Source organism: Nonomuraea sp. CA-143628 (assembly GCF_050942315.1).
Lineage (GTDB): Bacteria > Actinomycetota > Actinomycetes > Streptosporangiales > Streptosporangiaceae > Nonomuraea.
On the sequence record NZ_CP192072.1, the window covers coordinates 8,002,295 to 8,231,973 of the forward strand.

Annotated in this window: 199 protein-coding genes, 1 pseudogene and 1 riboswitch (1 of these 201 cut by a window edge); of the genes and pseudogenes, 94 read left to right on the top strand and 106 right to left on the bottom strand. The window is 69.6% G+C overall.

Translation table 11 applies throughout. The annotated features are described in order from the left end of the window. Positions 1–1,138, top strand: the 3' portion of a protein-coding gene (locus tag ACQP2T_RS36495; protein ID WP_433509444.1) for a sulfatase family protein. It extends 218 nt beyond the left edge of the window; 1,138 of the gene's 1,356 nt are visible here — the last part of the coding sequence; the start codon falls outside the window, past its left edge; it ends in the stop codon at positions 1,136–1,138. A 143-nt stretch (positions 1,139–1,281) separates the two neighbouring features. Here ACQP2T_RS36495 and ACQP2T_RS36500 read toward each other — a convergent pair whose 3' ends face one another. The 3 genes from ACQP2T_RS36500 to ACQP2T_RS36510 form a co-directional block, all read right to left on the bottom strand. Then, complete coding sequence (locus ACQP2T_RS36500; protein WP_433509445.1) at positions 1,282–1,905, bottom strand: ABC transporter ATP-binding protein; 624 nt, start codon at positions 1,903–1,905, stop codon at positions 1,282–1,284. A 45-nt stretch (positions 1,906–1,950) separates the two neighbouring features. Next, positions 1,951–4,029: a hypothetical protein gene (locus ACQP2T_RS36505; RefSeq protein WP_433509446.1), complete on the bottom strand. Its 2,079-nt coding sequence runs from the start codon at positions 4,027–4,029 to the stop codon at positions 1,951–1,953. A gap of 775 nt (positions 4,030–4,804) precedes the next feature. Then, positions 4,805–5,104, bottom strand: a complete 300-nt coding sequence (locus ACQP2T_RS36510) for a lactococcin 972 family bacteriocin (protein ID WP_433509447.1) — start codon at positions 5,102–5,104, stop codon at positions 4,805–4,807. Positions 5,105–6,631: 1,527 nt separating this feature from the next. On the opposite strand from ACQP2T_RS36510, the gene ACQP2T_RS36515 reads away from it, so the two are divergent. From ACQP2T_RS36515 to ACQP2T_RS36530, 4 genes are all read left to right on the top strand, one after another. Beyond that, positions 6,632–7,138, top strand: coding sequence for a DUF6879 family protein (locus ACQP2T_RS36515; RefSeq protein WP_433509448.1), 507 nt, complete (start codon positions 6,632–6,634; stop codon positions 7,136–7,138). A 15-nt stretch (positions 7,139–7,153) separates the two neighbouring features. After that, on the top strand, positions 7,154–8,005 hold the full coding sequence (locus ACQP2T_RS36520) for a helix-turn-helix domain-containing protein (RefSeq protein ID WP_433509449.1): 852 nt from the start codon (positions 7,154–7,156) through the stop codon (positions 8,003–8,005). Between the two features lie 199 nt (positions 8,006–8,204). Further along, positions 8,205–8,456, top strand: a complete 252-nt coding sequence (locus tag ACQP2T_RS36525; RefSeq protein ID WP_433509450.1) for a hypothetical protein — start codon at positions 8,205–8,207, stop codon at positions 8,454–8,456. Further along, positions 8,444–9,073 (top strand): hypothetical protein, encoded by a 630-nt coding sequence (locus tag ACQP2T_RS36530; RefSeq protein ID WP_433509451.1) that lies wholly within the window; start codon positions 8,444–8,446, stop codon positions 9,071–9,073. The genes ACQP2T_RS36525 and ACQP2T_RS36530 overlap by 13 nt, the downstream gene beginning before the upstream one ends. Before the next feature lie 519 nt (positions 9,074–9,592). Here the strand turns inward: ACQP2T_RS36530 and ACQP2T_RS36535 are convergent. After that, positions 9,593–10,351 (bottom strand): IclR family transcriptional regulator, encoded by a 759-nt coding sequence (locus ACQP2T_RS36535; protein ID WP_433509452.1) that lies wholly within the window; start codon positions 10,349–10,351, stop codon positions 9,593–9,595. A 77-nt stretch (positions 10,352–10,428) separates the two neighbouring features. On the opposite strand from ACQP2T_RS36535, the gene ACQP2T_RS36540 reads away from it, so the two are divergent. Then, a complete protein-coding gene (locus ACQP2T_RS36540; RefSeq protein WP_433509453.1) occupies positions 10,429–11,226 on the top strand; it encodes a cyclase family protein in 798 nt (265 codons plus the stop codon). A gap of 58 nt (positions 11,227–11,284) precedes the next feature. Beyond that, on the top strand, positions 11,285–12,685 hold the full coding sequence (locus ACQP2T_RS36545; protein ID WP_433509454.1) for an MmgE/PrpD family protein: 1,401 nt from the start codon (positions 11,285–11,287) through the stop codon (positions 12,683–12,685). Positions 12,686–12,727: 42 nt separating this feature from the next. On the opposite strand, the gene ACQP2T_RS36550 is transcribed toward ACQP2T_RS36545, so the two are convergent. Further along, positions 12,728–13,909 carry a hypothetical protein gene (locus ACQP2T_RS36550; RefSeq protein ID WP_433509455.1) on the bottom strand — a complete coding sequence of 394 codons (1,182 nt, stop codon included), beginning with the start codon at positions 13,907–13,909 and terminating at the stop codon, positions 12,728–12,730. 89 nt (positions 13,910–13,998) lie between these two features. Here ACQP2T_RS36550 and ACQP2T_RS36555 point away from each other — a divergent pair, with 89 nt between their 5' ends. Continuing rightward, the gene (locus tag ACQP2T_RS36555) at positions 13,999–14,463 is read left to right on the top strand and encodes a hypothetical protein (protein WP_433509456.1); all 465 of its coding nucleotides are present in this window, start codon (positions 13,999–14,001) and stop codon (positions 14,461–14,463) included. 195 nt (positions 14,464–14,658) lie between these two features. Here ACQP2T_RS36555 and ACQP2T_RS36560 read toward each other — a convergent pair whose 3' ends face one another. Further along, the gene (locus ACQP2T_RS36560) at positions 14,659–15,927 is read right to left on the bottom strand and encodes a LuxR C-terminal-related transcriptional regulator (protein WP_433509457.1); all 1,269 of its coding nucleotides are present in this window, start codon (positions 15,925–15,927) and stop codon (positions 14,659–14,661) included. An 89-nt stretch (positions 15,928–16,016) separates the two neighbouring features. On the opposite strand from ACQP2T_RS36560, the pseudogene ACQP2T_RS36565 reads away from it, so the two are divergent. The 3 genes and pseudogenes from ACQP2T_RS36565 to ACQP2T_RS36575 all read left to right on the top strand — a co-directional run. Further along, positions 16,017–16,268, top strand: a pseudogene (locus ACQP2T_RS36565) (alcohol dehydrogenase catalytic domain-containing protein); the annotation flags it as partial. 184 nt (positions 16,269–16,452) lie between these two features. Then, positions 16,453–16,923, top strand: a complete 471-nt coding sequence (locus ACQP2T_RS36570; protein ID WP_433509458.1) for a zinc-binding dehydrogenase — start codon at positions 16,453–16,455, stop codon at positions 16,921–16,923. Between the two features lie 10 nt (positions 16,924–16,933). After that, positions 16,934–17,398, top strand: a complete 465-nt coding sequence (locus tag ACQP2T_RS36575; protein WP_433509459.1) for a luciferase family protein — start codon at positions 16,934–16,936, stop codon at positions 17,396–17,398. 40 nt (positions 17,399–17,438) lie between these two features. On the opposite strand, the gene ACQP2T_RS36580 is transcribed toward ACQP2T_RS36575, so the two are convergent. From ACQP2T_RS36580 to ACQP2T_RS36610, 7 genes are all read right to left on the bottom strand, one after another. After that, positions 17,439–19,178, bottom strand: coding sequence for a serine/threonine protein kinase (locus ACQP2T_RS36580; protein ID WP_433509460.1), 1,740 nt, complete (start codon positions 19,176–19,178; stop codon positions 17,439–17,441). A gap of 83 nt (positions 19,179–19,261) precedes the next feature. Then, positions 19,262–20,443, bottom strand: coding sequence for an acyltransferase family protein (locus tag ACQP2T_RS36585; RefSeq protein WP_433509461.1), 1,182 nt, complete (start codon positions 20,441–20,443; stop codon positions 19,262–19,264). A 59-nt stretch (positions 20,444–20,502) separates the two neighbouring features. Next, positions 20,503–21,405: a cation diffusion facilitator family transporter gene (locus tag ACQP2T_RS36590; RefSeq protein ID WP_433509462.1), complete on the bottom strand. Its 903-nt coding sequence runs from the start codon at positions 21,403–21,405 to the stop codon at positions 20,503–20,505. Between the two features lie 246 nt (positions 21,406–21,651). After that, entirely contained in the window at positions 21,652–22,815 is a 1,164-nt protein-coding gene (locus tag ACQP2T_RS36595) for an acyl-CoA dehydrogenase family protein (RefSeq protein WP_433509463.1), read from the bottom strand. A 75-nt stretch (positions 22,816–22,890) separates the two neighbouring features. Next, positions 22,891–24,318, bottom strand: a complete 1,428-nt coding sequence (locus ACQP2T_RS36600) for a hypothetical protein (RefSeq protein ID WP_433509464.1) — start codon at positions 24,316–24,318, stop codon at positions 22,891–22,893. Between the two features lie 30 nt (positions 24,319–24,348). Further along, a complete protein-coding gene (locus ACQP2T_RS36605; protein WP_433509465.1) occupies positions 24,349–24,963 on the bottom strand; it encodes an amino acid-binding protein in 615 nt (204 codons plus the stop codon). A gap of 179 nt (positions 24,964–25,142) precedes the next feature. Then, positions 25,143–28,256, bottom strand: coding sequence for a bifunctional cytochrome P450/NADPH--P450 reductase (locus tag ACQP2T_RS36610; RefSeq protein WP_433509466.1), 3,114 nt, complete (start codon positions 28,254–28,256; stop codon positions 25,143–25,145). 54 nt (positions 28,257–28,310) lie between these two features. On the opposite strand from ACQP2T_RS36610, the gene ACQP2T_RS36615 reads away from it, so the two are divergent. The 8 genes from ACQP2T_RS36615 (at position 28,311) to ACQP2T_RS36650 (ending at position 36,052) form a co-directional block, all read left to right on the top strand. Then, positions 28,311–28,871: a TetR/AcrR family transcriptional regulator gene (locus ACQP2T_RS36615; RefSeq protein WP_433509467.1), complete on the top strand. Its 561-nt coding sequence runs from the start codon at positions 28,311–28,313 to the stop codon at positions 28,869–28,871. 127 nt (positions 28,872–28,998) lie between these two features. Beyond that, a complete protein-coding gene (locus ACQP2T_RS36620; protein WP_433509468.1) occupies positions 28,999–30,126 on the top strand; it encodes a S1 family peptidase in 1,128 nt (375 codons plus the stop codon). 128 nt (positions 30,127–30,254) lie between these two features. Then, complete coding sequence (locus ACQP2T_RS36625; RefSeq protein WP_433509469.1) at positions 30,255–30,989, top strand: GntR family transcriptional regulator; 735 nt, start codon at positions 30,255–30,257, stop codon at positions 30,987–30,989. Between the two features lie 99 nt (positions 30,990–31,088). After that, positions 31,089–32,144, top strand: coding sequence for an ABC transporter substrate-binding protein (locus ACQP2T_RS36630; RefSeq protein WP_433509470.1), 1,056 nt, complete (start codon positions 31,089–31,091; stop codon positions 32,142–32,144). Continuing rightward, positions 32,141–33,238 (top strand): ABC transporter ATP-binding protein, encoded by a 1,098-nt coding sequence (locus ACQP2T_RS36635; protein WP_433509471.1) that lies wholly within the window; start codon positions 32,141–32,143, stop codon positions 33,236–33,238. The genes ACQP2T_RS36630 and ACQP2T_RS36635 overlap by 4 nt, the downstream gene beginning before the upstream one ends. Further along, on the top strand, positions 33,202–34,086 hold the full coding sequence (locus tag ACQP2T_RS36640; protein WP_433509472.1) for an ABC transporter permease: 885 nt from the start codon (positions 33,202–33,204) through the stop codon (positions 34,084–34,086). Before ACQP2T_RS36635 ends, ACQP2T_RS36640 begins: the two co-directional genes overlap by 37 nt. Further along, positions 34,083–34,883, top strand: a complete 801-nt coding sequence (locus tag ACQP2T_RS36645; RefSeq protein ID WP_433509473.1) for an ABC transporter permease — start codon at positions 34,083–34,085, stop codon at positions 34,881–34,883. The genes ACQP2T_RS36640 and ACQP2T_RS36645 overlap by 4 nt, the downstream gene beginning before the upstream one ends. Positions 34,884–34,906: 23 nt before the next feature. After that, on the top strand, positions 34,907–36,052 hold the full coding sequence (locus ACQP2T_RS36650; protein ID WP_433509474.1) for an NAD(P)/FAD-dependent oxidoreductase: 1,146 nt from the start codon (positions 34,907–34,909) through the stop codon (positions 36,050–36,052). Positions 36,053–36,187: 135 nt separating this feature from the next. On the opposite strand, the gene ACQP2T_RS36655 is transcribed toward ACQP2T_RS36650, so the two are convergent. Further along, complete coding sequence (locus tag ACQP2T_RS36655) at positions 36,188–37,165, bottom strand: aldo/keto reductase (protein WP_433509475.1); 978 nt, start codon at positions 37,163–37,165, stop codon at positions 36,188–36,190. Positions 37,166–37,233: 68 nt separating this feature from the next. Between ACQP2T_RS36655 and ACQP2T_RS36660 the strand changes: the two genes are divergently transcribed. Beyond that, the gene (locus ACQP2T_RS36660; protein ID WP_433509476.1) at positions 37,234–37,905 is read left to right on the top strand and encodes an O-methyltransferase; all 672 of its coding nucleotides are present in this window, start codon (positions 37,234–37,236) and stop codon (positions 37,903–37,905) included. A 32-nt stretch (positions 37,906–37,937) separates the two neighbouring features. Here ACQP2T_RS36660 and ACQP2T_RS36665 read toward each other — a convergent pair whose 3' ends face one another. After that, positions 37,938–38,714, bottom strand: coding sequence for a TetR/AcrR family transcriptional regulator (locus ACQP2T_RS36665; protein WP_433509477.1), 777 nt, complete (start codon positions 38,712–38,714; stop codon positions 37,938–37,940). Between the two features lie 97 nt (positions 38,715–38,811). Between ACQP2T_RS36665 and ACQP2T_RS36670 the strand changes: the two genes are divergently transcribed. After that, positions 38,812–39,336: a hypothetical protein gene (locus ACQP2T_RS36670; protein ID WP_433509478.1), complete on the top strand. Its 525-nt coding sequence runs from the start codon at positions 38,812–38,814 to the stop codon at positions 39,334–39,336. 155 nt (positions 39,337–39,491) lie between these two features. After that, complete coding sequence (locus ACQP2T_RS36675; RefSeq protein ID WP_433509479.1) at positions 39,492–40,505, top strand: LacI family DNA-binding transcriptional regulator; 1,014 nt, start codon at positions 39,492–39,494, stop codon at positions 40,503–40,505. 35 nt (positions 40,506–40,540) lie between these two features. Here the strand turns inward: ACQP2T_RS36675 and ACQP2T_RS36680 are convergent, their stop codons facing one another. From ACQP2T_RS36680 to ACQP2T_RS36690, 3 genes are all read right to left on the bottom strand, one after another. After that, a complete protein-coding gene (locus tag ACQP2T_RS36680) occupies positions 40,541–41,290 on the bottom strand; it encodes a helix-turn-helix transcriptional regulator (protein WP_433509480.1) in 750 nt (249 codons plus the stop codon). A 213-nt stretch (positions 41,291–41,503) separates the two neighbouring features. After that, positions 41,504–42,799: a MalY/PatB family protein gene (locus ACQP2T_RS36685; protein ID WP_433509481.1), complete on the bottom strand. Its 1,296-nt coding sequence runs from the start codon at positions 42,797–42,799 to the stop codon at positions 41,504–41,506. A gap of 239 nt (positions 42,800–43,038) precedes the next feature. Then, the gene (locus tag ACQP2T_RS36690; protein ID WP_433509482.1) at positions 43,039–44,673 is read right to left on the bottom strand and encodes a family 43 glycosylhydrolase; all 1,635 of its coding nucleotides are present in this window, start codon (positions 44,671–44,673) and stop codon (positions 43,039–43,041) included. A 145-nt stretch (positions 44,674–44,818) separates the two neighbouring features. On the opposite strand from ACQP2T_RS36690, the gene ACQP2T_RS36695 reads away from it, so the two are divergent. Both ACQP2T_RS36695 and ACQP2T_RS36700 read left to right on the top strand, forming a co-directional pair. Continuing rightward, a complete protein-coding gene (locus tag ACQP2T_RS36695; RefSeq protein WP_433509483.1) occupies positions 44,819–45,319 on the top strand; it encodes a SigE family RNA polymerase sigma factor in 501 nt (166 codons plus the stop codon). Next, on the top strand, positions 45,316–46,437 hold the full coding sequence (locus tag ACQP2T_RS36700) for a hypothetical protein (protein ID WP_433509484.1): 1,122 nt from the start codon (positions 45,316–45,318) through the stop codon (positions 46,435–46,437). The genes ACQP2T_RS36695 and ACQP2T_RS36700 overlap by 4 nt, the downstream gene beginning before the upstream one ends. 99 nt (positions 46,438–46,536) lie before the next feature. Here the strand turns inward: ACQP2T_RS36700 and ACQP2T_RS36705 are convergent, their stop codons facing one another. From ACQP2T_RS36705 to ACQP2T_RS36725, 5 genes are read right to left on the bottom strand one after another with little or no spacing between them, the layout of a single operon-like run. Continuing rightward, positions 46,537–47,781, bottom strand: coding sequence for a right-handed parallel beta-helix repeat-containing protein (locus ACQP2T_RS36705; RefSeq protein ID WP_433509485.1), 1,245 nt, complete (start codon positions 47,779–47,781; stop codon positions 46,537–46,539). A 60-nt stretch (positions 47,782–47,841) separates the two neighbouring features. Further along, entirely contained in the window at positions 47,842–49,617 is a 1,776-nt protein-coding gene (locus ACQP2T_RS36710; protein WP_433509486.1) for a glycoside hydrolase family 13 protein, read from the bottom strand. Between the two features lie 6 nt (positions 49,618–49,623). Next, complete coding sequence (locus ACQP2T_RS36715; RefSeq protein WP_433509487.1) at positions 49,624–50,463, bottom strand: sugar ABC transporter permease; 840 nt, start codon at positions 50,461–50,463, stop codon at positions 49,624–49,626. Next, positions 50,460–52,028, bottom strand: coding sequence for an ABC transporter permease subunit (locus ACQP2T_RS36720; protein ID WP_433509488.1), 1,569 nt, complete (start codon positions 52,026–52,028; stop codon positions 50,460–50,462). Before ACQP2T_RS36720 ends, ACQP2T_RS36715 begins: the two co-directional genes overlap by 4 nt. A gap of 4 nt (positions 52,029–52,032) precedes the next feature. Next, entirely contained in the window at positions 52,033–53,316 is a 1,284-nt protein-coding gene (locus ACQP2T_RS36725) for a sugar ABC transporter substrate-binding protein (protein WP_433509489.1), read from the bottom strand. Positions 53,317–53,584: 268 nt separating this feature from the next. On the opposite strand from ACQP2T_RS36725, the gene ACQP2T_RS36730 reads away from it, so the two are divergent. The 3 genes from ACQP2T_RS36730 (at position 53,585) to ACQP2T_RS36740 (ending at position 57,388) form a co-directional block, all read left to right on the top strand. Continuing rightward, the gene (locus ACQP2T_RS36730) at positions 53,585–55,072 is read left to right on the top strand and encodes a glycoside hydrolase family 13 protein (RefSeq protein WP_433509490.1); all 1,488 of its coding nucleotides are present in this window, start codon (positions 53,585–53,587) and stop codon (positions 55,070–55,072) included. Positions 55,073–55,151: 79 nt separating this feature from the next. Beyond that, on the top strand, positions 55,152–56,492 hold the full coding sequence (locus tag ACQP2T_RS36735; RefSeq protein WP_433509491.1) for a sensor histidine kinase: 1,341 nt from the start codon (positions 55,152–55,154) through the stop codon (positions 56,490–56,492). Positions 56,493–56,569: 77 nt separating this feature from the next. Then, on the top strand, positions 56,570–57,388 hold the full coding sequence (locus ACQP2T_RS36740) for an SAM-dependent methyltransferase (RefSeq protein ID WP_433509492.1): 819 nt from the start codon (positions 56,570–56,572) through the stop codon (positions 57,386–57,388). Between the two features lie 39 nt (positions 57,389–57,427). Here ACQP2T_RS36740 and ACQP2T_RS36745 read toward each other — a convergent pair whose 3' ends face one another. After that, a complete protein-coding gene (locus ACQP2T_RS36745; protein WP_433509493.1) occupies positions 57,428–58,768 on the bottom strand; it encodes a cation:dicarboxylate symporter family transporter in 1,341 nt (446 codons plus the stop codon). A 105-nt stretch (positions 58,769–58,873) separates the two neighbouring features. On the opposite strand from ACQP2T_RS36745, the gene ACQP2T_RS36750 reads away from it, so the two are divergent. The 5 genes from ACQP2T_RS36750 to ACQP2T_RS36770 all read left to right on the top strand — a co-directional run bounded on the left by ACQP2T_RS36750 (position 58,874) and on the right by ACQP2T_RS36770 (position 65,389). Next, positions 58,874–60,391, top strand: a complete 1,518-nt coding sequence (locus ACQP2T_RS36750) for an ATP-binding protein (RefSeq protein WP_433509494.1) — start codon at positions 58,874–58,876, stop codon at positions 60,389–60,391. Continuing rightward, positions 60,388–61,053, top strand: a complete 666-nt coding sequence (locus tag ACQP2T_RS36755; RefSeq protein WP_358432584.1) for a response regulator — start codon at positions 60,388–60,390, stop codon at positions 61,051–61,053. The genes ACQP2T_RS36750 and ACQP2T_RS36755 overlap by 4 nt, the downstream gene beginning before the upstream one ends. 72 nt (positions 61,054–61,125) lie before the next feature. Next, entirely contained in the window at positions 61,126–63,162 is a 2,037-nt protein-coding gene (locus tag ACQP2T_RS36760; RefSeq protein ID WP_433509495.1) for an N-acetylneuraminate synthase family protein, read from the top strand. An 11-nt stretch (positions 63,163–63,173) separates the two neighbouring features. Continuing rightward, positions 63,174–64,154 carry a glycosyltransferase family 2 protein gene (locus tag ACQP2T_RS36765; protein ID WP_433509496.1) on the top strand — a complete coding sequence of 327 codons (981 nt, stop codon included), beginning with the start codon at positions 63,174–63,176 and terminating at the stop codon, positions 64,152–64,154. Then, positions 64,151–65,389 (top strand): polysialyltransferase family glycosyltransferase, encoded by a 1,239-nt coding sequence (locus ACQP2T_RS36770; protein WP_433509497.1) that lies wholly within the window; start codon positions 64,151–64,153, stop codon positions 65,387–65,389. The genes ACQP2T_RS36765 and ACQP2T_RS36770 overlap by 4 nt, the downstream gene beginning before the upstream one ends. A 31-nt stretch (positions 65,390–65,420) precedes the next feature. Here ACQP2T_RS36770 and ACQP2T_RS36775 read toward each other — a convergent pair whose 3' ends face one another. Further along, the gene (locus ACQP2T_RS36775; RefSeq protein ID WP_433519874.1) at positions 65,421–66,581 is read right to left on the bottom strand and encodes a DUF6716 putative glycosyltransferase; all 1,161 of its coding nucleotides are present in this window, start codon (positions 66,579–66,581) and stop codon (positions 65,421–65,423) included. A 156-nt stretch (positions 66,582–66,737) separates the two neighbouring features. After that, the gene (locus ACQP2T_RS36780; RefSeq protein ID WP_393481897.1) at positions 66,738–67,658 is read right to left on the bottom strand and encodes a hypothetical protein; all 921 of its coding nucleotides are present in this window, start codon (positions 67,656–67,658) and stop codon (positions 66,738–66,740) included. Between the two features lie 120 nt (positions 67,659–67,778). Here ACQP2T_RS36780 and ACQP2T_RS36785 point away from each other — a divergent pair, with 120 nt between their 5' ends. The 13 genes from ACQP2T_RS36785 (at position 67,779) to ACQP2T_RS36845 (ending at position 81,116) form a co-directional block, all read left to right on the top strand. Beyond that, positions 67,779–68,606, top strand: coding sequence for an aldo/keto reductase (locus ACQP2T_RS36785; protein WP_433509498.1), 828 nt, complete (start codon positions 67,779–67,781; stop codon positions 68,604–68,606). A gap of 19 nt (positions 68,607–68,625) precedes the next feature. Next, complete coding sequence (locus ACQP2T_RS36790; protein ID WP_433509499.1) at positions 68,626–69,579, top strand: Gfo/Idh/MocA family protein; 954 nt, start codon at positions 68,626–68,628, stop codon at positions 69,577–69,579. Between the two features lie 118 nt (positions 69,580–69,697). Then, positions 69,698–69,836, top strand: a riboswitch (cyclic di-AMP (ydaO/yuaA leader). Positions 69,837–69,848: 12 nt separating this feature from the next. Beyond that, entirely contained in the window at positions 69,849–70,532 is a 684-nt protein-coding gene (locus ACQP2T_RS36795) for a CHAP domain-containing protein (protein ID WP_433509500.1), read from the top strand. Positions 70,533–70,781: 249 nt separating this feature from the next. Then, entirely contained in the window at positions 70,782–70,946 is a 165-nt protein-coding gene (locus tag ACQP2T_RS36800) for a hypothetical protein (protein ID WP_214641500.1), read from the top strand. 212 nt (positions 70,947–71,158) lie between these two features. Continuing rightward, positions 71,159–71,590, top strand: coding sequence for a YciI family protein (locus tag ACQP2T_RS36805; RefSeq protein WP_433519875.1), 432 nt, complete (start codon positions 71,159–71,161; stop codon positions 71,588–71,590). Positions 71,591–71,951: 361 nt separating this feature from the next. Beyond that, positions 71,952–73,196, top strand: a complete 1,245-nt coding sequence (locus ACQP2T_RS36810) for an RNA polymerase sigma factor (RefSeq protein ID WP_433509501.1) — start codon at positions 71,952–71,954, stop codon at positions 73,194–73,196. A 379-nt stretch (positions 73,197–73,575) separates the two neighbouring features. Continuing rightward, positions 73,576–74,916: an ABC transporter substrate-binding protein gene (locus ACQP2T_RS36815; RefSeq protein WP_433509502.1), complete on the top strand. Its 1,341-nt coding sequence runs from the start codon at positions 73,576–73,578 to the stop codon at positions 74,914–74,916. A gap of 57 nt (positions 74,917–74,973) precedes the next feature. Continuing rightward, positions 74,974–75,924, top strand: a complete 951-nt coding sequence (locus ACQP2T_RS36820; RefSeq protein WP_433509503.1) for a carbohydrate ABC transporter permease — start codon at positions 74,974–74,976, stop codon at positions 75,922–75,924. Then, on the top strand, positions 75,921–76,751 hold the full coding sequence (locus ACQP2T_RS36825) for a carbohydrate ABC transporter permease (RefSeq protein ID WP_433509504.1): 831 nt from the start codon (positions 75,921–75,923) through the stop codon (positions 76,749–76,751). The genes ACQP2T_RS36820 and ACQP2T_RS36825 overlap by 4 nt, the downstream gene beginning before the upstream one ends. Next, the gene (locus ACQP2T_RS36830; protein ID WP_433509505.1) at positions 76,748–78,157 is read left to right on the top strand and encodes a GH1 family beta-glucosidase; all 1,410 of its coding nucleotides are present in this window, start codon (positions 76,748–76,750) and stop codon (positions 78,155–78,157) included. The genes ACQP2T_RS36825 and ACQP2T_RS36830 overlap by 4 nt, the downstream gene beginning before the upstream one ends. Then, complete coding sequence (locus ACQP2T_RS36835) at positions 78,138–79,139, top strand: LacI family DNA-binding transcriptional regulator (protein WP_433509506.1); 1,002 nt, start codon at positions 78,138–78,140, stop codon at positions 79,137–79,139. The genes ACQP2T_RS36830 and ACQP2T_RS36835 overlap by 20 nt, the downstream gene beginning before the upstream one ends. A gap of 44 nt (positions 79,140–79,183) precedes the next feature. After that, a complete protein-coding gene (locus ACQP2T_RS36840) occupies positions 79,184–80,026 on the top strand; it encodes an aldose 1-epimerase family protein (RefSeq protein WP_433509507.1) in 843 nt (280 codons plus the stop codon). A 91-nt stretch (positions 80,027–80,117) separates the two neighbouring features. Next, the gene (locus ACQP2T_RS36845) at positions 80,118–81,116 is read left to right on the top strand and encodes a phosphotransferase family protein (RefSeq protein ID WP_433509508.1); all 999 of its coding nucleotides are present in this window, start codon (positions 80,118–80,120) and stop codon (positions 81,114–81,116) included. Here ACQP2T_RS36845 and ACQP2T_RS36850 read toward each other — a convergent pair. Continuing rightward, complete coding sequence (locus tag ACQP2T_RS36850; protein WP_433509509.1) at positions 81,060–83,306, bottom strand: M64 family metallopeptidase; 2,247 nt, start codon at positions 83,304–83,306, stop codon at positions 81,060–81,062. The genes ACQP2T_RS36845 and ACQP2T_RS36850 overlap by 57 nt on opposite strands. A 58-nt stretch (positions 83,307–83,364) precedes the next feature. Continuing rightward, positions 83,365–84,234 (bottom strand): anti-sigma factor, encoded by an 870-nt coding sequence (locus ACQP2T_RS36855; RefSeq protein WP_433509510.1) that lies wholly within the window; start codon positions 84,232–84,234, stop codon positions 83,365–83,367. Between the two features lie 120 nt (positions 84,235–84,354). Here ACQP2T_RS36855 and ACQP2T_RS36860 point away from each other — a divergent pair, with 120 nt between their 5' ends. The 3 genes from ACQP2T_RS36860 (at position 84,355) to ACQP2T_RS36870 (ending at position 87,876) form a co-directional block, all read left to right on the top strand. Further along, positions 84,355–85,554 (top strand): FAD-dependent oxidoreductase, encoded by a 1,200-nt coding sequence (locus tag ACQP2T_RS36860; protein WP_433519876.1) that lies wholly within the window; start codon positions 84,355–84,357, stop codon positions 85,552–85,554. A gap of 79 nt (positions 85,555–85,633) precedes the next feature. Next, on the top strand, positions 85,634–86,980 hold the full coding sequence (locus ACQP2T_RS36865) for a class II 3-deoxy-7-phosphoheptulonate synthase (protein ID WP_357952553.1): 1,347 nt from the start codon (positions 85,634–85,636) through the stop codon (positions 86,978–86,980). A 107-nt stretch (positions 86,981–87,087) separates the two neighbouring features. Next, complete coding sequence (locus ACQP2T_RS36870; RefSeq protein WP_433509511.1) at positions 87,088–87,876, top strand: SAM-dependent methyltransferase; 789 nt, start codon at positions 87,088–87,090, stop codon at positions 87,874–87,876. A 74-nt stretch (positions 87,877–87,950) separates the two neighbouring features. Here ACQP2T_RS36870 and trxA read toward each other — a convergent pair whose 3' ends face one another. Then, positions 87,951–88,325, bottom strand: coding sequence for a thioredoxin (trxA, locus tag ACQP2T_RS36875; RefSeq protein WP_357952551.1), 375 nt, complete (start codon positions 88,323–88,325; stop codon positions 87,951–87,953). A gap of 352 nt (positions 88,326–88,677) precedes the next feature. Between trxA and ACQP2T_RS36880 the strand changes: the two genes are divergently transcribed. Together ACQP2T_RS36880 and ACQP2T_RS36885 are read left to right on the top strand one after the other, a co-directional pair. After that, positions 88,678–89,712, top strand: a complete 1,035-nt coding sequence (locus ACQP2T_RS36880; RefSeq protein ID WP_433519877.1) for an iron-containing alcohol dehydrogenase family protein — start codon at positions 88,678–88,680, stop codon at positions 89,710–89,712. A 92-nt stretch (positions 89,713–89,804) separates the two neighbouring features. Further along, positions 89,805–90,179, top strand: a complete 375-nt coding sequence (locus ACQP2T_RS36885) for a hypothetical protein (protein WP_433509512.1) — start codon at positions 89,805–89,807, stop codon at positions 90,177–90,179. A gap of 304 nt (positions 90,180–90,483) precedes the next feature. On the opposite strand, the gene ACQP2T_RS36890 is transcribed toward ACQP2T_RS36885, so the two are convergent. Together ACQP2T_RS36890 and ACQP2T_RS36895 are read right to left on the bottom strand one after the other, a co-directional pair. Next, positions 90,484–92,094, bottom strand: coding sequence for a DUF6880 family protein (locus ACQP2T_RS36890; protein ID WP_433509513.1), 1,611 nt, complete (start codon positions 92,092–92,094; stop codon positions 90,484–90,486). A gap of 247 nt (positions 92,095–92,341) precedes the next feature. Continuing rightward, entirely contained in the window at positions 92,342–94,024 is a 1,683-nt protein-coding gene (locus tag ACQP2T_RS36895; RefSeq protein ID WP_433509514.1) for an ExeM/NucH family extracellular endonuclease, read from the bottom strand. 106 nt (positions 94,025–94,130) lie between these two features. On the opposite strand from ACQP2T_RS36895, the gene ACQP2T_RS36900 reads away from it, so the two are divergent. Next, entirely contained in the window at positions 94,131–95,564 is a 1,434-nt protein-coding gene (locus ACQP2T_RS36900; RefSeq protein ID WP_433509515.1) for a pentapeptide repeat-containing protein, read from the top strand. A 151-nt stretch (positions 95,565–95,715) separates the two neighbouring features. Here the strand turns inward: ACQP2T_RS36900 and ACQP2T_RS36905 are convergent, their stop codons facing one another. The 3 genes from ACQP2T_RS36905 to ACQP2T_RS36915 are packed head-to-tail and all read right to left on the bottom strand — an operon-like array spanning position 95,716 to position 96,819. Then, entirely contained in the window at positions 95,716–96,150 is a 435-nt protein-coding gene (locus tag ACQP2T_RS36905; protein WP_433509516.1) for an SRPBCC family protein, read from the bottom strand. Beyond that, on the bottom strand, positions 96,143–96,469 hold the full coding sequence (locus tag ACQP2T_RS36910; protein WP_433509517.1) for an ArsR/SmtB family transcription factor: 327 nt from the start codon (positions 96,467–96,469) through the stop codon (positions 96,143–96,145). Before ACQP2T_RS36910 ends, ACQP2T_RS36905 begins: the two co-directional genes overlap by 8 nt. Beyond that, entirely contained in the window at positions 96,466–96,819 is a 354-nt protein-coding gene (locus tag ACQP2T_RS36915; protein ID WP_433509518.1) for a VOC family protein, read from the bottom strand. Before ACQP2T_RS36915 ends, ACQP2T_RS36910 begins: the two co-directional genes overlap by 4 nt. 92 nt (positions 96,820–96,911) lie before the next feature. On the opposite strand from ACQP2T_RS36915, the gene ACQP2T_RS36920 reads away from it, so the two are divergent. Continuing rightward, a complete protein-coding gene (locus tag ACQP2T_RS36920; RefSeq protein ID WP_433509519.1) occupies positions 96,912–97,577 on the top strand; it encodes a permease prefix domain 1-containing protein in 666 nt (221 codons plus the stop codon). Here the strand turns inward: ACQP2T_RS36920 and ACQP2T_RS36925 are convergent. Further along, on the bottom strand, positions 97,561–97,896 hold the full coding sequence (locus ACQP2T_RS36925; protein ID WP_433509520.1) for a PadR family transcriptional regulator: 336 nt from the start codon (positions 97,894–97,896) through the stop codon (positions 97,561–97,563). The genes ACQP2T_RS36920 and ACQP2T_RS36925 overlap by 17 nt on opposite strands. Positions 97,897–98,001: 105 nt before the next feature. Between ACQP2T_RS36925 and ACQP2T_RS36930 the strand changes: the two genes are divergently transcribed. The 5 genes from ACQP2T_RS36930 (at position 98,002) to ACQP2T_RS36950 (ending at position 107,155) form a co-directional block, all read left to right on the top strand. After that, positions 98,002–99,153 (top strand): cytochrome ubiquinol oxidase subunit I, encoded by a 1,152-nt coding sequence (locus tag ACQP2T_RS36930; RefSeq protein WP_433509521.1) that lies wholly within the window; start codon positions 98,002–98,004, stop codon positions 99,151–99,153. Between the two features lie 10 nt (positions 99,154–99,163). Then, positions 99,164–99,928 (top strand): cytochrome d ubiquinol oxidase subunit II, encoded by a 765-nt coding sequence (locus ACQP2T_RS36935; RefSeq protein WP_433509522.1) that lies wholly within the window; start codon positions 99,164–99,166, stop codon positions 99,926–99,928. A 30-nt stretch (positions 99,929–99,958) separates the two neighbouring features. After that, positions 99,959–101,773, top strand: coding sequence for a thiol reductant ABC exporter subunit CydD (gene cydD, locus ACQP2T_RS36940; protein ID WP_433509523.1), 1,815 nt, complete (start codon positions 99,959–99,961; stop codon positions 101,771–101,773). Beyond that, positions 101,770–103,554, top strand: a complete 1,785-nt coding sequence (cydC, locus tag ACQP2T_RS36945) for a thiol reductant ABC exporter subunit CydC (RefSeq protein WP_433509524.1) — start codon at positions 101,770–101,772, stop codon at positions 103,552–103,554. Before cydD ends, cydC begins: the two co-directional genes overlap by 4 nt. Positions 103,555–103,942: 388 nt before the next feature. Beyond that, positions 103,943–107,155, top strand: a complete 3,213-nt coding sequence (locus tag ACQP2T_RS36950; protein WP_433509525.1) for a S8 family serine peptidase — start codon at positions 103,943–103,945, stop codon at positions 107,153–107,155. 145 nt (positions 107,156–107,300) lie between these two features. Here the strand turns inward: ACQP2T_RS36950 and ACQP2T_RS36955 are convergent, their stop codons facing one another. The 5 genes from ACQP2T_RS36955 to ACQP2T_RS36975 all read right to left on the bottom strand — a co-directional run bounded on the left by ACQP2T_RS36955 (position 107,301) and on the right by ACQP2T_RS36975 (position 114,068). Next, a complete protein-coding gene (locus tag ACQP2T_RS36955) occupies positions 107,301–108,236 on the bottom strand; it encodes a discoidin domain-containing protein (protein WP_433509526.1) in 936 nt (311 codons plus the stop codon). Positions 108,237–108,258: 22 nt separating this feature from the next. Continuing rightward, a complete protein-coding gene (locus ACQP2T_RS36960; RefSeq protein ID WP_433509527.1) occupies positions 108,259–109,827 on the bottom strand; it encodes an alkaline phosphatase D family protein in 1,569 nt (522 codons plus the stop codon). Positions 109,828–110,046: 219 nt separating this feature from the next. After that, positions 110,047–111,039: an aldo/keto reductase gene (locus tag ACQP2T_RS36965; protein WP_433509528.1), complete on the bottom strand. Its 993-nt coding sequence runs from the start codon at positions 111,037–111,039 to the stop codon at positions 110,047–110,049. Between the two features lie 134 nt (positions 111,040–111,173). Beyond that, positions 111,174–112,892, bottom strand: a complete 1,719-nt coding sequence (locus ACQP2T_RS36970) for a beta-galactosidase (protein WP_433509529.1) — start codon at positions 112,890–112,892, stop codon at positions 111,174–111,176. A 33-nt stretch (positions 112,893–112,925) separates the two neighbouring features. Next, on the bottom strand, positions 112,926–114,068 hold the full coding sequence (locus ACQP2T_RS36975; protein ID WP_433509530.1) for an ROK family protein: 1,143 nt from the start codon (positions 114,066–114,068) through the stop codon (positions 112,926–112,928). Between the two features lie 201 nt (positions 114,069–114,269). Between ACQP2T_RS36975 and ACQP2T_RS36980 the strand changes: the two genes are divergently transcribed. Genes ACQP2T_RS36980 through ACQP2T_RS36995 form a run of 4 tightly spaced genes read left to right on the top strand, consistent with a single transcriptional unit; the run spans position 114,270 to position 119,468 of the window. Next, entirely contained in the window at positions 114,270–115,580 is a 1,311-nt protein-coding gene (locus tag ACQP2T_RS36980; protein WP_433509531.1) for an ABC transporter substrate-binding protein, read from the top strand. Beyond that, complete coding sequence (locus tag ACQP2T_RS36985) at positions 115,577–116,491, top strand: carbohydrate ABC transporter permease (protein ID WP_433509532.1); 915 nt, start codon at positions 115,577–115,579, stop codon at positions 116,489–116,491. Before ACQP2T_RS36980 ends, ACQP2T_RS36985 begins: the two co-directional genes overlap by 4 nt. After that, on the top strand, positions 116,488–117,345 hold the full coding sequence (locus ACQP2T_RS36990) for a carbohydrate ABC transporter permease (RefSeq protein ID WP_433509533.1): 858 nt from the start codon (positions 116,488–116,490) through the stop codon (positions 117,343–117,345). Before ACQP2T_RS36985 ends, ACQP2T_RS36990 begins: the two co-directional genes overlap by 4 nt. A gap of 11 nt (positions 117,346–117,356) precedes the next feature. Further along, positions 117,357–119,468, top strand: a complete 2,112-nt coding sequence (locus tag ACQP2T_RS36995; protein ID WP_433509534.1) for an alpha-galactosidase — start codon at positions 117,357–117,359, stop codon at positions 119,466–119,468. 51 nt (positions 119,469–119,519) lie between these two features. Here the strand turns inward: ACQP2T_RS36995 and ACQP2T_RS37000 are convergent, their stop codons facing one another. The 3 genes from ACQP2T_RS37000 to ACQP2T_RS37010 form a co-directional block, all read right to left on the bottom strand. Beyond that, positions 119,520–120,185 carry an AIM24 family protein gene (locus ACQP2T_RS37000; protein ID WP_358550566.1) on the bottom strand — a complete coding sequence of 222 codons (666 nt, stop codon included), beginning with the start codon at positions 120,183–120,185 and terminating at the stop codon, positions 119,520–119,522. Positions 120,186–120,232: 47 nt separating this feature from the next. Further along, on the bottom strand, positions 120,233–121,468 hold the full coding sequence (locus ACQP2T_RS37005; protein ID WP_433509535.1) for a family 16 glycosylhydrolase: 1,236 nt from the start codon (positions 121,466–121,468) through the stop codon (positions 120,233–120,235). A 118-nt stretch (positions 121,469–121,586) separates the two neighbouring features. Beyond that, a complete protein-coding gene (locus tag ACQP2T_RS37010; RefSeq protein ID WP_433509536.1) occupies positions 121,587–122,618 on the bottom strand; it encodes a HEAT repeat domain-containing protein in 1,032 nt (343 codons plus the stop codon). A 105-nt stretch (positions 122,619–122,723) separates the two neighbouring features. Between ACQP2T_RS37010 and ACQP2T_RS37015 the strand changes: the two genes are divergently transcribed. Next, positions 122,724–122,990, top strand: coding sequence for a DUF1876 domain-containing protein (locus ACQP2T_RS37015; protein ID WP_393481977.1), 267 nt, complete (start codon positions 122,724–122,726; stop codon positions 122,988–122,990). Between the two features lie 94 nt (positions 122,991–123,084). Here ACQP2T_RS37015 and ACQP2T_RS37020 read toward each other — a convergent pair whose 3' ends face one another. Together ACQP2T_RS37020 and ACQP2T_RS37025 are read right to left on the bottom strand one after the other, a co-directional pair. Then, positions 123,085–124,488: a sensor histidine kinase gene (locus tag ACQP2T_RS37020; protein WP_433509537.1), complete on the bottom strand. Its 1,404-nt coding sequence runs from the start codon at positions 124,486–124,488 to the stop codon at positions 123,085–123,087. Beyond that, a complete protein-coding gene (locus tag ACQP2T_RS37025; protein WP_433509538.1) occupies positions 124,485–125,192 on the bottom strand; it encodes a response regulator transcription factor in 708 nt (235 codons plus the stop codon). The genes ACQP2T_RS37020 and ACQP2T_RS37025 overlap by 4 nt, the downstream gene beginning before the upstream one ends. A gap of 101 nt (positions 125,193–125,293) precedes the next feature. On the opposite strand from ACQP2T_RS37025, the gene ACQP2T_RS37030 reads away from it, so the two are divergent. From ACQP2T_RS37030 to ACQP2T_RS37060, 7 genes are all read left to right on the top strand, one after another. Beyond that, on the top strand, positions 125,294–126,637 hold the full coding sequence (locus ACQP2T_RS37030) for a ferredoxin reductase family protein (RefSeq protein WP_433509539.1): 1,344 nt from the start codon (positions 125,294–125,296) through the stop codon (positions 126,635–126,637). 11 nt (positions 126,638–126,648) lie between these two features. After that, positions 126,649–127,119 carry an FMN-binding protein gene (locus ACQP2T_RS37035; RefSeq protein ID WP_433509540.1) on the top strand — a complete coding sequence of 157 codons (471 nt, stop codon included), beginning with the start codon at positions 126,649–126,651 and terminating at the stop codon, positions 127,117–127,119. Next, positions 127,116–127,886: an FAD:protein FMN transferase gene (locus ACQP2T_RS37040; RefSeq protein WP_433509541.1), complete on the top strand. Its 771-nt coding sequence runs from the start codon at positions 127,116–127,118 to the stop codon at positions 127,884–127,886. Before ACQP2T_RS37035 ends, ACQP2T_RS37040 begins: the two co-directional genes overlap by 4 nt. Positions 127,887–127,967: 81 nt before the next feature. Beyond that, on the top strand, positions 127,968–128,597 hold the full coding sequence (locus ACQP2T_RS37045; RefSeq protein ID WP_433509542.1) for a hypothetical protein: 630 nt from the start codon (positions 127,968–127,970) through the stop codon (positions 128,595–128,597). Further along, positions 128,573–128,917: a winged helix-turn-helix domain-containing protein gene (locus tag ACQP2T_RS37050; RefSeq protein WP_433509543.1), complete on the top strand. Its 345-nt coding sequence runs from the start codon at positions 128,573–128,575 to the stop codon at positions 128,915–128,917. Before ACQP2T_RS37045 ends, ACQP2T_RS37050 begins: the two co-directional genes overlap by 25 nt. Then, on the top strand, positions 128,914–129,795 hold the full coding sequence (locus ACQP2T_RS37055) for an ABC transporter ATP-binding protein (protein WP_433509544.1): 882 nt from the start codon (positions 128,914–128,916) through the stop codon (positions 129,793–129,795). The genes ACQP2T_RS37050 and ACQP2T_RS37055 overlap by 4 nt, the downstream gene beginning before the upstream one ends. Continuing rightward, complete coding sequence (locus ACQP2T_RS37060; protein ID WP_433509545.1) at positions 129,788–130,528, top strand: ABC transporter permease; 741 nt, start codon at positions 129,788–129,790, stop codon at positions 130,526–130,528. Before ACQP2T_RS37055 ends, ACQP2T_RS37060 begins: the two co-directional genes overlap by 8 nt. An 80-nt stretch (positions 130,529–130,608) precedes the next feature. Here ACQP2T_RS37060 and ACQP2T_RS37065 read toward each other — a convergent pair whose 3' ends face one another. Together ACQP2T_RS37065 and ACQP2T_RS37070 are read right to left on the bottom strand one after the other, a co-directional pair. Continuing rightward, a complete protein-coding gene (locus tag ACQP2T_RS37065; RefSeq protein WP_433509546.1) occupies positions 130,609–131,853 on the bottom strand; it encodes a S1C family serine protease in 1,245 nt (414 codons plus the stop codon). 241 nt (positions 131,854–132,094) lie between these two features. Then, positions 132,095–133,711 carry a hypothetical protein gene (locus tag ACQP2T_RS37070; RefSeq protein WP_433509547.1) on the bottom strand — a complete coding sequence of 539 codons (1,617 nt, stop codon included), beginning with the start codon at positions 133,709–133,711 and terminating at the stop codon, positions 132,095–132,097. Positions 133,712–134,099: 388 nt separating this feature from the next. Between ACQP2T_RS37070 and ACQP2T_RS37075 the strand changes: the two genes are divergently transcribed. Genes ACQP2T_RS37075 through ACQP2T_RS37085 form a run of 3 tightly spaced genes read left to right on the top strand, consistent with a single transcriptional unit; the run spans position 134,100 to position 135,323 of the window. Continuing rightward, a complete protein-coding gene (locus ACQP2T_RS37075) occupies positions 134,100–134,426 on the top strand; it encodes a PadR family transcriptional regulator (RefSeq protein WP_433509548.1) in 327 nt (108 codons plus the stop codon). Positions 134,427–134,428: 2 nt separating this feature from the next. After that, positions 134,429–134,914: a hypothetical protein gene (locus ACQP2T_RS37080; RefSeq protein ID WP_433509549.1), complete on the top strand. Its 486-nt coding sequence runs from the start codon at positions 134,429–134,431 to the stop codon at positions 134,912–134,914. A gap of 49 nt (positions 134,915–134,963) precedes the next feature. Further along, complete coding sequence (locus ACQP2T_RS37085) at positions 134,964–135,323, top strand: hypothetical protein (protein ID WP_433509550.1); 360 nt, start codon at positions 134,964–134,966, stop codon at positions 135,321–135,323. Between the two features lie 23 nt (positions 135,324–135,346). Here ACQP2T_RS37085 and ACQP2T_RS37090 read toward each other — a convergent pair whose 3' ends face one another. Then, positions 135,347–135,571, bottom strand: a complete 225-nt coding sequence (locus ACQP2T_RS37090; protein ID WP_433509551.1) for a hypothetical protein — start codon at positions 135,569–135,571, stop codon at positions 135,347–135,349. Beyond that, the gene (locus ACQP2T_RS37095; RefSeq protein ID WP_433509552.1) at positions 135,568–135,924 is read right to left on the bottom strand and encodes a hypothetical protein; all 357 of its coding nucleotides are present in this window, start codon (positions 135,922–135,924) and stop codon (positions 135,568–135,570) included. The genes ACQP2T_RS37090 and ACQP2T_RS37095 overlap by 4 nt, the downstream gene beginning before the upstream one ends. A gap of 92 nt (positions 135,925–136,016) precedes the next feature. Between ACQP2T_RS37095 and ACQP2T_RS37100 the strand changes: the two genes are divergently transcribed. Next, positions 136,017–136,781 carry a GntR family transcriptional regulator gene (locus ACQP2T_RS37100; RefSeq protein ID WP_433509553.1) on the top strand — a complete coding sequence of 255 codons (765 nt, stop codon included), beginning with the start codon at positions 136,017–136,019 and terminating at the stop codon, positions 136,779–136,781. 26 nt (positions 136,782–136,807) lie between these two features. On the opposite strand, the gene ACQP2T_RS37105 is transcribed toward ACQP2T_RS37100, so the two are convergent. Then, entirely contained in the window at positions 136,808–137,221 is a 414-nt protein-coding gene (locus ACQP2T_RS37105; RefSeq protein WP_433509554.1) for a bleomycin resistance protein, read from the bottom strand. A gap of 215 nt (positions 137,222–137,436) precedes the next feature. On the opposite strand from ACQP2T_RS37105, the gene ACQP2T_RS37110 reads away from it, so the two are divergent. After that, a complete protein-coding gene (locus ACQP2T_RS37110) occupies positions 137,437–139,200 on the top strand; it encodes an alpha/beta fold hydrolase (RefSeq protein ID WP_433509555.1) in 1,764 nt (587 codons plus the stop codon). A gap of 304 nt (positions 139,201–139,504) precedes the next feature. Here the strand turns inward: ACQP2T_RS37110 and ACQP2T_RS37115 are convergent, their stop codons facing one another. The 6 genes from ACQP2T_RS37115 to ACQP2T_RS37140 form a co-directional block, all read right to left on the bottom strand. Further along, on the bottom strand, positions 139,505–140,407 hold the full coding sequence (locus ACQP2T_RS37115; protein ID WP_433509556.1) for an SDR family oxidoreductase: 903 nt from the start codon (positions 140,405–140,407) through the stop codon (positions 139,505–139,507). Positions 140,408–140,438: 31 nt separating this feature from the next. Continuing rightward, the gene (locus tag ACQP2T_RS37120; protein WP_433509557.1) at positions 140,439–141,587 is read right to left on the bottom strand and encodes a thiolase C-terminal domain-containing protein; all 1,149 of its coding nucleotides are present in this window, start codon (positions 141,585–141,587) and stop codon (positions 140,439–140,441) included. Further along, on the bottom strand, positions 141,584–141,970 hold the full coding sequence (locus ACQP2T_RS37125) for a Zn-ribbon domain-containing OB-fold protein (protein WP_433509558.1): 387 nt from the start codon (positions 141,968–141,970) through the stop codon (positions 141,584–141,586). The genes ACQP2T_RS37120 and ACQP2T_RS37125 overlap by 4 nt, the downstream gene beginning before the upstream one ends. Continuing rightward, positions 141,967–142,806, bottom strand: a complete 840-nt coding sequence (locus ACQP2T_RS37130) for a MaoC/PaaZ C-terminal domain-containing protein (protein ID WP_433509559.1) — start codon at positions 142,804–142,806, stop codon at positions 141,967–141,969. Before ACQP2T_RS37130 ends, ACQP2T_RS37125 begins: the two co-directional genes overlap by 4 nt. A gap of 89 nt (positions 142,807–142,895) precedes the next feature. Next, positions 142,896–143,549: a response regulator gene (locus tag ACQP2T_RS37135; protein WP_433509560.1), complete on the bottom strand. Its 654-nt coding sequence runs from the start codon at positions 143,547–143,549 to the stop codon at positions 142,896–142,898. Continuing rightward, a complete protein-coding gene (locus ACQP2T_RS37140) occupies positions 143,527–144,678 on the bottom strand; it encodes a sensor histidine kinase (RefSeq protein ID WP_433509561.1) in 1,152 nt (383 codons plus the stop codon). Before ACQP2T_RS37140 ends, ACQP2T_RS37135 begins: the two co-directional genes overlap by 23 nt. Positions 144,679–144,845: 167 nt before the next feature. Here ACQP2T_RS37140 and ACQP2T_RS37145 point away from each other — a divergent pair, with 167 nt between their 5' ends. Beyond that, the gene (locus tag ACQP2T_RS37145) at positions 144,846–146,690 is read left to right on the top strand and encodes a serine hydrolase domain-containing protein (RefSeq protein WP_433509562.1); all 1,845 of its coding nucleotides are present in this window, start codon (positions 144,846–144,848) and stop codon (positions 146,688–146,690) included. Between the two features lie 38 nt (positions 146,691–146,728). Here ACQP2T_RS37145 and ACQP2T_RS37150 read toward each other — a convergent pair whose 3' ends face one another. From ACQP2T_RS37150 to ACQP2T_RS37185, 8 genes are all read right to left on the bottom strand, one after another. Further along, entirely contained in the window at positions 146,729–148,084 is a 1,356-nt protein-coding gene (locus ACQP2T_RS37150) for an MFS transporter (protein WP_433509563.1), read from the bottom strand. 362 nt (positions 148,085–148,446) lie between these two features. After that, positions 148,447–149,982 carry an AMP-binding protein gene (locus tag ACQP2T_RS37155; RefSeq protein ID WP_433509564.1) on the bottom strand — a complete coding sequence of 512 codons (1,536 nt, stop codon included), beginning with the start codon at positions 149,980–149,982 and terminating at the stop codon, positions 148,447–148,449. Between the two features lie 111 nt (positions 149,983–150,093). After that, a complete protein-coding gene (locus ACQP2T_RS37160) occupies positions 150,094–150,690 on the bottom strand; it encodes a hypothetical protein (protein WP_433509565.1) in 597 nt (198 codons plus the stop codon). A 145-nt stretch (positions 150,691–150,835) separates the two neighbouring features. Further along, positions 150,836–151,660 (bottom strand): MetQ/NlpA family ABC transporter substrate-binding protein, encoded by an 825-nt coding sequence (locus ACQP2T_RS37165; RefSeq protein WP_433509566.1) that lies wholly within the window; start codon positions 151,658–151,660, stop codon positions 150,836–150,838. Positions 151,661–151,669: 9 nt separating this feature from the next. After that, positions 151,670–152,326, bottom strand: a complete 657-nt coding sequence (locus tag ACQP2T_RS37170; protein WP_358197364.1) for a methionine ABC transporter permease — start codon at positions 152,324–152,326, stop codon at positions 151,670–151,672. Between the two features lie 253 nt (positions 152,327–152,579). After that, on the bottom strand, positions 152,580–153,524 hold the full coding sequence (locus tag ACQP2T_RS37175; RefSeq protein WP_358197367.1) for a methionine ABC transporter ATP-binding protein: 945 nt from the start codon (positions 153,522–153,524) through the stop codon (positions 152,580–152,582). Between the two features lie 278 nt (positions 153,525–153,802). Beyond that, positions 153,803–155,098, bottom strand: a complete 1,296-nt coding sequence (locus tag ACQP2T_RS37180) for an alpha-amylase family glycosyl hydrolase (protein ID WP_433509567.1) — start codon at positions 155,096–155,098, stop codon at positions 153,803–153,805. Continuing rightward, on the bottom strand, positions 155,082–156,299 hold the full coding sequence (locus ACQP2T_RS37185) for an FUSC family protein (RefSeq protein ID WP_433509568.1): 1,218 nt from the start codon (positions 156,297–156,299) through the stop codon (positions 155,082–155,084). Before ACQP2T_RS37185 ends, ACQP2T_RS37180 begins: the two co-directional genes overlap by 17 nt. Positions 156,300–156,409: 110 nt before the next feature. Between ACQP2T_RS37185 and ACQP2T_RS37190 the strand changes: the two genes are divergently transcribed. Continuing rightward, the gene (locus tag ACQP2T_RS37190; protein ID WP_433509569.1) at positions 156,410–156,937 is read left to right on the top strand and encodes a MarR family winged helix-turn-helix transcriptional regulator; all 528 of its coding nucleotides are present in this window, start codon (positions 156,410–156,412) and stop codon (positions 156,935–156,937) included. Between the two features lie 293 nt (positions 156,938–157,230). Here ACQP2T_RS37190 and ACQP2T_RS37195 read toward each other — a convergent pair whose 3' ends face one another. Next, positions 157,231–158,106 (bottom strand): AraC family transcriptional regulator, encoded by an 876-nt coding sequence (locus ACQP2T_RS37195; RefSeq protein WP_433509570.1) that lies wholly within the window; start codon positions 158,104–158,106, stop codon positions 157,231–157,233. On the opposite strand from ACQP2T_RS37195, the gene ACQP2T_RS37200 reads away from it, so the two are divergent. After that, the gene (locus ACQP2T_RS37200; RefSeq protein ID WP_433509571.1) at positions 158,105–158,647 is read left to right on the top strand and encodes a TIGR03086 family metal-binding protein; all 543 of its coding nucleotides are present in this window, start codon (positions 158,105–158,107) and stop codon (positions 158,645–158,647) included. The two genes, ACQP2T_RS37195 and ACQP2T_RS37200, sit on opposite strands and share 2 nt — an antisense overlap. Positions 158,648–158,812: 165 nt before the next feature. On the opposite strand, the gene ACQP2T_RS37205 is transcribed toward ACQP2T_RS37200, so the two are convergent. Together ACQP2T_RS37205 and lon are read right to left on the bottom strand one after the other, a co-directional pair. Next, on the bottom strand, positions 158,813–159,961 hold the full coding sequence (locus tag ACQP2T_RS37205; RefSeq protein WP_433509572.1) for a Fic family protein: 1,149 nt from the start codon (positions 159,959–159,961) through the stop codon (positions 158,813–158,815). 108 nt (positions 159,962–160,069) lie between these two features. After that, a complete protein-coding gene (lon, locus tag ACQP2T_RS37210; RefSeq protein ID WP_433509573.1) occupies positions 160,070–162,430 on the bottom strand; it encodes an endopeptidase La in 2,361 nt (786 codons plus the stop codon). A 169-nt stretch (positions 162,431–162,599) separates the two neighbouring features. Between lon and ACQP2T_RS37215 the strand changes: the two genes are divergently transcribed. Both ACQP2T_RS37215 and ACQP2T_RS37220 read left to right on the top strand, forming a co-directional pair. Continuing rightward, complete coding sequence (locus ACQP2T_RS37215; protein WP_433509574.1) at positions 162,600–163,856, top strand: sensor histidine kinase; 1,257 nt, start codon at positions 162,600–162,602, stop codon at positions 163,854–163,856. After that, positions 163,853–164,509: a response regulator transcription factor gene (locus ACQP2T_RS37220; RefSeq protein WP_357946251.1), complete on the top strand. Its 657-nt coding sequence runs from the start codon at positions 163,853–163,855 to the stop codon at positions 164,507–164,509. Before ACQP2T_RS37215 ends, ACQP2T_RS37220 begins: the two co-directional genes overlap by 4 nt. Positions 164,510–164,743: 234 nt before the next feature. On the opposite strand, the gene ACQP2T_RS37225 is transcribed toward ACQP2T_RS37220, so the two are convergent. Further along, positions 164,744–165,313, bottom strand: coding sequence for a transposase (locus ACQP2T_RS37225; protein ID WP_433509575.1), 570 nt, complete (start codon positions 165,311–165,313; stop codon positions 164,744–164,746). Beyond that, positions 165,268–165,813, bottom strand: coding sequence for a winged helix-turn-helix domain-containing protein (locus ACQP2T_RS37230; protein WP_433509576.1), 546 nt, complete (start codon positions 165,811–165,813; stop codon positions 165,268–165,270). Before ACQP2T_RS37230 ends, ACQP2T_RS37225 begins: the two co-directional genes overlap by 46 nt. A 186-nt stretch (positions 165,814–165,999) precedes the next feature. Between ACQP2T_RS37230 and ACQP2T_RS37235 the strand changes: the two genes are divergently transcribed. From ACQP2T_RS37235 to ACQP2T_RS37245, 3 genes are all read left to right on the top strand, one after another. Further along, a complete protein-coding gene (locus ACQP2T_RS37235; RefSeq protein WP_433509577.1) occupies positions 166,000–166,275 on the top strand; it encodes a hypothetical protein in 276 nt (91 codons plus the stop codon). A gap of 199 nt (positions 166,276–166,474) precedes the next feature. After that, the gene (locus ACQP2T_RS37240; RefSeq protein ID WP_433509578.1) at positions 166,475–170,248 is read left to right on the top strand and encodes a hypothetical protein; all 3,774 of its coding nucleotides are present in this window, start codon (positions 166,475–166,477) and stop codon (positions 170,246–170,248) included. Positions 170,249–170,339: 91 nt separating this feature from the next. Beyond that, positions 170,340–171,701, top strand: a complete 1,362-nt coding sequence (locus tag ACQP2T_RS37245) for a phenylacetate--CoA ligase family protein (protein ID WP_433509579.1) — start codon at positions 170,340–170,342, stop codon at positions 171,699–171,701. Between the two features lie 39 nt (positions 171,702–171,740). Here the strand turns inward: ACQP2T_RS37245 and ACQP2T_RS37250 are convergent, their stop codons facing one another. The 5 genes from ACQP2T_RS37250 to ACQP2T_RS37270 form a co-directional block, all read right to left on the bottom strand. Beyond that, positions 171,741–172,010 (bottom strand): hypothetical protein, encoded by a 270-nt coding sequence (locus ACQP2T_RS37250; RefSeq protein ID WP_433520011.1) that lies wholly within the window; start codon positions 172,008–172,010, stop codon positions 171,741–171,743. Then, positions 171,902–172,450, bottom strand: a complete 549-nt coding sequence (locus tag ACQP2T_RS37255; protein WP_433509580.1) for an LLM class flavin-dependent oxidoreductase — start codon at positions 172,448–172,450, stop codon at positions 171,902–171,904. Before ACQP2T_RS37255 ends, ACQP2T_RS37250 begins: the two co-directional genes overlap by 109 nt. A 186-nt stretch (positions 172,451–172,636) precedes the next feature. Then, positions 172,637–173,473, bottom strand: coding sequence for a hypothetical protein (locus ACQP2T_RS37260; RefSeq protein ID WP_433509581.1), 837 nt, complete (start codon positions 173,471–173,473; stop codon positions 172,637–172,639). A 400-nt stretch (positions 173,474–173,873) separates the two neighbouring features. Further along, the gene (locus tag ACQP2T_RS37265) at positions 173,874–174,818 is read right to left on the bottom strand and encodes an acyltransferase domain-containing protein (protein ID WP_433509582.1); all 945 of its coding nucleotides are present in this window, start codon (positions 174,816–174,818) and stop codon (positions 173,874–173,876) included. Positions 174,819–175,179: 361 nt separating this feature from the next. Next, positions 175,180–176,034 carry an SDR family NAD(P)-dependent oxidoreductase gene (locus ACQP2T_RS37270; protein WP_433509583.1) on the bottom strand — a complete coding sequence of 285 codons (855 nt, stop codon included), beginning with the start codon at positions 176,032–176,034 and terminating at the stop codon, positions 175,180–175,182. Between the two features lie 672 nt (positions 176,035–176,706). Between ACQP2T_RS37270 and ACQP2T_RS37275 the strand changes: the two genes are divergently transcribed. Beyond that, complete coding sequence (locus tag ACQP2T_RS37275; RefSeq protein WP_433509584.1) at positions 176,707–177,858, top strand: alpha/beta hydrolase; 1,152 nt, start codon at positions 176,707–176,709, stop codon at positions 177,856–177,858. Between the two features lie 103 nt (positions 177,859–177,961). Beyond that, a complete protein-coding gene (locus ACQP2T_RS37280; RefSeq protein WP_433509585.1) occupies positions 177,962–178,603 on the top strand; it encodes a heme oxygenase (biliverdin-producing) in 642 nt (213 codons plus the stop codon). A 249-nt stretch (positions 178,604–178,852) separates the two neighbouring features. Here ACQP2T_RS37280 and ACQP2T_RS37285 read toward each other — a convergent pair whose 3' ends face one another. From ACQP2T_RS37285 to ACQP2T_RS37335, 11 genes are all read right to left on the bottom strand, one after another. Beyond that, positions 178,853–180,229, bottom strand: coding sequence for an L-serine ammonia-lyase (locus ACQP2T_RS37285; protein ID WP_433509586.1), 1,377 nt, complete (start codon positions 180,227–180,229; stop codon positions 178,853–178,855). Further along, on the bottom strand, positions 180,226–180,801 hold the full coding sequence (locus ACQP2T_RS37290) for a sarcosine oxidase subunit gamma (protein WP_433509587.1): 576 nt from the start codon (positions 180,799–180,801) through the stop codon (positions 180,226–180,228). Before ACQP2T_RS37290 ends, ACQP2T_RS37285 begins: the two co-directional genes overlap by 4 nt. Further along, positions 180,794–183,586, bottom strand: coding sequence for an FAD-dependent oxidoreductase (locus tag ACQP2T_RS37295; RefSeq protein WP_433519878.1), 2,793 nt, complete (start codon positions 183,584–183,586; stop codon positions 180,794–180,796). The genes ACQP2T_RS37290 and ACQP2T_RS37295 overlap by 8 nt, the downstream gene beginning before the upstream one ends. A 53-nt stretch (positions 183,587–183,639) precedes the next feature. Further along, positions 183,640–183,918, bottom strand: a complete 279-nt coding sequence (locus ACQP2T_RS37300) for a sarcosine oxidase subunit delta (RefSeq protein ID WP_433509588.1) — start codon at positions 183,916–183,918, stop codon at positions 183,640–183,642. A 9-nt stretch (positions 183,919–183,927) separates the two neighbouring features. Continuing rightward, on the bottom strand, positions 183,928–185,160 hold the full coding sequence (locus tag ACQP2T_RS37305; RefSeq protein ID WP_433509589.1) for a sarcosine oxidase subunit beta family protein: 1,233 nt from the start codon (positions 185,158–185,160) through the stop codon (positions 183,928–183,930). Further along, positions 185,157–186,413 (bottom strand): serine hydroxymethyltransferase, encoded by a 1,257-nt coding sequence (gene glyA / locus ACQP2T_RS37310; RefSeq protein ID WP_433509590.1) that lies wholly within the window; start codon positions 186,411–186,413, stop codon positions 185,157–185,159. The genes ACQP2T_RS37305 and glyA overlap by 4 nt, the downstream gene beginning before the upstream one ends. 13 nt (positions 186,414–186,426) lie before the next feature. Then, positions 186,427–188,829 carry a GcvT family protein gene (locus ACQP2T_RS37315; protein WP_433509591.1) on the bottom strand — a complete coding sequence of 801 codons (2,403 nt, stop codon included), beginning with the start codon at positions 188,827–188,829 and terminating at the stop codon, positions 186,427–186,429. Positions 188,830–189,034: 205 nt separating this feature from the next. After that, positions 189,035–190,018, bottom strand: a complete 984-nt coding sequence (locus ACQP2T_RS37320; protein WP_433509592.1) for an ABC transporter substrate-binding protein — start codon at positions 190,016–190,018, stop codon at positions 189,035–189,037. Between the two features lie 44 nt (positions 190,019–190,062). Continuing rightward, the gene (locus ACQP2T_RS37325; RefSeq protein WP_433509593.1) at positions 190,063–192,063 is read right to left on the bottom strand and encodes an ABC transporter permease subunit; all 2,001 of its coding nucleotides are present in this window, start codon (positions 192,061–192,063) and stop codon (positions 190,063–190,065) included. Next, complete coding sequence (locus ACQP2T_RS37330) at positions 192,060–193,121, bottom strand: quaternary amine ABC transporter ATP-binding protein (protein ID WP_433509594.1); 1,062 nt, start codon at positions 193,119–193,121, stop codon at positions 192,060–192,062. The genes ACQP2T_RS37325 and ACQP2T_RS37330 overlap by 4 nt, the downstream gene beginning before the upstream one ends. A 24-nt stretch (positions 193,122–193,145) precedes the next feature. Beyond that, positions 193,146–194,663 carry an aldehyde dehydrogenase family protein gene (locus ACQP2T_RS37335; RefSeq protein WP_433509595.1) on the bottom strand — a complete coding sequence of 506 codons (1,518 nt, stop codon included), beginning with the start codon at positions 194,661–194,663 and terminating at the stop codon, positions 193,146–193,148. Between the two features lie 171 nt (positions 194,664–194,834). On the opposite strand from ACQP2T_RS37335, the gene purU reads away from it, so the two are divergent. Then, positions 194,835–195,698, top strand: a complete 864-nt coding sequence (gene purU / locus ACQP2T_RS37340) for a formyltetrahydrofolate deformylase (protein ID WP_433509596.1) — start codon at positions 194,835–194,837, stop codon at positions 195,696–195,698. Positions 195,699–195,808: 110 nt separating this feature from the next. Here the strand turns inward: purU and betA are convergent, their stop codons facing one another. Next, positions 195,809–197,446, bottom strand: coding sequence for a choline dehydrogenase (gene betA / locus ACQP2T_RS37345; RefSeq protein ID WP_433509597.1), 1,638 nt, complete (start codon positions 197,444–197,446; stop codon positions 195,809–195,811). A gap of 127 nt (positions 197,447–197,573) precedes the next feature. Between betA and ACQP2T_RS37350 the strand changes: the two genes are divergently transcribed. Beyond that, positions 197,574–198,353 carry an IclR family transcriptional regulator gene (locus tag ACQP2T_RS37350; protein ID WP_433509598.1) on the top strand — a complete coding sequence of 260 codons (780 nt, stop codon included), beginning with the start codon at positions 197,574–197,576 and terminating at the stop codon, positions 198,351–198,353. Here the strand turns inward: ACQP2T_RS37350 and ACQP2T_RS37355 are convergent. From ACQP2T_RS37355 to ACQP2T_RS37380, 6 genes are read right to left on the bottom strand one after another with little or no spacing between them, the layout of a single operon-like run. Beyond that, positions 198,319–200,571 (bottom strand): FdhF/YdeP family oxidoreductase, encoded by a 2,253-nt coding sequence (locus tag ACQP2T_RS37355; RefSeq protein WP_433509599.1) that lies wholly within the window; start codon positions 200,569–200,571, stop codon positions 198,319–198,321. The two genes, ACQP2T_RS37350 and ACQP2T_RS37355, sit on opposite strands and share 35 nt — an antisense overlap. Beyond that, positions 200,571–201,686: an aromatic ring-hydroxylating oxygenase subunit alpha gene (locus tag ACQP2T_RS37360; RefSeq protein ID WP_433509600.1), complete on the bottom strand. Its 1,116-nt coding sequence runs from the start codon at positions 201,684–201,686 to the stop codon at positions 200,571–200,573. The genes ACQP2T_RS37355 and ACQP2T_RS37360 overlap by 1 nt, the downstream gene beginning before the upstream one ends. Positions 201,687–201,715: 29 nt before the next feature. Beyond that, positions 201,716–202,339 carry an MBL fold metallo-hydrolase gene (locus tag ACQP2T_RS37365; RefSeq protein WP_433509601.1) on the bottom strand — a complete coding sequence of 208 codons (624 nt, stop codon included), beginning with the start codon at positions 202,337–202,339 and terminating at the stop codon, positions 201,716–201,718. Then, entirely contained in the window at positions 202,339–203,424 is a 1,086-nt protein-coding gene (locus ACQP2T_RS37370; protein WP_433509602.1) for an S-(hydroxymethyl)mycothiol dehydrogenase, read from the bottom strand. Before ACQP2T_RS37370 ends, ACQP2T_RS37365 begins: the two co-directional genes overlap by 1 nt. Before the next feature lie 14 nt (positions 203,425–203,438). Then, positions 203,439–204,611: an NAD(P)/FAD-dependent oxidoreductase gene (locus ACQP2T_RS37375; RefSeq protein WP_433509603.1), complete on the bottom strand. Its 1,173-nt coding sequence runs from the start codon at positions 204,609–204,611 to the stop codon at positions 203,439–203,441. Next, a complete protein-coding gene (locus ACQP2T_RS37380; RefSeq protein WP_433509604.1) occupies positions 204,608–204,958 on the bottom strand; it encodes a bifunctional 3-phenylpropionate/cinnamic acid dioxygenase ferredoxin subunit in 351 nt (116 codons plus the stop codon). The genes ACQP2T_RS37375 and ACQP2T_RS37380 overlap by 4 nt, the downstream gene beginning before the upstream one ends. A gap of 254 nt (positions 204,959–205,212) precedes the next feature. Between ACQP2T_RS37380 and ACQP2T_RS37385 the strand changes: the two genes are divergently transcribed. Next, on the top strand, positions 205,213–205,824 hold the full coding sequence (locus ACQP2T_RS37385) for a TetR/AcrR family transcriptional regulator (RefSeq protein ID WP_433509605.1): 612 nt from the start codon (positions 205,213–205,215) through the stop codon (positions 205,822–205,824). Positions 205,825–205,910: 86 nt separating this feature from the next. Beyond that, positions 205,911–207,311, top strand: a complete 1,401-nt coding sequence (locus tag ACQP2T_RS37390; RefSeq protein ID WP_433509606.1) for an MFS transporter — start codon at positions 205,911–205,913, stop codon at positions 207,309–207,311. On the opposite strand, the gene ACQP2T_RS37395 is transcribed toward ACQP2T_RS37390, so the two are convergent. Next, a complete protein-coding gene (locus tag ACQP2T_RS37395; RefSeq protein WP_433509607.1) occupies positions 207,301–208,530 on the bottom strand; it encodes a cytochrome P450 in 1,230 nt (409 codons plus the stop codon). The two genes, ACQP2T_RS37390 and ACQP2T_RS37395, sit on opposite strands and share 11 nt — an antisense overlap. Before the next feature lie 67 nt (positions 208,531–208,597). On the opposite strand from ACQP2T_RS37395, the gene ACQP2T_RS37400 reads away from it, so the two are divergent. Further along, the gene (locus ACQP2T_RS37400) at positions 208,598–209,992 is read left to right on the top strand and encodes an FG-GAP and VCBS repeat-containing protein (RefSeq protein ID WP_433509608.1); all 1,395 of its coding nucleotides are present in this window, start codon (positions 208,598–208,600) and stop codon (positions 209,990–209,992) included. A 39-nt stretch (positions 209,993–210,031) separates the two neighbouring features. Here the strand turns inward: ACQP2T_RS37400 and ACQP2T_RS37405 are convergent, their stop codons facing one another. From ACQP2T_RS37405 to ACQP2T_RS37430, 6 genes are read right to left on the bottom strand one after another with little or no spacing between them, the layout of a single operon-like run. Then, complete coding sequence (locus ACQP2T_RS37405; RefSeq protein WP_433509609.1) at positions 210,032–210,856, bottom strand: SDR family NAD(P)-dependent oxidoreductase; 825 nt, start codon at positions 210,854–210,856, stop codon at positions 210,032–210,034. Then, entirely contained in the window at positions 210,853–211,734 is an 882-nt protein-coding gene (locus ACQP2T_RS37410) for an ATP-binding cassette domain-containing protein (protein WP_433509610.1), read from the bottom strand. Before ACQP2T_RS37410 ends, ACQP2T_RS37405 begins: the two co-directional genes overlap by 4 nt. Next, positions 211,727–212,776, bottom strand: coding sequence for an ABC transporter ATP-binding protein (locus ACQP2T_RS37415; RefSeq protein WP_433509611.1), 1,050 nt, complete (start codon positions 212,774–212,776; stop codon positions 211,727–211,729). The genes ACQP2T_RS37410 and ACQP2T_RS37415 overlap by 8 nt, the downstream gene beginning before the upstream one ends. After that, a complete protein-coding gene (locus tag ACQP2T_RS37420) occupies positions 212,773–213,651 on the bottom strand; it encodes an ABC transporter permease (RefSeq protein ID WP_433509612.1) in 879 nt (292 codons plus the stop codon). The genes ACQP2T_RS37415 and ACQP2T_RS37420 overlap by 4 nt, the downstream gene beginning before the upstream one ends. Beyond that, positions 213,648–214,598, bottom strand: coding sequence for an ABC transporter permease (locus tag ACQP2T_RS37425; protein WP_433509613.1), 951 nt, complete (start codon positions 214,596–214,598; stop codon positions 213,648–213,650). The genes ACQP2T_RS37420 and ACQP2T_RS37425 overlap by 4 nt, the downstream gene beginning before the upstream one ends. A gap of 16 nt (positions 214,599–214,614) precedes the next feature. Beyond that, entirely contained in the window at positions 214,615–216,279 is a 1,665-nt protein-coding gene (locus tag ACQP2T_RS37430; RefSeq protein WP_433509614.1) for an ABC transporter substrate-binding protein, read from the bottom strand. Between the two features lie 120 nt (positions 216,280–216,399). Between ACQP2T_RS37430 and ACQP2T_RS37435 the strand changes: the two genes are divergently transcribed. Both ACQP2T_RS37435 and ACQP2T_RS37440 read left to right on the top strand, forming a co-directional pair. Further along, complete coding sequence (locus ACQP2T_RS37435; protein WP_433509615.1) at positions 216,400–217,848, top strand: amidase; 1,449 nt, start codon at positions 216,400–216,402, stop codon at positions 217,846–217,848. Continuing rightward, a complete protein-coding gene (locus ACQP2T_RS37440; protein ID WP_433509616.1) occupies positions 217,845–218,609 on the top strand; it encodes a FadR/GntR family transcriptional regulator in 765 nt (254 codons plus the stop codon). The genes ACQP2T_RS37435 and ACQP2T_RS37440 overlap by 4 nt, the downstream gene beginning before the upstream one ends. Positions 218,610–218,633: 24 nt before the next feature. On the opposite strand, the gene ACQP2T_RS37445 is transcribed toward ACQP2T_RS37440, so the two are convergent. Further along, positions 218,634–219,095 carry an Lrp/AsnC family transcriptional regulator gene (locus tag ACQP2T_RS37445; protein ID WP_433509617.1) on the bottom strand — a complete coding sequence of 154 codons (462 nt, stop codon included), beginning with the start codon at positions 219,093–219,095 and terminating at the stop codon, positions 218,634–218,636. 130 nt (positions 219,096–219,225) lie between these two features. Here ACQP2T_RS37445 and ACQP2T_RS37450 point away from each other — a divergent pair, with 130 nt between their 5' ends. The 3 genes from ACQP2T_RS37450 to ACQP2T_RS37460 all read left to right on the top strand — a co-directional run bounded on the left by ACQP2T_RS37450 (position 219,226) and on the right by ACQP2T_RS37460 (position 223,754). After that, positions 219,226–220,323: a thiamine pyrophosphate-dependent enzyme gene (locus tag ACQP2T_RS37450; protein ID WP_433509618.1), complete on the top strand. Its 1,098-nt coding sequence runs from the start codon at positions 219,226–219,228 to the stop codon at positions 220,321–220,323. Positions 220,324–220,421: 98 nt separating this feature from the next. After that, positions 220,422–221,348 carry an alpha-ketoacid dehydrogenase subunit beta gene (locus ACQP2T_RS37455; RefSeq protein WP_433519879.1) on the top strand — a complete coding sequence of 309 codons (927 nt, stop codon included), beginning with the start codon at positions 220,422–220,424 and terminating at the stop codon, positions 221,346–221,348. 138 nt (positions 221,349–221,486) lie between these two features. Further along, the gene (locus ACQP2T_RS37460) at positions 221,487–223,754 is read left to right on the top strand and encodes an arylsulfatase (protein ID WP_433509619.1); all 2,268 of its coding nucleotides are present in this window, start codon (positions 221,487–221,489) and stop codon (positions 223,752–223,754) included. 7 nt (positions 223,755–223,761) lie between these two features. Here ACQP2T_RS37460 and ACQP2T_RS37465 read toward each other — a convergent pair whose 3' ends face one another. The 6 genes from ACQP2T_RS37465 to ACQP2T_RS37490 are packed head-to-tail and all read right to left on the bottom strand — an operon-like array spanning position 223,762 to position 229,651. Beyond that, on the bottom strand, positions 223,762–225,288 hold the full coding sequence (locus ACQP2T_RS37465) for a HAMP domain-containing sensor histidine kinase (protein ID WP_433509620.1): 1,527 nt from the start codon (positions 225,286–225,288) through the stop codon (positions 223,762–223,764). Between the two features lie 12 nt (positions 225,289–225,300). Beyond that, entirely contained in the window at positions 225,301–225,993 is a 693-nt protein-coding gene (locus tag ACQP2T_RS37470) for a response regulator transcription factor (protein ID WP_433509621.1), read from the bottom strand. Continuing rightward, a complete protein-coding gene (locus tag ACQP2T_RS37475; protein ID WP_433509622.1) occupies positions 225,990–226,520 on the bottom strand; it encodes a hypothetical protein in 531 nt (176 codons plus the stop codon). Before ACQP2T_RS37475 ends, ACQP2T_RS37470 begins: the two co-directional genes overlap by 4 nt. 22 nt (positions 226,521–226,542) lie before the next feature. Then, positions 226,543–227,814, bottom strand: a complete 1,272-nt coding sequence (locus ACQP2T_RS37480; protein ID WP_433509623.1) for an ABC transporter permease — start codon at positions 227,812–227,814, stop codon at positions 226,543–226,545. Next, positions 227,811–228,542 (bottom strand): ABC transporter ATP-binding protein, encoded by a 732-nt coding sequence (locus ACQP2T_RS37485; protein ID WP_357946184.1) that lies wholly within the window; start codon positions 228,540–228,542, stop codon positions 227,811–227,813. Before ACQP2T_RS37485 ends, ACQP2T_RS37480 begins: the two co-directional genes overlap by 4 nt. Continuing rightward, positions 228,539–229,651 (bottom strand): efflux RND transporter periplasmic adaptor subunit, encoded by a 1,113-nt coding sequence (locus tag ACQP2T_RS37490; protein ID WP_433509624.1) that lies wholly within the window; start codon positions 229,649–229,651, stop codon positions 228,539–228,541. The genes ACQP2T_RS37485 and ACQP2T_RS37490 overlap by 4 nt, the downstream gene beginning before the upstream one ends. Positions 229,652–229,679: the final 28 nt, after the last annotated feature.

Below are 229,679 nucleotides of genomic sequence, written 5' to 3' on the forward strand. Positions count from 1 at the left end.
GCCCATCGCCGACGGGGTGCCCGTGCTCACCCGGCTCCTGCGCGAGGCCGGGTACATGTCGGGCATTCTCGGCAAGGTCGAGCACCTGCAGCCGGTGGAGGCGTTCGGCTGGGACTTCACCCGCGGCATGCGCGAGCTGGGCATGGGGCGCGATCCGCGGGCCTACGGCGAGGCGGCCCGGCGGTTCATGACGGAGGCGGCCGAGCATGGCCGCCCCTGGTTCCTCATGGCCAACGCGCACGACCCGCACCGCCCCTACTCCGGCAGCCGGGACGAGCTGGAGCGGTTCCCGGCCGAGGAGCGGGCCACCTACCCGGCCCCGTCGAAGGTGTTCGGGCCGGCGGACGACGTCGGCGCCGTGCCGGGCTTCCTGCCCGAACTGCCGGAGGTGGCGCGGGAGTACCGCGAATACCTCAGCTCGTCGCGCCGTTGCGACGACGTGGCCGCCGAGGTGCTGCGCGCGCTGGAGGAGAGCGGGACGGCCGGCGACACGCTGGTGGTGTTCCTGTCCGACAACGGGATCGCCGTGCCCTTCGCCAAAGCCAACTGCTACCTGCAGAGCAGCCGGACGCCACTGATCGTCCGCTGGCCCGGCGTGACCCGCCCCGGGACGCGCGAGGACACCGCGTTCGTGTCGATGCTCGACCTGTTCCCGACGTTCTGCGCGGCCGCCGGCCTGGCGGAACCGGCGGGTCTGGACGGGCAGGGCATGCTCCCGCTGCTGCGCGGTGAGCCGCAGGACGGCCGGGACGCGGTGTTCACGGTGTTCCACGAGACCGCGGCCAAGGGCCGGTACGAGATGCGCTCCCGGCAGGACGCACGGTTCGGCTACATCTGGAATGAGTGGTCCGACGGCGCTCGCGCGTACCGGGCGGAGAACATGTTCGGCAGAACCTGGCCGGCGATGCTCGCCGACCCGCGCCTCGCCCCGCGCACCCGCTTCTACCTGCACCGCGCGCCCGAGGAGCTCTACGACCTCCACGCCGACCCGCACTCACTGACCGACCTGTCCGGCGACCCCGGACACCGTGAGGATCTGGCGGCCGCCCGGCGCGACCTGCTCGCGTGGATGACCGAGACCGGCGACCCGTTGCTCGGCACCTACCGCGCGTTCCTCACGGAGCGCGCCCCGGGCTGAAGACGGTCAGGGTACCCGCGGGCCCGGGGAACCCCGACGACCCGACGCGACAGCAGGGTCAGCGTGCTGGCCCCAGTACGCACCTGACTTTCGGCCGAACCGGTCAGCCGATCCCACCATGATCGCGAAAAGTCAAGGCCTGACTACAATTCAAGTTGTGTATCGCAAGACTTCGCGACCTGCTCATTGTGCGTCGCTATGAGCACCGCACACCCTGCATCCGCCATCACCCGAAGTATCTGAACGACCAATTCCGCGTTCCACGTGTCAAGCGATCCTGTGGGTTCATCGGCAAGCACGATCGAGGGGCGCTTGACCAGCAGTCTGGCCAACGCAACCCGCTGCTGCTCACCACCACTGAGAAGATAGATCTTGTCCTTGAGCCGCCCGCCCAGGCCAACCTGCTCCAAAGCGCTCTCGTACGACTTCCGAGCCGCCTTCTTGCTGCCGCTCACTACAGCAACATCGAGATTGTCGCGCACTGTGGCATTCTCGATAAGAGCGTAGCTCTGGAAGACGTAGCCGAGATATTCCCGGCGGAACCTACGGGCCTGACGCGCATTGTGGCCAGCCATATCATGACCATCGATAATAATTCGTCCTTCGTCTATTCGGTCAAGAAGTCCTATGCAGTTCAATAAAGTCGACTTTCCGCTTCCACTCAGGCCGGTCACGGCCACCATCCGGCCGGTGCCGATGTCAAAGCTAAGATCGCTCCAGAGCGTGCGCGCGCCTATCGACTTGGTGGCGCCTTCTACTGACAACATCAACATTTCCTTTGCATTTCGAACGATATCAAGGTAGCTGGAGGACTAATTCCCGATCGCCGCGCTTCGGCCTACACGTTTACCGAGAACACCGAGAACACCGAGACTGCCACAGATCCCCGCGCACATGAACAGCGCGGCCAGTACCGGCTCCCAGCCGCTCACCGACATAATCTCTCGAGCCACAGAAGGTAACATCATCCTGGGCGCCCCGTGTTCACGGAACCGCAACCGTTCGACGGTATCGATGGCAACGTACGCCACGAACAACAGTGTCGAGACGGCCTCGACCGCGAGGAGGCGACCATGAACTCTGACGGGCGACCAGCCAAACACGCTCTGCGCAAAGATGCGCTGCGCGTTCTGCTGAACGTAGAGATGGCTCATCCCGACGGCAGATACCATCACAACCGCCACGGCAATCACCAAATTGATCAGCATGAACCAAAATCCAACGGACATGTCTCTGTTTTCGTAAGCGGCTCGTAGTGCGATTGGTTCGACACCATTGATGTACGTTTCAAGCGCACTACCGCGAATGGCGTTTCTTACGAAGTCCGAATCTGTGAAGACGACCGATGCCTGTGTAGCATAGGCCGCATAATCGTCATTCGAAAGAATATTAGACGCGGGAATGATGACGACAACGGGATCCACGATTATCGGATTGCCAACCTCGGCCGAGCCGGATCCATAGGTAAAGAGTCGCTGTCCGGCCAACGCCAGCGATACCTCCATAGACGGCGCGGAAACACCATTTCTTTTGCTGAGATAATTGACCCATTGGGTCATCGCCCGAGTGATGCGCTCTCTGTCAGGCGCCAGATTCGGCGGGATCAGGACCCGCACCCGATTCGCTTTAGTATCTTCAAGGACTCTCTCCTTGAATTGTGTCTGCACCTCTTGCCGAGCCAGATAGGCGCCGTTCACCATCAGCGCCTCACCATAAGGTGCGTACTCTGAGAAGAATTCGGCGAGCCTGCCCCGATGAGAGAAGATCGCATGGCCGTTCCGATCCGCCTCGCGTATCCAGGCGCCCACTTCACGGAACTGCCGGTCGCTCTCCTTCTCAAGCGCTCCATTAAGCGAGATCCAGACCGCGGAACCGGCAGCGCGGAACCGTTCCTGGCTTTCCTGCTTGCCGTCCAGGGTCTGCCAGGTGATTACCAGTGTAGACGCTATGGTTAGGGCGATGCCGACTGAGAGTATCCGGATACCGAACATGCCGATAATGGCGTACTTGGCCGGAACTTCGCCCTTTATAGCAGATGGGATACGCACTCTAAAGGCAAGTATCAGCGCAAGCACATGAGCCATAAGAGCAAGTGCGATCAGTAACCCGAGAATGCCAAGCCATATCCAGAGGTAAAAGGAAAATCTATGCAGCCGGTTATAAGCAAACAGCGACAGCCCCGCCGCTAGCATACATGCACATAGACAAGTCATCCCAAACGTGGCGATTATCCTAAGGTCGCGTCCTGCGATGTTCGCAAAGCTGCGCCCTTGCAGTCGTTGGATCCCGTATGCCTTGGAGCTGAAGACGACACCCAGAAACACTAGGCAGATAATGGCTCCACAGACGGCGAGGAAGCATTGAAGTGGCGCTCCGTAGGCGAAGATGGCATATGCCGTCATCACGGTCAGCGGCGGTGCCACCGTTGCGGCAAGCCCAAAAGAATCCATCTCGTCTTGAAAGGATCTGACGATGCCGGCATCAACTTGATCACCGAAGAGGAAGTAGTAACCACGCGGGTCGATGTCCGCAGCTGCCGTTATCGGAAGAATCGAGATGTCCGCATCGGTGTTGAAGGCCGGATATCCCGAACGAAGCCAGCCGGCCGAATCATCGTTCTGGTCACCGATGGCGAGGTAGAGCACTCGCTTTCTCAAGTCACTAGGATCGAGAGTCATTCGACCGACATTGATTGTTTTGTTCTGCGCAAACTTTTCCAGCCGCTCAGTTGCCGAGACTCTAGTAAGAGTCTGCTTTGCATCGGCGACCCGTATCACTTCCCGTGCGCCGATGATGATATCCCCGTCAATCCTATGCACAAGACTAAAAGCCATCACCGCCGAGAAGGTGATTGCCAGCACGTATGCAAGCTTGATGCCGCGAGGCAGCAAGACCGTCTCCCTGTGTTTGTTATATATTGATATTTGTTCAGAATGATCTGATGGTATGGGTCGGTGGTTGCCGCCAGAAGGCGCTTTATGGTGCAACGCAGTGAACTGACCAATAAAAGCCTGGCATCAAAGCAAGACCCTGTTGGGCATGTCGGACAGTAGGGAAAATCCTGGCGAGACCATCGCGAAGCCGCCCACGGTATCTTACGGTAGCTGCAGACCAGGGTCCTGTCGCGATTCTCCCGAAGGCGAGAGCCCTCTGGAAAACGGTGATGGCCAAGCTCCGGCTGCGCCGGACCCTGGCCACCCCCGCCTTCATTTCTGCTTTGACGAAAAGGGCTATTCCTCATGCAATACCCCTGCGCCACCGCCCAACCAGGCAGCCACTTACAAACGCAGGGAGCAGGGCTCCTGCTGAAAGCGTGAAGGATAGGATAGCCGACAAGAACGGCCACCTGCCTTCAATGCCACCCTTTAACGGGCAAGGCTACGGCAAGCTTGGATTTTGTCCGCTTCAAGACTCACCGACCATGACCCCGAACACTGGTCAGATTCCGCTATTAAGCAACTCGATCAGGCCTCTGGTACAAACAAAGGAGAACTTTCCCAGACCCATTGTCTATCAGTGCCATATCCAGATCGAGCGATGCTCCACCAAACTCAAATAATGGCGCACCGCTGCAGCCGCTTCGGCAAACTTGCCGATCTCTACCCCGCAGGCATGACACTCGCGCTAGTCACTCTGGCTTTGTCATGAGGAATTATCTGACAGGACTCAGCAAGGGCCGCCGCGCTCAATCCTGTAGTAGGTCTCGTTTCCGAAGCTCGACGAGGCGACCCTGGCCTCCGACCAAGCCCCAGGGTTTGTTTTTGGCGATCGCTTGGTTGAGACGCCTACCGCCGTAGAACCGTGACAGTCATCTTCATGGTAGTAGTTCGACCAGGTGTACCCCTGGCCAGTGCCGTGATCCCAAGTGCCCCCGTCTGGATAGGTGATCTCCGCCCAAGCCGCAGTACCCGTTAAGACGGACGCGATGATCGCCGCTCCTGCGAGAAGCTTGATCCGCTTGCTCATGAGAATCCTCCTGTTTCAGGAAATGCCATACTAAACATCCATAGTGATATTTAGCGGCATTAGCGGGCTTTCGGATTTATGATCTCATAGGCCGTCAAATTCTGACAAGATACCTGTTATGAAAATTTCCGATATTAGTGAGGCTTTTCGTGCGCGCAGCAGAATAGGAGGTGAAGCCATGACCTGGCGGCTCACCTTGTGGTTTCGTATGCTCGTTATCGCTTCTAGGCAACAAATCGGTCCGGCGCGCCTGCTAGGTGGACCGGTAGCAAGTTGGCGATGTCATCTGGAAGTGGGCGGATCCGAACATCTCAGTTCGCTCGATGTTGTCTTGTCGATGTGCGCCTATTCGCTGCCCTCGCTCGGCGTTAACTCCGGCCGCGTCCGGTTGGCGCCGGCCACATCCTTTTCCGGCGCCTCTGGCACTGACTCCTCTACTCCCTTGACCATGTTCTCCTATGGAACAGGCTGCGCATCCATCGACTACCCAGGGTCCGCCTTAGCTGCATGACTCACAAACTGATCCGGCACTCCGATATTGGAGATCAACACCAATGCCGCAGGGCCAATCACAAAAGCCGCCAACCTCCTTGGCAGATCACGATCACGCATTCTGAAACCCCTTCAAGGCACGCTGACGCAGGCCCCGAACAAGAGAGCCTTCAGGCGCCTAAGGCAGACATAGGATGATCAATAGGATCGCGATCGACAATCCAAGATCGGTCAACGATGAGAATGTTACTTACCTGATGCAGCGAGTAATGGGCGCAAATAACTAGAGACATGTGTGCTGGTCAACCCACTTGTCATGGGCTGCGCAGTCGATGAAGGCCTCGATGTGATTTAAATCACTCCGCCTCTTCGCGAGTGGGAACGGGAGGGTTCGAACCCCCTTTATTGGCGGCCTGGCAGCCAGCGTTCAGGCTGCGTGTGCCACAGTCCGGCACGCAGCAGCACCGGGAGGGCGTCATGCGACCACACTTCCTGCGTGAGCGACCCCGACGCTGAAGGCGACCAGTGCCCAGCCATACAAGTGGACGAGGTGACCGGCGACCTCGTGTTCGTAGGGACCGCTGTCACCGATTCCAGCAATCTGGAAACAACTGCGAGAGAGCAGCGGCGGCGGTAGTGGCAGCTCGGAGATGACGAGGGCAGAACCCTCTCGATGGTCTCCCTAGGCTGGGCTCTATCAACCACGTATGGGGCGCGCTGGATCCCAGCTTGACTCGGTGTGGCTGCGACGTCACGCTCAGGTGGTGTAGAAGTCCGTACACACTCGGAGACCAGGAGGGGACGATGGCTCTAAGGTTCTGGGGCAAAGCTGGGAGTCACACCGACAGTTGCCCCTCCGTTCACAGCGACGACTCCGACGGCAGCCTCGTGATCGTAGGCTAGCCTGTCGATGATCCCGAGATACTCGCGAAGATCCGAGAAGTAGCTCATATCGAGCTTCACGAGGCGGCCTTCCGGGTGCCGAAGGAGCTGAAGAAGGCCCTATCGAGGCGTGCGGCGGCCATGATCCACGTTTTGACTGACTTGTTCGAGCAGACGGAGCGCTCGGTGACGCACCTGGAACTTCGGGACACCTACGGCACCTCGCACCCAGACTTCCAGGACTGGGCGGACGAAGTGCCTATCGCGGACATCTCAGGCCGAGGGCGTCTCGACGCCTGGAATAGCCTCGCCAGGTTCCACGTGGCCCGTGGCGTCGTCTTCCGGCGAGCCAGGGTCATCTCGGTTCCTCCAAGCGACTACATCCGCTTCGAGCATGCGATCACGCCGTGCTCGAACCTGGCAGGCGGTGAGCAGATCCGCTGGCTGGAGAGACCGAAGGCGCGGGACGTCCCTGTGCCTCCCTGCGACTTCTGGCAGTTCGACGACCACCTGGTGTGCTGGGTCTACCAGTCCGGGCACGGCGAAAAGGCCGGCTACGACCTCTCTGAGGACGCCGCCGAGGCCAAGCTGTGTTCCGCGGCCTTCGAGGCCGTATGGGAACGGGCGACGGACCACCAGGAGTTCGTGCTGCCTGCCTGACGTTCCGACCCGCACGTGGCAACCTCACCGTCCTCAAGCGTCCAGGATGCGCGCAAGGCCATCGCTGCCCGGCTCCGCGAGATCCTCCGAGATGCCGGGCTGACGAACCGCGCCTTCGCGCGGCAGTCCGGGTGGGAGGAATCGAAGGTTTCTCGTCTCGTCACTGGCCGAACCCCGCCCAGTGACACCGACATCCGCACCTGGTGCCAGATCTGCGAGTCCCCGGAGGAGATTCCGAACCTCATAGCGGCCAGCCGCAACGCCGAGAACACCTACATCGAATGGCGTCGAGTTCAGCGCAGTCAGAAGCGCATGCAGGAGCTGGGCAAGGCCCTGTTCGAGAACAGCAACCTATACCGTTTCTACTCCTCCAACCTCGTGCCGTGGCCCTTGCAGGTACCGTCCTACATGCGGGCGATCATGACGCGCTTCTCGGAATTCCACGAGGCCCCCGTCCCGGACATCGAGGAAGCCGTGAAGACGCGACTGGCCCGCCGACGTCTCCTGGACAGCCCCAGCCGCCGCTGTGTTCTGATCATCGAGGAGTCGGTGTTGCGGGACCGCCCCTTCTCGGACGTCATCATGCGTGAGCAGCTCTCCCACCTGCTGATCGGCATGCACCAGCCGAACATCTCCCTCGGGATCATCCCCAGCGGCGCCTCCCGCGTGCAGAAGGTCACCGAGAGCTTCCTCATCTACGACGACTCCACGGTGGTGATCGAGCTGGTGTCGGCCATGGTGAACCTCACGCAGCCGCGCGAGATCGGCCTGTACATGAAGTGCTTCGAGGATCTGAAGAAGGATGCCGTCTTCGGGCACCCGGCACGGGCCCTGATCGACTCCGCGTTCGAAGCACTGCTGGACTGAAGTCGCGTAGAAACTCGTACATACTCGTTGAGCCTCGGAAAGCACTCCTCCTAGCGTCGATGGCATGTCACCAAGACGTGCTGCCGAGCCCCGCCAGGCCCCGCATAACAGGGTTACCGCCGATATAGCCAGGGAACTGTCCGAGGCTCTGGGGCCTGTGCAGCGGGAGTTGAAACGGCGGCATATCCCGTGTCTGAGGGTGTCGCTGATCAGCTTGGAGTTGTGGGGGCGGCAGCCGCTGACGTTCCCCGACTACCACACGCCCGCCATCGAGGTCTGGGACCGGCAGGGGAAGATCGTGGCTGCCATCACGGTGAGCGTGGATTTGACCCACTTCCGCGTGACCGTACCTTCGCAGCAGAGCCACCCCTACCTCGTACCTGCCCAGACTCCCGAACTGGTGGCGGCGCTCATCCCTGGCTATGACCGGGAGACGCCGTGGATCTGGTGACGAAGGCCGGCCCGACCGGATTTCACTATCCGTACGTGATCGGGTGGACGGGAGAGGTCCAGAGCCACCCGTTGAAGTGGATACCGCGCCGTGGCGGTTCGCAACTCAGCTACGCCATTCCGAGTCGCGGCGACTACAACAACGGCGTCTTGCGGCTGCGACAGGGCAAGACGATGACGGGACGGCCCGACTTCACGTCGGTGAACACCCGAAGGCAGTGGCGTTGCATGGACAATCGGCTCTGCCAGGTGTGCGCTTGTTCGGCAGCAGACGCCGAGACAGGGCGGATCTGGTGGTTACTGTCATCTGACTCCGGAGATGGCGGAGACGGCTACACCAACGCGCCGCCGACGTGTCGAGGGTGTATCCCGGAGGCGATCGCGCAGTGTCCGCACCTGCGGCGTAACGCCGCAGTCTTCACCGTGGGCAACTGCTCGCCGTATGGGGTGCGCGCTGATGTGTTCCTGCCCTATCTGCCGCCACTGGTGCCGTACGAGCGCAACGTCGTGCTCACGTTCGACGACTCCGACATGTATCACGCGCTCGGCCGGGAGCTCCTGATGCGGCTGCATGATGTGCAGGTGGCACCTCTGGACGAGCTATCGTACGTGGCCTGAGCTGAAGATTCAGACGGCCCCGGTTGAGGTGTTCCCGCTGGTCCTCTCTCATCCGGGGCGCAATGTCCAGAGGCTTCTCCCTCGGGGTTGGGGTATCTGGCCGTCCTTCCGTCCGCCGCTGGCGGTATGCGTCAGGGCCTCCCCATGCCTGGCTGACGGTCGTTGGACGGCTTCGGCGTCAAGTTAACGGTCGGGCTGCCGTCTTGGCGGGGGGCTTGGTGCACGGCTTGGGTCTGGGCCAGGCGGTAGGAGTCGGCGCCGGTCCCGATGGGTTTGCCGCCACGGTCAAGCCCGCTTCAACCAGCCGACCCGGCGAAGCGTGTTCGGAAAGGCAGCCCGAGCGCAGCGAGGCCCTTCAGAGGGCGGGCGTCAGCCCGCCTGGGAGGACGTCCGGAGCGAAGCGGAGGGCCTTTGTGGGCGGGTGGGCATCAGACGGCCAACCACCGAATCGGGTAACGGGCGGGGGAAAGAACGCCCGGAGCGAAGCGGAGGCCCTTTTTGGGCGGGAACTGAAGACGGTCAGTGGTGGCCCAGGTGGGCGGAGAGGCGGTCGGTGGTCCGCAGGAGGGCGGCGGCGCAGGCGTCGGCTTCGGCCATGAAGCGGTCGGCCGGGCCGCACACGCTGATGACCGCCGCCGGACGGCCGTGGTGGTCGAGGATGGGGGCCGCCACGGAGGCCGCGCCGCTCTGCCGTTCGGCGATCGACATCGCGTAGCCGCGGCGGCGGATGAGCGTCAGGTCGGTGCGAAGGCGGCCGGGGTCCGTGACGGTGGCAAGCGTCATGGTCTCCAGTGATCGGCTGAGATAGCGGGTGATCTCCTCTTCCGAGAGGTAGGCCAGGAACGCCTTGGACGACCCGCCCGCGTGCAGCGGATACGGCACGCCCAGCGAGACCGACATGATCACCTCCCGCTCGGGTGTCGCCTGGTCGATGTAGACGCGGGTGTCACCGGTCCTGATCGACAAGGTGGCGGTCTCGCCGGTCAGCCTCGACAGGGCGGGCAGTTCGGGCGCGGCCAGCCGCCGTACGTCGATGCGGTCGAGGTAGGCCAGGCCGAGCCGCATCGCCGTCAGCCCCAGTGAGTAGCGCCTGCTCTCCTCATCGAGCACGACCAGCCCCCGGCTCCTGAACGAGGCCAGCACCCGGTGCACCGCCGCCTTCGACATGCCCAGGCTCTCGGCGAGCTCGGTGACGCCGAGTGTGTCCGTGCCCGCCTCGGCGAACCGGACGAGGATGTCGGCGGCCCGTTCGACGGTGGCGGCGGTCTGGCTGGGCATGGTGGGCCTTCCCCGGTGAATCATGTGTACTGTCGGGAACAGCATTCCTACTATTGGAACACAAGGAGCCACCGGATATGTCGTCGTTGTGGAAGGCCCTGGAGGGCTCGCGCGTCCTGGACCTGGCGCAGCCGATGCGCAAGGGCATGCCGCAGTCCCCCAACCACCCGCCGTTCCGTATGGCGCTGGAACGCCGGCACGGCGACATGGTCAGGACCGATGGCGGCTCGGCCGCCAACGAGATCATCGTCACGGGCGGCCACGTCGGCACGCACGTCGACGCTCTCGCGCACGTCTCCCAAGAGGGTCTCCTGTACGGCGGGCGGCCGGCGGGCGAGGTGATGTCGCACGAGGGGTTCAGCGCCATGGGCATCGACGGGTTCGAGCCGTACGTGGGCCGGTGCGTGCTGCTCGACGTGGCCGCCGTGCACGGGGTGGCCACGCTGCCCGCCGGCTACGAGGTCACCGCCGACGATCTGGAGCGGGCCGCCGGGGACCTGGAGATCCGCGCGGGCGACGCCGTACTGGTCGGGACCGGCTGGTCGCGGCTGTGGGAGTCGGGAGACGACTTCGTCGGTCAGCGGAACGGCGTTCCGGGTCCGGGCGCCGATGCCGGCCGCTGGCTGGCCGCGCGGCAGCCACGCGTGGTGGGCGGCGAGACCATCGCCTTCGAGCACATCGCGGCGGGCCGCGGGCATGCCACGCTTCCCGTGCACCGGATCATGCTGGTGGAGTCGGGGATCAACATCGTGGAGACGATGCGGCTGGCCGAGCTGCTCGACTCGGGAGTCCGCGAGTTCCTGCTGGTGCTGAACCCGCTGCCGATCGTCGGCGCCACGGGAGCCCCGGTCCGCCCGCTCGCCGTCATCGCCTGATCGGGGGCCGGAAGTGACCACTCATGTCTCGCCGTCATCGCCTGAGCAAGGGCCGGAAGTGAGCACTCATGTTCAGCGGCTCGCGGAATTCGCCGTGGATTGCCGTGATCGCGGCGTCCCGGCCGAGGTGCGGGACGATGTGACGGGCCGGGTGCTCGACGTGCTCGGCAACTGCCTGGCCGCCTACGCGGAGCCTGCGGGTGACGCGGCCCCGGCGGTGCTGCGGGCCGTACGACGGTGGCAGGGGGCCGGGGAGTCGACCGCGATCGGGAGCGGCGACCGGCTGCCCGCGCCGTCGGCGGCGCTGGTCAACGGCACGCTGGCGCACGCGCTCGACTACGACGACACGCATCTGCCGTCCGTGCTGCATCCGAGCGCTCCCGTGGTGCCCGCCGCGCTGGCCGCCGCGGAGGCCACGGGCGCCTCCGGCGAGCGGCTGATCGCGGCCGTCGCGGCCGGCGTCGAGGTGTGCAACCGGCTCGGCATGGCCTCCTACCTGCCGGAGGCCGGCAACTCGCTGTTCTTCGAGAAGGGCCAGCACGCCACCTCGATCTGCGGCACGCTCGGCGCGGCGGTCGCGGCCGGGCTGCTGTACGACCTGGACGCCGCCGGCATCGCGCACGCCGTCGGGGTGGCCGCCAGCATGGGCGCCGGCGTTCTTGAGGCCAACCGCACGGGCGGCACGATCAAGCGGGTGCACTGCGGCTGGGCGGCCCACTCGGGCGTCACGGCGGCCGTGCTCGCGCTGGAGGGGCTGACGGGGCCGCCCACGGTGCTGGAGGGCCGGTTCGGCTTCTTCCAGGCGTGGCTGGACGGCCGGTTCGACGCCGAGGCGCTGCTGTCGGGCCTGGGCGAGCGGTGGGAACTCCTGCGTACGGTCTACAAGCCGTATCCGACGAACCACTTCACCCATCCGGCCATCGACTGCGCCCTCGCCCTGCGCGCCGGCGGCCTGTCCCCCGACGACATCGAGGAGGTCGAGCTGGGGGTCGCGGCGCCGGTGCTGCGTACCATCGCCGAGCCCCGGGCCGACAAGATCAAGCCCGAGTCGCCGTACCACGCGAAGTTCTCGGGACCGTACACGGTCGCGGCGGCGCTGCACGGCGGCGGCGGGCTGGGGCTGTCACTGGACGACTTCGCCGCCCTCGATCCCGAACGGCTGGCGCTGGCCGAGCGGGTGCGCTGCGTGGCGGACGAGCGGGCGACGGAGATCTTCCCGCACGCGTTCGCGGCCGTGCTGCGGGTACGGCTCCGTGACAGCTCGCTGCTGGAGCACCGGGTCGACTCCTCACGCGGCGGCCCGGAGCATCCGCTGACGGCGGAGGAGCTCGCGGTGAAGTTCCGTACGAACGCCGGGCGGGCGCTCGACCCCGACCGCGTGGCGGCCCTCGTCGCAGCGGGCCGCGACCTGTCCGAGGCCCCAACCGTGGCACCGCTGCTCCGGCTGACGATCGCCTGAGTCACGGCGCCGGATCGACGAACCGCCAAGGGACTCAGGCGGCTACATCGACCGCGAGGTGGTCCACCGTGGTCCGTCAGGAGTGTCCTCGACGAGCACGCCGCCGCTGAGCATCGCCGCCCGCAGTGCGTCGGCGGTCTCGTAGCGGCCCTGCCTGCGCAGGTCGTTGCGGAGCGCCAGCAGCGCCTCGACGAGGGCACGCAGGTCGGCGGTGGTGGCCACCTCGGCGAGCCGGGCGATCAGCAGCCGCATGAGCTCCCTGGCCTCGTCGACGCCGCCCGCGTCCTCCTCGGTGTCGGCCGCCCACTTGACCAGCTCGGCCTCCAGGTCGAGGACGGCGCGGGCCGCGGCGCCCAGGTCGGGCGCCGCCGCCGCGAGCTGGAAGCGCCGCTCGCAGGAGCGGACGGTCTCCTCCAGCGTGATCTGGGCCGGCACGGGGACGGCGGCGGGTCGGGGCGTCGGCGCGGCGGTGACGCAACCGCCTTCGGCCAGGCGGCGGACCTCCTCCAGACCGATGTGGGTGCCCGCGGGCAGGACCGCCTGCGAGCCGGGACGACGCACGGTCAGCCCGCCGCGGCCCGCCACCTCGACGGTCTCGGCGTCGAGGTCGATGACGACCGCGGTGTGCTCGTCGATGCCGAGGACGGCCGTGCCCGGCGGCAGCTCCCGCTCCATCCGGGACAGCCGCCGCTCGCCCAGGTAGCAGAAGCGGGTGTCGTGGGTGCCGCCTTCGGCGTTGTCGAAGTGCGGGATCAGGACCGCCCGCAGGTCGAGCGCCGCCAGCAGGTCAAGGCCCTCGCGCCAGTGCGGCTCGGCGCCCACCTTGTAGATCTCGTAGACCGGCACCGTCGCGAGCCCCGCCGTGCAGGCGGCGGCCGAGGCCAGCACGGTCACGCCCTGGCGGGCGCGGACGCGGGCCCGCAGGTCGCCCGCGGTGGGCGCGGCCGTCCACTGATCGAGGGCGTAGGTGGGACTGCCGGGGCCGGAGAACACCCAGTCGGCTCCGGCCGCGCCGGTCGCCACCTCAACCTCAAGGCCGACACTCCGGGCGAAATAGCGGCGGGCACGGGCGGAGATGTCGGCCGCGTTCTCCTGGAAGGCGTAGGGGGTGTCGAGCAGCACGGCCCGCGCGCCCGGCCGCAGCCGCCGCGCGGCGGAGCGGTGGACCTCCACCATGGTCGGGCTCGTCTCGCCCGACCCCATGAGCACCAGCAACCCGGGCATGGCTGTCCGCCTCTCTCTTCGCGCCGCCCCACCTACGGCCTTCTGCGAATGGATCGCTTCTGCATACTGCTGGCAGTAGATTGTCGGAGGTGACGGAAAGACACGTCGTCTCGGTCGAGACGCTCATGCTACGGGCGGACACCGACAGTAAGTGGGCGTACCGGCACGCCAGCGCCGTGCCCGCCCCCGGAGAGACCCCCGACCAGGCCGCGCGGCGGGTCAGCGGGATCCCGACCGACGCGCTGTCCACCGTCGTGCACTCCACGAGCTGGCGCTGCCGTCCCGGGGGCGAGATCGTGCTCACGTACGCCGTCTGCCCGGATCCGGAGCCCTGGCTGCCCGCGATCGACCTGCCCGTTCTGGAGATCGCCGTAGGCGACGCACCCGCGACGCCCACGCCGGGCCGCGTCGAGGTGGCGAACGTGGTGGCACACGCCATCCGGCACCTGGCGTTCCTGACGACCGAGGATCCCGTCGTACGGCAGGCGCTGGCCCACCACCCGGAGATCGTCACGGCCCTGGACCAGCCACGGCGATGCGTCACGACCCCCTGAGCACCAGCCGGACGTCCCGGCCATGTCACCACCGGCCGCCTACTCCTCCGAAAGGGCGTCCCTCTCCAAGGGCCCCAGCCACCAGCGATCATCGTTTGCCATGTACGCCGTGGACAGCACCTCAAGCCCAGCAACCTATGAAACGGCGCGCGCTGTGCGCCCAGCCGAGACACAGGTGATCATCGTTGCCCGCGGTCAGGCGCTCAGGCCATGGACGTGGGCAAGGGCCGCGGCCTCGGTACGGGTGGCGACTCCCAGCTTGTCGAGGATGTTGGCGACGTGGAACTTCACCGTGTGCTCGCTGATCAGCAGGTCCCCGGCGATCTGCCGGTTACGCAAGCCGCGCGCCAGCCGTTCGAGCACTTCCAGCTCACGCGGCTTGAGTACGGCCAAGGCATCGTCAGGAACCTCTGTGACAGGTGGCGTGAGTGGCAGCGCCGCGGTCACCGTGGTGCCCCAGCCCGGGACCGCGTCGAGCGAGAGGCGACCGCCCACGGCTGCTGCCAGCTCGGTGAGGCGGCGCACCGGCAGGGCGTCGACGGTCAGCACGCCGGGCCCGTCGTCGCGAATCGCCACGTGGAGCTCGGCCCCGGCCACCTCCCAGGTCACGCGGATCCTGCTCAGCCCCTCGTAGTCGAGCATGGTGACGACGGTGTTCCTGGCCAGGGCCTGGGCCGCGTTGGCGATGTCACCAGGCAGGACGTGGTCCGGCTCGCGCGGGCCGTCGAGTTCCAGTGACACCTCGCTGTAGCGGGTGAGCGGCGCCAGCTTCCCCGCGAGCCGGTCGAAGGCGGCTCCTGCCCGCTCCTCGCTCAGGGTGGAGTCGAGGTCGGCCGCCGCGCGCAGTTCGATGAGCGCGGAGACCGCCAGATCGGTGGCGGTGCGCCGAGCTGCGGCGTCGTCGAGTGTACGGCTGCGCAACGTGCTGAGCAGAGACTGGAGCGTGGCCGCGTGAGCGCTGGTGAGTTCGGTGATGACACGGGCGCGCTCGCTGGCCGCGACCCGGTTCCCGCTGAGGTCGGCCGGTGGGAGGTTCACGGCCCGGTGCGACAGGTGCAGCGCCACCAGATCCCACAGCGCCTGCACCAGCACGCGCACCTCATCGGCGGGTTCATCGCCGGTCACCACCACGAGCAGGGCGCCGTCCGCACCGGATGACTGGGACGCCACGGCGAGCGCGGGCATGGGCTCGCCCGCCAGGTGGACCTCGCCGAACCATGGCCGCCCCACCTCCACTGTCCCGCCCACCCTGGCCAGCTCGGCGCTGGTGATCTGCTCGGTCAGCGCGGCTTCGCCAAACGCCTTCATAGGGTGTCTGGCGCAGTCACCGGTCAGCATGGCGAGCGCCCGGTGCGGCAGGTACTCCGACAACGCTACGGACACGGGCTCCAGAATGCCGCCGATCGGGGCGTGGAGCACCGAAGCGGCAGCGGCGAGTGCGGCCGCGGGGTCAGGCAGGCGCATGGCCTCATGCTAGGGCTACTCGTTCGAGCAGCGGAGACCAGCCGAACGGGCAGTGCGTCAACCCGCGTGCCACCAGCAGGCTTGTTCCCATGAAAGCCCTTGCCGCGCCTGGTTACGGCGCTCTTGACCAGCTTCGCGTCTCCGATGTACCCGATCGTCTGCCGGCCTCAGGAGAGGTGCTGGTGCGCGTGCAGGCAGCTGCGCTCAACCCGCTTGACATCAAGTTGGTCACCGGTGAGCTGCGCGAGCTGTTCCCGGTGACGCATCCGTTCGTACCCGGCATGGACGCCACCGGCGTCGTGGCAGCCGTGGGGAAGGGGGTGTCGCGGTTCGCGGTGGGTGATGAGGTGATCGCCTACGCGGGCGCAGTGTCCGGGATGCTGGCCGAGTACGCGGTGATCACCGACGGGCCGCACATCACGCACCGGCCGTCGACTCTGCCCCCGATCGCGGCAGCGGCGCTGCCCACCGTGGCCATGACCGCGCACTGCGTCGTGACAGCCGCGCATCGAGCCCGGCGAATCCGTGCTGATCATCGGCGCCACCGGAGGAGTCGGCGCGCTCGTGGTCCAGCACGCCGCCCAGGCCGGTGCTCGCGTGCTGGCCACCGCAGCCCCTGCGGACGCCGCTTATATCCAGGAGCTCGGCGCGGAGACCGCGATCGATTACACGCGCGGCCCCATCTCTACCGACGCCGACGTGGTCGTCGATCTGATCAACGCCGGTCCCGCACTCGCCTCAACGGCAGTGCTCGTCCGGCAAGGTGGACGGCTGATCTCGACCTTGTACGGCCCCGCCGAGGTGAATGGCGTAGTGCCGGGCTACGTCAGGATGGATCCGGCCACGGGAGACTTGCCCTGGCAGGCGGCAAGCCTGGCCACCGACCGCATCAGCATCGAGGTGGCCGCCACCTATTCCTTTGCACAGTCCATGGAAGCCATGCGCGACTTCGCCGCCGGCACGTACACCCGCGGCAAGATCGTGATCACTTTCTGAGGAGACCACAATGAAGACCCTGCCCACCCGCGCGGGCGACCGTCCCAAGACTGGACCGTCCGTGCCGCACGTCCAGCTCAGCCAGCTCAGCCCCGACGAGATCCGCGAACAGCTGACGAAGTGGATGAGCACCGCGCTTCCCGCGACCGAGATCAGGCCCAGTGAGATCTCCGAGCCGGGCGCGACCGCCTTCTTCCTGGAAGGCGACGCGAAGCCACCTGAGGGAGCGGTGCTCCTGCCGCCCCGCCTGATCGCCGAGTTCGCACACGTCCACACCGACGGCAGCCTGCACCTGGCCCTGTCTCAGGAGGACCAGCAGGAACTTATCGCCAAGGGCTGGGGCGAGCGCCACCCCCTGTACTCCCCCACGATCAACGTGGTGATGCTCTACGGACCCCGCACCGAGGAGGAACTGGAAGTCGCCAAGACCGTCGTCGCCGCCTCCAACCGCTACGCGACCGGCAGGTCGCTGTAGCGCTCTTCAGCTGTCAGGTGGCGCAGACCGGGGAGTCCGATCACTGTCCGTCCTGGTAGACCATGGGGCCTGACTCCTTGAACGCCGCGCGCGAGGCGTCCTTGAGCCACTTGGCCGCGCTGGCGTCTCTGGTGAGGTTTGTGTAGACGGCCAGGGTACGGATCACATATCGGCCGTTCTGTCCGGTCCACGAGTACAGCTGTACGTTCCACCAGTTCGACGTATAGCAGATACCGGTTGAACCTGGACCCGCCAGGGGGCACCGGATACCCCAGTCCTGCACGTAGACGTTCTTGAGCCTTGAGTACGCGGTGCCGGCCCTGCCCGAGTCCTTCAGCGGAACGACCCAGACGGTCACCATGATGCGCCCCTTTGGAGCGCCCGAGCTGACATAGGCGCCCACGGCCATGTCGTCGCAGCGTGCCTTGCGCAGGGCGGACTTGACCCTGGCGTCGGGCCACGGGCTCGGGCAGTCTTCCACCCCAGCCGCCTTACGGCTGAAACGCACCCCCTCGGCACTCGTGAAGGACTGCGGCAGCAGGGCGTCGGCCGTGATCGGGGTCGGGTCTGTGCTCTCCTTGTCGAGGTCCGCGGGGTTGAACGGATCCTCGGTCGGCTCTTCCGAAGCTGTCTGCGAAGGCGTCGGCGCAGGTGTGTCAGAAGGGCTCGGCTGTGGGGAGTAAGCGGAGGCGGGCTGGGAGGTGGAGGGCTGGCCGCCCGACAGCGCTCCCCGTACCGCGTTCTTGACCGCGGCCCGTACGCCCACCACGGCCAGCACCAGAGCAACTGCTCCAGCGCCGACAGTCAGGCCGATCTTCTTCGACCGGCCGCGGCCGCTGGGCGGAGGCTGGGGAGGGACGCCCGATCCAGGGGTCCCATGCGGCTCCGACCCGCCGGGAGGCATGTTCTCCTGCGTCGACGGATACGGCCGGAGGGTGAGCTGCTCGGCCTCCGGCATGCCCATCGTGGCGTGCGCCGCGGGCCGCTGAGCGAGTGGGGCGGGAGGCTCGTCGCCGGTCAGGCGGCGCAGTAGGGCGGCGGCGCTCGGCCGGGCCGTGGGGTCCTTGGTCAGGCAGGCCGCCGGGCGCAGTTCCTGCGGCACGGACGACAGGTCGGGTTCGCGGGTCAGAATGGCGTGCATGATCACGGGAAAGGAGTCTCCACGGAAGACCTGCTGCCCGGTGGCCGCGTAGATCATGGAGGTCGCCCAGCTGAACAGGTCGGCCGCCGGGGTGATCGGCCCTCCGCCGAACTGCTCCGGCGCCATGTAGACGGGGGTGCCCACCACGCTGTGCGTGGCCGTCTGGGCGGTCACCCGGGCGATCCCGAAATCGATCACCACAGGCCCTTCCGGACCCATGATCACATTGTGCGGCTTGAAGTCACGGTGGACTATCCCGGCCCGGTGGATGGCCGCCAGCGCGGTGAGCGTGGCCACCGCGAGCCGCTCCAGCCCGCTGCCCGAACGCGGACCCTCGGTCCTGACCAGCAGGTCGAGCGATGGTCCTGGGATGTGCTCACTGACGATGTACGGCTGACCGTCCGCCAAGCCCGTGTCCAGCACCCGCGCAGTACAGAACGGAGCAACCCGGCGAGCCGCCTCAGCTTCGCGCAGGAACCGGCGGCGTGCGTTCTCATCCGCCGCGCCTCCAGCGTGTAACACCTTGACCGCGACCTGCTCGTTGGACGACCCCTGGCCCAGGTAAACCGTTCCCTGGCCGCCCCGCCCCAGTACACCAACAACCCGATAAGGCCCGATCTGGCGTAAATCTTCCGGCATGAGCGACTGCACAAGATCTCACCTTAGCGTTTGCTGGCAAAATCACCTCAACGTCACACACAACGGGTCATTTGGTAGAACCTCTAGGCGGTGCGACGGGACAGCCGGCGCCCTAACGACTGCATCGGCTTCTCGACGAAGCGGTAAGCCAGGGCGCTGGCCAGCAGGACCACCACCATGGCCAGGGCGGCCATGCCGAGCTGCAGCGGCAGCGGCGACCGCCGCAGATCCCCGCTCACCTCCACGAAGAACTTCAGCAGCGGATGATGCACCAAATACAGCGAGTAGCTGATCAGCCCGAGCCAGGTCAGCACCCGTGGCACCCGCCGTCCCCGCAGCGCCATCCCGCCCGCGAAGGTGGCCGCCGCCAGCGCGATCGTGGTGATCCACACGTCCGGCTCGACCCACCACCATCCCGCCTCGATCGCCCAGATCGGGGCCAGCGCGACCAGTCCGGCGGTCGCCGCCACCGGCCACAGCCCGCCCGTGCCGCGTTCCCAGCGGTGGATCGCGGTCCCGGCGAACATGACGCCCAGCACGGCCACGCCCATCCACGGCACTCGGCTGCCGAAGACCAGCAGCGCCACCGCCATCAGGCCCAGCGCGCACGCCGCCGCCGTACGAAATCTGCCCGAGATCACGCACGCCAGCCCGGCGAAGAACGCGGCCCCGGAGGCGTACGCGACCCAGCCGCCCTTCAGCAGCGCCCCGCCGACCAGCAGCCCGACGACCACCGAACCGGCCGCGAACAGCACCGCGAACAACCCGCTCCGCTCGTGCAGCCGGGTCACGAACAGCGCGGTGACGAGCAGGTAGAACACCATCTCGTACGAGAGCGTCCACATGGTGTCGGCCACACCCCCGACGCCCACCACGTCGAGCAGCATCGTCGCGTGCGCCGCCACCGCCGTACCGTCGCGGGGCACCTCCGCGCGTACCGGCACCCACCAGGCCGCCACCAGCACCAGGGCGGCCACGGCGAGGTAGAGCGGGTAGAGGCGGAAGGCGCGGCTGACCCAGAACGTCCGCACATCGCCGTGCCGCTCCAGCGACGTCGGGATGATGTAGCCGCTGACCAGGAAGAACACCAGGATGCCGTACACGCCGAGGCTGAACCAAAAGGGCCGGAGCGCCGGCAGGAACCAGGGCAGCAGGTGCTCGGCGACCACCGCGAGCGCCCCGATGCCGCGCAGGGCGTCGAGCCAGGCGAGGCGCGCGGGGGCGGGGGTCGTGGTGGGCGGGATCGTGGTGGGGGCGATCGACACCCGCCCAAAAATACCCTGACCTGGACGAGTGATGCCGCCATGTCGGTAAGGACCGGGTTTCAGCGATGACTGGTCAGCGGGGCGTGATGGTCGGCGCCCGCGGGGCCGTGCGGGTCGGTGTGTACGGTGGCGGCGCGCAGTCGGGGCAGGCCGTGGATGAGGTGGTGTTCGGCGGCCACCGCCACGGCGTGCGCGTCCACGAGCGAGAGTTCGTGGCCCACCAGGATCTCCACCTCGGCGTGCAGCGCGTGGCCGATCCAGCGCAGTCGTACGGAGCCGACGCGTTCCACTCCCTCGACGCCGTCCAGGATGGCTTCGGCTTCGTCGACGATGGCCGGGTCGACGGCGTCCATGAGCCGGTGGTAGATCTCACGGGCGGCGTCGCGCAGCACGAAGCAGATGGCGACGGTGATGAGCAGCCCGACGATCGGGTCGGCGAGGGGGAAGCCCAGCGCCGCGCCGCCCGCGCCGATGAGCACGGCGAGGGAGGTGAAGCCGTCGGTCCTGGCGTGCAGCCCGTCGGCGACCAGCGCGGCGGAGCCGATCTCCCTGCCGACCCCGATCCGATAGCGGGCCACCCACTCGTTGCCGAGGAACCCGACCACGGCCGCCGCGGCCACCCACCCGACGGCCCGCATGTCCTGGGGGTGGAACAGCCGCGTGACCGCCTCGTACCCGGCCAGGACGGCGGAGGCGGCGATGATCAGCACGATGGCGATGCCGGCCAGGTCCTCGGCTCGGCCGTACCCGTAGGTGAAGCGGCGGGTGGCCGCCCGGCGGCCGAGCGAGAACGCGATCGCGAGCGGTACGGCCGTGAGCGCGTCGGCGACGTTGTGCAGCGTGTCGCCGAGCAGCGCGACGGAGCCGGACATGACGACGATCACGGCCTGGACGGCGGCGGTGACCAGCAGCACGCCGAACGAGACGGCCAGCACGCGCAGCCCGCGACTGCTGCCTTCCAAGGCGGCGTCGGTCTTGTCGGCGCTGTCGTGACTGTGCGGCGCGAGGGCATGCCCGGCCTTCGCCAGCAGCCCTCTGATCCCACCGCGCCCATGACCATGCCCGTGCCCATGACCATGACCAGGTTCGCCAGAAGAGCCCGAAGAGCCCGAAGAAGCTGGAGAACCTGCGGGGCTGGAATCGTGCTTACCGGTCATAGCACCTCATCTGCCCAACAAGTCGCGTGCTCTACCGCGCCCCCCGAGCCATCACCACCCGACGTGGTTCTTGCCGGAGACCAGAGAGCGGGCGATCACCAGCCGCTGGACGTCGTTGGTGCCCTCGCCGATGGCCATCAGCGGCGCGTCCCGGTAGAGCCGCTCGACCACGAACTCCTGCGAATAGCCATATCCACCATGAATGCGCATCGACTCCAGCGACGCCTTCAACGCCACCTCGGAGGCGAAGTATTTGGCCATCCCCGCCTCCATGTCGACCCGCTTCCCGCTGTCGGCCTGGGAGGCCGCCCAGTAGGTCAGCAGCCGGGCCGCCTGGATCTCGGTCGCCATGTCGGCCAGCTTGAGCTGTACGGCCTGGAAGTCGGCGATGGGCTGGCCGAAGGCGTTGCGCTCGCGGGCGTAGCCGAGCGCGGCGTCGTAGGCGGCCTGGGCGACGCCGACCGCGCGGGCGGCGATGTTGATCCGGCCGATCTCCAGCCCGCCGAGCACCTGCTGCATGCCGCGCCCCTCGACGCCGCCGAGCAGCGCGTCCACGGGCACGCGCACGCCGTCGAGCACGACCTCGCAGGTCTCGGTCCCCTTGTAGCCGAGTTTGGGCAGGTCCCGGCTGACCCCGAACCCCTCGGAAGCCGGATCGACGAGCAGCACCGACATCCCCTTGTGCGCGGGCTCGGTGACGGACGTCTTCACCAGCACGGGCAACGGATCGGCGTGCCGGGCGTTGGTGATCCACGTCTTGGTGCCGGTCACGACATAGTGGTCGCCGTCACGTACGGCCCTGGTCTGAATGCCCTGCAGATCCGTCCCGGCCCCGGGCTCGGTGAGCGCGATGCCGGTACGGCGGGCTCCGGTGGCCAGATCCGGGAGATGGCGCGACTTCTGCTCCTCGGTGCCGTGCCGAGCGATCATCCAGCAGGCCAGCGAGTGAGATCCGATGGTGCCGGCGACCCCCATCCAGCCCCGGGCGATCTCCTCGAAGACCAGGGCGAACGACACCATGTCCGCCCCGAGCCCGCCGTACTCCTCGGGCACGCTGAGGCCGAAGAGCCCCATCGCCTTCATTTTGTCGACGATCTCCGTGGGGTAGCGCCCGGAGTGCTCCCACTCGATGGCGACGGGCATGATCTCTTTGTCGACGAAGGCCCGCAGGGTCTCCCGGAAGGCCCTCTGCTCGTCGCTCAGCTCGAAATCCACCGGCTCCTCCTCAAGCGTTACCACGGCCGGGGCCAACGATACGCGCGTCAGAGGATCATGCCCTCGGACAGACCGTCACCGGTAGTCGGTCGACTCCTTCCTCTTGCCGGGGAACACCATGATCAGCAGCTCGACGGCGCCGTCCGGAGGGTAGGGGACCTGGTAGACGCGCTCACGGCCGCGCAGGTGGACCCGGACCCGGTAGGACCCGGGGCCGCTGGTCGTCAGCTTGGGCGAGGTGTTCCCCGAGCCGTCGCCGAGGGTCAGCGAGCCGGTCGGGCTCTCGTAGGCGACCTCGACCACCTCCTTCCACCCCTTGGTCTCCAGCGGCGGCCGCCGGGTGTAGGACTCGGTGGTCACGCAGGCGTACCCGGACTCGTCGGCCGCCCAGATGGCCAGCGCGCCCCGTTCGCTGCCGACCAGCTCCTTGACCAGGTCGGGAGAGGCGTCTTCGTATCCGTCCTCCCAGCCGTTGATGGTCCAGAACTCGGTCCACATGGTGGCGCGGTGTCGCCGGACCGGTTTGATCTTCGGGCGGTGCGCGGGGTGCGCGGCGCAGGCCTTCTCCTTCTTGGCGACGTACGCGGCCTCTTCCTCCTGTTGCCGCCGGCCGGCCAGCTCCTGGGCGCGGACCACCGCGGGACACAACGGTCCCAGCGCGCCGGCCAGCGCCGCGTGGGGTGCCTCGCGCACGGCAGGGGCGTTGATCTCGCCGCCGTACTGTTCGGCCAGACGGCACAGGTCGCGGCCCTGAGCCAGGACCACCCGATCGGGAGCTTCGGCCCAGCCCTCGATGCCGCCGTTGATGAAGGGGGCGTAACCGCGGACCTGGCACAGGAAGTCCTTTTCCGCCTTGGTCAGGTCGTGGACGGTGCCGTCCCCGAAACCGGCGCAGTCGAGCTCGCCTTCGCTGCTCACTTTGCCGGGTGGGGCCGCCCGGTCCACGGCCAGGAGAGTCGTCAGCGTCAGGGCCGCGGCCGCCGTACGGGAGAAGCGCCCTCTCCGGACGTAGCCGCGGCGGGCCGGCCGCACCGCGAGCAGAACCAGGATCGGCGGCGCCAGGAAGTAGAGGTTCATGCCCGCGTTCCAGCTCAGCACCTCGGGGGGACCCCACGCCTCCAGGCATCGCGGGCCCAGCGCCCCGTCGAGCGTGAACAGCAGCAGCTCGGGGATACGGAAGAAGAGCAAGGTCACCGCGCCTGAGCGGGCGATGATCCGGCCGAGCCGGGCACGCCCGGTCCGCACGCTCAGGTACCAGCAGGCGAAGGCCACGACGATCATCGGCGCCCCACCGAACCAGAAAAGGGGGAGGTCCCTGACCACGCGTTCTGGATACCTGATCAGGTCGTTGATCTGGTTACCCAGGCACGAACCCACATACATCCACATGTAGCTCCGGTCGCCGTCATCTCCGACCAGAAGCGATCGGATCCAGAAGAAGACGTCGGGAATCAGCGTCAGCGCTAACGCCGCACTCCACAGAATCCATGATCGTCGAGACACGGCACCGACATTAGGGCACCGCGAGGAAAGTCAGTTAGGGGTGGGCAGCACCGAGGACAGCTTGGAGACCACGGCCACGATGCGCGCGGCTCGTTCGAGTTCGGCGCGGTGGAAGTGCGGTCCCGCCGCGCGGGCGACGACCACGTGCAGCCCGTGGGTGGCGACCGGCAGCAGCATCAGCCGCAGATCGTCGGCCGCGCGCGTGGCGGCCCTGAGCGGCGGCTCCAGCAGTTCGAACACCTCCGGCGCGCCCAGACTGGCATGCCGTACGACGTCACCCGCCAGCGCGATCGACCATTCGGCGCCGCACAGCCCCGGCAACGCGTCCACCAGCGTCGCGATCCCCCGCGACGGCTCCGACGCGACGTGCATGAGCAGGTCGTAGTCGGGCGCCGAGCCCGGAAGGTCCTTGGTCGGCCAGACCCCCTCGACGCGTACGCCCGGGACGGCCGAGAGCCGGTCGCGCACCTCGTCCGGCGTCACCTTCCCGGGCCAGGACACCGTGAAGTCGTCCACCGCCCGGCCCGTCTCGCGTTCCAGCACGGTGACCTGCAAGATGTCGGCACCCAACGCACCGAGTGACCGCGCGACCTGGCCCAGCCCCCCGGGCCGGTCCGGCAACGACACCCTCAGTCTGAGCAGCATGACCCGCCCCCTTTCCAGAGGCTCTCACAGTGCCCGTGGAAGGTTTCCAGCATGTTCCACGGATATGTCACGCATGCTGCACTTATATCCAAGGATCGACCGCTAATCCGGGTTTTGGGATAAAGGTTCGCCCAGCGCCACCTGCGGAAAGCCGCAGGTGGCGCCCACGAACACGGAGATCAGGCGAAGACGTCCTGCTGGTAACGACCCTGCTCTTCGAGCGCGGCCAGCCACGCCTCGCCGTCCGTCCCGGTCTTGTCCCGGTGGATGGCGAGCAACGCCCGCCGTACGGCGGGCGCCATGCGCAGCCCGTCACCGCAGACGTACACATGCGCCCCGGCCTCCAGCAGCTCCCACACCGCCTCGCTCCGCGCGGCGATCGCATCCTGAACGAACCGGTACGGATGCCCCGGCACCGCCGAGTAGGCCACGCTGACGTGCACCCCGTCAGCCGACGCCCAGCCCTCCACCTCGTCCCGGTAGAGCCAGTCATGCGAAGGATGGCGGCACCCGGCGAACACCTCGGCCCGCCCGGTGGCCCCGGTCAGCGCCCGCTCCTCCAGGAACCCCCGCAGCGGCGCGAACCCGGTGCCGGGACCCACGAGGATCACCGGCGTGGCGGGGTCCTCAGGCAGCCGGAACGGCGGCGCGGGGACCCGGATGTAGCCGTAGAAGCTCTCCCCGGGAGCCAGCCCGGCCAGGTAGGCCGAGCACATCCCGCGGTATTCGCCGCTGCCCGACCAGGCGGGCCCCTCCACCAGTCCGACCGTGATCCTCACCAGGCCGGGGTCGGCCAGCGGCGAGGAGGAGACGGAGTAGTAGCGCGGCCGGATCGGCCCGGCCATCTCCAGGAAGACCGGCAGCGGCAGCTCGATCGCCGGGAAGCGGTCGAGCAGCGCCAGCGGGGAGACCCGCTTGGCCAGGATCTCGTCGGCGTAGTCGGTGGTCAGCGCGTCGAGCTGGCTCCGCGTCCACGGGCACGAGGTGTGCGCGGCCAGGGCCGCCAGGTCCGACCTGGTGGCCACCTCCTGCAACTCGGCGAACTCGGTCAGCAGCAGCCCGGCCGTCACCGGCGTGTCCACGGGCAGGTGCGTGGCCCCGCCGGTGCGCAGGCGTACGACCTGCTCGCGCGGGACACGCAGGCAGCGCAGCGCCCACTCCACCAGCTCCGGGTCGTTCTTGGCGAAGGCGGCCACGTGGTCGCCCGCCGAGTAGGTCACGCCCTCGGGCAGCCGCGCCACGATCGAGCGCACGCCCGGCCGCGGCGCCTCCAGCGAGAAGTCCCACAGCCCGGCCGGGTCGCCGGTCAGCTCCTCGTTGGAGACCACAGTCAGCGGGAACGCCCGCGCGGACACCACCGCGGGCCGCACCTCCGCCTCGCTGAGCACCTCCATCTGGTAGCGAGGGCCCGCGTCGGCGGCCGACGCGCTGTACTCCTCGGCCGTCGCCGCCCACAGCTTGGCGGTCCACGCCGACACGTCGCCGTCGAAGTCGCCGTCGGCGTCGGCCTCGCCCCGCTCGATCAGGGGTACGGCACCGGCCGCCGTCAGCTTGGCGAAGGCGCGGCGGGGAAAGTCCTGGTACGTGGGCCATTGGGTGTTGCCGCAGCCCAGCAGCGCCAGCCGTACTCCCGACAGGTCGGGCAGTTCCGCCAGCGCGTCGAAGCGCTGGGCGTTGTCGGGCGCCTTGCCGTTGTAGGAGGAGGCGACCACCAGGAGCAGCCCGTCACGCGGCGGGGCGAGCTCGTCGAGGGTGGTCAGCGTGGTGGCGAAGCCGGCCCGCCCGGCGCGCTCGGCCAGCCGCTCGGCGATGTCGGCGCAGGTGCCCAGGTTGGAGCCGTAGGCGACGGTGAGCGCGACGCCGGTGACGGCGATGTCCTGCTGCTCCTCCACCTCGATCGGCTGCCCGAGCACGGTGACGCGCTCGTGGGGGCGGCGCTCGCGCACCCGGACGGTGAACCCGTCGGGCTTCAGGGTGAGCGTCTGCTTGATCTTCATCTTGTAGACGGCGGGGTCGGAGACGGCGAAGCGCCGCAGGATCATCGCCAGCGCCAGCCTGGCCTCGGTGAGCGCGAACTGGCGGCCGATGCAGGCCCGCTCCCCGTTGCCGAACGGCTTGTAGGCGGCTGGGTGATGGTCGCGCTTGTTCTCGGGCAGCCAGCGATCGATGTCGAACTCGTCGGGCCGCTCCCACGCCTTCGGGTTGCGGTGCAGCGACGGCAGCAGGACGATGACCGGCGCCCCCGCCGCCAGCGCGTACTCACCGCCGAGCGTGGTGTCCGCGATGGCGTTCACCGAGAAGGCCGGGATCGGGGACCAGACCCGCAGCGTCTCCTCCAGGATCCGGGAGATCACGTCCAGCTTCATGACCGTCTCGTAGGCCGGCGGCTCGTCGCCCGGCAGCAGCCGGTCGACCTCGTCGTAGGCCCTGGCCAGGGTGTGGGGGTCGCGCAGCAGGTTGTACAGGGCGAAGGAGAGCAGGCCGCTGGTGGTCTCGTGTCCGGCGATCAGGAAGGTGAGGACCTGGTCGCGGATGTTGGCGTCGGAGAGCCGGGCGCCGGTCTTGGGGTCGGACGCCTCCAGCATCAGGCCGAGCAGGTCCTTGGTGGCGGCGCCGTCCTCCGCGCGGCGCCGCCTGATCACGTCGTCGACCAGCTCGCGCATCAGCTCGATGTCGGCCCGGTAGGCGATCTCCTGCTTGCGCTTGAGCTTGGTGACGAACGGGAGCTGCTGGTTGCGCAGCATCGCCTCGGTCAGCGCGCCGCCCATCGCCGTCAGGAACGGGTGCAGCTCCGGCGAGTCGAAGGAGTCGAACCGGTAGCCGAACCCGGTCAGCGAGATCGTGTCGAGGGTGAGCCTGGTCATGTCGTCGGCCACCGGCAGGTCCTGCCCCGGACGCCCCGCCCAGGACTCCACGAGCCGGTCGGCGACCTCCAGCATCTGCGGGTAGTACGCCTTCATCGACCGCTGGCTGAAGGCCGGCATGAGGATCCGGTGCGCGTGACCCCAGACGGGCTCGTCCGGCCTGGCCGTGAACAGCCCGTCGCCGGCGAAGTCACGGACGATCGACAAGGGCGGGTTGATCTCCTTGCGGAAGCGCGTCTCGTCGCACGCCTCGGCCACCAGATCCGGATCGTGGATCACCACGACCTGACGGCCGAGCAGGTCGAGCTGGTAGATGCCCTCCGGGTGCGCCCGCGCGACCTCCTCGAAGTAGGTCATGGGCGAGTGCGCGGGCACCTGGAACGCGTTTCCGACGATCGGCAGCCCCCGGGGGGCGGGGATCTCTCTCATCAGCACTCCTTTCGGGTAGCCATACACCGTATGGCTCACGCTACCATACGGTGTATGGCAGTGAGCGCGCGCAGGGGAACCCCGCTGACCCTCGAGGAGATCTACACCACGGCGTTGCGCATGGTGGACGAGGTGGGCGTGGAAGGGCTGTCGATGCGCAAGCTGGCCGCCGAGCTCGACGTCAATCCGATGTCGCTCTATCACCACGTGGACAACAAGATGGCGCTGCTCGCGCAGATCTGCGACACCAACGTCCAGCGCCTCGACCTCCCGCCGGACGAGGCGCTGCCCTGGCAGGAGCGGCTGCGCATCCTCGCGCGCGCCTATCGCCGGCTCACCACCGACCACCCGGCGATGTGGCGCTACGTGTACGCCCACCCGGAGATCACCGCCGACCGGAAGGCCGGCCTTTGGGGCGTGCTGTTCCCGATCCTGGAGGCGGCGGGCGTGCCGCAGGGTGAGCAGCGGCGCACGGCGGACGTGCTGTACGGGTTCGTGGCGGGGCTGGTGTTCGCCGAGACGGCCGGGCACATCGGCCAGGGCCAGGACACCGAGGAGGCCGAGCGCACCTTCGAGGCGGCGGTCGACCTCATCGTGCGCGGCCTGGGCGGCTGATCAGCCGCCGGAGGGCCGTAACACCACCGCGAGCCGGGGGCCATACCACCGTGATAGGGGTCGTTTGCCATCTATGCCAATCCCTACCAACCGCTAGCTTGACAGGCACCCCCACAAAGGAGTGCACATGCGGAGTAAGCGCTGGCCTGTCTTAGGCGCCACCATCGTGGCGGCCTGCCTGGCCACCACCCCCCTAACCCCCGCCGTAGCGGCCTCCCCGTCTCCCGTCCCCTCGGAGTCGACCCCGCCGTCCGTGATCGACTCCCTCGAGCGCGACCTCGGCCTGTCCGAGCAGCAGGTCATCACCCGGCTGGCCAACGAGCAGCGCGCTGCGACGACGGAGGCCGCGCTGACGTCCTCGCTCGGCGCCTCCTACGGCGGATCCTGGCTGACCGCCGACGCCTCCAAGCTCATGGTCGCGACGACGGACCCGGCCACCACCGGCTCCATCGAGGCGAAGGGCGCGCAACCCGTGCTCGTCTCGCGGACGCTGGCCCAGCTCACCGCGGTCAAGGACCAGATCGACCGGGCGTCGGACCAGGCCAAGGCCGGCGCGTCCCTGTGGTACATCGACGTGACCACCAACAGCGTCGTCATCGTCGCCGGGCAGCAGGCGGCCGGTGACGCCCTCGCCGCGGCCTCCGGCGTCGACAAGAACGCGATCCGCGTGACCGTCTCCGGCGAGCAGCCGCGGACCCTTATCAACATCGTCGGCGGCGCCCCCTACTACATCGGCTCCGCCCGGTGCAGCATCGGCTTCGCCGTCACCAAGGGCAGCACCCCCGGCTTCGTCTCCGCCGGGCACTGCCGGGTGGCCAACAACACCACCAACCCGACGGGCACCTTCCAGGGCGCCTCGTTCCCGGGCAACGACTACTCCTGGGTCGCCGCCCCCGGTAACACCGCTACGCCGTACGTACGCGGCTCGGGCGGCGCCAACGTCACCGTCCGCGGCTCCACCGCGGCCGGCGTCGGCTCCTCCATCTGCCGCTCCGGTTCGACCACCGGCTGGCACTGCGGGACCGTCCAGCAGCTCAACGCCACCGTGAGGTACGCGGAGGGCACCGTCACCGGCCTCACCCGCACCAACGTGTGCGCCGAGCCCGGTGACTCCGGCGGCTCGTTCATCTCCGGCAGCCAGGCCCAGGGCGTCACCTCTGGCGGCTCCGGAAACTGCAGCAGCGGCGGGACGACCTACTTCCAGCCGGTCAACGAGATCCTCAGCGTGTACGGGCTGACGCTCCGTACCGGCTGAGCAGCCCTTCCCACGCACCCTCGCGTGCCCGGTGCCATCGGCGCCGGGCACGCTTCACGTTTGCCCTGCCCAAAAGTTATGTCTAATCGTCTATTGACATAACTTATGGTGACGACCAGTATTTTGGCATGTCAGGACGCGACCTTCTGCTCCATGTGCGGATCCGCAAGGTGCTGGAAGAGCGCATCCGTGGCGGCCAGTGGGGGCCCGGGACCCGGATCCCCACGGAGGTCGAGCTCTGCGAGGAGTTCGAGGTCTCGCGCATCACGGTGCAGCGGGCCCTGCGGGACCTCGCCGACGCCGGGCTCATCGTGCGGTTCCGGCGACGTGGCAGCTTCGTCGCCCAGGCCGTCGGCCAGAACAACCTCCTGCGCTTCACCGGCCTGCTGATCCAGGGCCCGGAGACGCACGGGGACCATCGGGTCCTCTCGGCTCAGGTGCTCCCGGCGGACAGAGCCCGCCTGCGACTGCCCGGCGTCCCCGACGCGGAGGCCGTCATCGAGATGGAGCGCCACAAGCTGGGCGCGGACGGTCACGTCCTCAACACCGAGCTGCACGTGCTGCCCTTCCGGCTGGCGCCCGACCTGCTCGACCAGCCGCTGGAACCCCTGACCACCCACGCCTACCTACGAGACCGCGGCGTCGAGCTGACGCGCGCCCGGCTGTACGTGGACCCGCACGTGCTCGACGAGGCCCAGGCGGCGCTCTTCGGCCTCCCGCCGGGCACGCCCGTCTTCCGCTGGCTGCGCGAGACCTGGACCCGCAAGGGCGAGATCGCCGAACTCCTCGAAATGCTCGTGCCGACCCGCGCCGAGCGCTTCTACGTGGAGACCGACCTCGGCGGCGCCACCGACCACAGCTGACCTCCCCGCCCCCGACCCCAGCTGACCTCCCCCGACACAGCCCCGACAGCTGGGGCTTCGCCATGCCCTGACCCCGAACCGCCCCCTTCGGAGGTTGTCATGACACGCAGATCCCTGGCCGCCGCAGGCCTGGCCGGAGCCCTCGGCCTCACCGCCGCCTGCGGCGCCCCCGTCCCGTCCGCCGCCCCCGGCACGCTGGTCGTGGCCGGCTACGGCGGCTCGTACGAGGAGGCCTTCAAGCAGTCGGTCATCCCCGGCTTCGAGAAGTCCTGCGGCTGCAAGGTCTCCTACATCGCCGGCAGCTCCACCGACACCGTGGCCAAGCTGAAGGCCCAGCAGAACGCCCCGCAGATCGACGTCGCGCTGATCGACGACGGCGTGCAGAACCAGGCCGTACAGGCCGGGCTGCTGGCCAAGCTGGACCCGAAGACCGTGACGAACCTGCCGAACGTCATCGACATCGCCCGCCTGCCGGACGACGTGGGCGTGGGCTTCTCGCTGAACGCCACCGGCCTGGCCTACAACACCGACTACTACCGGAAGAACGGGCTGGCGGCGCCCAAGCGGCTGGCCGACCTGGAGAACCCGAAGCTCAAGGGCAAGCTGGTCATGCCGTCCATCACGCAGACGTACGGACTGGGCGCGCTGCTGATCGCCGCCAGGGTCGGCGGCGGGTCCGAGTCGGCGATCGATCCGGGCTTCGCCGGGGTGAAGAAGGTGGCGGCCAACGCCGTGACCTTCGACACCACCGCCGACGTGTCCAACTACTTCCTGCAGGGGCAGGCCGTGGCCTCCGTGTGGGGCAACTCGCGGGTGCGGCTCCTGGCCAAGAAGGGCTTCCCCATCGAGTTCGTCTACCCGGAGGAGGGCGCGCTGCCGCTGATCGCCACCGTCAACGTGGTGAACAAGGCGCCGCACGCCGATCTCGGGCAGAAGTTCGTCAACACGCTGCTGGACCCGGCGGCGCAGAAGCTGATGGCCGAGGTCAACTTCAACGGCCCGACCGTCAAGGGCGTCACGCTCGATCCCGCGCTCGCCAAGCAGGTGGTCGGCCAGGAACACGCCGACCAGCTGCGCAAACTCGACTGGGCGACGATCAACAAGAACCGTTCCGCGTGGACGGACCGCTGGAACAAGGAGATCGAGACCTCGTGAGCACGAGCATCACCGAGGCGCCCGCCGGGACCGCCGTGCGGCGGGGCCGCCTGCGCCTGGACGGCGTGCGCAAGTCGCTGGGCGGCAAGGAGGTCGTCTCGGCGGTCGACCTGGAGACCGAGCCGGGCGAGTTCCTCACCCTGCTCGGGCCCTCGGGCTGCGGCAAGACCACCACCCTGAACATGGTGGCCGGGCACCTGACCGCCGACGGCGGCCTGATCGAGGTGGACGGCCGCGACATCACCGGCACGCCGCCGCACCGCCGTTCGATGGGCATGGTCTTCCAGTCGTACGCGCTGTTCCCGCACATGACGATCGCCGACAACGTCGCGTTCGGCCTGCGCATGCGCAAGGTCGCGGCGGCCGAGCGCGGGCGGCGGGCGGCGGAGGTGATCGAGATGGTGGGCCTGGGCGGCATGGCCGGACGCCACCCGCGTCAGCTGTCCGGCGGGCAGCAGCAGCGCGCCGCGCTGGCCAGGGCCCTGGTCATCCAGCCCGACCTGCTGCTGCTCGACGAGCCCTTCTCCAACCTGGACGCCCAGCTGCGGGTGCGGTTGCGTGAGGAGGTCGTCGCGCTCCAGCGGCGCATCGGCACCACGACCATCCTGGTCACCCACGACCAGGAGGAGGCGCTGGCCGTCTCGGACCGGATCGCGGTCATGGCCGACGGCGTCATCCACCAGCTCGACCGGCCGAGCGAGATCTACCTGCGGCCGGGCACCGACTTCGTGGCCCAGTTCATCGGCGAGGTCAACGCGCTGGACGGCACGGCCGCCGGGCCCGCCGCCGACGGGTACGCCTGCCGGGTGGCGGGCACGACCGTCGCGGCCACCCCGGTCGGCGAGCCGCCGGTCGAAGGCGGTGACGTGCGCGTATACGTACGCCCAGAGGTCGTACGAGTCGGCACGGACGGAAACGGCCTGACCGGCACCGTACGGGAGACCCGCTTCCTCGGCTCACGGATCCGCTGCGTGGTCGCCACCCAGGCGGGCACGGTGACGGCGGCGCTGCCGTTCAACGCCCAGGTGCCCACGATCGGGGAGGAGGTGACCTGCGCATGGCGGCCGTCGGACGCGTCGCTGACGGCACGCTGAGCCGTCCGGCGAGCCGTTCGCCCTGGCGCACGGGCCTGCTGCTCGCGCTGCCCGCGATCGCGATCTTCGCCCTGTTGTTCGTCGCCCCGCTGTTCACGCTGGTGGCCAACAGCTTCAAGACGCAGACCGGCGCCTTCACCCTCACCAACTACGAACGCTTCCTCGGCGACCCGTTCTACCGGGGCGTCCTGTGGAACACGCTCAAGGTCGCCGCCATGACCACGCTCGGCTGCCTGCTCATCGGCTATCCGTTCGCGCTCTACCTGCGCGGGCGCTCGCCGCGGGTGCGCAACTGGCTGGCGTTGCTGCTGCTGTCGCCGCTGCTGATCAGCATGGTCATCCGCGCGTACGGCTGGCTGGTGGTGCTCGGCCCGAACGGGCCGGTGGCCTCGGTGCTGAAGTGGGCCGGGATCACCCCGCCGCAACTGCTCTACAACGACACCGCCGTGCTCATCGGGATGGTGCACGTGATGCTGGCCTACATGGTGCTGCCGCTGATGGGCAGCCTCGACCGGATCGACCCGACGCTGGTGCCCGCGGCCAAAGGGCTCGGGGCGCCCGGCTGGACCTGCTTCTGGCGGATCACGCTGCCGCTGTCGGCGCCCGGCATGCTGGCCGGAGCCATGATCGTGTTCAGCCTGACCGCCTCCAGCTTCGTCACCCCGGCGATCCTCGGGGGCCCCAAGGTGAAGCTCATGCCGTACTTCGTCTACACCCAGGCCACGACCACGCTCGACTGGCCGTACGCGGCGGCGATCGGGTTCGTGCTGGTGGTCGTGACGACCGGGCTGCTGCTCGGCTACGCGCGGCTGCTGCGCCGGGGCAACGGGGATGTGGTGTTCGGATGACGCGGCTGCTCGGCAGGGTGTTCGCGGCGCTGGTCGGACTGTTCCTGGTCGCGCCGGTGCTGGTCACCGTGGCCTCCTCGCTCACCACGACCCGGTACGTGACATTCCCGCCGCAGGGGATCACACTGCGCTGGTACGCGGAGGTCTTCCGGAAGCAGGAGTTCTTGTCCTCCTTCGCGCTCAGTGCCAGCGTCGCGCTGGCCGCGGCCGCAGTATCGGCGGTGGTGGGGCTGGCCTGCGGGCTGGCCATCCATCGGCACCGCTTCCCCGGCCGGGGCGCCCTGGAGGCGGTGCTGTCCAGCGCGTTCGCGGTGCCCACGATCGTGCTCGGCATCGGGCTGCTGCAGTGGTTCGCGCAGATGGGGCTGGCCTCCAGCGCGTTCACGCTGCTGCTCGCCCATCTGGTGCTCACGGTCCCCTACACGGTGCGGCTGGTGCTCGCCGGGCTCGCGGGCCTGGACCGCTCGGCCGAGAAGGCCGCCGCCGGGCTCGGCGCCGCGCCGTTCCTGGTGTTCTGGCACGTGACGCTGCCCGCCATACGAGGGGCGCTGATCGGCGGCGCGTTCTTCGCGTTCATCACCTCCTTCGACGACCTCACCGTGGCGCTGTTCGTGGTCACCACCGACCTGCAGACGCTGCCCGTCCGGATCTTCAACTACATGCAGTACGACTACGACCCGACGGTCACGGCCATCGGCACGCTGATGGTGCTGTTCGCCGGGGTCGCGGTGGTCGTGATCGAGCGCTTCGTCGGCGTGGCCAGGCTGTTCGGCGCCGACGCCGAGCAGACCCGCTGAGCCGTCCCCAACCGAGAGGAGTCATGGTGCGAGTCGTCGTCATCGGTGCGGGGGTGGTCGGATCCGCCGTCGCGGCCGGGCTCACCCGGCGCGGCGCGCAGGTCACTGTCCTGGAGGCACGTACGCCGGGATCCGGTACGACGTCCACCACCGTGGCGTGGGTCAACGCCAACAACAAGACACCCAAGGCGTACTTCGACCTCAACCACGCCGCCGTGTGGGCGCACCACCGGCTCGCGGGCGACTGGTTCTTCCCTGCAGGCAACCTTGAGTACGCGGTGAGCGACGAGCACAAGGAGCTGCTGGCGGCGCGGGTGGAGCGGCTGGTCGGCATGGGCTACCCGGTGGAGCGGGTGACCGCCCGCATGGCCCTGACCCTGGAGCCCGACCTGGTGCCGCCGCCCGCCGGCACCGAGTACGTGTTCTTCCCCGGTGAGGGCCACGTCCACGCGCCGCGGCTGCTCGGGCGGCTGCTGGGCGAGGCGCGCGACCGGGGCGCCACGGTCGAGTGCGGGGCCGAGGTCACCGCCATCGACACGACGCCGGCGGGCGCGAAGGTGACGCTGGCCGACGGGCGTACCTTCGTCTGCGACGTGGTCGTCACCTGCGCCGGGCGCTGGACGCAAGGGGTGGCGGCGCTGGCCGGGGTGAGTGTCCCGATGCTGGATCCGGCGGTGTCCGGCCAGGTCACCAACGGTTTCCTGGTCACCACCTCGCCGGTGCCCGCCCGGCTGTCCCGGGTCCTCACCACCGCCGGCCTCAACCTGCGGCCTGACGGGGGCGGGCGGCTGGTGCTGCAGTCCCTGCCCCTGGACGACCGGGCGGACCCGGCGGCCGACGTGCCGGGCGAGGTCGTCGACGAGATCATGGGGCTGCTGCCGGACGTGCTGCGGGCCACCGAGGGCGCCAGGGTGGAGCGCGCGGTCGTGGGCTGCCGGGCGATGCCCGGCGACGGGCTGACCGTGGCCGGGTTCGCGGACGCGGGGCGGCGGGTGTACACGGTGGCCACGCACAGCGGGGTCACGCTGGCGCCGCTGCTGATGGATGAGGTGGCGGGCGAGCTGTTCGGGGAGGAGTCGGCGCTGCTGGCGACGTTCCGGCCGGGCCGCTTCACGGACGGCACGGCCGGCCCCGCCCCGACCCCGGCCCGCCGGCCGGGCCAGCAGTAACCCGGACCGGCACTCCCCCGGCCTGCGTTTCTCGGGACCGCGCTCCTCGGGACCGCGCTCCTCGGGACCGCGCTCCTCGGGACCGCGCCTCTCAGACCCGTGCCTCTCGGGACCGCGCTTCTCGGGCCCGGCTTGTTACCAGCGGTGGTGGACCTGAGGGCGGATCAGCTCGTCGTAGACGGCCGTGACCGCCGCCCGGGTCTCCTCCGTGAGCGCGGGGAACCCGGCCGCGGCGGCGTTGGCGCCGGCCTGCCGTGCGTCGCGGGCTCCGGGGATGACCACGCTGACGCCGGGCTGGTCGATGATCCACCTCAGCGCGAACTGGGCGGTCGTCATCCCCTCCGGCACCAGCGGCTTGAGCCTCGCCACGGCCCGCAGCCCGGTGTCGTAGTTGACGCCCGAGAACGTCTCACCGACGTCGAACGCCTCCCCGTGCCGGTTGTAGGCGCGGTGGTCGTCGTCGGAGAAGCGGGTGTGCTCGTCGTACCGGCCTGACAGCAGCCCGCTGGCCAGCGGGACCCGGGCGATGATCCCGACCCCGGCCGCGGCCGCCGCCGGCAAGACCTCCTCCAGCGGCTTCAGGCGGAAGGCGTTGAGGATGATCTGCACGGTGGCGACGTTCGGCCGCGCGATGGCGGTCAGCGCCTCAGCGCAGGTCTCGACGCTCACGCCGTAGGCGGCGATCCTGCCCTCCTCGACCATGGTGTCGAGCGCGTCGTAGACCGCCTGGTCCGAATAGACCGGAGTCGGCGGGCAGTGGAGCTGCACCAGGTCGAGGGTGTCCACGCCGAGGTTCTTCCGGGAGCGGTCGTTCCAGGCCCGGAAGTTGTCCAGGGTGTAGGCCGACACCTCCTGCGGCACCCGGCGCCCCATCTTGGTGGCCACCGTCAGGCCGGGGCGTTCCTTGATCAACTGTCCGACGATCCGCTCGCTGCGCCCGTCGCCGTACACGTCGGCGGTGTCGATGAACGTCACCCCGGCGTCGACGGCGCCGTGCAGCGTCGCCAGCGCGTCATCCTCTCCGACCGCGCCCCAGTCGGCGCCCAGCTGCCACGCCCCGAGGCCGACCACGCCGACCTGCCTGCCCGTCCTGCCCAGCTCACGCTTCTCCACAATCCCGATCGTAAGGGCACATACCTTCCCAATAGACAAGACGCAACGGTGCGTCTAATCTATGGGCCATGACAAACACCCTGCACTCTCCGCTGGTCCGTACCGTGCTCGACCGGCTGTTCGCCGCCGCGGCGCTCGACGACGACGCGCCCCGCGGACCGCTCCCCGGCGGCTCCCTGGAGACCGCCACCGCGCAGGAGCGCGCCGACGCCCTGGCGGCCGTGTACATGCCGGTCTCCGCTCGGGGCGGCGACCTTCTCTACACCCTGGTGCGGGCCGCCCGTCCGGAGACCGTCGTGGAGTTCGGCACCTCGTTCGGGATCTCCACGGTGTACCTGGCCGCCGCGGTCGCCGACAACGGCACGGGCCGGGTGTACGCCACCGAGATGAGCGCGACCAAGGTCGCCACCGCCCGCGCGAACCTGGCCGAGGCCGGACTCGGCGACGTGGTGACGATCCTGCCCGGCAACGCCCTGGACACCCTCGCCGACGTGCCAGGACCGATCGGCCTGGTGCTGCTGGACGGGTGGAAGGAGCTGAGCGTGCCGGTGCTCCGGCTACTGGAGCCCCGGTTGGCGCCGGGCGCGCTGGTGGTGGCCGACGACGTCACCTTCGCCTCCATGGCCGACTATCTGGACTACGTACGCGATCCGGCGAACGGATATGTCAGCGTCGCCTTCCCGGTGGAGGACGGCATGGAGATCAGCTGCCACACCGGCGGCGCCACGACGTACAGCTGACACGACGTACAACCGAACGGATCAGCCGACGCTCAGGCTGGAGCGTCGGCGCCGCCCCGGGCCTGGGCGCCAGCGGTTTCCGAGGTCGGAGCGCCAGCGTCTCCCGAGCCCGGGGCGTCGGCGCCTCCCGGGGCCGGACGGAGAAGGGCCCCTTCGATACCGGCCGTCAGCATGACCACCACCGACTCGAACAGCACGTCCGGCGGCTCCACGACGGCCTCCTCGCCGATCCGCCCCAGGTGCGGCCGCCCCTCGGCGGGCGGCGCCGTCGCCATGGCGGCGGGGAGCAGCCCGGCGGGCGGGCGGTCGTGCCAGGCGTCCCAGATCTCGGCGAAACCGGCCACCTGGAGCACGGTGATCGTCCAGGCGCGGTAGGCGTTCTGCGGGCTCAGCCCGAGCGCGAGGAAGAAGCCCACCAGCGCGTCGTCGGCGTCGAGCAGGCCGGGGGTGGCCAGGTGGGTGAGATTCTCGGCGTGGGCGAGCGCCAGCAGCCCGGGGTGGGCCCGGTACCAGGACCGCAGGTCGAGGCAGTAGTCGCGCAGGCTCTCCCGCCACCGCCCCGGATCCAGGCGCGGTTCGGGACGGTCGGCGTGGCAGATCGCCAGCACCTCGCGCAGCAGATCGTCGCGGTCGCTCACGTAGTTGTACAGGGCGCGCGGCGAGACCTGAAGCTCGGCGGCGACGTTGCGCATGGTCAGCTCCGCAGGCCCGGCCCGGCCGAGCACGCGCAGCGCGGCGCGGGCGATCCGTTCCCTGGTCAGAGTGGGCCTGCCCATACGGACTTCGGGGCGTCGGCGGCGGGCGGGCACCGAGCCATGCTAGCCGGATCCCTTGAACTTCACACACCGTTGACTTTAAGCCGACTCCCCTCCACACTTAGGCGACCCTTACCAAGGAGGAAACGGCATGCGGTGGTCTCTGGTCGTCGGATACGGGGTGGGATTCGGGCTGCTGATGAGCGTGCTCTTCACCGTGGCGATCTTCGCCGGGGCGTTCGCCAGCCGCGACTTCCTGCTGAACGACTACCCGCCGGCCATCCAGGAGCGTTACGCCAAACCCAAGAGCGCGCGCGGCCGCCGGGTGGCGGTCTGGGTGGGAGTGCTGTTCTGGGGACTGTGCTGCGTGCCCCTGACGGTCGCGGCGATGCTCCGCCTGCGCGCGGACCTCGGCACCGACCTGGGCTTCGGCCCGGCCGCCTTGGCGGGGGCGCTCATGTTCCTCACCCTGTCGGTGTACGACCTGGTGGTGCTCGACTGGATCGTCTTCGCCGGACTGCGCCCCCGCCTGCTGGTGCTACCGGGCACCGAGGGCATGCGGGAGTACCGGGACCTGCGCTTCCACGCCGTGGCGGCGCTCAAGGGCAGCCCATTGATCCTGGTCGTCGGCTTGCTGAGCGGAGGCATCACCGCAGGGCTTGAGGCGATCACCTGACCGTCGCCAAATGGGCTGGGGCGTGGACGCGCGTGTGAAACGTGATCAGGAAGCGACGACGGATTCCCCTCCCCGGCTGCGGATATCATCGCGTGAAAGGGTTTTCTCGGCGGCATTTCCGAGCCGCTTCCAGCCGGCTACCTGAAGGACGACGCATGGCCAGGGGCGCGAGCGGCAGGCCGGCGACCATCACCGCCGTCGCGAAGCAGGCCGGGGTCTCCATCTCCACGGTGTCCCGGGTGATGAACGGCAACGAGCATGTGGATCCGGCGATCGCCGAACGGGTCCGCGCCGTGGCGAGCGAGCTGCACTACTCGGCCAGCCCGCTGGCGCGTTCGCTCGTGCTGGGCCGCACGCAGCGCGTCGCCATCCTGGTGCCGGACCTGGAGAACCCGACGTTCCAGAGCGTGCTGCGCGGCCTGACCCACGCCGCCGCCAGGGACAACTACCACGTACTGGTGGCGGACTCCCTCGAAACGGCCGGCGAGGAGGGCATCCTGGCTCTGGAGGCGCGCCGCTGCTGCGACGCGATCGTGCTCTGCGCGCCCAGGATGCCGGAGGACAAGCTCAGGGGCCTGCTGCCCGAGCTGGCGCCGGTCGTACTGATCAACCGCGAGAGTCCGTACGTCCCGGCGCCGACCCTGACCGCCGACTACGAGGCGGGCATCCAGCCGCTCGCCCGGCACCTCTATCAGCTCGGGCACCGCCGGATCGCCTACCTGGAAGGCAATCCCGACAGCGTCTCCAACACCCAGCGGCTGACCGGGCTCGCCCGGTTCCGCGCCGAGCATCCCGAGGCCGACGTGCTCGGCATTCCGTGCGGGGTCACGTTCGAGCGCGGGCACGCCGTGGCGGACGCGGTGCTCGCGTCGGGGGCGACCGGGGTGCTCGGGTTCAACGACCTGGTGGCGATGGGGCTGCTCAGCGCGCTGAACGAGCGGGGCGTACGCGTGCCGGAGCGGTTGTCACTGACCGGGTTCGACGACATCCCGTTCGCGAAGTACACGACGCCGCCGCTGACCACGGCGTCGGTGCCGGTCGTCGAGCTGGGCGAGGAGGCGTGGAAGCGGCTGCACGCGCTGCTCAACGGGGACAAGCCGGACCACGACCTCAGCTTCCGTCCCCGCATCGAGGTGCGTGGCAGCACGGGTCCCGTCCCCGGCCCTTGACGCGCCGTGCCGACGGTTCGGGCGGCAATGCGGGGTCAAGCGGATTGCTCGGCGGAGCCGTTCAGCTCGTTGAGGTAGTTGTAGATGGTGAAGCGGCTGACTCCGAGTGCGGCGGCCGCCGTTTCGGGTGCCTGCTTGACCAGGAAGAACCCGCGGCGTTCCAGCTCGGCGATCACCTGGAGCTTGTGTTCCTTCCGCATCTCTTCGACCGGGACGCCGACCGCAGTGATGGCCGCCTCCAGCAGAAGCGCGGACAGCTCCTCGACGCTGTGGGGGAAGGACTCCCCTTGCTGGGCGACCGCCGGAACCGCGTCGGCCGAAGGCATGGACGGCGCCGGCGGCATGGACGTCAGGTCGTGCCCGAGCACGAACCGGTCCATGGCGGACCTGAGCGAGACCCAGGCGGACACGTCGGTGTTCAGGCAGAGCGCTGCCGCGGGGCGGCCCTCGTCGTCGGTGTACACGATCGTCGTGCTCTGCAGGTTACGTCCGTCCGGCAGCTGGGATCGGTAGCCGATCTCGTGACGCAGGTCGCCCGCGGCGACACGTTCGAGCAGCTTGTCCGTGGGAGGGTGTCCGACCTGCCGGCCGGTGACCGTCCCGGCGATCGCGCGAACGGTGTTCGGGATGCGGCGGAGGTCGTGCAGCACCACTTCGGTCGGCTGGGTCATCGCCGCCTGGAGAGGAGCGACGAGGAGTTCGAGAACGCGGTTGATGCCCTCCGCGTCCATCCCCTCCAGGGCCGCGGGTGCTGGAAGCATCGGATTGTTCGACGCCGGTTCCATCTGTGACACCATCCTCTGTTCAGCGCCGGGAGACCGGCCGAGCTCCCCAAACCCGGTTCGCTGCAACATCGTGAGAATACCGACGGGCTGACCTCGGCGGACCAACAAATTCCGCAAAGTCCTGGGCGACCGCACGGCCAGTTGATGTCCGCGACCGCGGCGGCTTCGCACGTCAAGGCGGAGCCGACCGGAAGATGAGTGGGCTCGCCGGCGTCACTCGAGGTGACGCTCGTTCGGCCGGTGCGCGTGGAGAGCGGCGGCGCGTCCCATGCGGGTGATCGCCTCGGTGATGACGGCCTGGGAGGTGGCGAAGTTCAGGCGGACGTGCCCGGCTCCTCCCGTTCCGAAGATGTGGCCGGAGGACAGGGCCACCCTGGCGTGCTCCAAGAACAGCCGTGCGGGACCGGCCAGGTCGGTGACCACTGCGAGCCCCGTGGCGTCTTCTTCCGGGGCGATGCCGAGGGATCGGCAGTCGAGCCAGGCCAGGTAGGTTCCCTCGGACCTGGCGTACCCGACCCCGGGCAGGTGCTCGGCGATGAGCCGGCCCAGCAGGTCTCGGTTCGCGTCGAGCCCCGCCAGCAGCGCGTCGAGCCACCCGTCCCCGTGCCGGAAGGCCGCGGTGTGAGCGATGACGCCCAGATAGCTGGCACCGTGGTGGACCTCCTCCGGTATCCGGCGCAGATCACCGGCTGCCTCAGCCCCTGCGAGGGCGAGCGCCGCTTTGATGCCGGCGAGGTTCCAGCCCTTGGTCGCCGACATGAGCGAGAAGGCGTCTTCGGCCCCGGGCACGCTCAGATAGGGCGTGAACTCGGCGCCCGGCAGGACGAGCGGGGCGTGAATCTCGTCGGCGACGACACGGACTCCGTACCGGCGAGCCAACGTCGCCACGGCGGCGAGCTCCTCGTAGGTGTGGACCGTGCCGGTCGGGTTGTGCGGGTTGCTGAGGAGGTAAGCGATCTTGCCCTTGCCGCTCTGTTCCCGGGTACGCCGGAACGTCTCCTCCAGCGTTTCCAGGCTGATCCGGAGGTCCGGCCCGAGCGGCGCTTCGATGACCCGGCGGTCGCCATGGGCGATGAAGGCGTAGAAAGGCGCGTACACGGGAGAGTTGACGACGACCGGGTCGCCAGGGTCGGTGATCAGCCGCAGCACCTGGACCGCGCCCATCATCACGTCCGGGATCAAGGCGACGCGGTCGACCACCACCCCGTCCCATTTCCAGCGGCGCGCGGCGAAGCCGGCCAGCGACTCGGCGAACTCGGTTCCGGTGGGGTAGCCGGTGTCACCGATCTCGATGGCTTCGCGCAGCGCGTCGGCGACCGCCGGCGCGAGCGGGACATCCATCTCCGCCACCCACAGGGGCAGGACATCCGGCGGATATACCCGCCACTTCATGCTTTTGCGCTGACGGAGCTGCTCCAGGGAGAACTCCTCCAGAGGGTTCGCGCCCTCTCCGACCTCGGTGCCGACGCCGCGCCCGAACAAGGGCGGCGCCGAAGCTGGCTGATTCATGGCAGACCTCCGTCGGTCGAGCGGCAAGAGAACGGCAGTTCACGGAGCGCTCAACACAGAGTTGCAAGGAGGCAACCAGCCTGGCAAGAGTTGCACAGATTTTTGACCCATCAAAGCATGAGATACATTGCCAATGCAGGCCAAATAACCTTCTCCTGGCTCCATGGAACACAACGAGGTGTTGACAGCATGGTGCTGCACTTCCGCTCTTCAACCAGGATTTGAAGTCTGGCCTGCTGTCAACGCACGCGGGGGTGGATGGTCACCGGGCCGAAGACGGCCGTACCCTCGCCGGACGATCCGGGCGGGGCGGCGGCGAACAGGCCGAGCTCCGCCGAGATCCAGCGCCCCTGTTCCGCCTGGAACCCCTCGAAGCCGGTGACCCAGCCGTCACCGGCGCCACTCTCCTCAGCGCCGCCGTTGCCACCGGCGCGGTGGCGGAACCGCAGCGCGCAGACCCCCGCGTCGTCGGAGTCGATCCGTAGCCCGACGGTCTCGGTCTCGTCCGGGAGCCGTGCGCTGAAGCGTGTCACCTCGCCCTCATCGCCGTCCTGATAGGTCCGGACCTCGACGCTGACCCCGTCACGGTCGCGCGCCAATCCCACGTACGCGTAAGAGGCGCCGAGCACGACCGCTCCAGCCCTGGTCCCCGGCTCATCCGCCGCGAGCCGGAGTGTGGTGGTGAACCGCGCGGCCACACCGGGCATCTGCTGGCCGAGCACCTGTGGCAGGTTCCGCAGGTTGCCCTGATCGTTGGGCACCGCGCGCAGTCTCGCGTGACCGTCGCCGTCCAGACGCAGCAGGCCGGGAGCCGGATTCGCCTGCCAGTGCCACTGCGGCCCGAGCTCCCCCGCCCGGAAGTCGTCGTCCCGCCGCGGCTCCGCCTGCCTGGCACCGGCCGGGCGTGGGTCCGGCGCCGAAGCACGGGCCGGGCCCAGCGCCGGTGCCGGATGACGGCCTGCCTCCGAAGCACGCGCCGGTGCCGGGTGTTCCAGGACGGGACGTCCCTCCACTCCCATCACCGGCCATCCGTCGTCCCCCCACCGCATCGGCTGCAGGTGGACCACCCGGCCGAACACGCCACGGTCCTGGAAGTGCAGGAACCAGTCCTCGCCCTCCGGCGTGGTGACCCAGGCCCCCTGGTGCGGCCCGTTGACCAGCGTGTCGCCCTGCTCCAGGACGACACGGTCCTCGTACGGGCCCGACAGCGACCGTGACCGGAACACCGACTGCCAGCCGGTCGCGACACCCCCTGCCGGGGCGAAGATCCAGTACCAGCCGTCGCGCTTGTAGATCTTGGGCCCCTCCAGCGTCGAGTAGCCGGGCAGGGCATCCCCGTCGATGACGGTGACGGGTGTGCCGATGATCTCGCGGGCGTCCGGCGTCATCTCCACCAGCGACAGCCGGTTGCTGATGCCGCTGCGGCTCTTCGCCCACCCGAACACCAGCCAGGCGCGCCCGTCGTCGTCCCAAAGCGGGCAGGGGTCGATCACCCCAGGGCCGGGGAGCAGGAGGTGGGGCGCCGACCACGGCCCAGCCGGGTCCGCCGCCGTCAGCACATGTACCCCGTGGTCGGGGTCGGGGTAGAAGATCCAGAACAGGCCGTCGTGGTGCCTGATGGAGGGCGCCCACGCCCCGCCGCCGTGCCGGGGCACCGTGAAGTGCTCCACCGGTGGCACGGCGGGCAGCGCGTGGCCGATCAGCTCCCAGCGCAGCAGGTCGGGCGAGCGCAGGACGGGCAGGCCGGGCGCGCGGTTGAAGCTCGACGTGACCAGGTAGTAGGTCTCACCGACGCGGATGACGTCCGGATCGGGCCAGTCGGCGTTGAGCACGGGGTTGCGGTACGTGAGCCGCCCGGCCGGTTCGTCTGCCATGTGTCCAAGCTCCCGCAGCCAACTGAGAAAACGTTTCCCCGCTATTCTGGCACGCCCCCTGTCGCCGATCCGATCCAGATCGGATTCAACGGTTCGGCCCCTCGGCCCGTCTATGCCGTGACGGACCAAGGAAAGGCATAGGCCATTGGATGAAATTTCGCGTTTCGAGGACTTCGTCGCGGAACGGGCCGATGCCCTGCTGCGCTACGGATACCTGCTCAGCGGCAACCCGCACGACGCGGCCGACCTCACCCAGGAAGCGCTGATCCGGCTGCATCGGGCCTGGCCACGGGTGCGCCAGAAGCAGGCTCCCGAGGGCTACACCAGGATGATCATGGCCAGACTGCACATCAGCGTCTGGCGGCTGCGCAAACGCGAGCGACTCGACTGGGCGCTGCCCGAGACCGCCCAGCTCGACGTGCTGCCCTCCGGCATCGAGCAGGACCTGTGGCAGGCGCTCGCCGGCCTGCCGCGCAAGCAGCGGGCCGTGCTGGTCCTGCGCTACTACGAGGACCTCGCCGACGAGGAGATCGCCGGCGTCCTCGGCATCTCCCGAGGGACCGTGCGCAGCCACGCGTCGCTCGGCCTGGCCAAGCTCCGTTCCACCGTGCCCCACCCCTCAGCGATCGACGGGAGCCTCGCATGACCGACCAGTTGGAATCCCACCTGCGTTCGACCCTCGGCCACGCCGCCGAACATGCGCCGAAGGCGCCGTCCGGGCTGCGCGCGGAGGTCGTGTCGCGGTCGCGGCGGCGCAGGACGCGCAGTCAGGCCCTCGTCGTGGCACTGGCCGTCACCACCGTGGCCCTGCCGGTCACGCTGACGGTCACCGGCGGGCAGGAGGGTGACAACGTCGCCACCGGCACCATCGACCCAGGCCGCCGCATCCCGAGTGCCATGGACGGCAAGACCCCGCTGGGCGAGCGTCTGGTGATCGACAACCCGTCCGAGGAGCGGCCCTTGACCCTCTGGTACGCCAAGGGAAAGACGGGCACGGTCCTCTGCCAGATCTACGAGAGCAGGAACGGCGTCATGCTGGAACGGTGCGGCAAGCCGCTCGATGACCGGAAGGCCACCGAGCAGGGTTCGACCGAGTCGATCCCCGCGCCGTCCACGGGCGTAACCCTGTACTTCGGCACCGCGCGGGCCGAGGTCGCCCGCGTCACCGCCGTGATCAAAGGTGGCGGCGAGGCCACCGGGCCGATCTACCGGCCGAAGGGCGCTCCTCAGGGCATCTGGACCGTGTCCGCACCCGCAGGTCAGATGGTGACGGCGTTCGAGTTCGCGGACGCCCAGGGCAGGACCGTGTCACGGCTCAAGAGAAATCCCGCGAGCTTCACCGAGGCCGTGGGCGAGCCGGTCGGCCCTGCCGTGCGGATGCCAGGGGGACTCTCCGTGGATCTCTACCAGAAGACACCGAGCAAGCTGCTCTGGAAGCTGAACGGACTGCCTGTCGTCATGCATGTCGTCGAGCCCGGCCGCCTGCTGACCGACCTGGACGGCAAGAAGTACCCCGTGGAGCTGGCCGAGCACGACAAGCGCTGGTTGGGCATCGCGAGCGCGAAGACCGCCCGGGTCACCCTGCTCTTCGGCGACGGCCGGTCCGTGTCGGCCGCCACCCGGCCGGACCCGTGGAACCTCGGCATCCGGTTGTTCGCCGGGACCCACGATCGCACCCGCAGCATCAACTACGAACGCTTCCAGATCATCGGCTACGACGACGCGGGCGTGGAGATCTGGCGGCAGACGCAAGAGAAGCGCTGAACGAGTGACCGCCCGGGCGGTCGCATCACAGCTGCCCGGCGGGGTTGGCGAGCAGGCGATATCCAGACTTGCAGGCGATATCCCGAAATACAGGGAGGATCAGCGCTGGTAGGCGCCGGCGTTCGGGGCGGCGGGCAGGCCCGCGATGTCCGTGCCGCCCGACGCCCGGCCGAACCACGCGGCCCCGAGCCGGACGCCCCGGCCCAACGCCGGCGAACCGGGCCGCAGGTGCAGGTCCGTACGGGAGACGAAGCGGGGGTCCGCCTTCACCGACTTGGGCCCCAGCTTGAAGTCGTACGTCCGCCCCTTGTACACGCCGCCCGCGTCGTCGGCGCCCTTCCCGTCCTCGTACCCGGCCTCACCGCCGACCGAGATCGCGTTGTTGCGCAGCTTGAGTATCGACGGCGAGCACCCGCCGTGGCAGGACCAGCCGATCGTCGCGCGCGCGGGCAGGTAGACCGAGTTGTGCACCGCGATCGTCCCCATCACCGGGCCGACGATGTGCTGGGGGCCACGGGTGATCAGGAACGATCCATGCTTGCGCGAGGAGGTGACCACGTTGAAGGCGAACACGTTCCCGGCGGCCGTCTTCCCCTTGCGGGCGCCGAGCTCGGTGAACGTCTCGTTGTCGCGGGCGGTGTTGTGCGTGATGAGGTTGCGGTCACCGTCGAAGATCTCGACCGCCGCCCCGTCGAAGCCGTAGTCGGCGCTGGCCGCGTAGCTGCCGGTGATGGTGTTGCCCGTCACCGTGTTGTCGTCGCCGTTCAGCAGGATGCCGAACGCCCCGGAGTCGTTGTCGGGCTCGGAGTCGTTCACGCTCATCCGGGCGTTGGACGTCAGCGTGCTGTCCCTGATGACGTTGCGCGAGCCGCTCGGGGTGACCAGCACTCCGGCGATGTTGCGGTCGGCCCGTACGCCGACGAGCTCGTTGCCGTCGCCGCTCAGCTCGAATCCCGCCCATTGGCAGCCGGAGGCGCGCAGGCCGCTGATGCGCCAGTGGTTGCCGGTCACGACGACGCAGTTGCCGTCCATGCCGGAGATCTTCGCCATGGGGCCGGTCCCGTACGGCTGGATGACGATGGGTTTGGCCGCCGTGCCCTTGGCGCTCAGGGTGAGCGTGCCCGTCCACTTGCTGCCGCGTTTGACGCTGACCGCGTCGCCGGGTTTCAGGTCGGCGGCGCCGATCTTCTCGAGTGATTTCCAGGGTTTGGTGGCACTGGTCCCGGCAGCCGAGTCGTCGCCCGTCCGCGAATCGACGTAGTAGGTGGTGCCCGCGCGGGCCAGGGCCGAGGCCGGGAGGGCGGGCGCGAGCGAGGCGATGACGGCCACGGAGAGCAACCTCATGCGAACACACCACTATCTAGTTTAAATCTGAACGATGGGGGGGTCGCCCACGCTAGCGCGTCACCGCGCGAGGCGCCAGACACGCAGCGAAGGGCCATCACCCGGCAACACATCGGTGTCAGAAGCGTTATAAACCCCTGTCGCCCGCATTTGAAGGGGAATGGCCTGGCCCGATGCCCTGCGCGCGCACACCAGCAGCGACTCCTCGGCGGCCTCCCGGAGGAAGACCAGGCAGTCGGCGTCGGCGTGCAGCCACCGCAGCCCGCCGTGGCGCAGCGCGGGCTCGGCCCGGCGCAGGCCGAGCAGTTCCCGGTAGGCGGCCAGCGTCGCGAGGTCCTGGTCGGCGGGCCGGTCCCAGGGCATGGGGGTACGCGCGTGCTCACCGTTCACCCCCGTCAGCCCGAACTCGCTGCCCGCGAACACCATCGGCGTGCCCGGCAGCGTGGCCTGCAGCCCGAGCGCGACGAGGTGGCGCTCCGCCGAGCCGGTCACGGTGCGGATGCGCGGCGAGTCGTGCGAGTCGAGCAGTTGCCATGAGTGCGCCTGCGAGCGCCACGACAGGTGGGAGGCGAAGGCGCGGAACGTCGCGTACGTCTGGAGTCCGTCCCGCGACGGCACTCCGCCGGGCACGCCGAGGAAGTTCGCCAGCTCCAGGTCGGGCGAGCGCAGCCAGGCCCACACCGGCCGGGTGAAGCCGCTGTAGTTCATCGTGCCGTGCCAGCCGTCGCGGTCCAGGTCGGGCGAGGCGTCATGGCAGTGCTCGGCGATGAGCGCCGCGCCGGGCCCGATCGCGCGCCGCAGCAGGGCGGCGATCTCGTGGTTGTGGTCGTCGCGGCCGTGCCTGCCGGTCATGTTCGCGACGTCGACGCGCCAGCCGTCGAGCGGGCCCAGCCACTTCTTCAGTACGGCCGGTATCCGGGCCCGCACCAGGTCGCCGCCCCAGTTGAGCTTGGGCAGCGACTTGACGCCGTACCAGGACTCGTAGTCGCCGGTGGCGGGGTCGAAGTAGAACATCTCCCGCTCCGGCGCGCCCGCGTCGGACATCGCGGCGGTGAACCACGGGTGCGTCCGGCCGCAGTGGTTGGTGGTGATGTCGCCGATCAGCCGCATGCCGCGCGCGTGCAGCGCGTCGGCGAGCCGGTGCAGTGCCTCGTCGCCGCCGAGCAGCGGGTCGACGCGGTCGAAGTCGGCGGCGTCGTAGCGGTGGTTGGAGCGGGCCGGGAAGATCGGCGTCAGGTAGACGGTGTCCGCGCCGAGCGCCTGGACGTGGTCGAGCCGCTCCACGATGCCATCGAGGTCGCCGCCGTAGAACTGCTGGGAGGTGCCGGGGCCCGAGGGGATGACCGGGTCACGGTCCCACTCGCGTGGCAGCGCCCAGTCCGGCAGCTCCCGCATCGGCTTGGACCTGGCGAAACGGTCAGGGAAGATCTGGTAGACGATAGCGTCGGCCAGCCACGGGGGCGGCGTCTCGTGGGAGACCAGCCGGAAGTCGGTGGCGTCGGTGACGTCGTGCGTGACGAGCCCGGCGGCGGTCAGCCACGCCTGGCCGCCCTCGGTATGCAGGAGGAAGCGGTAGGGGGTGACCGGGTTGGCGGCGACGAGGTCCGCGCGCCACCAGACGTCCGTCTCGCCGTAGCCCCCGACGGCGCCGGGGGTGTCGGGCGAGGCGGCGGTGAAGCGGGGTTCGCCGTCGCGGACCGTACGGACGTGCACGCCGGTGATCCCGGTCGACAGCGGCGCCCGCAGCCGGACCGTCACCGTCGAGCCGGGCGCCGGCGCCTGGGTGGAGACGTACAGAGCGGAGCCGTCGTGATGCGGCTCGCCGAGAAAGCGCAATGAGACCTATCCCTTGACGGCCCCGGCCGTGAGCCCGGAGACGATGTACTTCTGCAACCACAGGAACACGCCGACCGTGGGGACGGCGGTGAGCAGCGTGGCCGCGGCGAACATGCCGAAGTTGGCGTTGCGCTGGTCCCCCGCGATCATCCCGTACATGCCCACGGCCAGCGTCTTGCTCTCCGGATCGCGCAGGAAGACGTTGGCCATGATGAACTCGCTCATGATGCCGATGAAGGCCAGCAGCGCGGTGACCGCGAGGATCGGTGTGACCAGCGGCATGATGACCCGCCAGAAGATCTGCGCGTGTGTGGCGCCGTCGACCGTGGCCGCCTCGTCGAGCTCCTTGGGGACGGTGTCGAGGAAGCCCTTCATCAGCCACGTGTTCACGCCCAGCGCGCCGCCCAGGTAGAGCAGCAGGAGCCCCCACACGGTGTTGAACCCGAACGCGGGATACAGCTCGGTCACTCTGGTGAAGATCATGAAGATCGTCACGATGGCCAGGAACTGCGGGAACATCTGGATGAGCAGCAGCGCCAGCAGCCCGACCCGGCGCCCCCGGAAGCGCATCCGGCTGAAGGCGTAGGCGGCGCACATCGACAGCAGCAGACTGGCGAACGACGACGTCAGCGCGATGAACGTCGAGTTGAGGAACCACCTGGCGAACGGATACCGGTCGGAGGTGAACAGGTCGGCGAAGTTCCCGAGGCTCGCCCCGGTCGGCAGCAGGTCGGTGGAGGCCAGCGTGCCCAGCGGGTTGATCGCGGCGGAGACCACGAACAGGATCGGGAAGATCGCGAACGCGCACACCACCAGCACGAACACGTGCCGCAGCGCGAGTCTCATGCGTAGACCTCCTCCTGTCTGCGGGTCCGGCGGAAGGCCACCGCGGAGATGATCGCCACGATCGCGAAGATGAACACCGAGATCGAGGCGGCGAAGCCGAACTGGGCGCCATAGGTGCCGAACGCCAGCCGGAAGGTGTAGGTGATCAGCAGGTCGGTGGCCCCCACCTGCGGGCTCTCCGCCGGGAACGGGCCGCCCTCGCTGGTGAGCGCGATCGCGTTGAAGTTGTTGAAGTTGTAGGCGAACGACGAGATCAGCAGCGGCGTCAGCGCCACCAGCAGCAGCGGCAGCGTCACCTTGCGGAAGCCCTGCCACGGCGTCGCCCCGTCGATGGAGGCCGCCTCGGTCAGCTCGCGCGGGATGGCCTGCAGCGCGCCCGTGGTCACCAGGAACATGTACGGAAAGCCCAGCCAGAGGTTGACCAGGATGACCGCGAACCTGGCGGTGGACGGCTGCCCCATCCAGTCGACGTCCAGCCCGAACAGCTGGTTGATCAGCCCGAAGTCGCGGTTGAACATGTCCCGCCAGACCAGCAGCATCGCGAAGGCGGGCATCGCGTACGGCAGGATCAGCGCGATCCGGTAGAAGCGGGTGCCGCGCATGCGCGGGTGGTGCAGCGCCAGCGCCACGGCCATGCCGAGCGCGAACGTGGCCGCCACGGAGGCCAGCGCGAACACCACGTTCCACCCGAAGACTCCGATGAAATATCCGGAGATCGTGGGATTCGTCAGCACACGGCTGAAGTTCGCGAACCCGACGCTCACCTGCCAGCCCTGCGCGAGGTGCGCGCCCTGGGTGTTGACGAAGTAGCCCTGCCCCTCGTCGGCCTTCCACCGGTCGCCCTCGCCCTGGACGCAGTCGCAGCGCGCGTCGTAGACCAGCGCCGAGCGTCCCTCGACCGCGCGGCTCAGGCCGTTCGCCTTGATCAGGCCGCCACGGGTCGGTACGGCCAGCGCCGCGATCTGCTGCGCCCTGGCCGCCGCCTGCGGCGCCGTCAGCACGGTGAACCCGGGCGCCCGCAGCACCTTGCCCGTCACGCCCACCTCGGCACCGGTCACCGGCGCGAGCCCTGCCGGGTCGCCCGACTGGACCTGCTTGGTCTTCGGGTCCACGAGCAGGAAGACCAGCCGGTCGCCCTTGAGCGCCGTGGTCAGGCTGTACTCGGGCGAGCCGGGCGCCTGGCGTACGGAACCGGTCTCGATCGCCGTGATGGCGGCCTGTTTGTCGCCGCGGTGGCCGTCGCCGAAGTTCGTGAACGCCGTGCTGACGGTGTAGAGGACCGGGAACACCTGGAAGGCGATCAGGAAGACGGTGCCGGGGATCAGGTACTTGGCCGGGATGAAGCGGCGGGTCAGGTAGAGGTAGGCGATGGCCGCGGTGGCCAGGCCGAGGACCGCCAGCGCGGGCCACGACCCGGCGGCGACCAGGGGCGGCGCCGCGTACACCAGGAGCGCCGCCGCCACCGCGAGCACCACGACCCTGCTGACCAGGAACGCCGTGGTGATCTCGCCGCGGGGCCGCGGGGGAGCATGGGATCCCGCGGCCGCACGCACGTCCAGGGACATGACGTCAGTTCTTGAGCGAGGTGTCGATGGCCTTCTGCGCGGCCTCGGCGGCCTTGGCCGCGTCGCCGCCCTTGACCACCGCCGCCTCGGCGATGCCGAACGGCTCCCAGACGGCCTGCATCTCGGGGATGGCCGGCATCGGCAGGCCGTTCTTGCCCGCGTCCATGAACTTGCCCGCGTCGGGGTCGGTCGCGCCGACCTCCTGCAGCGCCTCGCTCAGCGCCGGGGGCCGGGGGTCGGCGGCGTACAGGGCCTTGGCGACGTCCTTGTTGGTCACGTAGTTGGCGACGAACTCCTGCGCCAGGGTCTTGCTCTTGCCCTTGGAGGCCACGAAGAAGGACTGGACGCCGACGAACGGGGTGGCGGGCTTGCCGTCCTTGAACGACGGGACGGGCGTGATGTCGTAGCTGATGCCGCCCTTCTTCACATCGCCCATGGCCCAGGGGCCGGAGATCAGGAACGCGCACTTGCCACCGGCGAAGCTGGCGATGTAGTTCTCGTTGGTGATGGACGTCTTGAGCGCGCCGTCACCCTTCTCCCCCAGTTCCTTCAGCTTGCCGAACGCCTTGACGGAGTCGGGCGAGCCGAGCAGCACCTTCTTCGGGTCCGGGTCGCCGGAGGCGGTGGTGCCGAACAGCGAGCCGCCGCCCGCCGCGAAGATCGGGTAGACGTGGAAGGCGTCGCCCTTCTGCGCCACCGGCAGGCAGAGCACCTCCTTGACCTTGCCCGCGGCCTTGAGCTCCTTGCCCTTCTTGACCATGTCCTCGAGCGTCGCGGGGGCGTCGGGTGCGAGCTTGGTGTTGCGGATCAGCGCGATGTTCTCCACCGCGTACGGGGCGGCCATCACCTGCCCGTCGAAGGTGACCGCCTTGATGGCGATCTCCGGGAAGGCCGCCTTCTGCGCGTCGGTGAGGTTGACCGGGTCGATGGCGCCGTTCTGCACCAGGTTGCCGATCCAGTCGTGCGCGCCGACCATGATGTCCGGTCCGCTGCCCTGCTGGGAGGCGGTGAGGAAGGTCTGCTGGTTGTCCTTGCTGATCTCCTTCACCTCGACGGTCACGCCGTTCTCGGTGCCGAACTGCTCGGCGAAGGGCTTGAGCGCCTTGACCCGGTTGGGGTCGGCCCAGATCACCAGCTTGCCGCTGCCCTTGTCGGCGGGGGCCGAGGAGGAGGCGGCGGCGGAACCGCTGGGGGCGGCGGAGGGGGTGCCGGGCTGAGAACCGCCGCAGGCCGTGGCGGCTAATGCCAGGGAGGTGAGAGCGGCCACACCCAGGGCTCGCTTGCGCATGGGACCTCCTGAGGTCACGGAGGGAGCAATTGACCGCTTTCGCGGCTTATGTTTCCGGGACGTTAGCGACTCTTTGCAAAATTTGGAAGAACTTGCGAAAGAGCGTTACCCGATCCAGACCCACTGGATACTCCCCTTGACCTCGCCAACCGAGCGCGGCGGAGAAGTGGGGCCCCATCTGCAACTTTCCGCAACTTACACTTGACCCCACTGAACCATGCAGGCCATCCTGCACCAGACATCACGGACAATCCCCGGAAGGACCCCCATGCTCGGCAACGACGACTGGTGGCGGGACGCCGTCGTGTACCAGGTCTACCCACGTAGCTTCGCCGACGCGAACGGCGACGGCATGGGAGACCTGCCGGGCGTGCGCGAACGCCTGGACTACCTCGCCGAGCTGGGCGTGGACGCCATCTGGCTGAGCCCCTTCTACACCTCGCCGATGGCCGACGGCGGCTACGACGTGGCCGACTACCGCGACGTGGACCCGATGTTCGGCACGCTGGCCGACCTCGACGGGCTGATCGCCGACGCGCACGAGCTGGGCATCAGGGTGATCGTGGACCTGGTGCCGAACCACTCCTCCGACCGGCACCCGTGGTTCCAGACGGGGCTGCGCGACCGCTACATCTTCCGGGACGAGCCCAACGACTGGGAGTCCATCTTCGGCGGCCCCGCCTGGACCCAGGTGGCCGACGGGCAGTGGTACCTGCACCTGTTCGCGCCCGAGCAGCCCGATCTCAACTGGGACAACCCGGAGGTGCGGGCCGAGTTCCGCGACATCCTGCGGTTCTGGCTGGAGCGCGGGGTGGACGGCTTCCGCGTCGACGTGGCGCACGGCATGGTCAAGGCCGCCGGGCTGCCCGACGTGGGGCCGAAGGAGGGCCGCCAGGCGGAGATGCTGGGCGACGAGCGGGTGCCGTACTTCGATCAGGACGGCGTGCACGAGATCTATCGCGAGTGGCGGCCGATCCTCGACTCCTACCCCGGCGGGCGGATGGCCGTCGCCGAGGCGTGGGTGTCCTCGCCCGAGCGGCTGGCCCGCTACGTCGGCCCCGACGAGCTGCACCAGGCGTTCAACTTCGACTTCCTGCTGGCCGACTTCCACGCCAAGTCCTTCCGCGCGGTCATCGAGAAGGCGCTGGCCGAGGCGGAGCTGGTGGGCGCGCCGACCACCTGGGTGCTGTCCAACCACGACAAGCCCCGGCACGTCACCCGCCACGGCGGCCTGGCCAGGGCCAAGGCGGCCACGCTGCTGATGCTGGCGCTGCCCGGCTCGGCCTACCTCTACAACGGCGAGGAGCTCGGCCTGCCCGAGGTGCTCGACCTGCCCGACGAGCTGCGGCAGGACCCGGCGTTCCTGCGCAGCGGCGAGAGCCGCGACGGCTGCCGGGTGCCGATCCCGTGGACCACCGCACCCGGCCTCGGCTGGCGGGACCCGTGGCTGCCGATCCCCGCCTCGTGGGCGGCGCTGTCGGTCGAGGCCCAGCACGACGACCCCGGCTCCACGCTGAACCTCTACCGGACCGCGCTACGCCTGCGCAAGGCCCACCCGGCACTCGGCGGCGGCACGCTGACCTGGCTCGACTCGGCCAAGGACGTGCTGGCCATCGAGCGCTCGCCCGGCCTGGTCGTCATGCTGAACACCAGTGACCATCCGGTGGAGGTGACCGGCGAGGTGCTGCTGTCGAGCGGCCCGCTCACCGCGGACGGCACCCTGCCGCCCGACACCACGGTGTGGCTCCAGCGCTGACGCAGGACTGTCGGACAATGGGACAAACTTTCCCCTTGTCCGACATATCGGGGTAAATGCCGTTAGTAGCCTCGATTTGATGTCACGCCTATGGGCGAGTTCTCTGCGCGGCCGCATCACGCTGGTGGCGGCCGCCGTGGCCACCGCTGTGCTGATTCCCGTGGGGACCGGCACCGTCGTCGTGGCCAAGTCCGTGGTCGAGTCGAACGTGTGGCACCAGACCAGGGACACCGCCGAGCAGGTGGCGGCCGAGTGGCGTGTGGGCGACCTCCCGCTGGGCGCGGCGATGCCGCTGGTCGACCCCTCGGTCGACCTGATCCAGGTCGTCACCCCGAGCGGTCAGGTGGTGGCGACGAGCGACGCGGCCCGCAACCTGCCGCCGCTCAGCGACGTCTGGCCCACGGCGGACAACCGGGTCATCAGCACCACGAACTGCCTGCCGAGGCAGTGCGTCCACCTGACGGCCGTCCGCGCGTCGCCGTCCCCGGCCTCGAACGTCGTGTACGCCGGGCGCACCACCCCCGGCCTGCTGGACACGAGGATCCTGGAGGCCGTCGTGCTCACCCAGGTCCTCGTGCTCATCGCGCTGGCCACCTGGACGACCTGGCTGGTCATGGGCCGGGCGCTGCGGCCGGTGGGCGCGATGCGGGCCGAGCTCGACGCGGTCAACGCCAGCGACCTGAGCAGCCGGGTGACCCAGCCTTCAGGCGAGGACGAGGTCGCCCAGCTCGCCAGGTCCGTCAACGGCACGCTGGCCCGCCTGGAACGCTCAGCGTGCCAGCAGCGCCGGTTCGCCTCCGACGCCTCCCACGAGCTGCGTACGCCCATCGCCGGGCTGCGCGCGCAGCTGGAGAGCGCCCAGCTCTACCCCGAGGACACCGACTTCATCTCCCTGGTGGACAGCGCGCTGCGCGACACCGACCGGCTCGAAGCGATCATCACCGACCTGCTGCTGCTGTCCAGGATCGGCTCCCGCGTGGACGTGGTGAAGGAGCGGGTGGATCTCGCCGTCCTGGTCCGCGACGAGCTGTCGGCCCGCAACGACCGGCTGCCCGTCAAGCTGATGCTGGAGGAGGGCGTCGTGGTGGAGGGGGTACGCCTGCAGCTGGGCCGGCTGCTGACGAACCTGCTGGACAACGCCCAGCGGCATGCCGAGAGCATCATCGAGGTGGCGGTCACCAGGGACGGGGACATGGCCGTACTGGCCGTGGAGAACGACGGCGTGGAGATCGCGCGGGCCGACCGCGAGTCCATCTTCGAGCGCTTCACCCGCCTGGACGCGGCCCGCAGCCGTGACTCCGGCGGCACCGGCCTGGGCCTGGCCATCGCGCGCGACGTCGCGGTGGCGCATCGCGGCGAGATCAACGTCGAGGAGCATCGCGGCGGCGCCCGCTTCGTCCTGAGGCTGCCTGCCGTGTGACACGATCCACCTCCCGTTGGTCACCTTGTGACATGAAACGGTGGATTTCCTGGTCGTTTGTCCGAGATCATGGGCACATGACGGAACAAGCGCCGCAAGGTGTGGACCCGCACATCCCCAATGCGTCGCGGATGTACGACTACTTTCTCGGTGGCAAGGACAACTTCAAGGCCGACCGGGATCTCGCCGAACTGGTGGTGAGCGTCCTCCCCGAGGTCAGAGAGGGCACGAGGCAGAACCGCAAGTTCATCGGGCGAGTGGTCGAATACCTGTGCCGTCAGGGCGTCACCCAGTTCCTCGATCTCGGCTCCGGCCTCCCGGCCGCGGAGAACGTGCACGAGGTCGCCCACCGGTTCGCGCCGGACGCGCGCATCGTCTACGTCGACAACGACCCCGTGGTCGCCGCGCACGGCCGCGCCCTGCTGGCCGACCCGAAGAAGGTCGCCATGGTGCTGGGCGACGGCCGTGAGCCGGAGAAACTCCTGCAGCATCCCGAGGTGCTGTCGGTGCTGGACTTCGACCAGCCGGTCGCGGTGCTCATGATGTTCTTCCTGCACCTGGTGCCCGACGAGGACCGGCCGCAGGAGTTCGTGGCCGCCTATCGGGACGCGCTGGCGCCGGGCAGCTATCTGGCCATCTCCCATGTCGGCAACGACGTCGTGCCGGAGCGGGTGGCCAAGATCAGCGAGTTCTACCAGAAGGCCAACGCGCCGTTCTGCCCGCGCCCCGGCACGGAGATCGCCCGGTTCTTCGGTGACTTCGAGCTGATCCCGCCGGGGCTGGCCAGCGGTCTGGGGCCGGAGGTCGGCTGGCCGTTCAACGACCCCCAGGAAACGCAGTTCCTCGATGAGGAGATGGCGCGGATGGGTTACGCGGGCATCGGCCGCAAGCTCTGACCCGTCCGGCGACGGATCAGAGCTTGCGGCGAGTGCGGCTCAGACCGGCGACATCTCACGCCGCTCGTCGTCCGCCGCGGGCGGCTCGGGCCGGTCGTCCTCGTCCAGAAGCGTCGCCTCGTCGAACGGCGCGTTGCCGGCGAGCACCTCGGCGGCTCGTTCCTTGTCGAAATCCCCCGTCCAGGTGGCGACGAGGATGGTGCCGACCGCGTTGCCGGCGAAGTTCGTCAGGGCGCGGGCCTCGGACATGAACCGGTCGATGCCGACGATGAGGCCGACGCCGTCGACCAGCGCCGGCCGGTGCGACTGGAGAGCACCGGCCAGCGTGGCCAGACCCGCGCCGGTCACGCCCGCCGCGCCCTTGGAGGCGACCATCATGAACAGCAGCAGCGCGATCTGCTCGCCGAACGACAGCGGCGCTCCGGTGGCCGAGGCGACGAACAGCGTGGCCATGGTCAGGTAGATCGCGGTGCCGTCGAGGTTGAAGGAGTAACCGGTCGGCACGGTGATGCCGGCCACCGTACGGCTCACGCCGAGGTGCTCCATCTTGGCGATCAGCCGGGGCAGCGCGGCCTCGGACGACGACGTGGACAGGATCAGCAGGAACTCGCGCCCCAGGTAGCGGAACAGCGGCCACATGCCCACCTTGGCCACCATCCACAGCAGCGGGCCGAGCACGAGGCCGACGAACAGCAGGCAGGTGACGTAGAAGGCGAGCATGATGATGCCCAGGGCCTTGAGCGCGTCCAGGCCGGTGGCGCCGACGACGGCGGCGATGGCGCCGAACGCGCCGACCGGTGCCGCCCACATGATCATGGCGAGGATGCGGAACACCAGTCGCTGGATGTGCTCGACGGCCGTCAGGATCGGCGCGGCCTTGGGCCCCATGGCCAGCAGCGCGAACCCGACCAGCAGCGCGACCAGCAGCGTCTGCAGCGTCTGCCCCTCGGTGAACGCCGACACCAGCGTGGTCGGGATGATGCCGAGCAGGAAGTCGGTCGATCCGGCGGCGTTCCCCTTGGCCGCCTCGGCCTCCGCGGCCTGCTTGGCCGCGTCGGTGAGGTGCAGCCCTGAGCCCGGGTCGATGAAGTTGCCGACCACGAGTCCGATGATCAGAGCTACGGTGGACATGATGGTGAAGTAGCCGAGGGTGAGGCCACCGACCTTGCCGACCTTGGCCGCCTTGCTGACCGAGCCGACACCGAGCACGATCGTGCAGAAGATGATCGGGCCGATCATCATCTTGACGAGGTTGACGAACGCGGTGCCGAGTGGCTTGAGTTCCTTGCCGACGTCCGGCCAGACGAATCCGACCAGGATCCCTAGCAGCACCGCCACGATGACGGCCATGTAGAGAAGGTGGGTGCGATCACGACGCATGGGACGGTCTCCGGTCGTATGGACGAGACTGCTAACCATGCGAATATGCGCTCTGTGGTGACGCAGGTCACCATTGCGTAAGTTTCGTACACTGAAGAGATTCCCATGAGCCGATGGACCCTGGCCGGCCAGATGCTGGCCCTGCAACTGTTCGTTGTCGTCGTCACCCTGGTGAGCGCCGCCACGCTCGTCTCCGTGCTGGCCGGCAACCTCGTCACGGCCGAGGCGGCGGCCCAGGCCAGGGCGGCGGCCACCGCGGTGGCGGCCTCGCCCGACGTGCTGGCCGCGCTCGACGCCCCGTCGCCGACCAGCCGTCTGCAGCCGTTCGCCGAGCAGGTGCGTGCCCAGACGGGCGTCGACTTCGTCACCATCATGAAGCCCGACGGCACCCGCTACACCCACCCCAACCCGGCGGAGATCGGCAAGCGGTTCCTCGGCCACATCGAGCCGGCCCTGCGCGGGCAGACGTTCACGGAGACCTACACCGGCACGCTCGGCCCGTCCGTGCGGGCGGTCGCCCCGGTCCGCGCGAACGGCGCGAGCGGCCCGGTGCGGGCGCTGGTCAGCGCGGGCATCAAGGTCGAGCGGGTGAGCGCCCGGCTGCGCGGCCTGCTCTTCTGGACCGGGCTCATCGCGCTGGTCGTGCTCGCCCTCGGCGCCGCCGGCACCTGGCTGGTGACCGCCCGGCTGCGCAGGCAGACCCACGGGCTCGGCCCGGCCGAGCTGGGCCGCATCCACGAGCACCACGACGCGGTGCTGCACGCCGTACGCGAGGGGCTGCTGCTGGTCGGCAAGGACGGCACGCTGACGCTCTGCAACGACGCCGCGCGGCAGTTGCTCGGCCTGCCCGCCGACGCCGAAGGGCGGCACCTGGACGAGCTGGGCCTGTCGCAGGTGCTGGACGCGGGCCAGGAGGAGCGGGTGCATCTGGTCGGCGACCGGGTGCTGGCCGTCAACGGCGCGGCCAGCAGGCTGGGCACGGTGGTGACCGTGCGCGATCACACCGAGCTGCAGGCGCTGGCCGGGCAGCTGGACGCCGAGCGCGGGTTCGCCGAATCGCTCCGGTCGGCCGCCCACGAGTCGGCCAACAAGCTGCACACGGTCATCACGCTGGTGGAGCTGGGCCGTACGGAGCAGGCCGTGGCGTTCGGCACCGCGGAGCTGCGGGCGGCACAGCACCTGACGGACCGGGTGATGGGCGCGGTACGCGAGCCGGTCCTGGCCGCGCTGCTGCTGGGCAAGAGCGCGGAGGCGGCCGAGCGCGGCGGCGAGCTGGTGATCAGCGAGGACAGCGAGCTGGACGACCTCGGCCTGGACGCCGGGGAACTGGTCACGATCGTCGGCAACCTCATCGACAACGCGATCGACGCCGCGACGCGGGTCGAGGTGCTGCTGCGGGCCGGGCCGGACGGCTTCCTCATCAGGGTGGCCGACGACGGGCCCGGCCTGATCGCGCCCGACGCGTTCCGGAAGGGCTGGACCACCAAGGGCGACGGGCACGGGCTGGGCCTCGCGCTGGTCGGGCAGGCGGTGCGGCGGCTGGGCGGCTCGATCGAGGTGGAAGGCTCGGTGTTCACCGTACGGCTGCCCATACCCGAGCCCGCATCGGAGCCGGTCCGATGATCTCGGTGCTGGTGGTGGAGGACGAGGAGATCACCGCCGAGGCCAACCGCATCTACGTGGCGCGGGTGCCGGGCTTCGAGGTGGCGGGCGTGGTGCGCTCGGGCGGGGAGGCGCTGCGGTTCCTGCGGCGCACGCCGGTCGATCTCATCCTGCTCGACCTGTACCTGCCCGACATGCCAGGGCTGGAGGTCTGCCGGGCCGTACGCGCGGGTGGGCTGCTGTGCGACGTGATCGCGGTCACCTCCGCGCGCGACCTGGCCATGGTGCGTTCGGCGGTGTCCCTGGGCATCTCCCAGTACCTCCTCAAGCCGTTCACCTTCTCGACACTTCACGAGAAGCTGACCCGCTATGCCCGGTTCAAGGAGGAGGCCGGGGAGATCGTCGGGCAGGGCGACGTGGACCGGGTGCTCGGCACCCTGCGCGGCCGCTCCGAGCTGCCGAAAGGCATGGCCCGCGACACCCTCGACGTGGTCGTCGCCGAGCTGCGCGGGCGCCCCGCGGGGATGTCGGCGCAGGCCGTGGGGACGGCGGCCGGGGTCTCCCGGGTGACGGCCCGCAGATACCTGGAACACCTGGTGGAGCTGGGGATCGCGGTACGGATGCCCCAGTACGGAGGAGTGGGCCGTCCAGAGTTGCTCTACCGGATCCCCCCGGAAAGTTAATTAAGGGGATGCTGCTCGTTCAATCCGCCCCTCTAGCTTCGGGATGCAATCCGTAAGCACTGAGGAGTCACGTTGCGAGTCCTGGCCGTTGTTCCCGCCCGCGGCGGTTCCGCGGGTGTTCCCCTGAAGAACCTCGCGCCGGTCGGTGGTATCCCCCTGGTCACCCGAGCCGTCCGCGCCGCGCTGCGCAGCGAGCTGATCGACCGGGTGGTGGTCAGCACCGACCACGCGGGAATCGCCGAGGCCGCCAAGGAGGCGGGCGCGCACGTCGTGGACCGTCCGGAGGAGCTGAGCGGCTCGACCGCCTCCAGCGAGTCGGCGGTCCTGCACGCGCTCGACACGCTCGGCGAGGACCCGGAAGTGGTCGTGCTCGTGCAGTGCACCAGCGCCTTCATCGACTCCGACGACCTGTCGGCGGCCGTGCGCAAGGTGCTCGACGGCGAGGCCGACGCGGTCGTGTCGGGCCTGCCGACGCACGAGTTCCTCTGGACCCCGGCCGGTGCCGGGATCAACCACGACCCCGCGTTCCGGCCGCGCAGGCAGGACCGTGAGCCGCAGTTCCGCGAGAACGGCGCCTTCTACGTCATGCGCACCTCCGGGCTGCGCGAGCACGGCCACCGCTTCTTCGGCACCATCGCCGTGCAGCCGGTGCCCGTGCGGCACGCGATCGAGATCGACGACCCCGAGGACCTGGAGCTGGCCCGCGCGCTGGCCCCGTTCGTGGACCTGCCCGAGCCGATCGACGTCGACGCGGTCATCACCGACTTCGACGGCGTGCACACCGACGACCGCGCCTACGTCGACTCCGACGGCCGCGAGATGGTGCTGGTCAGCCGCTCCGACGGGATGGGCATCGCGCTGCTGCGCCGCTCCGGGGTGAAGGTGCTGGTCATGTCGACCGAGCACAACCCGGTCGTGGCCGCCCGCGCCCGCAAGCTGGGCGTGCCCGTGCTGCAGGGCATCGCCGAGAAGCGGGTCGTGCTGCGGGACTGGCTGACGATCGAGGGCCTCGACCCGGCCCGCGTCGCCTATGTGGGCAACGACGTCAACGACCTGGGCCCGATGGCCGAGGTGGGCTGGCCGATCGCGGTGCCCGACGCGCACCCGCGGGTCCGGGCGGCCGCCAGGGTCGTGCTGTCCAAGCCGGGCGGCGAGGGAGCCGTACGCGAGCTGTGCGACCGCGTCGTGGCGGCCCGGCCCGCGGAGCCTGAGCCCGAGACCAAGCAGCGGCCCAGGTTCGGCCCGGTGTCGGTCGGCGAGGTGCTGGTCGGCGACGGTGAGCCCGTCTACGTCATCGGCGAGATCGGCATCAACCACAACGGCGACCTCGACCTGGCCCGCCGGCTCATCGACGTGGCGGCCGACGCGGGCTGCCAGGCGGTGAAGTTCCAGAAGCGCACCCCGGCCATCTGCGTGCCCGAGGCGCAGAAGGGGCAGATCAGGCAGACGCCCTGGGGCGAGATGACCTACCTGGAGTACAAGGAGCGGACCGAGTTCGGTTACGACGAGTACCGCCAGATCGCCAAGTACTGCGACGAGCGCGGCCTGCACTGGTTCGCCTCGCCGTGGGACGTGCCCTCCATCGACTTCCTGGAGGAGATGGACGTCGTGGCGCACAAGATCGCCTCGGCCAGCGTCGCCGACCACGAGCTGCTGCGCGCCCTCGCGGCGACGGGCAAGCCGCTGATGCTGTCGACCGGCATGTCCACGCTCTCCGAGATCGACCGGGCCGTCGAGATCCTCGGCACCGACAACCTGATCATGATGCACGCCACCTCCACCTACCCCCTCCCGCCGGAGGAGGCGAACCTGCGCACGATCACCACCCTCAAGGAGCGCTACGGCGTGCCCGTCGGCTACTCCGGGCACGAGCGCGGCCTGCAGATCTCGCTGGCCGCGGTGACGCTCGGCGCGGTCTGCGTGGAGCGGCACATCACCCTCGACCGGACCATGTGGGGCTCCGACCACGCCGCGTCGCTGGAGCCGTCGGGTCTGGAGCACCTGGTGCGCGACATCCGGATCATCGAGCAGGCCATGGGCGACGGCGTCAAGCGCGTCTTCCCCGGTGAGGAGGCCCCCAAGGCCCGCCTGCGCCGCGTCACCGTCTGACGAGCGCGATCTTGACCACTCTGTCCGTCATCGTGCCCGTGCGTGACGGCGAGCGTTTCATCGCCGACGCGCTCTCCTCGCTCTGCCGCAACGCCCGGCGCGACTTCGAGTTCATCGTCGTGGACGACGGGTCGGCGGACGCCACCGGCGCCATCGCCGAGGACTTCCGCGCCGACCTGCCCGGCCTGTCCGTCCTGCGCAATCCGGCGCCGGTCGGACTCGCCGACGCGCGCAACACCGGGCTGGCGGCCGCCTCGGGCCGGTACGTCACGTTCATGGACGGCGACGACTGGCTCGCCCCCGGCTACCTGGCCCGGCTCGTCGAGGCCATCGAAGGGCTCGGCTGCGACTTCGTCCGCGCCGACCACGTACAGGTCGAGGGACGTAAGCGGGTCGTGCACCGCGCTCCGCTGGCGCGGCGGGGCGTGGTGCTCAACCCTCGGGACGCGATCCTGCCCGCGAACGTGCGGACCATGGTCGACTACCCCTACGCCTGGGCCGGGATCTACCGGCGCTCGCTGCACGACCTGCTGCACTTCCCCGGCTCGCTGCACACCGCCGAGGACCGGCCGTGGATCTGGCGGCTGCACAGGGAGGCGGCCTCGTTCGCGGTGGTCTCCCTGGCCGGGGTGTTCTACCGGCGGATGGTGTCGGGGTCGCTCACGCGGGTGGGCGACGAGCGGCAGTTGCACTTCTTCGACGCCTTCGAGCTGGTGTTCAAGGATCTCGAGGAGGAGTTCCTGCCCAAGGCCGTACGCAACTTCTGCGCGCTGCTCGCCCACCACCTGGAGATCGCCGACCGCTTCACCCCGCAGCTGCGCGCCCGGTTCGAGGAGCGGGGCGCGGAGATGGTGCGCACACTGCCCGCCGGCCTGGTGGCGGACGTGGTGTCGCGGATGTCCGTGGAACGCGAGGCCGCCCTGCGGGCCCTGCTGCCCGACCTCCCCCCGAACCCCCACGTGCGGCCCCGCCGCGAACGGGAGGACTCATGACGACCGTCTTCTACGCCTCGACGCTGTTCGGGGCGATGTCGCTGGCGGCCGGGATCGACGACGGCCGCTTCGCCGAGGGGCGCCGGGTCCTCATCGTGTCCAACAACGCGGCGATCCCCGAGGTGACCGTCCCCCTCGACCGGACGCCGGGCTTCGCGGTGCTGCGCTCCCGCTTCGACGAGATCCACTCGTGGAACGACCTGATCGCGCCGCTGCACCCGTCGGACTGGAAGGCCCGCGTCATCGAGGTGCCGATGATGGAGCGGCTGATCCGCGCCCAGCTGGGGCTCGACGACGCGGCCGAGCTGGTGCTGGAGTCGATCGCGGTGCCGCCCGCCCGGACGATCGCCGGGCTGGTGCGCGACTGCCTGATCACCGTCTACTCCGACGGCCTGATGAGCTACGGCCCGACCCGCGACCCGCTGCCCGCCGAGATCTTCCGCCGCATCACCCGCCTGCTGCACCTGGACCTCGTGCCGGGGCTGGAGCCGCTCCTGCTCAGCGAGTACGGCGTGCCGGCCGAGATCCTGCCGGACGAGGCGTTCCTGGCGGTGGTCCGGCAGGTGGCGACGACCGCGCCCGACATGCTGGCCGGGCAGGCGATGATCCTCGGGCAGTACCTGTCCGCGCTGGAGATCGTCACGCCGGAGGAGGAGGCGGCGCTGCACGAGACGATGCTGCGCGGCCTGGTCGCCCGGGGCTACTCGACCGTCGTGTTCAAGCCGCACCCGGCGGCCGGGCGCAGGCACGCGCAACTGCTCAGGGCCGCCGCCGAGCCGCTGGACGTGCGGCTGCTGGTCGCCGGGGAGAGCGTCCCGGCCGAGGTGTGCTTCTCGGCGCTGCGGCCCGAGCTGGTCGTGGGCTGCTTCTCGACCGGCCTGATCACGGCCGGGCGCTATTTCGGGCTGCCGGTGGCCTCGTACGGGACCGATCTGGTGCTGGAGCGGCTGGCCCCGTACGAGAACAGCAACCGGGTGCCCGTCACGATCGTCGACGCGCTGCTGCCCCGTATGTCGGCGGACGGCACGATCGAGCCGGCGCCGCGCGGCTACCTGCGGGAGCTGGTGCGGGCCGTGGGTTACTGCATGCAGGCCGAGACCTATCCGGAGCTGCGGCCGGTGGACTTCGACTTCGACCCGCGCTACTTCAAGCGCAAGCGCCTGGAGACGCTCGGGCTGACGGCCAAGCCCACGGCGCTGACGCGGCTGCGCCGCAAGATCCGCTCAGCGATCTGAACAGGCGGCGCCCTCGGGGGGCTCCGCCTGTTCAGGAGAGTGAACGCAGATACCGGCGCATCCGCCGCTTGGCCCGGTAACCGACGCGCAGCATGGTGGGCGGCACGTCCAGACGCATCCTGGCCCGGCGGCGGGCGGCGGCGTGCTCCGGCCCGTCGAGCAGCGACCTGGCCGGGACCCGCGGGCCGTGGGCCACCAGGCCGCCCAGCAGCCCGGCCCAGTCGTTGCGCTCCACCGGGTGGAAGTAGTTGGCCGCGCACCACCCGGCGTCGGCGGCGCGGAAGCCGCCGCCGACCAGCTCGTCGAGCGTGCCCAGCAGCCCGCTGTCCTCGAACACCAGGTTGATCATCTCCGCGCTCACACCGAAGTCGCTCAGCACCAGCAGCGGCACGTCCTGCGCGATGGCCTCCAGCGCCGCCGTCGAGCTGACGGTCACGAACCCGGCCGCCTGGGCCAGCTGGTCGTGCATCGAGCCCGCCTCGAACGCCACCCGCCCCGGCTCGCCGAGCTCGCGCCAGAGCCGCTGGTAGTGGAAGCGCTCGTTGTGCGTCTGCCGCTCGTCCTCCAGGGCGCGTAGCTTCACCACCACGTCCAGGTCCGGGCGGCGGGCGGCCAGCTCGGCCAGGGACAGCAGGATGCGTTCGCGATCCTCGCGCTCACGCGGCACCTTGGCCTGGGTGGCGAAGACCACCCGGTTCCCGCCGCCGCGCACGGCCCGCGGGCGCAGGAACGGCAGCCGGGCCAGCCCGACCGCCCCTCCCCCACCGAGCTGGGCGGCGATCCCGCCGAACTCGGCCACCTCCCGCTCGCTGTGCACCACGAACAGGTCGCACCCGCTGCGGAACAGCCACGCCTTCTCCGTCGCGGGCACCGAGATGCCCGGCAGCCCGGTCACGAACACCGGCCGCGGCCGCAGCCCGGCGAACGCCTCGGCCACCAGCACGTCCACGACCGGACCCGTACAGGCCACGATGATCGCGTCCGGCCGCGTCCGCTCGGCCAGACGCCGCACCGCCCGCGCCGGCATCAGCGGCGGCGCGGGACGCCCGCCCACGGCGGCGGCGATCTGCTCCGGCGAGGGCGCGATGGGCGTGCGCACCACCGCGAGGTCCGTCTCGCAGCCGGATGGCAGGTCGTCGAGCAGGCAGGCCGCCCACTTCAGGTACGAGTCGGAGTCGGCCACGGCCAGCACTCTCAAGTGGTCACTCCAGTCAAATACGGGCAGACGCCCGGTCGTATGGGTTGAACGCCGGTCTTGACCGGCCGTTCCAGTCACGTACGGAGCAGCCGGTCAGCCGCGGGATGAGCCGGTCACCCGGCGACTCACGTCAGCGGCGGGATAAGCCGATCATCCGGCGACTCCGGTCAGGTGGGAACGCAGGTCGGGGGCCGCCCTGCTGGTCCACCAGTCGTCCGGCACGTCCACCGCCTCGACAGCGACGCCGCGCGGGCCGAGCAGCACACGCAGCGAGGTGATCGCGGTGGACGGCAGGCTGAGCACCCGCTGGGCGGGGTCGAGGCCGCGCAGCGTCAGCTCGGCCGGCACGCCGGCGTCGTGCACGGTGATCTCGGGCCGCTCGCGGATGACCGCCACGTCGGCGGGGTCCTCGCGGCGATGCGGGAAGTAGGCCAGCGGCTCCTCGGCGGCCCGCTCCATCAGCCAGCTCAGGTAGCGGTCCCGGTGGACCAGCCCGTTCCTGACCAGGGAGGTGCCGAGCACGACGGTCCGCTCGGCCGGGCCCGGCCCGCTCAGCGGCTGCTCGCGCAGCCAGCCGAAGTCGTGGCGGACCAGGTCGACGCCCGCCGCGCGGACGGCCGCCGCCAGCTCGTCGGTCACCGGCAGCGCGGTGAAGACCGACACCCGGCTCGCGCGCAGCCTGATCGCCGCCGCCAGCCCCAGGGCCGCGCGCAGCTTTCCCGGGTGGGCCCGCGCCCGCAACAGCGGTTTGTACGGCCCTTCGGCCAGGAGAGACAGCAACCGGAGCGTGGCCAGCCCGTCATCGACGATCACGATGCGGCCCGGATGGGAGACGAGCCAGCGCAGCTGAACCCGGCCGGAGAAGGCGTCGCCGACGGCGTGCGGGGAGCGCGGCATGCGCTCGCGCGGCTCGGCCAGCTCCAGCCCCTCGGGCAGAGCCAGGCCGGACAGCTCCCGGCGGGTGGCCTTGAGCGCTCGCAGCCCGGCACGCGGCACGACGACCGTGGCAGGCCCGAGCAGCCCAGCGCGGTGCGCCTCTATGGCGCACAGCATCTGAAGCGGGGACTCCACCCAGGCCGACGCCTGTTTGCCCACTCTGTTACCCCCGCGGGGTGATAGCCCGATCACGACCGCTTCAAGCTAGCCCGGCCGCCTTAAGCCGCCAGAAACGGGACATGAACAATGGGACCTATGAACTCCCTACTACTCAACAGCGACGGCGTGCAGGTGCCGCAGCTCGGGTTCGGCGTCTGGCAGGTGCCGAACGACGAGGCAGAACAGGTCGTGACGACCGCTCTGGAGGTCGGTTACCGACACATCGACACGGCCGGCGCGTACGGGAACGAGGAGGGCGTCGGCCGGGCCGTACGCGCCTCGGGGATCCCGCGCGAGAAGCTGTTCGTCACCACCAAGCTCTTCAACAACAACCACGGTCGGGCGGAGGAGGCGTTCGACGAGAGCCTGTCGCGGCTCGGGCTCGACTACGTGGACCTGTACCTGATCCACTGGCCGGTCCCGTCGCAGGACAAGTACCTCCAGGCGTGGCGCGGCCTGGAGAAGATCTACCGTCAAGGCCGGGCGAAGGCGATCGGTGTGTCCAATTTCACCCCCGAGACACTCACCCGGGTGATCGACGAGGCGGACATCACTCCGGCCATCAATCAGATCGAGCTGCACCCGCACTTCCAGCAACGGCGGATGCGGCAGTTCCACGAGGACAACGGCATCCTCACGGAGGCGTGGAGCCCGCTGGGGCAGGGCAAGGGCCTGCTCGGCGACCCGGCGCTCGCCGTGCTGTCGGAGAAGCACGCCAGGACGCCTGCGCAGATCGTGCTGCGCTGGCACATCCAGCTCGGCAACGTGGTGATCCCCAAATCGGTCACGCCGGCGCGGATCAAGGAGAACTTCGAGGTGTTCGACTTTGTCCTCGACACCGAGGACATGGCGGCCATCGGCGCGCTGAACCAGGAGAACGGCCGCATCGGCCCCAACCCGGACACTTTCGCCTGGATGGGGTGATTCCCTACGATCTTTCCTCATGAAGGATCTCTCATGGGGTATCGCGGCCACGGGTGTCATCGCCGCAAGGGTCGGGGCGGTCATCGCCGCTGAGCCAGGGATGCGGGTGGCCGCCGTAGGTTCGCGCGACCTCGGCCGCGCGCGGGCGCTGGCCTCGGAACTGGGCGCCGAGTCGGCGTACGGCTCGTACGCGGAGCTGTGCGCCGACCCCGGCGTCGACGCCGTCTACGTGGCGACCCCGCACGCCCAGCACCTGGAGGTCGCCGAGGCGGCGATCGCGGCGGGCAAGGCGGTGCTGTGCGAGAAGCCGCTCGCCGCGTCCGTCGCCGACGCCGAGCGGATGGTCCGCCTCGCGCGCGAGGCCGGGGTGTTCCTGATGGAAGCCATGTGGACCCGGTTCAATCCGCTCATCCAGCGGGTGGCCGCCGATCCCCGGTTCGGGGAGATCCGCTCGGTCCAGGCGTCGTTCGGCTTCAAGGCCCCGTACGACCCCGCGCACCGGCTGTGGGCGCCGGAGCTGGGCGGCGGGGCGCTGCTCGACCTGGGCGTCTACTCGTTCGGGCTGGCGCAGCTGTTCCTCGGGATGCCCTCACGGATGCACGTCACGGGCTCGCTGGCGCCCTCGGGGGTGGACGCGGAGGCGGGCGGGTTGCTGGTCTATCCGGACGGCAGGCGGGCTCTGGTGGAGTGCTCGCTGCTGGGCCCGTACGCGAACGACGCCCTCGTGGTGGGCACCGACATGCGCGCCCACATCAAGGCGCCGTTCTGGGCGCCGGAGCGGGTCGTGCTGAGCGGGCCGTCGATGGAGACCGAGGAGCTCGTGCTCGATCCGGCGGACAACGGATACGCCGGCGAGGTGCGCGAGGTACGGGACGCCATGACCGAAGGCAGGACCGAATCCGCGATCATGCCACTTGACGAAAGCCTTGCCATGATGGGGCTTCTGGCCGACGCGAGGGGGCAACTCTCCTAGCTGGGGGTTTATCCATTTGTAAGACCCTTGCCACTTGCATTACCTTTGTGGTCATATGAGGCATACGTCCGGTTTGTCCGTTCGTTGCCAGACCATCGCACAAAGGCATCACAGGACCGTCCTGTGACCGCTGAATCCGCCTCGCGCGGAACCGGGGACCCACCGTCCTTTGGGGTGTATCGGCACGTCACGTGCCGTAGGACAGCTTCCACGTCCGAACCCGTCAGCTAACCCGGTAAGCGGCATGGAAGCAAGGAGTTACCCCCTCGATGGCCAAGTCCCATCTTTTTCGTGGCACCAAGTCGACCTTCGCTCACGCCGTCCTCGGCGTGAGCGTCGCGGCCGCCGTTTTCGCCGGCCAGTCCGCCGCCCACGCTGACACCACCGCCACCCACGCTGCCGCGGCTCCGGCACACGCCGCCGCCGCGAAGAGCCACCCGGAGAGCGAGCTCAAGGCCAAGGCCACGGTCTCGCGGGTTCTGGCACTGGCCAAGGCCCAGGTCGGCACCACTGAGAACGCCTATGGCGGCGGCACCAAGTTCCAGAAGTGGTACATGAACTCCCCGCGCGCCCTGGAGACCCTCAGGCGCGACGGCGGCACCCGGGCGGACTACCTGAACGCCGCCTGGTGCTCGATGTTCGTCTCGTGGGTCGGCGACCAGTCCGGCGCGCGCAGCATGATCGGCTGGGACGCCTACACGGTCGAGCACGCGAAGTGGTTCGCCCGCAACAACCACTGGGGCACGACCCCGAAGCCGGGCGCCGTGGTGTTCTTCTCGTGGGGCGGCAGCAAGAGCCTGGACGACATCGAGCACGTCGGCTTCGTCGTCAAGGACAACCACGACGGCACGATCTCCACGATCGAGGGCAACACCGGCAACGGCAGCGTCCAGCAGCGCGTCCGGCAGACGTCCCAGGTGGTCGGCTACGGCTACCCGAGCTACGGCGCCTGACGACTTCCTGATCGAGGGCTCTCCTGCCGACGAGCGCGCGTCCTTCCGGATGCGCGCTCGTCGGCGTCTTACGCTCCCGTACCAGCGTCTTGCCGAAAAGCCCATCACGTTGGGCTGAACAGCGCATGGCTGCCTTATCTGCCCATCAGACCGCAACCCCCCAAGTTTGGGGATGTCACGGGCCTGCCGTCACCTCAGACACTGACGGTGGCCGGACAGCGAGCCGGTTCTCGATACTGAGGAGGGGACATGTCACCGACGACGCAGCAGGACAACTGGCGCTTCTGCAACAAGTGCTACACCCTTTGGTGGAATGGCCGCCCCGACAACGGACACTGCCCCGCAGGCGGTGCCCACGAGGGACACGGCAGTTGGAACTTCTACCTCCCGGCGAACCCCGCCGAGCACATCTGACGCAAAACCGGGCCCCCATCCGGCCGATCTCCCCGCGACGCCACGTCTTCGCGGGGAGATCGGCGTTGGATCCCACAAGTCGGGAGGGACAGCCCCACCAGACGGGCGTCGTCGATCCGCGCCGCGTACTACTCTTCCTCTGCTCACGTGTCGATTCGGGGTCTGACCGTTCGACGCGTTCGTGAGAGTGAAGGAGGCGGATCGTGAAGTTCATGATCGTAGGGAAGGCGAACGAGGCGACCGAGGCCGGCGAACTGCCCAGCCGGGAGCTCGTCGACGCGATGGGCGCCTACAACGAGAGCCTGGCCAAGGCGGGGGTGCTGCTGGCCGCCGAAGGGCTGTACCCCAGCTCCCACGGTGCGCAGATCGCCTACACCAAGGATGGCAAGGCGACGGTGCTCGACGGGCCGTTCGCCGAGGCCAAGGAGCTCATCGCCGGGTTCTGGCTGATCCAGGTCAAGTCCCGGGAAGAGGCCATCGAATGGGCGCTGCGGGTGCCGGTTCCCGGTGGGCATGAGGGGGTCGGGCTGGATGTCTGGCAGGTGTTCGACGCCGCCGACCTGCCGGACGAGTCGATGACCCCGGAGGCGGCCGAACGCGAGGCGCCATTGCGCGAGCGCCTGAGAGGTTCCGCCGAACGGTAGAAGCCGCTGCCCCGCCAGGGAGCCCCCGCTCCCCGCCTACTCCGTTCCCGGACTCGGACCGCTCTCCGACCCCGGCGTGGCCGCCCGACCCCAGCGTGACGGCCCGACTCCGCGACCGGCTCGCCCGCCGGGCGGCGCACCGCGAAAGGGGCCTTGTCATGATCACCTCGGCCGGGTCGGGGCGCACCGCGAAAGGGGCCTTGTCACGATCGCCCCCGGCCGGGTCGGGGCGCACCGCGAAAGGGCCTTGTCACGATCACCCCGGCGGCGGGGTGAGGGCGGACCGTCCCCCGGCCCCCAGCCCCTTCCCCCAAGCCCCGAGCTTGCGGGAGCTGGGGCGGGCTGGTCTTATGGCCAGGTGATGGCTTCCGATACGCATCGGGCGATCGAGACGGTCTGGCGGATGGAGGCGGCGCGGCTCATCGCCGGCCTGACCGGGCTGGTGCACGACCTCGGCCTGGCCGAGGAGCTGGCCCAGGACGCCCTGGTCGCGGCGCTGGAGCAGTGGCCGGAGTCGGGGGTGCCGGGCAATCCCGGCGCCTGGCTCATGACCGTCTCCAAGCGCCGCGCCATCGACCTGCTGCGTCGTCAGGAACGCTACGCGCGCAAGCTGGCCGAGATGGGCCGCGAGCTGTCGGAGGAGCCGGGTGCCGACGAGGAACTGCCCGGCGCCGATGAGATCGAGGACGACCTGCTGCGGCTGGTGTTCACGGCGTGTCATCCGGTGCTGTCCACGGAGGCCCGGGTGGCGCTCACGCTGCGGGTGCTCGGCGGGCTGAGCACTGACGAGATCGCCAGGGCGTTCCTGGTCCCGGAGCCGACGGTGGCGCAGCGGATCGTACGAGCCAAGCGGACGCTGGCCGACAAGCAGGTGCCGTTCGAGGTGCCGCAGGGCGAGGAGCTGGCCGGACGCCTGTCGTCGGTCCTGGAGGTCATCTACCTGATCTTCAACGAGGGCTACTCGGCCACGGCCGGTGATGACTGGATGCGGCCCGGACTCTGCGAGGACGCGCTGCGGCTCGGCCGGGTGCTGGCCGGGCTGATGCCCAAGGAGCCCGAAGTGCACGGCCTGGTCGCGTTGATGGAGATCCAGGCGTCGCGCGCTGCCGCCCGGGTGGGACCGTCCGGCGAGCCGATCCTGCTGCTGGAGCAGAACCGGGGCCGCTGGGACCGCCTGCTCATCCGCCGTGGCCTGGACGCGCTCCAGCGGGCCGAGGATCTCGGCGGCGACCTGGGCCCGTACGTGCTGCAAGCCGCCATCGCCGCCTGTCACGCCAGGGCGCTCACCCCCGAGGAGACCGACTGGCGGGCCATCGCCACCCTCTACGAGGCGCTGGCACGGATGTCGCGATCCCCGGTCGTCGAGCTCAACCGGGCGGTCGCGCTCGCCATGGCGTATGGTCCGGCGGTCGGGCTGGAGCTGGTGGACCAACTGGTCGACGAACCGGCGCTGAAGGGCTACCACCTGCTGCCGAGCGTACGCGGGGATCTGCTGGTCAAGCTGGGGCGAAAGGGTGAGGCGCGCGCCGAGTTCGAACGGGCGGCGGCCATGACCCGCAACACCCGCGAGCGCACCCTGCTGCGAGAGCGCGCCGCCGCCTGCTGATCCCTGTCGCCCGCTGATCCCCGCCAACACGCCGTACGGACGCCGCAGCAAGCGCGACCGCGAGCCCGACCGCGCTCGTGACCACGGGCGTGACCATGAGAAAAGCCCGCAGTGTGTGGGCGACATGCCCAGAAAGCAAACACAAACGAGCCTCTTGTGATGGGAGCGCTCCCAAACGGCTCTTTGCGTCGTAAGTAACCAAAAATCCCCTTTTTGAATGAGAAATCGCACCATTGGTAACGGTTGCGTTTCAGCGCATTGACGGGCACAGGCCATAAGTGCACCCTTTGTGGGAGCGCTCCCAAGGATTTCCCACCGCGGCCCGGAGCGTGTGTCGCGGTGCACCTCCCCCACCCATTCACCCGAGAAGGGGTCCACCATGTTGAACCGCAAGCGTCGCGGCGGTCTCGCCGCGGCTTCCGCCCTGGCGGCGGCGGCCCTGACCGTCGCATCCTGCGGCTCCGGCGGCACTCCGGCGGCCAGCAACGCACCCGCGTCCTCGGCGGCCGCCGAACCGGTCACGATCCGGGTGCAGACTTTCGGCGGCGGCTCGAACTTCGGCTACAAGAACGCCATCACGAAGTGGAACGCCGAGCACAAGGACATCCAGATCAAGGAAGAGCACCTGACCGACCAGTTCGAGCAGCAGTACTGGCCGCAGATGATCCAGTGGCTGCAGGCGGGCAACGGCGCGGGCGACGTGGTCGGCATCGACGAAGGTGGCATGGGCCTGGCCAAGGCGCACCCGGAGTGGTGGGCGGACCTGAAGGAATTCGGCCTGGACTCCCGCAAGGCGGACTTCCCCGCCTGGAAGTGGGAGAACGGCCTCACCGCCGACGGCAAGCTGTTCGGCCTGGGCACCGACATCGGCGGGATGAGCATCTGCTACCGCTCGGATCTGTTCAAGAAGGCCGGGTTACCCTCCGAGCGGGACAAGGTCAGCGCCCTCTGGCCTACTTGGGACGCCTTCATGAAGGTCGGCCAGCAGTTCCAGGCGAAGGTGAAGGACACCAAGTTCGCCGACGGCACGAACACCCTCTACCAGGTGGTCCTCTACCAGGAGGCGGCCAAGAACGGCAACGTCACCTATTTCGACAAGGACAACAACCTCATCGTCGACAAGAACCCGGCGGTGAAGGCGGGCTTCGACTTCGCCACGAAGATGAGCCAGCAGGGCCTGACCGCCAAGCTGCGTAACTTCACCGACGAGTGGGCGGCGGGCACTCAGAAGGGCGCGTTCGCCACGGTCGGCTGCCCGTCGTGGATGCTCGGCGTGGTCAGCGGCAACGCGGGCGACGGCGGCAAGGGCAAGTGGGACGTGGCCGCGGTACCCGGCGGCGGCGGCAACTGGGGCGGCTCCTGGCTGTCGGTGCCCAAGCAGAGCAAGCACCCGAAGGAAGCCGCCGCGGTGGCGGACTACCTGACCAGCGCGCAGACCGAGGCGAGCATCTTCACCGACTTCGGCAACATGCCGAGCAACACGGCGGCGCAGCAGGACGCGGCCGTGCAGGGCGCGAAGAACGAGTTCTTCAACAACGCCCCCATCGGCGAGATCTTCGCCAAGTCGGCGTCGAGCCTCCAGCCGGTCTTCCTCGGCGTGAAGCACGCCCAGGTCAAGAACGCCATCGAGTCGGTGATCCAGGGCATGGACGACGGCTCGGTGCCCTACGGCAAGGCCTGGCAGCAGTTGGTCGACGACGCGGTGAAGGCCGCGGGCTGATCTTCCCTGCCCGGCCCGCCATGAGCGGGCCGGGCTACTGCCGCCGAAAGGTCTCTTATGAGTATCGACACCCTTCCGCGGGAGGTGCGGCGCAGCCAGCACCTCCCGCCCGGCCGCCGCTGGCGTTCCAGACTGGACGTCAAGGTGATGCCGTACACCCTGGTGTCCCCGTACTTCATCCTGTTCGCCGCCTTCGGGCTCTTCCCGCTGGCGTTCACCCTCTACTACTCGCTCTACGACTACGATCTGGCCGGGACCACGAAGTGGACCGGGCTGGGCAACTACGCCAAGCTGCTGGCCGATGAGGACTTCTGGAACGCCGTGGTCAACACGGTCGGCATGTTCCTCCTGGCCACCATCCCGCAGTTGCTGCTGGCGCTGTTCCTGGCCAACGCGCTGAACAAGCGGCTCCGGCTGCGCCTGGCGATCCGGATGAGCGTGCTGCTGCCGCTGGTGACCTCGGTGGTCGCGGTGGCGGTCGTGTTCACCCAGCTCTTCGCCCGTGACTGGGGGCTGGTCAACTGGATCCTCAGCTGGTTCGGCGTGGACGCCATCAACTGGCGGGCCGAGCGGGTCCCGTCGTGGCTGGCCATCGCCACCATGGTCGACTGGCGCTGGACCGGCTACAACGCGATCATCTTCCTGGCCGGCATGCAGACGATCCCGCGCGACCTGTACGAGGCCGCGGCCATCGACGGGGCCTCGCGGCGGCGGCAGTTCTGGCAGATCACCCTGCCGATGCTCCGACCGACCATGATCTTCGTGGTGCTCAACTCCACGATCGGCGGGCTCACGCTGTTCTCCGAGCCGACGACGTTCTACAACGGCAACGTCGACGGCGGGTCGCAGGGCCAGTTCCAGACGGTCGCGATGTTCATCGTCAAGCAGGGCTTCCGCGAGTTCGACTACGGCTACGCCGCCGCGGCGGCCTGGCTGCTGTTCCTGCTCATCCTCATCGGCGCACTGATCAACTTCCTGTTCGTCCGCAGGATCGGGGGCACCAAATGATCAACTGGTCGCCGACCCTCATCACCCGGGTCATGCTGGCGCTGGCCATCGTGCTGTCCGCCTTCCCGCTGTACTGGATGCTGGTCATCGCCTCGCGGACCAACGCCGACGCGGTCGCGGTGCCGCCGCCGTTCCTGCCCGGCGGGAATCTCGGCCAGAACATCGTCGCCGTGCTCAACAACGAGGACGCCCACTTCCTGCTCGGCCTGACCAACTCGTTCATCGTGGCGAGCGTGGTCACCGTCTCGGTGGTCATCATCTCGACGCTGGCCGGCTTCTCCTTCGCCAACCTGTCGTTCAAGGGCAGGAACGTGCTGCTCCTGGCCGTACTGCTGACGATGGCGGTGCCGCTGCAGCAGATGGGCGTGGTGCCGCTCTACCGGCTGATGGTCAGCCTGGAGTGGACGGGCACTCTCAAGGCGGTCATCCTGCCGTACCTGCTCAACGGGTTCGGCGTGTTCCTGATGACCCAGTACACCCGCCAGGCGGTGCCGATGGAACTGGTCGAGGCGGCCAGGGTCGACGGCGCGGCCACCCTGCGGATCTGGTGGAACGTCGTGCTGCCGGCCGTACGGCCGGGCATGGCGGTGCTCGGGATCAACACGTTCATGCTGATGTGGAATGACTTCATGTGGCCGCTGATCGTCCTTACTCCGGACAATCCGACCGTGCAGATCGCGATCACCTCGCTGAACGCCAGGTTCTCCACCAACTACACATTGATCTTCGCGGGAACGGCGCTGTCCATCATTCCGCTCATCGCGGTATTCGTCGCATTCGGCCGCCAGATCGTCGGCGGACTCATGGAAGGTGCGGTCAAGGCGTGACGACACAAGAGGAACAGACGCGTGCCGGGCTGCAGTTCCCCACGGGATTCGCGTTCGGCGCGGCCACCTCGGCGTACCAGATCGAAGGCGCGGTCGCCGAGGACGGGCGCGGCATGTCCATCTGGGACACCTTCACCAAGACCCCAGGCCGCGTGCTCAACGGGGACCACGCGGACGTGGCCATCGACCACTACCACCGATACCGGGAAGACGCCCAGATCATGGCGGAGCTGGGCCTGACCGCCTACCGCTTCTCCGTCTCCTGGCCCCGGATCCAGCCCGACGGGTCCGGCAAGATCAACCAGAAGGGCCTCGACTTCTACAAGCGACTCACCGACGAGCTGCGACAGCACGGCATCGACCCCTGGCTGACCCTCTATCACTGGGACCTGCCCCAGGCGCTGGAGGACAGGGGCGGCTGGCCCAACCGCGACACGGCCTACTGCTTCGCCGACTACGCGGCGACCGTGCACGAAGCGCTGAAGGACCACGTACACACCTTCAGCACCGTCAACGAGCCATGGTGCACCGCGTTCCTCGGCTACGCCTCGGGCGAGCACGCCCCTGGCCGTCGCGAGCCGGAGAACGCGATCAGGGGCGCGCACCATCTCAACCTCGCGCACGGCCTTTCCGTACAGGCGATGGGCGCGAGGCGGGTCGGCGGCTGCGTGAACCTCTACGCGATCACCCCAGCCACCGACAGCGAGGCGGACCAGGACGCGGCGCGGCGCATCGACGGGCTGCAGAACCGGTTCTTCCTCGACGCGCTGATGACCGGCCGCTACCCGCAGGACGTCCTCGACGACCTCGGGATGGACCTGGGCTTCATCAGGGACGGTGACCTGGCGACCATCAAGGCGCCGATCGACGTGCTGCTCGTCAACTACTACAGCCGCTTCACGGTTTCGGGAGCACCAGGCGGCAGGGCCTCGGCGGCGGCGGCGCCCACGGATTCCGCCTCGCCCTGGGTGGGCAGCGAGCACGTGTCGTTCGTCGACGGCGGCCGGCCGGTCACCGCGATGGGCTGGGAGATCGACCGGGGCGGCCTGGTGGAGGTGCTGACCAGGGTGGCGCGGGACTACCCGGCGATCCCGATGGTCGTCTCCGAGAACGGCGCGGCCTTCGAGGACGTCCTGGAGCACGGCCGGGTGCACGACTCCGAGCGGGTGGCCTACTTCGAGGACCACCTGCGCGCCTGCCGCGACGCGATCGACGCCGGGGTGCCGCTGGAGGGCTATTTCGCCTGGTCACTGATGGACAACTTCGAGTGGGCATGGGGCTACGGCAAGCGTTTCGGCCTCGTGCACGTGGACTTCGAGAGCCAGCGGCGCGTGCTCAAGGACAGCGCTATCTGGTACTCGGAGATCATCCGGCAGAATAGACGTCATGAACCGACCGACTCTTGAGGCAGTCGCCGCTCTGGCCGGAGTAGGCCGTGGCACGGTGTCGAGAGTCATCAACGGCTCACCCAACGTGAGCGAGAAGGCCCGCGACGCCGTGCAACAGGCCATCCAGGAGCTGGGCTACGTCCCCAACCGCGCGGCGCGGGCGCTGGTCACCCGGCGCACCGACACGGTGGCGCTGGTGGTGTCGGAGTCCGAGCTGCGCGTCTTCGACGAGCCCTACTTCGCCGGGACCATCAGGGGCATCGGCTCGGCGCTGGCCGAGACCGGGCTCCAGCTGATCCTGGCGATGGCCCAGTCGCAGGAGGAGCATGAACGCCTGGAGCACTACCTGACGGGGCAGCACGTCGACGGCGTGCTGCTCCTGTCGCTGCACGGCGCCGACCCGCTGCCCGGCCGGCTGGAGGCGATGGGCGTGCCGACCGTGCTGGGCGGCCGCCCGGTCGGCCTCACCCCCTACAGCTACGTCGACATGGACAACCGGGCCGGCGCCCGGCAGGCGGTCAAGCACCTGCTGGGTCTCGGCCGGCAGCGCATCGCCACGATCGCCGGGCCGCAGGACATGGGCGTGGGCGTCGACCGGCTGGCCGGCTACCACGACGCGCTGCTCACCTTGGGAGCGCGGGAGCTGGTCGCCTACGGCAGCGACTTCTCCGAGGAGAGCGGCGCGGCGGCGATGCGCGAGCTGCTGGCCGCCGAGCCGGAGCTCGACGCCGTGTTCGCCGCCTCCGACCCGCTGGCGGTAGGGGCGATGCGGGTGCTCAAGCTCGAGGGCCGGGCCATCCCGGGTGACGTGGCGGTGGTGGGGTTCGACGACTCCAAGGTGGCCCTGCACGCCGACCCGCCGCTGACCACCGTGCACCAGCCGGCCGAGGAGATGGGCCGCCAGATGGCGCGGCTGCTGGTCGCGCGGATCAACGGCGAGGTGCTCCGCCAGCCCGTGGTCATCCTCGACACCCACCTGGTGCGCCGGGAGTCGGCCTGACCTCGGGATACCCTTTGCTCAACCCCCCGAGAGAGGATTTTTCCGTGCCCCAGCTCGCCGCCGCCGGATACACCGCGCAAATCAGCCCGCGCGGCGCCGCGCTCAGGACGCTCCGCCACGGCGCGCGCGACCTGATCACGAGCTGGCCCGCCGAGGGCCCGGTCCCCTATTTCGCGGGCACGATCCTCGCCCCTTGGCCGAACCGGGTGGGCGGGGCCCGCTACCCGTTCGGCGGGCGGACGCACGAGCTGGCGGTGAGCGAGCCCGAGCGCGGCCACGCCCTGCACGGGCTGGTGTCCGGCATCGACTGGCAGGTCGTGGAGCTGCTGGCCGCCGAGGACCACCACGCCTTCGTACGCCTGGCGCACACGATCACCCCCACGGCCGGTTACCCGTTCACGCTGACGCTGCGGGTGCTCCACCGGCTCGACGAGCACGGGCTGACCACCACGGTCACCGCCCGCAACGACGGCGCCGACGCCGCTCCCTACGGCTGCGGCCCCCATCCCTGGCTGCTCGGCGACGACCTGGAGCTGCCCGCCGCCAAGGTGCTGGTCACCGACGAGCAGCTGCTGCCCCGCTCCCTGGACGACGTGTCCGGCTCCCCGTACGACTTCCGCAAGGCCAGGGCGCTCGACGGCCACGTGATCGACCACGCCTTCACCGGACTGGCGGCCGGAGAGGCCCGGGTCGGGGGCGTACGCATGACCTGGGACCCGGCCGTGCTGCCGTGGGTGCAGGTCTGCACCAGCGGGCAGCTCGGCTACGAGGGCGTGGCGGTGGAGCCCATGACCTGCCCGCCGGACGCGTTCAACTCCGGCACCGACGTGGTGGTGCTCGAACCGGGCGGCGAGCACGTGGCCAGCTGGACGATCAGCATGGCCTGACGGTCCTGTGGCAAGCTGGACGATCAGCGGCGCCTGACGGGATCTGGCCGAGCTGGACGATCAGCACGGCCTGACCCCACAATCGGATCTCGTGGACAGCAGGACGAAGCGGCGTCTATCGCCCACTGAGCTCGACGATCTCGCCCGGCGCGCGCTCGGCGCGGGCGTGACCCGATCCACCGAACTCACCGACGGCTATGCCAACGCGGTCTGGCGGCTCCTCCTCGACGACGGCCGCGACGTGGTACTCAAACTGGCTCCGCCCCCCGAGCTGGACCAGCTCAGCTACGAGCGCAACCTGCTGCGGATGGAGGCGGCGGCCTGCGAGCTGGCCGTCGCCGCCGGCGTGCCGGTGGCGAGGCTGCTGGCCGCCGGGTTCGACGATCCGGTGCTCGGCGGCGACTACCTGCTGTTCGGGACGCTGGACGGCGTGTCGTGGAACGACGTGAAACCGGACGGCGCCGACGCGGCGCTCCGGAGGGAGCTGGGCCGCCATCTGGCCAGGTTCAACGCGGTGACGGGCGAGGTGTTCGGCTACCCGCACGCGGGCATCACCGGCCGCACCTGGCGCGAGGCGTACCTGGCCATGGTGGGGGCGCTGCTGGCCGACACCGAGCGTTACCCGACGCCGCTCCCCCGGCCCGCCGCGGAGATCGGCGCGCTGCTCGCCGCCGCCGCGCCCGTCCTGGACGAGGTGACCACGCCGCACCTCGTCCACTTCGATGTCTGGGCGGGCAACGTCTTCCTGGACCTGTCCGGGACGCCCAGGATCCAGGCGATCATCGACCACGAGCGGGCGTTCTGGGGTGACCCGCTGGCCGAGTTCGTCACGCCGACCATCTTCGGCGAGTTGCGCGACGACGACCCGTTGCTGGCCGGGTACCGCGAGGTGACGCCGCTGGAGCTCACCCCCGCCGCGCGGACCCGGCTCGACCTCTATCGTGCCTACCTCTACCTGATCCTGCTGGTGGAGAACGGGCCGCGGCAGTATCCCGAGTCCGAGTACGCGCGGGCCCGCGACCTGTCCACCACCTCACTCACGGACGTCCTGGACCGCCTCGTAGGACTTGCCCCCGGCTCCCGCGCCTAGCTTGCCGCACTGTCCCGCGCCCACGCCGGTGACCTTGTTGGGCACGTCCAGGTCCACGGGGGCGGGCGTGTTGCCCGTACAGGCGAGCGCGCCCTTGACCGTGGTGCCCGACAGGATCGGCGCCGTGTTCGCGGTCAACAGGGCGGCGCCGCGGATGTCGGCGCCCACGACGGCCAGCGATCCGGCGCGGTCGACCGTCAGCGCGCCGTCCACCCGCGCGCCGAGTACCTGCACCGAGGCGGCCCGCGAGGCGATGAGCGCGCCGGAGAGCCGGCCGCCGGTGACGACCACCGAGGCGCCCGCCCGCACGGTCACCGAGCCGCTCACCTGCGCGTGGTCCAGGCAGGTGACGCCGTCAGCGATGGTCAGCGGGCCGCGCTGAGCGCCGGTGAGGGTCCTGGTGCAGGCGAGCGGCGGGGCGATCGTGGTGACCGTGAAGCTGCCCGCCCTGCCGTAGTTGCCGGAGCCGTCGATCGAGCGGTACTCGATCGTGTGCCGCCCCCTGGGGAGCTTGCCGTACACGAGGGAGTCGATGGTCGTGCCGTCCTCGGTGAACGTCCACGGCAGGTCGGAGGAGGTCGGCCAGCCGAAGTAGTTGAACCAGCCGTCGCCGTCGACCCTCGACTCCGAGACCACGTAGCCGCCCCGGTCGTCGGTGCCGGTCAGCTTCATCGAGAACGGCCCGTTGTAGACGTAGGTGTCGCCGGACCTGACGAGCGGCGGCGACAGCTCGTAGCCGGTCTTCGGTGAGATGGCGTCGACCGTCCAGGTCAGCGTCCGGTCGCCGACCGTCGCGGTGAGGGTGTGCGTACCCTCGGCCGGCTTCAGCGCGCCGAGGTCCAGGTCGCTGTCGCCCTCGCCGACCCGCTTCCCGTCGAGCGCCCACGCGACCGCGGGAACGCTCGCCGCCGGGTGCGTGGTCTCCACGTACACGATCTCGGTACGGCCCAGCGGCCGCTCCACCGAGGTGGCGGAGACGATGCCGGGGGTCACGCCGTCGGGCGGGGTGGTCAGTGACGTGTCGACGGTCCAGGTACGGGAGGCGGACATCGCGCCGCGGATGGCCGGGTCCCTGACGAAGCTCGTCGGGTCGCTGACCGTCGCCTTGACCGTGTGGGTGCCCGGGGTGAGGCCGAGTGCGCGTAAGTCCAGGGCCGTGCCTTGTCCGGCGGGCCGGTCCGTGCCGTCGACGTTCCAGGTGACGGTGAGCGCGTGACCGTTGGGGCGCATCGGCTCCACCCAGAGCACCCGGTCGGCGCCGACGGGCGCGGCCGACGGGGTGGCGTCCTGGATCACCGTCGTCTTGCCGGTGATCCGCTGCGCCATCACCTCCCGGCTCACCTGGTCGTAGTAGTAGCCGAGCGTCTTCATCATCGAGTGCCGGCTCGGCCGCCAGACGCCGGTGGTGGCGTACATGCCGCCCTCGTAGCGGCCGATCGGGCCGCCGGACTCGCTGGGCTCGCCCAGCCAGCGCCACCACTTCTTCTTCTGGTCGAGCATCTGCTGCTCGGTCAGCAGCGTGTGGTGGGCGGAGGCGGGCTCGGGCCCCGTGTACGCGCCGCCGGGGACGCCGCGCTGGTAGTAGTCGTACTCGTCCTGCAAGCCGCCCAGGGAGTGACCCAGCTCGTGCGGGCTGATCAGGGCGGACATGGAGTTGCTGCCGGAGGCGGTCGCGTAGGAACCGCCCGCGCCGCCGTACGTCCCGCTGTTGGCCAGCGCGAGGATCTGCCGGTTGGCCGAGGTCGTGCCGGTGACCAGGTTCGCGTAACGGATGGCGGCGGTGTTGTCCATGGTGATCAGCCGCTGGACGCTGCCGGGGTTGCACTGACCCCAGAAGCCCATGCTGAGCGGGGTGGTCTTCTTCGGCGAGGTCAGGGCGGGGTCGCAGCTGACACCCGACTCGCCGGAGACGATGTCCACCCGGTAGACGTTGATGTAGGCGCGGTAGGACTTGTACGGCTCGATGGACCACATCACGTTGAGGTGCCGATCGACGTCCGCCTGGAACTTCGCCTGCTCGGACTCGGTGTAGCCGTCGCCCATGATGACCAGGTTGAACCGTTTGGCGGGCGTACCGGTGACCTGGACCGGCACGACGGTGGCGGCGCCGGGCGCGGCGGCCGCGTCCGCGTTGGCTGGGGGGATGTATAAGACGGCGGCGGCCAGGACCAGGGCCGCGGATCTACGCATGATCCGCATTATCGGCCTGTTGTGGATCGGCGTCTCATCCCTAGGCCGATAAATCTGGTCAGACTGTGGGGAGTTCGGCGAACAGGACCGGCTGGGTCGTGGGCTGCTTGGAGCCGCCCGCCGGTTCGATCGTGAGGCCGATGCGCTCGTCCCCCTTGGCCGCCCCGGCCAGCATGGGCGTGGTGACGCCGTCGGGGCGCCGGTCCAGGAGGCCCGCCGAGCGGATGCCGTCCGGGCCCATCAGCCACAGCTCGTACACCCTCGACCGAGGCAGTTCGGGCAGGCCCGACGACGTGAACACCATCCGGCCCCGCGCCCGCGACACCACGACGGTGCCGCTGCCGCCCGCGGTGACCGGCAGTCGTACGGTCCGGACGTCGGGCGCGGCCAGGACCGCCGCGACCTCGCCGTCCCTGGCCTGGAGGTCGCCCAGGTCGCGGCGGGCGTCGAACACCACGACGCCGAGCGCGACGGCCGCCGCCGTGGACACGGCCGCCAGCCCGGCCACCACTCGCCCCCGCCCCCGTACTCGCCGACGCCGCAGCGGCACGGCGCCGCTCTCGGGCACCACCTGACCGGCTGAGGACGGCTTCGGCAACCAGACCGTCGCGTCTCCCGAGGACTGCCCCGCCGCCCAGACGATCACGTCACGCGTGGACGGCCCCGCCGCCCAGACGGTCACATCCCCCGGCGCGCCTGCGGGAGCCTGTGGTGTGCGGGCGACAGCCCTGAGGACGCGGGTGCGCAGGGCGGCGGGAGGTGGCTCGGCGACCGCGAGGGCGAGCAGGACGGCCGTCTCGCGCAGCCGCCGTACCTCCGTCCGGCACGACGGGCATTCCTCCATGTGCGTTTCGAAAAGCACCCCGTCGCTGTCCGGCAACGCGTGCACGGCGTAGGCGCCGGAAAGGGTGTGGAGCTCATCGCTCATGTCGCACTCCACGTCGGTCGGGGTCACGTCATTTCTTCGGTAGTACTTCGGCGTTTCGGGCGTGCCGGATGGCACACGGCAAGTGCATTTCTCCATAGACGGAGTTAAACTCAATACGTGATGAATTCCTGTGTGATCGCGGGCGGCGGCCCGGCGGGCGCGATGCTCGCCCTGCTGCTGGCCAGAGCAGGGGTCGAGGTGACCCTGCTGGAGAAGCACGCCGATTTCCTCCGCGACTTCCGCGGCGACACGATCCACCCGTCCACGCTTCAGGTGCTGGACGAGCTCGGGCTGGCCGCGGAGTTCCTGAAGATCCCCCACCGCAAGACGTACGGGTTCACCCTGCTGACCGACGACGGGCCGATCCAGATGGCCGACCTTCGCAGGCTGCCGGGCAAGTACAACTACATCGCCTTCGTCCCTCAATGGGACTTCCTGAAGCTCGTCACGTCGGCCGCCGAGAAGTATCCGACGTTCCGGCTGCTCATGAACGCCGAGGCGTACGGCCTGATCCGCGAGGACGGCGCGGCCCGCGGCCTGCGCTACCGCGACAAGTCGGGCGAGCACGAGATCAGGGCGGAGCTGACCGTGGCCGCGGACGGCCGCGGCTCGGCGCTCCGCGCGGCCGCCGGGCTGGTGCCGCAGGAGTTCGGCGCGCCGATGGACGTCCTGTGGTTCCGGCTGCCGCGCCTCGACAGTGACCCTGAGCAGACGTTCCTGCGGATCTCCACCGGCAACGCGATGGTGGGCATCAACCGGGAGACCTACTGGCAACTGGCCTACCTCATCCCCAAGGGCGGCTACGACCGGCTGACCGATCAGGGCATCGACGCCTTCCGTGAGACGGTGGCGCGGCTGCTGCCGTACCTGGAGGGGCGCGTCGGGCAGATCACGGGCTTCGACGACGTCAGCATGCTCACGGTCGCGATCAACCGGCTCCGCCGGTGGTACCGGCCCGGATTTCTGGCCATCGGCGACGCGGCGCACGCGATGTCACCGATGTTCGGCGTCGGCATCAACCTGGCGGTGCAGGACGCGGTCGCCACGGCCAACCTGCTGGCCGAGCCTCTGCGGGCCGGCCGGCCGATCCCGGAGGCCATGTTGCGGCGGCTGGAGCGCCGCCGCATGCTGCCCACAAGGATCACTCAAGCCGCGCAGATCCTGGGTCAGGACCGGCTGATCGGCCCGACGATCGACAGCCGGGTGGGGCCGCCGCGCATCCCGGCGAAGCTGCCGCGGAATCCGCTGGTCAGCGGGGTGGTACGGCGTTTCCTCGGCTTGGGGGTGCGCCCCGAGCACGTGCGGACACCCGAACTCTGACCCGTCCCGCGGGGCCGCTTTCTCACAACGTGGACATCGGGGTCGGTGACGCCGAGCCGGTAGCATACCCTCGTATGTCGTGAGCGCACTGAGCAATCCCGAGGAACTCGATTCCTGGCGAGCCCTGCCGGCGGCCCAGCAGCCTGACTGGCCCGACCGCAGCGAGCTCGAGAAGGTCGTCGCCGAGCTCGGCGGCCTGCCCCCACTCGTCTTCGCCGGCGAGTGCGACCAGCTCAAGGAGCAACTGGCCGCCGTCGCCCGAGGCGAGGCGTTCGTGTTGCAAGGCGGTGACTGCGCCGAGACGTTCGCCGGGGCGACCGCCGACAACGTGCGCAACAAGCTCAAGACGCTGCTGCAGATGGCCATCGTGCTGACCTACGCCGCCAAGGTGCCGGTGGTCAAGATCGGCCGCGTGGCCGGGCAGTTCGCCAAGCCGCGTTCCAAGGGCACCGAGACGCGTGACGGCCTGGAGCTGCCCGCCTACCGGGGCGACATGGTCAACGGCTTCGCCTTCACCCCTGAGTCCCGCACGCCCGACCCGTGGCGGCTGCTCAAGGCCTACCACTCCTCGGCCGTGACGCTCAACCTGGCCCGCGCCTTCACCAAGGGCGGTTACGCCGACCTGCGCCAGGTGCACGCCTGGAACCAGGACTTCGTGGGCGAGTCCCCCGCCGGTCGCCGCTACGAGCAGTTGGCCAGGGAGATCGACCAGGCGCTCGCGTTCATGCGCGCCTGCGGGGCCGACCCGGAGGAGTTCCACACCGTCGAGTTCTACTCCTCGCACGAGGCGCTGATCCTCGACTACGACCGGGCGCTCACGCGCATCGACTCGCGGACCGGCCGCCCGTACGACGTGTCGGCGCACATGGTCTGGATCGGCGAGCGCACCCGCCAGCTCGACGGCGCGCACGTCGACTTCTTCTCCCGTATCCGCAACCCCATCGGCGTCAAGCTCGGCCCGACCACCACGCCCTCCGAGGCACTGGCGCTGGTCGAGAAGCTCAATCCCGAGAACGAGCCGGGGCGGCTCACGTTCATCACCCGGATGGGCGCCTCCAAGATCCGCGAGCACCTGCCCGCGCTGGTCAAGGAGGTCACCGCGGCGGGCGCGCAGGTCGCGTGGATCTGCGACCCGATGCACGGCAACACGTGGGAGGCGCCGAGCGGCCACAAGACGCGCCGGCTCGACGACGTGCTCGACGAGGTGACGGGCTTCTTCGAGGTGCACCGCTCGCTCGGCACGCACCCCGGCGGTATCCACATCGAGTTCACCGGCGACGACGTGACGGAGTGCGTGGGCGGCGGCCACGAGATCGTCGAGGACGACCTCTCGCGCCGTTACGAGACGGCCTGCGACCCGCGTCTCAACCGCGGCCAGTCGCTCGACCTCGCCTTCCGGGTGGCGGAGCTCTACCGCTCCAGCTGAGTACGTCAGGCAGCCCCGGGTCGGGCCGGGGCTGCCAGAGGATTCTTCGGTCACGCCCGTCCGCGATCTCCTATGATCGGCCTGACAAAGGTGAGAATTCCTCAACTATGGGAGAAATCGTGGACAGCGCCCCCGATGGCGTGGACCCGAGCGTGCCCAACATCGCCCGGATGTACGACTACTTCCTGGACGGCAAGGACAACTTCGCCTCCGACCGGGAAGCGGCCGAGCAGATCTTGAAGCTGTTCCCCGGCACAAGAGACTCCGCGAGGGCCAACCGCGACTTCCTCCGCCGGGCCGTACGCCATCTGGTCGACTCCGGCGTCGACCAGATCGTGGATCTCGGCGCCGGACTGCCCACTCAGGGCAACACCCACGAGATCGCGCCCGAGGCGCGCGTCGTGTACGTCGACTACGACCCCGTGGTGTGCGCGCACGGACGGGCCCTGCTGTCCAGGGGCGCGAACGTGGAGTTCGTCCAGGCCGACATCAGGGACATCGACCCGCTGCTGGACACCCTGGCCGAGACGATCGACCTCGGCCGCCCGGTGGCGTTCCTGATGCTGGCCGTGCTGCACTTCCTGCCCGACGAGGCCGCGTACGGCATCGTCGGCAGGCTGCGCGACGCGGGACCCGCGGGCAGCCGACTGGTCATCAGCCACGCCGTGGACGCCGCGCCCGACTCCACCCCGCAGGCGCTGGAGATCTACAGGCAGGCGACGGCCGCGCTCAACCTGCGGACGCCCGAGGAGATCGCCGCCTTCTTCGAAGGCTACGAACTGGCCGAGCCTGGCCTGGTCTACCCTCAGGACTGGCGCCCCGACCCCGGCGATTCCCCGCTGGGCCCGAAGGCGGTCACCGACGTCGGCTACGCGGGAGTCGGCCGCAAACCGTAAGCGTCAGGTCTTCGGCACCAGGCTGTGGAACGAGAAAAGCCCCGCTGTTACGGCGGGGCTTCATGGTGCGACGGTCAGTTCTGCTCGGCGTTCTTCATCTCCTCGTTGAGCTCGGTCCTGATCGCGTCCATGTCGAGCGCGCGCACCTGGCTGATCAGGTCTTCGAGCGCGGGCGCCGGGATCGCGCCGGGCTGCGCGTAGACCACGATCCCGTCGCGGATCGCCATGAGCGTCGGGATCGAGCTGATGTCGAAGCCCTGAGCGAGGGCCTGCTCCGCATCGGTGTCGATCTTGCCGAAGGTGATGTCCTCATGCTTGTCGGACGCCTTCTCGAAGATCGGCCCGAACATCTTGCACGGGCCACACCACTCGGCCCAGAAGTCGAGCAGGACGATCCCCTTGTCGGCGATGTCGTTGAAGTTCGTCTCGGTTACCTCGATGGTCGCCACAAGTGGCTCCTCGTATCGTCGCGTGAAGTCTGTATGTCATCCCAGGGTGCAAAGCTGTCAACCACGTACCCGCCACCAGCATTCCATGCCCACGCCGTCGGGCCTCACATAACGGGCGCGGGGATTTCCTGGACAGCGACCTGCCGGGACCACGCACTAGCGGACCGAACACGGCGAATGCCTCGATCGGCCATGAAGGCGACCTTGCGCTGCAGCGCGGATTGCGACTGTTGACGTCCCGAACACGAAGATCGATAGATGCTGCTAATCTCACGCATTCGATCAGCTCAGCCCGGTCGCAGCCGTCGACATCCATCCGAGGACAAGGACCCCTATGCCGCTGTTGGCCCGCATGCTCTCCGCGCCCCTGTTCGTCGACGTCCGGGCCGGTGCGGTCGCCAGCCTCGGCACGCTGCTGACCGACCTGCAGATCGCCCGGCAGGGCAGGGTGGCCGTCGCCGTCGGTCCCAGCCAGGGCGACGGCATCTGCGAGGAATTGCGGATCGATGGGGCCGAGGTGCTCCGTATTCCCAACGGAACCCTGGCCGCCGCCGTTGAGCTCGGACAGCGACTACGGGCCGGCCAGTTCGAGGCGATCGCGGGCATCGGCGGCGGCAAGACCATCGACGTGGCCAAGTTCGCCGCGCACATGGCGGGCATCCCGATGGTGGCGGTGACCACGAGCCTGGGCCACGACGGCATCGCCTCGCCGGTCAGCACGCTGCGGCACGAGTCGGGCACGGGCTCCTACGGCGTCGTGATGCCGGCGGCCGTCCTGGTGGATCTCGATCGCGTCCGGTCGGCCCCGGCGGCGCTCTCCACGGCCGGGATCGGCGATGCGATCAGCGACCTGTCCGCGGTGGCCGACTGGGAACTGGCCGCTGCCGAGGCCGGCGAGCACATCGACGGGCTGGCGGTGGCGATGGCCAGATCAGCGGCGCTGGTGGTCCTGCACCAGCCAGGCCTGGCTCGAGACGACGAGTTCCTCACCGTACTGGCCGAGTCGCTGATCCTGTCCGGGATGGCGATGGCGGTGGCCGGATCGAGCCGACCGGCCAGCGGTGGCGACCACGAGATCATGCATGCCATCAATCAGCTCTATCCCGGCACGGCCAGCCACGGAGAACTCGCCGGAGTCGGTGCGCTGTTCTGCAGCTACCTGCGTCAGGACGAAGCCAAGGTCGAGCTGATCTCCGCGTGCCTGGGACGGCACGGCCTCCCGCGCACCCCCGGCGATCTCGGCTTGTCAGATGCCGACTTCGCCAAAGCCGTGGCGTACGCGCCGCGAACCCGTCCGGGCCGGTACACCATCCTCGAGCATCTCGACCTGTCCGAGGCTCAGCTCGCCGACCACGTGGGAGCCTACGTCAAGACAGTCGCGGGCTGACCCACGTACGTCGGGGGCCAGCTCACGTACGTCGCGGGGCGAAGGCCGTCGCGGAGCGCCGTCGCGGGGAGACCCTTGCCGACATTGAGCGGGTGCGTATCGCGATACCCACTCTGGACTGGGATGTCCTGGCACGCAGCGCGGTGAACCATCGAAACCGCCGGGACGCCGAACGAATCTGGGACCGCTTTGACCACACTCCCGATCCCGCTCGTCTCGATGAGCTGGACGGTCCCACGCTGCACCGCTGGGCGGTCAACTATCTCCGCCACAATCTGACCACCTACGACGCCGAGCTGGACGAGCTGTTCGGGAGGATCGGCCGGGCCGAGGGGACGCGACTGCTTCAGCGGCGGATCTACGCGGCCATCGCGGAGGCTTACCCGATCCTGGCGGAGGAGTGCCGGCGGCAACTCCATGCGCGACAGACACAGACAGGAGACGATCGATGGCCGGGGGCTCCATGAGTGAATGGGGCATACATCCGCCCTGCGCTCCCGGACCGATATCGGATCCGGCGGAAAGCGGCTTATATGACCGGCCGGACGGTGCTCGACACGTCGCTCGACGGAATCAGAGAGATCGGAAGGTTCGGAAGGGTCGGAAGGCGGGAAGGTCGCAAGGGTCCCAACGGTCGCAAGGGTCCCAAGGGTCCCAAGGGTCGGAGAGAGATCACGGAATGCGCTCGCCGCGAGATCGTCGGCGAGTGACATCGTGATCACTGCCCGGCGTGAGGGTGCTGGCGTCAGAGCCAGCGTGGGCGTGCTGGCGTCAGACGAGGCCCGCACCATCCAGTTGTGTGTGGAAAGCCTTCTTGCCTGGGTGGGCGGCGCGGAGGCGGGCGACGTAGGAGGCGAACTCGGTCTGATCTCCGATGCGTTCGAACAGCGTCCGTAGCGTGAAGAGATACTGGATCGCCTCCTGGTAGCCGGGTCTGCTGGCCCGGCTGACGCAGGATTCGGCCAGTTCCCGGTAGATCGGGATGGCGTCTTGCGGATGGGTCTGGGCACGGGCGTTGACCACGCGCATGCGCAGCTCAGGGTCCAGTCCGTACGTCTGGAGGACCTCCCAGGCGCCCGCCACGTCCCCGTCGATCAGCAGCACCTCGGCCAGTGTGGGGGCCATGGCGGGCGATGAGCGGAGGTGTGAAATGGCCTTGGCCTGCCACGGGGCCGCGTCCGGGGCGGCCTGGCGGGTCAGGCTCTGATAGGTGTGCGTGGACGGTGAGAGGGTGAAGAGCTGCCAGCGGGTCTCGAGCGCCTGCTCGGTCCGTCCGGCGTGCTGATGGCAGTCAAGGGCGAGGGTGAGGAGGTGCTGATCGCGGCCGTAGCGGCTCATCCCCCGATCGATCCAGGACAGGGCTTCGTCGTGGCGCTCCTCGCCGATCAGGAGACGGGCGATCTTCTCGATGTCGCCGCTGCCGGCGGCCCGCTGGGCGAGCAGGGCGATCACGGCGTCGGTGCCGCCCTCGGCGCGGGCGAGCGACTCGCGCAGCGTGCTCAGCTTGTAGTCGCGGATCCCGCGTGCGAGGGTGCCGTCCAGCAGCTCGTGGCAGCGGCGCAGGCCCTGATCGCCCAGCACGGGCGCATAGCCGGGCAGTGAGCTCTCGAAGGTGCACCAATTGCTGGTCTGCACCTTGCCCATCAGCCACTCCGCCAGCCGCACCGGGTCGGGCGAGCCGGCCAGGCAAGCGTCCCGATGCATGCCCTGGACGCGTTCGAGATCGTCGACGAGCCGGCCGCCATAGACCTCCCCGGTGTCCAGCACGTCCTCGATGAGGTCGATCGCGCGGACGGTCAGCTCGCGAGCGGTGTCCGGTGACGGCTCGATCAGGTCGTCGATCTCGTCGAGGATCTCCTCCAGGTCCTCGAGATCGGGATACCACTCACCCTCGTACCAGGAGTCGCACACATCCGCGGCCTCGGCCAGCAGATCCGCCATGATCGATTCCAGGTCGGCGAGGAGGTCGGTCGACTCCTCACCGATGATGGTCTCCGCGAGCTCGGTCCGCAGCCGGTCGGCGAGCGCGGGGTCCGTCGCGGCCAGAGTGGCGAGGCGGCGGGCCAGCCAGTCGGAGTCCTGGGTACGCAGCAGCGCGTACAGGTCGGGCGCGGGCCGCACATCGCCCATCCGGACCCAGGTCACCGCCGCGGCGGCCGCATGGGCGCACAACTCGGGGTCCAGGCACTCGCAGACCGCGCGCATCCCGCTCGCGGTGAAGGTGACCGTGACCGAACGCCCGCTCACCAGCGCGGCGACCGAGGTCCCCTTCTCGGTCAACCCCGCGACCATGCCGCCGGCGACCAGCGCCAGAGCCTCGGCGAACACCTGCTCGCTGACCTGGTTCCGTACGGCTTCCTCGTCAACCTGGATGAGCGCCATGATTTCGATTATCCCGCAATGATCAACTGTGCTCGCCCCGGGTAGGGGGCACTCGATGTCCACGTCACACGGGTCCCTACACGTAACAGGAGTCGCCCTACGCAACATGGGCGGGCGGCCCGTACGACAGGAACACGAGCCGCCGTACGCAACATGGGCGGGCGGCCCGTACGACAGGAACACGAGCCGCCGTACGCGACACAGGCGGGCGGCCCGTACGGAATACCGGCCGCCCGCGACGAAAGGATCAGTGGCCCGGCAGGGTGAGGCCGATGACGAGCGGGTCGTGGTCGGTGGAGCGGAAGGCGTCCGGCTTGTACAGGGACGCCGGGTTGTACTCGGTGTTGTAGTCGAGAATGCGTGGTTCGTCAGAGTTGATGTGCCAGATCGTCGCGCTGGTGACCCGCTTGAGCAGCTGCCGGCCGACCAGCGCGTGGTCGAGCTCCCCGGCCAGGCCGTCGAACAGGTAGCTGTAGCGCTGCCGCGCCGGCACGAACCTCTTGGTCAGGCTGGTCAGCCCGCCCGCCTCCAGCGTGTGGATCGGGTCCTCCTCGCCGTAGGAGTTGAGGTCGCCGAGCACCACCGGGTTCGGCAGGTCCTTCACCAGGCCGAGCAGCGCCTGCGCCTGCTTGACGCGGGTGGCGTTCCAGCAGCTCTGCCCGTCGCCCTGGTCGGCGTCGGGCCCGTCGGCCGGGCAGCTGCCCTTGGACTTGAGGTGGTTGACGACCATCGTGAACGGCTGGCCGCCCGCCGTCCTGCGGAAGGTCTGGATCAGCGGCGGCCGGCTGAACACCGCGTCCTGCGACGCCTGGGGCGCGCCGACCGGCGTCAGCTTGGCCGGCTTGTAGATCACCGCGACCTGGATGGCGTCCGTGCCGGGGTACGGGTGCTGGAGCGCCGCGTACGTACCCGCGCCGACCTCGGCGTTGACGGCGTCCACGAGGGTCTGGAGCGCCGTCTGACCGTTGTTCTCGACCTCCATGAGGCCCACGGCGTCGGCGTTGAGCCCCTTCAGCGCCGCCACCAGCTTGGCGAGCTGCCGCTGCTGCTCCACGGCGTTGGAGGCGCCGCGCGAGCCGAGGGTGGTGAACCAGTTCAGCGTGTTGAACGAGGCCACCTTGACGTTGCCGATGACCGGGAAGGGCCGGGGCGTCCGGGGGTTGGTGTTGCGGTAGTCGATCGGCTTGGTGGGTTGCAGGCGGTAGGTGCCGAACCCGTAGCCGAGCACGCCGGTGATGCCCGCGGCCAGGTCGCCGGTACGCACGATGGGCGGCAGGGTGGCCGGGTTCTCCCTGCCGGAGCCGTCGTCGATGAGCAGCGAGCGCCGCTTGTTCAGCGCCGCGTCCACGCCGGGCCGGTCCGTCGGCTGGAACAGCCGGCCGCCGGAGGAGACGGTGACCTCGCCGTAACGGCCCAGGTTGTAGTGCTCGCTGACGGTCAGCGGCTGCGGGAAGGTGAGCAGCATGTTCTCGACGGACTCCCGCCCGTCGTCCGGCAGCTTGTACGGCTGAGCCGCCACCGAGCCGGTGCCGCAGACGTCCACCGCGGTGACCGGCGACAGCTCCGTCCAGCCGTTGTACTCCGTCACCTTGCCCGTCACGAGCACCCGGTCGCCCGCCGCGACGTCCTTGAAGGTGTCACGGGCGTAGGCGAACAGCCCTTCGGAGGTCTTCGGGTCGGCGTCCGGCTTCGGGTCCTGCAAGAAGAAACCGCTCAGCTGGTCGCCGCGCTGGAAGTCACCGGTGACGATGCCTTCGACGGTGACGGTCTGCCCGGCCAGGGGGCTGGCGTCACCGCTCCCCTGCACTTCCGAGATGCGCCGGCTCGGCGGCGTGTCGCACGCGGTGGCCGGTGCGGCGAGCGCCGGGGTGCCGGGGAGGGCGGCCGCCACGACGAACGCGACGAGAAAAGTTCTGGATAAAACACGCATGACCAGCACTTTAGAGGGAGTTGCGGTCACAGATTTCCACCAAAAAGTGGCTAGAACATTAAATCAACGAACCTTGACACTGCCCCCTTGCGGGTATGAGCACTGCATGGACTGGGTCACCTGCGCCTATTCGGCAGCCTGCTCGGGAATCGCCCACCAGCCGTACGACCGTTGCCTGGCACATCTGCAACCGGACGAAGTAGCCGAGACCCTCGACGAGATGGCTCCCGGCCGCCTGCTCGACCTGCGTGGCACGCCGATCAGCGGCGCGCTGCTCAGCAGGATCATCGAGGTGACGGGCGGCCGACCAGGGCGGGCCCGGCTGGACCGGGTCACGTTCACCGGCGACGTACGGCTGTCCGGCGTGACCTTCGCCGGCGACGTGTCGCTCGACGGCGCCAGGTTCGAGCGACTGGCCTCCTTCTTCGGCGCCCGGTTCGAGGGCAACGTCTCGCTGGCCGGGGCCGGCTTCGCCCGCGAGTTGTCCTTCCACGGCGTCCGCGTGCGCGGCCACCTGTCGCTGGACCGGGCGGTGATGTCGCGTGACGCGCTGTTCAGCCAGGCCGTGTTCGGCCACGGGCTGTCGTGCGAGCGGGCCAGGTTCGACGGCTACGCCACCTTCGACGGGGCCGCGCTGGGCGACGGCGCGAGCTTCCGCGGCGCCAGGTTCGGCCGTACGCTGTCCTTCCGCAAGGTCAGCGGCCCCGCCTGGTTCGACACCGCGCACTTCGCGGCCGACGCCTACCTGTCGGTCACCGGGCGGCTGTCGGCCTCGCGGGCCCGCGCCGACGGCACGTTCGACGTGGCCGTCGCCGCCGGCCGCGCGAACCTGCGGCGGATGGAGGTCACCGGCGCGACGACGATCCGGCTCGCCGACTCCGATGCCGACCTGGAGGGGTCGGTGCTGCGCGGGCCCGCGATCGTGACCGGGCGCGGCGGATCCACGCTGACCTCGCTGCGGCACGTCGACGCGGCCGACCTGGCGCTGTTCGGCCTCGACCTGTCAGGCTGCCGGTTCGCCGGGCTGGCCCGCCCGGCCGCGGTCCGGGTCAAGAACTGCACCTTCGCGCTGACCCCGCGGGGGGTGCGGGTGAGCCTGCACTGGCCGATGCTGCGCTGGTTCTCCCGGCGCAGCGCGCTGGCCGACGAGCACACGATGCGCGGCTGGGCTCCCCCCGCCTCCGCTCCGGACAACAGCCCGGCTCGCCCGCCGGCAGCATACGGCGCTCCGGCGGCGCAGGACCCGCCGGCCGGACCCGACCGGCTGGCCGCCCTCTACTCCGGGTTGCGCGCCCAGGTCGACGACGTGGGCACCTCGGCCGACTTCGCGTTCGCGGCGATGGAGATGCGCCGCCAGGCGGGCCGCCGATGGTGGCTGTCCCTCTCCTGGCTGCTATGGGGGTACGGCATGCGGATGGGCCGGGCCGCGGGCTGGCTCGCCCTGCTGATGGCGATCACCGTGGCCGCGCTCTTCTGGACCTCGACCTCGCACGCCGAACGCGGCGCCGAACAACCACCCGTACCCGCCGTCCACCCATAGCGGCCGTCCACCCGCAGACGCCGCCCGCCCATAGACGCCGTCCGTCACAAGCCGTCCACCCATGGAGGCCGTCCGTCACAAGCCGTCCACCCATGGAGGCCGTCCGTCACAAGCCGTCCACCCATGGAGGCCGTCCGTCACAAGCCGTCCGTCACAGCTCGTCGAGGACCTTGCCGATGGCGGCGAAGTGCATGGAGCGCCAGCCGCCGCCCATGATCTTGCGGGCCATCTGCTGCATGGCGTCGTCGGGGTCGAAGCCCTCGTGGTCGAGGAAGAGTCTGGTGCCCGTGCCCTCGGGCTCCAGCCGCCAGGTGACGGTCCAGTCGGCGAGCCTGCCATCGCTCCAGCTGATCTTCAGCAGCTTCTCCGGCTCCAGCTCCAGCACCTCGCAGTAGACGATGCCCTCGAAGCCGGTCTGCTTCACCGGCGTGGTGGTGAAGGTGAACCGGTGCCCCACCTCCGGGCTGAAGTCGTTGGGCATCAGCCAGCGGGCCACCAGTTCGGGCTCGGTCAGCGCCCGCCACACCTTCGCGGGCGGGTGCCCGAGGAACTGGTCCAGCCGGATCGAGCGCAGGTCCTCAGACATCTTCGTCTCCCATCTCGTCGAGCAGGTCGCTCAGGCCGGAGAGCTTCTCTCTCCAGAAGCGTTCGTACGGCGTGAGCCACTCACGGATCTCCATGAGCGGCGCCGCCTCCAGCCGGTAGAGCCGTTCCCTCCCCCGGCGCGTCTCGGCCACCAGCCCGGCGTCCCGCAGCACCTTGAGATGCTCCGAGACGCTGGGACGGCTCATGTCGAAGCGTTCGGCCAGCCGCCCGGCCGGTTGGCTGCCCTCATCGAGCAGCAGCCGCAGCAATTCCCGCCGGGCCGGGCTGGCCAGCGCGGTGAACACGTGGTCGGCACTCATGCCTGACTGACCACGAACCCGTTGCCGTCGGGGTCCTGGAACAGCAACTGCCTGCCCCACGGCTCGTCCGTCGGGCCTTCGCAGGCCGTACCGTGCTCGCGCAGGCGCGCAGCCAGCGCGTCGAGGTCGTCGGAGGCGACCACCAGGCCGCCGATGGGGGCCATGTCCGGGAACCAGGAGGCGAGCAGCAGCGTGGTCTCGGCCCCCTTCGGGGCGACTGTGAGCCAGCGGCCCATCGGGAACGGGTTGTCGGTGCGGGTCTCGAAGCCCAGGACGCCACCGTAGAAGGCGAGCGCCCGCTCCTGGTCCGCTACTGGCACGGTCACGGTCGTGATGCTGGAGATTGGCATGTGGGCCACTATATGTAGGAATTTCCCTACGCATCAAGTCATCGGGGAGATCCCTGATTACGCACCGGGGCCCGCCTTCGTAGGATGGGGGCATGCGGATCGACGACTACGTGGCCGAGCTGGGCAGGTCTCTGGCCGGGCCGCCGGGGCCCAAGCGTGACCTGGTCGTCGAGGCGCGTGACAGCCTGGCCGACACCGCCGACGCGCTGGAGGCCGAGGGCCTGGCCCGGGCCGAGGCCGAGCGGCTGGCAGTTCAGCAGTTCGGCGCGATCCCCGAGATCGCGTCCGGCTACCAGCGGGAGCTGACCGCCGCGGCCGGCCGCCGGCTGGGCTTGCTGTTGTTCATCAGCGTGCCGATGACCGTGATGATGTGGTCGGCCATCTGGCGTTTCTACCCCACGGACACCTCCGTGGCCGCCTGGGTCGCCATGCCCGCCTGGTTCCACGCCGCCTCGCGGGTGCTCGACATCCTGCAGTTGTCCACGGGCCTGTACGGCGGGCTGTCGCTGTTCATGCTGAGCCGGGGCAGCCGGTGGATTCGCCGGCCGCGCCTGGTGACCAAGTCGCTGGGGATCGTCGTCTGGCTGATGCTGCCGGCGACCGGAGGGCTGAGCATGCTGCTCTCCTATGGCGCCGGTCCGTCGCCGAGCGCCCAGACCATCCTGCCCATCGTGCTCGCGAACCTCATGACGGCGGCCTTCTGGGGCCTGCAGCTCTACGGCGCGACGCGCTGCCTGCGCGTCAGCCAGGCTGCCTGACTCCCGGCTTCAGCACGCCACCGATCACACTCGCGAACTCGGCCCAGGCTGACCGCTCCCCTTCCAACTGCTTCCTCCCCGAATCGGTCAGGCGGTAGGTGCGCCGCTTGCGCCCCCCGACCGTGGCCCACTCGCTGGCCAGGTAGCCAATCCGCTCCAGCCTGCGCAGCGCCGGATAGACGGTGCCGGTCGGCACGTTGAGCGCGCCCCCACTGCGCGCCTGCAGGGCCTCGATGATGGCGTAGCCGTGCAGCGGCTCACCCTCCAGCACGGAGAGCAGCAGGGCGTCCATGTGGCCGCGCAGCGCGTCGGGGTTCATGACTCCGATCCTAGATAACCGTTCGTTGAGTAGCCAGTCTACATGTAGGCCGTCTATATGTAGACTGCCTATAGGTAGACAGGCACAACGAAAGGGGGCCGGCGCATGGAAGCGCTGGAACTGGCCCGGTTGCAGTTCGCGATGACAGGGAACCTGCACTTCCTGTTCGTCGTGCTCACACTGGGGCTCGCGCCGCTGGTGGCGATCATGCACACGCGCTGGGCACTGGCCGGCAAGCCGCTCCACGAGCGGCTGACCAGGTTCTGGGGCCAGGTCTATGTGATCAACTACGCCTTGGGCATCGTCACCGGGCTCGTGATGGAGTTCCAGTTCGGGCTCTCATGGAGCGGGCTGACGCACTACGCGGGCGACGTCTTCGGCGCTCCGCTGGCCATGGAGACACTGGTCGCGTTCTTCCTGGAGTCGACGTTCCTCGGCCTGTGGATCTTCGGCTGGGGACGGCTGCCGAAATGGGCGCACCTGGCCTGCATCTGGCTCGTGACGCTCACGGCGTACGGCAGCGCCTTCTTCATCATGGCGGCCAACTCCTTCCTGCAGAACCCCGCCGGAGCCGTCGTCAGGGGCGATCGGATGGAGCTGGTCGACATCGGCGCGATGTTCACCAACAAGACGCTGATCTTCTCCTTCCCGCACGTGACCGGGGCCGGGCTGTTCACCGGGGCGATGGTGCTGGTCGGGGCGAGCGCCTACCAGTTGCGCCGCCGTACGTCCGAGGTGGAGTTCTTCACCAAGTCGCTGCGTACGGGCGTGACCACGGCCGCGATCGGCATTTTCCTGACCGTCGGCTTCGGCTACGCCCAGTTCGCCGGGATCCAGGAGGGCAAGTTCAAGGGCGACACGGCGGCGGTGCCGCTCGGGATCATGATCGAGGTCGGGCAGTTGCTCGCGCTCGTCGTACTGTTCCTGATGCTGCCGCTGATCCGCGTCCTGCCGCGCTGGCGATGGACGCATCCGCTGCTCATGCTGATGACGCCGCTGCCGTTCGTACTGGCCATCCTGGGCTGGCTGGCCAGGGAGAGCGGGCGGCAGCCGTGGATGATCTGGCAGAAGCTCACCGTCGCCGACGCCATGACGCCCGGCCTCACCCCGCCGATGATCACCGGCTCACTGATCGCCTTCGTGGCCGTGCTGGTGCTGCTGGCGATCGTCGACTACGTCCTCATCGCCAGGGTGGTCAGGCGCGGGCCGCGCGAGCTCGACCTCGGCGCCGTCCCCGAGCCCGCCCTGACCTACTAGGAGTCGTGACATGGAACTGATCTGGTTCGCCTGCTTCGCGCTGCTGCTGGCCGGATACTTCGCGCTGGAGGGCTTCGACCTGGGGGTCGGGCTCCTGCTGCCGGTCCTCGGCAAGTCGGCCGACAGCAAGGATCGCATGGTGGCGGCCATGGCCCCGTTCGTGCTGGCCAACGAGGTGTGGCTGGTGGCGGTCGCCGGCACGCTGTTCGGCGTCTATCCGGCGCTCGAGGGCGAGGTGCTGTTCGGGCTGTATCCGGTGGTGGTGGCCATGCTGCTGTCCTGGATCCTGCGCGACGCCGGGCTGTGGTTCCGCCGCCGCATCGGGGGTACGGCCTGGCGGGGCTTCTGGGACCTGATGATCGCGCTCGGCTCGCTGGGGCTCTCGTTCGGCTGGGGGGTGGCTCTGTACGCGGCCGCCACCGGGTTCGGCTCGTCCCTGCTGAACCCGGTGGGGTTGATGCTGGGCGTGGTGATGACGCTGCTGCTGGCCTTCCACGGCTGGACGTTCCTGGCCTGGCGCTCCCCCGGCCTGGCCGGTGTCACCCGCCCGGGGCGCGCACTGGCCGTGTCCGGGGTGGTGGCCGCGATCCCCGCCCTCGGGGTGCTCCTGGGCAGCATGCCGTACCTGCTGGACCACACCGCGCCGGCCGAGACACTGAATGTGCTGAGTGTCATGACGCTGCCGTTCGCGCCGGTCGTCCTCGGCGCGCAAGTATGGGTGTGGCGTACTTTCCGTCCCGGCAAGGACGCCGTCCGGATCCCGTCGTTCTTTTGAGGGCTCGTGCACAAAGATCTCCTGCGGCTCATGCGGGCCGAGCAGTTGGTGCGGCGCCACCTGGCCGTCACCTTCGCGGCGGCGATGGCGGCCGGGCTGCTCGTGCTCGTACAGGCGGAGCTGCTGGCAGGGGTCCTGTCCGGCCGGTTCACGACCGTGGCGCTGGCGGGCCTGGCCGCCGTGGTGGGCGTCCGCGCGCTGCTGGGGTGGACGCAGGGCATCTTCGCCGGGCGTACGGCGACGGGCGTCAAGTCCGCGCTCCGGCACCGGCTGCTGGCCAGGCTGCGGGAGCTGGGTCCGGCCAGACTCGCCGGTCACCGCTCGGGTGAGCTGGTCACGCTCACGGGACGCGGCCTCGACCGGCTCGACGCCTATCTGACCGGCTACCTGCCCTCGATCGCCGTGGCGGCGGTGGTGCCGCTGGCGGTGCTCGTCCGGCTGTTCGCCGCCGACCTGGCGAGCGCGGTGATCGTCCTGGTCACGCTGCCGCTGATCCCGCTGTTCGGGGCGCTCGTGGGGATGACCACCAAGGCCGTCACGGAGCAGCAGTTCCGCGCGCTGTCGCGGCTCGGCGGGCACTTCCTCGACGTCGTACGCGGCCTGCCCACACTGCGCGCCTTCGGCCGGGCCCGCTACCAGGCGACGGTCATCCAGCAGGTGGCCGAGGCGCACCGGGCCACCACCATGCGTACGTTGCGGGTGGCGTTCCTGTCGTCGCTGGTGCTGGAGCTGTGCGCGTCGCTGTCGCTGGCCCTGGTGGCGGTGCCGATCGGGCTGCGGCTGCTGGGCGGGTCGCTGGACCTGACGACGGCGCTGCTGGTGCTGCTCCTGGCGCCGGAGGCGTACCTGCCGCTGCGGGCCATGGGCACCCGCTTCCACGCCTCCATGGAGGGGGTGGCGGCGGCGGACGCGGCCTTCGCCGTACTGGACGCAGAGCACGCGTCCGTACGGGACGCAGAGCCTGCCGCCGTCGGCGCGGCCACGTCTCGGAAGCGACAGCCGGAGGGCGCCACACCGCCGGAGAGTGGCGCGGCCCCGAAGCGACCGCCGCAGGGTGCCGCGCCCCCGTCGATCCGCCTGGAGGACGTCACCGTGTGCTACCCCGGCCGCGCCGACCCGGCGCTCGAACACGTCTCACTCACCATCGAGCCCGGCGAACGCGTGGCCCTGGTCGGCGCGAGCGGCGGCGGCAAGAGCACCCTCCTGCACCTCATCCTGGGCTTCGTCGAGCCGTCCGAAGGCAGGGTCCTCGTCGACGGCACCGACCTGCGCGAGCTCGACCTGGACGCCTGGCGCGACAGGCTGGCCTTCGTCCCGCAGCGCCCGCACCTGTTCGCCACCTCGGTCGCCGGCAACATCCGCCTCGGCGCGCCGTCCGCCTCTCCGGAGCAGGTACGGCAGGCCGCCGCGGCCGCCTATGCCGCCGACTTCATCCAGGCGCTCCCCGACGGCTACGACACGGCGGTGGGCGAACGGGGCGCGAACCTGTCCGCCGGCCAGCGGCAGCGCGTGGCCCTGGCGCGGGCCTTCTGCCGCCCGGACACCTCGGTCCTGCTGCTGGACGAGCCCACGGCCCGGCTCGACGGCCGCAGCGAGGCGGCCGTGGTGACGGCCACCGCCGACCTGGCCCGGGACCGCACGGCGATCATCGTGGCGCACCGGCCCGCCATGATCGACCTCGCCGACCGGGTCGTCCGCATCCACGAGGGCCGGGTGATCGCCGACCGTTCCAGCCTCGGTACGGGCGCCACCGGAACTAGCGCGATCCGCTCCGGCTCCGGCTCCGGAACGAGCGCGACCCACTCCGACCTCGATACGAGCACGGCCGTGAGGGGAGAGCGATGAACCGGCGCATGGGCCTGCGGCTCACCTGGGCGGTGCTGGCCGGAGCGGCGGCCGAGCTGGCCGGGCTGGGCCTGATCGCGGCGGCGGCGTGGCTGATCACGCGGGCCGCCGAGCAGCCGGAGCTGGCCGCGTTGAGCGTCGCCATCGTGGCCACCAGGGCGTTCGCCACCAGCAAGGGCGTCTTCCGCTACGCCGAACGGCTCACCGGCCACGATGTCGCCCTGCGGGCCCAGGCCGGCACCCGCGAACGCCTCTACCAGGCCCTCATCCCCCCGCAGCGGCCCCGGCACGGCGGCGCCGACCTGCTCAGCCGGATGGTGGACGACACGGAGGCCGTCCAGGACCTCCTGGTGCGCTGCCTGCTCCCCGCCACGGCCGCCGCACTCGCGGGCCTGGCCGCCGTGGTCATCGGCCTCACCCTGCTCCCCGTCGCGGCCCTGGTCCTGCTGGCGGGGCTGGTCCTGGCGGGCGTCCTGCTGCCCGCCGCCACGGCCGCCGCCGCGCGCCGCTGGGCGGCCAGGATCGCCCCCGCCAGAGCCGCCCTCGCCGAGCGGGTGGCCGACCTGGTCCACGGCTCCGCCGACCTGGCCGCGTACGGCGCCGGTGACCGCGCCCTCGCCCAGGCCCGCGCCGCCGACGAGACCCTGGCCGGGCTGGAGCGCCGCCAAGCCCGCGTCCACGCCACCGCCCTGGGGGCCGGCACGCTGGTGCAGGGCCTGACAGTGGCCGCGATCGTCCTGCTCGCCCAGGCCTCGGGGACTGACCGGGTGGCCATGGCGGTGCTCGCCCTGACCGCGCTGGTCTCCTTCGAGCCGGTGCTCCCGCTGGCGGCGGCGGGCGAACGCCTGGCGGGCATCCTGGCCGCGCTCAGACGCCTGCGCGAGGTGAGCGCCACCCCACCCGCCGTCACGGAGCCGCAGAGCGCGACCTCTCCCCCGCTGTCCCTTCCCTCGCTGTCCACTCCCCCTCCGTCGACTGCGGCACCATCCGCTCAACCGCCGTCAACGGCCGCACTGTCCGCTCAACCGCCATCCCCTCTCCCCCGGTCGCCACTGACGGTCGAGATCGACGACCTGGTCGTACGGCACGCGCCGGAGCAGCGGGCGGCCGTTGACGGGGTGTCGCTGAGCCTGACCCCCGGCAAGCGGGTGGCCCTCGTGGGGCCGAGCGGGGCCGGGAAGAGCACCCTGCTGGCCGCGCTGATGCGCCTGGTCGAGCCCGAGTCCGGCACCATCCGGGTCAACGACGTGGACATCCGAGGGCTGGCCTCGGACGACGTACGGGCGATGATGACGGGGCTCACCCAGGACCCCTACATCTTCCAGACCACCCTGCGCGCCAACCTGCGGCTCGCCGGTCCCGAGGCCGACGACGAGGAGTTGCGGCAGGCCGTACGAGACGCTCGTCTTGAGGAGTGGGTCGAGCGGACCGGCTGGGAGGCGGAGCTGGGCGAGGACGGCCGGACCGTATCCGGCGGGCAGTTGCAGCGGCTGGCCCTGGCCAGGGCGCTGCTGTACGACCCGCCGGTGCTGCTGCTCGACGAGCCGGCCGAGGCGCTCGACGAGGAGACCGCCGACGCGCTCATGGCCGACCTGCTCGACGTGACGCACGACCGCACCACCTTGCTGGTCACCCACCGGCTCAAGGGCTTGGAGCAGGTGGACGAGATCGTGGTGCTCGAGGACGGCCGGGTGGTGCAGCGCGGCCGCCACGACGAGCTCGTCACCGAACCGGGCTACTATCGCGACCTTTGGGAATCGGAGGTCCTCACCAGGCGGTGATCGGCGGAAAAGCCCGAGGCGACGCCATACCGTCGAGCGCGAACTTCACGTCGGCGAACAGTTCGCCCAGCTCATCCCGGACGTCAAAGACCCAGGTCGCGAACCTGCGGCCGCGTGTCGCGAGCCGACCAGCAGGATCCCGGTCAGGGAGAAAACGCCGGCTACTCGATGCCGGCGTTCGGGCATATTACGCCATCGCTTTCCGCAGCCTCTTCACGCCACAACCACAAAGTGCGACCGTTTCAATACCTAACGCAGATGTGTAAGAGGTTGTGAGAATGGCCGTTATCAAAATGTGCCGCAAAGCTCTCGCTTTTACCTTAAATCGCAATTATCTCTTACATGATCCGTCAAACAGACGGGGCAGTACACAGCGGAGGTAACCCCCTTGCGCACACGCGCCACCGCCCTCGCTTTAGGCCTGCTCATGGCCGCGCTCCCCCTCCCCCGACCGGCTCTCGCGGAGCCGGCACCCGCTCGCCCGGATGTCGCCGCCACAGCACCCGTGATCACCCTCATCACGGGTGACCAGGTTCATCTGGCGGAGGAAGCTCCCTCGATCCAGCCCGCCAAGGGCCGCGAGCACATCCCCTTCTCGACCTATACCAGGAACGGCCACCAGTACGTCGTTCCACGCGACGCCATCTCCCTGGTCTCCAGGGGCCTGCTCGACGAGCGGCTGTTCGACGTCACCGGCCTCCTCGCGGACGGCTACGGCGACGCCGCACGCGCCGACATCCCGGTGATCGTCACCTACGGCGCCTCCGCCCGCGCCCAGGCGGTCACCGGCCTCACCGTCACGCGCCAACTGCCCTCGCTGAACGCCACCGCCGCCACCGCGCCGAAGACCGGCGCCCTCTGGAGCTCCTTCACCAGCGCCCGCACCGCGTCGGCCGGCTTGACGAAGATCTGGCTGGACGGTGTACGCACCACTTCTCTGGACTACAGCGTGCCGCAGATCGGTGCGCCCGCCGCCTGGAAGGCGGGCTTCGACGGCACGGGTGTGAAGGTCGCCGTTCTCGACACCGGCGTCGACCAGACCCACCCCGACCTGTCGGGACGCCAGGTCGCCGAGCAGAACTTCACCACCGATGCGAGCGCCGCCGACGGCCACGGCCACGGCACCCACGTGGCCTCGACCATCGCGGGCAACGGCGCGAAGTATCGCGGTGTCGCACCAGGTGCTCAGATCATGGACGGCAAGGTCCTCAACAGCGCCGGCAACGGCCAGGAGTCCTGGATCATCGCCGGGATGGAGTGGGCCGCGGCGGGCGGCGCGAAGGTCGTCAACCTCAGTCTCGGCGGCACCGACACCCCAGGGCTCGACCCGCTCGAGCAGACCGTGAACAACCTGTCGGAGCAGTACGGCACGCTGTTCGTGATCGCCGCCGGCAACTCCGGCCCGAACTCCGGCACGGTCGCCTCACCCGGTTCGGCGGACGCCGCGCTGACCGTCGGCGCCGTCGACAGGAACGACGCCCTGGCCAGTTTCTCCAGCCGCGGCCCGCGCATCGGCGACAAGGCGGTCAAGCCCGACATCACCGCGCCCGGCGTCGGGATCGTGGCCGCGCGCGCCACCGGCACCTCCATGGGCACCCCCGTGGACTCCCTGTACACCGCCGCCAGCGGCACCTCGATGGCCACCCCGCACGTCGTCGGAGCGGTCGCGCTGCTCGCCCAGCAGCACCCGGACTGGAAGGGTCAGCAGCTGAAGGCGACGCTGACCGCCGCGGCCAAGCCCACCGCCGGGCTGACCCCCTTCGAGCAGGGCTCGGGCCGGGTGGACGTGGCCAAGGCCATCACCCAGACACTGACCGCCAGCCCGACCAGCGTGTCCTTCGGCCAGCAGCAGTGGCCGCACACCGACGACGTGCCCGTCGTCAAGACCGTCACCCTCGCCAACTCCGGTTCGGCGGCGGCGACGCTCGACCTTTCCATCGAGTCCGACGCGCCGACCGGGACGTTCGCCGTCAGCCCCGCCAACGTCACCGTTCCCGCCGGCGGCACGGCAACGGTTCAGGTCACCGCCGACACCAGGGCCGGCACCACCGACGGCGTGTTCTCCGGCACCCTGGTGGCCGGAGCCGGTCAGCAGGCCCTGCGCGTCCCGTTCGGCGTGGACAAGGAGGTGGAGAGCTACAACCTCACCGTCAACCACATCGGCCTGGACGGCAAACCCGCGCTCGACGCCGTCACCACGCTGGTCAGCATGAAGGACGTCTCCACCACGTACGCCTACGACGAGGCGGACGGCAGTGCGACGGTACGCCTGCCCAAGGGCGAGTACACGCTGGACGGCTCGGTCGGGGTCGGTGAGAAGACCTACTGGCTGACCTCTCCGGGCTTCAAGCTCACCTCCGACACCAAGATCGACCTGGACTTCCGTACGGCCAAGTCGATCAACATCACCACGCCCGACCCCACCGCGGTGCTCTCGCTCGGCCAGGTGGGCTACGCCCGTACCGGCACTGCCTACATCTCCCGCACCTGGCTGTACCCTCTCGGCGCCGACCTCGCTCGGCTGCACACCGCGCACGTCGGGCCCAAGGTCGACAAGGACCTCCTGACCATCGTGCTGAGCACGCAGTCGAAGACGCCCTCGGGTGACTACTACAACCTCACCTACTACGAGCGCGGCAAGATGCCCAGTGGTTACGTCAAGCATCCGAGCAAGCGCGACCTGGCCAAGGTGCGAACCGCCTACAGCGGCAAGGTCCCGACGGACATGGAGTGGCGCAAGGGCGTCGCCCCGTCCCCGGTCAAGGGAAGCGTGTCGGCCTGGACCACTCTCATGCTGCTGGACTGGCCGGGAGCGCGTACCGAGTACCTCACCACCGAAGGTGTGCGCTGGGACAGCACCGTCTACCAGTTCTGCTGCCTGTTCTACCTGTACACCCGGTTCCGCGCGCCGACGCGTGATTACCAGGCGGGCAGGACGTACGACGAGCCGTACAACACCGGCCCGTTCAACCCGGCGCTGGGCCCCACCGGCTCCTCCGCCGGGTGGGTCACCCGCGCCAACGACACGATCTACGCGAACACGCCGCTCTTCGCCGACGCGTCAGGCAATCTGGATTACGTCGGCGTCAACACCATCGCGTATGAGCTGTATCGCAACGGGGCAAAGATCGGAGAGCAGGCCCAGACATACAGCGTCTCGTTCCCGGTGCCGCCGGGGAAGGCCGACTACCGGCTGCGCGCCGAGAGCACGCGCGGCACGTACTACGACACGGCGACCAAGGTGACGGCGGAGTGGACCTTCAAGTCCGACACCGTCGCGGGCGACGACAGGGTGCGGCTGCCGGTCTCCACCATCAAGTTCACCCCCGACCTGGCAGCGGCCAAGCCGGGAAGGCGGCTGGACGTGCCGGTGGCGGTCGTCCCGCAGAACAGTGACCGGCCGCAGCACGTCCGCCGCCTCACCGCCGAGGTCTCCTACGACTCCGGGGCCACCTGGTCGGCCGCCAGGGTCAAGGGCGACCGGGTGATCAGCCTGACCCACCCGGCGAACGCCACCTCGGTGTCCCTGCGTGCCAAGGCCACTGATGAGAGGGGCAACACCGTCGAGCAGACCATCATCGACGCCTACCTGCTGAAGTAGCCCGGCGACGGCCCGGCCACCCGGTTCGCTCCGGGTAGCCGGGCCGATCCGCGCCCGCGAGACGAGCCGGCCTCTTGCTCGCCCGTCACCTCCGCCCGAGGTATCCCTCGACCTGTTGGAGCAGGTGGATGAGATCGTGGTGCTGTCAGCGCACTTCGACCTCGACGATGCGGGTGTAGTCGTTGGCACCGTTCGAGGCCAGCGCGACGATGCGGACGGCGTCCGCCGTGACCGGCGCGAAGTCCGAGCGGGCGTTACCTGCGGTGTTGCCGCGCACCTGGGCGACCGTCTGCCACTGGCCGGCCACCTGGGCCTGGACGTCCCAGTCGCGCAACCCGTAGACCGAGGCCGGGTACCGTTCGGTGCTCAGCGTATACAGGTCCACGCGGGAGACCTGCTTGGCGCCGCCCAGCGCGATGGCCACGGTGTCCGGCCAGGCCCTGGCGGTGGCGTCGTTCCAGCCGTTGCCTCCGGCCCAGCCGTTGGAGCCGTTGTCGCCGTCGGCGATGCTGCAGGGCGGGTAGTTGGCGTTGACGTGCTGGGAGGAGGCGGTGACCTGCCGCCTCAGCGCGAGGTTGCCGCCGTTGTCGAGTTTGTCCGGGGTCACCACCTCGACGGGTACGGCCAGTGTGCGGTCCCCGGTGCGCAGGCGCAGACCGTACTGGCCCTCTGGGGTGGCCGGCGGGACGGCGACCAGCAGTTTCGCGCCGAGTTCGTAGCCAGGGGGCAGGTAGCTGGACAGGATCGAGCGGGAGGCGCTGAGCGGCTGGTCGATCTCCACCCGCATGTCGGAGTAGGCGGCCTTCTTGGCGTCGCTGCGCATGCCGATCTCGATCTTGGCCGGGCAGGCGGGGTCCACGCCGAGCGGCGCGATGAGCTTGTCGGCGCCCGCGATGGGGGTCAGTCTGCCGGTGCCCTTGGACTTGCCCGGTCTGACGTTGATCGAGGTGACGGAGGCGGGCTGCTGTTCGGGTGGCTGGACGGCGGGTGAGGGGTCCTGCTGCGGAACGGCCGCGTTCGCGCCCGGCCCGGTCAGGACCGTGACGGCGGCGACGGCCAGCGCGGCGGTGAGGTGTCGCATGATCGTTTCTCCTTCCGGGGTGTCAGAGCGCCTGCAGGCCGGGGGTGCCGTCGAGGGTCACGAGGCTGGCCCTGGTGGAGACGGGCGCGCCTGGCTTGTCGACGTACGGGACGACCTTGAAGTCGGCCCGCCACTGGCTCCGGGTGACCTCGCAGGAGACGTAACCGCGCTGGTAGCTGGAGAACCTCAGGTGCGGGTTGGTCGGGTCGCTGCCCCCGGCCGGCAGTCCGGTGGTGGCGCTGCCGTTGCCGCCGCTGCTGACCGAGGTGCCGACGAACTCCACGCCGACCGTGCGCGAGGCGGGGTCGTCGAAGTTCGCCTTGAGCTCGCCGGCCAGGTTGTAGTGGATGTCGCCGGTCAGCACCACGGGGTTGCTGACCTCGCGGTCGATCATGCCGTTGATGACGCGGTCCTTGGCGGCCTTGTAGCCGTCCCAGAGGTCCATGCTGAGCTTCTGGGCGGGTCCGGGGTCGTAGTCGAGCTGGATCATGGCGATCTGCTGGGCCAGCACGTTCCACTTGGCGCGGGACCTGTCCAGGCCGTCGAGCAGCCACTTCTCCTGCTCGGCGCCGAGCATCTGGCGGGCCGGGTCGAGCCGGTCGGCGCAGTCGATCTGCTGCCCGTCGCCGCAGACCTGGTCGTCGCGGTACTGCCGGGTGTCCAGCACGTTGAACTCGGCGAGGTCGCCGAAGGTGAACCGGCGGTAGATCCGGGCGTCGGGGCCCTGGACGGCGGGCACCCGGATGGGCATGTTCTCCCAGTAGGCCCGGAAGGCGTTGGCGCGGATCACCAGGTAGTCCTGCTCGGTCACCTCGCCGCCGGGACCGTACTTGCCCGCCCAGTTGTCCAGCACCTCATGGTCGTCCCAGGTGACGATCCACGGCGCGCGGTGGTGCGCGGCCTGCAGGTCGGGGTCGCTCTTGTAGAGGCCGTACTGGATGCGGAAGCGGTCGAGGGTGTCGCACTGCACCCGGTACTGCTCGGGCACCGGGGTGTTGCGCAGGCCGCCGGTGGGCACGATGCCGTACTCGTAGATGTAGTCGCCGAGGTGGAAGACCACATCGGGCTCCTCCTCCGCGAGGTGGCGGTAGGCGCTGTAGTAGCCGTCCTGCCACAGGGCGCACGAGGCGAAAGCCAGCTTCAGGGTGTCGGGCCTGCTCCTGGCCGCCGGGGCGGTCTTGGTCCGGCCGACCGGGCTGATCTGGCCGCCGGTGCGGAACCGGTAGAAGTACTCGCGGCCGGGCCGCAGCCCGGTGGCGTCCACGTGGACCGAGTGACCGTACTCGGGCGTGGCCCACGCGGAGCCGTGCCCGGCGCGGCGGGTGAACGCCTCGTCCTCCGCGATCTCCCAGTCGACCTGGATCCTGCCGTACGGCATGCCGCCGAGCGGCTCCAACGGGCTGACGGCCAGGCGCGTCCAGAGGATCACCCGATCGGGCAGCGGATCCCCGGAGGCGACACCTAACTGGAAGGGGTAGTCGGCCCTGGCGGCGGCCTGGGCCGTCCAGGGGTCGGCGAGGTTGGTGGTGAAGGCCAGGGCAAGGGCGGAGCCGCCGATCCCGAGGAAGGATCGGCGTGAGGGACGATGCATGGGCTTCCTAAGAGATGGGGGGTCGAAAGCCCTCACTTTTTAGCAAGCAGCCCAGCTCTTAACAAGACTTAGGTTAAAACTCACAGGCGATTACGTTACATTTCCCACCGTCGCTCGATGTATGAATCATGTGATCGTCGTGATCATGTCGACTGGACATGTGCCGCTGGGGAGCCCACCGGCACGCCGCACTCGCCGGCGGGCCGTAAGCCGCTCGTCTCAGTCGGTGTGCGGCCGCAGGAGCTCGTGGATCTGCTCCATCTGCGCCTGGGCCAGGGGCCCGTACCGCAGAGCGCCGGCGTTCTGCTCGGCCTGGCCGACCGTCCTGATGCCGGGGATCGGCACCGTGCGCCCGCTGCGGGCCAGCAGCCAGCCGAGGGCGCCCTGGGCGAGGGTACGCCCGTCGGAGGTCAGGATGTCGCGGATCGCGTCCAGCATGGCGAGGAACTCCGGGGCGGGCCGGCCGTCCTTGAAGAAGGTCATCCACTGCGGAGAATCGCCGCGTACGTCGTCCATCGGCAGCCGCGAGTCCCGGCCGTACTTGCCGGTGAGCAACCCCATCGCCAGCGGCCCCCGGTTGACGGAGGCGAGCTCGTGGGTGTCGCACACCGCCAGCATCGCCGGGGTGTCGTGCAGGACGTTGAGGTCATGCTGCACGGCGGCGCAGTGCGGCCCTTTCGCGAACGCGGCCGCCCGTTCGGGGTCGTTGGTGCTCCAGCCGTAGGCCCGGATCAGGCCCTCCTCGACGAGCTCCTCCAGCGCGGCGATCATCTCGTCCACCCGCTCCGGCGGTGCGTCCCCGACGTGCAGCTGGTAGAGGTCGATGTGATCGGTTCCCAGCCGCTCCAGCGACGCCCGGCAGGCCCGCCGGATGTATCCGGGCGAGGTGTCCTCGCCGGTGAGCGTCCGCGTCGCCGCGTCGAAGGTGAGGCCGAACTTTGTCGCGATCACGACCTCGTCCCACCGTCCGGACAGCGCTCTCCCGAGCACCCGCTCGCTGTGTCCGGTGCCGTACACGTCGGCCGTGTCGAAGAAGGTGACCCCCAGGTCGAGCGCCCGGCGCACGGCCGCCACCGACTCCTCGTCGTCCACCTGCCCCCATCCGGCCGGCTTGCCACGGGCCATGAAGGGGCCGCCTATCGCCCATGCCCCGAACCCGATCGCACTCACCCGCGAGCCGCTACGTCCCAAGATCCGGAATGAATCATTCATCGCGCACTCTCCCTGGAAATGGCAACAGGGAAGACGCTGCCATCTGGAGTGAACTCCAGGTCAAGTACGTCGATCATCGGTCTCCTTCGAGCCGATGCTCCCACTGGCGGGGGAAGCGCGCGCACGCACCGGCGCTAGACGCCGGCCTGTGCCAGGACGTTCGCGAGTCCGGACGCGTCCAGCCTGGTCGAGACGTACCAGGCGCTGCCCGCGCCCGCCTGGTGCCGGGTGACCGCCGGGCCGCCGCCGACGTAGGTCACGGCCGCCGTGGCGCCGGTCAACTGGACGGTTTCGCTCCAGAAGGCGCCGACCGTCCCGTCGGAGAGTGCGACGGGGCCGGTCAGGGGGCGGAACTCCTCGACGCGGACGCCGAGCAAGTCGCGCAGCGCGCCGGGATAGCCGCCCAGCCGGACGCGGGTCTCGGGGTCGGCGATGCCGCTGAAGTACGACACGATCAAGGTGCCGCCGCCCTCGACGTACGCGGTGAGGTTGGCGACGGCCTCGTCAGAGATCAGGTACAGGGACGGCATCAGCACCACCCGATAGCGCGAAATATCGTGAGAAGGGTGGACGAAGTCGGTGGCGAGGCCCCGCTGCCACAGCACCCGGTGCGCCTGCTCCACCGACGCGCGGAAGTCCAGCCCGGCCACGGGCAGGGCCGGGTTCCGCAGCGCCCAGGCTGCCTCGTCGTCCCAGAGAATGGCCACCTCCGCCTCGGCGGGCTCCGCAGGCGGAAGGGCGCTGAGCGTCCGGCCCAGGTCAGCGATCTCGCGGAAGATCCGGCTGTCGGCGCCCGCGTGCGGGACCATGCCCTGGCACCACTGCTCCGCCCCGCCCTGGGAGGCGCGCCACTGGAAGTGCAGCACTCCGGTGGCCCCGCGGGCCGCGTACTCGAGGCTGCGCCGCGTGTGCTCTCCCGGCTCCAGAGGAAGCGTCCCATCGGGGGTGTACATGGTCGCGACGCCCTGCTCCATCAGCAGCCACGGCTTCCCGCGCGCCCAGGAGCGGGCCAGGTCGGAGGCGAAGGCGACCTGGGCGAGCCCGCCGTCGCCGGGCTCGTCGGTGTAGTGGTCGATGCCCACGAGATCGACCTCGGCCGACCATTTCCAGTGGTCCAGCGGCGTCCACCCGGCCATGACGTAATTGGTGGTCACCGGCTGCCGCCCATGGACGCGCAGGATGTCACGCTGCTCGCGGTAGTGGGCGAGCAGCGCGTCGGAGCAGAAGCGGCGGTAGTCCAGCAGGTGGGCGGGGTTCGACCGGTACTGGGTGGTCCGCGGTGGCATGATCTGCTCCCACGCCGAGTAGTGCTGGCTCCAGAACGCCGTGGTCCACGCGTCGTTGAGCGCGTCGAGGGACTTGTGCCGGTCACGCAGCCAGGCGCGGAAGGCCGTCGCGCAGTGATCGCAGTGGCAGGTCGTGCCGTACTCGTTGTGCACGTGCCACATGGCCGTCGCCGGATGGGCGCCGTACCGCTCGGCGAGCGCCGTCGCGATGCGGCGCGAGGCCACCCGGTACGCGGGCGCGTTGACGCAGTACGTGTCACGGCTGCCATGGGTGAGCCGGGTCCCGTCGGCCCGCACCGGCATCGCGTCCGGATGGGCCAGGCCGAACCAGGGCGGTGGGGAGGCCGTCGGGGTCGCCAGGTTGACCTGGATGGCGTTGTCGTGCAGCAGGTCCATGACGCGATCGAGCCAGCCGAAGTCGTAGACGCCCTCCGACGGCTCAAGCCGGGCCCAGGAGAAGACCCCCACGGTGGCGAGGTTGACCTTCGCCTCCCGCATCAGCCGGACGTCCTCCAGCCAGACGTCCTCTGGCCACTGTTCGGGGTTGTAGTCTCCGCCGAAATACATGCTCTCTCCAACTGGGGGTGTCACGGCCGCTGATCAGTCGCTGCCGGTTACGAAACTCTGGATGGCCACGACCGCGCCGCCACGGGCCCATTCACGAAAGTCGTCCACTTCGATCAGCACGTCGACCGAGTTCGCCCGGCCGCGCCGGTTCGCGCTGAGCGCCCGGTCGAGACCGTCCTTGGCGACGCGGGCCAGCTCCACGCCCTCGCCGGCCACGATCACCGTCTTGACCATGGAGAACGTCGCGACGTGGGCGATGAGCCTGCCGAGCGCGTCCGCGGCTTCGGCGACGACGCCGAGGCACACCTTGTCCCCTTCCGCGGCCAGGCGCATCACCTCCTCGTACGTCACCGGCCGCCGCAGCCCCTGCCCGGCGGCGGTCACGATGGACTCGCTGGCCAGGTAGGCGGAGGCGCAGCCGCGGTGGCCGTCCCCGCACATCGGCCCGCCCGCGTTCAGCACCAGGTGGGCGAACATGCCGAGGTCCGACTCGGCCGCCGGCACCAGATGATCGTGTACGACCAAGGCGTAGCCGACTCCCGCCCCGATCGAGACGAGCGCGAAGTCGCGCAGCCCGCGGGCCGCCCCGAACCAGTGATGCTGGTGGCCCAGCGCCGCCACGTCGTTCTTGACCACGCACGGGATGCCCAGAGCCTGCTCCAGCAATGACTTGAGCGGCACCTGCCGCCAGCCGAGAAACGACGAGTCGACCAGCCGCTCACCGCCGAGCTGGACCGCCGAGCGGGCGTCGCCGCCGAGCGTGACACCGGCCCCGACAGGCGTCCGCTCGCCGCCGGACAGCTCATCGAGCAGTCCCCTGATCTGGCGGCACACGGCCTGGGGGCGGTGGTCGGAGATCGGCTCGTCGCGGGACGCGACGATCTGGGCGCGCAGGTCGGTGACGACCGCGTGGACGCGGTCCGCGGTCAGCTTGACGCCGAAGAAACAGTGCTCGCCCGCGGCCACGTCCAGCGGGCGGGTCGGGCGGCCGTTGACCGGGTCGTGGACCACGTCGCCTTCGACGAGGAGCCCGGCGTCGACCATGGGCTTGGTCAGCCGCGTCAGGCTGCCGGTGGACAGGCGCAGGGTCCTGGCCAGCGCGGTCCTGGACTGCGGACCGTGGATGATGAGCTCCTTGACGATGGAGCGTGCCGCGTCGGGCAAGACGTCCCACATGGCGCACCATCCTTGGGGCTCCACCCACATCAGCGCCAGCCTTTCCCACTTGATTTCGTGACAAAGCTAGCATTCCCGGAACGTCACAGCTTGCTCACATAACATGCATGAAATCTGTGCACAAGTAGTGACATGCCTCTCACCTTCTCTCTAGGTTGGCTCTGTTACAAAGCCAGTCCGCTTTGTAGGAAGAAGGCACGAATGCGTATCACGAGGCTCGCCGGCTCGATCGCGGTGCTCAGCACGGCTGCCGTCCTCGCGGCCTGCTCGTCGGGCACGTCCGGGAGCACCAGCACGCCGGCGGCGGCCAGTGGGCCGGTCACGCTGGAGTTCTGGTGCTGGGGCACCACTCAGAAGCCCAAGATCGAAGCGTTCAACAAGTCCCACCCGGGCATCCAGGTCAAGCACACCGACGTGGGAGGCGGCACGGACACCGCCGCCAAGCTGCTCACGGCGACCCGGGCGGGCAACGGCCCCGACGCCGCCTGCATCGAATACGAGACCCTGCCTTCCATGATCGTGGCCGGGGCGCTGGCCGACATCTCCGCCCACACCGGCGACATCAAGACCGCCTTCAGCCCGGAAGTGTGGAACCTGACCAGCTTCGACGGCGCCGTGTACGGAGTGCCGCAGGACGTCGGCCCGATGGTCCTGGTCTACAACAAGAAACGCTTCCAGGAGCTGAAGATCGAGCCGCCGGCCACGTGGCAGGACTTCGCGAAGGTCGCGGCGGACGTACGCAAGAAGGACCCGGAGACCTACCTCGCGACCTTCGCACCCGCGGAATTCGGCAACTTCGCCGGGCTGGCCCAGCAGGCCGGCGCGTCCTGGTGGAAGGTCCAGGACCAGACGTGGACCGTGGGGATCGCCGACCAGGCCTCCCTCGCGGTAGCCGACTTCTGGCAGGGGCTCATCGACAAAGACCTCGTCAAGGCCGAGCCGCTGCTCACCCCGGAGTGGAACAACAAGCTGAACCAGGGCAAGATCCTCACCTGGCCGAGCGCGCTGTGGGCGCCGGGCGTGCTGTACGGCATCGCGGAGAAGCAGGCGGGCGACTGGGCCATCGCGCCACTCCCTCAGTGGAAGGAGGGCGACGACCGGGTGGCCTTCCAGGGCGGGTCGGCGCTGACCGTCACGAAGACCTCCAAGCACGCCGAGGCCGCGGCCACGTTCGCCAAGTGGATGAACACCGACAAGGCGGCGAACGCTGTCCAGATCGAGCTGGGCGAGTACCCGGCGTCGCTGGCCGGGCAGCAGGCCGCGAGAACCAGCGCGCCGCCCAAGCTGACGGCGAACCAGAAGGACTACTGGGACATCGCCACGAAGGCGGCTCAGCGCACGATTCCGCACATCAGCTGGGGCCCGAACGTCAGCACCGCCGGCAGCGCCTTCCAGGACGCCGTCGCCGCCGCGGTCCGTGATCACACCCCACTGCGGGACGCGCTGACGAAGACGCACAACCTCGTGGTGGCGGACATGAAGACCACCGGCTTCAAGGTCGCCGGTCCATGACCGCCCCGCCCAGGGCGGAGCGCAGGTCCCGGGCTCCTTATCTCTTCGTGGCGCCCGCCGCGCTGCTCTTCGTCGCCTTCCTGGCGCTCCCCATCGGCTACGCGATCTACCTCAGCGCGCGCGGCCTGCGGCTGACCGGCAAGGGCATCTTCGGCACGCGCGAAGAGGTCTTCGTCGGGCTCGACAACTACGTCAAGACGCTCACCGATCCCGAGTTCTTCGCCGGCTTCGGCCGGCTCGCGCTCTACGGCCTGATCAGCGTGCCGCTCACGCTCGGGCTGGCGCTGCTGTTCGCGCTGCTCCTCGACCACGCCGGTTCGCGGGCCAAGAGGTTCTCGCGCACGGCGATCTTCATCCCGTACGCCGTACCCGGCGTGACGGCTTCGCTGCTGTGGGGCTTCATGTACCTGCCCTCGACCAGCCCGATCAGCTACCTGACCCGGGAGCTGGGACTGGGCGAGATCCCGTTCCTCGGGGCGGCCGGCATCTACCCGTCGCTGGCCAACATCGCGGTGTGGGGCGGCGTCGGCTTCAACATGATCATCATCTTCACGTCGCTGCGCGGCATCCCGTCGGAGCTGTACGACGCGGCGCGCATCGACGGCGCCTCCGAATGGCAGATCGCCTGGCGGATCAAGATCCCGCTGGTGGCGCCGGCCCTCGTGCTCACCGGGTTGTTCGCGCTGATCGGAACGCTGCAGGTGTACGGCGAGCCGACCACCGTGAAACCGATGACGCCGGAGATCTCCGGGGACTGGGTGCCCTTGATGCACATCTACCGCGACGCCTTCGTCCGCGACGACCTGCCGCTGGCCTCGGCCGCCTCCGTCCTGCTGGCGGTGGGCACGCTCGTGGTCTCGGTCGTGCTCCTGAAGGTCACCCAGAAGCGCGCGTTCGGAGGCATGCGATGAGCGCCGCCAACAGCGTGCTCACACACCGGCGCGCCCAGATCCTGCCCACCATCGTCCTGCTCCTCGGCTCGATCTACTGCCTGGTGCCGGTCGCCTGGGTGCTGGTGGCCTCGACCAAGTCGAGCGGCGAGCTGTTCTCGACGTTCACCTTCGCGCCAGGGACCGGCCTGCTGGACAATCTGCGCGACCTGTTCACCTACGGGAACGGCCTCTACCTGCGGTGGACGGCCAACAGCGCCCTGTACGCGATCGCCGGTGCCGCGGCCTCGACCCTGATCTCGGCGCTGGCCGGGTATGCCATGGCCAAGTACGAGTTTCGCGGCCGGAGCCTGCTGTTCTACGCCATCCTGGCCGGCGTGCTCGTGCCCGGCATGACGCTGGCCATCCCGCAATATCTGATCATGTCCGAGCTCGACCTGGTGGGCGGCTACTGGTCGGTCCTGCTGCCGAGCCTCATCTCCCCGTTCGGCATCTACCTGGCCAGGGTCTACGCGATGGCCTCCGTCCCGGACGCGACGATGGAGGCGGCCAGGATCGACGGAGCGAGCGAATATCGCATCTTCGGCTCGATCGGGCTGCCCATGATGGTGCCCGGCATGGTGACGATCTTCCTGCTGCAGTTCGTCGGGATCTGGAACAACTTCCTGCTGCCCTACATCATGCTGTCGGACGAGTCCAAATTCCCGATCACCGTGGGCCTGTTCACGGTGCTCAGCAAGGGTTCGGGCCAGCCCACCCTGTACGGCATCGCCATCGTGGGCGCCGCCGTGTCGGTGATCCCGCTCATCGTCCTGCTGCTGACCCTGCAGCGCTTCTGGCGGCTGGACCTGCTCAGCGGAGGACTGAAAGGATGAAACCGCCGTCCATGGAGATTCTGCACTTCAGAGCCGCCGGCGTTTCCGTGGTGATCGAGTGTCCGCCCGATGCCCTGCCCGCGATCCTGCACTGGGGTCCGGACCTAGGCCCGCTCGAGGACGAGGCGCTGGCCCACCTGGCGGCCGATCTCCGTCCGCGGCTCGACGTCAGCGTCGACGTGCCCGTACGGGTCCCCCTGGTGCCCGAGGCGCGCACCGGCTGGATGGGCCTGCCCGGCCTGTCCGGGCATCACCTGGGGCAGAACTGGTCCCCCGCCTTCACCAGCGTCGCCTACCAGCGGATCGGGCAGACCCTCACCGCCACCGCCAGGGACGAGCACGCCCGTCTCGGCCTCACGATCATCATCGAGCTCGGCGACTCAGGCCTCCTGCGGGCCCGGGCGGACCTGCGCAACCAGTCCGAGTCCCCCTACACCCTGGACGCGCTCAATCTCGCCTTCCCCGTGTCCGGCACCCCCACGGATCTGCTCGACCAGGCCGGGCGGTGGGCCAAGGAACGCATCCCGCAGCGCCGCTCCCTCACCACCGGCATCCACCTGCGCGAGAACCGCCGCGGCAGGACCGGCCCCGACGCCGCCACCGTCCTCTTCGCGGGCACCTCCGACCTCGGTTTCCGGCGCGGCGAGGCCTGGGGCCTGCACGTCGGCTTCAGCGGCAACCACCGCCACTACGCCGAACGCACCTCCAGCGGCCGGACCATGCTGGGCGGCGGCGAGCTGCTGCTGCCCGGCGAGATCATCCTGGCACCAGGTGAGAGCTATCGGAGCCCCTGGCTCTACGCCACTTACGGGCACGGCCTCGACGCCGCTGCCCGCCGCTTCCACGAGCACCTGCGCGCCAGGCCCGCGCACCCGTCCGGGCCCCGGCCCGTGATGCTCAACACGTGGGAGGCCGTCTATTTCGAGCACGACCTCGACCGCCTGCTGGAGCTGGCCGGCCGAGCCGCCGCCATCGGGGTCGAGCGGTTCGTGCTGGACGACGGCTGGTTCCACGGCCGCCGCGACGCCCGGGCCGGGCTCGGCGACTGGACCGTGGACGCCGCCGTCTGGCCGGACGGGCTGACGCCGCTGGTCAAGCGGGTCAGAGAGCTCGGCATGCAGTTCGGGCTCTGGTTCGAGCCAGAGATGATCAATCCGGACTCCGACCTGGCCCGTGCCCACCCCGGCTGGATCATGCGGACCGGCGACCGCCTGCCGCCGCTCGCCCGCGATCAGCAGGTGCTGGACCTGACCAACCCCGAGGCGTACGCGTACGTCAGGACGCGGCTGCTCGCCCTGATCCGCGAGTACGACCTCGACTTCATCAAGTGGGACCACAACCGCGACCTCGTGGACGCGGGCTCCACGGCGAGAGGCGGCCGGGCCGCCGTCCACGCCCAGACGCACGCCGTCTACCGGCTGCTCGATGAGATCAGGGCCGAGCACCCGCGCCTGGAGATCGAGTCCTGCTCGGGCGGTGGCGGCCGGGTGGACCTCGGCATCCTGGAGCGTACCGACCGTATTTGGGCCAGCGACTGCATCGACCCCGCGGAACGCCGGCAGATCATGCGCTGGACCGGGCAACTGCTGCCGCCCGAGCTGATCGGCAGCCACATCGGCGCCGGCCGCTCCCACACCACCGGCCGCCGCCACGATCTCGCCTTCCGTGCCGCCACCGCGTTCTTCGGCCACAACGGGATCGAATGGGACCTCACCACGCTCACCGACGAGGAGCTGGACGACCTGGCCTCGTGGGTCGCCCTGCACAAACGGCACCGCCACCTGCTGCACACGGGCGTGGTGGTCCGCGTGGATGACGCTCCCGAGAGCGTGCAGGCTCATGGCGTCGTCGCCGCCGACGCCTCCGAGGCCGTCTATGAGATCGCCATGCTGGACCGACCGTCCACCTGGCCGCCGGGCCGGCTCCGGCTGCCCGGGCTCGACCCGGCGACCGTCTACTCGGTTCGCCCGCTCATGCCCGTGACCTCGCACGGGACCGCCCCGGCCTGGACGACCGGCGACTTCGCCCTGCCCGGCTCCGCGCTGGCCGGCTCGGGCATCGCCGTGCCGCCGCTGTTCCCCGACGAATCCGTGCTGGTCCACGTCGTCGCCAGGAACCGCTGAGAAGGTCGCGGACGATCCCGGCCGTCACGCGCAGCTCCTTCGGCCGGGTGGCTACTGCGACTTCACCACCGGTACGCCCTCGCTCGCCTGCACCAGCACGAACCCCTGACCCTGGAAGGCGAGCTGCATGGCCTCGCCGCTCCCCCGGCCGATCAGCGCGCCGACCTTCATCGTCCGGTTCACGCCGACGTGCAGAGCGGTGCTCCAGCAGACGGCCGACTGCCCGTCCGCGTATGTCGGCATCGCCGCGGCGTCCAGCAGCACCGGCGTGCCGTGCGTGGTGACCGCCACCCACCCGGTGCCGGTGAGCGTGGTGTTGAACAGCCCGCCCGCCGCGACGCCCGCGCCCTGCACTCGCTGGATGTCCCAGGTGAGCTGCGGCTGGAAGGCCAGCAGGTTGCGCCCGTTGACGGTCAGCCCCTCGTTCTCCAGGTAGAACAGGTGGATGTCGTCGGCGTTGTCCGCGAGGTAGAGCTGGCCCTGGCCGCGTACGCGCATCAGCGACGCGCCCTCACCCGTCATGGCCTTCTTGAACAGTTTGCCGATGCCGCCCGCGCCCTCGTACTCGAAGTCCATCTGGCCCTGGAAGGCCACCATCGAGCCCTGCTTGGCCAGCACCTCGTGCGGGAGCTGGACCCGGAGCATCTTGCCGTTCGCCAAGGAGAAGCCGGCGGGAACCTGGCGTGGATCGAGGTTGTCGAAGACGGAGCTGCGCATGATCGACCTTTCGGTGAAGAGGTCCCGCCAGCGTAGTGACTCCGGGGTCAGGCCAGTGGCTTCTGGTAGGCGCGCACGTGATCTACCAGGAGCCGCGCGGGGAACACCGTGTCGGCGTCGGGGTCGCCCACCCAGCCGTCGCCACCGCCCACGGCCAGGTTCAGGATCAGCGTGTGCGGGTGGCGGAAGGACTGTGCCCAGGCGGTGCCCGCCTCGGCGGCGGTCAGCGTACGGGTGACCACACCGTCGATCGACCACTTGATGTAGCCGTTGGCTCCGGCGTCCCAGTCCACGGCGTAGGTGTGCCAGGCGTCGATGCCCTCGCCGTCGGGCAGATCCTGGCTGCCGCCGTAGTTGATGTCCGCCAGCCCGCCGTGCGCGTGCTGCTCCACCAGCGTGGGATGGTCGCCGAGGACCTCCATGACGTCGATCTCGCCGCTGGCCGGCCAGTCGACCTGGGCGTTGTTCCCGCCGACGGTCCAGAACGCCGGCCACAGCCCCTTGCCGAGCGGGGCCTTCATCCGTGCTTCCAGGTGACCGCCCGCCTGTGTCCAGGTCGGCAGACCGTCCTTGTTCTCCCAGTCGAGCATGGTCAGCCGGGCGGTGGCGTACCGGCACGGCTGGTCCGGCTCCTCCTGGGGGTCCGTGCCCGGCTTCCAGCCGCACATGGCGCCCGGAGTCACGTTCTGGTCGGCCGTCAGCACAAGGTGGCCCTGGCCGTCGAGCTGGGCGTGGTCCAGCTTGTACTCGGCGATGCTGCCGGTGCACGCCTGGCGCCAGCAGGGGTCGTTGAACCACGCCGGCGTGGCCAGGCCGGCGTTCGGCCCCGCGCCGGCCGCGCCGAAGAAGTCCTGCTCGAAGGTCACCGCGTTGGCCGCCACGGTGAACGTCTTGCGCGGCGTCAGCTCCGTCCACACGTCACCGGCCTGGTAGGCGACGAAGTAGGTGTAGGTGCCCGCCGGATAGGCCCGCGCGTCCGTCGTGAACGTCTTCACGGCCGTCGTGAGCGTGGTCGCTATCGCGCCGGGGAAATCGACGACCTCACCGGCTGCGTCGCGCACCGCGATGGTAAGTGCCTGGACGGGGAGCGTACCCGACGCGCGTACCTTGGCGGTGGCGGTCATGGGGCGGGCGGCGACCGGAGCGGCGTTGTCGACCGTCAGCGCGTCCACGGTGACGGTTACCGCGGCTGAGGCGGGCGGCGCGCTGAAGGTCGCCGCGCCTAACATGGCCGCGGCGACCAGGGCGCGGACGAACTTCCTGTCCCGTAAACGAGCGACCATCGTGGCCCTTTCTCGCTGCCTCTGCTGGCTTGAAGATCAAACTCGACGCATCGTACAGGCGGGAAAGGGGCGATTTCGGACTTCTAGCTAATGATCGTTCTCGACATGGGCGCGTGCGTCATTCCGGGGTCTCGGCAGCGTGACGGTCGTCGCCGAGGCCGCGCAGCGCCAGCTCGGCGTAGCCCCGGAGGTCGCCGTGGTTGAACGCGATCTCCTCGTGTGCGGCGTCGTCGCGGCCGAGCCAGCCCCGCAGCTCCTCCGCGACCCGGCCGTACGCCTCCGGGCCCCGCAGCCGGGCCTGCGCGATGGCCGCGCCCCAGCGCACCACGTCGCGGGGATCATCGAGGGCGGCGTCCAGCACGGTCGCCGTCTCGGATGCCAGGTCGGGTGCCGTCTCGGGGGCCGTCTTCTGCGACGGCGTCGCGCCGGACGGGCCGAGCAGGCCGATCGCGACCAGGGCGGTGGCGGCCACCGCCGGGTGCTCGTCGGCCGCCGCCCTGAGCAGCGGCGGCAGGCTGGCGGTCCGCTCCTCGGGGTACCAGGCCAGGGCGTAGGCCGCGGCGGCGCGCACCGGGGCGGCCGCGTCGGCGAGCAGGTCGCGGAACATCGGCAGCCCGGCGGCGACCGCGTCGTAGGCCATCAGCGCGAAGTACGCGAACAGCCGTTCCTCCTCGGCTGACTCAAGCGTCTGGAGGTACTGGAACAGGGCGACATCCTCGCCCCAGTCGTCGTCTTCGTCCTCTTCCTCGTCGTCCTCGTCTTCTTCGTCCTCGTCGTCCGTGAACTGCTTGCCGGCGGCCAGCAGCACGTCCCCGCCCGCTGCCGTGGCGCGATGGTCGTCGAGGGGGTAGCCGGACGGCAGGAGCTGTTCGCCGTAGCCGATGGCCAGCTGCGTCACCAGGTGCAGCATGGCCGGGCGGTCCGGCGTCTCGGAGTCTGCGACCAGTTCCAGAAGGAACGGCACCGCGTGAGCGCTCGCCTCGAAGCGAGTGCCCTGGTGGAAGATGTTCCCGTACAGGCTGTGCAGCGCCTTTTCCCGGATGCCGGGATCGGGAGAGCGCAGGGCCCGGATCTGGTCCGGCACATCCTTCGCGCGGCCGTAGGCGTGCGTCAGGTCGGCCCAGTCGATCGTGTCGAGACTCGCCAGCATGCGGACATGCTGGCATATGGCGCAGGCCGGTGTCCGGAAGTCCGTGACACCGCATCCTCTGGGGGCAGATGCCCAGTACGTACCGAGGACGTACAGGGAGGCATCATGCGGAGCAAGCAGTGGACCGTGCAGATCTACATCAGCGAGGACGACACCGATGAGCGCACGCTGGCCCGTGCGGTCCTGTCCGCCGAGGAGAGCGGCTGGCATGAGAGCGTCGGCGTGGCCAGGCGCAACCCGGAGGACCGTGCGGTGCCGGAGATCGGCGACGAGCTGGCCGCGGGGCGGGCGCTGATGGATCTGGCCGACAAGCTCCTCGGCGACGCCGCCGAGGACGTGGCCACGATCGGCGGCCCGATCGAGGCCCGTTGACCACGCGGACGAAGGCGCCCGGCGAAAAGCCCGGCGGGTAGCCCGCCGGGCGCCTTCACGGTCAGCCCTCCGACCGGAATCCCGCCCTTCACGCTCAGCCCTCTGAAGGCAGGAGCAGCCGGAACTCGGTCCGGCCCGGACGGCTCCGCACGTCCACCGAGCCCCCGTGCGCGGCCACCACGGCGCGGACGATCGCCAGCCCGAGCCCCGCGCCTCCGGTGGCCCGCGACCGGCCCTGGTCGGCGCGGGAGAACCGCTCGAAGATCTCTTCCTCCAGCCCGGCCGGCACACCGGGACCGTCGTCCACGACGGTGACCTCCACCGCGGCCGGCAGCCTCCGTACGGCCACGACGACCGTGGTGCCGTCGGGGGTGTGGACGCGGGCGTTGCTCAGCAGGCTCGCGATCACCTGGTGCAGCCGGAGCGCGTCGCCGGTCACCGTGACAGGGTCCTCCGGCAGCTCAAGCCGCCAGCGGTGGCCGGGCCCGGTGGCCCGCGCGTCGCCGGTGGCCTCGATGGCCAGGCGGGACAGGTCGACCTCCTCCCGGGCCAGCGGCCGTCCCGCGTCGAGCCGGGCCAGCAGGAGCAGCTCGTCGACCAGCTCGCTCATCCGCCCCGACTCGGCGTCGATCCTGCCGAGCGCGTGCCGTACACCGTCCGCCATCGGCTCGTCGCCGCGCAGGGCGAGCTCGGCGTGCCCGCGGATCGCCGCAAGCGGGGTGCGCAGCTCGTGGCTGGCGTCGGCGGCGAAGGCGCGCAGCCGCTGCTCGACGGCGTGGCGGCGGCCCAGAGCCGCCTCCACGTGGCCCAGCATGCGGTTGAACGCGGCACCGACCTGTCCCGTCTCGGTGCGCGGGTCGGTGTCGGGTACGCGTTCGGCCAGGGTCACCTCCCCGCTGGCCAGGGGCAGCTCGGCGACCTTACGCGCCGTCGTGGCGATGCGTTGCAGGGGGCGCAGCGCCAGCCGTACCCACAGGGCGCCCGCGACACCCGTGACGGCGAGCACGCCGGCGAACATCACCAGCTCGAACAGCCACAGGCGGTGCAGCGTCTCCTCGACACCGTGCAAGGAAAGCCCGGTGACCATGACGTCGCCGTCCCGGCCCGCGGCGGCGACGAGCCGGTAGTCGTCCAGGCTGGACAGGTCCACGGTCTGCGGCGGTCCCCCGACCGGCAGCGCCGCCAGGATCGCCTCGTCGTCAGGGCTGAGGCCGGGGTGGGTGCCGTCCCGCTCCGACACCACCGCCGCATGGGTGACGCGCCCGTTGACCAGCCGCGCGCCGAACGTACCCCGTGCCTGTCCCCGCGTGTCCTCGCCGTGCTCCAGGCTCGCGGCGAACCGGGGGCCGTCGGCGGCGATCTGCTGGTCGACGCGGGCGAGCAGGAACCGATCCATCGCCACCGACGTGGCGACGCCGACGGCCGCGCAGGACAGCGCGAGGAGTATGAGCAATCCGGCGATCAGCCGGGCCCTGAGCGTGCGTGGGACGAGGTTCACGGCTTGAGCACGTACCCGACGCCGCGCACGGTGTGGATCAGCGGCCGGCGGCCCGCGTCGATCTTCTTGCGCAGGTAGCTGATGTACAGCTCCACGACGTGAGCCTGGCCGCCGAAGTCATAGGACCAGACGTGGTCGAGGATCTGCGCCTTGCTGAGCACCCGGCGCGGGTTGCACATGAGCAGCCGCAGCAGCTCGAACTCGGTGGGCGTCAGCTCGACCGGCGTACCGGCCCTGCTCACCTCTCTGGCCTCCTCGTCCATGGACAGGTCGGCCACGACGAGCCGGTCCTCGTTGCCGGGCCGCGCCATGCCCGCCCGGCGCAGCAGCCCGCGCAGCCGCGCGAGCACCTCGTCCAGGCTGAACGGCTTGGTCACGTAGTCGTCGCCGCCCGCCGTGATGCCCGCGACCCGGTCCTCGACGGCGTCGCGCGCGGTCAGGAACAGTACGCACAGCTCGGGCCGCACCGCCCGGAGCCGGTTCATGAGCTCCAGCCCGTTCAGGTCGGGCAGCATGACGTCCAGGACGGCGGCGTCAGGCGCGAACCCCTCGGCCGCGCGGATCGCGGCGGCCCCGCTCGCCGCGGTGCGCACCTGCCAGCCTTCCTGGCACAGCGTCTTCTCCAGCACCTCGAGGAGGTCCGGCTCGTCGTCCACGACGAGCACGCGGATCGGTGTGCCGTCCGGGCGCAGCAGGGTGTTCATGTTTCCTCCTATTCGTCACAAAATACGAGGTTCTTCTGAGAATCCTCTGAAGGGCTCCGTTCATAGGGAAAACAGAGGTTCGCCAGGCACGGTCTACTCCCATGACCACTCTTCACGCACCGCCTCGGGCCGCTTTTACCGCGCCGCCGCGCCGCCGACTCCGGCCCGAGCCCGTGCTGGCGGCCGTGATGGCCGGCGCGGTCGCGGTCGTCGTCCTGTGGTGGCGCGGCACGCCGGCCGTGGCGGGCCTGGACGGCTGGCTCACCGAGGCCGGCCGCGTCACGGGCCTGCTGTCCGGGTACGGCATGGCCGTACTGCTCGGGCTGATGGCCCGCGTACCGGCTCTGGAGCGCGGTGTGGGCAGCGACCGGCTGGCCCGCTGGCACGCCATGGGCGGCCGGTACGTCATCGGGCTGGTCACCGCGCACGTCCTGACGATCATCTGGGGGTACGCGGTCGCCGACCAGGCCGGGGTGGTGGACGAGGCGGTCACGATGGCGTTGTCCTTCCCCGACGTGCTCAAGGCGACCGTGGCCTTCCTCCTGCTGCTCGGGGTGGCCCTGGTGTCGGCCCGCGCGGCCCGCCGCAGGCTGCGCTACGAGACCTGGTACTACCTTCACTTCTACACCTACCTGGCGGCCTGGCTGGCGTTCGGGCACCAACTGGCGACCGGCGCCCAGTTCACGGGCGATCGGGTGGCCCAGTTCGCCTGGTACGCCCTCTACCTCGGGGTGGCCGCGCTGCTGGTGTGGTACCGCTTCCTCGGCCCGGTCCGGGTGTGGGCGCGCCACCGGCTGCGAGTGGCCCACATCAGCGCCGACGCGCCGGGCGTCGTCTCGATCCATCTCACCGGCCGCCGCCTGGCGCGGCTCGGCGCCGAGCCGGGACAGTTCTTCCGGTGGCGCTTCCTGACCCGCGACCTGTGGTGGTCGGCCAACCCCTACTCGCTGTCCGCCGCGCCGGACCGTGGCGGGCTGCGGATCACGGTCAAGGCGCTGGGCGACCACAGCGCGGCGCTCGCCCGGCTGCGGCCGGGCACCCGGGTCATCGCCGAGGGGCCGTACGGCGGATTCACCGCCCGTCTTGGCCGCGCACGCAAGTCGGTGCTGATCGCCGGGGGCGTCGGCATCACCCCGCTACGCACCCTGTTCGAGACACTGCCCGGGCAGGTGACCCTGCTCTACCGCACTCGTACGCCGGAGGAACTGCTGTTCAGGGACGAACTGGAGGAGATCGCCAGAGCACGCGGGGACGCCAGGCTCTACTGCTCGGTCGGCCCGAGGTCCCCGGACCTGTTCACCGGGCTCGACCGCCTGCTCCCCGACCTGCGCGAGCACGACGCCTACGTGTGCGGGCCGCCCGAGATGACGCGGTCGGCGATTCAGGCGCTGCGGTCGGCGGGTGTGCCCGCCCACCGGATCCATCACGAGTCTTTCGAGTTCTAGGAGTTCCCTCCATGAAGAGAGCGCTGCTCGCGGTGGTCACCACCGTCATCGGCCTGGTGCTGCTGCTGTCGTTCAAGCCGCACGACGTCACCGGGGCCACCCAGCCACCCGCCGCCCTCGCCCAGACGTCCGCGACGCCCGCACCCACCTCGTCCACCTCGTCCACCTCGTCCACGGGGTCCACGGGGTCCACGGGGTCCACGGGTGCCCGGACGGTCGACGGGGACGCGGTCGACACGCGCTGGGGACCCGTGCAGGTGCGGATCAGCGTCAGCGGCGGCAAGATCTCCGACGTCCAGGTGCTCCAGGCGCCGAGCGAGAACCGGCGCGACGTCGAGATCAACGACAGGGCGCTGCCCATACTCCAGGAGGAGGCCCTGGCCGCCCAGAGCGCCCAGATCGACTCCGTCTCGGGCGCCACGTACACCAGCGACGGCTACACCCGCTCCCTGCAGAGCGCCATCGACCGGGCCGGGCTGTGACCCGCCACGTCGAGCACGTGATGGGGACCGTCTTCTCCTTCGACGTACGCGACGCCCGCGCTGACTCCGACGTCAACACCAACGACGCCGCCGACCCCGGCGCCCGCGCCAACGCCGCGGTGGCGCGGGCGGTGGCCTGGCTGCACCACGTGGACGCGGTCTTCTCCACCTACCGGCCGGACAGCGCGATCAGCCGCCTCGGCCGGGGCGAGATCGAGCTGTCCGAGTGCCCGCCCGAGGTGGCCCAGGTGCTGTCGCTGTGCGCCCAGACAGAACACGACACGAACGGATATTTCACGACGTACCCCGGTGGCCGCCTGGACCCGTCCGGTCTGGTGAAAGGGTGGGCGATCGAGGAGGCGTCCCGGATCCTGTCCGAGGCCGGGGCCCGCCGCCACTGCGTCAACGGCGGCGGCGACATCCAGCTGGGCCCCGACCCCTCGCCGTGGCGGATCGGCATCGCGCATCCCGCCCGGCCCGGCGCCCTCTGCACCGTGGTCACCGGCCACGACCTGGCCATCGCCACCTCGGGCAGCGCCGAGCGGGGCCCGCACATCCTCGACCCGCACACCGGACGCGCCGCCGACGCGCTGCTGTCCATCACCCTCGTCGGCCCCCGCCTGACCGCCGTCGACGCCTTCGCGACGGCGGCGTTCGCGATGGGCGACGCCGCCCGCGACTGGGTCGAGGAGACCTCCAACCTGGAGGCGTTCGCGGTGACCGCGAGCGGCGACACCTGGCGGACCAGGGGCTTTCCCGCTATCTGACTCCACTCCTCGCCTCGGCGTTGTGTTGGCGGCACAAGCTGGTTTAAAGTACAAACCAGTTTGAGGCCAAGAGGAGTTGTCATGGTAGACGACGGTGAGCAAGCCCCCAGCCCGGAGGAGACTCTGCGCCTCATCGAGGAGCAGCGGGCCGCCACGGTGCGAAGATTCAGGGGCGATCCCCTGTTCCTGTACGTCCCCTGGGGCGTCGCGTGGCTGATCGGCTTCACCTGCCTCTTCTTGCGCTACGGACTCGACGGCAGGCCGTACGCGCCGATCTCGCAGACGCAGGCCGTGGCAGTCCTGATGATCTGCATGGTGATCGCCGGCTCCCTGGCCGCGTACGAGATCACCCGGATGAACATGGGCGTCCGAGGCGAGAGCACGGCCAGGGGCACGATGTACGGCTACACGTGGTTCGCCGGGATGGTGGTGATGTCGATCATCGCCATCCGGGTCAGCCCGATGCTGCCGGAGGCGGAGGCCGGCCTGCTCTGGTCGGGCGTGTCCATGCTGGTGGTCGGCGTCATGTACATGGCCGGTGGCGCGATCTTCCTGTACTGGCCGATGTTCTTCGCCGGGGTCGGCGTGATCGCCGTCAACGGCCTGGGCGTGCTGCTCGGCCCCGGCTGGCACGCGCTGCTGACGGCGATACTGCTCGGCTTCGGGCAGATCGTCGTGGGCCTGTGGTGGCGACGGAGGCAGTGCCGGTGACGGCGGGCGGCGCTGTTCCGGAGCTCGATCCGGTGATCCACGCGCAGGCCAGGCTACGCGTCGTTGCGGCGCTCAACACGATGGGCGGGGGCGACGAGATCGCCTTCCCGGCGCTCAAGGATCTGCTCGGCATGACGGCCGGCAACCTCTCGGTCCACCTGACCAAGCTCGAGGAAGCCGGCTACGTCCAGATCACGAAGACGCACAAAGGCCGTACCCCGGTCACCTATGTCTCGCTCACCAAGCGCGGCCGGGTCGCCTTCGACGACTACACCAAGGCGATCCGCGCCCTACTCGACTCCGCAGGAGGCACTTCATGACCATCCTCGCCAGAACGGTGGAGGTCACCCGGCGCTACGGCGACGTGCTGGCACTCGACCGCGTCTCGCTCGACATCAGGGCGGGAGAGCTGGTCGGCCTGCTCGGCCCCAACGGCGCGGGCAAGTCGACGCTGATCAACCTGTTCGTGGGCCTGCGCAAACAGACCTCCGGCACGGTCGAACTGCTCGGCGGCTCCCCGCAGGATCCGGTGGTGCGCCGAGGCATCGGGGTCACGCCGCAGGAGACGGGCCTGCCGGAGTCGCTGAGGGTCGGCGAGATCGTCGACTTCGTCTCCGCCCATTACCCGGAAAAGGCCGACAAAGGGGAGTTACTCGCCCGGTTCGGCCTCGACGACCTGGTCAAGCGGCAGATCGGCGGCCTGTCCGGGGGCCAGAAGCGGCGGCTGGGCGTGGCGCTGGCCTTCGCCGGCAACCCGCGGATGGTCTTCCTCGACGAGCCGACCACCGGCCTCGACGTGGAGGCCCGGCGCGCGCTCTGGGACGGCGTCAAGGACTTCCATGAGGGCGGCGGCACGGTCCTGCTCACCAGCCACTACCTGGAGGAGATCGAGGCCCTGGCCCAGCGGGTCGTGGTGGTCGGCCACGGCCGGGTGCTGGCCGACGACACCGTGCGGGCCGTACGCGACATGGTGGGTGTGCGGCGCGTCTCGCTGGCCGCCGAGAACCTGCCCGAACTGCCCGGCGTGCTCGCCAGCGAGTATGCGGACGGCCGGTTCAACCTGGTGACCACCGACCCCGACCGGCTGGTCGTCGAGCTCGTACGGAGCGGCACGCCGTTCTCCGGTCTGGAGATCAGGCCGACCTCGCTCGAGGAAGCCTTCCTCGCCATCACCGCCAAGGAGACCGAGCATGTCTAGCCTGATCCTGGCCCACACCCGCTATCTGATGCTGGAGCAGATCCGGGTGCCGATCGGCCTGGTCGCCAGTTCGTTCTTCCCGGCCGCGTCGATGCTGGCGTTCGTGGTGCCGTTCACGGGGGACGATCCGGTGGCCGCGACGCGGGCGACGGGATCGATGATGATGATCGGCGCCATGTCGGCCGCGCTCATGGGGCTCAGCATCACGGTCGCGCAGGACCGCGAACTTCCGTGGAACCCCTACGTGCGTACGCTGCCCGCTGGACCGTTCCCCCGCTTCGCCGGGCGGATCCTCACGACGATGGCCACGATGCTGGTGTCGACGATCCCGGTGGTGGTGATCGCGGCCCTGCTCACCAAGGCGACCATCACGGTGCCCAACCTGCTGATCGGGCTGCTCGCCCTGCTCGGCGGGGCGGTGCCGTTCATGCTGATCGGCCTGTTCCTGGGCTTCGTGCTGGCCTCGAAGGCGGCCATCGGCGTGTCGCAGGTCGTGTTCTTCCCGATCGCGATCCTGGGCGGGCTGTTCCTGCCGCCGCAGATCATGCCGGACTTCGTGCAGAAGGTGTCGCCGTTCGTGCCGAGCCGCGGCGCCGGGGAGCTGATCTGGGCCGTGACGACGGGAACCTCGCCGAACATGGTCGCGGTGATCATGCTCGGCGTGTGGACCGTGATCGCGGCGCTGGCCGCGGGCTGGGCCTACCGGCGCGACGAGGGCCGCCGCTTCTCTTGAGATGGGATCTCCTCGAACGGGGGGTGTGCCGCCGAGTCCGCAGCGATCTCGACGGCACACCCGTCCGTGAGGGGGTCCGGTTATTTCTTCTCTTCGAGGGTGACGGAGACGTTACTCGACTTTCCGTCCCTCATATAAGTGATCTGAACCTGTTGGCCTACTTTGAAACCTCTGACCTGGCCAACAACTGTATCTCCGCCCTCCACCGGCGTGTTGCCGATCTTGGTGATGAGGTCGCCCTCCTTCAGTCCGGCCTTGTCGGCAGGGCTTCCGGAGGTGACCTGGCGGATCAGCGCGCCGGGCACGTCGCCGGTGGCATCGGTGACACTCACGCCCAAGAACGCGTGAGTCACCTTGCCACCGCTGATGAGCTGGTCGGAGACCTGCTTGGCGGTGTTGACCGGGATGGCGAAGCCGACACCGATGTTGCCGCTGCTGCCGCCGTTGGTGGCGATGGCGCTGTTGATGCCGATCACCTGACCGGCCGCGTTGACCAGCGCGCCGCCGGAGTTGCCCGGGTTGATGGCCGCGTCGGTCTGGATGGCGTCGCCGAGCGTCGTCGCCCCGCTCTCCTGACCCTGCTGCTGCTCCCGCTGCTGGCCCCAGCCGGGCGGGAGCTGCTGCTGCTGGTCCTGCTCGCCGCCGACGGTGACCGTGCGGTTGAGCGCGCTGACGATGCCCGCCGTGACGGATCCGTCGAGGCCGAGCGGGCTGCCGATGGCCAGTACGGCGTCGCCGACCTGAAGCTGGTCGCTGTCGCCGAGCGAGGCCTTGGTCAGGCCCGAGACGCCGTCGGCCCTGATGACCGCGAGGTCGGTGGACGGGTCGGTGCCCACGACCGACGCCTTGGCCGTCTTGCCGTCGTTGAACTTGACGGTCATCTGCCCGCCCTGCCCGGCGCCGACGACCACGTGGTTGTTGGTGAGGATGAGCCCGTCGTCGGACAGCACCACGCCCGACCCCTCGCCGGTCTGCCCCTGGATCATCACGACCGAAGGCTGCACCTTCTGCGCGACCTGGGCCACGGTGAGCTGGTTGGAGGCCGCCTTGAAGACCGGGCTCGGCGCGGAGACGACACGGGTGTTGTCCTGGAACGCCGTGGCGGCGACGGCCCCCACTGCGCCGCCGCCCACGGCCACGGCCGCCAGGGCCAGCCCGGCGATCGTCTTCCGCCCGACAGCGAAGCCCCGCCTGGGCGGCTTCGGAGGCGGAGGCTGGTTCATGATCACGGTCTCTCGCCGGGGAAAGCCCCCGGCGGAGGGCGGCTGGTCGCCGAACTGGCTCCAGCCGCCGGCGCCCTGCTCGTGAGGCTCGTTCGCGTTCATCGTCATCTCCTCATGTACCGATGACTCAAGAGTGCCAAGGAGCGCGTAAGTGCAGGTTAAGCCGGTGATCAGAACTGTATGAGAGGGTTGACGGCAGCCTTATCACGGCTGGTCACGGCCCGGTCATCCGTTTGAAGCCGGCCAGAAATTTACCTTCGGCGGCAACCACACAGGTCAAGCACGGTTTGATCGGCCCTCACCCGCTCTTTTCAGCAAGCCAGCTCCCGTCCCCCGGCCGCGCTCATCTGGGCGCTCGGTGGGACCTGTCGGGCGGCGCGAGTACCAGGTCGGGGAGCTCGGCGAGGATCGGGGCAGGGCCCAGTTCGCGGATGGGGATGTGACGCGCGGTGGCGGCCAAAGCGTACAGGCGCGGCGGGGTGAGCGGCCGGACCGCCCAGCACACCAGTTGCGCCGCGCGTTCCTCGGCGCTGGGGGTGCGGGCGGGCCGCTCGTCGGTGGCCGGGGCCGGTGGATCCACGGCCAGGAACGCGACCGGCGCCAGCCGGGGATCTTCGCCGAGCGGACGCACCCACGCCCACGCCTGACCGTCGCGCGTGCTGAGCCGGACGTACGGTTGCGGGCACAGCTGCCAGCCACTACGGCGCAGCCGGGAGGACTTCCTGGCCATCGGCGACAGCCAGTGGTTGGGGATGAGCACGGCCCCGTGGCCGGGGTGCCACAGCACCCCGCAGTCCACGTCGGCCTCATCCTCGGCGGCGCCGGCGTGGTCGGCGTATCCGGCAAGCATCGCCTCCAGGCAGGCGATGGTGTCGGCCGGCGTTCTGTGCCGGGCGATCAGGGCGCCGCCCCGATAGACCAGATACAGGTTCCTGGGGCGTTCGATGGTCAGGGTGGCCGGAGCATACGTGGCGTGGGAGGCGTGCGCGGCGTGGGAGGCGTGCGCGGTGCGGGCGGCGTGGGCGGTGTGCGCCGACAGCCAACCGTCGAGTTCGCTGGTGACCGCACCCCGGGTCGCGATCCCCACGACGCGGTCGCCGGCGCGGACCGGCCGCACCGAGGTGTTCTCGCCGGAGGTGACGTTCACTGAGCAGGAACTGGGCGTCTCCACCACCACGCGGTCGGGTTCGTCCCCGAGCATCGACACGATCGCGGCGCTCACCTGGTGGTAGCCCTCCAGGATCCGCGGGGGCGCGCCTGGGTGGAGCAGCACGCCGCTGGGCGTGCCTAGGGGCGCGGCCGCTCGGGCCAGCTCAGCCAGCCCGGCCAGCTCGACGGCAGTCAGCTCGGTCAGCTCAGCCAGCCCGGTCGGCTCGGTCGGCCCGGTCAGCTCGGTCAACTCGGTCGACCCAGTCGGCCCGGTCGGCTCGGTCGGCTCGGTCGGCTCGGTTGGCCGGTCGAGTCCGGTGCCGGGAACGTTTCCGAACAGCCGAGTTTGGTCGTCGCCGGACGCCACCACGCCGCCGTCCCGCAAGGGCGCGTTGGCAGCCAGGTCGGTCAGGAGCTGGTCGCAGTAGGCGCAATCACGGCCCACCCCGACCGCCAGGATCGGCGTGGCGACTCGCGGGAACAGGGCGGCCCGCTGAAGCAGCTCGCGCCGCACTGCCCGCCCGCGCTCCTCGTACTCCTCGATCTCGGGATCACCGACCAGAATCGCGGCCTGGTCGTCCAGAGAGATGAGGCCCGCGCTCGCCCACACCCGCAAGCAGGAAAGGGCCGCCTGCCCGGGCGGTTCGTCCAGCCCGGCCACGGTGATCTGCCGTAACCAGCGAGCCGCCGGGGCGTTGAGATACGCGCCGATCGCGGTATCGGTGCGCGCCAGCACCGCCCCACCGGCCCCTAGCCCGGCCAGCACCGTGTGCCGCCCCCAGCCGATCTTCATCGACAGCGGCGCATGCACACAGACAGGTCGGGAGAGAGCGAGCAGCAGACCAGCCCCGGGCAGCATCGGCCTACCGGCCCAGCGATGCCGCTACACAAGTCGCCTTCGGGTATGCATGCTTGGCTGGCGCTGTAGACCTGGGTGAAGAATTCTGGCGAGTCCATGCGATGTGCTCCTTGACGTACTGGCGGCCATTGCTTTGTGCGAGGCCACAACCAGCGTTAGTCACTGTAAGCATTCGGTCAATTGCATAAAGTGATGCATGGCGGGCGTATCGGCCAACCCGCTACACACTTCTCTCCAAAAGGGGAAGGGCCCGGAAAACCGCACGGCCCACGGCCCTCGGGCCCGGCTGCGGCCGACCGCCTCTTTGACCTATAGTACGGTTAGCGATATATATCGGGATATGGCACTACGTGAACAGAGTTATCTCGTGCTGCTGGCCCTTTCCGAAGGCCCCTTGCACGGTTACGGCGTGATCAAAGCCGTGCGCGACCTGTCAGAGGACCGCATACGCCTCGGCGCGGGCACCCTCTATGGCGCGCTCGACCGTCTGACCGAAGCGGGGCTCACCCGCGTGGTCAGCGAAGAGGTGGTGGACGGCCGGCACCGCCGCTACTACGAGCTGACCGGCCAGGGCGCCGAACTCCTGACCGAGGAGACTGCCCGCCTGACCCGCCTCGCCGCCACCGCACAGCGCCGCCTCGGCGCACGACTCCAGCCCGGGACGTGATCATGGATAGCTACGAACGCCACTGCCGACTCCTCGCGCGGGCCTACCCGCTCCGATATCGGCAGACGCGCGGCGAGGAGTTGATCGGCACACTGCTGGACCTGGCGGAGCCGCAACAGACCAGGCCGACCCTGCGCGACTCACTCGACGTCGTACGTGGCGGTATCGCGCTGCGCCTGCGTGAGCGCCCGCCGCTGTGGCACTGGGCGCTGTATCGCCTGTTCCACAAGCGCCTTCCCTACGCCTACCGCTGGTGGGCACGCGACGACCTGCTCGGTTCGTGCTACCTGGGGCGACAGTGCGCGGCAGTACTACTCGTGACATCACCTCTGTGGGCCTTCATCGGGCTCATGCCCATCGAATTGGCCTACACGGTGATCTCCTGGCCCCTCAGCCGCATGCTCGGCTTCCTCCCGCAGCGATCCCTACGCCTCTACCAGCTGAAGAGACACGAATTCGACCTAGACCTGCAAGGCAACTCGCCATAGGCCGTCTTGGGGCCGTTGGCTGCCGCATCTCGCCCCATAGAGTGCAGGGATGGGGATCAACCGTCGGCTCCGTAGTCTCGTCGTCGGTGATGCGACCTGGCTGTGGTCGGTACATCACCGACATGCCGAATGCCGGGAGATCCTCTCCCTTCACCGCGAGGGCGCCGGGGTGACTCTGCGCATCGTCTTTCGCGCGGGCCCCGGCCGCCATGTCGCCGAGGGGCACTGGTACGCGGGCTCGGTCACCAATGGTCACGGAGATCTGCTCAACCTCCACGAGCCGGGGGTCGTCCGGCGTCTCCTCGACGAGGCAGCGGCGCGCAACGCCCTGCCCGCAACTCCTGGTGAGACGGAGCTCGACGGCTGGCCTCTCTTCAACGCACTTGCCAGCCGGGGCGACCGCCCCTGAACGTAGGCCGCCAGCCGGACTGGCTACCAGACGCGCAGCAGCATCTTGAACGCCTCGTGCGCGAGGTACGGTTTGCGCGTTTCGCCGTTGTTGTTGAGCATCTCGACGAGCGTCTCCAACGCCTGGGCGGAGATGCTGCTGTACGGCCGGATGCCGTACCGAGACTCCCGCGCACCGGCGTTGTAGATGTAGGTCAGCCCGTCTCCTTCCGTCACCAGGCTGTACGCGCGGGGCGGTTCAGCCGTCACGGCACCATCCAAAGTTCCGCGTAGATCATCCGACCTCGCTTTGTCTGCGTCTCGCCGTAAGCGTCAGCGAGCGCTGACACTGTCTGGAAGGCCGCCGGGGCGTCGGCGGCCGCCCTGTGGTCGTTCGGGTAGTGCACCTCGAAGTGGATCCGTCCACGCTCGACGACGATGATCAGATTGAGGTTGCCGCGCGGGCTGGATCTGGCCAGGGCGCAGCCGAACAGGTTCTCGACCAGCCGGTAGACGACTGACGCCCGCTGGGGCGATCGGGCAGTGGCGAGGGCCTGGGCGAGCCGCGCCGCAGCCTGAGCACTTCCCGGAAGGGCCGGGTAATCCTGGGTCCAGGTCGTCACTGTCCACCACCAAGAAGGAGGATCCGCCTATGCGGCTCGATGAGCGCATAGGCAGCTTGCAGCCTGTCTAGGCAGCACGTCAAGCTGTCTTCGTGGATCAACCCGCTTACGTCCGAATCGCGAACGACTTGAGGGTCCGCATCGCGAAAGGTGAGCTCACGGCTGGGGCGCGCTTGCCGGCACGCCACGAGCTGGCCACCGAATATGGGGCGGCCCAGGGCATCGTCACCGAGGCTACAAAGATGCTCATCCGTGAAGGTCTGCTCGTCAGCAGGCCGGGCGCGGGCATGTTCGTACGGCAACGCCCTCAACGCCGCTCCCTGGTGCGCAGCTGGTTCCGGGAGCGGCAGGCCGGGTCGCCGTTCGCCGCGCTCATGCGGGAGCAGGGCCGGCACGGCAGCTGGGAGTACGACTCAGACACGATGCAAGCCCCGCCCGAGGTACGCGAGCGGCTGGGCTTGGCGGAGCCGGACGGCGACCGGCACGACGTGATGCGCACCCGCTACGTCTTCGCCTCGAACGACGAGGGCCCGTGGATGCTGTCCACCAGCTGGGAGCCGTTGAGCCTCACGAAGGGCACGCCGATCGCGGTGCCGGAGGGCGGTCAGCACGCGGGACTCGGCGTGACCCACCGGATGGCGGCGATCGGCGTCCAGGTCGACACCTGGGATGAGGAAGTGTGGGCGCGGCCGGCCTCCCCGGAGGAGGCGCGGACGCTCGGCATCGGCGCCGGAAGCATCGTGATGGTGGTCGAACGCAGCTACTTCGCGGGCGAGCTGGTGGTCGAAGTGGCCGACATCATCGTGCCCGCGGAGTCGACGAAACTCGTCTACAACGGGCCGGTCGGCGACAGCTGAGGCGATCTACGGTATGACGTGGGCGGCTATCGAGGACGGGTGCCCAACTGCTGAGAGATGCGCAGGAGGTAGCCGTCCGGATCCTGCACCGCGAACTGGCGCACGCCCACGGCATCGGCGCTGCGCTCGTACCAGCGCTCTTCCAACGGCAGCCACATCTCGTAACCGGCGGCAAGCAGCGCGGCGTGAATCCGCTCCACGTCATCCACCTCAACCGTCAGGTTGATCCCACGCCCGTACGGGTGCTCCAGCTCCGCGCGCGGGTAGAGACGATCCTGGCTCCAGGGCTGCTCCAGCATCAAGTCCGCCGCCCCGTCACGTTCAAGGTAAGCGAATCGCTCCTGGGGACGCTCGTAGCGGATCTCGAAGCCCAGCAGGCGATAGAAGGCCAGACTGGCCTGGAGGTCTGAGCAGATCAATTCAGGAACAAGTCGCGACATTTCGCCACTCTGGCAGCTCCCGAACACCCCAGCAAATCTCATCGTTGTGCCAGAGGGCTTCCAGGCAACCCCGTCGACCAGGCGACAAGGCGTCCCTACCTGGAGCAGGGCACCGCGATCATCCCTTAGTCGCTCACAGCTCTGGGAGCTGGCTCCCAGGGGGAATCCTCCGGCAGGCCGAAGAAATCCGGTGCACGGCAGACGAAGCTATCGGCATGATCGCAAAAGCCTTGGGATTCGCGCTGGCCGCGGCCCTGTTGCCCGGCACCCCAGCCGCTTCGACCGGCCCGCATGACTGCGCGAATGCGACCACACGCTGCGACGGCAGCATCGATGTCCCTCTCGATTGGGAGAACCCCGCCTCCGAGCACATTTCCGTAGCCTTCGCCTGGATTCCGGCCAAGGACGCCGACGGTACCGTGGTCGCCAACCTCGGAGGGCCAGGGCAGACCCTGTCGACCGTTCCCGAGATGCAGCGGGTACTCGGACCTGTGCTCGAACGCAAGAACCTCCTGGTCATGGATCCGCGCGGGATGGGGAAGTCCTCGCCGCCGCTTTGCCCGGGAGCCCGCCTCGACAAGCCCGAGACCCTCGCCGCCTGCGCCAAGAGCGTGGGGCCGCGAGGTGCGTACTTCACCGCGGACCAGTCCTCGCACGATCTTGACGCGATTCGGAGGGCGCTTGGTCTGGGCAAGGTGAGCTTCTACGGCAACTCCTACGGCACCCTGTACGCCCAGGCGTACGCCGCTCGGTATCCAGGCAGCCTGGACGCCATCTTCCTGGACAGCTCCATGGTCGTGGACGGCGACGGATACGCCAGCTGGAAGAACTACTGGTCCAGGCTCCGCCAACTTGATCTCATCTGCGCACGGTCGACGGCGTGCGACACGCTGCCGGGCAGCGCTTCCGGCACGTGGACTCGGTTGGTGGATCGGCTGCGGGAGCGGCCCGATCCCGAGGTGTCGGTGTTCCAGACCGTGGCGCTCAGCAACGTGTGGGAGCCGGTGTTCGGCCGGGAGGCCACCGCGGCCGCGGACGCCTATCTGCGCGACGACCCGGCTCCGCTGCATCGCCTGGCCCGGCTGATCCCCGCAACGCTTCCACCGGCCGACGATCCGGATGTCGCCGGGTATCTGGGCTTTCGCTGCGGCGACGGCACCTTCCCCTTCGACCGGGCGGCCTCGCCGGCCGAGCGCCAGGCTCAGGCCGAGCGCTATTACGAGCGGGAACGTCCGCTGGCGCCGTATCAGATCACCGACATTCTCCCCTCCGGGATCGGCAGCATGGAGCCGTGCGTCAACTGGCCGACTCCGCGCCACAGCCCACCGCGCCCACCTGGACAGGCGCTGCCTGCCGTCCCCGTCCTGGCGATGGCCGGGGAAATCGACATGAACAGCCCTGCCGAAGTAGCCCAATCGCTGCGGGCCTTCCCGAACGCGACCATCGTGCGGGTCCCCTTCGGGCCGCATGCACTTACCTCTGGCACGTCGCCGATGGGTGACTGTGTGCGTGGCATGCTGCGTACCTTTCTGACCACCAAGCAGGTGACCCACCAGCAGTGCACCGGCGAGAACTACCGCGCCCTCGGCGCCTTCCCCCAGACCGTCGAAGACGTGCCGCCGTATCCGGCCGGCAAGCTCACCGCCACCCAGCGGCGAGTGCTCGCGGCCACCTTCGCCACCGCCGCGGACGCCACCGCCCGCCGTAACCCCAACGGCAACGTCTATACGAGGCTGCGGAACGAACCAGGGCTGCGTGGCGGCCAGGTCACCTTCGGCCAGGACATCACACTCGACGAGGTACGGTTCGTGCGCGACCTGCGGGTCAGCGGACCGATCAAGCTCACCGCGGACGGCAGCGCCACCGCCACGCTCCGCGCCGAGACCGGCGGGCGCGCCCACGAGGTAACGCTGACCTGGACGGCCTTCTCCACCCGCCCGTCCCTGTCGGGCACCTTCGACGGCGTCCCCTTCGACTGACCGCCCGCCACCGCTCTGCCGGCTTCAGCGCGAGGCACGAGGCACGAGGGCGGCAGAGCCTCATCTCTTGCGGCGGTTGGCGACCATCACCACGAAAACGAACGCCACGATGGCCAGGATCGCGGCTAACGCGATGATGACCTCGATAACACCGATGCCGAACATGGCCCTCCAAGGCGAGTGGGAGGCTACTCGTGGGGGCAGCGTACATCGACGCGCTTATATGGCGTCGAGTCCGCGCGGCCAGGACGCCACCTCGGCGTCCGGCACGCCGATCACGGCGACGTCGGACACCGAGGGAAGGTCAACCGGCGGCAGGGCGGCCGCTCATGTCCACGTTGGGCGCGGCCTTGGCGACCAGGTCCGGGATCACGCGGCCGAGGTCCGCGGCGTCCCAAAGGTCCTGCTTAGTCACCTCCGGTCCGAGCCGCCACGCCTCGGCGACACCGATCCGCCCGCCACCGACGTCGAACACCCGCCCCGTCACGGTGTCGCTCTCCGTACTGGCCAGCCAGGCCACCAGCGGCGAGACCTGCTCAGGCCCGAGACCGGCGGCGTAATCGACCGGCATGACGGCTTCGGTGAGCCGGGTGAACGCGGCGGGCGCGACGGCGTTCGCGGTCACCCCGTAGCGGCCGAGCTCCGTGGCCGCGATGAGGGTGAACGCGGCGATGCCGGCCTTGGCCGCACCATAGTTGGACTGGCCGAAGTTGCCGTAGATGCCCGAGGCCGAGGTGGTGTTGATGAGCCGGGCGCGCAGTGGCCGGCCGCTGTCCTTGGCCCGCGCGCGCCAGTACTCGGCGGCGAAATGGGTCGGCCCGGCGGTGCCACGCAGGTGGACCCGGATCACCGCGTCCCAGTTCTCCTCCGTCATGGAGGCGATGGTCTGGTCGCGCAGGATGCCGGCGTTGTTCACCAGGACGTCCAGGCCGCCGAACTCGCCGATCGCCTGGTCGACGAGCCGCTTCGCGCCCTGCCAGTCGGCGACGTCGTCGGTGTTGGCGACGGCCTTGCCACCCGCCGCCACGATCTCGTCCACCACCAGTCGCGCCGCGCCGGCGTCGGACCCGGTGCCGTCCGTGGCGCCGCCGAGGTCGTTGACCACCACGTGGGCCCCCTGCCGCGCCAGTTCCAGCGCGTGCGTACGGCCGAGACCGCGGCCCGCGCCGGTCACGATCGCCACCCGGCCTGCACAGATACCGCTCATATGGGCTTTGTCCTCCTGTTTATCGAGTAGTTCAGGGCCTGCGGTTGGACAGCACCAGGCTCCCCGAGGCCGCGAAGAACATCCCCACGCCCTGCACGAACCCGATCTCCACGTCCGGCACCTGCGCGTCGGCCTCGCCCCTGAGCTGGCGGACGGACTCCTGGATGGCGAACATCCCGTACATCCCGGTGTGGGTATAACTGAGCCCGCCGCCGTTGGTGTTCATGGGCAGCGAGCCGCCCGGCCGGGTGTTGCCGTCGGCGATGAAGGCGCCCGACTCGCCGCGGCCGACGAAGCCGAGGTCTTCGAGCATGTACAGCGGTACGTGGGCGAAGGCGTCGTAGCACATCAGGTGGTCGATGTCCCCATGGCTCACCCCGGCCGTGGCGAACGCCTCCGCGCTGGAGCGCCGGAAGGCCAGGCTGGAGCCCGGGTCCTCCATCTGGGAGATCAGCACGCCTTCGGCCGACTCGCCCGACCCCAGCAGGTACACCGGGCGCCCGGGCAGATCGGCCGCCCGCTCGGCGCTGGTCAGCACCAGGGCGCCGCCGCCGTCGGTGACCACGCAGCACATGTCCTTGGTGAACGGGTAGGCGATCACCGGCCCGGCCAGCACCTCGTCCACCGTCACGATGTCGCGGCGCATGGCGCGCGGGTTCTTGGCCGCCCACTCCCGCTGGGCCACCACCACCTGGGCCAGGTCCTCCCGGCCCATGTCGCGCTCGTGCAGGAAGCGCAGGGCGGGCAGGGTGAAGGTGGCGTAGGGCAGCACCGCCCCGTACGGCATCTCGAACTGGCCCCCGGCGGAGGCCGCGTTCATGCCGTACTGGGGCACGCCCACGCGTGATCTGCCCGACTCACCGTGCGTGATGAGCACCACGTCGGCGGCCCCGGCCGCGATGGCGGCGGCGGCGTGCCGGACGTGCAGCATGAAGCTGCAGCCGCCGACCATGGTGCCGTCCAGCCAGCGCGGCGTGATGCCCAGGTGGTGGGAGACCTCCATGGCCAGCGGGCCGGCGGTGGCGATGCCGTCCACGTCCGCCGGTGTCAGGCCGGCGTCCTTGAGGGCGCGGCGCGCCGCCCGCGCGTGCAGCTCGATCATGGACACGTCGGGCAGTACGCCGACCTGCTCGGTCTCCGCCGCTCCGACGATCGCGACATCGCCTCCGTGCATGCTCATGCCGTCACTCCCTCCGGCTGGAAGACCGGCACGTCGTCCTGAAAGCAGACCTGTAGCCGCAGGTCCAGCGGCAGGTTCTCCGGTGTGGGCTCGACGCCCACGATGTTGGTCATGAGGCGTGGCCCCTCGTCCAGTTCGACCAGCGCGACCACCGGCGACAGTCCCTTCAGGCCCGGCATCGGCCGCTGGTTGATGACGTAGGACACGAGGCGCGCCCGGCCGGACACGGTCACCCAACGCACCTCCTGCGAGAAGCAGTAGCGGCAGGCCGGGCGCGGGTAGAAGTAGTGACGGCCGCAGGCGCCGCAGCGCTGCACCCGCAGCTCGCCTTGGCGGGCGCCTTCCCAGTACGGTGCCGTCTCCGGCGTGGGCTGCGGCTTCACCGCGACGCCCCCGTGAACACACCGCGGTCGATCACCACGGTGTCTCCCACCTTGGTGACGAACCGGCCGTCGTCCCAGATGTGCACGGCGAGCTCCTGTCCGGGCACCACCGGGGCGGCGAAGCGGGCCGACATCCCGCCGAACGCCGCCGGGTCCGAGTCGCACAGCGTGTGCAGCAGGGCCCGGCCGGTGAACCCGTACGTGCACAGCCCGTGCAGGATGGGTCGTTCGAAGCCGACGCGGGCGGCCAGCCACGGGTCGGAGTGCAAGGGGTTGCGGTCTCCGCTCAACCGGTACAGCAGCGCCTGGTCGGTGCGGGTCGGGTAGACGACGACGTGGTCGGCCGGGCGGTCGGGCCGCTCCCACGGGGCCGACTCGCCCCGCTCTCCGCCGAAACCGCCCTCGCCGCGGACGAAGATCCCGGTTCTGACCTCCACGACCGGCGCGCCGGTGTCGGCGTCGACGATCGTGGACTCCATGATGGCCAGCGCGCCGCTGCCCTTGTCGTAGATGCCCGCCACGCGGGCCTTCGAGCGCACCCGGCCGTCCACGGGCAGCGGGCCGGCCAGCCGGATCGACTGCTCGGCGTGCAGGATCTGCGCGAAGTCGAAGTCGCCCAGCTTGGGGCCGCCTCCGCCGCCGCCGAGCATGACGGCGAACGTGGGCAGCACCTGCTGGGCGATCCCGTGTGAGTTCTCGGTGGTGAAAGGCAGCTCGGCCAGCGGATCCTGCGCTCCGGCGCCGACTCCCAGGGCGTACAGGATGGCGTCCTTCGAGGTCCACGCGTGCTCGCCCGACTCCCAGGTCTGTCCGACGGCATCGAGGTTCATCGACATGTTCACTCCTTTCGCCCTCGAAATGTATATAGACGAAAGCCGTCTGTAAAGACGTTCCAGATCTTTATTCGGGACGGGGCTGGGCTGAGTCAGTCGACCAGGCCGGCGCGGTAGGCGGCGATGGCCACCTGTACGCGGTTCGTGACGGCGAGCTTGTCGAACAGATGGGAGATGTGGCTCTTGACCGTGGCCTCGCTCATGTTCAGGCGGGCCGCGATCTCGGCGTTGGAGCGGCCGAGCCCGACCTCGGTGAGCACCTCGCGCTCGCGGGCGGTCAGGGACTCCAGCAGGGCGAGCGCGTCACGGCGGCGCCGAATGGGCTGGTCGGTGGTGAGCCGGTGGATCAGCCGCCGGGTGACCCGCGGGGACAGCATCGAGTCGCCGCCGTGCGCGAGGCGGATCGCCCGGATCAGGTCGTGCGGCGAGGTGTCCTTGAGCAGGAACCCGCAGGCCCCGGCCTCCAGGGCGGTGAAGACGTGCTCGTCGCTGTCGAACGTGGTCAGGATGATCACCGCGGGTGCCCGGTCGAGCCGGCGGATGGCCCCGGTGGCGGCCAGGCCGTCGTACCGGGGCATCCTGATGTCCATCAGGACGACATCGGGCCCGAGGCGGCGGACCGCCTCGACGGCCTGGTTGCCGTCCTCGGCCTCGCCCACGATCTCCACGTCGGGTGCGGACTCGATGATGAACCGCAGCCCCGCGCGGATCAGCGACTCGTCGTCAACCAGCAGCGTCCTGATCATGTGATTCCCTCGGCGATGCGTCCGCGGCGTGCCACGGCAGCCGACCCTCAAGACGCCAGCCTCCCGCATCGTCGGGCCCGCCGCGCACCCTTCCGCCGATCAGCCGGAAGCGCTCCGCCAGGCCCACCAGACCGACCCCGGCGCCACTCCCCTGACTTGGCCGGCGCGATCGTCCGTTGGCGACCGCGATCGTGACGCCGTCTTCCCTGCTCCCGGTCGCCGTGACCGTGACCGGGGCCCCGTGGGCGTGCTTGTGCGCGTTGGTCAGGCCCTCCTGGACGAGGCGATGAGCGGCCCTGGCCGTCTCCGGCGGCCACGTGCCGATATCGCCGCGCAGGGTGACGGTTCCGCCGGCCGAGACCCAGGAGTCCACCAGCCGCCGCAGGTCGGGGAAGCCGTCGTCGTCATCGTCGGGCCCGGCGCGCAGCACGCCGAGGATCTTGCGCAGCTCATCGAGCGCCTCCTGCGCGCTGACCCTGATCAGTGCCGCCTCCCGCTCGACGCGCTCCGGCCCGGCGCTCGCGTTCACCTCCAGGCCGCCGGCGTGCAGCGAGATGAGCGTGACCTTGTGCGCGAGCACGTCGTGCATCTCCCGGGCGATCCGGCCGCGCTCGGCGGACCTCGCCTGCTCGTTGCGCAGCCGCTGCTCGGTCTCGGCGCGTTCGGCGCGCTCGCGCAGCGATCGGGTCAGCTCGCGGCGGGTGGCGGCGTACGCCCCTGCCACCAGCGTGACCCCGGTGGCGGTCACCGCCGAGATCAGCGCGTCCGTGCCCAACCGGCCGCCGTCCACCCACTGCTGGGCCAGGAACCCCGCCATGCCGATCACCGCCAGCGCCAGGAAACGCGTGCCCGCGCCGGAGAACAGGCTGATCAGCAGCGGCCCCGGGTTACCCGACAGCACGTACGCGCCCGCCCCGACGACGGCCACCGCGACCGGCCACCGGCCCCGGAACCACACCGCACCCGTGCCCGCCAGCCCGGCGGCGGCGATGACCGGCCGCGGCAGCGGCGCCCACGGCGTCTTGACCGCCAGGACGGTGAGGAACAGGCAGAGCGCCACGGAGGCCGCGCTGATCGCGTGTGGCCCAAGCGCGGCCGACCGCCGCGACGCCGCGCGGTACAACAGCATCGGTCCAGCGTAGCCAGGGCGGCGGCGCGCCACCTCATACCGGCGTCGGTGCCGGACGCCGGGCCGTCTCACACTTTCGTCGGAGACGGCTATGGCCGCGATGGCGATGCGGCCGCCCCCTCGCCGGCCGCACCGTGGATGGCCTCGACAGGGTGAGGAGCCGTCCCGTGTATGTCTTCCGTTCGATGCTCGTCGCGGTGTGCGCGGCGCTGACGATCCTCGTGCCGCGTCCCGCCGCGGCGGCTACCGATATTCCGGACGAACGTGCTCTGGCGGACTTCTTCGACGCCGCGATGGCGGACGGGCTGGCGGCCAATCACGTGCCGGGCGCGGTCGTCTCGGTGGTGGGCGGCGGGAAGATCCTCTTCAGCAAGGGGTACGGACTGGCCGACGTCGAGAACCGCAGGCCCTTCGACCCCGGCACCTCGATGGTCCGGATCGCCTCGATCACCAAGCTGTTCACCTGGACCGCGGTGATGCAGCAGGTCCAGCGGGGCAAGCTGGACCTGAAGGCGGACGTGAACCGCTACCTCACCGGGTTCCGGATCCCCGCGACCTACCCCCGGCCGATCACGCTGCAGGACCTGATGGACCACACGGCCGGATTCGAGGACCGCACGATCGGCGTGGGGGCGCGGAGCAAGGACGACGTGCCGCCCTTGGCGGACTATCTGGCTGGCAACATGCCCGCGCGGGTGCGCCCGCCCGGGGAGGTGTCGGCGTACTCGAACTATGGGGCGGCGCTGGCCGGATACATCGTCTCGCGGGTGAGCGGGCAGCCGTACGACGAGTACGTGCGCGACCACATCCTCGACCCGCTCGCGATGCGGCACAGCACGGCCGCCGAGCCCGTCCCCGCCCCCTTGGCCGCGGATCTGGCGCGCAGCTACGACTACGAGGGCGGGACGTACCGCCGCAAGCCGTTCGTCTTCGACAACCTCGCCCCCGACGGGTCGATCAGCGCCACCGCGAACGACATGGCCCGCTTCATGATCGCCCACCTGCGCGACGGACGCTTCGGCGACCAGCGCGTCCTCGACGAGCCCACGGCCCGGCTCATGCACCGGCGGACGTTCGCGGCCGATCCGCGCATCGACGGGTACGCCCATGGGTTCAAGGAGCAGACGCTCAACGGGCATCGCGTGATCATGCACGACGGCGGCTGGGAGCGCTTCGAGAGCGCGTTGCTGCTGGTGCCCGACGCCGACCTCGGCCTGTTCATCTCCACCAACAGTCCGGGCGGGACCGACGCCGCCGCCAAGATCATTCCTGCTTTCTTCGACCGCTTCCTGCCTGGAAAGCGCGCCGTGCCCGACGGCGGTGCTCCCGTCATGCCTGTCGAAGGCTTCTACAAGCCCACCCGGTCCGCCGAGTCCAGCATCGAGAAGGTGGTCGCCCTGACCGGCTCCACCCGGCTGCGGGCGGAGGGCGGGAAGCTCGCCTTCGGGGGTTCGACGTGGAGCCCGCTGGGGCCCGGGCTCTATCAGCAGGACGGCGGCACGCGGCGGCTGGCGCTGGTGACCGGCGGAAGCGGTGTCGCGTACGTGGCCACGGACGGCCCCGCCTACCAACGCGTCCCCTGGTGGGACACCCCGCCGGTCAACGTCGTCATCGTCCTGCTGTTCGCCGCCACCGCCCTGACCGCCGTGCTCGGCCTGCCGGTGGCCGGTGTGGTCCGCCTGGTCAAGAAGCGTCCCGTTCCGCGCGCCTGGCGCACCGGGCGCGTCCTGGCCGGGCTCGCCGCCGCGGCCGGGCTGGTGTTCGTGGTGCTGTTCACCCTGGTCCTGACCGGCGACACGAGCATCCTGTACGGCGTGCCGACCAACGTCCAGGTCCTCCTGGTGCTGCCGCTGCTGGTCCTCGCACTCACCATGGCCGCGATCGCCACCACCGTGAAGGCCTGGCGGCGCGCGGGCGTCCTGGCCCGCGGCCACCAGGTGGTCGTGCTGGCGGGACTGCTCGCCCTCCTCTGGTTCTGCCAGCACTGGAACCTGCTCGGCTGGCACCTGTGATCACTCGACCGCCGGGCTCAGCAGCCGCTGGACCGCCGTCAGGACCGCCGCTCACGCGCGAGCCGGGCCGCCTCCACCTTGGCCGCGTCGCGCTCGGGGTTCACCACCAGGGCGAACAGCAGTCCGCCCACGATGGCGATGCCGCCCATCAGCGCGAAGATCGTGGTGTAGCCCTCGCCGAGCGCACCTGTCGCCCGCGCGCTGTCGAGCACGCGGCCGGTGAGCAACGGGCCGCCGGCCGCCACGATGCCGGTCACGGCCAGGCCGATCGACAGGACGCTCCGCTGCTGGCTCACCGGCGCTATCTGCACGAGAGCCGGGTTGGTCATGGCGTTGACGGTCATGGCCAGCCCGTAGCCCAGCATCAGCAGGCCCATCGGGAACGCCACCCCGGAGGCGAGGGGCAGGGCCGCGAGGAAGACCCCGCCCAGCCCCAGCACCGCACCGCCCATCAGCCCTCGGGCGCGACGGGCCGTCGTCCCCCGCTTGAGCAGCCGATCGCTCCAGGCGCCGCACCCGTACAGGAACACCATGGCGGCGATGCTCGGTACGCCGAACAACGAGCCCGCCGTCACCGCGGAGAACCCAAGGCCCACCTGGAAGTAGGAGGGCAGCCAGGTGAGGACCACGATCGCGATCATCGCCGCGGCGCTGTTGGCGAGCACGAAGCCGGCGAAGGTGCCGGTCAGCAGGATGGCGCGGATGGGCGCACGCGGTCCGGGCGCCGCCGGAGCCTCCGGCCGCGCTTTGGTGCTGACCGCCTGGCCGTAGGGCCCTTCCCGCCCGACGAACAGCCAGCCCACGGCCCAGGCCAGGCCGAGGATGGCGACGGCGAGGAACCCCGCCTCCCAGCTGAAGGCCGCGATGATGAGCGCCAGCGGCGGGGCGAAGAGCAGCTTGCCGAACGAGGCCCCGGTCGTCAGCAGCGCTGTGGGCAGGCCGCGCCGTTCGTTGGGCCACCAGCTGTACGCGGTCGCGTACGCCGTCGGCGTCGCGGGCCCCTCGGCCAGGCCGAGCAGGAACCGCGTTGCCAGAAGCAGCCCTCCGGACGCGGCGAAGAAGACGGGCAGCTGGAGCAGGCACCAGATGAGGACGACGGTGAAGAGGGTCGTCTTGACGGGCAGCCTGTCGGCCACCAGCGCGTACAGGAACACCGAGAGCGGGCCGAGCAGGCCCGCGGCACTGCTGATGGCCCCGAACTCGGCCGCCGTGAGCCCCAGGTCGGCCATGGCCGGCTGGGCGACGAGCCCCAGGATCGCCTTGTCGAGGTACGCGATCAGCATGACGCCGACCAGCATCACCGTCATGCCCCAGGCCACGACTGGACGGGCTTTGCCCGCCGTGGCCGGTGCGGCGATCGGTTCGGGCTGCAAGGGGACGCTCTCGCTCACCATGATGGGTTCCTTCCGGGGGGCCGAAGGAGAAATGGGGGAAGTGAACCGGGCCGTCCGCTCTCGAGAATGCGGAGGTCCGAGTTGGCGACTTGGTACGTGAGAGGGGGATCGGGCTGCTTCGGCAGCCGGGCTGCGGCTTCGGGGGAGCTCCGCGATGGAGCTGCTCTCGGAAGCGGCGTGGGGAGAGATAGGTGGAGCCGCGGTTAATTTAGACGAAACACGTCTGCAATAAGCAAGCTAGGTCGTCTCCCCAGCGGTGTCAATGGCAGCGGCAGCGCCCGTTCGGCGGCGGGCGCGCGGTCGATCTTTAGCCCGATCTTGACGGGAAGTGGCCGGTCAGAGGTCAAGTATGAGCGCGGGGCCTACGCGCCGGTGGGCCAGTACTCGTCCTTCAGCAACCGCTTGTAGAGCTTGCCCGTGGGGTGGCGCGGGAGCTCCACGCGGAAGTCCACCGACTTGGGGCACTTGTAGTGGGCCAGTCGCGCCCGGCAATACTCGATCAGCTCCGCCTCCAGCTCCGGCCCCGCCTCGGCCATCGACGCCGGCTGCACCACGGCCTTGACCTGCTCGCCCATCTCCTCGTCCGGCACTCCGAAGACGGCCACGTCGGCGACCTTCGGATGCAGGCACAGGATGTTCTCCGCCTCCTGCGGGTAGATGTTCACGCCGCCCGAGATGATCATGTACGAGCGGCGGTCCGTGAGGTAGAGGAAGCCGTCGGCGTCCAGGTAGCCGATGTCGCCGAGCGTGGTCCAGCCTCTCCCCTGAGGATCCTGGACGGAGCGGGTCTTGTCGGGGTCGCCGTGGTATTCGAAGCGGGTGGAGCTGTCGAAGTAGATCGTGCCGTGTTCGCCGGTCGGCAGTTCATTGCCGTCCTCGTCGCAGACGCGCACGGTGCCGAGCAGCGAGCGGCCGACGGTGCCCCGGTGCTCCAGCCAGTCCTGCGAGCCGGTGTAGAGGAAGCCGTTGCCCTCGGTGCCCGCGTAGTACTCGTGGATGATCGGGCCCCACCAGGCGATCATCTGCTCCTTGACGGGGATGGGGCAGGGGGCGGCGGCGTGGATGGCGCACTGCAGGGACGACAGGTCGTACTTTTTCCGGAGCTCGGCGGGCAGTTTGAGCATCTTGATGAACATGGTCGGGACGAGCTGCGAATGCGTCACCCGGTACTTCTCGACCAGCTCCAGATAGCGTTCGGGATCGAAGCGCTCCATCACCACGATCGTCGCGCCGAGCCGCTGGAAGGTCAGGCAGTAGCGCAGCGGCGCGGCGTGGTAGAGCGGCGCGGGCGACAGATAGACGCTGTCGGCCGTCGGCGCGAACAGGCCCTGGACGAGCTGGAGCAGCAGGTTCGGCTCCGTCAGCGGCGTACGCGACAGAGGGGGCTTGACACCCTTGGGCCTGCCGGTGGTGCCGGAGGAGTAGAGCATGTCGGAGCCCTGGCACTCGTCGGCGATCGGTGTGACCGGCTGACCCGCCACCGCCTGCTCATAGGAGTCGTAGCCCTCGGCGGCGCCGTCCAGCATCAGGCGCAGCTCGACGCCGGGCGTCACGGCGGTGACCGAGGTGGCGACCTCCGCCAGGCTCGCGTCCGAGATGAACACCCGGGCGCCGCAGTTGTTCACAATGTACGCGAGCTCGTCGGTGCCCAGCCGGGAGCTGATCGCCGTGTAGTACAGGCCCGACCGCTGCGCCGCCCAGGCGATGGCCAGGAAGAGCGGATGGTTGGGGAGCATGAAGGCGACGTGGTCACCCGGCCGCAGCCCGGCGGCGCGGAACAGGTGGGCCAGCCGGTTCGACTCCTCGTCCAGCTGCCGGTAGGTGACGACCTGGCCGGAGCCGGCCATGATCACAGCGGGCTTGTCGGGGGTGACTGCTGCGATGGCTCCCGGGTACATGACCGAACACTATTCGGGAATGTGCGCGCAATGCCAGCGATCATCATCAAAAGCCCGGTGAATACGGCGAAGCCGCGATCTCAGCGTCGAGATCGCGGCTCCCCGTTCTGCTCAGGCGGCGTGATACACGTCCTGCCACCCGGAGTGGAACCCTGTCGGTCCGTGCCGGTTGCCTCTGCTCACGTCCACAAAGATGTGGGCCGCGTCCTTACCCGAGAAGGAGAACTCCTCGGGGTGCCTGCCGCACGTGGAGAAGGACTTGAACGACGTGTGACCGTCGCTGCCGACGACCTTGAAGGTCTCCCACGCGCACTTGTCGCGGCCCCACCACTTGTAGTTGGTGAGAGTGCTGTCGACGGTGAAGAAGTAGCTGAACCGCCACTCCCACACGCGCTTCTTGATCTTCTTGACGACGAACTCGCAGTGCTTCTTGTGCGTCTTCTTGTCGAAGGTGCACACCTTCGTCTTGACGAAGAACGTCTTCCAGTGCCAGAACTTGAACCGCTTCTTGTCCACGCTCACGTGGCCTTCCGCCTTGGCCTTGTGATCGCTGGAGAAGTAGGGTCCCCAGCTCGCGTCGTAGAAGCTCGACGAGGTCGTGGCTGGAGTGGCGGTGGTGACGGTGGTGGCAGTGGCCGCTGCCGGTGCGCCGATGGCCACCACTGTGGTGGCTGCGACGCCGATCAGGATTCGCGAAACGAATCGCACGAGGGCCTCCTCGGGAGAGGTATTGCTGACCCAGCCTTCGTACGTCCGACCGATTGCCACGCACTTTCAACCGACTTAACGCCACAGGTAGCGGGATAAGACGCTTTTCCCGATCTTTCCCCGACCTTTCAGGATTTATCGGTTATTATCCGGCGGCGATCACGGAACCGGCGTACTTCTGCTTGATGAAATCCTTCACCTTCGGGTCCTGAAGGAGCTTGCCCAAGGTCACGATATTCGCGTCCTTTTCATGCCCAGCGGCCACAACCAGCCCATTGACGTACGGGTTCCCCTCGGCCTTCTCCAGCACCAGGGCTTGCGAAGCGGGCTTGAGGCCCGCCTCGATGGCGTAGTTGCCGTTGATGACCGCGGCGTCGACGTCGTCCAGCGAGCGAGGCAGCTGCGCGGCCTCCAGCGGCTTGAACACCAGGTTCTTCGGGTTGTCGGTCACGTCACGCTCGGTCGCCGCGGTGCCGGCGCCGTCCTTGAGCTTGACCACGCCGTTGTCGGCGAGCAGCTTGAGGGCGCGGCCCAGGTTCGTGGCGTCGTTGGGCACGGCCACGGTGGCGCCCTGCGGCAGGGCGGCCAGAGCGGTCACCTTCTTGGAGTACAGCCCCAGCGGCTCAAGATGCACCGGCGCCACGAAGCTCAGCTTGGTGCCCTTGGAGGCGTTGAAGTCGTCCAGGTAGGGCTTGTGCTGGAAGAAGTTCGCGTCCAGCTGGCCCTCACTGAGCTGTACGTTCGGCTGCACGTAGTCCGTGAACTCCACGATGTCCAGCTTCAGCCCGGCCGCGGGGGCCAGGTTCTGCTTGACGAAGTTCAGGATCTCGGCGTGCGGGACCGGGCTGGCGCCCACCTTCAGCACGGTGTCGGCCGACTCGGCGGTCTTGCTGGTCGCTCCCTGCGACGTTCCGCATGCGGCGAGCAACAGGGCAAGGGCAATAGCGCCCACAATGGTCCGAAATTTCATTATTTTTCCTTACTTATGCGATAGCCGACGGGCGACCAGGTCGCCCAGGCTCTGGATCAGCTGCACCAGCACGACGAGCAGCACGACAGTGACGATCATGAGCAGGGTCTCGAACCGCTGGTACCCGTACCTGACGGCGAGGTCCCCCAGCCCGCCCCCGCCGATGGTCCCGGCCATGGCGGAGTAGCCGATGAGCGCGACGACGGTGACGGTCACCGCGGCGACGAGGCCGGGCAGCGCCTCGGGCAGCAGCACCTTGCGCACGATCGTCGTACGCCCGGCACCCATGGCCTGGGCCGCCTGCACCACGTCGGCGCCCACCTCGCGCAGCGCCGTCTCCACCAGCCTGGCGAAGAACGGCACCGCCCCCACCGTGAGCGGCACGACCACGGCCGCCGTGCCGATGGTGGTGCCCACGACGAGCCGGGTGAAGGGGATGATGGCGATCATCAGCACGATGAACGGCAGCGACCGCCCCACGTTCACCACGACGCCCAGCACCGACTTCAACGCCGGCACCGGCCGCAGCCCGCCTCGATCGAACACCACGAGCGCCACGCCCAGCGGCAGCCCGAACAGCACCGTGAAGAGGGTCGACCAGCCGACCATCTGCGCGGTCTGCCCGGCCGCCTCCCAGAGCAACGGCCCCATCTCATCCCAGGTCATGCCGACTCCTCCCCCGAAAACCACGCGCCTCTCCCCGGAAGCCCACGGGCCGGGGTCTCCCCCGAAGATCCGCGGACCGGGTCATCCTCTGAAAACCGCGAATCGGGGTCTTGCCTGGAAAACCACGGATCGGGGCCAAGAAGACGCACGTCACGGAGCTCAGCCACCTCCACCGGAGGAGCGTGTCCCTGGACAGACGCCCGCCCCGTGCGGCGGGTGGGGCCCACCGTGCTGTGCCGTACAAGAAGAATGGTCATGAAACCAGCACCCCCCGCGAGCGCAGGAAGTCCAGCGCGCCGGCCTCCTCGCCCCCCGAGAAGGACACCCGCAGGCGCCCCACGGCGCCACCCGCGAGGTCCTCGATCGAGCCGCCCAGGATGTTCACGTCCACGTCGAACTTGCGCACGACCTCCGACACCACCGCCTGCCGCGGGTCGCCCGTGAAGGTGAGCGTGACCGAGCCCGCGGGCGCCGGTTCGGGCAGCGGGAAGATCTCGCGCGTCAGCCGCGATCCAGGCGTCCTGATCAGGTCGGCGATCGTGCCCGACTCCTCGACGCGGCCGTCCGACATGATGGCGACCGAGTCGCAGACGCTCTTGACCACGTTCATCTCGTGGGTGATCAGCAGGATCGTCAGGCCGAGCTCGGTGTTGAGCCGCTTGAGCAGGGCCAGGATCGACTGCGTGGTGGCCGGGTCGAGCGCCGAGGTGGCCTCGTCCGACAGCAGGACCGACGGGTTGCCCGCGAGCGCCCTGGCGATGCCGACGCGCTGCTTCTGCCCGCCCGAGAGCTGGTTCGGGCGGTCGCCGCCCCGGCCGCCGAGGCCGACCAGGTCGAGGAGCTCGGCGACGCGGCGCTCCCGCTCGGCCCTGGGCACGCCCATGACCTCCAGCGGGAAGGCGACGTTCCCGGCGACCGTGCGCGAGGAGAGCAGCGCGAAGTGCTGGTGGATCATGCCGATGCGCTGCCTGGCGCGGTTGAGCTCGCCGCTGCGCAGCGCGGTCAGGTCCTGTCCGGCGACGGTGACGGTGCCCGCGGTGGGGCGTTCGAGCAGGTTGACGCAGCGCAGGAGGGTGCTCTTGCCCGCGCCGCTCTGACCGAGCACGCCGTAGATCTCGCCTTCGCGTACGTGTATGTCGACGCCGTCGAGAGCGACGGTGTTCCCGTACACCTTGCGCAGGCCGGACGCCTGAATCACGAAAAATCCCCACCACTAAGAGCGGCAGCACGCCGCTGGAATCGACATCAACATCGTTGGAGGGCCCGCGGGCGGGCGGTCTAACGGGTGCCGGGGTGGAAGGGCAGGTGGCTCAACCTGCGCAGCACGAAACTGGGAGTAAGCAGCATGGTGACCTTCGAGGAGGGACGGCTGGCTAGCGGACCTGGCAGCCCATGGCGGACATTCGCCCCATACAGCAACATCCGGCGCCGCTGCGGGCGCTCTGGTCTGTCACGTATGCCTCGTTCACGCCATTGTTAACGGCCTGATGACTTCCCGCTATTCCCTACTTCCTCGGTGACCTGCGTCACGACGCTCCAGCTGTGCGCCGGGACGACGGCCGGATCGGTCACGCCGTGCCGCGGCTCGGCCGGGTCGGCCCGGCCGATCGGGAAGTGGTGCGGCTGGTCACCGAGGTTCAGCAGCGTGACGATCTCCGTCCCGTCGCCGCCGCCGTCGCGCGGGCGGGAGCGGAGGGCAACGGCCGTGTTGGTCAGGTGCTCGGCGGTGGTACGGGCTCTGACCAGCCACGGGTGGCGCCTGCGCAGGCCGATGAGCCGCTGGTGCAGCCGGTAGACCTCGATCCCGTCCGGGGCGAGACCCCCGGGCTCCGCCGGGAACTCCGGCCTGATCGCGTCGTCACCACCCGCCCGCTCCTCCTTCAGCCCCTGGAACGCCTGCTCGTCGCCGTAATAGACGCTCGGCAGGCCACCGACGGTGAAGAGCACGGCCAGGGCGTGGCCGAGGTGGAGGGGGTTCTCGAGCCGGGTGGCGAGCCTGGTGACGTCGTGGTTCCCGACGAAGGTGAGGGGGATGAAGGTGTCCAGCAACCCGTCGTGGCGATCGAGGGCCCAGGCCAGCTCGAAGAGGTTCCGATCGTTCAGGGAGCTCCAGATGGCCTTCCACAGCTCGTACTGGGTGACGGAGTCGAGCCCCGACTCGGCGACATATCCGGCATAGTCGCCGTGGATCATCTCCCCGCCGAACCACGCCTCCGGGTGCCGCGCCCGCACCCCGGGCAGCACCTCCCGCCAGAACGACGCCGGCACGGCATAGGCCGCGTCGAGCCGCCAACCCGCCGCGCCACGATCGAGCCAGTGGTTCAGTACGGCGGCGACGTGGTCTCGCACCGCCGGTTCGGTGTGGTCGAGCGCGACAAGCCCCGGATGCCCTTCGAACACCTCGTAGCCATCGGGCCCCCTCTTGAACCATCGCTCGTCCGCCTGGAACGACCGGCCGACGTGGTTGAACACGCCGTCGAGGATGATCCGGAGCCCGCGCCGCCGCGCCTGGGCGACGAGGGAGTCGAAGTCGGCGTCGTCACCGAGGCGCGGGTCGATCCTGAAGTGATCGACGGTGTCGTAGCCGTGGGTCTCGGCGGCGAAGATCGGCCCGAGTTGCAACCCCGAACAGCCGAGCTCCACGGCATAGTCCAGCCACGCCTCCAGGTGACGCAGCCGGTGCCGCACACCCGGCTGGGCAGTGGCCGGGGCTCCGGTGAAACCGAGCGGGTAGACCTGCCACCAGATCGCATGGTCAGTCCACGATGGCACGTACGCTCCTCTCCCGGCGTACTGTCCAGGGTAGATAGCCGATCCCCAGGGCCAGCACGCAGCCTATGGCCGTGTCCGCCAGCCGGTACCCGATCGTGGCGGGGGCCACTCTCGCGCCGCCCTCCATGAGCAGCAGGACGAGTGGCGTCATGACGGTCGCGTACAAGGTGTACTGGCGGTCCTTGAGCACCGGGCGGACCGCGGCCAGTACCGCGACGAGCAGCACGAACAGCCACGACGGCGGCACCCACAGCAGCACGGCGGACCCGGCCAGCACTCCGGCGGCGGTGCCCGCGGCCCGCTCGATCGCCCGCCGCAAGGCACCGTCCAGTTGCCGCCTGACCACGATCACGACGGTGACGGCGATCCAGGAGGCGTTCGGCTGCGGCCAGACGAGGCCGACGACCTCGGCGGCGGCCAGGCAGGTGGTCAGGCGGATGGGGTACTGCCAGCCGCGCACGGTCCCGAGCGTCCGCCACCAGCGCTTCAGAAGCGCTCTGCTCGTGGGCGCGGGGCCCGTCCGCTCCTCCTGGGGTGGCCGTCGCGTCCGGCCGTCCAGCGCGGTGGGCGGGGCGGTGGCTGGCGCGGTCGGCAGCGCGGTGGGCAGTGCCGTGACGAGGGCCGTGACCAGCAGGCCCCAGAGCGCCCCTTCGGCGAGCAGTACGGCGGCGGCGACGGGAGCGGCGCCCTGGGCGCCCAAACCGGTCGTGATGACCATGAAGACGATGAAGCGCGTGGCGTGCTCGGCCATGTGACGGCTCATCCCACCCACCACCGCCACCACGGCAGCGACGAGCACGACGGTCACCGCCGTGATCCATCCGTGCCCACCGGCGACGACACCGACGAGCCCCGCCCCGGTCGTGGCCACCAGTGCGTAACCTGCGCGCACTACCACCCGGCCTCGGCGCATGGTCGGGTGGCCTCCGCGCGCCGGCCCCTCGGCCGAGGAAGCGTCTCTGACGGCCACGCCGTCGGCGGGTACGGCGACGCCGTCGGCGCGTGTCGTGCCCACCGAGCCTCCGCCCACGGAGACTCCGCCCACCAACGCCCGGCCTCCGCTCAGGGAAACCCCGCTCACGGCGAGGGCGCCGATGGCGGCCAGCGCGCCGAGGGCGGGATGTCCGGCGGCGACGCCCCACGCGACCGGCCCGCCGAGCCCCAGCGCGGCGGCGATCATACGTCGCGTCTCGATCCCCACGTCGCCACCTCCCGACGCGGGAGCCTAGCACCATCTATACGCATTGCGTAGTAAATAACACGTGAATACCAAGCAGAGGCGGGCATTTAGTAAGTGCTAACGTAATAATCATGGACGACGAGGAACTACGAGCCACTGCCGTGTCACTCCGCCGCGCAGCCGTCGGCCTGGCGCGGCGCCTGCGCGAGGAGCGCCCCGCGCACGGCCTCGGCGCCCTGGCCCTCTCGCTGCTGGGCCACCTGCACCGGCGCGGCGCCATGACCGCCGGAGAGCTGGCATCGGCCGAACACCTGCAACCACAGTCCGTCACCCGCGTCCTGGCCGCGCTGGACGAGCAGGGCCTGATCCGCCGCTCCCGCGACGAGGACGACCGCCGCCGGCACCACATCGTCCTCACCGAACGCGGCACCGCGATCCTCACCGAGCAGGCCGGCACCACGGACGTGTGGCTGGCCCAGGCGATGGCACAGCGGCTCACCCCGGCGGAGTGCCGCATCCTGGCCGTGGCCGCCGACCTGCTCGACCAGCTGCACGCCTCCACCGCCCGATCAGACCAGCCGCACCCCTCTACCCCCCGGCCAAAGGACAGGACTGATCAGGTGTCTAGCGTCTTCAACTCTCTGTGTTTACCTGAGTAAAACGGACATCAGCGCAGCCTCGTCGCTTTCCGACCGAGGTCGGGAGGCGATCCGGCGGAAGCCGATGCCGCGTCCGTCCAGCGAGCCGGGCGGACCGTGGTTGAGAGCCGCGTTGTCGGGGCCTGACTCCGCATTCCCAGATGGGGTGCGGCTCTTGGGCCACCGCCCCGCCGGACGCTGTCCCGTTGGTGCGAACACCAATGGGGGCGGGGACCGAGCGTCAGTCAGGCACCCGACTGTTGCTGAACATTACCATATGATTACTTTCAGTAGTGGTCTATCGGAAGCTTCGATCACAGTTCTTCTGGCGGACCACAGGTTGGCGTAGCGAGCGCTGGCAACGGTTCATACCCTCTAAGTCGGGCGTAGGCCGCGGGTGGCATGCCGACCGCGGCGGTGAAGTCGCGGGTCAGGTGCGCCTGGTCGGTGTAGCCGAGTTCGGTGGCCAGCGTGGCGAGATCGAGACCCTGGTAGACGCGCTCCGCGGCCTCGTGCAGCCGGAAACGGCGGATCACCCACTTAGGGCCGATACCGACATAGTCTCGGAACAACCGCTGCAGCGAGCGCACCGACCGCCCCGAGTTGGCCGCCAGCTCGTCGACCCTGGTCATGGACACGTCGTCCTCCACCATCGCCACCAGCGCCGCGACCTCCTCGGCCAGCGGATCCGGCTCCGGCCCCACACTCAGCAGGAACGTCTCGATGAGCGCTATGGCGGCCCCGGAGTCGGGCTCTGCCAGGACCCGCTCGACCAAGGTCGCGCCCGCCGCACCGTACATCTCGCCGATCTCCACGAAGCGGCCGGTCAGCTCGGAAACCGGGCCGTCGAGGAACGGCCGGAAGCCGCCGGGGCGGAAGCGCGTGCCGAGCACCCGGCCGCTGCCCCGCATCGTGTACGAGAACCCGCCCCTGATCACTCCCGCGATCCGGTGGAAGTCCTGGGTGATGGTCATGTTCACGGTGGGATGGGAGACGATGCGCTGTTCGTACGGCTCGGGGAGGTCGGTCCAGGTGACGACCCAGAAGTGCTCCACATACGCCGAAATTTCGGGTGATGGCGCCTGGCGGGCGAAATCGAAGGCTTTGAGTCCCGCGTACGGGTCGACCCAGCCGCGCTGTCGCGTTTCTACAAGCCGCGCCTGCGGTGGGCGGGGCACCATGGCTGCCATGGACGACATGATGCCCCTGATGACGCGTGCCACCGAACGTACCTCGGGATTGGTGGCCGCGGTTCGAGAGGAACAGCTCGGGTCTCCGACGCCGTGCGCGAAGTTCGACGTCAAAGAGCTGATCAACCACCTGGAGTGGGTGGCGGAGATGTTCGAGTCGCTGGCGCGCAAGGGACCGCGCCTGGAGCAGGGGCCCTACGCGGGCGACTTCCCCGAGCGAGCGGAACGCACACTCACCGCCTGGTCACGGCGCGAGGCGTGGGAGGGGGCCAGCCCCGACATGGGTATGCCGATGACCGCGCTGGCCCACATGTACCTGATCGACCTGGTGGTGCACGGCTGGGACCTGGCCAGGGCCACCGGTCAGGAGTACGAGCCGGAGCCCGAGGCCGTCTCGCGGGCGCTGGACTTCACCGACCGGATGGTGGAGATGGGCCGGCAACGTGGCGTCTTCGGGCCGCCGGTGGCGGTGCCGGACGACGCCCCGGCGTTCGACCGCCTGCTCGGCCTCATCGGCCGCGATCCGGCCTGGACACCGTGATCTTCGGTTAGACGTGATCTTCGGTTAGCCGGGGTCTGTGGTCGGTCGGGGTCTATGGGCGGTCGGGGGCTGCGACTGGTCGGCGGTCTGCGGCCGGTCAGGGGGCCCGCGATTGGTCGGCGGTCTGCGGTTGGTCGGCGGTCTGCGGTTGGAGGGTCGGCCACGCTACGCGTTCGCGTCAGTCATCCGGCGGTAGGGGTCGCGCAGCGGGGTGACGCGTTCGGCGAAGTCGGCCTTGATCCTGGCCATGCGCGGCCCGGGGGCGTAGAAGCGGCCCTTGGTCTCGCCGTACGGCTGGAGCCAGCCCTTGGCGGCGAGGTCGCGCAGGTCGCGGGCGGCCTGGCCCTGACTGAGCCCTTCGTCGGCCTGGTAGCGGCTCCTGCGCAGACGCCTGTTGACGAACACCTCGTAGAGGGCGGAGACGGTCCGGCTGTTGAGACCGTCGGCGTCGACCTGCTCCTCCAGCAGCATCCAGATCTCCCCAGCCTCGCCGAGACGCTGGAGGACCCGCTGGGCCTGCATGTGATGCGCCTTCAAGCAGAAGCGCACCCACGGCAACGTCTCCCCGTGAGGGCTCCATCGCCGCCCGCCGACCTGGCCGAGCACGTCGTAGTAGTCGATGGTGGCGCGCTGCTGGCCGAGCCACTCCTCGATGGAGGAGAACTCCGGCAGCGTGATCTGGTCCCGGCCCAGAACGAGCGTCTGCAGCGCGCGGGACATCCGGCCGTTGCCGTCACGCCAGGGGTGGATCTTGACCAGGTTGAAGTGGGCCATGGCCGCCCGGACATAACTGGGGCAATCCTGGTCGCCGTCATTGAGCCACGCGACCAACTCGTCCATCGCCCCCGGCACCAGGTCGGCGTCGGGGCCTTCGTAGACCACCTCGCCCGACTCGGAATCCCGGATGTAGATCCCGCCCGGCCGGATCACGCCTGGCGTCTTGTTGCGATGGTGGCCGATCATCATGAAGTTGAGTGCGTTGAGCACGCCCACGTCGAATCGGAAGACCTGCGCCCGCGACAACGCCTGGATATAGGTCAGCGCCTGCTGGTAGCCCGCGATCTCCCGGGTCACCGACGCCGACGTCTCCAGGGGCTCCTCCCCCGCCATGATCGACTCGATGTCCTCGACGCTGGCCCGGTAGCCCTCAATCGAGTTGGACCCCTGGATGGCCCGCGCTCGCAACTGCCTGCGCAGTTGCCCGTCCCAACGGTGCGTCTCGGCCAGGCGATATTTCAGCTCGCGCCGCATGTCCTCGATCTCCGCGAGCGCGGCCTTGTCGGCGGCTTCCAGCGCGGGCGTGCCGTACAGCATGAAGCCAGGAAAGCATGCGCGAATCATTCAGTCAAACGAACGGATGATTCGCCCAAAAAGCCAAAAGCCCCGCCGTACCGAAGTACGACGGGGCAGATGGGTTATAGGTCAGGCCGCGACCGTGGAGGCGACCTGAGCCGGCGTCAGGGCGATGTCGAGGACCTCGCGCACGTCGCTGACCGGGTGGATCGTCAGCTCGTTGCGCACCTCCTCGGGCACGTCGTCCAGGTCCGGCTCGTTGCGGGCCGGGATGAGGACCGTCGTGATGCCCGCCCGGTGCGCCGCCAGCAGCTTCTGCTTGACGCCGCCGATCGGCAGCACCCGCCCGGTGAGGGAGATCTCACCGGTCATGGCCACGTCACCGCGTACCGTACGACCGGACAGGAGCGAGGCCAGCGCGGTCGTCAGCGTCACGCCCGCCGAAGGGCCGTCCTTGGGCACGGCGCCCGCGGGGAAGTGGACGTGGACCGAGCGGTCCTTGAACGCGGTGACCGGCAGCTCCAGCTCCGCGCCGTGCGAGCGCAGGTAGGAGAGCGCGATCCGGGCCGACTCCTTCATCACGTCGCCGAGCTGGCCGGTGAGCGTGAGCCCGGTCTCGCCGGTCTCCGGCTCGGCCAGCGACGCCTCGACGTAGAGGACGTCGCCGCCCGCGCCGGTGACCGCCAGGCCGGTCGCCACGCCGGGCACCGAGGTGCGCTGGGTGGCCTCCGGCAGCGACGACTCCGGCACGAACCTGGGGCGGCCGATGTAACCGACCAGGTCCTCCTCGCCGACTGTGACGGGCAGCTCGTTCTTGGCCGCGACCTTGCGCAGGATGCGGGCGACCGAGCGCTCCAGGGACCGTACGCCGGCCTCCCGGGTGTATTCGGCGGCCAGCCGGCGCAGCGCCGCGTCCTCGACGCCCACCTCTTCGGCGGTCAGACCGGCGAGGTCGAGCTGCCGGGGCAGCAGGTGGTCACGGGCGATCGCGACCTTCTCGTCCTCGGTGTAGCCGTCGAGCGTGACGACCTCCATGCGGTCGAGCAGCGGCCCGGGGATGGCCTCCAGGACGTTGGCCGTCGCCAGGAACAGTACGTCGGACAGGTCCAGCTCGACCTCGAGGTAGTGGTCGCGGAACGTGTGGTTCTGCGCCGGGTCGAGCACTTCGAGCAGGGCCGCCGTCGGGTCGCCGCGGTAGTCGGCGCCGACCTTGTCGACCTCGTCGAGCAGGACTACCGGGTTCATGGACCCGGCCTCGCGGATGGCGCGGACGATGCGGCCGGGCAGCGCGCCGACGTAGGTGCGCCGGTGACCGCGGATCTCCGCCTCGTCACGGACGCCGCCGAGCGCGACGCGGACGAACTTGCGGCCCATCGCCCGTGCGACGGACTCGCCCAGTGAGGTCTTGCCCACTCCGGGAGGCCCGGCGAGCGCGAGTACGGCGCCGCTGCGACGGCCGCCCACCACGCCGAAACCCTTGTCCTGGCGACGCTTGCGCACGGCCAGGTGCTCGATGACGCGGTCCTTCACGTCGGCGAGGCCGGTGTGGTCGGCGTCCAGCACCGCACGGGCGCCGGTGATGTCGTAGTTGTCCTCGGTCCGCTCGTTCCAGGGCAGGTCGAGAACGGTGTCGAGCCACGTACGGATCCAGCCGGTCTCGGGAGACTGGTCGGACGTACGCTCCAGCTTGTCGACCTCCTTGAGCGCGGCCTCGCGCACCTTCTCCGGCAGGTCGGCGGCCTCGACGCGAGCCCGATAGTCCTCTTCCTCGGTCTCGGTGGAGTCGCCGTTGAGCTCCTTGAGCTCCTTGCGGACCGCGGCGAGCTGCTGGCGCAGCAGGAACTCACGCTGCTGCTTGTCCATGCCCTCCTGGACGTCCTTGCGGATCGTCTCGGCGACATCGAGCTCGGCCAGGTGCTCACGCGACCACTCGACCAGCCTGGCCAGCCGCTCGGCCGGGTCGGCGGCCTCCAGCAGCTCGACCTTCTGGGCCGTGGTCAGCCAAGGCGTGTAGCCGGAGCTGTCGGCCAGCACCGACGGGTCGTCGATCTGGTTGACCTGGTCGACCACCTGCCAGGCGCCGCGCTTCTGCAGGATCGTGGTGGCCAGGGCCTTGTACTCCTTGGCCAGCTCCTGGGCGCGCTCACCGGCGGCGACGGTGTCGATCGTGATGGCCTCCACCCAAAGGGCGGCGCCGGGGCCGGTCGTGCCGGTGCCGACGCGCACGCGGTCGACGCCGCGCACCACGGCGGCGGGCTCGCCTCCGGGCAGCCTCCCGACCTGCTCGACAACGGCCTGCACGCCGACAGCGCCGTAACGGCCGTCGATCCGGGGAACGAGAAGGACCCGCGGCTTGTTACCACCGGATGCCTGAGCCGCGTCAATGGCAGCCCGCACCTCGGAGTCGGACAGGTCCAGCGGAACCACCATGCCCGGCAGGACGACCTCGTCGTCCAGCGGCAGGACCGGGAGGATCAAGCTCTCACTCATACGAACTCCAAAGGGTTGAGTTATATGGACTCAAGTCATTAGAGCCCGGCATTGTTCCCAGGCTTGCCGATGTTCGCTCACGGCGATCGTAATTATGTAAGCGACCCATACCTGAGGATGACGACCCAGGGTTGATGTCCGCCCGCCCACGCCCCCGTAGGGTGGTCGCGTGTTCTCGGCAGTCGTGCGTCCCTTCGCGCTGGCGCTGTTTCAGGGCGATGCGGACCCGCCGCCGCCCCGGTCGCAGCGACTGCGCCTCCGGCTGCCTCTCGTCGGCGTCGTCGATCTGGTTCAGGCCGCCGGCATCCTCCTGGCCCTGATCCTTTACGGCACTGCGCTGTCCCAGCTGATGGACTGGAACAGCACCGGCATCCGGCGGATGTCCGAGCCGCTGCTCTACTTCACGGCCGCGGCCGTCTCCCTGCCGGTGGCGCTGCGCGACCGATGGCCGCTGGCGGCCTGGCGGGCGGCCATGGTCATGCTGCCAGTCGTCTTCTGGGTGAGCCGGGCGGTCGGCGGCCCGAGCGATCCGCCCTACATGCTCGGGCTGGCAGTGATGTACCCGTTGGTGACCTATTCGGTCGCCGTGCGCTGCGACCGCCGGATCACCGTCGCCGTTTGGGTGATCAGCTTCCTGACCGCCTGGATCGTCGACCCCAACTCGCTCTACCTCGTCACGATCATGGTGACGGTCGCCGCCCTGTTCGGCTACAACGTGCGCGTCCGCCGCAACGCCACGGCCAGACTCGCGGAGGAGGAGCAGCGCTCGCGGCAGGCCGAAGGCGAGCGGGCCGTGCTCGAAGAGCGCGCCAGGATCGCGCGGGAGCTCCATGACGTGGTCGCCCACCACATGTCGGTGATCGCCATCCAGGCCGAGGCGGTGCCGCTCAAGGCGGCCGGCGATCCCGCGCGGCTGGAGGCGGGCCTGGCCGAGATCCGCAGCCTGTCCCTGGAGGCCATCGCCGAGCTGCGCCAGGTGCTCGGCGTGCTGCGCGACCAGGACGGCCGCACCGACACCGCGCCGCAGCCCGGCCTCGACCGGCTGGACGAGCTCGTGTCCAACGCCCGCGCCACCGGGCTCACCGTCGGGGTCGAGCTGCCGGATCAGCCGCTCGGAACGCTGCCGCCCGCCGTCGGGCTGTCCGCGTACCGGATCGTGCAGGAGTCGCTGAGCAACGCGATGCGCCACGCGCCCGGCGCCACGGTCACGGTCGCCGTCGCGCGCGACGACGACGCCTTACGGCTGCACGTCACCAACGGTCCCGGCGCCACGCCGGGCGGCCCGGAAGGGACCGGTCAGGGGCTGGTGGGCATGCGGGAAAGGGCGGCCCTGCTCGGCGGCACGTTAGAGGCGGGACCCATCGAAGGGGGCGGTTTCCAGGTGTCCGCGACGTTACCGATCGCCGGGGCGGAGGAGACGGCGTGATCCGGGTGCTGATCGCGGACGATCAGGGAATGGTGCGCACCGGGTTCACGGTGTTCCTGAGCGCGCAGTCCGACATCGAGGTGGTGGGCGAGGCGGCCAACGGCGAGGAGGCGGTGCGGCGGGCGGCCGAGCTGCGGCCTGATGTGGTGCTCATGGACGTACGCATGCCGGTCATGGACGGGCTGACGGCGACCAGACGGCTCCTGTCGTCGGGCGACGGCCCGAAGGTCCTCATCCTGACCACCTTCGACCTCGACGACTACGTCTATGAGGCGCTGCGGGCGGGAGCGAGCGGGTTCCTGCTCAAGGACGCCTCGGCCGTCCAGCTGGCCGAGGCCGTGCGGGTCGTCGCGGCGGGCGACGCCCTCATCGCCCCGGCGGTCACCAAGCGGCTGATTCACGAGTTCGCCCGGCTGGGCGCGCCCCGGGCGCCGACGGTCCGGCGACTGGCGGAGCTGACGGAGCGCGAGACGGAGGTGCTCGCGCTGGTCGCACAGGCGATGTCCAACCAGGAGATCGCGGAGAAGCTGGTGGTGGCGGAGCAGACGGTCAAGACGCATGTGGGGCGGGTGCTGATGAAACTGGGGCTGCGCGACAGGGCACAGGCGATCGTGTACGCGTACGAGACGGGGCTGGTACGACCGGGCGATTGACCGCGTACGCGGCCCTGCCGGTCCAGATCGCACCTTTTGTTGCATTCGTACATCGGGCATGCGCCGATCCGGAAACCGGAGCCTAAACCCGCATCAACTCACACGCATATCAAAGGAATGCGTTTCACCTGTTAGAAGTTCCAAAACCGACCCACCTCCGAAGAGTTGTTTGTCCAGCACGCCGTACGCGTGCTGGACAACTTCGGGACGGCTAGAGAGTTTCAAAGGCTGTGGTTATGGCGGTTTGAAGTCGAGATGGGTCTTGGCGATGAAGCCGCTGATCAGCTGAGGCCGGTACTGCATCTTCTTCAGCCTGGTCTTGATCAGTCGGGCGAGCTCGTCGAGGGTCTTCTTGGTCAGGTTGGCCAGCGAGCGCTTCAAGTGGGCCCAGACCGCCTCGACCGGGTTGAGTTCGGGTGCGTAGGTGGGCAGTCGGATGACCGTCAGCCATGGGCGGGCGTTGATCAGCGTGCGCATCTTCACGCTGATGTGGGTGTTGAGGTTGTCCCAGCAGACCACGATCGGGCCGCCGAGCTGCTGGTGGGCGGCGTCCAGCAGGGCCGCGTAGTCGCGTTCGGAGAAGGACTTGCGTTCGCCCTTGCGTCCGCGGCGTAGCCGGATCCGGTAGATCAGCCGCGGGGCGCAGCCGGGTTTGGTGGCCACCAGGCCAGCGATCATGACCGTGCCCGAGCCGCCGCCCGACACCTTCACCACCGGGGTGGTCCCGCGCGGTCCCCAGCTACGGCCCTTGGGCGGCCTCAACCCCTGGCCAGCCTCGTCCTCGAAACATAACCAGGCGCCCAATCGTGCCGCGGTCCTTTTCCCTCGCTCCAGGCATGTTCCCGCCAGGCGGCGATCGCGTCCTCGTCGCGTTCGGCGGCCCGGCGGGCGGGCGCCTGCCAACTCCACCCCATCCGATGCAGCAGGTAGTCCACCCCGCCCACCGTGTAGGACACCCCGAACAGCCGACCGATCAGATCCGCGATCCGGGCCAGGGTCCAGCATTGGTCCTCGGCCCAGCCGTGCGCGGCAGGCCCTTGTTCCAGCGCCGCCGCCAAGGCCTCCACCTGTGGGCCGGTCAGTTTGCACTTCTCCCCGCCCGGCCCCTTGGAGGCCAGCGCGTCCATCCCGCCTTGGTCAAAGGCCCGGTGCCAGCGGTTGGCCGACATCAGGCTGACCCGGAAGTGTTCGGCGACCTGCCGGTCACTCGCCCCGGCGGCGAACATCTCCCCGGCCGCGAACCGCACCTGCTCCCGGCGGGCCCGCGCCTGCGCGGTCAGCCCGCCACTGTCGGGATATCTCATGTCTCCGGTATGAACGGCGACCGCCCACATGTCACCCCAGCCGTGACGATACAACTACATAACGTCAACCTTTGAAGCTCTCTAGACCAGGGGATACGGCTTACCGGGTCACCGACGAAGGGAATCGACATGGAACGGCAGTCCCGCAGGAAGCTCGCGAGGGGTCTGGGCCTTGTGACGGCAGTCATGTTCGCAACCGCTGTCATCGCCTCCGTGCCCGGCTTGTCGTACGCCTCGACCGCGAGTACCTCGTCGAGCAGCAAGACCTCCACGGTCCTCGCCCCAAACCGATGCCAGCTCAGGACAGAGGCCAATCCGAACAGCGTGTGGGTGCCCCCGAACTTCGAAAGCTGCTACGACTGCCTGAACAAAGCGGCCGACCTGCACCGGAGAACCGGCATCGACTTCTACTGCACCTACAACCCGAGCAACGGCAAAACCGACCTGCACTACGACCTGTAAGACTGGATCCAGCCCAGCCCTAGGCTGTCGCCGGCATTACCCGGCGTAAATCGCGTTGGAGCCGCCCGTCTTCTCCCGGGGGCGGGACGGGCGGTTTATCGCGTAATCAACCCCCCGATGGCTATAGTCGATTCCGGTTGTCAAGCGGCGTTCTTCGCAGTTCGACAGCCGGCGATCGTACGGCCATGGGGGCGAGTTCATGGGACGACCGGAACGACCGCTCGACCCCGACGCGGGCCCGTTACAGCGGTTCGCGCACGAGCTGAGGCAGTTACGCGCCGGAGCCCCTCGGTCCAGCTACCGCGAATTGTCCAGGCGCGCGCACTACTCGGTGACCGCACTGTCCGAGGCGGCAGGTGGGGGGATCTTTCCCACGCTGGCGGTCACCTTGGCCTATGTCGAGGCCTGCGGCGGCGACACCAAGACCTGGGAAAGACTCTGGCGAGAGGTCGCCGCGGAGCTGGCCGACACCGACGCCGGCGCGGAGGACCAGATGGACCAGGACGCGCCCTACCTCGGCCTCGTCACCTTCGACCCTGACGACGCGGACCGGTTCTTCGGCCGGCGCGAGCTGGTGAACGAACTCTCCGCGCGATTACGCGACACGTCCCTGCTCGCGGTGTTCGGCGCCTCAGGAAGCGGCAAGTCCTCCCTGCTTCGAGCCGGCCTGCTCCCGGCGTTGAGGGACAGCGCCGCCTCGGAAGGCCACCATCGGCCGACGCTCCTTCTCACGCCAGGCGCGCACCCCTTGGACGAACTCGCGGTGGGCCTGGCCAACCTCAGCGGAACCTCCGCTCCCTCTCTGTACGCCGACCTGGTGGCCGCCCCTTCGAACGTCCGGCTGGCGATCCGTCAGATACTGGCGGGCAGGCCGAAGAGCGTGCGCATCGTGATCGTCGTCGACCAGTTCGAGGAGGTCTTCAGCCTCTGCGACGACCAGAAGGAGAGATCCCTCTTCCTGGACTCGCTGCTCGCCGCGGCGGAGGAGACCAACGATCGAGCCCGCGTCGTACTGGGAATCCGCGCGGACTTCTACGCCCGGTGCGCTGAACACCCGCCGCTGGTGGCCATGCTGCGCGACCGGCACCTGCTGATCGGCCCCATGGAGGACGACGACCTCCGACAGGTGATCATCGGCCCGGCGCTCCGGGCAGAGCTCAAGGTCGAGCAGGCGCTCGTCGAGACCATCCTCAGCGACGCGAGAGGCGAGCCCGGCGCGCTGCCACTGATCTCCCACGCCCTGCTGGAGACGTGGAAGCGCCGCAAAGGCGACACTTTGCCGCTCGCGGGGTACCGCGAAGCAGGAGGCATCCAGGGCGCCATCGCGCAGACCGCCGAGCAGATCTACGACGGGCTCGACGTTGGTGAGCGGTATCTGGCCAGGAACGCGTTCCTCCGCCTGACGGCGCTGGGGCAGGGAACCGAGGACACGCGCAGGCGCGTCCCGCCGGCGGAGCTGCTGGCGGGGCCGGACGGGGCGGCGATGGAGGCCGTACTGTCCCGGCTGACGGCGGCGCGGCTGCTCACCGTCGACGAGGACAGCGTCCAGGTGGCTCACGAGGCGGTGATCCGTTCCTGGCCGAGGCTGCGGGGCTGGCTCGCCGAAGACCGGGAACTCGTCCGGCTCCAGCGGCGGCTCACCGACGCCGCCACCGAGTGGGAGCAGCACGGGCGCGAGAACGAGCTGTTGTACCGGGGAACGCGACTGGCGGCCTGGGAGGACCGCGCGCTCGACCGGCTCAACGACCTGGAACACGCGTTCCTGGCGGCCAGCAGGGCACGCGCGCGCCGGGAGCGGGCGGCGGCGGCCCGTCGTGTGCGCGCGGCCCTGATCAGCCTGGTGGTGGTGGCGACCGTGGTCGGAGCGCTGGCCGTGATGGCCCTGGTGAACGCGAACCAAGCGGAGAAGGAGCGAGATCTCGCGTACTCTCGCCAGTTGGCGGCGGACGCGCGTGGCCAGCTCCAGCTGGACCCGCAGCTCGGGCTGCTGCTGGCCCGGCGGGCATACGCGGTCAGCCCGACGGAGGAGGCCACGGCGATACTCCGGCAGGCCACCGTCGACTCGCGGATCCGGCTCATCGTTCCCATCGCCGCGGGCAAGGTCTGCGGCGTCGCGTTCAGCCCGGATGGGCGGCATCTGGCCGCCGGCAGCGGGGACGGCACCGTACGGGTCTGGCAGGTGTCCGTACGAGGGCTGCCCACGGGCGATCCGGTGGTGCTGCACAGCCATGCCGGTGAGGCGTGGAACCCCGTGTTCAGCCCGGACGGACGCTACCTGGCGACAGGCGGCATCGACGGAACGGTCAGCGTGTCCGACTGGGCCGGCGGTGGCGATCCGCTGGTGCTGCGCGGCCACCGTGGTCCGGTGTGGGGCGTCTCGTTCGACCCCGGCGGGCAACGCCTGGCAACTGCCGGGGACGACGGCACGGTACGGATCTGGAAGGCACCGGATGGCGGCAGGTGGACCGGCGGTTCGTCTGCCGGAGTCGGCGCTCCCAAGGTGCTGCGCCGCCACGATGGGCGGGCTCTGCAGGTCGTGTTCAGCCCGGACGGGCGGAGACTGGCCAGCGGCGGCGGCGACGGCACCGTCCGGATCTGGGACCCGGCCGGTAAGGCGAAAACGGTCGTGCTGCGCGGCCACGAGAATTCTGTGGAAGGACTGCAGTACAGCCCGGACGGGCGGAACCTGGTCAGCGGCAGCACCGATGGCACGGTGCGGGTGTGGGACGTGACCGGACAGAACGCACCAGCGGTGCTGCGCGGGCACGACGGCACGGTGGAGGGTGCGGCGGTCAGCCGCGACGGCCGGAGGATCGCCAGCGTAAGCAACGACGGCACGGTCCGGATCTGGAACATGGCCAGCAACATCGACCCGCTCGTTCTGCGCGGCCATCGTGGTACGACGTGGAACGCGTCGTTCAGCCCAGACGGGCGTACGCTGGCGAGCGCGAGCGATGACGGGACGATGCGCCTGTGGGACGTGGCGTACACCGGTGACCCGATGATCCTGCGAGGTCATACTGGGGGGACCGTGTACGACGCCGCGTTCAGCCCGGACGGGCGACGCGTCGCCAGTGCCGGTATCGACGGCACGATCCGCGTCCAGAACATCGACGGCGGCGGTGACGCGCTGGTGCTGCGCGGCCACAAGGCGGACGTCCTCGGGGTCGCCTTCAGCCCGGACGGGCGGCGGGTGGCGAGCACAGGTGCTGACAGCACGGTACGGATCTGGCACACCGACGGGACCGGCCAGGCTGTCGTGCTGCGCGGCCACAGGGGAAACGTGTGGAACGCCGCCTTCAGCCCGGACGGCACACGGGTGGTCAGCGGAGGTGACGACGGCACGGTACGGGTCTGGCAGACGGACGGGACCGGAGCGCCGGTCATCATGAAAAGCCCTCAGAGCCAGGTCCGGTATGTCGCGTTCAGCGCCGACGGGCGGCGAGTGGCGAGCGCGGGCGTGGACGGCACGATCCTGATCCAGAACGCCGACGGGACCGGTCAACCTGTCATGCTGCGCGGCCACCAAGGCCTGGTGTGGTGCCTCGCCCTCAGCTCGGACGGGCGGCGGCTGGTCAGCGGGGGCAACGACGGCACGATCCGCGTCTGGAACACCGACGGGACCGGAGACCCCATCGTCCTGCGCGGCCATCAGGGCGTGGTGTGGAGCGTCGGCTTCAGCCCGGACGGGCGGCAGGTCATCAGCAGCGGCAATGACAACACCGTGCGGATCTGGACACCGGCCGAGGGGGGCGAGCCAGTGGTCTTCAGCGGCTCCGGCACTACGGTCAACTCCGTGAAGTTCAGCCCGGACGGGTGGCGGCTGCTCTCGACCTACGACGACGCCACGGTACGGATCTGGCGCTGCGAGGTATGCGGCCCCATGCACCAGGTCCAGGCACTCGCCGCCAAGCGCACCATCCGCGAACTGACCCCCGAAGAACGCAAGATCTACCTCGAACCATCCCCTTGACCTCGGCCGCCCGCCTCGAAGCACCCGGGGCGCTGGAGGCAGGCGGGGAGACCGCGTGCGTCAACGGGAAGCAGGATCTACCGTCTGAGAAATGGACCCGCTTGCGCTTTTCCATCAGGTGTCCGCGTCGGTGCCCGCGTACGGGGAGTTCCTCGCCGAGCACGGTGTCAGTCCGGACCAGGTGTCGAGCATGGCCGACTTCGCGCGGTTGCCGCTGCTCACCAAGGACGGCTACCTCAACCGCCACCCACTCCCCCGGCTCTGCCGCGACGGCGTGATCGGCGACATGATCGCGGTCTCGTCCGGTTCGACGGGTACGCCGTCGTTCTGGCCGCGTTCCGTGTCCGACGAGCGGGTGATCGCCGCGCGTTTCGAGGAGGTGTTCCGGGACTCCTTCGAGGCTCGGGAGCGCAGAACGCTGGCCGTCGTCTGCTTCGCGCTCGGCACCTGGGTGGGCGGGCTGTTCACCGTGGCCTGCTGCCGCCACCTGGCCGAGCGCGGCTACCCGATCACTGTGGTCGCCCCTGGCAGCGACAAGCGGGAGATCCTTCGCGTACTCCCGCAATTGGCCCCGCACTTCGACCAGGTCGCACTCCTCGGCTATCCGCCCTTCCTCAAGGACGTGATCGACGCGGGGCTGCCCTGGTCCAGGTGGAACGTCAAGCTTGTCACGGCCGGGGAGGTGTTCAGCGAGGAGTGGCGCACGCTCGTGGCGGACAGGGCGGGCATCGCCGACCCGGTGCGCGGCATCGCCTCCCTCTACGGCACGGCCGACGCGGGCGTGCTGGGCAACGAGACGCCTCTTTCCGTGGAGATCCGCCGCTTCCTGGCCGGGCGTCCCGGGGCCGCGAGGGAGCTGTTCGGGGAGTCGCGGCTGCCGACACTCGTCCAGTACGACCCAGAGGTCCGCTTCTTCGAGGAGCACGAGGGGACGCTGGTGTTCTCGGGCGACAATGGCATCCCCCTGGTCCGCTATCACATCGCCGACGAGGGCGGAATCGTGCCGTTCGAGCGGATGTCACGTTTCGTACGGCACCACGGCTTCGAGCCTTCGGCGACCGGCCCGCTCCGGCCCTTCGTCTACGTGTTCGGGCGCAGCCACTTCACCGTGTCCTACTACGGGGCGAACGTGTACCCGGAGAACATCTCTGTTGGGCTGCAGCAGCCGGCGGTCAGCTCGCTGGTGACCGGGAAGTTCGTCATGGAGGCGGTCGAGGACGACCGGCGCGACCGGCACCTGACGGTGACAGCGGAGCTCATGCCCGGCGAGAAGCCATCGGAGGAGACGGCGAGGCTGGTGGGCGAGTCGATCCTCGAACAGCTGCTCCGGCTCAACAGCGAGTTCGCGGCCTATGTACCGATGGCCCAGCAGGCGCCGTTCATCCGGCTACGCGAACTGGGCGACCCCGAGTACTTCCCACCCGGCGCCAAACACCGCTACACCCGGGCGTGACGACCGTCCGCTGGTAGCTCGTATGGGAGTCGGGTCCGCTCAGGTAAGGAGTTTCGCGAGCTGGGCCATCTCGGTGGGTGGGTCGATCACCGGCTGGATGAGCAGTTCGTCGATGCCGGCCTGTTCCAGGGTGGTGATGCGGGCGCGGAGGTCGTCGCGGGTGCCGACCAAGGCCAGGGTGTTCATCAGTGAGGGCAGGATCAGGTCCCGGTCCTCCGGTGCGATGCGTCCGAGGTAGTTGGGGTAGAGCTTGGTGTGCCGGTCGGGTGCGGTGGCGGTGGTGCCGCGCCGGTCGAGGAGTCGCCGCACCGCCTCGCGCTCCTCGGGGCCGAGTTGCGCGCGTCGGCGGCGGTGACGGCGGCGGCCTTCGGTCCCAGCGCGGCCACGACGAACTCGATCGGGTCGGTCGTGTTCGCGTGCGCCCCGGTGTGCAGGAACCGAACGTCGCGGACTCGGTCACCTTCGCGGTACTCGATGGTGCCTCCGGCGCAAAGGTCCTGCAGTGCGGCGGTGAAGTTCTCCATCGTGGCGGTAGTGGTCGGCCGCATGCCCAGTGTGCGCCGGGCGGTGTTTCCGGTGCCGATCCCGCAGATGATCCGGCCTGGTGCCAGGGCGTTGAGGCTGGCGAACGCGCTCGCGGCGGCCGGGGCCGAGCGCAGCGCCGGTGAGGTCACGCCGATGCCGAGCCTGATGCGGCTGGTGGCCTTCGCACACAGTCCCAGGGTGACGAAGGGGTCGCCGTGGACCATCGGGGTGTCGTTGAGTCAGAAACTGTGCAGGCCCAACTCCTCGGCCTGTACGGCGATGTCCTCCACGCCGGGGTGTGCGCTGACCACGACGCCTGCACGCATCAAACCTCCAAGGCGCGAAGAATCGAACGTACTCAGCCTGACACCAGACGGCGGATCGAGCACGTCGAAGTCGATGGCCTCTGGTCAGCCGCGATGGACGCAGTAGAGCTTGCCGTCGTGGGCGGCTAGCGTCGGCGCGGCGGCGGTGGATCCCGAGGGGAAGTAATGGATGGGGCTCCACGTTGTGGGCGCCGAGCAATGCGCGGCGAACTGCCGGTGGCTGCCCTTGGCGATGGAGCCGAACTCCGGCGACTCGTACTCCTTGGTGGACCCGTTGTCGCTACCGGCCGAGGAGGTCCAGTAGATCTCGTCCTTGCCCGCCTCGCCGGACCGGCGAAGGCACCAGAAGTCCCGGAACGACAGCTTGACGTAGATCGCGTCGGCCCCGTCAATTCCGCGCGCCCCCTGGTCCTGCGGGCCGACGACGACGGTGATCCCGCCGCCGTGGGTGGCCAGCGCTTCCACGAACTCTTCGGTGTCCAGCGACGCATCGGGCGCGAGTTCGTCGAGGCGGACCAGGCTGGCGTTGGGCTGTGCGGCGACCTCGGCGCCGATCCGGGGGAAGTCCGCGACCAGTTCCTCGACGGAGAAGCCTTCGGTCAGAGATCGGCCGGTGATGGTGTCCGGGAACAGCTCCCGCACCGCTTCGGGGGACGTCTCCTCATGGTAGATCCGGCCGAACTCGGTGATCTCCTCCTCGGCCAGTATCGTGCCCATCGCCCCTACCAGAAGCTGTTCCAGCGCGGTCAGCTCCAGCCCTTTGGCCTTGCGGGAGGCGGCGTGCAGACTCGCGCCGATCAGCGTGTTGCCGCCGCGGCTCAGTCGCATGCGCAGGTCCCTCTTGGTGCTGGACCGTGCCCCCGACAACTGGGCCCGCAAGCGGGACAACCGCTCCTCGGTCGTCACGTGTGATTCGGGCATGGCGCCCTTCCCCCCAACATGGACAATATGTGAGCATATTATTACCCTTAGTGACGATATGGAGTGTGACAAGCCGGGACTTGGCACTTGCCGGTGCCGTGCACACGCGGGCATGACAACGCCCGAATCCGGCTCAACAGATCCCTGCAGTGATCAGGATCCGGGAGGTGCCCACCGCCCTTGAGCAGCGCGAGAAGCCGCTGCAGGCCATCGCGGCGACGGTGATCTCGCGCGCCGGTGAGCAGCCGGGCCAGGGAGCGGCCGAGCACCTCGATGGCGACCTTCATCAACCTCACCGCACCCGACCAGCACGCTGCCCGCTACTCCGACCTCAACCACGCGGCTGATGTCCGCCGCCTGCGGGTCGTGATGTGGAAGGCGGGCGCGCGTCTCGGCTCGGCTAGATCGGGAAGTGGCCGCGGCGAATGCGCCAGTGGCGGCCGGCCTTCAGGTGGTCGACGATCGCGCGCTGGAGCACAGTGCGGCGCGGTAGCTGGTCGAGCGGCGTGGTCAGAGTGCGGAACACGAACCGCAGCACCTCGACGTCGGCGTCCTGGCCCTCCGGCTCCTCGTAGGGTTCCAGCTCGAACCTCCGCTGGAACCGGACGATGTTGGAGTCCCCGGGCAGATACTCCAGTAGCTGCGGGTCGAGCAGCCACGAGCCGCAGGAGAACGCCGTGTAGCGCTCGTCGGGAAAGTGGCGCGGGAAGAACGCGCGGGCCTCGTCGAGCGACGCCGCGACCGCCTCCGGGGTCATCGATCCCGACTCGGGGATGTGCAGGTCGATGGTGGTGCCGCCGCGTTGGTGCTGCAGCCGGCCCAGCTCGTAGAGGCCGCCGCGCGCGTGCAGCGTCAGCCAGCTCTGCATGACCGGCCAGCCCTCGCGGCGCATCCGCCGGTCGATCGCGAGGTTGCGGCCCAGATCCGCGAGGGTCACCCACGACACGGCATCGGGGATGCCGTGGTCGCGGTGGTACGCCGTGACGACGTCGACTAGGGCCAGGTACGCGTACACGTAGAGATGCCGCCAGGCGGGGCCCCGTTCGCGCGGCAGCTCCGGACCGGGCGGCAGCCAGCCGTGGCCCCCGAGATCCGCGCGGACCAGGGCGATCGTGCGGTCGAGCAGCCAGCGCAGCTCCGGAGTCCACAGTGGAGAGCCGGGGTCGGGCCAGCCCGCCATGATCTCGGCGGCGTCGTCCGGCCGCACCGCGAGCCGGTCGAGGATCGCGGGCGCGTCGGCCTTGGCGGGCAGCGGAGCCGACGGCCGATCGCCGGCGAGCCGGTGTACGCGGTCGACGTCCTCGGCGGGTACCCCGAGCCGGGCGGCGACGTCATCGAGATCCACGCGGACGATCCTACGATCACCGGCATCGCCATGGAGGAAGGTCAAGGGATATACCGCTTGTCCTGTTTTGTTGATCTCCTGCTCTCCTCGGCCTCTCCTCGGCCTCTCCTCGGCGCGAGAGGACTGCGAGCAGGGTCACCAACTGCCTTCAGCCGGTAGACGGGGCGACGAACGGGCCCTTAGGAGAGGGCAGCTGTCCGACACCGCCGTTCTCAGGATCATGGGGAGGGCCTGGGCTCACGGCATCTGGCCCTGCGGCGTGCGGGAGGCGCCCGTTCAGGCATCCCCTTTCGAGCACCAGACTCCAGCCGGGGGCGTACATCGAGCCGAGAAGAACGACGCGGCTCAGATCTGGAAAGGCTCAAACCGTGGCCTGCTGGTCGGCCTTGCCGTGCGCCTCCGCCGAAAGGTCCTGCCAGTCGGCCCACATCTTGAGCCGGTCGGCGTAGGCCTGCTGGATCATCGGGTAGAAGCCCTGGCCGAAGAGAATCCGCAGCGGTGGATTATCGGAGTCCACCAGCTTGAGCAGCGCCTGGGCCGCCGCGGCCGGGTCGCCGGCGGGCTGCTTGCCGGCGATCGCGCCGAGGCGCCGGCGGAGGCCGGCGTAGGCCGGGTCGGGCTCGGCCATGTGGCCGTTGTCGAGCGGGTCGGGGTTCTTGCCGGAGCGGGTGGCGAAGCCGCCGGGCTCGATGATGGTCACCTTCACGCCGAACTCGGCGACCTCACCGGCGAGAGCCTCGTTCAAGCCCTCCAGGGCCCACTTGGAGGCGTGGTAGGCGCCGCCGAGCGGCATGGCGATGAGCCCGGCGGCCGAGGACAGCTGGATGATGCGTCCCGAGCGCTGCTCGCGCAGGTACGGCAGCGCGGCCTGGATCACCCACACCGCACCGAACAGGTTGGTCTCCAGCTGGTCGCGCAGCTGCCGCTCGGTCAACTCCTCGATTGCACCGATCTGGGCATAGCCGGCGTTGTTCACGATGACGTCCAGGCGGCCGAAGTGCTCGGCGGCCCGCGTCACGTTCTCGAAGACGGCGACCTTGTCGGTCACGTCCATCTCAAGCGGGAGCACCGCGTCGCCGTAGGCGGCGACCAGGTCGTCAAGGCTCTCGGCCTTGCGGGCGGTCGCGGCCACCTTGTCGCCACGAGACAGCGCCGCCTCGGCAAAGCTGCGGCCCAGACCGCGGGACGTACCGGTGATGAACCAGACCTTGCTCATGATGACCTTCCATTCTTCCGTTGCCGGCTACCGGACACGAGACGCCGACGATCTGAGCCCTGTGACAGGTGCGGCTATGTGATCTGCGCCATAGAATCCGCCAGGGCCTGCGTCGTCCCAGCACCCAGGACAGCCCGCCGACCCGTCCTCGTGGCTCCCGTCTGATGACCTATCGCGAGGACAAGCCATGACGCGTCGGCCCTCCCGGCCCTCGCCCTCCCCGTCCCTCCGCGGCCCTCCGCGGCCCTCCCGGCTCTCCCCCGCCTTACTCGGCCTCCCCCGCCCCGGCCCCGGCCCTACTCGGCCTCTCCCTCCCGGCCCTCTCCCTCCCGGCCCTCTCCCTCCCGGCCCTCTCCCTCCCGGCCCTCTCCCTCCCGGCCCTCTCCCTCCCGGCTCTCTCCCCGGCCCCGGCCCTCCCTGGCCTCGGCCCTCCCGGCCCTCCCCTGCCAGCCCCGGCCGCCCCGGCCGCCCCGGCCGTCGGACGATCAGCCCGCCGCGGCGTCGCCTGCATCGCTACCAAGCGGCACTGCCGCTGCCGCTCGTACAACGGGACGACACGACCAGATCGCCCACCATGTGCTTGCCAACGGCCTTGTCACCCCCAGGTACTACAAGAAAGTTCAGCCCCAGCGGTGACGCGGTCGACGGCCGCTCTTTCGTACCTTTCCGAGCATGCTCAGAATCCTCACGCTCGCCGGAAGTCTCGTGTTCGGCGCGGTCCTGGCGCTGCCCGGCCAGCACAGTGGCCGGCTTGTGAAGGTCTACGGCGACCTGGCCACCGCCGATCGGGTCGCCATTGTGGTGCCGGGAGCCGACACTACGGTTGCCACCTTCGAAGCGAGTACGAAGCGGCCGGGAGGCGCGGCGCGGGCGCTGCTGGCCGAGGCCGCCAAGGTGGGCCACGGCGAGCGGCTGGCCGTGATCGCCTGGCTCGGTTATGACGCGCCGCCTACGTGGAGCCTGGGCGCCATCACCGACACGGCGGCCGTCGAGGGGGCGAAGGCACTGCGCCGTACCGTCATGGAGCTGCACGCGCGGACGTCCGCGCCGATCGCGTTACTGTGCCACAGCTACGGCTCGGTGGTGTGCGCCAAGGCCGGGACGGACCTGCCCGTCGCGGATGTGGCGCTGTTCGGAAGCCCCGGCATCGACGCATCGTCCGGCCCCGCACCGTCTGGCCATGCACTGTCCGACCCCGCACTGACCGGCCATGCAGCGTCTGGCCAGACAGCATCTGGCTGGGCGCCGTCAGACCACCCGCCGTCCGACCAGGCATCGTCAGGTCACCCGCCGTCCAGCCGCGCAGCATCAAGCCATACGCCGTCTGAGCGTGCCCTGTCCGACCATCCGCCCGCAGACTGGGCGCCGTCAGACCAACTACCGTCCGACCACGGACTGTCAGGCCATACGCCGTTTGACCGCGCGCCATCCGACCAGGAACCATCCGACGGGGCACCGTCCGACCGCCACTTGCCCGACGCGTCGTATCACCCGCCATCCGATAGGTCACCGTCCGACCACCGTTTGTCCGACGCGTCATATCGCCCGCCGTCCGACCACGGAGTGTCCGGCCCGGCGCCGTCTGTCACCAGAGTTTGGGCGGGTGTAGGTGATAGTGATTGGATCAGGTTCGTGCCGAAAGTGAAGCTCGGGCCGCTTGGTTTCGGGGCCGACGCGCTGAGTCCCGGGTACGGGGCGCGGGTGTTTGAGGTGGGTCCCGGCGGGCACAGTGACTACTTCGCACCAGGCACGCCGTCGTTGCGCAATCTCACACTGATCGCCCTCGGCCGCCCCGGCGATGTGACGGCTGCGGCGCCAGCATGACAGGGTCGGGTTTAATGACAGAGTGTCGTCATCAACTTGACGGGCCCGTCCAGGGTTTGTGACACTTTGTCATGAAAGACCTGGCAACACATTGGGGTGAAGCGTGACGTCGTTCTCCGAGACCTTGAAGAACGCCACTTGGAGCGACCACGAGTCGGCCGAGGATGAGAGCTACCTCAAAGAGCTGATGGGCGGCCGGTTGAGCGAGCATGACTACGGCGAGCTCGTTGCCCAGCACTACTTCGCCTATCTCGCCCTCGACGGCGCCGCCAAGGCCCTGGCCGATCACCCGGTGGCCGGCCGGTTCGTCTTCCCGGAGCTCTATCGGGAGCAGGCGCTGGAGCGTGACCTGCAGACCGTCTACGGTGCCGGCTGGCGCGACCGGATCGTGCCCTCGAAGGCGACCCGGACCCTGGTGGCTCGGATCGAGCAGGTGGCCGACTGGCCGGGCGGTTATATCGCCCACCACTACACCCGCTACATGGGCGACCTGTCGGGCGGGCAGTTCATCCGGATGGAGCTGCAGAAGATCTACGGCTACCAGAAGGGCGGCGGGGTCGACTTCTACCTGTTCGACGAGGTCGGCAGCCTGCCCAGATTCAAGAACGAATATCGCGCCCGCCTCGACGCGCTGCCCTTCGGCGAGCGGGAGCAGCGGCGCATGATCGGCGAGGTGAAGCTGGCCTACCAGCTCAACACCGAGGTGCTCGGCGAGCTTCTCCACGTGGTCAAGGCCGCCGCATAGCGACGCCATACCGGCTTGCCGATCGCCCGCCCGACCTTGCGACGCCATACCGGCTTGCCGATCGCCCGCCCGACCTTGCGACGCCATACCGGCTTGCCGATCGCCCGCCCGACCTTGCGGCACACCTCCAACGCTGACGTTCCCCGGCTCCTGCCAGGTCGCCGTCAACCTCACCCACCATCGCGGTCACGACTTCGAAGAGTGGGAGGATCGGTGACCTGCCGGCACCGGCACCGCTAGAAAGACCGTTCAGCATTCGATGACGTTGACGGCCAGGCCGCCGCGTGAGGTCTCCTTGTACTTGTCGAGCATGTCGCGGCCGGTGTCGCGCATGGTCTTGATGGCCTTGTCCAGCGAGACGAAGTGGCGGCCGTCGCCGCGCAGCGCGATGCGGGCGGCGGTGATGGCCTTGATCGAGGCGACGGCGTTGCGTTCGATGCACGGGATCTGCACCAGCCCGCCCACCGGGTCGCAGGTCAGGCCGAGGTTGTGCTCGATGCCGATCTCGGCGGCGTTCTCCACCTGCTCCGGAGTGCCGCCCAGCACCTCGGTCAGCCCTGCGGCGGCCATCGAGCAGGCCGAGCCGACCTCGCCCTGGCAGCCCACCTCGGCCCCGGAGATGGAGGCGTTCTCCTTGAACAGCACGCCGATCGCCGCCGCGGTCAGAAAGAAGCGGATCACCCCCTCCTCATCGGCGCCGGGCACGTACTCGGAGTAGTAGGTCAGCACCGCCGGGATGATGCCCGCCGCGCCGTTGGTCGGCGCGGTGACGATGCGGCCACCGGCGGCGTTCTCCTCGTTGACCGCCAGCGCGAACAGCGACACCCAGTCCATGACCTGCAGCGGATCGCTGCCGGATGCCTCGCTCTGCAGGCGGCGTCGCAACTGGTGAGCGCGCCGCCTGACCTTCAGCCCGCCGGGCAGCACTCCCTCGCGGGACATGCCGCGCCGCACGCATTGCGACATCACCCGCCACAGCTCCAGGATCTGCGCGCGGATCTGCTCGTCGGTGCGGCCGAACGCCTTCTCGTTCTCCAGCATCAGCCCCGAGATCGACAGGCCGGTGGCCGAGCAGTGCTTGAGCAGTTCCTCGGCGGTGGTGAACGGAAAAGGCAGCACGGTGTCATCGGCTTTGATCCGGTCGGCGCCGGTGGCGTTCTCATCCACCACGAAGCCGCCGCCTACGGAGTAGTAGACCTTCTCCCGCAGCACCGACCCGTCGGTGGCCAGCGCGGTGAAGCGCATGCCGTTGGGGTGGCCGGGCAGCGAGATCTTGCGTTCGAAGATGAGGTCCTCGCCGGTCACGAACGGGATCGGGTGGCTGCCGTACAGACTGATCGTGCCCGAGGAGCGCATCTCGGCCAGCCGGGCGTCGATACCGTCGACGTCGACCAGCTCAGGCTTGTCGCCCGACAGTCCCAGCAGGACGGCCTTGTCGCTGCCGTGGCCCTTGCCGGTCAGGCCCAGTGAGCCGTACAGGATCGCCTGGACCCGGGCCGTGCGCGGCAGCAGGCCGTCGTCGTGCAGACCCCGCGCGAACCGGTGCGCGGCGGCCATCGGGCCGCCCGTGTGCGAGCTGGACGGCCCGATACCGATCTTGAAGAGGTCGAAGACGCCGATGCTCATCCGAGGTGTTCCGTCGCCGCGTCGAGGAGCCACTCCGCCAGGTACGCCGCGAAGGACGAGCGGACGAGTACGAGGAAGCCGTCGGGCCGGGCCAGGAGCACGACCTGGGCCCGGGCCAGCATGGTCTGCGCGCAACTCCCCGGTCCGAAAACGCTGGGGTGCAGGTCGAGCGCGCAGCCGTGGGCCAGCAGGTCACGCGCGCGCGGGCCCGACACCAGCAGGGTGGTGCGCTGGGCCGACACATCCACGATCGACCCGTGCCGGTCGCCGAGCGCCTTGCGCAGCAGCTCGTACCGGTATCCCTCGGGTCCGATCACCAGCCACTCGTCCGGGCCTAGCCAGGCCACCGTGACGTCGTCGGCCCCGGAGCCGGTCTGTACGGCGGTGCACGGCTCGACCGGCAGCGGCACCCCCAGCACCGCCCCGAGGTCCTCGGCCGGCGGGCTCGCCGGGTCGACGCGCACGTTGACGTGGGTGAGGAACGGCAGCTCGGCGAGCCGCAGCCCCGCACCTTCGGACGCGGCGGCGAACCGGCCCGCGAAGGCCGCGGCCGGGCTCCTGCGCTCAGCCATCACGGCGCGCTCCTTCCGGGTCGTACAGGACGTGTGAGGCGACGGTCACGGGCACGAACCTACCCGCGACCGGCGCGTACAGCCGCTCTCCGAGCCGGCCCTGCCCGCCGCTGACCAGCGCCAGCGCGAACGTGCGGCCCAGGGCGGCGCTGCGATAGCTGGAGGTGACGTGACCAAGCGCGGGCACCGACGGCTGCGGCAGGTCGGCCGTGGCGACCAGGTGCGTCCCTTCGGGCAGCAGGAAGTCCGGATCCTCCGGCAGCAGACCGACGAGCTGCTTGCGATCCGGCCGCGAGGTGTCGGCCCGCGCGAACGATCGCTTGCCGATGAAGTCGGGCTTCTTCTTCGACACCACCCAGGACATGCCCAGATCCTGCGGGGTGACCGTGCCGTCGGTGTCCTGGCCGACGATCGGGTAGCCCTTCTCGGCCCGCAGCACGTGCATGGTCTCGGTCCCGTACGGGGTCACGCGACCGGTATCCATGATCGCCGTCCACAGACGCAGGCCGTCCCAGGACGTCACGTTGACCTCGAAGGCCAGCTCGCCGGAGAAACTGATCCGGCACACGCGCGCCGGGATCCCGGCCACGTCCGCGTCCCGCCAGGTCATGAACGGGAAGTCCGCCGCGTCCACCGCGAGCCCGGGCGCGAGCCCGGCGAGCACCTCACGCGAGGCCGGCCCGACGAGGGCGACCGTGGCCCACTGCTCGGTGACCGACGTGCAGTGCACCCGCAGCCAGGGCCACTCGGTCTGCAGCCACTCCTCCATCCAGTCGAGGACGATCGCCGCGTTGCCCGTCGTGGTGGTGAGGAGGAAGTGGTCCTCGGCGAGGCGGATGACCGTACCGTCGTCGAAGACCATTCCGTCGGGCCGGCACATGACGCCGTAGCGGATGGCGCCGACCTTCAGGGAGCTCATCAGGTTGGTGTAGAGCCGGTCGAGGAACTCCCCCGCGTCGGGCCCGATCACGTCGATCTTGCCGAGGGTGGAGGCGTCCATCGCCGCCACGCCCTCGCGGGCCGCCCGGCACTCGCGCAGCACGGCGGCATCCATGTCCTCGCCGGGACGCGGGTAGTACCACGGCCGCTTCCACTGACCGACGTTCTCGAAGAGCGCGCCGTGGGCGACGTGCCACTCGTGCAGCGCCGTCACTCTGACGGGGTCGTGCAGCAGGCCGCGGTCGCGGCCGGCCAGGGCCGCGAAGCTCACTGGCAGGTACGGCGCGCGGAACGTGGTGATGCCCAGCTCGGCCACCGGGGCGCCGATCGCGTGGGCCACGACCGCCGAGGTGAGCAGGCCGGAGGTCTTGCCCTGGTCGTGAGCCGTTCCGGCAGTGGTGTAGCGCTTGACGTGCTCGACAGAGCGCAGGCCGGCGCCGGTCGCCCGCTGGATGTCGGCGACGGTCACGTCCCGCTGCAGGTCGACGAAGTGCGCCGAGTAGTCGCTCGCGGGGACCAGCCAGTACGCCTCCCCCGCCGCCTCCAGGTCTCCCGCCGCCGCGCCGGCGACGTCGACGGCCTGCCGGGATCGGTCGGGAACGAGCGTGCCGAGCGCCTCGTCGTAGCGGAGTGTGCCGCCCGACTGGCTGAACAGGTGGACGACCGGGTTCCAGCCGCCCGACACGAGCACCAGGTCGGCGTCGAGCGCCCGCTCTCCGGCCGCGGAAGCGGCGGGAGTGGCGGGAGTGGCGTCCGTTGCCGTAGCGTCCGTTGCCGTGGCGCCCGTAACCGCGGCGCCCGTTGCCTCGGCGACCAGCACCGACGAGACCTGGCCGTCACCACGGGCGGCGGTCACCACGTGGCCGGGCAGCAGCGAGATGCCGCGCTCACGTGCCCTTTCGGCCCAGCCCCGGCCGGGTGCGGGCCGGACGTCGACGATGGCCGCCACGTCCACGCCCGCCTCGGCGAGGTCGAGGGCGGCGGCGTAGGCGCTGTCGTTCGCGGTGAACACCACCGCGCGGCGGCCCGGCAGTACGCCGTACCTGTTGGCGTAGGTACGGGCGGCGCCGGCCAGCATCACCCCGGGCAGGTCGTTGCCCGCGAAGGCGATCGGCCGCTCGTGCGCGCCGGTGGCCAAGACCACCCTTCGCGCCCTGATGCGCCAGACCCGCTCGCGCGCCACGGCGGCGGGCGCCGCCCCGCCGAGGTGGTTGGTGCGCCGCTCGACGGCGACCAGGTAGTTGTCGTCGTAGTAGCCGAAGACGGTGGTGCGCCGCAGCACCCGCACCTCGGGCAGCCCCTCCAGCGCGGCCGCCGTCGCGGCGGCCCACTCGGCGCCCGGCACGCCGTCCACGAGGTCGGTCGTGCCCAGCAGGCTGCCGCCAGGCTCGGGCTGCTCGTCGGCGAGGATCACCCGCGCGCCGGTTCTCGCCGCCTCGCGGGCGGCGGCCAGCCCGGCCGGCCCGGCACCGACCACCAGGACGTCGCAGTGGGCGTGGACGGCGTCGTACCGGGCCGGGTCGGGCTCGGTCGCCAGGCGGCCCTGGCCGGCGAGGCTGCCGGCGACCAGGCCGTCGTACAGCTCGACCGTGGTGGCGGGCAGCATCGGCTCGGGGAACGGCTCCTCGATCTGGACGACCGCGTTGGGCTCCTCGCTGCCCGCGGAGAAGATACCGCGCGGGCGGCCCAGCCTGACGCTGGTGGCGACCTGGCGTACGCCGTTGGCCAGCAGTGCGGAGGCGAGGGTGTCACCGGGGTGGCCGGTGTACTCCTGCCCGTCGAACCGGAAGCGCAGGGTGCGGGAGCGGTCGATACGGCCGCCACTCTCCCGCCTCAGCCCGTCCATCCCACCGCCGCTCTCGTGCGTCACGTGGTCCATCCGGTCACCGCTCTCGCGCGTCATGAGGTCACCGGCCGCGGCTCGCCCGCACGGTAGACGGCGTGGATCTCGTTGGTCGCGGTGTCGCGCAGGGCGTTGAACCACCGGCGGCAGCCTGCGGAGTGGCTCCAGCGCTCGGCGAAGACGCCCTTGGAGTTGTCGCGGAAGAACAGGTAGCGGGCCCATTCCTCGTCGGAGAGCGCGGCCGGGTTCTCCGGGTAGGCGACGTGTGCCTGCCCGCCGTAGTGGAACTCGGTCTCCTCACGAGGGCCGCACCAGGGGCATGGGATCAGCAGCATGTGACGTCCTCAGTGCGCGACCGCGGCGGCGCCGTGCTCGTCGACGAGCGCCCCGGTGACGAATCGGTCAAGGGAGAAGGGAGCGTTGAGCGGGTGCGGCTCGTCGTTGGCCACCGTGTGGGCGAAACACCAGCCCACGCCGGGGGTGGCCTTGAAGCCCCCGGTGCCCCACCCGCAGTTGAGGTAGAGGCCGTCGACCGGGGTCAGCCCGACGATCGGCGAGGCGTCCGGCGTGACGTCCACGACGCCGCCCCAGGTCCGCAGCACGTGCGCCCTGGCGAAGATCGGGAACAGCTCCAGCGCCGCGGCCATCTGCCGCTCGATGATGTGGAAGGCGCCGCGCTGGCGGTAGGAATTGGCCGCGTCGATGCCCGCCCCCATCACCAGCTCCCCCTTGTGGGCCTGGCTGACGTACACGTGGACGGCGTTGGACATGACGACCGTCGGGTGCACGGGCTCCAGCAGCTCGGAGACCAGCGCCTGCAGCGGGTGGCTCTGCACCGGCAGGTCGATGCCGGCGGTGGCGGCGACGACCGAGCTGTGCCCGGCCGCGCACAGCGCCACCCGGCCCGCCGCGATCGTGCCGCGGGTGGTGTCCACGCCGGTGACCCGGCCGTCGCTCACCCGCAGCCCCGTGACCTCGCAGTGCTCGATGAAGTCGACGCCGAGCGCCGCGGCCGCCCGGGCCAGCCCCCACGCGACGTAGTCGTGCTTGGCGATGCCCGCGCGGGGCTGGAAGGTGGCCCCCAGCACCGGATAGCGCACGTCGGGCGAGATGTTGACGATCGGGCAGACCTCCTTGACCTGCTGGGGGTCCAGCCATTCCGCGTCCACGCCGTTGAGCCGGTTCGCCTCCACCCGGCGGACGCTGTCACGCACGTCCTGCAGGCTGTGCGCGAGGTTGAGCACGCCGCGCTGGCTGAACAGCAGCGGGTAGTCGAGCTCTTCCTCCAAGCCCTCCCAGAGCTTCAGCGCGTGCTCGTAGATGCCGGCGCTCTCGTCCCACAGGTAGTTGGAGCGGATGATGGTGGTGTTGCGAGCCATGTTGCCGCCGGCCAGCCAGCCCCGCTCCAAGACCGCGACGTTGGTGATGCCGTGGTTCTTGGCCAGGTAGTAGGCGGTGGCGAGGCCGTGGCCGCCCCCGCCGACGATCACCACGTCGTAGGAGGCTTTCGGCTCGGCCGCGCTCCACAGCAGGTCGGGGTGCTCGGGCAGGTCTGCTCCGGGCGGGCGCGGGGTCATCGGGCCTCTCCGTAGAGCGGGTGCTTGCCGGCGAGGGCCTCGACCCTGCCGCGCAGGAACGCCAGGTCGGCGTCCGGTGTCAGGGCGCCCGCGATGATGTCGGCGACCTCCCTGAAGTCCGCCGCGCCGAACCCGCGCGTCGCCAGGGCGGGTGTGCCGATCCGCAGCCCGGAGGTGACCATGGGCGGGCGCGGGTCGAAGGGCACGGCGTTGCGGTTCACCGTGATGCCCGCCGCGTGCAGCCGGTCCTCGGCCTGCTTGCCGTCCAGCTCGGAGTCCCGCAGGTCGACCAGTACGAGGTGCACGTCGGTGCCGCCGGTCAGCACCCTGACCCCGGCGGCGACGGCGTCGGGAGCGAGCAACCGCTCGGCGAGGATTCGCGCGCCCTCCAGCGTGCGCCGTTGCCGGTCGCGGAACTCCTCCTCGCCCGCGACCTTGAAGGCGACGGCCTTGGCCGCGATGACGTGCTCCAGCGGACCACCCTGCTGGCCGGGGAACACCGCCGAGTTGATCTTCTTGCTGAGGTCCGCGATGGACAGGATGACCCCGCCACGCGGGCCACCGAGGGTCTTGTGCGTGGTCGTGGTGACCACGTGGGCGTGCGGCACGGGCGAGGGGTGCAGACCCGCCGCCACCAGGCCGGCGAAGTGTGCCATGTCGACCATGAGATAGGCGCCCACCTCGTCGGCTATCCGGCGGAAGGCCGCGAAGTCGAGCTGCCGGGGATAGGCCGACCAGCCGGCGATGATGAGCTTCGGCCGGTGCTCGCGGGCCAGCCGCTCGACCTCCTCCATGTCCACCAGGTGATCGCTCTCGCGCACGTGGTAGGCGACCACGTTGTAGAGCCGGCCGGAGAAGTTGATGCGCATGCCGTGCGTGAGGTGGCCGCCGTGGGCCAGGTCGAGGCCGAGGATGGTGTCGCCCGGCTCCAGCAGGGCCGCCATGGCCGCGGCGTTGGCCTGCGCGCCCGAGTGGGGCTGCACGTTGGCCGCCTCGGCGCCGAACAGCGCCCGCACCCGGTCGATGGCGAGCCGCTCGATCACGTCGACGTGCTCGCAGCCGCCGTAGTAACGCCTGCCCGGGTAGCCCTCGGCGTACTTGTTGGTGAGCACCGAGCCCTGGGCGGCCATGACCGCCACGGGCGCGAAGTTCTCCGACGCGATCATCTCCAGCGTCGATCGCTGCCGGGCCAGCTCCGCGCCGATGGCGGCTTGAACCTCCGGGTCCACCACGTCCAGCGGGGTGTCGATCATCTGATGTCCTCTCCTAACCGCGCAGCCGGGTCATCGCCGGGTCGAACAAGGGCTCCTCGGCCACGACGGCGCCCACCCGCCGGTCGAAGTAGCCGATGTCGACGCTCTGGCCGGGGTTCGCGAGCGAGGCGGGCAGCCACGCGTAGGCGATCCCTCTGCCGATCGTGTATCCGTAGGCGGCGCTGGTGACGTAGCCGACCGGCCGCTCGCCGTCGTACACCGGCTCCCTGCCCATGACGACCTCGTCGGTGAGCAGGCAGGTGAGGCGGCGGCCGACCGACTCCTTGCGGGCGAGCAGCGCCTCACGGCCGATGAAGTCGCCCTTGTCCAGCTTGACGGCGAACTCGAGGCCCGCCTCGTACGGGTCGTGCTCGAAGGTCATGTCGGCGCCGAAGGAGCGGTAGCCCTTCTCCAGGCGCAGGCTGGTGAAGGCGCCCCGGCCGGCGGCGATGACGCCGTGCTCCTGGCCGGCCTCCCACAGGGTGTCCCACAGCTTGAGGCCCATGTCCGCGGTGGTGTAGATCTCCCAGCCGAGCTCGCCGACGTAGGACAGGCGGAGCATGGTGACCGGCACGTTACCGAGGTAGGCGCGGGCGCCGCGGAAGTAGCGCAGCGCGGTCAGGTCGGCGGTGGCCAGCGGCTGGACGAGGTCGCGGGCCTTGGGCCCCCAGAGGCCGATGCAGCAGGTCCCCGGGGTGAGGTCGCGGATGTACACGTCGGCGGGCCGGTGGCGGTCGAACCAGTCGAGGTCGAGGTTGCCGTTGGCACCGACCTGGAACTCCTGGGGGCCGAGGCGGGCCACGGTGACATCGCTGCGGATGCCGCCGTCGGCGTTGAGCAGCAGGCAGTACGTCACCGAGCCGACTGATTTGTCCACGTTGCCGGTGGTGAGGCGCTGCAGGAAGGCGACGGCTCCCGGGCCGCTGACCTCCAGGCGCTTGAGCGCGGTCATGTCGTACATGGCGACGCTCTCGCGGGTGGCCTGGGCCTCCGCGCCGACGATGGGCGACCAGTACCGCGCCGCCCAGTCTCCCGGCGCGGGGATGTCGCGGCCCCGCAGCAGCGGCGCGTTGGCCTCGTACCATTGCGGACGCTCCCAACCCGACGCCTCCAGGAAGGTCGCGCCGAGCTCCCGCTGCCGGGGGTGGAACGGGCTGGTACGCAGCGGGCGGGGGTCCTCCATCGGCTGTAGCGGGTGGATGATGTCGTAGACCTCGACGTAGTTCTGGCAGCCGCGGGCCAGCACGTAGTCGGGCGCGAGCTGGTGCGGCTCGAACCGGTTGACGTCGCACTCGTGCAGGTCGAACGTCGTGCAGTGGCCGTCGACGAGCCATTCGGCCATCGCCCGGCCGACTCCGGCGGAGTGGGTGACCCAGACCGCCTCGGCCACCCAGAAGCCCTCGACCTCGCGCGACTCGCCCATCAGCGGCAGGTGGTCGGTGGTGAACGAGAACAGCCCGTTGATGCCGTCCTCCACCTTGGCGGAGTTCGTGGACGGGAGCAGTTCCCGGGTCTGCGTCCAGGCTTCGGCGAAGTCGTCGGGGGTGAAGGTGAGCACGGACGGCATCACCTCGGCGGCATCGACGGACAGGATGTCGTCGGAGCTGATCGGCATGGGCCGGTGGCCGTAGTAGCCGATGCCGAGCGTGTCGAAGCGCTCGCGGTAGTACAGGTCGGCGTCCTGGTGGCGGAGGATCGGCCGGGATGCCTCGACGGTCTGGCCCGCCAGGTCGGGCACCTGCCCGGTCCAGGCGAGCTGGTGGGCGAGCGGGGTGAGCGGCAGCTCCATCCCGACCATGCGGGCGACCCGCGGGCCCCAGATCCCGGCGCAGCACACCACGATGTCGGCGGGGATCTCGCCCTGGTCGGTCACCACCGCGGTGACCCGGCCGCCCTCGCTCCTGATGTCCAGCACCTCGTGCCTGCCGAGCACCCGCACGCCGCGCTCCTGTGCCCGCGCGAGCTGCGCGTCGACCGCCTTGACCGCCTTGGCCAGCCCGTCGGTGGGGATGAACAGGCCGCCGAGCACCTTGTCGCGGTCGAGGAGGGAGTGCTTGGCCACGCTCTCCTCCGGTGAGAGCAGGTGGGCCTCGATCCCCCAGGAGGTGGCCCAGCCGTGGCGGCGGCGCAGTTCGGCGAGCCGCTCGGGGGTGGTGGCCACCTCGAGCCCGCCCACCTGGAGGAAGCTGTCCAGCTCGACGAACTTCTCGATGGTGTAGCGAGCCATCTCGGTCATGGTCTTCGACCCGTTGATCTGGAACACCAGACCTGGGGCGTGGGAGGAGGAGCCGCCGGTGGCGGGCACGTCTCCCTGATCGACGACCGTGACGCCGGTCCAACCGCGGGCGGACAGCTCGTCGGCGAGAGCCGCGCCGACCACACCCGCGCCGATGATGACGACGCTCGGGCCCGTCATAGCCACCTCCGTTGTTGCCTAATATGCAACCAAGCGCACTTTCCGCAACAAGCGTCGCTCTCTGCGTTCCGGGTGTCAAGAGTGCGTCGCGTCTTAATTCCTTACGGTTTGCCGGGCCGCGCCGGACCTGGTCGAACACCAGGTCCGGACACGCGTGCGCCCGGCCCGATCGCCGAACGTCGACCGGGCCGGGCGCATGCGGATCTCAACCGGCGGGCAGCCAGGCCTTGACCTTGTCGGGGTTGTCGGCCACCCACTTGGCGGCCGCCTCATCGGCCGTCATCTTGTCCTCGGCGATGTACTTGGCCACGAGGTTCTGATCGTCGTTCGTCCAGGAGAAGTTCTTGACCAGCGTGTACGCGGGACTGCCGGAGTCCGCGAACTTCTTGCTCACGATCTTGTCCAGCTCGTACGGCGGGTAGTCGCACGCCACCTTGGCCGCGTCGGCGTCGCAGCCCTTGGTGTAGGCAGGCAGGTTGACCTTGACCAGCTTGAGCTCCGACAGGAACCACTGCGGGTCGTAGAAGTAGCCGATGATCGGCTTCTGCTGTTTCTCCGATTGGCGGAAGGTGGTGATGAGCGCGGTCTCGCTGCCGGCGTACACGACCTTGTAGTCGAGCTTGAGGTTCTTCACCAGGGCGGCGTCGTTGGTGACGAACGACGGGTCGCCGTCGAGGAACTGGCCCTTGCCATCGGACTCGGAGGTCTTGAACAGCGAGGCGTACTTGTTGAGGTTCTTCCAGTCGGTGATGTCCGGGTACTTCTTGGCCATCCACGGCGCCACGTACCAGCCGATGATGCCCTTGTTGCCGGTCGGCCCGGCGGACACGGCGACCTTCTGGTCATCGATGTACTTCTTCTTGAGATCGTCGTGGGCCCAGTTCTCCACGACGGCGTCGACCTCACCGGTGGCGAAGCCCTGCCAGGCCACCTCCTCCTTCAGGTCCTTCTTGACCACCTTGCAGCCGAGCTGCTTCTCGGCCACCTGCGCGATCACCGCCGCGTTGGCCTCGTAGCCCACCCACGGGTTGACCGCGAGATTGAAGGTTCCGCAGCTCTTCGCGCCGGCACCGCTGCTCGTGGCGGTCTCGACCTGCCCGACCTTCGCTCCTCCGCACGCGGTGAGCAGGAGGCCGGCGCCGGTCACGAGCACGGCGGCCCGGACCTTTCCACTCCTGGTTACTGCCACCTGGTCCTCCTGTAGTTCCTCTGGCCGGAACCGGCCGATATCGTTCACCTCTGATGAAGCCCGCCGTGCGCCGCGGCGTCCGCACGCTCGGTGGCGGCCCGCGTGACACGGTCGAGCACGATGCCGAGCACGACGATCGCGAGCCCGGCGGCCAGCCCTTTGCCTCGCAGCTGGTGCTGCGAGAACCCGGCGACGACGTCGTAGCCGAGCGCTCCCGCGCCGACCAGACCGCCGACGACCACCATGGAGAGCACGTAGATGAGCCCCTGGCTCGTCGCCAGAGTCACGGCGCTGCGTGCCATCGGCAGCTGCACCTTGGAGATGAGCTGCCAGGCACTCGCACCCGCCGAGGTCGCCGCCTCGACGGTGGTGGCCGAAACCCCTCTGATGCCCTCCGCGACCAGCTTGATCGCGATCGGCGCGGCGAACACCACGGCCGCGATGATCGCGGTGAACCGGGTCGGCCCGAACAGGCCGAGGATGGGCACCAGGTAGACGAAGGCCGGCATGGTCTGGCCGGCGTCCAGCACGGGGCGGAGCAGGGTGTCGACCCGGTCGCTGCGGCCCATCCACACCCCGACGACCACGCCCAGCAGCATGACCAGGACGGTCGCGACGAGCGTCGAGGCCAGGGTGACCATGCTGTCCTGCCAGAGCCCGAGCAGCACCAGGATCAGCAGCCCGGCTGTGGCGACCAGCGCGGCCCGTACGCTGCCCACCAGCAGGACGATGGCCACGGCCACGGCGGCGACCAGCCACCAGGGCGAACCCGTCAGCAGCGCCTCGAAGGGGTTGAGCAGCGCGTTGGTCAGCAGGTTCTTCAGCGCGTCCGTGAAGGTGGCCATGCTGTCCTGCACCCACAGGCTCGCGGCGTCGGCCGCGCGGCGTACGTAGGAGCCGAAGTTGGCGTCGGCGGGGAACTCCGCCGCCCAGACGTAGGTGTAGGACAGGTAACCGAGCACGGCGGCGATCCCGAGCACGCCCACCACCTCGAGGCGGCGCCCCCGCACGGTGCGCAGCCGCCCGGCCCGGCGCGCGACCTCCACGCGGCGGCTGGCCGCCGAGGTCACCCGGTCGAGCACCACGGCCATGATGACGATGGCCAGCCCGGCGTTGAACGCGGTGCCCACGTCGAGCGTCTGCAGCGCCTTCAGGACCGTCTGGCCCAGGCCGGGGGCGTCGATGAGCGCCGCGATGGTGGCCATGGACAGGGCGGCCATGATGGTCTGGTTCACCCCGACGATGATCGTCTGCTTGGCCATGGGGAGTCGCACGAGCCGCAGCGCCTGCGCGGGCGTGGCACCCAGAGAGGTGCCGGCCTCCAGCGTCTCGGGCGAGACCTGCCGGATGCCGAGCGCGGTGATCCGGATGGCGGGCGGGATCGCGTAGATCATCGTGGCGACCGTCGCGCTGGCCGGGCCGATCAGGAAGAACAGCGTGAGCGGCGCCAGGTAGACGAAGGTCGGCATGGTCTGCATGAAGTCCAGCACCGGGGTCACCAGCCGGTGGAAGCGGTCGCTCAGCCCGGCCCACACCCCGAGCGGGATGCCCACCGCCAGCGACAGCACCACGGCGGTCAGCGTGAGCGCCAGGGTGTCCATGCTCTCCTGCCACAGGCCCAGGACACCGAAGGAGAGGAATCCGGCGGCGGTGAGCAGCGCCACCTTCCTGTTGCCGTACAGCAGGGCGATGGCGGTCGCCAGGCCGGCCACGCCGAGCCAGCCGAGCACCGGCACGGGCCGGTCGAAGGACGGCTGGCTGATCAGCGCCTGGACGAACCGCACAGCCTCGTCGATGAAGAGCCGGATGTAGTTGATGAAGTAGAGGAAGAACGGGTTGCTGTTGCGGCTGTCGTCGATGGCGTCCATGCCGCTGTTCAGCCCGCCGTGCAGCGGGGTCAGCTCCGCGCCGCCGAGCGCCAGCGTGTCCCGCCCGCGCAGCACCGCCCAGCCCAGCACCCACACCGCGAGCGTCGCCGCGACCAGGTAACCGCGGCCCGTCAGCCTGGCGGTCACCCGCGCCTTCACCACGGACACCGTGGTCATGCCTGCGGCCCTCCGGCGATCACTTCGAGGATCTCCGCGCTGGTGACCACGCCGAGCAGTGCCTCCCCGTCCATCACGCGCACCGGCCGCTCGGCCGAGAGCACGGCCTTCACGGCGTCCCTGATGACCACGTCGGGGCCGAGCACGGGACCGTCGAGCGGCTCGCCGGGCTGGGCCGGGCGCATGATCCAGCGGAGCGTCAGCACGTGCGAGCGCGGGACGTCGCTGACGAAGTCCCTGACGTAGTCGTCGGCCGGCGCGCCCACCACCTGGTCGGGCGTGCCCACCTGGACGAGCTCGCCGTCGCGCATGATGAGGATCCGGTCGCCCAGCTTGAGCGCCTCGCTGAGATCGTGAGTGATGAAGATCATGGTCTTGCCGACCTCGTGGTGCAGCCGGATGACCTCGTTCTGCATCTCGCGCCGGATCAGCGGGTCCAGCGCGGAGAACGGCTCGTCGAACAGAAGCACCTCGGGGTCGGCCGCGAGCGCCCGCGCCAGGCCCACCCGCTGCTGCATGCCGCCGGAGAGCTGGTCGGGGTAGGAGTCCTCGAAGCCGTCGAGGCCGACGAGCCCGATCACCTCGCGGGCCCGCGCGTAGCGCTCCCGCTTGGAGACCCCGCGGATCTCCAGGCCGAAGGCGACGTTGTGGAGGACACACCTGTGCGGCAGCAGCCCGAAGTGCTGGAAGACCATGGCCATGCGGTGCCTGCGCAGCTCGCGCAGGCTGCGGTCGTCGGCTTCCCGCACGTCCTCCCCGTCCAGCAGGATCTCGCCCGCCGTGGGTTCGATCAGCCTGGTCAGGCAGCGGACCAGGGTGGACTTGCCCGAACCGGACAGGCCCATGACGACGAACACCTCGCCCCGCCGTACTTCGAAGGAGACGTCGCGGACGGCGGCGACGCAGCCGCTCTGCTGCTTGAGCTCGTCGCGGGTGAGCGTGCTGCCGACCACGCTCTCGGCCTTGGGGCCGAACACCTTCCACAGGTCGCGCACGGCGAGGATGGGAGGGGCGTCGGTGTCGGGCGCACTACGTTCGGCCACTGACGGCACAGTCATGACCACCTCTTGGTCGTCGGAGCGTCAGTTCGCTGGGAACCACCGCTGGGGTCGCGGACGGATGTTCTGCCACACATGTTTGATCTCGCGATATTCATCCAGGCCGGTCGGTCCGAGTTCGCGGCCGATACCTGACTGCTTGAAGCCACCCCATTCGGCCTGCGGAACGTAGGGGTGGTAGTCGTTGATCCACACCGTGCCGTGCCGCAGCCGTCCCGCGACCCGCTGCGCCTTGCCGGCGTCCTGGGTCCACACGGCGCCCGCCAGGCCGTACTCGGTGTCGTTGGCGAGGCTGACGGCCTCGTCCTCGGTGGTGAAGCGCTCCACGGTCAGTACGGGGCCGAAAGACTCCTCGCGCACCACCCGCATGCCCTGCTTGCACCCGTCGAGCACGGTCGGCCGGTAATAGAAGCCCTCACCGGCCGGCCGGTGGCCACCGCAGCGCAGCACGGCGCCCTCGGCGAGCCCGGCCGCCACGTACTCCTCCACCTTGGCCAGGTGCGCGGCGGAGATGAGTGGGCCGGTCTGGGCCGCCGGGTCGAAGGGGCCGCCGAGGCGGATCAGCTCGGCACGCCGTACGACCTCGTCCACGAACGAGTCGTGCAGGGAGTCCTCCACCAGGAGCCGGGCACCGGCCGAGCACACCTGCCCGGAGTGCAGAAAGACGGCCGTGAGCGCGAAGTCCACCGCCGTGTCGAAGTCGGCGTCGGCGAAGACGATGTTGGGGTTCTTGCCGCCGAGCTCCAGCGCCACCCGCTTGACCGTGGCGGCCGCGGCGGCCATGATCTGCCGTCCGGTGGCCGCGCCGCCGGTGAAGGAGACCAGGTCCACGTCAGGGTGCTCGGCGAGCGGCGCGCCCGCGGCCGGTCCGGCGCCGAGCACGAGGTTGGCGACGCCCGCGGGCAGGCCCGCCTCCTCCAGCGCCCGGATCAGGAGGATCGCGGTGCTCGGGGTCAGCTCGCTCGGCTTGAGCACGAAGGTGTTGCCCGCGGCGAGCGCGGGCGCCACCTTCCACGTAGCCTGCAGCAAGGGGTAGTTCCACGGCGTGATCAGGCCGCACACGCCGACCGGCTCATAGACGACCCGGCTGATCGCGTCGTCACGGCCGGTGTCGATCACCCGCCCCGCGTCGGTGCCGGCGACGCCGGCGAAGTAGCGCAGTGAGGCCACGGAGTCGTCGACGTCGTACTCGCTCTCCACGAGCCGCTTGCCCGTGTCGTACGACTCCGCTCGGGCAAAGGCCGCTTTGTCCCGCTCCAGCAGATCGGCCACCCTGTACAGCAGCGCGCCACGCTCGCGCGCCGGCGTACCGGACCAGTCGCCCAGGTCGAAGGCGCGCCGGGCCGCCAGGATCGCGGCCACCGTGTCGGCCGCGGTGGCTTCTGCGACCGTGGTAACGAGGCTGCCGTCGGCAGGACAGCGGATGTCGCGCTGCCCACCGTCGGTTGGCTTGGTCCACGTGCCGCCGATGTAGAGATCGGTCATCGGCACACCCCTGATCGTTGCGTATCGCGCAAGACAATGCTTAGTGGGGAACAGCATTGACGGGCTTCCTCGAATAAGTCAAGAGGTGGCCGAAATCACATTCGAAATCCTTACCGTGCCTTTTTCCCCAGGCTCTACCTCCTGCCCTCTTGACTGGACGGCGCTTGGACATACACGCTGTTGCGCATACATCACTGCTGTGCGCTATACGCAACACTAGGAGGTGTGATGTCTCCTCGGCCCGATCCTGGACGCGAGTTCATCCTCACGGTCTCTTGCTCCGACAAGCCAGGCATCGTGTACGCCGTGACCAGCTTCCTGGTGCAGCACGGCGGCAACATGCTGCAGAGCAAGCAGTTCAACGACCGCCAAGGCGGCGGTTTCTTCATGCGCGTGCACTTCGCGGCCCAGCACGGGCTCGAGGAACTGCGCGCCGGCTTCACCTACGTCGCCGAGTCCTTCCAGATGACCTGGCAGCTCAAGGACGCCGCGACCCCCACCAGGTCGCTCATCATGGTGTCGAAGTTCGGTCACTGCATGAACGACCTGCTCTTCCGCCGCCAGGTGGGCGGATTGAACATCGACATCCCCGTGATCGTCTCCAACCACCCCGACCTCGAACCGCTCGCCGCCTCCTACGGCGTGCCCTTCCACCATGTGCCGGTCACGCCGCAGAGCAAGGCCGAGGCCGAGGCCAGGGTGCTGGAGCTGGTGGCGGAGTACGAGGCGGACCTGGTGGTGCTCGCCCGCTACATGCAGGTCCTGTCGGACGACATGTGCAAGCGCCTCGAGGGCCGTGCCATCAACATCCACCACTCGTTCCTGCCGGGGTTCAAGGGCGCCAAGCCGTACCACCAGGCGCACGAGCGCGGGGTGAAGCTCATCGGCGCGACCGCCCACTACGTCACGGCCGACCTCGATGAGGGGCCGATCATCGAGCAGGACGTGGCCAGGGTGGACCACGAGCTCGACCCCGAGGACCTGATCGCGGCGGGCCGGGACGTCGAGGCCCAGGTGCTCGCCCGGGCCGTGAAGTGGCACAGCGAGCAGCGTGTGCTGCTCAACGGCGACCGCACGGTCGTCTTCCGCTGAGGCCCCGCCGAGAATTCCGCCCGAGGCGGGGCAACGGCCAGGAGGCGGTGGGGGTGCTGCGGCCCCCACCGCCTCCCTTCGCCTGCCGGTGGAGGCCGCGCCGCATCTCCTCAGGCGCGGTGCCGGTAGAACTCGGTCGTCTCGGGCGGAAGCGGGGTGTTGCCAAGGATCAGGTCGGCCGCCTTCTCCGCCAGCATCATGACCGGCGCGTAGATGTTGCCATTGGTCACGTACGGCATGGCCGAGGCGTCCACCACGCGCAGCCCGTCCAGGCCGTGTACGCGCATGGTCTCCGGGTCGACCACCGACATCTCGTCGCAGCCCATCCGGGCCGTGCACGAGGGGTGCAGAGCCGTCTCCCCGTCCTTGGCGACCCAGTCCAGAATCTCCTCGTCGGTCTCGACGGACGGCCCGGGTGACAGCTCCCCGGTGCTGAACTCGGCCAGGGCGGGCGCGCCGAGGATGGCGCGGGTCACCCTGACGGCCTCCACCCACTCCCGCCGGTCCTGCTCGGTGGACAGGTAGTTGAACCGCAGGGCGGGGTGCTCCCGCGGGTCGACGCTCTTGATCTTGACTGACCCGCGGGCGTCGGAGTACATCGGCCCGACGTGCACCTGGTAACCGTGCCCGCCGGCCGGCGCCGTGCCGTCGTAGCGCACGGCGATGGGCAGGAAGTGGAACATCAGGTTGGGGTAGTCGACGTCGTCGTTGCTGCGTACGAAGCCGCCGGCCTCGAAGTGGTTGGTCGCTCCCGGCCCGCTGCGCGCGAACAGCCACTGCGCGCCGATCCAGGGATGGCGCCACTTCTGCAGGTTCGGCTGCATGGACACCGGCTGGGCGCAGCCGTGCTGGATGTAGACCTCCAGGTGGTCCTGCAGGTTCTCGCCGACGCCCGGCAGGTCGTGCACCACGTCGACGCCGAGGGCGGCCAGTTCCCCCGCGTTGCCGACGCCGGACAGCTGCAGCAGCTGGGGCGAGTTGATCGCGCCGCCGGAGAGGATGACCTCCTTGGCGCGTACGGTGCCGCCGTCGTACTCCACCCCGACCGCTCGGGTGCCCTCGAAGAGGATCCTCGTCACGAACGCGCGGGTCTTGACCGTGAGGTTGGGACGCTTCAGCACAGGGTGCAGGTAGGCCCGCGCGGCGCTGAGCCGGCGGCCCCGCCGGATGTTGCGGTCGAACCGGGCGAAGCCCTCCTGACGGTAGCCGTTGACGTCGTCCGTGAGCGGGTAGCCGGCCTGCTGGACTGCCTCGAAGAAGGCCCCGAACAAGGGGCTGCTCGCCGCTCCGCGCTCCAGCGCCAGCGGGCCGTCGTGACCGCGGAAGGGGGTGCCCGGGTCGGCCAGGCAGTTCTCCATCCGCTTGAAGTACGGCAGGCAGTGCGCGTAGTCCCAGCTCTTCATGCCCGGGTCGGCGCCCCAGCGCTCGTAGTCGAGGGGGTTGCCGCGCTGGAAGATCATGCCGTTGATGCTGCTGGAGCCGCCGAGCACCTTCCCGCGGGCGTGGTAGATCCGCCTGCCGCCCATGTACGGCTCCGGCTCGGACTCGTACCGCCAGTCATAGAAACGGTTGCCGATGGGAAAGGGCAGGGCCGCGGGCATGTGGATGAACACGTCCCACGGATAGTCCGATCGGCCGGCCTCCAGGACCAGCACCTGCGTGGCGGGGTCCGCGGAGAGCCGGTTGGCCAGGGCGCACCCCGCCGAGCCGCCGCCCACGATGACGAAGTCGTACTGCTGTGGCGTCATAGTGCCTCGTCTCATCACACGTTTCACCAAATCGTAGCGCTATACGCATCGCGTTTCACTACTCGCAACAAGAGATCTTTTGGCATAGCGAATCGACGTAGTTCCTCGTTGCACTTACAGTTTCGCTATGAGCAACGATGCGGGCAGCGGAGGCGTACAGTCAGTCGACAGGGCGATCAGCGTGCTGGAGATCCTCTCCCAGCGCGGCGAGGCCGGCGTGAGCGAGGTAGCCGCCGAGATCGACGTGCACAAGTCGACGGCCTTCCGGCTGCTCGGCGCGCTCGAGGCGCGCGGTCTGGTGGAACAAGCCGAGGACCGCGGCAAATACCGTCTGGGCTTCGGCATCATCCGGCTGGCCGGCGGGGTCAGCACGCAGATGGACATCACCGGCCGCGCCCGGCCGATCTGCAACCGGCTGGCCGGGGAGATCGGCGAGACGGTGAACATCGCCGTGCTCCGCTCCGCCCACGCGGTCAACCTCGACCAGGTGCGCGGCCCCTCGGCGATCACCACCTACAACTGGGTCGGCCAGATCACCCCGCTGCACGCCACTTCCAGCGGCAAGGTGCTGCTCGCCTACCAGGACTTCAGCGAACGCGCCCGGCTGCTGTCGAACGGCGAACTCGAGAGCTTCACGCCCAAGACGATGGTCGACCCCGACGCGCTGGAGCTGCAGCTCGCACAGACACGGCAGACGGGCTACGCCTTCTGCCTGGAGGAGCTCGAAGAGGGACTGAACGCCATGGCCGCGCCCATCCGCTCCTATCACGGCGAGGTCGTCGCCGCGATCAGCGTCTCGGGGCCGGCCTACCGCTTTAGCGTCGAGCGCATCCACGAACTCGCCCCCACCCTCATCAGCGGCGCCGATGAGATCAGCCACCGGCTGGGCTACGCGGGCCAGCTCTGAGCAGCCGGATCACCACGCTCTTCGAGGTCGGGGTGTTGGACGTCTCGGCCACCGAGTCGAGTGGCACCAGCACGTTCGTCTCCGGGAAGTAGGCCGCGCAGCAACCTCGGGCCGTTGGGTAGGCGATCACCCTGAACCCCCCGGCCGTGCGCTCGCCGTCGGGCCACTCGCTGACCAGGTCCACCAGGTCGCCGTCGGCCAGCTCGCGCTCGGCCAGGTCGTCCGGGTGTACGAAGATCACCCGGCGGCCCGCCTTGACCCCGCGGTAGCGGTCGTCGAGCCCGTAGATCGTGGTGTTGTACTGGTCGTGGCTGCGGACGGTCTGCAGCAACAGCCGGCCGGGAGGCACCCGCAGCACCTCCAGCTCGTTGACGGTGAAGTTGGCCCTCCCCGTCGCGGTCGGGAAGCGGCGCTCGTCCCTCGGCGCGTTGGGCAGCGCGAACCCGGCGGGCGCCCGCGCGTTGAAGTCCTCGAACCCGGGGACGACCCGCGCGATGCGGTCCCTGATCGCGCCATAGTCACGCTCGAACTCCGCCCACGGCACGTGCGGGTCGTCGGCGAAGAGCTCGCGCGCCAGCCCGCTGACAACGGCCACTTCCGGCAGCAGGTCCGGGGAGCCGGGCTTGAGCCTGCCCCGGGAGGCGTGGACGAGGCCCATCGAGTCCTCGACGGTCACATAGCCGCCGGGATCGCGCTCGGTACGCCCGAGCACCGGCAGGATCAGCGCTTCCTCGCCGCACACCGCGTGGGAGCGGTTGAGCTTGGTCGACACCTGCACGGTCAGCCTGGTCCGGCGCAGCGCGGCCTCCGTCACGTCGCTGTCGGGCGTGGCCCGGACGAAGTTGCCGCCCAGGCCGAAAAAGACCTTGGCCGCCCCATCGCGCATGGCCCGGATCGCCTCGACCGTGTCGAGGCCGTGACGGCGGGGCGGCTCGAAACCGAACTCCTCGCGCAGCGCGTCGAGAAAGGCCGCGGACGGCTTCTCGTAGATGCCCATCGTCCGGTCGCCCTGCACGTTCGAGTGGCCGCGTACCGGGCACACGCCCGCCCCGCTCCGGCCGACGTTGCCGCGTAGCAGCAGGAAGTCGACCACCTCCCTGATCGTCGCCACGGAGTTGCGGTGCTGGGTCAGGCCCATCGCCCAGCAGACGACGACCGAGCGGGCCGTACGGACCTCATCCGCCGTCTCCTCCAGCTCCGCCCGGGTCAGGCCCGTCGCCTGGAGGACCTTCTCCCAGTCGAGCGCGCGGAGGTGCTTCTCCCACGCCTCGAACCCGTAGGTGTACTCGTCGATGAAGGCCCGGTCGGCGCTGTCGATGAGCAGCAGGGACAGCGCCTGGAACAGCGCCATGTCACCGTTGAGCCGGATCTGCAGGAACCGGTCGGCGAGCGCGGTGCCGCGGCCCGCCCCCGAAGGGCGCTGCGGGTTCTTGAAGCGCAGCAGGCCCGCTTCGGGCAGCGGGTTGACCGCGATGATCCGCGCCCCGCCGCGCTTGGCCCGCTCCAGCGCGGTGAGCATGCGGGGATGGTTGGTGCCGGGGTTCTGGCCCACCACGAAGATGAGCTCGGCCCGGTGCAGGTCCTCCAGCGACACCGTGCCCTTGCCGATACCCAGTGTCTCGGTCAGGGCCGAGCCGCTGGACTCGTGACACATGTTGGAGCAGTCGGGCAGGTTGTTGGTGCCGAATCTGCGCACGAGGAGCTGATAGGCGAAGGCCGCCTCGTTGGAGGTGCGGCCGGAGGTGTAGAAGACGGCCTCGTCGGGGCCGTCGAGGGCGCGCAACTCCCTGGCGATGATCTCGAACGCCCGCGACCAGGTGATCGGCTGGTAGTGCTCCGCGCCGGGCGGCTTGTGCATCGGCTCGGTCAGCCGGCCCTGCCTGCCGAGCCAGTGGTCGCTACGGACGGCCAGGTCAGCCACCGGGTGCGCGGCGAAGAACTCCCGCCCGACCCGGCGCGTCGTGGCCTCTTCGGCGACGGCCTTCGCCCCGTTCTCGCAGAACTCGGCGGGGCTGCGGTGCTCGCCCTCGGGCCAGGCGCAGCCGGGACAGTCGAAGCCGTCCTTCTGGTTCACCCGCAGCAGCGTGCGCACGGTTCGGGCGGCGCCCATCTCGCGATGGGCGATCTCCAGCGCGTGCCCCACGGCGGGCAGGCCGCCCGCCCACTCCTTGGGCGGGCCGACCCTGAGTCCCTCGTCTTCGTTCTCGCCTGTCACCATCAGCCGATCCGGTCCTGGACCCACTCGTGGAAGGCGCCGATGTGGTGCTCGCTCGGCACGAGCACGCCGCCGTCGCGGTACGTACGCGAGCTCATGGCGGGCTGGCAGCGTTCGCAGGCGTCGAAGTCCTGCTCGTTGACCCGGTGGAAGAGCTCGACTGACTTGTCCAGGTCCTTGCCTGTGGCCACCACGTCGGGCAGGTAGAGCCAGTCGCATTCGACCACCGTGCGATCGACCGCGAGCGGGAACATCCGGTGCAGGATGACGTGATCGGGCACCAGGTTGATGAAGACCTGCGGCTTGATGGTGATGGCGTAGTAGCGCCGGTCCTGGTCCTCATTCACGCCCGGGATGCGGTCGAGCCCGGCCGAGCCGTCGACGGTGAAGCCTTCGATCCGCTCGCCGAACTCCGCGCCGTGGCCGACGAAGTACTGGGCGGCGAACCCGTCGGCGAACTCGGGCAGCACCTCGGTCAGCTCGGGGTGGATCGTGGCGCAGTGGTAGCACTCCATGAAGTTCTCGACGATGAGCTTCCAGTTGGCCTTGACGTCGTAGACGATCCGCCGGCCCACCGACAGTCCGGCCACGTCGTAGTTGCCGATCAGGTCCGGCGAGCCCAGCCGCTCGGTCACCGCGCCCTGCACGTCCCGCTCGAACGACGGCGGGTCGTCGGCCAGGCAGATCCACACGTAGCCGAGCCACTCGCGCACATGCGCCTTGACCAGCCCGTACCGCACCCGGTCCAGGTCGGCCATCTTGGTCAGGTTGGGCGCCGCGATCAGCTTGCCGTCGAGGTCGTAGGTCCACGCGTGGTATGGGCACTGGAAGGCCCGCTTGACCTCGCCCGACTCCTCCGTGCGCAAGGTGGCGCCACGGTGGCGGCAGACGTTGAAGAAGGCGCGGACCGACCCGTCGCGTGCCCGGCTGATGAGCATGCTCTCGGTGCCGACCTGCACCGTCTTGAAGGCGCCCGGTCTGGGCAGGTCGGACGAGCGCACCGCGCAGAACCACATCGTCTCGAAGATGTTCTTCTGCTCCAGCGCGAAGATCTCCGGATCGGTGTAGTAGCGGCCCGGGAGGGTGGGGATCACGCTGGAGGTGGTTGAAGTGGTCACGGGACTACTCCTCTGTGTAACGGGCCGGGTCAGTGTCCTCGGCGGATCCAGTCCTCGAGCTGCGGAGCCTCGGCTCCGATGCCGGTGTCGTCGCCGTGCCCCGTGTGCACCACCGTCTCCGGGGGCAGCGTGAGCAGGGACCGGCTGATCGACGCGATGATCGTGGGGAAGTCGCTGTACGACCTGCCCGTGGCCCCCGGGCCGCCTTGGAAGAGGGTGTCACCGGAGAACAGCACGCCGTGCTCGGGCACGTACAGGCACACCGCTCCCGGGGCGTGCCCGGGAGTGTGCAGGACGTGCACGGCCGCGTCGCCGATCCGGAGGATCTGCCCGTTCTCCAGCGGACCGTCCGGCACCGCGCCGACGTGCGCGAGCTTCCAGAGCGGCTCGTCGTCCGGGTGCAGGAGCACCGGTGCACCGGTGCGCGCGGCCAGTTCGGGGGCGGCGTTCACGTGGTCGTCGTGGGCGTGCGTGCACACGATCCCGGCCACCCGGCGATCGCCCACGTCCCGCGCGATCGCCTCGGCGTCGTGCGCCGCGTCGATCACGAGGACCTGGTCGTCGTCACCCAGCAGCCAGACGTTGTTGTCGACCTCCCACGTCCCGCCGTCCAGACTGAAAGTGCCCGAGGTGACGAGGCGCTCGATCCGCATCACAGCACCACCACAGAGCGGAGTACCTCGCCGTGGTGCATCTTGGTGAAGGCGTCCTCGACATCGTCCAGCCCGATGGTCTCGGTGACGAACGCGTCGAGGTCGAAGCGGCCCTGCAGATAGAGGGAGATCAGCGTGGGGAAGTCGCGGCTCGGCAGGCAGTCGCCGTACCAGCTCGACTTCAGCGCGCCGCCGCGGCCGAAGACGTCGAGCAGCGGCAGTTCCAGCGTCATCTCCGGGGTGGGCACACCCACGAGGACGGCGGTCCCGGCCAGGTCCCGGGCGTAGAACGCCTGCTTGAACGTCTCCGGCCGGCCTACGGCGTCGATCACGACGTCGGCGCCGAAGCCGCCGGTGAGCTCCCTGATCCGCTCGATGGGATCGGCCTGCCCGGCGTTCACGGTGTGGGTCGCGCCGATGCCACGCGCCCAGTCGAGCTTCCTGTCGTCCACGTCGACGGCGATGATCGTCGTAGCGCCGGCCAGCCGTGCTCCGGCGATCGCCGCGTTGCCGACGCCGCCGCACCCGATGACCGCGACCGAGTCGCCGCGGCTGACCGCGCCGGTGTTCACGGCGGCGCCCAGCCCGGCCATCACGCCGCAGCCGAGCAGCCCGGCGGCGGCCGGGGAGGCGGCCGGGTCGACTTTGGTGCACTGCCCGGCGGCCACCAGCGTCTTGTCGGCGAACGCGCCGATGCCGAGCGCGGGGCTGAGCGGCGTGCCGTCCGCCAGTGTCATCTTCTGGGTGGCGTTGTGGGTGGCGAAGCAGTATTGCGGGCGACCCCTCAAGCAGGACCGGCAGGACCCGCACACCGCCCGCCAGTTGAGGATCACGAAATCGCCGGGCGCCACGTCGCTGACATCGGGGCCGACGGCCTCGACCACTCCGGCGGCCTCGTGGCCGAGCAGGAACGGGAAGTCGTCGTTGATGCCGCCTTCGCGGTAGTGCAGATCGGTGTGGCAGACGCCGCAGGCCCGCACCTTGACCAGCGCCTCGCCGGGACCTGGGTCCGGTACGAGGATCGTCTCCAGGCTGACCGGCTTGCCTTTGCCCATCGCGACCACGCCGCGCACTTCATGAGTCATGATTCACTCCTGTTTCAGCCGGTCTGGACCGGCGCGGTCTCCAAACGGCGGCGCCAGCGGGTGAACAGCCGGACCTGGTTGACGCCCAGCACCGCCACCGGCCGGTCTCCCTGTCGGTAGACGGCGAGGAAGCTGTGGTCCGCCGGGTCGCCCTCCTCCACGGTCACCGTGTCCGCGTCGCCCGCGTGCCCGATGAACTGGATCTTCACGTCGTACTGGTCGGACCAGAAGTAGGCCGGGCGCGCGGGCTCGGGGCGGGCGGTGCCGCCGGACAGCAGCGTCGCCGCCGCGACCGCGGCCCGCTGGCGGGCGCCGGTCCAGTGTTCGACCCGGTGGTGCCTGTCCCATGCCGGGTCGTACCAGGCCGCGCAGTCGCCGACCGCGACGATGCCCGGCACGGAGGTGCCGCCGCCCTCGTCGCACAGCACCCCGTCGCCCAGTTCGACACCGCTTCCGTGGAGCCAGCCGATGCTGGGCACCGCGCCGATCCCGACGACCACGACATCGGCGGGCAGGTACGTGCCGTCGCCCAGCCGTACACCGTCGGCCCGGTCCGTTCCGGTCACCTCGGTGACGTACGCGCCGCGTACCAGCCGGACGCCGCGCCGTTCGTGCAGGTCGCCGATGGCGTGCCCCATCGTGAGGCCGATCACGCCGGCCAGCGGCGCCTGCCCCGACTCGACGAGGGTCACGTCGAGGCCGAGTTCGCGGGCGCTGGCGGCGACCTCGGCGCCGATGAAGCCGCCGCCGATCACCACCAGCCTCCTGGCGGTCGCCAGGTCGGCGCGCAGCGCGCGAGCGTCGTCGAGGGTGCGCAGCGTGTGCACACCGCGCAGCGCCTCTGTCCCCGGCAGTGTGCGCGCGGCCGCGCCGGTGGCGATCACGATGCCGTCCGCCACGAGCGACGTGCCGTCGCTCAGCGTGATCCGGCGGGCGGTGGCGTCCAGGCCGGTGGCGGCCACGCCCAGCCGCCATTCGATGTCATGCTGCTCGCCGTCGCCCTCCAGCGCCAGGTCGGTCTCGCCGATCGCGCCCTTGAGGAAGTCCTTGGACAGGGGTGGCCGGTCGTAGGGCCGGTGCTCCTCGGCGCCGACGACGACGAGCCGCCCTCCGTAGCCCTGGCTCCGCAGGGCCCGCGCCGTCAGCAGCCCGGCCAGCGAGGCGCCGACCACGCAGACCGTGTTCACGCCTGCCCTTTCAGGGTGATGCCCGGCGGCAGGTTGGGCGGCGCGTCCGACGGCACGACGTAGATGACGTCGTTCTCGACGACGACCTGGTGGATGCGGACCGGCCGCTTCGCCGGCGGAGCGTCCACCTCGCCGGTGCGCAGGTTGAACCGCGAGGCGTGCAGCGGGCACTCGACCTCGCAGCCCTCCAGCCAGCCGTCGGCCAGTGAGGCGTCCTGATGGGTGCAGGTGTCGTCGATCGCCAGGATGTCGCCCTCATCTGTGTGGAAGACCGCGATGGGCGGATCGACATCTAGACGGAGAGCCTCACCTCGCGGTAGTGAGGCGAGAGGGCACGCTGGGATCATTGTCACACCCCGGTTTCACAACGAGCAACGTCTAGCGCTATACGCAACAGATTGAGGGCGCGGAATGCGGATGTCAAGACTGGTTTAGGAGGACTTACGGGGGATCATCCGCCATCATCTGAGTCGTCCACGGATACTTGAGTCCGGTCCGGCACCAGCCCGCTCGCGAACACCGGCCACTACGGGGCTTTCGCACACGAGCCGGGTTGGGGCGGGATGGGTACCAGCCTTCGAGCCCGGCCTACCATGGACGCATGCCCCGCATCTCCGCCGCCACGATCGGTGAGCACCGAGCCCAGACGCGCGATCGCATCCTCGAGGCCGTCGCCCGCCTGTCGAGGGTGCAGGGGATCGACGCCATCTCGATGACGGATGTGGCGAATGAGGCAGAGATCACCCGGACCGTCCTCTACAACTACTACCCGGACAAGGCCGCCCTGCTGCTGGCCTTCACCGAGCGGGTCACCAGCTACTTCATCGAAAGCTACGAGCAGGAGCTACCGGCCGTCGCCTCCCCCGCCGATCGGCTGCGGGTGTTCGTCCGGCTGCAGCTGACCGGGCTGCTGGCGCACCCGCACCCGGGAGCGGCGGATCTCAGCGCGGCCCTCGGCCCTGACGCCTACCAGCAGCTCGCCGAGCACGTGGCGCCCATGCAGCGCATCCTGGTGGGGATCCTGGAGAGCGGGATCGAGTCGGCCGATTTCCAGGTGGTCGATGTCGAGGCGACGGCCCGGATGATCATCGCGGTGATCGGCGCGGAGCGGGTGCCGCTGATCAGCGGCGCGGTCACCGTCGAGGCGGCGGGGGCATTGGTGACGGGCTTCGTGCTGAGGGCCCTGGGCAACGCCGAGGGCCCTGGACGCTGAGGCCCTGGGCAACGCCGAGGCCCTGGGCACACCTCTCTGGGGAGGGGCTGACCGCTTTGTCCAGAAGAGGTGACAAGATTGCCCTCATGCAGGACGACCACGTAGCGCTCAAGTCCGCCCGAGGGCGCTGGATCCTGGCGGCGACCGTGCTCGGCTCCGGGATGGCCGTGCTCGACAGCACCGTGGTGAACGTCGCGCTGCCCTTCCTCGGCGACGATCTCGACGCGGACATGGCCGGCTTGCAGTGGACGATCAACGCCTACACGCTCACCCTGGCCGGGCTGATCCTGCTGGGCGGCTCGCTCGGTGACCGCTACGGCAGGCGCAAGGTGTTCCTGATCGGTACGGTCTGGTTCGCGCTGGCCTCGGCGCTGTGCGGGCTCTCGCCGAACGTCGAGTTCCTGGTGGCCGCCCGCGCGCTGCAGGGGGTCGGCGGCGCGCTGCTGACCCCGGGGTCGCTGGCGATCATCCAGGCGTCGTTCGTCAGGGACGACCGGCCGCGCGCGGTCGGCGCCTGGTCGGGGCTGGGTGGGGTGGCCGCCGCGGTCGGTCCGCTGCTGGGCGGGGTGCTGGTGCAGACGGCGGGCTGGCGGTGGGCGTTCCTGCTCAACCTGCCGGTCGCGGCGCTGGTCGTGCTGGTCACGGTGCGGCACGTGCCCGAGAGCAGGGACGAGCAGGCCGCGGGCCGGTTCGACGTGCTGGGCGCGGTGCTGGCGGCGCTGGCCCTGGCCTGCCTCACCTACGGCCTGATCGAGAAGGGGGCGACGATCCCGCTGGTCGCGGGGGTGGCGCTGGGCGCGGCGTTCGTGGTGCTGGAGAAGCGCAGGTCCCCCGACGCGCTGGTGCCGGTGAGCATCTTCCGCGATCGGGTGTTCACGGCCGTGAACGTGGTGACGCTGATCATGTACGCGGCGATGGGCGTGGTGTTCTTCCTGCTCGTCGTGCAGTTGCAGGTGGTGTCCGGGTTCGCGGCGACCCCGGCCGGGCTGTCGCTGCTGCCGACGACCATCCTGATGCTGCTGCTGTCGGCGCGCGCCGGTGAGGTGGCCAAGCGCTACGGCCCGCGCTGGCCCATGACGATCGGCATCCTGGTGGCCGGGCTCGGGTTCCTCCTGATGAGCACGATCGGCTTCGGCGCCTCGTACGCTCTTCAGGTCATCCCCGCGGTCACGGTGTTCGGGCTCGGTCTGTCGGCGGCGGTGGCGCCGCTGACCGCGACCGTGCTGGCCACCGTCGAAGAGCGCCATGCCGGTACGGCCAGCGGCGTCAACAACGCGGTGGCCCGCACCGGCAGCCTGCTCGCGGTGGCCGCGGTGCCGCCCCTGGTCGGCCTGGTCGGCGACGCCTTCAAGAACCCGCCCGTCTTCAACGCGGGCTTCCACACCGCGATGCTGATCAGCGCCGTGATGATGGCCGTCGCGGCACTGATCACCTTCCTGACGATCAGAAGGAACGTCCTGGCCCCGGAAGAGCAGCTCAGAACGTGAAGCCCTGACTGCGGACGCTGTTGTCGAAGTTGGACAGCAGCAGCTCCGGCTCGCCGACCGCGCGGATCTCCGGCAACCTGGTCAGCAGCACCCGGAACATCGTCCGCATCTCCTGCCTGGCCAGGTTGGCGCCCAGGCAGAAGTGCGGGCCCGGCCCGCCGAAGCCGACGTGCGGCTTGGTCTCGCGGGTGATGTCGAAACTGTCGGGGTCGGGGAAGACCGTCTCGTCACGGTTGGCCGAGCCGTAGAAGAGGACCACCTTGTCGCCCTTCTTCAGCTCCAGGCCGCGCAGGGAGTAGTCCTGGGTCAGCGTGCGCCGGAACTGCATGATCGGCGACACGTGGCGGACCATCTCCTCGATCGCGTTGCCGATGCGGCCGTCGAAGTCCTCCATCAGCAGCTCACGCTGCGCGGGGTTGTCGGTGAGCAGCTTGATGCCGTGGGCCATCGTGTTGCGCGCGGTCTCGTTGCCCGCCACCAGGAGCAGGGCGAAGAAGGAGCCGAGCTCGCGGTCGGTGAGCTTCTCGCCGTCGGGGTTGGCGGTGACCAGCAGAGATACCAGGTCGCCTTGTGGATCGGCGGCCCGTTCGTGCCCCAGCTTGATCACCATGCGCTGGAGGGCGAGGAGGGCCAGCATGTTCTGGCCGGCGAGCTGAACGCTGCGGACCAGGCTGGGGCGTACGCCGGTGTAGGCGGTGGAGACGTCGACGTGTTCGTGGACCTTCGCCCGCAGGTCGTCGGGGATGCCCATCATGTCGCAGATGACGTGGATGGGGAGCCGGGCCGCGACCTGGCCGACGAAGTCGCGCGGGCCCTGCTCGATGACGGCGTCGACGATCCGCTCGCACGCGGCCTCGATGTCGTCCTGCAGACCGGAGAGCATGCGGGGGCTGAACGAGCGGGTGACGATGCGCCGCAACCGGGCGTGGCGCGGGTCGTCCATGTTGACCATCGACTCGCCGAACACCTGCTTGACCCAGCCCGGCGGCTCCGGGTTGGTGACGGCGGGCTCGCTGGAGAAGACCTTGGCGTCGCGGCTGGCCTCGACCACGTCCGCGTGCCTGACCAGGGCGTAGAAGCCGCTGCCCGAACGGAGGAAGGGCACCTTCTTCTCTGGGAAGAACACCGGTTGCTCTAACTGCCGGAGTCTGGCGAACGCCTCATGCCTGGCCTTGGGGGACTGGCGCCAGAAACCCAGATCCGCGAGGTCGATGTCCACCCGCCTATCCTGGCACGTTCCCGTAGCGTTAAGACCTGGTTCGGTCGGGGCGGAAATACCTACCTGTATGAACGCACTGCTAGCCGCCTGCCTGGTTCTTCCCCTCGTTTCGGGTACGAGCCACGCCGCGGCTCCGTCGTGTGGCGGATCCCCTTCCGACTTCGACGGCGACGGCCGTCCCGATCTGGCGGTGGCCGCTCCCTACGACAACCGGCGGGCCGGCTCCGTGACGGTCGTCTACGGCAGCGGGCGCAAGGAGAAGCTGACCCAGGAGGGCGCCGAACCGGGTGACTCGTTCGGCTCGGCTCTGGCGGTGGGCGACTTCAACGGAGACGGATGCGCCGACCTGGCGGTGGGCGTGTCAGAGGAGTTCGTGGGCGAGCGCGTGCCGGGGGCCGACGGCAACGGCGCCGTCGAGCTGTTCCACGGCTCGCCCACGGGCCTGCGGCCGGGCAAGGAGCTGGCGCCGGCGAAGCCGTCGAGCGACCGGTTCGGGGCGTCGCTGGCCGCCGGTGACTTCGACGGCGACGGACGCGACGAGCTCGCGGTGGGCGCCCCTGGCCACCGTACGGGCGGGGGCGTCACGATCTACTGGATGAAGGGCCGCAAGCCGTACCAGATCACTCAGAAGACTCCTTGGGTACGGCAGGCGGCAAGCGTGACGGACCAGTGGGGCGCGGCCCTCGCGACCGGCGACTTCAACGGCGACGGACGCGCCGAACTGGCCGTGGGCGCGCCCGCCGACAGCGTCACCCAGGACGGCCAGGGCTCCGTCACCGTCATCGACGTACGGGGCCGGCGGGCCGGGCTCCTCACCCAGAGCAGCCCCGGGATCAAGGGCTCGGCGGAGAAGTGGGACGCGTTCGGTGCGGCCCTCACGACCGGCGACTTCGACGCCGACGGGCACGACGACCTGGCCGTCGGCGTACCCGGTGAAGGGCTGAGCGCCAACCAGCGGGCGATGGACTACGGCGACGGGGCCGTGCACGTCCTGTACGGGAGCGGGAGCGCGCTGCTGCGCGGCGCCCGGTCGGAGATGTGGACGCAGCGGCTGCTCAAGGGCACGCCCCGGTACTACGACCGGTTCGGCGCCGCGCTGGCGGCCGGGGACTTCAACGGCGACGGCGACGACGAGCTGGCCGTCGGCGTACCCGGGGAGAAGGGGGTCCAGGTGCTGGCCGGGGCCAGGAAGGGCGGGCTGACGAAGGACGGCGACCTGCTCATCAAGGGCAAGGGGCGTGACTTCGGCGCGTCCCTGGCCGCGCTCCCCGCGCTCGGCGGGCGCTACCGGCAGCTCACCAAGGAGCGTCCGCTGTACGGGCTGGTGGTGGCGGCGCCGGACCAGGGCAAGGTGCTGTATGTGCCGGGCTCGCGCCAGACGGGCCCGCGTCCCGGCCTGCTCCCGGGAAAGGTCCGCGAGCTGAGCAGCGGCCCCGGCCTGTACGGCTACGCGTTCGGCTGATCCCGGCCTGAGAGGCGAGACGAGCCGCCCCACATCCGGTCAGTTGGGCGGCGTGAAGCGTCCGTCGATCGCCGTCCAGCCGCCGTCGACGAAAAGCTGGCTCCCCGTGACAAAGGATGACGCGTCCGAGGCGAGGTAGACGACGGCGCCGGCCAGCTCGTCGGCCCGGGACCAGCGGCCCAGGGCGCTCTTGGTCGCATAGGCCTGCGACCATTCCGGCACGGCCCTGATCTGCGCGGTCAGCGGTGTGTCCACGATGCCCGGGGCGATGGCGTTCACCCGCACGCCCGACGGACCCAGCTCGGCCGCCGCGGTCCGCAGCAGCTGGACGAGGCCGGCCTTCGTGGCCGCGTACACTCCCTGTCCCGGCTCGACGGCCACCGCGCGAATCGAGCTGAAGCCGATGATGGTTCCCCTGCCGCGTTCGGCCATACCACGGCCGAACGCCCGGATCAGGTCGAAGGACGCGCGCAGATTGAGCGCCACGACCCGCTCGAATTCCTCCGCCGTGTAGTCGAGCAGGCGCTTGCGCACGTTCATGGCGGCGGTGAAGACGAGCACGTCGACGGGCCCAAGCTCCTCGGCGGCACGCGCGACCGCCTCGCCGTCGAGCACGTCGAGGGCGTACGCCGAAAGGCCCGGCCCCATCGACGCCGACGCCGTGGCCGCCGTCAGGTCACGGTCGGCGCACACCACCGTGGCGCCGTGCGCGGCGAGGGCCAGGGCGCTCTCGCGGCCGATTCCGCTGCCCGCGCCCACCACGACAGCCCTGCGGCCGTCGAGCCTGAACAGGCGGGAGTACGCCTCCACCGCGTCGGCGGCGGCGTCGAGATCGGCGTCGGCGGGTTCGACGTGGGTGGTCACGGTCGGTCCTCCCGGTTGAGGTCGGCCGCCGACACACCGGACAGCGCCTTGCCCAGAGTCGGAACGGCGGCGATTAGCCTGCGTGTGTAGGAATGTCGCGGTTCCTCGTACACCTGCTCCGTGGACCCGATCTCCACGATCTCCCCGTCATGCATGACCGCGACCCGGTCGCACACATGACGTACCACGGACAGGTCGTGGGAGACGAAGACCAGCGTGAGGGACAACTCGTCGACGAGGTCGGCGATGAGGTTGAGCACTTGGGCCCGTACGGACACGTCCAGGGCGCTCACCGGCTCGTCGGCCACGATGATCTTCGGACGGGGGGCGAGAGCGCGCGCGATCGAGATGCGCTGCCGCTGGCCGCCGGAGAACTGGTGTGGATACCGGTCCGCCGCGTCGGCTCGCAGGCCGACGGCCTCGAGCAACTCGGCCACCCGCTCCTTGCGATCGCGGTGCCCCTGCGCGACGAGCGGCTCGGCCACGATGTCGCCAACGCGCATGCGCGGGTCCAGCGAACTCATCGGGTCCTGGAAGACGAGTTGGAGCCGCTCGCGGACGAACCGGAGCCGGCTCTCCCGGAGCCCGGTGATGTCCCGGCCGTCGATCGCGACGCTGCCGCTGGTGGGGCGGTCGAGCCCGGCCAGAATGCGCAGCAGGGTCGACTTGCCGCACCCCGACTCGCCCACGATGCCGAACCGCTGCCCCTGGGGGACGGAGAAGCTGACGCCGCGCAGGGCGTGCACCGGCGGGCTGGGGTGGCGCAGCGAGGTGCGAGGCCGTCGGTAGTCGCGCGTGACGTCACGGACGCTGATGGCGTCCGCGGGGCCGGTCTGCGACCCGGGTGCGAGGGGGGCGCTGGTCGGCTGCTCAGCCACGGCCGGCCTCCTGGTTCATGGGTGTGCCGGTCCCGTGTGCGTCGCTCTCGGGTACCGGGTGGAAGCAGGCGTAGCCGGAGTCCGGCCCGGTGGGGACCCATTCCGGCCTGGTGGCGCAGACGTCGGTCGCCTGGGCGCACCTGTTTCTGAAGACGCATCCGGCGGGGAACCGGCCCGCCGGCGGAACCGACCCGCCGATCGTGGCCAGCCGGCCGCGATCGTCGACCACGGTCAGGTCCGACGCGCCGATCAGGCCCTGGGTGTAGCGGTGCCGGGGGCGCGTGAACACCTCCCGGACCGGGCCGGACTCGATCAACCGCCCGCCGTACATGACCATGACCCGCTCGCAGACGGTGGCCACCACGGCCAGGTCGTGGGTGATGAAGAGCATGGCCGACCTGCGTTCCTGGACACCCCGCACGATCAGGTCGAGCACCCGCGCCTGCACCGTGACGTCGAGCGCGGTGGTGGGTTCGTCGCAGACCAGGAGCGCGGGGTCGTTCGCGAGGGCGATGGCCAGCACCACCCGCTGCCGCTGGCCTCCGGAGAACTGGTGCGGGTAGGCGGTCGCGGCGGCCGCGGGATCGGGCAGCCCCACCTGGGCGAGCAGTTCCACGGCGGCGGCTTGGGCGGACGCGCGGTCGGGCCTGGTCCGGTGGATCAGCAGCACCTCGGCGATCTGCCGCCCGACCCGCATCGTGGGGTTCAGAGCGGTCATGGGCTCCTGGAAGACCATGGCGATCTCCTTGCCCCGCACCCGGGACATCCGCGCCTCGTCGGCACCCACCAGGTCGTGGTCGACTCCGGCGAGCCGTACCGAACCCGTGGCCCGCAGCCCCTCAGGCAGCAGCCCCATGACGCTCAGCGCGGTCAGCGACTTGCCCGACCCCGATTCACCGATCAGACCGACCCGCTCGCCGGCCCGGATGGTGAAGTCGACATCTTCGAGGAGTTTGAGACCGCCCACCGCGACGTCGAGATTCCGCACGGCCAGGACGTCGTCCGGCCCGGAGGCCGGTGCCGTGTCAGGTGCCGGGGTCATCGGCGGTCCTCCAGCTTGGGGTCGAAACGGTCGCGCAGGCCGTCACCGAGCAGGTTGAATCCGAGCACCGCCACCGCGATCGCGATGCCCGGGAACACGGCGAGCCGGGGAGCGGACCACAGCATCTCCTGGCTCTCCTGCAGCATCCGGCCCCAGGACGGTACCGGGGGCGGGGTGCCGAAGCCCAGGAAGGACAGCGCGGCTTCGGCGAGTACGGCGATGGCGAAACCGACCGACGACTGGACGATGACGAGACTGCTGACGTTGGGCAGGACATGCCGCAGGCCGATCGAGAACGGCCTGCGGCCCGCCGCGCGCGCCGCGATGACGTATTCGGTCTTCATGACCTGCAGCGTGCCGCTGCGGGTCAGCCGGGCGAAGTGGGGGATGGACGCGATGCCGATGGCGACCATCGCGACCAGCGTGCTGGCGCCGTACACGGCGGCGAACATGATGGTCAGCAGGAGCGCCGGGAAGGCGAGAAGCAGGTCGTTGCCGCGCATCAGGAGCTCGCCGAACCAGCGGGGCGCCATCCCGGCGACGATGCCGAGGGGCACCCCGACCAGGGCGGCGACTCCCACCGCCACGAAGCCGACGAACAGCGTGGTGCGCGAGCCCATCAGGATCTGGCTGAACACGTCGCGGCCGAACTTGTCCGTGCCGAACCAGTACTCCAGCGACGGCTTCCGCAGCCGCGCCATGGCGTTCACCAGGGTCGGGTCGTGCGGGGTCCACACGAAGGACAGCAGCGCCATGCCGAGCACGACCGAGACGATGAGACCGCCCACCAGAAGGCTGCCCGTTATCGGGCGGCGCCGCCGACGGCCGTCGGGCACCGTGGACGCGGCAGCGGCTTCCGTGTCCAGAGCGCTCATGACGCACCCGCCCTGAGCCGCGGGTCGATCATCAGGTAGATCACGTCCACCAGGAAGTTCACCAGCAGCACCGCCATTGCGATGATCATGACCACGTCCTGCACCATGATGAGGTCCCGGTTGGAGACGCTGTCCAGCAGCAGGCTCCCGAGCCCGGGGATGACGAAGACCCGTTCGATGACGACCGCGCCAACCAGCAGCGTGGCGAGCTGCAACGCCATGACGGTGACCACGGGCACCGCCGCGTTGCGCAGGCCGTGCCGCAGCAGCGCCCGCGTCGGGCGCAGTCCTTTGGCGCGGGCGGTGCGCAGATAGTCCTCCCGGAGGACGTCGAGCACGGCGCTGCGGACGTAGCGGGTGAGCACCGCCCCCTGCACCAGGCCGAGGGACAGCGCGGGCAGCACCAGCTGTTTGAGGAACAGGACCGGATCCTGCGCCGGGGGCGTCCAGCCGTTCGCGGGCAGCCACCCGAGTCCCACCGCGAACACGGTGATCAGGAGGATGCCCGCGAGGAAGGCCGGGACGGCCACGCCGACCTGGGACAGGGCCGAGAGAATGAGCCCGGACGGCCTGCGGTGCCGCATGGCCATGAGCGTGGCCATGGGGACCGCCAGGATGAAGGCGAGCACCATCGCGGTGCCGACGAGCCACAGGGTGACCAGAAGGCGGTCGGCGATCTGCGGGCCGATCGGCGTGTGTGAGATGTAGGAGTTGCCCGGGTCGAAGGTCACCAGTCCGTGTACCCAGCTGAGGTACTGGGCCGCGAGCGGCCGGTTGAGCCCGAACTCCTCGCGCAGTTGCGCCACCGCCGCGTCCGATGCGTTGACTCCGAGGGCGACACGGGCCGGATCCCCTGGCAGCACCGCCATGAACGCGAACACCATCACGGAGCTCACGACCAGGCTGGCCAGGAGGATCGCGACCCGCTGCACCAGACGGACGATCATCGGTTGACGCCGCCTTTCACGAGCGGCCCAGACCGGTGAGATCCAGCGACTCGGAGACGGAGTTCACGGGCAGGCCGGTGATGTCCTTGTCCGCCACCATCAGGTTCGGCAGCAGGAACAGCCAGTCGGCCGCGGCGTCCTTGGACAGCAGCCGGGCGGCCTCCCGCATGTGGGTGATCTCCTGCTCCTGAGTGCCCTCGTCCGCCTTCTTCAGCAACGCGCGGAATTCAGGGTTGTCGTAGCGGGTGTAGTAGGTCTTGTTCCCGAACACCGTATAGATGTCGCGGGGCTCCACATGGGAGATGATGGACATGTCATAGTCGGCGTTCTTGAACACGGTGGTCAGCCAGGCGGCGGGAAACTCCAGCTGGTCCAGCTCGACCTTGAAACCGGCCTGTTCGAGCTGGCTCTTGACCACGGTGCCGCACGCGGTGGCGTAAGGCAGCGTCGGAAGCCGCAGCCGCAGCGTGGTGCCGGCTACGCCGGACTCCTGGAGGAGCTTCTTGGCCTTGCCGATGTCGTACGGATACTCGTTCGTGAGGTCCTCGTACCACGGATCGGTCGGAGGGACCATGCTGCCGATGAGCTTGCCGCGGCCTGCCCAGCAGGTGTCCACCAGGGCTTTGTGGTCGATGGCGTAGCGGACCGCCTGGCGGGCCTTCAGATTCTTCAGCGGGCCCGAGCCGTTGTTGAAGGAGAGGACCACCTCGCCGTTGGTCGAGCCCTCGATGATCTGGTACTTCGGGTTGTTCTGGAACCGGTCCAGAGCGTCCGGGGGCTGCATCGTGCCGATCACGTTGATGGTGCCCGTTAGCAGCGCGTTGTGCATGGCCGTCGGGTCCTTGAAGTACTTGAGGGTGACCGACGCGAAGTGCGGTTTGGGCCCCCAGTAGGCATCATTACGGGCCAGCGTGATCGAGTCGCCACGGGTCCACGACTTCAGCGCGTACGGGCCGGTGCCCACCGGCTCGGTGGCCAGCTTGCTCACGCCGGTCCGGCTGAACATCGCGCCTACGCGGGTGGTCATCCAGTACAGCCAGTTGTTGCTCGGCTCTTTCAGGGTGACCTTCAGTTCGGTGGGCGACACCGCCTGCACCGTGTCGACGACGTCCATCCGGGACTTCAGCGCTATCGTCCAGCCGGAGGTGACGCGTTCGATGGAGAACTTGGCGTCCTCGGCCGTGAACGGTGCGCCATTGCTGAACTTGGCGTCCTTCACCAACTGGAACGTGTATGTCTTGCGGTCCTCGGACAGGGTCCACGACGTGGCCAGATCGGGCTCTATCTTCCCGGTCTGGTCCGCCTTCACCAGGTTCTCGTAGACGTTGTAGAGCAGTGCCTGCGGAATGGCCGCACCTTCGGTCTTGGTGAAGTCGAGGTTGGCCGGCTCGGCGACGAGGCCGATCTTCAGGGTGTCGCCCGCAGGGCCGCCGGTGCTCTTTCCCGCTGTCGTGGACCCGGCCGAGCAGGCTGTCAGCAGCAGCGATGCGAGCGCGGCCGCGACCGTCCCGATGTGCCGCGTCCGCCGCTTGTTAGGTTTCATAGGTTCTACCCCTGGCTTTCCATCGTGTCCGCTACCGGCGTGCGCCACCCCACCGACGCCGGCGTCCTCGCCCTCGGTGTTGTCGCGAACGATCACCAGGTCCACGGCGAGCCGCACGACCTTGGTGTCCCTCGTCATGGACGCCACCTTTCGCTATGACTGGCCTGACCAGTAAGCTCACTTGCAGGTACCGTGGCGACTGAAGCTGCACTTGTCAAGGGTTCGAATGCTCCACGTATCGCGACCGAAGGAGAGCGGGTGCTCACGGAACACGGTCTGGCCGCCATGCCGGCCGTCGAGATGGTGGCCGGATTCGCCGACCGCACGTTGTCGCCGGTCCAAGTCCACGACGCCGTCCAGTCGGTGATCGAGGCGCGTGAGAGTGTGCTCAACGCGTTCTGGGTGCGGGATCCGGCCGAGTCCCGCAAGGCGGCCCTGGCCAGCCAGGCCCGATGGGCGGCGGGGGAACCGCTCGGGCCGATCGACGGCGTGCCTGTGACGCTGAAGGAGAACATCGCCCGCAAGGGAGTCCCCATGCCCTCGGGCAACGCGGGGGTCGAGCCGGTCATCCCCGAGATGGACGCGCCCATCACCGCGCGGGTCGTCGAATCCGGTGGGGTGATACTCGGGTCGACCGTGATGCCGGACTGGGGCATGCTCTCCTCCGGGGTCTCCAGCCGGCACGGCATCGCACGCAGCCCCTGGAATGCCGCCTGGACCACGGGCGGTTCCAGCTCCGGTGCGGGGGCCGCGACCGCCGGCGGATACGGTCCGCTCCACGTCGGCACCGACATCGGGGGATCGATCCGGCTGCCGGGCACCTGGCTGGGCCTCGCCACGCTCAAGCCCAGCTACGGGAGGATCCCGCTGGACACGCCGTACCTGGGGCGCACCGCCGGCCCCATGGCGCGCACCGTGGCGGACGCGGCCCTGTTCATGCGCGTCCTGAGCAGGCCGGATCCCCGGGACTGGTCAAGCCTGCCACCACAGGACGTCGACTGGTCGGCGCTGGACGGCGATGTACGCGGGCTGCGGGTGGGCGTGCACCTGGACGCCGGTTGCGGGGAGCCATGCGAGGCCGAGATCCTCGCCGCGGTGAACCGCGCCGCCGCGGTCTTCGAGGCGGCGGGAGCCGTCGTGGAGCCGGTCGAGCCGTTCATGAGCCAAGATCTCCTCGACGACCTGGATCTGTTCTGGCGGGTGCGGTCCTGGAACGACTTCCGCGAACTGGCGCCCGAGGCCGGTCTGCGCGTTCTCCCCTACGTCATCCAATGGTGTCAGGGGGGTGCGGACATATCGGGCACGAGGCTACTCCAGTGCTACCAGCAGATCATGCGCATCCAGGCGCGGACCGTGGCGGCGACGCTTCCGTACGACCTCGTGCTCTCGCCGGTCGCTCCGGTGGCGGCGTTTCCCGCCGAGCAGCCGATGCCGTTCATGGGGGACGGGAAGACCATGTCCCACATCGGCTTCACCGCGCCGTACAACATGTCGGGGCAACCCGCGGCGACCGTCAACTGCGGCTTCACGGCGGACCGCCGGCCCATCGGGGTGCAGATCGCGGGCCGCCGCTTCGATGATCTCGGCGTCTTGAGGGCGGCGGCGTGGTACGAACGGTACCGACCTGCCGATGCGGTCCCGCGCTGGCCGGACAGCGCCCTCGGGGCGCCCACAACATGGACCACGCTCGAGGGGAAGAAGCCATGAGTGACGGGGCACAGTTCCGGCAGGTTTCGCCGGTACGGCTCTACCAGCGCATTGTCGAGCAGATCGAGCAAGCGATCGCTCGAGGTGACCTGAAGCCCGGTCAACGGCTGCCGAGCGAACGAGAGCTGGTGACGCAGTTCGGGGCGAGCCGGCCCACAGTGCGAGAGGCCCTGCGTGTGCTGGAGAGCAACGGGCTCGTCCGCTCGCGCCCGGGTGACCCGAACGGCCCAGAGATCCTGCCGTTCTCGCCGGCCGGTCTGACCAAGGAGATGACCCGGCTCGTCCAGTTCGACAACATGTCGATGGCCGAGTTGATCTCGTTTCGCATGATCCTCGACGGGTCGGCGAGCTTGCTGGCCGCTCGGCTGCGATCCGAGGAGGAGCTGTCCTCCATGGAACGGACGATCGCCGTCATGTCGGACGCGATCGAGGCAGGCTACGAGGAGTTCAGCAAGGCGGACGTCGCCTTCCATGAGGCGGTGGCCCGGGCCAGCCGCAACTCCCTCATCGAGGTCTGCAACCAGGTGGTCCGGGACGCCGTCCTCTCGCTGATCTCGGACAAGGTCGCCCACGCGCTCAACAGCACGGCGCTCATGCGAGAGTCGCTCCACCACCACCAGGAGGTGCTGGAGGCGATCCGGGAACGCGACGGCTTGGCGGCGTCACGCATCTCACGGCGCAATCTCTACGACTACTACGCCGGCTACGTCACCGAGAACGAGCAAGGGCTGCTGCTCGCGCTCGTGGACGATGAGACCTGAGCCTCCGCCACACGGGGTCTGATCTCAGGGCGCGGGAGTTCCGCGCCGCCAGGAGTCGATGACGATCAGCGTCTTCGTCTGCAGCACACCGGCACCCTTGCGACGCAGACGATGGACCACTTTCTGCAGGTCATCGACATTGTCGACGTGCAGCCGGACGAGTGCGTCCACGTCGCCGGTGAGCGTCAACACCTCATCGACCTCCGGCAGGGTCGACGCGAACTCCACGATGTCGTGGATATCCGTGTCGCCGGTGAAGCGCAGCTCAGTGACCGCCTGAAGGCCCTGGCCGAGCTTGGCCTGATCCGTCGTGATCGTGTAGCCGGTGATGACTCCCGCCTCCTCGAGGCGCGCGATACGCCGGCGGACCGGCGCCGGCGTGAGCTTCACCAGGCGTGCGATGTCGCGAACGGTGCGCCGCCCGTCGGCTCGCAGCAACTCCAGGATCTGCAGATCGACCGGGTCGAGATGTACGGGAGCTGACATGCCGCAAGTGTAAGCAGCACTTCCCTCAATGCTCTCTACGGCCCGGATGGACTGCTCGAAAGGAGCCTGCTTCGCCGCACAAGGCGCACTTTTGTTGTGCACGGATCAGGCCCTTGAAACTGTGTTGTTCATGTCAGCCGCGATACGACCAGCAACACGCGCCGCCACCGCCGACGACGTCCTTCAGTTGGTCGATCCTGCCGGGACGCTGAACGAACAGGCGGCCGCGGGCATGCTCGACGTGACCGACGAACTGGTACGTGCGCTGTACCGCGACATGGTGCTCGGGCGTCGCTTCGACCAGGAGGCGTACTCCCTGCAACGCCAGGGTGAGCTCGGGCTCTGGCTGATGTCCCTTGGCCAGGAAGCGGCACAAGCCGGGTCGATCCGCGCTCTTCGAGTGGACGACCAGGTCTTCCCGTCCTACCGAGAGCACGTGGCGGCCCTTTGCCGTGGTATCTCACCAGCGGAATTACTTTCGCAGTGGCGTGGTGCGAGCCATGGCTCGTGGGATCCCGAGCGGTATCACTTCCACATCTACAGTCTTGTGCTGGGGACGCAGACACTGCACGCGGTCGGCTATGCGATGGGCGTTCGGTACGACGCCGTCGACAGCGTCGTGCTCACCTACTTCGGTGACGGCGCGTCCAGCCAGGGGGACGCCAACGAGGCGCTCAATTGGGCGGCGGTGTCGGGGGCACCCATCGTGTTCTTCTGCCAGAACAACGGATGGGCCATCTCGACACCCGCGAGCAAGCAGTACGTGAGTCCGCTGCGCGAACGGGCGAAGGGATTCGGACTCGACGCGGTATCTGTGGACGGCAACGACGTACTGGCCGTCTACGCCGCCACACAGCGCATGGTCGAGCGAGTCCGGGCCGGTGGGGCACCCGGGTTCATCGAGGCGCACACCTATCGCATGTCCGGACACAGCACCTCGGACGATCCCAAGCGCTATCGCGACGATGCCGAGCTCGCCCGATGGGAGGCCCACGACCCCGTGGAGCGGGTTCGCCTGCTGCTCGCGGCGCGCGGCTGGGCCGATGAGGATTACTTCGCCACGGTCGCGGCCGACGCCGAGGAGCTCGCGGCGCGGACGCGCCGGGAGTGCCGGGCGATTCCGGAGCCGTCCCTGAGCGACACCTTCCGCAACACCTTGTGCGAGGAGACCGAGGCCCTGCGACGCGAACGCGAAGGCTTCGCGACTTTCAAGGAGTCCTTCCTGTGACCATCACCGCTGCGACCATCCCGGCCAGTCGAGACGCCCGGGACAAGGCCACCACGACCACGCTCGGACGCGCGCTGAACGAGGGCCTGCGGCAGGCGATGCGCGATGACGAGAAGGTGGTTCTGCTCGGCGAGGACATCGCCTCCCTGGGCGGGGTGTTCCGGGTGACCGATGGCTTGGCCGCCGAGTTCGGCGACCGCGTCGTGGACACCCCGCTGGCCGAGTCGGGGATCATCGGGACGGCGATCGGGCTGGCGCTGCGGGGATACCGACCGGTGTGCGAGATCCAGTTCGACGGTTTCGTCTACCCCGCCTTCGATCAGATCGTCAGCCAGCTGGCGAAGATGCGGGCACGGTCCCGCGGGCTGCTGCGGCTTCCCGTCACCATCCGGATCCCGGTGGGGGGCGGGATCGGCGCTGTCGAGCACCACAGCGAGTCGAACGAGGCGTACTTCTGCCACACGGCGGGGCTGCGCGTCGTCGCGTGCAGCCGTCCCCAGGACGCGTACGACATGCTCCGCGCCGCGATCGCGTGCGACGACCCCGTCATCTTCTACGAGCCGAAGCGCCGATACTGGGACCGGGCCGAGGTCGGCCTCGGCCGCCCGGTGGACGGCGACACGTTGGAGCGCGCACGGGTCCTGCGCGAGGGCGCCGACGTCACGGTGGTCGCGTACGGGCCCACGGTCGCGGTCGCGCTCAACGCGGCCGAGGTCGCCGCCACCGAAGGTCGTTCGCTGGAAGTCCTGGACCTCCGCTCGCTGTCGCCGCTCGATACCACCGAACTGTGCCGCTCCGCGTCGAAGACGGGACGCGTCGTGGTCGTACACGAGGCGCCCGTCAATGTCGGCCTGGGCGCTGAAATCTCCGCGACGGTCATGGAGCACTGCTTCTACGACCTCGAGGCTCCCGTGGAACGGGTCGGGGGCTACAACATCCCCTATCCGCCGGCGCGGGCGGAAGATGACTACCTGCCCGATCTCGATCGAGTTCTCGACGCCGTCGACCGGGTGTGCGCCCACTGAGCCGTCCGGCAGACCTCTCCTGGTTGACACGGGCAACAGGTGCGGGCCAAAATTGCACTCAGGCTACTGGTATGACCAGTTAACTGGACCTTCGCGGACCCCGCTGCGGTCACATGTCCACGCAAAGGAGCGACCTGGATGACCAACGCCTCTCCGCATCCGTCGGCCGCGAGCGATACCTTCCACGGCAAGATCGGCATGACCTACGAGGAGTCGACTCCGTGGTGGCCCGATCCGCAGGCGCTTCCCGAGGACACGCCCAATGTCGTGATCATCGTGCTCGACGACGTCGGCTTCTCCGACCTCGGCTGCTTCGGCTCTGACATCGACACCCCGGCCATGGACGCCCTCGCCGCCGGCGGCCTTCGCTACACGAACTTCCACACCACCACGCTGTGTTCGCCGACCCGTGCCGCCCTGCTGACCGGCCGGAACCACCACTCCGTCGGTATGCGCATGCTGTCCAACTTCGACACCGGCTTCCCCAGCGGTCGCGGACGGATCACCAGGGCCGCCGCGACACTGTCCGAGGTGCTGCGCGACAGCGGCTTCAACACCATGGCCGTGGGCAAGTGGCACCTGGCGCCGATGGAACAGACCACCGCGTCCGGGCCGTACACCCAGTGGCCGCTGTCTCGCGGGTTCGAGCGCTACTACGGATTTCTGGAAGCGGAGACGGACAGCTTCTATCCGGAACTGTTCTACGACAACCACGCCGTGGCTCCGCCGAAGAGCCCGGAAGAGGGCTATCACCTCAGTGAGGACCTGGTCGACCGGGCGATCGAATTCATCACGGACCAGACTTCGGTCACTCCGGACAAGCCGTTCTTCCTGTACCTGGGGTTCGGCGCGGCGCACGCCCCGCACCAGGCTCCCCAGGAATACCTGGAGAAGTACCGGGGCCGGTTCGACCACGGCTGGGACGCCGAGCGCGCCACCCGGCACGCCCGCCAGATCGAACGGGGCATCCTGCCACCCGGCACCGAACTGGCGGCGCGCAACCCTGGGGTCGTCCCCTTCGACGAACTGTCGGACGACGAGAAGAAGCTGTCCGTACGCCTTCAGGAGGCCTACGCGGCGATGGTCGACCATACCGACCACCACATCGGCCGGCTGATGGAGTTCCTGGAGCGGATGGGCCGGATGGAGAACACCATCACCATCCTGCTCTCGGACAACGGGGCCAGCCAGGAGGGCGGGCAGAAGGGTTCGCTCAACCCCACGGCATTTCAGAACGGCGTCCCCGAGGACCTTGAGGAGATGGTCGCGCGGATCGACGAGATCGGCACCACACGAGCCCACTCCAACTACCCTTGGGGCTGGGCGCAGGCGGGCAACACACCGTTCAAGCGCTACAAGCAGAACACCCACGAAGGTGGCGTCCGCTGCCCGCTCATCGTGCGCTGGCCCCGGGGGCTGCCGCGCACCGACGAGGTCAGGCAGCAGTTCCACCATGTCACCGACATCGTCCCGACCCTTTTCGAACTGCTCGGCCTGCGGGCTCCCGCGGTCTACAACGGCATCCCGCAACTGCCGATACACGGTGTCAGCATGGCCTACACCTTCGGCTCGCCGACCGAGCCGACGCGCAAGGAAGCCCAGTACTTCGAGATGTTCGGGCATCGCGCGCTCTGGCACGACGGCTGGAAGGCCGTCGCCTTCCACCAACGCGGAACGCCCTTCGACGCGGACCGATGGGAGCTCTACCACCACGACACCGACTTCTCGGAATGCGACGACCTGGCGCAGGCGCGGCCCGAGCAACTGGAGAAGATGATCTCCCGCTTCTGGGCGGAAGCGGGGAAGTACGATGTGCTGCCGCTGGACGATCACGGATTCGCCTACCGGGCGAAGATTCCGCGTCCCGGCTCTCCACGCATGCGCACCACCTTCACCTATTACCCCGGCATGGCCCATCTGCCCGGCGCCGCGGTGCCGCCAGTGATGAACCGCGGGCACCGCATCGCCGCGTTCGTCGACCGGACCACCGCGGCGGACGAGGGTGTCCTGGTGTCCTTGGGCAACATCAGCAGCGGATACGTCCTGTACGTCAAGGACAACCGGCTGGTCTACGAGTACAACTTCCTCGGCACCCGGTACGCGGTGACCTCGGCGGAAGAACTCCCGATCGGCCCGGCGGAGCTGACCTTCGAATTCGTCAAGACCGGTGACATGCGGGGCGTCGGACATCTGTACGTGTCAGGAAAGCCGGTCGGCACCGAGGCCATTCCGCGGGTCCTCCCGCACTTCCTGGGATGGCAGGGCCTCGACATCGGCCGGGACACCCTGTCGCCCTCCTCGCCCAACTATGACGGCGAATTCGCGTTCACCGGAAAGTTGGAGAAGGTCGTCTTCACAGTCGCGCCGGACGAAGAAAACACGGAACCCTTCGAGCGAATCGACTGACTCGCTCCTAAAGCCCGTGCGGTTGCGACCCGGCCTGCCCGCTCGGCTGACGCTGAGGGCGGGTGGCCTGGGGCGACGGGGCGAGCGGGAGCGTGACGCGGAAGGTGGCGCCCTTGCCCGGCTCGCTCGACGCGGACACGCTGCCCCCGTGCGCCTCGACGAGGGTGGCCGCGATCGACAGCCCCAGCCCGGCACCGCCGTAGCTGCGCGCCGGATCGGCCCGGTAGAACCGCTCGAACACCCGCTCGGCCACCTCCGGTGAGAACCCGGGCCCCTCGTCGGCCACCTCGACGACGGCCTGCCCGTCACGCGCGCCGACCCCGACGGTGAAGGCCGTGCCCGGCGGCGTGTGGCTGAGGGCGTTGCCCACCAGGTTGCCCAGCACCTGCCCGAGCCGCGGCTCGTCGCCGGTCACGAACACCGGCCCCTCGCTCCCGTACAGCATGACCAGCTCGATCTTCCGGTCCGGCGCGAGCGTCTGGGCGTCGATCACGGCGGTGGCGGCGAGGCTGAGCAGGTCGACGGGCTGTTCGCCGAGCTCGCGGCGCTGGTCGAGCCTGGCCAGCAGCAACATGTCCTCGACCAGCAGGCCCATCCGCGCGGCCTGCCCCTCGATCCGGCTCAGCAGCCGGGTCGCCTCCGCCAGATCCTTGTCCGCCCCGAGCCGGAACAGCTCGGCGAACCCCCTGATCGAGGTGAGCGGAGTACGCAGCTCGTGCGAGGCGTCGGCCATGAACCTGCGGGTCAGCTCCTCCGAGCGCCGCGCCGACCGGGCCGACTCGCGGGCCGACTCGGCCGCCGCCTCGCGCTCGCGCACGGCCATCTCGATGCGGGCGAGCATGCCGTTCAGGGCCCGGCCGAGCTTGCCGACCTCGGTGGTGGCCGCCCAGAGCGGTACGCGGCGGGACAGGTCGCCGTCCGCGATGTGGCGGGCGGTCCGCTCGATCTCCCCCAAAGGGCGCAGGCTCCGTCGTACGAGCCAGTAACAGGCGAAACCCAGCACCACGAGGGTCCCGCCGCCGCCGACCGCCACGATGAGCAGCAGCTGGGAGACCGTGTCGTCCAGGTCGCTCAGGCTGATCGCGATGATCCTGCTGTCGCCGTCGCGGCCGGGCATGGCGACGGCCCGCCAGTAGGGCCCCTGCGGGTCCTGCGACTCGACGGTGAACGGCTGCCCGGCCATGAGCGCGACGTCGGCGCTGGTGAGCCTGGGCAGCTTGGGGATGTGCGTCTCGGTCGACTCGGTCATGGTCCGGATCTTGACGCCGGTGGAGTCCACGAGCACCGAGTGGAACAGGCCGAAGAAACGCTGCGGGCGTGGGCCCGGCTGCGGCTCAGGAGGCGGCGGCGCGCCCCGCCACGGCACGCTGGCGGCACGCAGCTGCTGGTCGACGCGCTCGACGAGATAGCCGCGCAGCAGCCGTACGGCGAACAGCCCGGTCAGCGTGATGGCCAGCGTGACCATCAGCAGGGTCGCCGAGACGAGCCGCAGCCACAGCGGCGTCCGCGCGAGATACCTCCTCAGTCCTGCCATTCGGGGCCGGGATCAATCCTTGGGCGGGCGCAGGATGTAGCCGACGCCACGCAGTGTGTGCAGGTATCTCCGCTCGCCGGTGTCGATCTTGCGGCGCAGATAGGAGACGTAAGACTCGACGAGCCCCACGTCGGTGCGCCAGTCGCCGTTCCAGACGTGGTCGAGGATCTGCGTCTTGGACAGCACCCGTCCCGCGTTGAGCATGAAGTAGAGCAGCAGCCGGTATTCGGTGGGCGACAGCCGCACCTGGACGCCGTCGCGCCACACCTCGTGCGTCTCCTCGTCCAGCTCCAGGTCGGCGATGCGCAGCCGGTTCGGCGGCGGCGCGCCCCGCCGGGTCCGGCGCAGCACCGCGCGGATGCGGGCGATGACCTCCTCCAGGCTGAACGGCTTGGTCACGTAGTCCTCGCCGAGCCCCAGCCCGGCGATCCGGTCCTCCGGCGTGTCCTTGGCCGTCACGAACAGCACCGGGACCCGGCGGCCACGGGACCGCAGCCTGCCCGCGACCGCCAGGCCGTCCAGGTCGGGCAGCATGACGTCCAGCATGACCAGGTCGGGCGTGCTCTGCTCGGCGACCCGCAGGGCCTCCTTGCCGTCGGCCGCCGTCAGCACCTCGAACCCGGCCATCCGCAGGCTGGCGGAGAACAGCTCCCTGATGTTGGGCTCGTCGTCCACCACCAGCAGCCTGGCCTCCGGCTCGGTCATCTGCCGACTCCCCCCTGGCTGATCGAGGTGGCGGCCACCGAGCCGTCCCCGCCCTTCTCGCCGCGGACCACGACGTTGGTGCCGGTCTGCAGATCGGCCAGCTTGCCCGGCTTGGTCACCTGGACCGTGGTCGCGTCGGTGGTGGTGACCGTGACCGTGGAGCCGTCCATGGTCTTGACGTAGATCTTGCCGCCCTCGACCTTCTCCACCGTGCCCACAGTGCCGCTACCCGCCCCGCCCATCCTCTGACCGTACCCGCCCGGTTGCCTGCCCTGCTGACCGTACCCGCCGGGCTGTCTGCCCTGCTGGCCGTACCCGCCTGGCATCTGCCGGCCGCCCGGCTGCATGGCGGCGGTCATGTCGGGGGCGCCCAGCGCCTTCTGCGCCTGGATGCCGATCACCACCCCGGCCACCAGCACCACGCCCGCGATCAGTCCGAGCGTCACCTTCGACAATGGCTTGCGCGGCTGGACGGCCAGCTCGCTGTCCAGATCGTCCGGATACGGCGAGCCGTCGAGTTTGGCCATTTCTGTCTCCTTCGGGGGTCCGTCACTCATGGCGCAGGGCCTGGATCGGCCTCAACTTGGCCGCCCTGTTGGCGGGATAACTGCCGAAGAACAATCCGATGCCGACGGAGACGCCCAGCGCGAGCGCGACCGACGACGGTACGAGCACCGGCTGGATGCCCGCGACGGTGAAGCGGGTGCCCAGGAAGGCCACCAGCACCCCGGAGAGCCCGCCGACCAGGCTGAGCAGCGTGGCCTCCATCAGGAACTGGCCCAGGATCGCGCTCCTGGGCGCGCCGATGGCCTTGCGGATGCCGATCTCCCTGGTCCGCTCCGTGACGGTCACCAGCATGATGTTGGTGATGCCGATGCCGCCGACCAGCAGCGAGATCGCCGCGACCGCGCCGAGCAGCACGGTGAACGTGCCGGTCGCCGCGCTGACGGTCTCCTGGAGGGTGGCCTGGTTGAGGATCCGGAAGTCGGCCGAGGCGGTGCCGGTGATGCCGTGCCGCTGGTTGAGGACGGCCGTGACCTCCGACTGCGCCGACTCCGTCGCCGTCGAGCCGCTTGCCTGCACGACTATGGAGTTGAGCGAGCCGAACCCGGTCAGGCTCTGCTGTACGGCCGGCAGCGGCGCGATGGCCACGTCGTCGGCGTCCTGACCGCCCGTCGACCCGGTCTCCTTCAGCACGCCGACCACCGTGAACGGCACCCCGGAGACCGTCACCTGCTTGCCGATCGGGTCGAGAGTGCCGAACAGCTCCTCGACCACGGTCTGCCCGAGCACCACGACCTTCCTGGCGGCCAGGACGTCGTCGTTGAAGAAGTACGTGCCCTTGGTCACCGGCTTGTTCGTGGCCTCGAAGTAGCTCGGGTACGTGCCGACGAGCTGAGCGATCGAGTGGCTGGCCGCCCCGTAGGTGGTGGCGGCCGAGGAGGCGGTCACGACCGGCGAGACCGACTTGACCGACGGGGCCACCGCCTTGTCGGTCAGGGCCTTGGCGTCGGCGAGGGTGAGCTGCCTGGCCTGGGTACGCGGGCCGGTGTTCTGCTGCCCGCCACCTCCCCCGCCACCGGCCCGCCCGAAGCCGCCGCCACCGCCGCCACCGCCCGCGAAGGACTGGGAGATCGTCAGCGTGTTGGCGCCGAGCCGCTGGATGTTCTTCTGGATGCTCTGCGAGGAGCCCTCGCCGACGGCGACCAGCATGATGACCGCGGCGACGCCGATGAGGATGCCGAGTGTGGTCAGCGAGCTGCGCATCTTGTTGGCCAGCAGCCCGCGCAGGGCGAAGCGCAGGACCTCGAACTGGTTCATCGAGCGACCTCCGCCATCCGCGGCGGCGGCCCGTCGATCGGGCCCTGCCGGACGTCTTCCACGATCTCGCCGTCCACCAGCCTGATGACCCGCTTGGCGTGCGCCGCCACGTCGTTCTCGTGCGTGATGAGCACGATCGTGCGGCCCGAGTCGCTGAGCCTGTCCATGATCTCCAGTACGTCCTGCGTGGACGCGGTGTCGAGGTTGCCGGTCGGCTCGTCGGCCAGCAGCAGAGCGGGGGCGGTGATGAGCGCCCTGGCCACGGCCACGCGTTGCTGCTGGCCGCCGGACAGCTGGTTGGGCTCGTGGTGGACGCGGTCCGACAGGCCGACCTGCTCCAGCGCGGCCAGGGCGCGCCTGCGCCGCTCGGCCTGGCCGATGCCGCCGTAGACCAGCGGCAACTCGACGTTGGCCAGCGCGCTCATGCGCGGGATCAGGTTGAAGGACTGGAAGACGAAGCCGACCCGGCGGTTACGCAGCTTGGCCAGCTGGTGTTCGTCGAGCTGCCCGACGTCGGCGCCGTCGATCAGGTAGCGGCCGGTGGTGGGCACGTCCAGGCAGCCGAGGATGTTCATCAGCGTCGACTTGCCGGAGCCGGAGGCGCCCATGATGGCGACGTAGTCTCCCTGCTCGACGTCGAGGTTCACCCCGCGCAGCGCCCGTACCCTGGCGTCGCCCTCGCCGTACTCCTTGACCAGGTTCTGCACGCGCAGGACGGGAGCGGTCATCGTCCGCCTCCCGGCATCGGGCCGCCACCGGGGAAGCCGCCGCCGAAGCCGCCCTGCCGCTGGTTGTTGCCGGTGCCCGTGGTCGTGGTGGCCGGCGGGACGATCTGGTCGCCTTCGGAGACTCCGGACTTGATCTCGGTCAGCGAGGCGCCCTGTACGCCCACCTCGACCGGGGTTCTTACCTGCTGGCCGTTCTTGAGCAGGGTGACCGTGTTCTGTCCGCCGCTGGTGGAGATCGCGGTGGAAGGTACGGAGATGACGTTCTCCGCCTCGCCGGTCACCACCTCCACGGTGGTGGTCTGCCCGAGTCGCACCTGTTTGGGGACCTTGGTGAAGGAGATCGTCACCGGATACTGCACGACGTTGTTACTGGTGGCGGCGACCGGCTCGATCTGGGTGACCTTGCCGGTGGCGGTGACGCCCGGCAGCGCGTCGAACGTGACGGTGGCCGCCTGGCCGACCTTGAGCTTGCTGACATCCGACTCGGTGAAGGTACCGACCAGCTGGAGCTTGCCGGTGTCGGCCAGGTCGATGAACCCGGATCCCGATCCGCTGCTCGACTGGCTGCCGCCCTGCCCGCTCTGGCCGGTGCTTTGGCCGGTGCTCTGCGTGGTGGACGCGCCGGATCCGTTGGAGGAGCCGCCGACGGATCCGTTGACGGCCGTGACCGTGCCGCCGAACGGCGCTCGCAGCACCGTCGCCGCGGCCGTCCGCTGGGCCTCGCGGTAGGCGTTGCGCGCCTTGATGTAGGCGGCGTACAGCTGGGCGGTCGAGGTCCCGTCGTCGACGGCGCCGTCGTACGTGGCGCGGGCGGCCGACAGGCTCTCCTGCGCGGCCGCGTCGTCGAGCCTGGCCAGGATATCGTCCTTGCGAACCTTGTCACCGGCCTTGACGTAGATGCGCTCGACCGTGCCGCTCGTACCGAACGCGAGCGCTCTGCTCTTGGAGCTCTCCACCGCCCCCGAGGCGGACACCGAGGCGGTCACGGTGCCGCGCCCGGCGGTCACCGTGCGGGTGACCGTCTCGCTCGCCACCTCGCCCGTGCCGAGCTGGGCGTACGCGAACGCGACCCCGCCCAGCAGGAGCACGCTCAGGGCTCCGTTGGTCATCAGCGCTCTGCGCCTTGTCGACACCTTC

Bases quoted from the DNA above. Each gene is read 5' to 3' on its own strand.
- ACQP2T_RS36615 (WP_433509467.1), top strand. From the start codon at position 28,311: ATGGCAGTGAGCGCGCGCAGGGGAACCCCGCTGACCCTCGAGGAGATC.
- ACQP2T_RS36970 (WP_433509529.1), bottom strand. From the start codon at position 112,892: ATGTATTTCGGCGGAGACTACAACCCCGAACAGTGGCCAGAGGACGTC.
- ACQP2T_RS37370 (WP_433509602.1), bottom strand. From the start codon at position 203,424: ATGACTCATGAAGTGCGCGGCGTGGTCGCGATGGGCAAAGGCAAGCCG.
- ACQP2T_RS37300 (WP_433509588.1), bottom strand. From the start codon at position 183,918: ATGCTGCTGATCCCATGCCCCTGGTGCGGCCCTCGTGAGGAGACCGAG.
- ACQP2T_RS36980 (WP_433509531.1), top strand. From the start codon at position 114,270: ATGCGTATCACGAGGCTCGCCGGCTCGATCGCGGTGCTCAGCACGGCT.
- ACQP2T_RS37415 (WP_433509611.1), bottom strand. From the start codon at position 212,776: ATGACCCCGGCACCTGACACGGCACCGGCCTCCGGGCCGGACGACGTC.
- ACQP2T_RS36990 (WP_433509533.1), top strand. From the start codon at position 116,488: ATGAGCGCCGCCAACAGCGTGCTCACACACCGGCGCGCCCAGATCCTG.
- ACQP2T_RS36535 (WP_433509452.1), bottom strand. From the start codon at position 10,351: ATGCCCAGCCAGACCGCCGCCACCGTCGAACGGGCCGCCGACATCCTC.
- ACQP2T_RS36540 (WP_433509453.1), top strand. From the start codon at position 10,429: ATGTCGTCGTTGTGGAAGGCCCTGGAGGGCTCGCGCGTCCTGGACCTG.
- ACQP2T_RS37465 (WP_433509620.1), bottom strand. From the start codon at position 225,288: ATGGCAGGACTGAGGAGGTATCTCGCGCGGACGCCGCTGTGGCTGCGG.
- ACQP2T_RS36510 (WP_433509447.1), bottom strand. From the start codon at position 5,104: ATGAGCAAGCGGATCAAGCTTCTCGCAGGAGCGGCGATCATCGCGTCC.
- ACQP2T_RS37315 (WP_433509591.1), bottom strand. From the start codon at position 188,829: ATGACGGGCCCGAGCGTCGTCATCATCGGCGCGGGTGTGGTCGGCGCG.
- ACQP2T_RS36870 (WP_433509511.1), top strand. From the start codon at position 87,088: ATGGGAGAAATCGTGGACAGCGCCCCCGATGGCGTGGACCCGAGCGTG.
- ACQP2T_RS36675 (WP_433509479.1), top strand. From the start codon at position 39,492: ATGGCCAGGGGCGCGAGCGGCAGGCCGGCGACCATCACCGCCGTCGCG.
- ACQP2T_RS37285 (WP_433509586.1), bottom strand. From the start codon at position 180,229: ATGAGCATCGGCGTCTTCGACCTCTTCAAGATCGGTATCGGGCCGTCC.
- ACQP2T_RS36965 (WP_433509528.1), bottom strand. From the start codon at position 111,039: ATGAATGATTCATTCCGGATCTTGGGACGTAGCGGCTCGCGGGTGAGT.
- ACQP2T_RS36985 (WP_433509532.1), top strand. From the start codon at position 115,577: ATGACCGCCCCGCCCAGGGCGGAGCGCAGGTCCCGGGCTCCTTATCTC.
- ACQP2T_RS37130 (WP_433509559.1), bottom strand. From the start codon at position 142,806: ATGTCGATGAACCTCGATGCCGTCGGACAGACCTGGGAGTCGGGCGAG.
- ACQP2T_RS36730 (WP_433509490.1), top strand. From the start codon at position 53,585: ATGCTCGGCAACGACGACTGGTGGCGGGACGCCGTCGTGTACCAGGTC.
- ACQP2T_RS36610 (WP_433509466.1), bottom strand. From the start codon at position 28,256: ATGAGAGAGATCCCCGCCCCCCGGGGGCTGCCGATCGTCGGAAACGCG.
- ACQP2T_RS36620 (WP_433509468.1), top strand. From the start codon at position 28,999: ATGCGGAGTAAGCGCTGGCCTGTCTTAGGCGCCACCATCGTGGCGGCC.
- ACQP2T_RS36685 (WP_433509481.1), bottom strand. From the start codon at position 42,799: ATGAATCAGCCAGCTTCGGCGCCGCCCTTGTTCGGGCGCGGCGTCGGC.
- ACQP2T_RS36910 (WP_433509517.1), bottom strand. From the start codon at position 96,469: ATGAGTGCCGACCACGTGTTCACCGCGCTGGCCAGCCCGGCCCGGCGG.
- ACQP2T_RS37455 (WP_433519879.1), top strand. From the start codon at position 220,422: ATGCGCGATGACGAGAAGGTGGTTCTGCTCGGCGAGGACATCGCCTCC.
- ACQP2T_RS36890 (WP_433509513.1), bottom strand. From the start codon at position 92,094: ATGGCGCTCATCCAGGTTGACGAGGAAGCCGTACGGAACCAGGTCAGC.
- ACQP2T_RS37065 (WP_433509546.1), bottom strand. From the start codon at position 131,853: ATGAACGCGAACGAGCCTCACGAGCAGGGCGCCGGCGGCTGGAGCCAG.
- ACQP2T_RS37305 (WP_433509589.1), bottom strand. From the start codon at position 185,160: ATGACCCCGCGCCCGCCCGGAGCAGACCTGCCCGAGCACCCCGACCTG.
- ACQP2T_RS36560 (WP_433509457.1), bottom strand. From the start codon at position 15,927: ATGCGCCTGCCTGACCCCGCGGCCGCACTCGCCGCTGCCGCTTCGGTG.
- ACQP2T_RS37060 (WP_433509545.1), top strand. From the start codon at position 129,788: ATGTCTAGCCTGATCCTGGCCCACACCCGCTATCTGATGCTGGAGCAG.
- ACQP2T_RS36735 (WP_433509491.1), top strand. From the start codon at position 55,152: ATGTCACGCCTATGGGCGAGTTCTCTGCGCGGCCGCATCACGCTGGTG.
- ACQP2T_RS37205 (WP_433509572.1), bottom strand. From the start codon at position 159,961: ATGCTGTACGGCACGCCCGCGCTGGAAGCCGCCGACAAGGCCGCGCTC.
- ACQP2T_RS36820 (WP_433509503.1), top strand. From the start codon at position 74,974: ATGAGTATCGACACCCTTCCGCGGGAGGTGCGGCGCAGCCAGCACCTC.
- ACQP2T_RS37450 (WP_433509618.1), top strand. From the start codon at position 219,226: ATGTCAGCCGCGATACGACCAGCAACACGCGCCGCCACCGCCGACGAC.
- ACQP2T_RS36640 (WP_433509472.1), top strand. From the start codon at position 33,202: ATGGCGGCCGTCGGACGCGTCGCTGACGGCACGCTGAGCCGTCCGGCG.
- ACQP2T_RS36855 (WP_433509510.1), bottom strand. From the start codon at position 84,234: ATGAGCGATGAGCTCCACACCCTTTCCGGCGCCTACGCCGTGCACGCG.
- ACQP2T_RS36935 (WP_433509522.1), top strand. From the start codon at position 99,164: ATGGAACTGATCTGGTTCGCCTGCTTCGCGCTGCTGCTGGCCGGATAC.
- cydD (WP_433509523.1), top strand. From the start codon at position 99,959: ATGCGGGCCGAGCAGTTGGTGCGGCGCCACCTGGCCGTCACCTTCGCG.
- ACQP2T_RS36740 (WP_433509492.1), top strand. From the start codon at position 56,570: ATGACGGAACAAGCGCCGCAAGGTGTGGACCCGCACATCCCCAATGCG.
- ACQP2T_RS36815 (WP_433509502.1), top strand. From the start codon at position 73,576: ATGTTGAACCGCAAGCGTCGCGGCGGTCTCGCCGCGGCTTCCGCCCTG.
- ACQP2T_RS36575 (WP_433509459.1), top strand. From the start codon at position 16,934: ATGAAGACCCTGCCCACCCGCGCGGGCGACCGTCCCAAGACTGGACCG.
- ACQP2T_RS36700 (WP_433509484.1), top strand. From the start codon at position 45,316: ATGACCGACCAGTTGGAATCCCACCTGCGTTCGACCCTCGGCCACGCC.
- ACQP2T_RS36705 (WP_433509485.1), bottom strand. From the start codon at position 47,781: ATGAGGTTGCTCTCCGTGGCCGTCATCGCCTCGCTCGCGCCCGCCCTC.
- ACQP2T_RS36860 (WP_433519876.1), top strand. From the start codon at position 84,355: ATGAATTCCTGTGTGATCGCGGGCGGCGGCCCGGCGGGCGCGATGCTC.
- ACQP2T_RS36880 (WP_433519877.1), top strand. From the start codon at position 88,678: ATGCTCTCCGCGCCCCTGTTCGTCGACGTCCGGGCCGGTGCGGTCGCC.
- betA (WP_433509597.1), bottom strand. From the start codon at position 197,446: ATGACGCCACAGCAGTACGACTTCGTCATCGTGGGCGGCGGCTCGGCG.
- ACQP2T_RS36785 (WP_433509498.1), top strand. From the start codon at position 67,779: ATGAACTCCCTACTACTCAACAGCGACGGCGTGCAGGTGCCGCAGCTC.
- ACQP2T_RS37235 (WP_433509577.1), top strand. From the start codon at position 166,000: ATGTTCGCAACCGCTGTCATCGCCTCCGTGCCCGGCTTGTCGTACGCC.
- purU (WP_433509596.1), top strand. From the start codon at position 194,835: ATGTCTCCTCGGCCCGATCCTGGACGCGAGTTCATCCTCACGGTCTCT.
- ACQP2T_RS37140 (WP_433509561.1), bottom strand. From the start codon at position 144,678: ATGCTGTTGTACCGCGCGGCGTCGCGGCGGTCGGCCGCGCTTGGGCCA.
- ACQP2T_RS37355 (WP_433509599.1), bottom strand. From the start codon at position 200,571: ATGGTGACAGGCGAGAACGAAGACGAGGGACTCAGGGTCGGCCCGCCC.
- ACQP2T_RS37010 (WP_433509536.1), bottom strand. From the start codon at position 122,618: ATGCTGGCGAGTCTCGACACGATCGACTGGGCCGACCTGACGCACGCC.
- ACQP2T_RS36680 (WP_433509480.1), bottom strand. From the start codon at position 41,290: ATGGAACCGGCGTCGAACAATCCGATGCTTCCAGCACCCGCGGCCCTG.
- cydC (WP_433509524.1), top strand. From the start codon at position 101,770: ATGAACCGGCGCATGGGCCTGCGGCTCACCTGGGCGGTGCTGGCCGGA.
- ACQP2T_RS37440 (WP_433509616.1), top strand. From the start codon at position 217,845: ATGAGTGACGGGGCACAGTTCCGGCAGGTTTCGCCGGTACGGCTCTAC.
- ACQP2T_RS37490 (WP_433509624.1), bottom strand. From the start codon at position 229,651: ATGACCAACGGAGCCCTGAGCGTGCTCCTGCTGGGCGGGGTCGCGTTC.
- ACQP2T_RS36605 (WP_433509465.1), bottom strand. From the start codon at position 24,963: ATGCTGCTCAGACTGAGGGTGTCGTTGCCGGACCGGCCCGGGGGGCTG.
- ACQP2T_RS37445 (WP_433509617.1), bottom strand. From the start codon at position 219,095: ATGTCAGCTCCCGTACATCTCGACCCGGTCGATCTGCAGATCCTGGAG.
- ACQP2T_RS37275 (WP_433509584.1), top strand. From the start codon at position 176,707: ATGCTCAGAATCCTCACGCTCGCCGGAAGTCTCGTGTTCGGCGCGGTC.
- ACQP2T_RS37420 (WP_433509612.1), bottom strand. From the start codon at position 213,651: ATGAGCGCTCTGGACACGGAAGCCGCTGCCGCGTCCACGGTGCCCGAC.
- ACQP2T_RS37200 (WP_433509571.1), top strand. From the start codon at position 158,105: ATGGACGACATGATGCCCCTGATGACGCGTGCCACCGAACGTACCTCG.
- ACQP2T_RS37400 (WP_433509608.1), top strand. From the start codon at position 208,598: ATGAACGCACTGCTAGCCGCCTGCCTGGTTCTTCCCCTCGTTTCGGGT.
- ACQP2T_RS37155 (WP_433509564.1), bottom strand. From the start codon at position 149,982: ATGTACCCGGGAGCCATCGCAGCAGTCACCCCCGACAAGCCCGCTGTG.
- ACQP2T_RS36500 (WP_433509445.1), bottom strand. From the start codon at position 1,905: ATGTTGTCAGTAGAAGGCGCCACCAAGTCGATAGGCGCGCGCACGCTC.
- ACQP2T_RS37035 (WP_433509540.1), top strand. From the start codon at position 126,649: ATGAAGAGAGCGCTGCTCGCGGTGGTCACCACCGTCATCGGCCTGGTG.
- ACQP2T_RS37335 (WP_433509595.1), bottom strand. From the start codon at position 194,663: ATGCTGTTCCCCACTAAGCATTGTCTTGCGCGATACGCAACGATCAGG.
- ACQP2T_RS37055 (WP_433509544.1), top strand. From the start codon at position 128,914: ATGACCATCCTCGCCAGAACGGTGGAGGTCACCCGGCGCTACGGCGAC.
- ACQP2T_RS37350 (WP_433509598.1), top strand. From the start codon at position 197,574: ATGAGCAACGATGCGGGCAGCGGAGGCGTACAGTCAGTCGACAGGGCG.
- ACQP2T_RS37460 (WP_433509619.1), top strand. From the start codon at position 221,487: ATGACCAACGCCTCTCCGCATCCGTCGGCCGCGAGCGATACCTTCCAC.
- ACQP2T_RS36905 (WP_433509516.1), bottom strand. From the start codon at position 96,150: ATGTCTGAGGACCTGCGCTCGATCCGGCTGGACCAGTTCCTCGGGCAC.
- ACQP2T_RS37270 (WP_433509583.1), bottom strand. From the start codon at position 176,034: ATGAGCAAGGTCTGGTTCATCACCGGTACGTCCCGCGGTCTGGGCCGC.
- ACQP2T_RS36645 (WP_433509473.1), top strand. From the start codon at position 34,083: ATGACGCGGCTGCTCGGCAGGGTGTTCGCGGCGCTGGTCGGACTGTTC.
- ACQP2T_RS36650 (WP_433509474.1), top strand. From the start codon at position 34,907: ATGGTGCGAGTCGTCGTCATCGGTGCGGGGGTGGTCGGATCCGCCGTC.
- ACQP2T_RS36720 (WP_433509488.1), bottom strand. From the start codon at position 52,028: ATGTCCCTGGACGTGCGTGCGGCCGCGGGATCCCATGCTCCCCCGCGG.
- lon (WP_433509573.1), bottom strand. From the start codon at position 162,430: ATGAGTGAGAGCTTGATCCTCCCGGTCCTGCCGCTGGACGACGAGGTC.
- ACQP2T_RS36550 (WP_433509455.1), bottom strand. From the start codon at position 13,909: ATGCCCGGGTTGCTGGTGCTCATGGGGTCGGGCGAGACGAGCCCGACC.
- ACQP2T_RS36670 (WP_433509478.1), top strand. From the start codon at position 38,812: ATGCGGTGGTCTCTGGTCGTCGGATACGGGGTGGGATTCGGGCTGCTG.
- ACQP2T_RS36625 (WP_433509469.1), top strand. From the start codon at position 30,255: ATGTCAGGACGCGACCTTCTGCTCCATGTGCGGATCCGCAAGGTGCTG.
- glyA (WP_433509590.1), bottom strand. From the start codon at position 186,413: ATGATCGACACCCCGCTGGACGTGGTGGACCCGGAGGTTCAAGCCGCC.
- ACQP2T_RS36925 (WP_433509520.1), bottom strand. From the start codon at position 97,896: ATGAACCCCGACGCGCTGCGCGGCCACATGGACGCCCTGCTGCTCTCC.
- ACQP2T_RS36745 (WP_433509493.1), bottom strand. From the start codon at position 58,768: ATGCGTCGTGATCGCACCCACCTTCTCTACATGGCCGTCATCGTGGCG.
- ACQP2T_RS36660 (WP_433509476.1), top strand. From the start codon at position 37,234: ATGACAAACACCCTGCACTCTCCGCTGGTCCGTACCGTGCTCGACCGG.
- ACQP2T_RS37475 (WP_433509622.1), bottom strand. From the start codon at position 226,520: ATGGCCAAACTCGACGGCTCGCCGTATCCGGACGATCTGGACAGCGAG.
- ACQP2T_RS37255 (WP_433509580.1), bottom strand. From the start codon at position 172,450: ATGGTCCACGGCGACCCCTTCGTCACCCTGGGACTGTGTGCGAAGGCC.
- ACQP2T_RS36960 (WP_433509527.1), bottom strand. From the start codon at position 109,827: ATGCATCGTCCCTCACGCCGATCCTTCCTCGGGATCGGCGGCTCCGCC.
- ACQP2T_RS36900 (WP_433509515.1), top strand. From the start codon at position 94,131: ATGGACTGGGTCACCTGCGCCTATTCGGCAGCCTGCTCGGGAATCGCC.
- ACQP2T_RS37005 (WP_433509535.1), bottom strand. From the start codon at position 121,468: ATGGTCGCTCGTTTACGGGACAGGAAGTTCGTCCGCGCCCTGGTCGCC.
- ACQP2T_RS36580 (WP_433509460.1), bottom strand. From the start codon at position 19,178: ATGCCGGAAGATTTACGCCAGATCGGGCCTTATCGGGTTGTTGGTGTA.
- ACQP2T_RS37170 (WP_358197364.1), bottom strand. From the start codon at position 152,326: ATGACCTGGGATGAGATGGGGCCGTTGCTCTGGGAGGCGGCCGGGCAG.
- ACQP2T_RS37365 (WP_433509601.1), bottom strand. From the start codon at position 202,339: ATGCGGATCGAGCGCCTCGTCACCTCGGGCACTTTCAGTCTGGACGGC.
- ACQP2T_RS36915 (WP_433509518.1), bottom strand. From the start codon at position 96,819: ATGCCAATCTCCAGCATCACGACCGTGACCGTGCCAGTAGCGGACCAG.
- ACQP2T_RS37190 (WP_433509569.1), top strand. From the start codon at position 156,410: ATGGACGACGAGGAACTACGAGCCACTGCCGTGTCACTCCGCCGCGCA.
- ACQP2T_RS36825 (WP_433509504.1), top strand. From the start codon at position 75,921: ATGATCAACTGGTCGCCGACCCTCATCACCCGGGTCATGCTGGCGCTG.
- ACQP2T_RS36920 (WP_433509519.1), top strand. From the start codon at position 96,912: ATGCGGATCGACGACTACGTGGCCGAGCTGGGCAGGTCTCTGGCCGGG.
- ACQP2T_RS37030 (WP_433509539.1), top strand. From the start codon at position 125,294: ATGACCACTCTTCACGCACCGCCTCGGGCCGCTTTTACCGCGCCGCCG.
- ACQP2T_RS36790 (WP_433509499.1), top strand. From the start codon at position 68,626: ATGAAGGATCTCTCATGGGGTATCGCGGCCACGGGTGTCATCGCCGCA.
- ACQP2T_RS37085 (WP_433509550.1), top strand. From the start codon at position 134,964: ATGGGGATCAACCGTCGGCTCCGTAGTCTCGTCGTCGGTGATGCGACC.
- ACQP2T_RS37115 (WP_433509556.1), bottom strand. From the start codon at position 140,407: ATGAGCGGTATCTGTGCAGGCCGGGTGGCGATCGTGACCGGCGCGGGC.
- ACQP2T_RS37045 (WP_433509542.1), top strand. From the start codon at position 127,968: ATGGTAGACGACGGTGAGCAAGCCCCCAGCCCGGAGGAGACTCTGCGC.
- ACQP2T_RS36835 (WP_433509506.1), top strand. From the start codon at position 78,138: ATGAACCGACCGACTCTTGAGGCAGTCGCCGCTCTGGCCGGAGTAGGC.
- ACQP2T_RS37025 (WP_433509538.1), bottom strand. From the start codon at position 125,192: ATGAACACCCTGCTGCGCCCGGACGGCACACCGATCCGCGTGCTCGTC.
- ACQP2T_RS37330 (WP_433509594.1), bottom strand. From the start codon at position 193,121: ATGACTGTGCCGTCAGTGGCCGAACGTAGTGCGCCCGACACCGACGCC.
- ACQP2T_RS37240 (WP_433509578.1), top strand. From the start codon at position 166,475: ATGGGACGACCGGAACGACCGCTCGACCCCGACGCGGGCCCGTTACAG.
- ACQP2T_RS37480 (WP_433509623.1), bottom strand. From the start codon at position 227,814: ATGAACCAGTTCGAGGTCCTGCGCTTCGCCCTGCGCGGGCTGCTGGCC.
- ACQP2T_RS36755 (WP_358432584.1), top strand. From the start codon at position 60,388: ATGATCTCGGTGCTGGTGGTGGAGGACGAGGAGATCACCGCCGAGGCC.
- ACQP2T_RS37000 (WP_358550566.1), bottom strand. From the start codon at position 120,185: ATGCGCAGCTCCGTCTTCGACAACCTCGATCCACGCCAGGTTCCCGCC.
- ACQP2T_RS37230 (WP_433509576.1), bottom strand. From the start codon at position 165,813: ATGAGATATCCCGACAGTGGCGGGCTGACCGCGCAGGCGCGGGCCCGC.
- ACQP2T_RS36750 (WP_433509494.1), top strand. From the start codon at position 58,874: ATGAGCCGATGGACCCTGGCCGGCCAGATGCTGGCCCTGCAACTGTTC.
- ACQP2T_RS37390 (WP_433509606.1), top strand. From the start codon at position 205,911: ATGCAGGACGACCACGTAGCGCTCAAGTCCGCCCGAGGGCGCTGGATC.
- ACQP2T_RS37110 (WP_433509555.1), top strand. From the start codon at position 137,437: ATGATCGCAAAAGCCTTGGGATTCGCGCTGGCCGCGGCCCTGTTGCCC.
- ACQP2T_RS37195 (WP_433509570.1), bottom strand. From the start codon at position 158,106: ATGGCAGCCATGGTGCCCCGCCCACCGCAGGCGCGGCTTGTAGAAACG.
- ACQP2T_RS37245 (WP_433509579.1), top strand. From the start codon at position 170,340: ATGGACCCGCTTGCGCTTTTCCATCAGGTGTCCGCGTCGGTGCCCGCG.
- ACQP2T_RS37470 (WP_433509621.1), bottom strand. From the start codon at position 225,993: ATGACCGAGCCGGAGGCCAGGCTGCTGGTGGTGGACGACGAGCCCAAC.
- ACQP2T_RS37385 (WP_433509605.1), top strand. From the start codon at position 205,213: ATGCCCCGCATCTCCGCCGCCACGATCGGTGAGCACCGAGCCCAGACG.
- ACQP2T_RS37120 (WP_433509557.1), bottom strand. From the start codon at position 141,587: ATGAGCATGCACGGAGGCGATGTCGCGATCGTCGGAGCGGCGGAGACC.
- ACQP2T_RS36975 (WP_433509530.1), bottom strand. From the start codon at position 114,068: ATGTGGGACGTCTTGCCCGACGCGGCACGCTCCATCGTCAAGGAGCTC.
- ACQP2T_RS36805 (WP_433519875.1), top strand. From the start codon at position 71,159: ATGATCGTAGGGAAGGCGAACGAGGCGACCGAGGCCGGCGAACTGCCC.
- ACQP2T_RS37105 (WP_433509554.1), bottom strand. From the start codon at position 137,221: ATGTCGCGACTTGTTCCTGAATTGATCTGCTCAGACCTCCAGGCCAGT.
- ACQP2T_RS36690 (WP_433509482.1), bottom strand. From the start codon at position 44,673: ATGGCAGACGAACCGGCCGGGCGGCTCACGTACCGCAACCCCGTGCTC.
- ACQP2T_RS36930 (WP_433509521.1), top strand. From the start codon at position 98,002: ATGGAAGCGCTGGAACTGGCCCGGTTGCAGTTCGCGATGACAGGGAAC.
- ACQP2T_RS36850 (WP_433509509.1), bottom strand. From the start codon at position 83,306: ATGCGTAGATCCGCGGCCCTGGTCCTGGCCGCCGCCGTCTTATACATC.
- ACQP2T_RS37380 (WP_433509604.1), bottom strand. From the start codon at position 204,958: ATGATCCCAGCGTGCCCTCTCGCCTCACTACCGCGAGGTGAGGCTCTC.
- ACQP2T_RS36995 (WP_433509534.1), top strand. From the start codon at position 117,357: ATGGAGATTCTGCACTTCAGAGCCGCCGGCGTTTCCGTGGTGATCGAG.
- ACQP2T_RS37325 (WP_433509593.1), bottom strand. From the start codon at position 192,063: ATGACCACGGTGTCCGTGGTGAAGGCGCGGGTGACCGCCAGGCTGACG.
- ACQP2T_RS37485 (WP_357946184.1), bottom strand. From the start codon at position 228,542: ATGACCGCTCCCGTCCTGCGCGTGCAGAACCTGGTCAAGGAGTACGGC.
- ACQP2T_RS36630 (WP_433509470.1), top strand. From the start codon at position 31,089: ATGACACGCAGATCCCTGGCCGCCGCAGGCCTGGCCGGAGCCCTCGGC.
- ACQP2T_RS36795 (WP_433509500.1), top strand. From the start codon at position 69,849: ATGGCCAAGTCCCATCTTTTTCGTGGCACCAAGTCGACCTTCGCTCAC.
- ACQP2T_RS37015 (WP_393481977.1), top strand. From the start codon at position 122,724: ATGCGGAGCAAGCAGTGGACCGTGCAGATCTACATCAGCGAGGACGAC.
- ACQP2T_RS37295 (WP_433519878.1), bottom strand. From the start codon at position 183,586: ATGGACGGGCTGAGGCGGGAGAGTGGCGGCCGTATCGACCGCTCCCGC.
- ACQP2T_RS36800 (WP_214641500.1), top strand. From the start codon at position 70,782: ATGTCACCGACGACGCAGCAGGACAACTGGCGCTTCTGCAACAAGTGC.
- ACQP2T_RS36955 (WP_433509526.1), bottom strand. From the start codon at position 108,236: ATGCGACACCTCACCGCCGCGCTGGCCGTCGCCGCCGTCACGGTCCTG.
- ACQP2T_RS37150 (WP_433509563.1), bottom strand. From the start codon at position 148,084: ATGGTGAGCGAGAGCGTCCCCTTGCAGCCCGAACCGATCGCCGCACCG.
- ACQP2T_RS37080 (WP_433509549.1), top strand. From the start codon at position 134,429: ATGGATAGCTACGAACGCCACTGCCGACTCCTCGCGCGGGCCTACCCG.
- ACQP2T_RS37075 (WP_433509548.1), top strand. From the start codon at position 134,100: ATGGCACTACGTGAACAGAGTTATCTCGTGCTGCTGGCCCTTTCCGAA.
- ACQP2T_RS37290 (WP_433509587.1), bottom strand. From the start codon at position 180,801: ATGGCTGAGCGCAGGAGCCCGGCCGCGGCCTTCGCGGGCCGGTTCGCC.
- ACQP2T_RS36725 (WP_433509489.1), bottom strand. From the start codon at position 53,316: ATGCGCAAGCGAGCCCTGGGTGTGGCCGCTCTCACCTCCCTGGCATTA.
- ACQP2T_RS37135 (WP_433509560.1), bottom strand. From the start codon at position 143,549: ATGATCAGGACGCTGCTGGTTGACGACGAGTCGCTGATCCGCGCGGGG.
- ACQP2T_RS37260 (WP_433509581.1), bottom strand. From the start codon at position 173,473: ATGCCCGAATCACACGTGACGACCGAGGAGCGGTTGTCCCGCTTGCGG.
- ACQP2T_RS37165 (WP_433509566.1), bottom strand. From the start codon at position 151,660: ATGAAATTTCGGACCATTGTGGGCGCTATTGCCCTTGCCCTGTTGCTC.
- ACQP2T_RS36810 (WP_433509501.1), top strand. From the start codon at position 71,952: ATGGCTTCCGATACGCATCGGGCGATCGAGACGGTCTGGCGGATGGAG.
- ACQP2T_RS37425 (WP_433509613.1), bottom strand. From the start codon at position 214,598: ATGATCGTCCGTCTGGTGCAGCGGGTCGCGATCCTCCTGGCCAGCCTG.
- ACQP2T_RS36770 (WP_433509497.1), top strand. From the start codon at position 64,151: ATGACGACCGTCTTCTACGCCTCGACGCTGTTCGGGGCGATGTCGCTG.
- ACQP2T_RS37430 (WP_433509614.1), bottom strand. From the start codon at position 216,279: ATGACGAGGGACACCAAGGTCGTGCGGCTCGCCGTGGACCTGGTGATC.
- ACQP2T_RS36715 (WP_433509487.1), bottom strand. From the start codon at position 50,463: ATGAGACTCGCGCTGCGGCACGTGTTCGTGCTGGTGGTGTGCGCGTTC.
- ACQP2T_RS36895 (WP_433509514.1), bottom strand. From the start codon at position 94,024: ATGCGTGTTTTATCCAGAACTTTTCTCGTCGCGTTCGTCGTGGCGGCC.